Source organism: Sinorhizobium sp. 6-70 (genome assembly GCF_030124375.1).
Taxonomy (GTDB): domain Bacteria; phylum Pseudomonadota; class Alphaproteobacteria; order Rhizobiales; family Rhizobiaceae; genus Sinorhizobium.
Genome location: NZ_JASKLS010000003.1, coordinates 106052 through 333796, shown reverse-complemented (window position 1 = coordinate 333796; position 227745 = coordinate 106052). Strand labels below are relative to the sequence as shown.

At 61.7% G+C, this 227745-nt stretch carries 216 protein-coding genes, 3 pseudogenes and 1 other annotated feature (1 of these 220 running past the window's edge); of the genes and pseudogenes, 100 read left to right on the top strand and 119 right to left on the bottom strand.

All coding sequences use genetic code 11. From position 1 onward, the window contains the following. Positions 1-714, top strand: the 3' portion of a protein-coding gene (locus QN222_RS08710; RefSeq protein ID WP_283961503.1) for a LysR family transcriptional regulator. It extends 183 nt beyond the left edge of the window; 714 of the gene's 897 nt are visible here — the last part of the coding sequence; the start codon falls outside the window, past its left edge; its stop codon occupies positions 712-714. A gap of 64 nt (positions 715-778) precedes the next feature. Here the strand turns inward: QN222_RS08710 and QN222_RS08705 are convergent, their stop codons facing one another. Both QN222_RS08705 and QN222_RS08700 read right to left on the bottom strand, forming a co-directional pair. Continuing rightward, positions 779-1570: an EAL domain-containing protein gene (locus QN222_RS08705; RefSeq protein WP_283961504.1), complete on the bottom strand. Its 792-nt coding sequence runs from the start codon at positions 1568-1570 to the stop codon at positions 779-781. Positions 1571-1640: 70 nt separating this feature from the next. Next, positions 1641-2774, bottom strand: coding sequence for a hypothetical protein (locus QN222_RS08700; RefSeq protein ID WP_283961505.1), 1134 nt, complete (start codon positions 2772-2774; stop codon positions 1641-1643). Positions 2775-3058: 284 nt separating this feature from the next. Between QN222_RS08700 and QN222_RS08695 the strand changes: the two genes are divergently transcribed. From QN222_RS08695 to QN222_RS08685, 3 genes are all read left to right on the top strand, one after another. After that, positions 3059-4453 (top strand): sensor histidine kinase, encoded by a 1395-nt coding sequence (locus QN222_RS08695; RefSeq protein WP_336621016.1) that lies wholly within the window; start codon positions 3059-3061, stop codon positions 4451-4453. Between the two features lie 2 nt (positions 4454-4455). Next, on the top strand, positions 4456-5106 hold the full coding sequence (locus QN222_RS08690) for a response regulator transcription factor (RefSeq protein ID WP_283961507.1): 651 nt from the start codon (positions 4456-4458) through the stop codon (positions 5104-5106). 90 nt (positions 5107-5196) lie between these two features. After that, entirely contained in the window at positions 5197-5589 is a 393-nt protein-coding gene (locus QN222_RS08685; protein ID WP_283961508.1) for a GFA family protein, read from the top strand. Between the two features lie 43 nt (positions 5590-5632). Here QN222_RS08685 and QN222_RS08680 read toward each other — a convergent pair whose 3' ends face one another. Together QN222_RS08680 and QN222_RS08675 are read right to left on the bottom strand one after the other, a co-directional pair. Beyond that, positions 5633-6367, bottom strand: coding sequence for a hypothetical protein (locus tag QN222_RS08680; protein WP_284005367.1), 735 nt, complete (start codon positions 6365-6367; stop codon positions 5633-5635). Between the two features lie 60 nt (positions 6368-6427). Next, on the bottom strand, positions 6428-7933 hold the full coding sequence (locus QN222_RS08675) for a winged helix-turn-helix domain-containing tetratricopeptide repeat protein (protein WP_283961510.1): 1506 nt from the start codon (positions 7931-7933) through the stop codon (positions 6428-6430). Positions 7934-8070: 137 nt separating this feature from the next. Between QN222_RS08675 and QN222_RS08670 the strand changes: the two genes are divergently transcribed. Both QN222_RS08670 and QN222_RS08665 read left to right on the top strand, forming a co-directional pair. Continuing rightward, positions 8071-8322 carry a DUF1127 domain-containing protein gene (locus tag QN222_RS08670; protein WP_283961511.1) on the top strand — a complete coding sequence of 84 codons (252 nt, stop codon included), beginning with the start codon at positions 8071-8073 and terminating at the stop codon, positions 8320-8322. 102 nt (positions 8323-8424) lie between these two features. Then, positions 8425-9591: an MFS transporter gene (locus QN222_RS08665; RefSeq protein ID WP_283961512.1), complete on the top strand. Its 1167-nt coding sequence runs from the start codon at positions 8425-8427 to the stop codon at positions 9589-9591. 208 nt (positions 9592-9799) lie between these two features. On the opposite strand, the gene QN222_RS08660 is transcribed toward QN222_RS08665, so the two are convergent. Further along, entirely contained in the window at positions 9800-10264 is a 465-nt protein-coding gene (locus tag QN222_RS08660; protein ID WP_283961513.1) for a hypothetical protein, read from the bottom strand. A gap of 464 nt (positions 10265-10728) precedes the next feature. Here QN222_RS08660 and QN222_RS08655 point away from each other — a divergent pair, with 464 nt between their 5' ends. The 10 genes from QN222_RS08655 (at position 10729) to QN222_RS08610 (ending at position 22284) form a co-directional block, all read left to right on the top strand. Beyond that, positions 10729-11931, top strand: a complete 1203-nt coding sequence (locus QN222_RS08655; protein WP_283961514.1) for a right-handed parallel beta-helix repeat-containing protein — start codon at positions 10729-10731, stop codon at positions 11929-11931. 85 nt (positions 11932-12016) lie between these two features. Next, on the top strand, positions 12017-12454 hold the full coding sequence (locus QN222_RS08650) for a hypothetical protein (protein ID WP_283961515.1): 438 nt from the start codon (positions 12017-12019) through the stop codon (positions 12452-12454). 43 nt (positions 12455-12497) lie between these two features. Beyond that, positions 12498-13259, top strand: coding sequence for a class I SAM-dependent methyltransferase (locus QN222_RS08645; RefSeq protein WP_283961516.1), 762 nt, complete (start codon positions 12498-12500; stop codon positions 13257-13259). Positions 13260-13352: 93 nt separating this feature from the next. Further along, the gene (locus QN222_RS08640; protein WP_283961517.1) at positions 13353-14204 is read left to right on the top strand and encodes a TylF/MycF/NovP-related O-methyltransferase; all 852 of its coding nucleotides are present in this window, start codon (positions 13353-13355) and stop codon (positions 14202-14204) included. 188 nt (positions 14205-14392) lie between these two features. After that, on the top strand, positions 14393-16705 hold the full coding sequence (locus tag QN222_RS08635; protein ID WP_283961518.1) for a glycosyltransferase: 2313 nt from the start codon (positions 14393-14395) through the stop codon (positions 16703-16705). 588 nt (positions 16706-17293) lie between these two features. Then, complete coding sequence (locus QN222_RS08630) at positions 17294-18064, top strand: ABC transporter permease (RefSeq protein ID WP_283961519.1); 771 nt, start codon at positions 17294-17296, stop codon at positions 18062-18064. Then, the gene (locus QN222_RS08625) at positions 18061-18720 is read left to right on the top strand and encodes an ABC transporter ATP-binding protein (RefSeq protein ID WP_283961520.1); all 660 of its coding nucleotides are present in this window, start codon (positions 18061-18063) and stop codon (positions 18718-18720) included. Before QN222_RS08630 ends, QN222_RS08625 begins: the two co-directional genes overlap by 4 nt. After that, the gene (locus tag QN222_RS08620; RefSeq protein WP_283961521.1) at positions 18721-20052 is read left to right on the top strand and encodes an RkpR, polysaccharide export protein; all 1332 of its coding nucleotides are present in this window, start codon (positions 18721-18723) and stop codon (positions 20050-20052) included. Between the two features lie 152 nt (positions 20053-20204). Continuing rightward, on the top strand, positions 20205-21197 hold the full coding sequence (gene galE, locus QN222_RS08615) for a UDP-glucose 4-epimerase GalE (protein ID WP_283961522.1): 993 nt from the start codon (positions 20205-20207) through the stop codon (positions 21195-21197). A gap of 286 nt (positions 21198-21483) precedes the next feature. Continuing rightward, positions 21484-22284 (top strand): capsular polysaccharide biosynthesis protein, encoded by an 801-nt coding sequence (locus tag QN222_RS08610; protein ID WP_283961523.1) that lies wholly within the window; start codon positions 21484-21486, stop codon positions 22282-22284. A gap of 199 nt (positions 22285-22483) precedes the next feature. Here QN222_RS08610 and QN222_RS08605 read toward each other — a convergent pair whose 3' ends face one another. The 8 genes from QN222_RS08605 to QN222_RS08565 all read right to left on the bottom strand — a co-directional run bounded on the left by QN222_RS08605 (position 22484) and on the right by QN222_RS08565 (position 30986). Next, entirely contained in the window at positions 22484-23260 is a 777-nt protein-coding gene (locus QN222_RS08605; RefSeq protein WP_283961524.1) for an ABC transporter permease, read from the bottom strand. A gap of 446 nt (positions 23261-23706) precedes the next feature. Next, positions 23707-24675 (bottom strand): ABC transporter ATP-binding protein, encoded by a 969-nt coding sequence (locus QN222_RS08595; RefSeq protein WP_283961526.1) that lies wholly within the window; start codon positions 24673-24675, stop codon positions 23707-23709. 3 nt (positions 24676-24678) lie between these two features. After that, a complete protein-coding gene (locus QN222_RS08590) occupies positions 24679-25689 on the bottom strand; it encodes an ABC transporter ATP-binding protein (protein WP_284005365.1) in 1011 nt (336 codons plus the stop codon). Positions 25690-25691: 2 nt separating this feature from the next. Beyond that, positions 25692-26609, bottom strand: coding sequence for a dihydrodipicolinate synthase family protein (locus tag QN222_RS08585; RefSeq protein WP_283962347.1), 918 nt, complete (start codon positions 26607-26609; stop codon positions 25692-25694). 10 nt (positions 26610-26619) lie between these two features. Then, positions 26620-27531 carry an ABC transporter permease gene (locus QN222_RS08580; RefSeq protein WP_283962348.1) on the bottom strand — a complete coding sequence of 304 codons (912 nt, stop codon included), beginning with the start codon at positions 27529-27531 and terminating at the stop codon, positions 26620-26622. After that, on the bottom strand, positions 27497-28456 hold the full coding sequence (locus QN222_RS08575) for an ABC transporter permease (protein ID WP_283962349.1): 960 nt from the start codon (positions 28454-28456) through the stop codon (positions 27497-27499). Before QN222_RS08575 ends, QN222_RS08580 begins: the two co-directional genes overlap by 35 nt. 173 nt (positions 28457-28629) lie before the next feature. Further along, positions 28630-30216: an ABC transporter substrate-binding protein gene (locus QN222_RS08570; RefSeq protein ID WP_283962350.1), complete on the bottom strand. Its 1587-nt coding sequence runs from the start codon at positions 30214-30216 to the stop codon at positions 28630-28632. Positions 30217-30239: 23 nt separating this feature from the next. After that, positions 30240-30986, bottom strand: coding sequence for a FadR/GntR family transcriptional regulator (locus QN222_RS08565; protein ID WP_283962351.1), 747 nt, complete (start codon positions 30984-30986; stop codon positions 30240-30242). Between the two features lie 140 nt (positions 30987-31126). On the opposite strand from QN222_RS08565, the gene QN222_RS08560 reads away from it, so the two are divergent. After that, the gene (locus QN222_RS08560; protein ID WP_283962352.1) at positions 31127-32080 is read left to right on the top strand and encodes a dihydrodipicolinate synthase family protein; all 954 of its coding nucleotides are present in this window, start codon (positions 31127-31129) and stop codon (positions 32078-32080) included. A 17-nt stretch (positions 32081-32097) separates the two neighbouring features. Beyond that, positions 32098-33561, top strand: coding sequence for a sulfatase-like hydrolase/transferase (locus tag QN222_RS08555; RefSeq protein WP_283962353.1), 1464 nt, complete (start codon positions 32098-32100; stop codon positions 33559-33561). Positions 33562-33585: 24 nt separating this feature from the next. Here the strand turns inward: QN222_RS08555 and QN222_RS08550 are convergent, their stop codons facing one another. From QN222_RS08550 to QN222_RS08505, 10 genes are all read right to left on the bottom strand, one after another. Then, a complete protein-coding gene (locus tag QN222_RS08550) occupies positions 33586-34629 on the bottom strand; it encodes an L-idonate 5-dehydrogenase (protein ID WP_283962354.1) in 1044 nt (347 codons plus the stop codon). 14 nt (positions 34630-34643) lie between these two features. Further along, positions 34644-36050: a TRAP transporter large permease gene (locus QN222_RS08545; protein WP_283962355.1), complete on the bottom strand. Its 1407-nt coding sequence runs from the start codon at positions 36048-36050 to the stop codon at positions 34644-34646. A 4-nt stretch (positions 36051-36054) separates the two neighbouring features. Then, on the bottom strand, positions 36055-36627 hold the full coding sequence (locus QN222_RS08540) for a TRAP transporter small permease (RefSeq protein WP_283962356.1): 573 nt from the start codon (positions 36625-36627) through the stop codon (positions 36055-36057). A gap of 63 nt (positions 36628-36690) precedes the next feature. Further along, a complete protein-coding gene (locus QN222_RS08535; RefSeq protein WP_283962357.1) occupies positions 36691-37665 on the bottom strand; it encodes a sialic acid TRAP transporter substrate-binding protein SiaP in 975 nt (324 codons plus the stop codon). Positions 37666-37732: 67 nt separating this feature from the next. Then, positions 37733-38476, bottom strand: coding sequence for a FadR/GntR family transcriptional regulator (locus tag QN222_RS08530; protein ID WP_284005364.1), 744 nt, complete (start codon positions 38474-38476; stop codon positions 37733-37735). Between the two features lie 473 nt (positions 38477-38949). Beyond that, positions 38950-39834 (bottom strand): formyltetrahydrofolate deformylase, encoded by an 885-nt coding sequence (gene purU / locus QN222_RS08525; protein ID WP_283962359.1) that lies wholly within the window; start codon positions 39832-39834, stop codon positions 38950-38952. A gap of 131 nt (positions 39835-39965) precedes the next feature. Then, complete coding sequence (locus tag QN222_RS08520; RefSeq protein WP_283962360.1) at positions 39966-40787, bottom strand: 3-methyl-2-oxobutanoate hydroxymethyltransferase; 822 nt, start codon at positions 40785-40787, stop codon at positions 39966-39968. Between the two features lie 43 nt (positions 40788-40830). Then, entirely contained in the window at positions 40831-42057 is a 1227-nt protein-coding gene (locus tag QN222_RS08515; RefSeq protein WP_283962361.1) for an FAD-dependent oxidoreductase, read from the bottom strand. 44 nt (positions 42058-42101) lie between these two features. Further along, the gene (locus QN222_RS08510) at positions 42102-42419 is read right to left on the bottom strand and encodes a MocE family 2Fe-2S type ferredoxin (protein WP_283962362.1); all 318 of its coding nucleotides are present in this window, start codon (positions 42417-42419) and stop codon (positions 42102-42104) included. Positions 42420-42468: 49 nt separating this feature from the next. Further along, positions 42469-43560, bottom strand: coding sequence for a fatty acid desaturase family protein (locus tag QN222_RS08505; RefSeq protein WP_283962363.1), 1092 nt, complete (start codon positions 43558-43560; stop codon positions 42469-42471). 156 nt (positions 43561-43716) lie between these two features. Between QN222_RS08505 and QN222_RS08500 the strand changes: the two genes are divergently transcribed. Continuing rightward, positions 43717-44748 (top strand): LacI family DNA-binding transcriptional regulator, encoded by a 1032-nt coding sequence (locus tag QN222_RS08500; protein WP_283962364.1) that lies wholly within the window; start codon positions 43717-43719, stop codon positions 44746-44748. 55 nt (positions 44749-44803) lie between these two features. Here the strand turns inward: QN222_RS08500 and otsA are convergent, their stop codons facing one another. From otsA to QN222_RS08465, 7 genes are all read right to left on the bottom strand, one after another. Continuing rightward, positions 44804-46255 (bottom strand): alpha,alpha-trehalose-phosphate synthase (UDP-forming), encoded by a 1452-nt coding sequence (gene otsA, locus QN222_RS08495; RefSeq protein WP_283962365.1) that lies wholly within the window; start codon positions 46253-46255, stop codon positions 44804-44806. A 64-nt stretch (positions 46256-46319) separates the two neighbouring features. Then, positions 46320-47117, bottom strand: coding sequence for a trehalose-phosphatase (gene otsB, locus QN222_RS08490; protein ID WP_283962366.1), 798 nt, complete (start codon positions 47115-47117; stop codon positions 46320-46322). Between the two features lie 188 nt (positions 47118-47305). Next, positions 47306-47989 (bottom strand): fumarylacetoacetate hydrolase family protein, encoded by a 684-nt coding sequence (locus tag QN222_RS08485; RefSeq protein WP_283962367.1) that lies wholly within the window; start codon positions 47987-47989, stop codon positions 47306-47308. Between the two features lie 39 nt (positions 47990-48028). Next, the gene (locus tag QN222_RS08480) at positions 48029-48757 is read right to left on the bottom strand and encodes an ABC transporter permease subunit (RefSeq protein ID WP_336621015.1); all 729 of its coding nucleotides are present in this window, start codon (positions 48755-48757) and stop codon (positions 48029-48031) included. 35 nt (positions 48758-48792) lie between these two features. Continuing rightward, a complete protein-coding gene (locus QN222_RS08475; protein WP_283962369.1) occupies positions 48793-49596 on the bottom strand; it encodes an ABC transporter ATP-binding protein in 804 nt (267 codons plus the stop codon). After that, positions 49593-50468 carry an ABC transporter permease gene (locus QN222_RS08470; protein ID WP_283962370.1) on the bottom strand — a complete coding sequence of 292 codons (876 nt, stop codon included), beginning with the start codon at positions 50466-50468 and terminating at the stop codon, positions 49593-49595. The genes QN222_RS08475 and QN222_RS08470 overlap by 4 nt, the downstream gene beginning before the upstream one ends. Next, positions 50461-51453, bottom strand: a complete 993-nt coding sequence (locus tag QN222_RS08465) for an ABC transporter substrate-binding protein (protein ID WP_283962371.1) — start codon at positions 51451-51453, stop codon at positions 50461-50463. Before QN222_RS08465 ends, QN222_RS08470 begins: the two co-directional genes overlap by 8 nt. A gap of 128 nt (positions 51454-51581) precedes the next feature. Here QN222_RS08465 and QN222_RS08460 point away from each other — a divergent pair, with 128 nt between their 5' ends. From QN222_RS08460 to QN222_RS08450, 3 genes are all read left to right on the top strand, one after another. Then, entirely contained in the window at positions 51582-52316 is a 735-nt protein-coding gene (locus tag QN222_RS08460; RefSeq protein WP_283962372.1) for an FCD domain-containing protein, read from the top strand. A 370-nt stretch (positions 52317-52686) separates the two neighbouring features. Further along, positions 52687-53766 carry an ROK family protein gene (locus QN222_RS08455; protein WP_283962373.1) on the top strand — a complete coding sequence of 360 codons (1080 nt, stop codon included), beginning with the start codon at positions 52687-52689 and terminating at the stop codon, positions 53764-53766. 77 nt (positions 53767-53843) lie between these two features. Beyond that, the gene (locus tag QN222_RS08450) at positions 53844-53987 is read left to right on the top strand and encodes a hypothetical protein (protein WP_283962374.1); all 144 of its coding nucleotides are present in this window, start codon (positions 53844-53846) and stop codon (positions 53985-53987) included. A gap of 33 nt (positions 53988-54020) precedes the next feature. Here QN222_RS08450 and QN222_RS08445 read toward each other — a convergent pair whose 3' ends face one another. Then, positions 54021-55052 (bottom strand): capsular biosynthesis protein, encoded by a 1032-nt coding sequence (locus QN222_RS08445; protein WP_283962375.1) that lies wholly within the window; start codon positions 55050-55052, stop codon positions 54021-54023. A gap of 834 nt (positions 55053-55886) precedes the next feature. On the opposite strand from QN222_RS08445, the gene QN222_RS08440 reads away from it, so the two are divergent. After that, a complete protein-coding gene (locus QN222_RS08440) occupies positions 55887-56018 on the top strand; it encodes a hypothetical protein (protein WP_283962376.1) in 132 nt (43 codons plus the stop codon). A 603-nt stretch (positions 56019-56621) separates the two neighbouring features. Here QN222_RS08440 and QN222_RS08435 read toward each other — a convergent pair. From QN222_RS08435 to QN222_RS08410, 6 genes are all read right to left on the bottom strand, one after another. Then, positions 56622-57404 (bottom strand): ABC transporter permease, encoded by a 783-nt coding sequence (locus QN222_RS08435; protein WP_283962377.1) that lies wholly within the window; start codon positions 57402-57404, stop codon positions 56622-56624. 2 nt (positions 57405-57406) lie between these two features. After that, positions 57407-58585, bottom strand: coding sequence for an ABC transporter permease (locus tag QN222_RS08430; RefSeq protein WP_283962378.1), 1179 nt, complete (start codon positions 58583-58585; stop codon positions 57407-57409). Further along, positions 58582-59649: an ABC transporter ATP-binding protein gene (locus tag QN222_RS08425; protein WP_283962379.1), complete on the bottom strand. Its 1068-nt coding sequence runs from the start codon at positions 59647-59649 to the stop codon at positions 58582-58584. Before QN222_RS08425 ends, QN222_RS08430 begins: the two co-directional genes overlap by 4 nt. A 94-nt stretch (positions 59650-59743) precedes the next feature. After that, positions 59744-60772, bottom strand: a complete 1029-nt coding sequence (locus QN222_RS08420; RefSeq protein WP_336621022.1) for an ABC transporter substrate-binding protein — start codon at positions 60770-60772, stop codon at positions 59744-59746. A gap of 235 nt (positions 60773-61007) precedes the next feature. After that, on the bottom strand, positions 61008-61748 hold the full coding sequence (locus QN222_RS08415; protein ID WP_180943640.1) for an SDR family NAD(P)-dependent oxidoreductase: 741 nt from the start codon (positions 61746-61748) through the stop codon (positions 61008-61010). 73 nt (positions 61749-61821) lie between these two features. Further along, positions 61822-62502, bottom strand: coding sequence for a GntR family transcriptional regulator (locus QN222_RS08410; RefSeq protein ID WP_283962381.1), 681 nt, complete (start codon positions 62500-62502; stop codon positions 61822-61824). A gap of 240 nt (positions 62503-62742) precedes the next feature. Here QN222_RS08410 and QN222_RS08405 point away from each other — a divergent pair, with 240 nt between their 5' ends. Together QN222_RS08405 and QN222_RS08400 are read left to right on the top strand one after the other, a co-directional pair. Next, positions 62743-63753: a phosphotransferase enzyme family protein gene (locus QN222_RS08405; RefSeq protein WP_283962382.1), complete on the top strand. Its 1011-nt coding sequence runs from the start codon at positions 62743-62745 to the stop codon at positions 63751-63753. Positions 63754-63756: 3 nt separating this feature from the next. Beyond that, the gene (locus QN222_RS08400) at positions 63757-65082 is read left to right on the top strand and encodes an aspartate aminotransferase family protein (protein WP_283962383.1); all 1326 of its coding nucleotides are present in this window, start codon (positions 63757-63759) and stop codon (positions 65080-65082) included. A 540-nt stretch (positions 65083-65622) separates the two neighbouring features. Here the strand turns inward: QN222_RS08400 and QN222_RS08395 are convergent. From QN222_RS08395 to QN222_RS08355, 9 genes are all read right to left on the bottom strand, one after another. Continuing rightward, positions 65623-66522 carry a carbohydrate ABC transporter permease gene (locus QN222_RS08395; protein ID WP_283962384.1) on the bottom strand — a complete coding sequence of 300 codons (900 nt, stop codon included), beginning with the start codon at positions 66520-66522 and terminating at the stop codon, positions 65623-65625. Positions 66523-66532: 10 nt separating this feature from the next. Then, complete coding sequence (locus QN222_RS08390; protein ID WP_284005361.1) at positions 66533-67465, bottom strand: sugar ABC transporter permease; 933 nt, start codon at positions 67463-67465, stop codon at positions 66533-66535. A gap of 97 nt (positions 67466-67562) precedes the next feature. Further along, positions 67563-68879, bottom strand: coding sequence for an ABC transporter substrate-binding protein (locus QN222_RS08385; RefSeq protein WP_283962386.1), 1317 nt, complete (start codon positions 68877-68879; stop codon positions 67563-67565). A 151-nt stretch (positions 68880-69030) separates the two neighbouring features. Then, complete coding sequence (locus tag QN222_RS08380) at positions 69031-70098, bottom strand: sn-glycerol-3-phosphate ABC transporter ATP-binding protein UgpC (RefSeq protein ID WP_283962387.1); 1068 nt, start codon at positions 70096-70098, stop codon at positions 69031-69033. Between the two features lie 87 nt (positions 70099-70185). Then, entirely contained in the window at positions 70186-70962 is a 777-nt protein-coding gene (locus QN222_RS08375) for an SDR family oxidoreductase (RefSeq protein WP_283962388.1), read from the bottom strand. 1 nt (position 70963) lies between these two features. Then, complete coding sequence (denD, locus tag QN222_RS08370; protein ID WP_180943631.1) at positions 70964-71947, bottom strand: D-erythronate dehydrogenase; 984 nt, start codon at positions 71945-71947, stop codon at positions 70964-70966. A gap of 39 nt (positions 71948-71986) precedes the next feature. After that, entirely contained in the window at positions 71987-72763 is a 777-nt protein-coding gene (locus tag QN222_RS08365; protein WP_283962389.1) for a FadR/GntR family transcriptional regulator, read from the bottom strand. A 222-nt stretch (positions 72764-72985) separates the two neighbouring features. After that, on the bottom strand, positions 72986-73663 hold the full coding sequence (locus QN222_RS08360) for an aldolase (RefSeq protein ID WP_283962390.1): 678 nt from the start codon (positions 73661-73663) through the stop codon (positions 72986-72988). Between the two features lie 16 nt (positions 73664-73679). Further along, entirely contained in the window at positions 73680-74657 is a 978-nt protein-coding gene (locus tag QN222_RS08355; protein WP_283962392.1) for a LacI family DNA-binding transcriptional regulator, read from the bottom strand. 211 nt (positions 74658-74868) lie between these two features. Between QN222_RS08355 and ltnD the strand changes: the two genes are divergently transcribed. From ltnD to otnK, 3 genes are read left to right on the top strand one after another with little or no spacing between them, the layout of a single operon-like run. Further along, a complete protein-coding gene (ltnD, locus tag QN222_RS08350; RefSeq protein WP_283962391.1) occupies positions 74869-75807 on the top strand; it encodes an L-threonate dehydrogenase in 939 nt (312 codons plus the stop codon). A gap of 9 nt (positions 75808-75816) precedes the next feature. Next, complete coding sequence (gene otnI, locus QN222_RS08345; protein ID WP_284005359.1) at positions 75817-76593, top strand: 2-oxo-tetronate isomerase; 777 nt, start codon at positions 75817-75819, stop codon at positions 76591-76593. 3 nt (positions 76594-76596) lie between these two features. Next, positions 76597-77880, top strand: coding sequence for a 3-oxo-tetronate kinase (otnK, locus tag QN222_RS08340; RefSeq protein WP_283963324.1), 1284 nt, complete (start codon positions 76597-76599; stop codon positions 77878-77880). Positions 77881-78062: 182 nt separating this feature from the next. On the opposite strand, the gene QN222_RS08335 is transcribed toward otnK, so the two are convergent. From QN222_RS08335 to QN222_RS08325, 3 genes are read right to left on the bottom strand one after another with little or no spacing between them, the layout of a single operon-like run. Continuing rightward, a complete protein-coding gene (locus QN222_RS08335; RefSeq protein ID WP_283963325.1) occupies positions 78063-79031 on the bottom strand; it encodes a substrate-binding domain-containing protein in 969 nt (322 codons plus the stop codon). Continuing rightward, positions 79028-80344, bottom strand: a complete 1317-nt coding sequence (locus QN222_RS08330; protein WP_283963326.1) for an ABC transporter permease — start codon at positions 80342-80344, stop codon at positions 79028-79030. Before QN222_RS08330 ends, QN222_RS08335 begins: the two co-directional genes overlap by 4 nt. After that, a complete protein-coding gene (locus QN222_RS08325; protein WP_283963327.1) occupies positions 80341-81930 on the bottom strand; it encodes a sugar ABC transporter ATP-binding protein in 1590 nt (529 codons plus the stop codon). Before QN222_RS08325 ends, QN222_RS08330 begins: the two co-directional genes overlap by 4 nt. A gap of 221 nt (positions 81931-82151) precedes the next feature. On the opposite strand from QN222_RS08325, the gene QN222_RS08320 reads away from it, so the two are divergent. Next, positions 82152-83168, top strand: coding sequence for a LacI family DNA-binding transcriptional regulator (locus QN222_RS08320; RefSeq protein WP_283963328.1), 1017 nt, complete (start codon positions 82152-82154; stop codon positions 83166-83168). Positions 83169-83225: 57 nt separating this feature from the next. Here the strand turns inward: QN222_RS08320 and QN222_RS08315 are convergent, their stop codons facing one another. Beyond that, the gene (locus tag QN222_RS08315) at positions 83226-83801 is read right to left on the bottom strand and encodes a DUF1349 domain-containing protein (protein ID WP_283963329.1); all 576 of its coding nucleotides are present in this window, start codon (positions 83799-83801) and stop codon (positions 83226-83228) included. A 94-nt stretch (positions 83802-83895) separates the two neighbouring features. On the opposite strand from QN222_RS08315, the gene ligD reads away from it, so the two are divergent. Genes ligD through xth form a run of 5 tightly spaced genes read left to right on the top strand, consistent with a single transcriptional unit; the run spans position 83896 to position 89775 of the window. Beyond that, positions 83896-86370 carry a DNA ligase D gene (gene ligD, locus QN222_RS08310; RefSeq protein WP_283963330.1) on the top strand — a complete coding sequence of 825 codons (2475 nt, stop codon included), beginning with the start codon at positions 83896-83898 and terminating at the stop codon, positions 86368-86370. 26 nt (positions 86371-86396) lie between these two features. Next, positions 86397-87269, top strand: a complete 873-nt coding sequence (locus tag QN222_RS08305) for a Ku protein (RefSeq protein ID WP_180943620.1) — start codon at positions 86397-86399, stop codon at positions 87267-87269. Then, a complete protein-coding gene (locus QN222_RS08300; protein WP_283963331.1) occupies positions 87269-88354 on the top strand; it encodes a tetratricopeptide repeat protein in 1086 nt (361 codons plus the stop codon). The genes QN222_RS08305 and QN222_RS08300 overlap by 1 nt, the downstream gene beginning before the upstream one ends. Position 88355: 1 nt before the next feature. Continuing rightward, on the top strand, positions 88356-88997 hold the full coding sequence (locus QN222_RS08295) for an alpha/beta family hydrolase (protein WP_283963332.1): 642 nt from the start codon (positions 88356-88358) through the stop codon (positions 88995-88997). A gap of 4 nt (positions 88998-89001) precedes the next feature. Next, complete coding sequence (gene xth, locus QN222_RS08290) at positions 89002-89775, top strand: exodeoxyribonuclease III (RefSeq protein WP_283963333.1); 774 nt, start codon at positions 89002-89004, stop codon at positions 89773-89775. 137 nt (positions 89776-89912) lie between these two features. Here the strand turns inward: xth and QN222_RS08285 are convergent, their stop codons facing one another. Next, positions 89913-91409, bottom strand: a complete 1497-nt coding sequence (locus tag QN222_RS08285; RefSeq protein ID WP_283963334.1) for an amidase — start codon at positions 91407-91409, stop codon at positions 89913-89915. A gap of 53 nt (positions 91410-91462) precedes the next feature. On the opposite strand from QN222_RS08285, the pseudogene QN222_RS08280 reads away from it, so the two are divergent. From QN222_RS08280 to QN222_RS08245, 8 genes and pseudogenes are all read left to right on the top strand, one after another. Further along, a pseudogene (locus tag QN222_RS08280) lies at positions 91463-91621 on the top strand (IS3 family transposase); the annotation flags it as partial. Between the two features lie 82 nt (positions 91622-91703). Further along, the gene (locus tag QN222_RS08275) at positions 91704-92591 is read left to right on the top strand and encodes an NAD(P)-dependent oxidoreductase (protein WP_283963335.1); all 888 of its coding nucleotides are present in this window, start codon (positions 91704-91706) and stop codon (positions 92589-92591) included. Positions 92592-92802: 211 nt separating this feature from the next. Further along, a complete protein-coding gene (locus QN222_RS08270) occupies positions 92803-93615 on the top strand; it encodes a TIM barrel protein (RefSeq protein ID WP_283963336.1) in 813 nt (270 codons plus the stop codon). Between the two features lie 230 nt (positions 93616-93845). After that, entirely contained in the window at positions 93846-94775 is a 930-nt protein-coding gene (locus tag QN222_RS08265; protein WP_180943614.1) for a sugar ABC transporter substrate-binding protein, read from the top strand. Between the two features lie 143 nt (positions 94776-94918). After that, the gene (locus QN222_RS08260; protein ID WP_283963337.1) at positions 94919-96460 is read left to right on the top strand and encodes a sugar ABC transporter ATP-binding protein; all 1542 of its coding nucleotides are present in this window, start codon (positions 94919-94921) and stop codon (positions 96458-96460) included. A 33-nt stretch (positions 96461-96493) separates the two neighbouring features. Next, entirely contained in the window at positions 96494-97519 is a 1026-nt protein-coding gene (locus QN222_RS08255; RefSeq protein ID WP_283963338.1) for an ABC transporter permease, read from the top strand. 973 nt (positions 97520-98492) lie between these two features. Beyond that, positions 98493-98548: a sequence feature (sul1 is cis-regulatory element that is thought to sense ions involved in sulfur or methionine metabolism; They are found in Alphaproteobacteria), on the top strand. A gap of 68 nt (positions 98549-98616) precedes the next feature. Continuing rightward, positions 98617-100101, top strand: a complete 1485-nt coding sequence (locus QN222_RS08250; RefSeq protein WP_283963339.1) for a SulP family inorganic anion transporter — start codon at positions 98617-98619, stop codon at positions 100099-100101. A gap of 23 nt (positions 100102-100124) precedes the next feature. Continuing rightward, a complete protein-coding gene (locus tag QN222_RS08245; RefSeq protein ID WP_283963340.1) occupies positions 100125-101360 on the top strand; it encodes an MFS transporter in 1236 nt (411 codons plus the stop codon). A 112-nt stretch (positions 101361-101472) separates the two neighbouring features. Here the strand turns inward: QN222_RS08245 and QN222_RS08240 are convergent, their stop codons facing one another. Then, positions 101473-102267: a class I SAM-dependent methyltransferase gene (locus QN222_RS08240; protein ID WP_283963341.1), complete on the bottom strand. Its 795-nt coding sequence runs from the start codon at positions 102265-102267 to the stop codon at positions 101473-101475. Positions 102268-102664: 397 nt separating this feature from the next. After that, a complete protein-coding gene (locus QN222_RS08235; RefSeq protein ID WP_283963342.1) occupies positions 102665-103696 on the bottom strand; it encodes a LacI family DNA-binding transcriptional regulator in 1032 nt (343 codons plus the stop codon). Positions 103697-103959: 263 nt separating this feature from the next. On the opposite strand from QN222_RS08235, the gene QN222_RS08230 reads away from it, so the two are divergent. The 3 genes from QN222_RS08230 (at position 103960) to QN222_RS08220 (ending at position 107591) form a co-directional block, all read left to right on the top strand. Continuing rightward, complete coding sequence (locus QN222_RS08230) at positions 103960-105486, top strand: sugar ABC transporter ATP-binding protein (protein ID WP_283963343.1); 1527 nt, start codon at positions 103960-103962, stop codon at positions 105484-105486. Positions 105487-105564: 78 nt separating this feature from the next. Then, a complete protein-coding gene (locus QN222_RS08225) occupies positions 105565-106575 on the top strand; it encodes an ABC transporter permease (protein WP_283963344.1) in 1011 nt (336 codons plus the stop codon). A 65-nt stretch (positions 106576-106640) separates the two neighbouring features. Further along, on the top strand, positions 106641-107591 hold the full coding sequence (locus tag QN222_RS08220; RefSeq protein ID WP_283963345.1) for a substrate-binding domain-containing protein: 951 nt from the start codon (positions 106641-106643) through the stop codon (positions 107589-107591). Positions 107592-107737: 146 nt separating this feature from the next. Here the strand turns inward: QN222_RS08220 and QN222_RS08215 are convergent, their stop codons facing one another. Then, the gene (locus QN222_RS08215) at positions 107738-109117 is read right to left on the bottom strand and encodes a sensor histidine kinase (protein WP_283963346.1); all 1380 of its coding nucleotides are present in this window, start codon (positions 109115-109117) and stop codon (positions 107738-107740) included. Beyond that, positions 109114-109791 carry a response regulator transcription factor gene (locus tag QN222_RS08210; protein WP_283963347.1) on the bottom strand — a complete coding sequence of 226 codons (678 nt, stop codon included), beginning with the start codon at positions 109789-109791 and terminating at the stop codon, positions 109114-109116. Before QN222_RS08210 ends, QN222_RS08215 begins: the two co-directional genes overlap by 4 nt. A 178-nt stretch (positions 109792-109969) precedes the next feature. Between QN222_RS08210 and QN222_RS08205 the strand changes: the two genes are divergently transcribed. From QN222_RS08205 to QN222_RS08190, 4 genes are all read left to right on the top strand, one after another. After that, the gene (locus QN222_RS08205) at positions 109970-111037 is read left to right on the top strand and encodes an ABC transporter substrate-binding protein (RefSeq protein ID WP_283963348.1); all 1068 of its coding nucleotides are present in this window, start codon (positions 109970-109972) and stop codon (positions 111035-111037) included. Between the two features lie 241 nt (positions 111038-111278). After that, positions 111279-112223: a tripartite tricarboxylate transporter substrate binding protein gene (locus tag QN222_RS08200; RefSeq protein WP_283963349.1), complete on the top strand. Its 945-nt coding sequence runs from the start codon at positions 111279-111281 to the stop codon at positions 112221-112223. Then, a complete protein-coding gene (locus QN222_RS08195) occupies positions 112220-112711 on the top strand; it encodes a tripartite tricarboxylate transporter TctB family protein (RefSeq protein WP_283963350.1) in 492 nt (163 codons plus the stop codon). The genes QN222_RS08200 and QN222_RS08195 overlap by 4 nt, the downstream gene beginning before the upstream one ends. A 14-nt stretch (positions 112712-112725) precedes the next feature. Beyond that, a complete protein-coding gene (locus tag QN222_RS08190) occupies positions 112726-114243 on the top strand; it encodes a tripartite tricarboxylate transporter permease (RefSeq protein WP_283963351.1) in 1518 nt (505 codons plus the stop codon). A gap of 83 nt (positions 114244-114326) precedes the next feature. Here QN222_RS08190 and QN222_RS08185 read toward each other — a convergent pair whose 3' ends face one another. Beyond that, the gene (locus QN222_RS08185) at positions 114327-114653 is read right to left on the bottom strand and encodes a hypothetical protein (protein ID WP_283963354.1); all 327 of its coding nucleotides are present in this window, start codon (positions 114651-114653) and stop codon (positions 114327-114329) included. Positions 114654-114957: 304 nt separating this feature from the next. Here QN222_RS08185 and QN222_RS08180 point away from each other — a divergent pair, with 304 nt between their 5' ends. Both QN222_RS08180 and QN222_RS08175 read left to right on the top strand, forming a co-directional pair. Beyond that, positions 114958-115452, top strand: coding sequence for a M10 family metallopeptidase C-terminal domain-containing protein (locus tag QN222_RS08180; protein WP_336621021.1), 495 nt, complete (start codon positions 114958-114960; stop codon positions 115450-115452). A 122-nt stretch (positions 115453-115574) separates the two neighbouring features. Then, on the top strand, positions 115575-116348 hold the full coding sequence (locus QN222_RS08175) for a TIGR01458 family HAD-type hydrolase (protein WP_283963352.1): 774 nt from the start codon (positions 115575-115577) through the stop codon (positions 116346-116348). Between the two features lie 108 nt (positions 116349-116456). Here the strand turns inward: QN222_RS08175 and QN222_RS08170 are convergent, their stop codons facing one another. Next, positions 116457-117497, bottom strand: coding sequence for a glutamine synthetase beta-grasp domain-containing protein (locus QN222_RS08170; RefSeq protein WP_284005357.1), 1041 nt, complete (start codon positions 117495-117497; stop codon positions 116457-116459). Between the two features lie 512 nt (positions 117498-118009). On the opposite strand from QN222_RS08170, the gene QN222_RS08165 reads away from it, so the two are divergent. Then, positions 118010-118216 carry a DUF2735 domain-containing protein gene (locus tag QN222_RS08165; protein WP_283965474.1) on the top strand — a complete coding sequence of 69 codons (207 nt, stop codon included), beginning with the start codon at positions 118010-118012 and terminating at the stop codon, positions 118214-118216. A gap of 70 nt (positions 118217-118286) precedes the next feature. Here QN222_RS08165 and QN222_RS08160 read toward each other — a convergent pair whose 3' ends face one another. The 7 genes from QN222_RS08160 to QN222_RS08130 are packed head-to-tail and all read right to left on the bottom strand — an operon-like array spanning position 118287 to position 125082. After that, entirely contained in the window at positions 118287-119159 is an 873-nt protein-coding gene (locus tag QN222_RS08160; RefSeq protein WP_283965473.1) for a carbohydrate ABC transporter permease, read from the bottom strand. A gap of 11 nt (positions 119160-119170) precedes the next feature. Continuing rightward, on the bottom strand, positions 119171-120064 hold the full coding sequence (locus QN222_RS08155; RefSeq protein WP_283965472.1) for a sugar ABC transporter permease: 894 nt from the start codon (positions 120062-120064) through the stop codon (positions 119171-119173). Next, positions 120061-121170 (bottom strand): ABC transporter ATP-binding protein, encoded by a 1110-nt coding sequence (locus tag QN222_RS08150; RefSeq protein ID WP_284005355.1) that lies wholly within the window; start codon positions 121168-121170, stop codon positions 120061-120063. The genes QN222_RS08155 and QN222_RS08150 overlap by 4 nt, the downstream gene beginning before the upstream one ends. Positions 121171-121181: 11 nt before the next feature. Continuing rightward, the gene (locus QN222_RS08145; protein ID WP_283965470.1) at positions 121182-121478 is read right to left on the bottom strand and encodes a hypothetical protein; all 297 of its coding nucleotides are present in this window, start codon (positions 121476-121478) and stop codon (positions 121182-121184) included. Then, a complete protein-coding gene (locus tag QN222_RS08140) occupies positions 121475-122740 on the bottom strand; it encodes an ABC transporter substrate-binding protein (protein ID WP_283965469.1) in 1266 nt (421 codons plus the stop codon). The genes QN222_RS08145 and QN222_RS08140 overlap by 4 nt, the downstream gene beginning before the upstream one ends. A 33-nt stretch (positions 122741-122773) precedes the next feature. Continuing rightward, positions 122774-123706, bottom strand: a complete 933-nt coding sequence (locus QN222_RS08135) for a carbohydrate kinase family protein (protein ID WP_336621020.1) — start codon at positions 123704-123706, stop codon at positions 122774-122776. After that, a complete protein-coding gene (locus QN222_RS08130; RefSeq protein WP_283965467.1) occupies positions 123697-125082 on the bottom strand; it encodes a 6-phospho-beta-glucosidase in 1386 nt (461 codons plus the stop codon). The genes QN222_RS08135 and QN222_RS08130 overlap by 10 nt, the downstream gene beginning before the upstream one ends. A gap of 215 nt (positions 125083-125297) precedes the next feature. On the opposite strand from QN222_RS08130, the gene QN222_RS08125 reads away from it, so the two are divergent. Together QN222_RS08125 and QN222_RS08120 are read left to right on the top strand one after the other, a co-directional pair. Then, positions 125298-126071, top strand: a complete 774-nt coding sequence (locus QN222_RS08125) for a GntR family transcriptional regulator (protein ID WP_283965466.1) — start codon at positions 125298-125300, stop codon at positions 126069-126071. A gap of 363 nt (positions 126072-126434) precedes the next feature. After that, positions 126435-129461 (top strand): calcium-binding protein, encoded by a 3027-nt coding sequence (locus tag QN222_RS08120; protein WP_284005354.1) that lies wholly within the window; start codon positions 126435-126437, stop codon positions 129459-129461. Positions 129462-129539: 78 nt separating this feature from the next. On the opposite strand, the gene QN222_RS08115 is transcribed toward QN222_RS08120, so the two are convergent. Then, positions 129540-130520, bottom strand: coding sequence for a LysR family transcriptional regulator (locus tag QN222_RS08115; protein WP_283965877.1), 981 nt, complete (start codon positions 130518-130520; stop codon positions 129540-129542). Positions 130521-130612: 92 nt separating this feature from the next. On the opposite strand from QN222_RS08115, the gene QN222_RS08110 reads away from it, so the two are divergent. Beyond that, positions 130613-131401, top strand: a complete 789-nt coding sequence (locus tag QN222_RS08110) for an NAD(P)H-dependent oxidoreductase (RefSeq protein ID WP_283965876.1) — start codon at positions 130613-130615, stop codon at positions 131399-131401. A gap of 170 nt (positions 131402-131571) precedes the next feature. Here QN222_RS08110 and QN222_RS08105 read toward each other — a convergent pair whose 3' ends face one another. Next, positions 131572-132531, bottom strand: coding sequence for an MBL fold metallo-hydrolase (locus tag QN222_RS08105; protein WP_283965875.1), 960 nt, complete (start codon positions 132529-132531; stop codon positions 131572-131574). Positions 132532-132746: 215 nt separating this feature from the next. Here QN222_RS08105 and QN222_RS08100 point away from each other — a divergent pair. Then, positions 132747-132842: pseudogene (locus QN222_RS08100) on the top strand (IS5/IS1182 family transposase); the annotation flags it as partial. Between the two features lie 313 nt (positions 132843-133155). Then, a complete protein-coding gene (locus QN222_RS08095; RefSeq protein WP_336621014.1) occupies positions 133156-138723 on the top strand; it encodes an AAA family ATPase in 5568 nt (1855 codons plus the stop codon). A gap of 192 nt (positions 138724-138915) precedes the next feature. Here QN222_RS08095 and QN222_RS08090 read toward each other — a convergent pair whose 3' ends face one another. From QN222_RS08090 to QN222_RS08080, 3 genes are all read right to left on the bottom strand, one after another. After that, a complete protein-coding gene (locus QN222_RS08090; RefSeq protein ID WP_283962132.1) occupies positions 138916-139830 on the bottom strand; it encodes an MBL fold metallo-hydrolase in 915 nt (304 codons plus the stop codon). A 304-nt stretch (positions 139831-140134) separates the two neighbouring features. Then, complete coding sequence (locus QN222_RS08085; RefSeq protein WP_283962133.1) at positions 140135-141451, bottom strand: HlyD family type I secretion periplasmic adaptor subunit; 1317 nt, start codon at positions 141449-141451, stop codon at positions 140135-140137. Then, a complete protein-coding gene (locus tag QN222_RS08080; protein ID WP_283962134.1) occupies positions 141448-143217 on the bottom strand; it encodes a type I secretion system permease/ATPase in 1770 nt (589 codons plus the stop codon). The genes QN222_RS08085 and QN222_RS08080 overlap by 4 nt, the downstream gene beginning before the upstream one ends. 346 nt (positions 143218-143563) lie before the next feature. Here QN222_RS08080 and QN222_RS08075 point away from each other — a divergent pair. Continuing rightward, positions 143564-144289: pseudogene (locus QN222_RS08075) on the top strand (YoaK family protein); the annotation flags it as partial. A gap of 30 nt (positions 144290-144319) precedes the next feature. Here the strand turns inward: QN222_RS08075 and QN222_RS08070 are convergent. From QN222_RS08070 to QN222_RS08060, 3 genes are all read right to left on the bottom strand, one after another. Continuing rightward, positions 144320-144667: a hypothetical protein gene (locus tag QN222_RS08070; RefSeq protein WP_283962135.1), complete on the bottom strand. Its 348-nt coding sequence runs from the start codon at positions 144665-144667 to the stop codon at positions 144320-144322. Between the two features lie 246 nt (positions 144668-144913). Then, positions 144914-145357, bottom strand: a complete 444-nt coding sequence (locus QN222_RS08065) for a universal stress protein (RefSeq protein WP_283962136.1) — start codon at positions 145355-145357, stop codon at positions 144914-144916. A gap of 172 nt (positions 145358-145529) precedes the next feature. Further along, positions 145530-146627, bottom strand: coding sequence for a DUF475 domain-containing protein (locus tag QN222_RS08060; RefSeq protein WP_283962137.1), 1098 nt, complete (start codon positions 146625-146627; stop codon positions 145530-145532). 430 nt (positions 146628-147057) lie between these two features. Between QN222_RS08060 and QN222_RS08055 the strand changes: the two genes are divergently transcribed. Both QN222_RS08055 and QN222_RS08050 read left to right on the top strand, forming a co-directional pair. Continuing rightward, a complete protein-coding gene (locus QN222_RS08055; protein ID WP_283962138.1) occupies positions 147058-147309 on the top strand; it encodes a DUF982 domain-containing protein in 252 nt (83 codons plus the stop codon). A 227-nt stretch (positions 147310-147536) separates the two neighbouring features. Next, positions 147537-147827, top strand: a complete 291-nt coding sequence (locus QN222_RS08050; RefSeq protein WP_283962139.1) for a DUF982 domain-containing protein — start codon at positions 147537-147539, stop codon at positions 147825-147827. A 131-nt stretch (positions 147828-147958) separates the two neighbouring features. On the opposite strand, the gene QN222_RS08045 is transcribed toward QN222_RS08050, so the two are convergent. The 3 genes from QN222_RS08045 to QN222_RS08035 all read right to left on the bottom strand — a co-directional run bounded on the left by QN222_RS08045 (position 147959) and on the right by QN222_RS08035 (position 150853). Then, a complete protein-coding gene (locus QN222_RS08045; RefSeq protein ID WP_283962140.1) occupies positions 147959-148738 on the bottom strand; it encodes an SDR family oxidoreductase in 780 nt (259 codons plus the stop codon). Positions 148739-148878: 140 nt separating this feature from the next. Next, positions 148879-150027, bottom strand: a complete 1149-nt coding sequence (dgoD, locus tag QN222_RS08040; protein ID WP_283962141.1) for a galactonate dehydratase — start codon at positions 150025-150027, stop codon at positions 148879-148881. Positions 150028-150073: 46 nt separating this feature from the next. Then, positions 150074-150853: a FadR/GntR family transcriptional regulator gene (locus QN222_RS08035; RefSeq protein ID WP_283962205.1), complete on the bottom strand. Its 780-nt coding sequence runs from the start codon at positions 150851-150853 to the stop codon at positions 150074-150076. Between the two features lie 191 nt (positions 150854-151044). Between QN222_RS08035 and QN222_RS08030 the strand changes: the two genes are divergently transcribed. From QN222_RS08030 to QN222_RS08015, 4 genes are all read left to right on the top strand, one after another. After that, positions 151045-152028, top strand: coding sequence for an arabinose ABC transporter substrate-binding protein (locus tag QN222_RS08030; RefSeq protein ID WP_283962142.1), 984 nt, complete (start codon positions 151045-151047; stop codon positions 152026-152028). A gap of 75 nt (positions 152029-152103) precedes the next feature. After that, entirely contained in the window at positions 152104-153630 is a 1527-nt protein-coding gene (gene araG / locus QN222_RS08025; RefSeq protein WP_283962143.1) for an L-arabinose ABC transporter ATP-binding protein AraG, read from the top strand. Between the two features lie 2 nt (positions 153631-153632). Beyond that, entirely contained in the window at positions 153633-154583 is a 951-nt protein-coding gene (gene araH, locus QN222_RS08020) for an L-arabinose ABC transporter permease AraH (protein ID WP_283962144.1), read from the top strand. Positions 154584-154589: 6 nt separating this feature from the next. Further along, a complete protein-coding gene (locus QN222_RS08015; protein ID WP_283962145.1) occupies positions 154590-155486 on the top strand; it encodes an aldose 1-epimerase in 897 nt (298 codons plus the stop codon). 102 nt (positions 155487-155588) lie between these two features. Here QN222_RS08015 and QN222_RS08010 read toward each other — a convergent pair whose 3' ends face one another. The 7 genes from QN222_RS08010 to QN222_RS07980 form a co-directional block, all read right to left on the bottom strand. Next, a complete protein-coding gene (locus QN222_RS08010) occupies positions 155589-155735 on the bottom strand; it encodes a DUF1127 domain-containing protein (protein ID WP_128370480.1) in 147 nt (48 codons plus the stop codon). Positions 155736-155954: 219 nt separating this feature from the next. Then, the gene (locus tag QN222_RS08005; protein WP_283962146.1) at positions 155955-157262 is read right to left on the bottom strand and encodes a Gfo/Idh/MocA family oxidoreductase; all 1308 of its coding nucleotides are present in this window, start codon (positions 157260-157262) and stop codon (positions 155955-155957) included. A gap of 166 nt (positions 157263-157428) precedes the next feature. After that, positions 157429-158253: a sugar phosphate isomerase/epimerase family protein gene (locus tag QN222_RS08000; RefSeq protein ID WP_283962147.1), complete on the bottom strand. Its 825-nt coding sequence runs from the start codon at positions 158251-158253 to the stop codon at positions 157429-157431. A gap of 75 nt (positions 158254-158328) precedes the next feature. Beyond that, positions 158329-159747 carry an enolase C-terminal domain-like protein gene (locus tag QN222_RS07995; protein WP_283962148.1) on the bottom strand — a complete coding sequence of 473 codons (1419 nt, stop codon included), beginning with the start codon at positions 159745-159747 and terminating at the stop codon, positions 158329-158331. 7 nt (positions 159748-159754) lie between these two features. Continuing rightward, positions 159755-160918 carry a dihydrodipicolinate synthase family protein gene (locus QN222_RS07990; protein ID WP_283962149.1) on the bottom strand — a complete coding sequence of 388 codons (1164 nt, stop codon included), beginning with the start codon at positions 160916-160918 and terminating at the stop codon, positions 159755-159757. A 3-nt stretch (positions 160919-160921) separates the two neighbouring features. Continuing rightward, on the bottom strand, positions 160922-162070 hold the full coding sequence (locus tag QN222_RS07985; protein WP_283962150.1) for a Gfo/Idh/MocA family oxidoreductase: 1149 nt from the start codon (positions 162068-162070) through the stop codon (positions 160922-160924). Positions 162071-162192: 122 nt separating this feature from the next. Continuing rightward, positions 162193-162870 carry a TetR/AcrR family transcriptional regulator gene (locus QN222_RS07980; protein ID WP_283962151.1) on the bottom strand — a complete coding sequence of 226 codons (678 nt, stop codon included), beginning with the start codon at positions 162868-162870 and terminating at the stop codon, positions 162193-162195. Between the two features lie 211 nt (positions 162871-163081). Between QN222_RS07980 and QN222_RS07975 the strand changes: the two genes are divergently transcribed. The 10 genes from QN222_RS07975 to QN222_RS07930 all read left to right on the top strand — a co-directional run bounded on the left by QN222_RS07975 (position 163082) and on the right by QN222_RS07930 (position 172748). Next, complete coding sequence (locus QN222_RS07975; RefSeq protein WP_283962152.1) at positions 163082-164368, top strand: ABC transporter substrate-binding protein; 1287 nt, start codon at positions 163082-163084, stop codon at positions 164366-164368. A gap of 4 nt (positions 164369-164372) precedes the next feature. Beyond that, positions 164373-165329, top strand: coding sequence for a sugar ABC transporter permease (locus QN222_RS07970; RefSeq protein WP_283962153.1), 957 nt, complete (start codon positions 164373-164375; stop codon positions 165327-165329). Then, positions 165322-166209, top strand: coding sequence for a carbohydrate ABC transporter permease (locus tag QN222_RS07965; protein ID WP_283962154.1), 888 nt, complete (start codon positions 165322-165324; stop codon positions 166207-166209). The genes QN222_RS07970 and QN222_RS07965 overlap by 8 nt, the downstream gene beginning before the upstream one ends. Before the next feature lie 22 nt (positions 166210-166231). Next, a complete protein-coding gene (locus QN222_RS07960; protein WP_283962155.1) occupies positions 166232-167248 on the top strand; it encodes a Gfo/Idh/MocA family oxidoreductase in 1017 nt (338 codons plus the stop codon). A gap of 1 nt (position 167249) precedes the next feature. Next, on the top strand, positions 167250-168323 hold the full coding sequence (locus QN222_RS07955) for a Gfo/Idh/MocA family oxidoreductase (protein WP_283962156.1): 1074 nt from the start codon (positions 167250-167252) through the stop codon (positions 168321-168323). A 29-nt stretch (positions 168324-168352) separates the two neighbouring features. Then, positions 168353-169432 carry a sn-glycerol-3-phosphate ABC transporter ATP-binding protein UgpC gene (locus QN222_RS07950; RefSeq protein WP_283962157.1) on the top strand — a complete coding sequence of 360 codons (1080 nt, stop codon included), beginning with the start codon at positions 168353-168355 and terminating at the stop codon, positions 169430-169432. A gap of 213 nt (positions 169433-169645) precedes the next feature. Continuing rightward, positions 169646-170326: a redoxin family protein gene (locus QN222_RS07945; RefSeq protein ID WP_283962206.1), complete on the top strand. Its 681-nt coding sequence runs from the start codon at positions 169646-169648 to the stop codon at positions 170324-170326. A gap of 167 nt (positions 170327-170493) precedes the next feature. Continuing rightward, positions 170494-170964 (top strand): carboxymuconolactone decarboxylase family protein, encoded by a 471-nt coding sequence (locus QN222_RS07940; protein WP_283962158.1) that lies wholly within the window; start codon positions 170494-170496, stop codon positions 170962-170964. Next, positions 170964-171821 (top strand): sigma-70 family RNA polymerase sigma factor, encoded by an 858-nt coding sequence (locus QN222_RS07935; RefSeq protein WP_283962159.1) that lies wholly within the window; start codon positions 170964-170966, stop codon positions 171819-171821. Before QN222_RS07940 ends, QN222_RS07935 begins: the two co-directional genes overlap by 1 nt. Positions 171822-171947: 126 nt before the next feature. Continuing rightward, positions 171948-172748 (top strand): class I SAM-dependent methyltransferase, encoded by an 801-nt coding sequence (locus QN222_RS07930; protein WP_283962160.1) that lies wholly within the window; start codon positions 171948-171950, stop codon positions 172746-172748. Positions 172749-172766: 18 nt separating this feature from the next. On the opposite strand, the gene QN222_RS07925 is transcribed toward QN222_RS07930, so the two are convergent. Next, positions 172767-173651 carry an SMP-30/gluconolactonase/LRE family protein gene (locus tag QN222_RS07925; RefSeq protein ID WP_283962161.1) on the bottom strand — a complete coding sequence of 295 codons (885 nt, stop codon included), beginning with the start codon at positions 173649-173651 and terminating at the stop codon, positions 172767-172769. Between the two features lie 166 nt (positions 173652-173817). Between QN222_RS07925 and QN222_RS07920 the strand changes: the two genes are divergently transcribed. Further along, a complete protein-coding gene (locus QN222_RS07920) occupies positions 173818-174774 on the top strand; it encodes a dihydrodipicolinate synthase family protein (RefSeq protein ID WP_283962162.1) in 957 nt (318 codons plus the stop codon). A gap of 217 nt (positions 174775-174991) precedes the next feature. Here QN222_RS07920 and QN222_RS07915 read toward each other — a convergent pair whose 3' ends face one another. Beyond that, a complete protein-coding gene (locus QN222_RS07915) occupies positions 174992-175714 on the bottom strand; it encodes a FadR/GntR family transcriptional regulator (protein WP_283962163.1) in 723 nt (240 codons plus the stop codon). A 77-nt stretch (positions 175715-175791) separates the two neighbouring features. Between QN222_RS07915 and araD the strand changes: the two genes are divergently transcribed. Together araD and QN222_RS07905 are read left to right on the top strand one after the other, a co-directional pair. Then, positions 175792-177516 (top strand): L-arabinonate dehydratase, encoded by a 1725-nt coding sequence (gene araD / locus QN222_RS07910; protein ID WP_283962164.1) that lies wholly within the window; start codon positions 175792-175794, stop codon positions 177514-177516. Positions 177517-177530: 14 nt separating this feature from the next. After that, a complete protein-coding gene (locus tag QN222_RS07905; RefSeq protein ID WP_283962165.1) occupies positions 177531-178322 on the top strand; it encodes an NAD(P)-dependent oxidoreductase in 792 nt (263 codons plus the stop codon). Positions 178323-178507: 185 nt separating this feature from the next. Here the strand turns inward: QN222_RS07905 and QN222_RS07900 are convergent, their stop codons facing one another. Further along, positions 178508-179794 (bottom strand): ABC transporter substrate-binding protein, encoded by a 1287-nt coding sequence (locus tag QN222_RS07900; RefSeq protein WP_283962166.1) that lies wholly within the window; start codon positions 179792-179794, stop codon positions 178508-178510. Between the two features lie 147 nt (positions 179795-179941). On the opposite strand from QN222_RS07900, the gene QN222_RS07895 reads away from it, so the two are divergent. The 7 genes from QN222_RS07895 (at position 179942) to QN222_RS07865 (ending at position 186410) form a co-directional block, all read left to right on the top strand. Continuing rightward, positions 179942-180967, top strand: coding sequence for a LacI family DNA-binding transcriptional regulator (locus QN222_RS07895; RefSeq protein WP_283962167.1), 1026 nt, complete (start codon positions 179942-179944; stop codon positions 180965-180967). Then, entirely contained in the window at positions 180964-182817 is a 1854-nt protein-coding gene (locus QN222_RS07890) for a DUF2264 domain-containing protein (protein ID WP_283962168.1), read from the top strand. The genes QN222_RS07895 and QN222_RS07890 overlap by 4 nt, the downstream gene beginning before the upstream one ends. Next, complete coding sequence (locus QN222_RS07885; protein WP_283962169.1) at positions 182814-183824, top strand: hydroxyacid dehydrogenase; 1011 nt, start codon at positions 182814-182816, stop codon at positions 183822-183824. Before QN222_RS07890 ends, QN222_RS07885 begins: the two co-directional genes overlap by 4 nt. After that, a complete protein-coding gene (locus tag QN222_RS07880) occupies positions 183821-184591 on the top strand; it encodes a TIM barrel protein (protein ID WP_283962170.1) in 771 nt (256 codons plus the stop codon). Before QN222_RS07885 ends, QN222_RS07880 begins: the two co-directional genes overlap by 4 nt. A 133-nt stretch (positions 184592-184724) precedes the next feature. Then, a complete protein-coding gene (locus tag QN222_RS07875; protein WP_283962171.1) occupies positions 184725-185150 on the top strand; it encodes a low affinity iron permease family protein in 426 nt (141 codons plus the stop codon). A gap of 102 nt (positions 185151-185252) precedes the next feature. Continuing rightward, positions 185253-185624: a hypothetical protein gene (locus QN222_RS07870; protein WP_283962172.1), complete on the top strand. Its 372-nt coding sequence runs from the start codon at positions 185253-185255 to the stop codon at positions 185622-185624. A gap of 3 nt (positions 185625-185627) precedes the next feature. Next, positions 185628-186410: an SDR family NAD(P)-dependent oxidoreductase gene (locus QN222_RS07865; RefSeq protein ID WP_283962173.1), complete on the top strand. Its 783-nt coding sequence runs from the start codon at positions 185628-185630 to the stop codon at positions 186408-186410. 99 nt (positions 186411-186509) lie between these two features. Here QN222_RS07865 and QN222_RS07860 read toward each other — a convergent pair whose 3' ends face one another. The 4 genes from QN222_RS07860 to QN222_RS07845 all read right to left on the bottom strand — a co-directional run bounded on the left by QN222_RS07860 (position 186510) and on the right by QN222_RS07845 (position 187785). Beyond that, positions 186510-186704: a hypothetical protein gene (locus tag QN222_RS07860; RefSeq protein WP_283962174.1), complete on the bottom strand. Its 195-nt coding sequence runs from the start codon at positions 186702-186704 to the stop codon at positions 186510-186512. Between the two features lie 362 nt (positions 186705-187066). Then, a complete protein-coding gene (locus QN222_RS07855; RefSeq protein WP_180943540.1) occupies positions 187067-187315 on the bottom strand; it encodes a hypothetical protein in 249 nt (82 codons plus the stop codon). An 11-nt stretch (positions 187316-187326) separates the two neighbouring features. Further along, positions 187327-187569 carry a hypothetical protein gene (locus tag QN222_RS07850; protein ID WP_283962175.1) on the bottom strand — a complete coding sequence of 81 codons (243 nt, stop codon included), beginning with the start codon at positions 187567-187569 and terminating at the stop codon, positions 187327-187329. A gap of 84 nt (positions 187570-187653) precedes the next feature. Further along, complete coding sequence (locus QN222_RS07845; protein WP_283962176.1) at positions 187654-187785, bottom strand: hypothetical protein; 132 nt, start codon at positions 187783-187785, stop codon at positions 187654-187656. 176 nt (positions 187786-187961) lie between these two features. Between QN222_RS07845 and QN222_RS07840 the strand changes: the two genes are divergently transcribed. After that, positions 187962-188819, top strand: coding sequence for an SDR family oxidoreductase (locus QN222_RS07840; protein WP_283962177.1), 858 nt, complete (start codon positions 187962-187964; stop codon positions 188817-188819). A gap of 31 nt (positions 188820-188850) precedes the next feature. On the opposite strand, the gene QN222_RS07835 is transcribed toward QN222_RS07840, so the two are convergent. The 5 genes from QN222_RS07835 to QN222_RS07815 form a co-directional block, all read right to left on the bottom strand. Beyond that, positions 188851-189114: a DUF982 domain-containing protein gene (locus QN222_RS07835; RefSeq protein ID WP_283962178.1), complete on the bottom strand. Its 264-nt coding sequence runs from the start codon at positions 189112-189114 to the stop codon at positions 188851-188853. Beyond that, positions 189102-189584 carry a CBS domain-containing protein gene (locus tag QN222_RS07830; RefSeq protein ID WP_283962179.1) on the bottom strand — a complete coding sequence of 161 codons (483 nt, stop codon included), beginning with the start codon at positions 189582-189584 and terminating at the stop codon, positions 189102-189104. The genes QN222_RS07835 and QN222_RS07830 overlap by 13 nt, the downstream gene beginning before the upstream one ends. Positions 189585-189884: 300 nt before the next feature. Next, complete coding sequence (locus QN222_RS07825; RefSeq protein WP_283962180.1) at positions 189885-190160, bottom strand: hypothetical protein; 276 nt, start codon at positions 190158-190160, stop codon at positions 189885-189887. Positions 190161-190204: 44 nt separating this feature from the next. Further along, positions 190205-190489, bottom strand: coding sequence for a DUF1236 domain-containing protein (locus QN222_RS07820; protein ID WP_283962181.1), 285 nt, complete (start codon positions 190487-190489; stop codon positions 190205-190207). Positions 190490-190866: 377 nt separating this feature from the next. After that, a complete protein-coding gene (locus QN222_RS07815; protein ID WP_283962182.1) occupies positions 190867-191157 on the bottom strand; it encodes a hypothetical protein in 291 nt (96 codons plus the stop codon). Positions 191158-191653: 496 nt separating this feature from the next. Here QN222_RS07815 and QN222_RS07810 point away from each other — a divergent pair, with 496 nt between their 5' ends. Then, positions 191654-192178 carry a sigma-70 family RNA polymerase sigma factor gene (locus QN222_RS07810; RefSeq protein WP_336621019.1) on the top strand — a complete coding sequence of 175 codons (525 nt, stop codon included), beginning with the start codon at positions 191654-191656 and terminating at the stop codon, positions 192176-192178. Positions 192179-192200: 22 nt separating this feature from the next. On the opposite strand, the gene QN222_RS07805 is transcribed toward QN222_RS07810, so the two are convergent. From QN222_RS07805 to QN222_RS07775, 7 genes are all read right to left on the bottom strand, one after another. Next, positions 192201-192359, bottom strand: coding sequence for a hypothetical protein (locus tag QN222_RS07805; RefSeq protein WP_283962184.1), 159 nt, complete (start codon positions 192357-192359; stop codon positions 192201-192203). Between the two features lie 188 nt (positions 192360-192547). Further along, the gene (locus QN222_RS07800) at positions 192548-192736 is read right to left on the bottom strand and encodes a DUF3008 family protein (RefSeq protein WP_283962185.1); all 189 of its coding nucleotides are present in this window, start codon (positions 192734-192736) and stop codon (positions 192548-192550) included. Positions 192737-192835: 99 nt separating this feature from the next. After that, on the bottom strand, positions 192836-193495 hold the full coding sequence (locus tag QN222_RS07795) for a DUF6766 family protein (RefSeq protein ID WP_283962186.1): 660 nt from the start codon (positions 193493-193495) through the stop codon (positions 192836-192838). Between the two features lie 64 nt (positions 193496-193559). Beyond that, entirely contained in the window at positions 193560-194054 is a 495-nt protein-coding gene (locus QN222_RS07790) for a hypothetical protein (RefSeq protein WP_283962187.1), read from the bottom strand. A 110-nt stretch (positions 194055-194164) separates the two neighbouring features. Beyond that, positions 194165-194605: a CBS domain-containing protein gene (locus tag QN222_RS07785; protein WP_283962188.1), complete on the bottom strand. Its 441-nt coding sequence runs from the start codon at positions 194603-194605 to the stop codon at positions 194165-194167. Positions 194606-194673: 68 nt separating this feature from the next. Continuing rightward, entirely contained in the window at positions 194674-194946 is a 273-nt protein-coding gene (locus QN222_RS07780) for a DUF2934 domain-containing protein (RefSeq protein WP_283962189.1), read from the bottom strand. A gap of 58 nt (positions 194947-195004) precedes the next feature. Then, the gene (locus QN222_RS07775; RefSeq protein WP_283962190.1) at positions 195005-195190 is read right to left on the bottom strand and encodes a hypothetical protein; all 186 of its coding nucleotides are present in this window, start codon (positions 195188-195190) and stop codon (positions 195005-195007) included. A 288-nt stretch (positions 195191-195478) separates the two neighbouring features. On the opposite strand from QN222_RS07775, the gene QN222_RS07770 reads away from it, so the two are divergent. After that, on the top strand, positions 195479-196150 hold the full coding sequence (locus tag QN222_RS07770; RefSeq protein ID WP_283962191.1) for a BON domain-containing protein: 672 nt from the start codon (positions 195479-195481) through the stop codon (positions 196148-196150). 40 nt (positions 196151-196190) lie between these two features. Here the strand turns inward: QN222_RS07770 and QN222_RS07765 are convergent, their stop codons facing one another. Both QN222_RS07765 and glgX read right to left on the bottom strand, forming a co-directional pair. Further along, positions 196191-197240, bottom strand: coding sequence for a DNA topoisomerase IB (locus tag QN222_RS07765; protein WP_283962192.1), 1050 nt, complete (start codon positions 197238-197240; stop codon positions 196191-196193). Then, positions 197233-199338: a glycogen debranching protein GlgX gene (gene glgX, locus QN222_RS07760; RefSeq protein ID WP_283962193.1), complete on the bottom strand. Its 2106-nt coding sequence runs from the start codon at positions 199336-199338 to the stop codon at positions 197233-197235. The genes QN222_RS07765 and glgX overlap by 8 nt, the downstream gene beginning before the upstream one ends. Positions 199339-199493: 155 nt before the next feature. Here glgX and treZ point away from each other — a divergent pair, with 155 nt between their 5' ends. After that, a complete protein-coding gene (gene treZ / locus QN222_RS07755; RefSeq protein ID WP_283962207.1) occupies positions 199494-201302 on the top strand; it encodes a malto-oligosyltrehalose trehalohydrolase in 1809 nt (602 codons plus the stop codon). 108 nt (positions 201303-201410) lie between these two features. Further along, positions 201411-202082, top strand: coding sequence for a UdgX family uracil-DNA binding protein (locus tag QN222_RS07750; protein WP_283962194.1), 672 nt, complete (start codon positions 201411-201413; stop codon positions 202080-202082). Here QN222_RS07750 and QN222_RS07745 read toward each other — a convergent pair. Together QN222_RS07745 and QN222_RS07740 are read right to left on the bottom strand one after the other, a co-directional pair. Continuing rightward, positions 202077-202811: a glutathione S-transferase gene (locus tag QN222_RS07745; RefSeq protein ID WP_283962195.1), complete on the bottom strand. Its 735-nt coding sequence runs from the start codon at positions 202809-202811 to the stop codon at positions 202077-202079. The genes QN222_RS07750 and QN222_RS07745 overlap by 6 nt on opposite strands. An 11-nt stretch (positions 202812-202822) precedes the next feature. Beyond that, positions 202823-203116, bottom strand: a complete 294-nt coding sequence (locus QN222_RS07740) for a DUF3175 domain-containing protein (RefSeq protein ID WP_283962196.1) — start codon at positions 203114-203116, stop codon at positions 202823-202825. Between the two features lie 65 nt (positions 203117-203181). Here QN222_RS07740 and QN222_RS07735 point away from each other — a divergent pair, with 65 nt between their 5' ends. After that, positions 203182-203688, top strand: a complete 507-nt coding sequence (locus tag QN222_RS07735; protein WP_283962197.1) for a cupin domain-containing protein — start codon at positions 203182-203184, stop codon at positions 203686-203688. Between the two features lie 6 nt (positions 203689-203694). Here the strand turns inward: QN222_RS07735 and QN222_RS07730 are convergent, their stop codons facing one another. Together QN222_RS07730 and QN222_RS07725 are read right to left on the bottom strand one after the other, a co-directional pair. Further along, positions 203695-204132, bottom strand: a complete 438-nt coding sequence (locus QN222_RS07730) for a DNA-binding protein (RefSeq protein ID WP_283962198.1) — start codon at positions 204130-204132, stop codon at positions 203695-203697. A 22-nt stretch (positions 204133-204154) separates the two neighbouring features. Next, the gene (locus QN222_RS07725) at positions 204155-204370 is read right to left on the bottom strand and encodes a hypothetical protein (RefSeq protein ID WP_283962199.1); all 216 of its coding nucleotides are present in this window, start codon (positions 204368-204370) and stop codon (positions 204155-204157) included. A gap of 144 nt (positions 204371-204514) precedes the next feature. Here QN222_RS07725 and QN222_RS07720 point away from each other — a divergent pair, with 144 nt between their 5' ends. After that, positions 204515-204847 (top strand): hypothetical protein, encoded by a 333-nt coding sequence (locus tag QN222_RS07720; protein ID WP_283962200.1) that lies wholly within the window; start codon positions 204515-204517, stop codon positions 204845-204847. Positions 204848-205220: 373 nt separating this feature from the next. Here the strand turns inward: QN222_RS07720 and QN222_RS07715 are convergent, their stop codons facing one another. Continuing rightward, a complete protein-coding gene (locus QN222_RS07715; protein WP_283962201.1) occupies positions 205221-205484 on the bottom strand; it encodes a hypothetical protein in 264 nt (87 codons plus the stop codon). Between the two features lie 118 nt (positions 205485-205602). Further along, the gene (locus QN222_RS07710; RefSeq protein WP_283962202.1) at positions 205603-206064 is read right to left on the bottom strand and encodes a YbhB/YbcL family Raf kinase inhibitor-like protein; all 462 of its coding nucleotides are present in this window, start codon (positions 206062-206064) and stop codon (positions 205603-205605) included. A 482-nt stretch (positions 206065-206546) separates the two neighbouring features. On the opposite strand from QN222_RS07710, the gene glgA reads away from it, so the two are divergent. Further along, positions 206547-208001 (top strand): glycogen synthase GlgA, encoded by a 1455-nt coding sequence (gene glgA / locus QN222_RS07705; protein WP_283962203.1) that lies wholly within the window; start codon positions 206547-206549, stop codon positions 207999-208001. A gap of 322 nt (positions 208002-208323) precedes the next feature. Then, complete coding sequence (locus tag QN222_RS07700) at positions 208324-209235, top strand: DMT family transporter (RefSeq protein ID WP_284005352.1); 912 nt, start codon at positions 208324-208326, stop codon at positions 209233-209235. A 154-nt stretch (positions 209236-209389) separates the two neighbouring features. Here QN222_RS07700 and QN222_RS07695 read toward each other — a convergent pair whose 3' ends face one another. After that, positions 209390-210229, bottom strand: a complete 840-nt coding sequence (locus QN222_RS07695; RefSeq protein WP_283965832.1) for a fumarylacetoacetate hydrolase family protein — start codon at positions 210227-210229, stop codon at positions 209390-209392. Between the two features lie 269 nt (positions 210230-210498). On the opposite strand from QN222_RS07695, the gene QN222_RS07690 reads away from it, so the two are divergent. Both QN222_RS07690 and QN222_RS07685 read left to right on the top strand, forming a co-directional pair. Further along, positions 210499-211278 (top strand): ABC transporter substrate-binding protein, encoded by a 780-nt coding sequence (locus tag QN222_RS07690; protein WP_283965833.1) that lies wholly within the window; start codon positions 210499-210501, stop codon positions 211276-211278. Between the two features lie 249 nt (positions 211279-211527). Further along, on the top strand, positions 211528-212277 hold the full coding sequence (locus QN222_RS07685; protein WP_283965834.1) for an SDR family oxidoreductase: 750 nt from the start codon (positions 211528-211530) through the stop codon (positions 212275-212277). A 22-nt stretch (positions 212278-212299) separates the two neighbouring features. On the opposite strand, the gene mmsB is transcribed toward QN222_RS07685, so the two are convergent. The 4 genes from mmsB to QN222_RS07665 form a co-directional block, all read right to left on the bottom strand. Continuing rightward, positions 212300-213196 carry a 3-hydroxyisobutyrate dehydrogenase gene (gene mmsB, locus QN222_RS07680; RefSeq protein WP_283965835.1) on the bottom strand — a complete coding sequence of 299 codons (897 nt, stop codon included), beginning with the start codon at positions 213194-213196 and terminating at the stop codon, positions 212300-212302. A gap of 45 nt (positions 213197-213241) precedes the next feature. Beyond that, positions 213242-214303 carry an enoyl-CoA hydratase/isomerase family protein gene (locus QN222_RS07675; protein ID WP_283965836.1) on the bottom strand — a complete coding sequence of 354 codons (1062 nt, stop codon included), beginning with the start codon at positions 214301-214303 and terminating at the stop codon, positions 213242-213244. Between the two features lie 12 nt (positions 214304-214315). Next, a complete protein-coding gene (locus QN222_RS07670; RefSeq protein WP_283965837.1) occupies positions 214316-215458 on the bottom strand; it encodes an isobutyryl-CoA dehydrogenase in 1143 nt (380 codons plus the stop codon). Between the two features lie 225 nt (positions 215459-215683). After that, on the bottom strand, positions 215684-217102 hold the full coding sequence (locus tag QN222_RS07665) for an XRE family transcriptional regulator (protein WP_284005350.1): 1419 nt from the start codon (positions 217100-217102) through the stop codon (positions 215684-215686). Between the two features lie 157 nt (positions 217103-217259). Here QN222_RS07665 and QN222_RS07660 point away from each other — a divergent pair, with 157 nt between their 5' ends. From QN222_RS07660 to QN222_RS07640, 5 genes are all read left to right on the top strand, one after another. Further along, positions 217260-218792 carry an acyl-CoA carboxylase subunit beta gene (locus QN222_RS07660; RefSeq protein ID WP_283965215.1) on the top strand — a complete coding sequence of 511 codons (1533 nt, stop codon included), beginning with the start codon at positions 217260-217262 and terminating at the stop codon, positions 218790-218792. A 12-nt stretch (positions 218793-218804) separates the two neighbouring features. Next, complete coding sequence (locus QN222_RS07655) at positions 218805-219095, top strand: hypothetical protein (protein ID WP_283965214.1); 291 nt, start codon at positions 218805-218807, stop codon at positions 219093-219095. Positions 219096-219124: 29 nt separating this feature from the next. Next, entirely contained in the window at positions 219125-221128 is a 2004-nt protein-coding gene (locus QN222_RS07650; protein WP_283965213.1) for an acetyl/propionyl/methylcrotonyl-CoA carboxylase subunit alpha, read from the top strand. 64 nt (positions 221129-221192) lie between these two features. After that, the gene (gene scpA / locus QN222_RS07645) at positions 221193-223355 is read left to right on the top strand and encodes a methylmalonyl-CoA mutase (RefSeq protein WP_283965212.1); all 2163 of its coding nucleotides are present in this window, start codon (positions 221193-221195) and stop codon (positions 223353-223355) included. 88 nt (positions 223356-223443) lie between these two features. Further along, positions 223444-224703 (top strand): hypothetical protein, encoded by a 1260-nt coding sequence (locus tag QN222_RS07640; RefSeq protein ID WP_283965211.1) that lies wholly within the window; start codon positions 223444-223446, stop codon positions 224701-224703. Positions 224704-224774: 71 nt separating this feature from the next. On the opposite strand, the gene QN222_RS07635 is transcribed toward QN222_RS07640, so the two are convergent. The 5 genes from QN222_RS07635 to QN222_RS07615 all read right to left on the bottom strand — a co-directional run. Beyond that, complete coding sequence (locus tag QN222_RS07635) at positions 224775-225314, bottom strand: hypothetical protein (RefSeq protein WP_283965210.1); 540 nt, start codon at positions 225312-225314, stop codon at positions 224775-224777. A gap of 16 nt (positions 225315-225330) precedes the next feature. Next, positions 225331-225924, bottom strand: a complete 594-nt coding sequence (locus QN222_RS07630) for a hypothetical protein (RefSeq protein ID WP_283965209.1) — start codon at positions 225922-225924, stop codon at positions 225331-225333. After that, a complete protein-coding gene (locus QN222_RS07625; protein ID WP_283965208.1) occupies positions 225921-226520 on the bottom strand; it encodes a hypothetical protein in 600 nt (199 codons plus the stop codon). The genes QN222_RS07630 and QN222_RS07625 overlap by 4 nt, the downstream gene beginning before the upstream one ends. Before the next feature lie 171 nt (positions 226521-226691). Beyond that, a complete protein-coding gene (locus tag QN222_RS07620) occupies positions 226692-227318 on the bottom strand; it encodes a hypothetical protein (RefSeq protein WP_283965207.1) in 627 nt (208 codons plus the stop codon). 30 nt (positions 227319-227348) lie between these two features. After that, positions 227349-227745, bottom strand: a 397-nt coding sequence (locus QN222_RS07615) for a selenium-binding protein SBP56-related protein (protein WP_284005349.1), incomplete at its 5' end; no start/stop codon positions are given.

Sequence of the window (227745 nt, the reverse complement as noted above, 5' to 3'; positions counted from 1 at the left end):
GCAGGCGAGCTTTTTTACGAGAGCGTGCGTTTATCGGCCGCCCAGGTAAGCGCTGCGGTACAGACGGTACGGGATGTTGAGGCCAATCCGACCGGGCGCTTGCGGATTGCCGTTTCCTCGATCGCCGAGAGCTTCCTGTCCGGCAGGCTGCTCGCGGGTTTTATCGAGGCCTTTCCGAAAGTGAGGCTGGACCTGACGATCACGGACGAAGAGTTCGACATTGTCGAGGCCGGTTTCGATGCCGGCGTGCGCCTTGGTGAAGTCATCGAACAGGACATGATCGCGCTGGCGGTATCGGCGGAACAACGACAATGCGCTGTCGCCTCCCCCGAATATATCGAACGGCACGGGACCCCCAGCCATCCGCGCGATCTCTCGACGCATGTCTGCATCGGCTGGCGGCCGCGTCCGGACGCGGCGCCCTACCGCTGGGAATTCACGGAAAATGGTCGAGATTTCGATGTCTCAGTGGATCCTGCCGTCACAACCAACGACATGGGAATGATGATCCGTCTGGCCACGGCCGGTGCGGGCATCACCTTCGGGATGACGGAGACGTTCCAGCCCTATATCGAGCGCGGCGAACTCGTGCCGCTGCTCGAAGCCTACTGTCCGCCCTTCGCCGGCTTCTATCTCTATTACCCCACGCGCCACCGGCAGCCGCTGAAGCTCCGCGCATTGGTCGAATACATTCGGAAATCGAAAAAGACTTGAACGACGCCGTCGAAAACATCGGCGGAAGCAGGGAGAGGCGCACAGGCGGACCGTGTTCTCGCCCTCACATCATCCATCTGGAAGCGACCGCGTGCCGGGCGGAATTGACCTGTCCGCAATGGACGGGTGGCAGGGTTGGCTCGGACAGGAGAAATCCCTGCACATGTGTTGCCCCGGCTGCTTTCGCAGCCTCTAACTGGGCATATGTCTCGATGCCTTCGACGACGACGGTGGACGCCGCGCAGCACGCCAGACCGACCATGTGCCGAAAGAACCGCTCCGCTTTATCGCCCCGGCGCTGTACGAAAAAGCCGTCGATCTTCACGATATCGACGGGAAGGGACAAAAGCGTTTCGGGCGTCGAATAGCCGGTACCGAAGTCGTCTATCGCGACTTTGTATCCGAGATCGCGAACACTCTGAAGCAACTCAGCCGCGGCGGAGAGCGTCGCAACCGGCAGGCTTTCGGTTATTTCGAGAACTAGGCGCGGAGCCATCGCCCGATGCCTGTGGAGCAGATCGTAGAGAACAGCCCAATTCTGTTTGTCGGCAAGATTTTCCGCCGAAATGTTGCAGCCCAAAGAAGCCGCTGGATGGCAAGCCAACCAGTCGCATGCGAGATCAACCACGTGCCGGTCAAAGGCGGGTGCACGCCCCGACGCTTCGAGAAAGGCTATGAATTCGCCACAGGTTCTGATTGTGCCGTCACGTTCGACGAGTCTTCCGAGGCACTCCGAATAGAGAACTTCGCTTGGGTCGTCGACCGCGTTGATTTGCTGCAGGGAAAAACCGATCCGTCCATGTTGCATCGCCTGTGTCACATGACGAACGACACTGCTGAATTTCTCCAGGTTCATGGATCGATCCGTCCCATTCGGCTTAAGGGCCGGCTGCAGCAGTTACCGCCACTGCCGGCCAGGCTTAGGTTCAATTTGCGGATTCCAGCTCCGGATCGGTTGTCTCAGGTTCCAACTCGGGATCGGCAGGCTCCGGAAGCGTCGCGCGGATCTCGTCGATCTTGCCGACCGCCGGCCCGACACCGAGTATATCCTTGGCGTCAGCGAGCGTGTCGTCGGTCACAACGCCGTCCTTCGTGAAACCCTCGAGGGCTTCGCGAAGCGCTTCATCGCTCAAGGCCGGATCTGTCGGAATGGCGTCCGGGCCGTTCTCAGCCTCGAACTCGGCATAGGCGGTCGCGTAGGCGGAAATGCCGGCCATGCGAGGATCATTGGAGTTCAAATAGGCATGATAGTTCCGATTCAACGAGCTCAGGTTTGCCGTGTCGGAAGTTGTGTTCTCCAGCTCGGTTACGGTCACTGTTTCCGTATCTACGGCCTCCGCCGCCTCCGGATCGGTTGTCTCAGGTTCCAACTCGGGATCGGTAGGCTCCGGAAGCGTCGCGCGGATCTCGTCGATCTTGCCGACCGCCGGCCCGACACCGAGTATGTCCTTGGCGTCAGCGAGCGTGTCGTCGGTCACAACGCCGTCCTTCGTGAAGCTCTCGAGGGCTTCGCGGAGCGCTTCATCGCTCAAGGCAGGATCTGTCGGAATGGCGTCCGGGCCGTTCTCAGCCTCGAACTCGGCATAGGCGATCGCATAGGCGGAAATGGCCTTCATGCGGGGGTCGTTGGAGTTCAAATAGGCATGATAGTTCCGGTTCAGCGAACTGAGCTTTGCTGTGTCGGAAACCGTCTCCGGCGTGGTTACGGTCACCGTTTCCGTCTTCACGACCTTTGCCGCCTTGACTGCCGAGCCGGATTTCTTGTGTGTGGTGACGGATTTTTGCTTCGACGTACCGTGGCTATTGCCGCTTTTCTTGCTCGTCCCTGACGTTCCCGATTTGGACGTTCCCGATTTCCCCGAACTGGAATGCGAGCCACTGTGGCCGCCGCCGTTTCCACCCCCGTGGCCACCGCCGTTGCCCCCTCCCCCGCCGTTTCCACCGCCATTGCCGCCCTTGGCAAAAGCAACAGTCGATGCGCCGAAGGTCACGGCTGCAACTGGGGCGACGGTGAGCGCCAGTGCGACGAAGCTTCGTCCGATTACTTTGGAAATGGTCATGAACTTCTCCGTGTCTTTTGATGTTTGCGGTCCCGCTGCCGATAGCGCCGCTCGAACCGCTTTCGAATTGGTGCAACGTTAGCTTGCGCCGCTCGAGGACACCACCGTCCCCGGACCATTGCGCTGGCGATTAGGACTTAGGTCCGATCGGCCGCCATCAAAAGTCCGATGGACATGACCAAGGCCGCATGGCATTGACCGGCCGCTTGGGCGCATTAGTTTTACCGACGCGACTGCGACCGACGTCCAGCTGCTTTGTTGAGCGTATAACTCCGAGATTCCTCTTGCGTGCCAATGACCTGATCAAACGATGGAACGCGCAGCCGCTGGCGAAGCAGTTCCTGCTGATCGGCGGCATCGTTGCAATGTCCGCCATGCTGGTGGTCGGCGCTTTCGTCACCAGCCTCATTGAAGGCGCCGTTACCCGGAACTCGGCAGCGACGACCGCACTCTACGTCGACAGCGTGATCGCGCCGCTCCTGCCCGACATGCAGACGACGCAAGTGCTCGACGACACGGTTGCGCGCGCGCTCGACGAGACGCTTGGACAAGGGGCGCTCGGAAACCGGTTGCTGGCATTCCGCCTGTGGCGCTCCGACGGCACGATTCTCTACTCGAACGAAGAGAAGATGATCGGACGGCGTTTCGATCTCGGCGACGAGTTGAGAACCGCATTCGGCGGCGAGATGGTGGCTCAGTTCAAGCCCGCCGACGACGCCGCGGATGAGACGAACCAACGGGCGGGCAAACCGCTGCTCGAGATCTACAATCCTGTGCTCCAGCCCTGGTCCGGACAGGTCGTCGCCGTTTCGGAATTCCATGAAATTGCTCACGATTTCGAAACCAGCCTGAGTCAGGCGCGTTTTCTGACCTGGCTGGCCGTCGCAGGCTTCACGCTGGCGTTCTTCATCATGCTTTCGGCAATCGTCATGCGCGGTAGCAGAACCATCGAAAAGCAGCGCCACGCGCTTCGGCAGCGTGTGGACGAGCTTTCGGCCCTGCTCTCGCAGAACGAGGCCCTGCGTGGGCGCCTGCAGCACGCTTCGCAACGCGCAACGGCCTTGAACGAGAACATGCTGCGCCGAATCGGGGCCGATTTGCATGACGGCCCCGCGCAGCTCGTCGCCTTCGCCTCGTTGCGGCTGGACAGCGACGCATTGGTCAGTGCATCAACCTCGGCCGCGGTACGCGAACGGGAAATCACAGCGATCAAGGCAAGCCTCGACGAGGCAATGCACGAGATCAGAACGATATGCAGCGGGCTGGTCCTGCCACAGATCGAGATGGCTAGCCTGCCTGAACTCCTGGAGCGTGTCGTTCGCGCCCATGAACAACGAACCGGATCGACTGTCGAGCTGTCGCTGTCGGATCCGCCCGAGCGCCTTTCTCCCTCCGCAAAGATATGCATATACCGCTTCGTGCAGGAGACGCTCAACAATGCTTACCGCCACGGCGGCGGTGTCGGGCAACGTGTGGCGCAGAGCACGGAAGGCAACAGGGTCTGCATTGCGGTTGCGGACGGCGGAACGGGTTTTGATCCCAAAGAAATACGACCGACGAGCCTCGGACTGGCCGGGCTCCGGGAACGGATAGAGAGTCTGGGCGGCACATTTGAAGTCGACGGTGCCGGCCCCGGTACTATCGCTAGGATGTCACTCGGTATCGAGGAGATTGGATAGGCATGACTGCAGCGATACGCGTGGCGGTAATCGACGATCACCCTCTGTTCAGAGAGGGCGTGACGAGAAGTCTTTCGGAGATTGACGGGTTTGAAATCGTTGCGGAGGGAAGCTCGCGCGACGACGCGCTGAGAATCGCCCAGAATCTTTCTCCAGACGTCATGCTCTTGGACATCTCCATGCCGGGAGGCGGGCTGAACGCGATTCCGCTTATCCTGGAATTGGTACCGCTGCAGAAGATCGTGATGCTTACCGTGTCCGAAGCCGGCGACGACGTCACGGCGGCTCTCAATGGCGGCGCGAAGGGCTATGTCCTGAAGGGGATCGGATCGAGGGCGCTGGCGGACGTCATACGGACAGTGGCCTCCGGCGACAGCTACGTGGCTCCGACACTCTCTGCCAAGCTGCTCTCGAACCCTTCGCCGGCCGCTGTGAGCAAATCCGACCTCATCGCGGAACTGACCGCTCGGGAGCACGAGGTTCTGCGCCTTGTGGCTTCGGGCATGAGCAACAAGCAGGTCGCAAGAAAGCTCGATCTCCAGGAGAAAACCGTCAAGCACCACATGACGCAGATCATGACGAAACTTGGCGCCGCCAACCGGACGGAAGCCGCGATGGTGCTGCGCGACGCAATAGACGGTCGCTCCGGTTAGATAATTTCGAAACCGCGCAGCCGGCAATTTGCAATGGCAGTGTTGTTCGTCGTAAACATTCCGTCCGCTTGATCTTATAGGAGATGCAGCATGGACCGATTTACGGGCGGCTGCCTGTGCGGCAACGTCCGCATTGTGGCGTCGGGACTCCCATACCGGGTCGGCCTTTGTCACTGTCTCGACTGCCGCAAGCATCATGGGGCGCTTTTTCACGCTTCCGCGATATTCCCTCAGGATGCGGTGACGATCGACGGCGAAACACGCGACTACGCCGGGCGGTTTTTCTGTCCCCGCTGCGGCTCGCCCGTTTTCGGGCGTAGCGCAGACGAGATCGAAGTGAACCTGGGATCCCTCGATGCCCATGACCAACTGACGCCAACCTACGAACTCTGGACCATCCGTCGCGAGTCCTGGTTGCCTCCGTTTCCGCTCAAGAGACGATACGACCGCGATCGTGACGCCACGAGTCGCTTTGAGGAGTAGGTGGCACGAACGGTGCGAAGGTGCCGCGGAGATACCTTGGCCGTCAGATATCGGCAATCATCTTGTCGATCACATCGTAACCCCGGTACCCCTCGATCACATTCCAGCCTGAGAATATCTGATACACGAAGCTGCACAGCGGCTTCGATTCGTCGTATCCGGGAGTTGACCGCCGCAGGGAAAGCAGCATTAATTCAAGGCGCTTGAAGAAGTCGAAGAGCTCCTTGTCCTCCATCGTGTAGTTGTGCAGCACAAATTCGATCTGCCTCACTAGCATCTCCAGATTCAGGATAATCCGGCGGAATTCCGGTGTGTCGTAGCTCATTTGGTTTTCAAATGCATAGAAGCCCTCGTCCGCCTCGCGCCCACCTTGGAAGGCTTTCTTAAAGCCATCGGTCGTCATCAAGGTTTCTATAGTGTCGTGATCTGCCTGAAGATCGGAACGACCGCCTTTGATGCTCGCAAAAAGAACTTGATATAGGATGTCCTTCTTAATGCTGCGGTACATCCGCGTGAGGTTGTCTTTGATAATACGCCTTTTCCGCTGCTCGGGAATGTAGACCACCAGCCAATAGAAGAAGAAAGAGACAAGCCCGCCGGCGAGTAAATTCATTGCTACTGAATAGGCATCCTCCCACCAGCGTGGCTTTAAAATCGGGGAGAACTCAAAGGTAAGGAAGCCCACAAGCAGGACCAAGTTGAGCGCAAACCATAGCGTGACCTTGCCTGTCACCTTCTCCAATTTTGTGTCTAGCGAAGGGAGTCGGGCCTGTACCATGATGCGCTCATTTTATGATTGATCTGAGTGGCCGTTTGCGAAGTCAGTCACGCCGGCGCGTCACTCCGGAAGACCGGCCTTGCGGAAGCCATCAACGAAGTGCTCAAGCGCCGCAGCGTCGCGGAACGGCTCCGTCGCGGCCCAGTGGCGGGTTGAGAAATGCCGGTTGGCGACGAGGAACAGTTCGACCTCCGCGCGCGCTTCGTCGAGCCGGCCCAGTTGGGCAAGGCTTGCCGCCAGGAAACGGCGTGAGCTTGTGCGATAAGTCTCGTCCCTGCGCAGTGTTTCGACAGCGGCTTCGTAGTCGCGGGCCGCATATTGCGCCTGGCCGAGCGTCAGATAGTACCAGCTCGCCGGAAACGGGTTCAGCCGGAACGCCTTGCGAATGTGCTCAAGGCCCTCATCGACCCGCCCAGCCAGGACCGCGATGTCGGATAGTGTCGCCCAGGTGTCGGCCTCGTTCGGGTCGAGCTCGATCGCCTTGGCAAATTCCGCATCGGCCTCGGCGAAGCTGCGCTCATAGGCCAGCAGGTTAGCCAGGACCCAGCGGCAGCCAGCATCGTTGGGATCGATCGCGACCGCTTTGCGCGCGAATTCCAGGGCAACGCTGCGGTTGGGTTCAATGGGTTCACCCCAATGCACCCATCCCGTCCAGTGGTTCATGGCAAGCCAGCGATAGGCCTCGGCGTATTCGGGATCGAGCGACACCGCGCGCGTGAGCATCAGATGCGCTTCGCGCGCCGTCTGCGGCGAATCATCGATCAGCTTGCGCGCCCGCACGCAGAGATCGTAAGCCTCGAGATTTTTGGGCCGATTGCGCGGCGGCGGCGCGCGCAGCCGGCCGAGCAACGCCTCCACAATCTTGCCGGTGACCTCGTCCTGAACGGCAAAGATATCTTCCAGGCTGCGATCGAAGCGTTCCGCCCACAGATGTTCGCCACTCACCGCGTCGACGAGCTGGGCGTTGATGCGCACACGCCCTGCGGCGCGTCTTGCGCTACCCTCCAGCAGGTAGCGCACGCCACGGTCTCGTGCGATCTCGCGCACGTCCATCGCCTTCCCTTTGTAGGCAAAGGCTGAGTTGCGTGCGATGACGAACAGGCCGGAGATCCTGGACAGGTCGGTGATCAGGTCTTCGCTCAACCCGTCCACGAAGAATTCCTGCTCGGGATCATTGCTGAAATTCACGAAGGGCAGCACGGCGATCGATGGTTTGCTGGGCAGCGGCAAAGGTTTCGTCGCGCTACCGAGCTGTTCGATGACGCCTATAAAGCGGTAGCCGACGCGCGGAACAGTGGAGATCCATTCGCCGCCGTCGGCGGCCGGACCAAGCAGCTTCCTCAGCTGCGCGATCTGGACGGTGAGGTTGCCTTCCTCGACGGCCGTGCCCGGCCATGCTGCGTCCATCAACTCGGCCTTGGCCAGGATTTCACCGGGCCGCTCGACGAGCGCCGCAAGCAGCTTCAGCCCGCGATAGCCAACGGCGACAGGATCATCGTTCCGAAGGAGCGTTCCCGCACCCGGATCTAGTACGAACGGACCGAAAGCAAAGCGCGATTCCTGCATGCGGCGTATCTATAGTCCGTTTGGAAGTTTTTGAGAACTTTTTGGGAAGGCTTAATTACAGCGCCGTTCGTATCCTGCAGAATTCATTCCTCTTTTTAGGTCGATGCCCGCGGACCTCAATCCGCATGGAGGTTGCTATGAACCAAACTTTCAGCCCTGCGCCGGCCCCGCATCAGGCAGTACGGCCAGGAACGCGCGTGGAGTTGGCGGACGTATCGCGTCGGCACCTGGCGACCCTGCGAGGCATTATCGCGACCTGGGACAAGCGGATACGCTTTCGCTGGGAGCTTGAGCAAAAGTCGAAGGACGATCCCCATTTGATCGACGATATCGGTCTGACGAGACATGAGGTCGAGGCGGAGATCGCCAAGCCCTTTTGGCAAAGATAAGGCGAATGCTGCAATGACACCGGATCGCCAGTTCCCGCCTGCCGCAGCAGCTTGCCGGCACTTGCACTTGCCGAAATTTGCCGACTCTGCTTCGAAGCCCGCATGACGGCCGAAAGCACAACATCACCGCGAGAGGATCGGATCCCGTGGGCCGCGATGGCGGGCATCATCGCGACCGTCACGGTATTCGCCGTGGCACAGGGGCTGACCTATCCGCTGCTCAGCTTCATCCTGGAGCGGCAGGCGACGACGCCCGGCCTGATCGGCTTGTCGGCGGCGATGACGCCCCTGGGATTCATCGTTTCCGCGCCCGTCATTCCGACGCTGGTGTGGCGCCTGGGCGGGGCGCGGCTGGCAATCCTGTGTTCGATGCTGGCGGCGCTCACCCTGATCGCGATTGCCTGGACACAGGACGTCTGGACCTGGATGCCGCTGCGCTTCCTGCTCGGTTTCTTCGCCAATCCGCTTTACGTGCTCAGCGAAACCTGGCTGATCTCGATCACGCCCGCGCCGCGCCGGGCCCGCATCATGGGCCTCTATTCATCGATCGTTTCGGGTGGCTTCGCCATCGGCCCGCTGTCGCTCGGGCTCGTCGGAACGCAGGGTTGGCCGCCCTTCATGGTCGGCATCGTGGCCTTCCTTCTCTGCGGCCTGATCGTGCTTGCGGTCGTGCCGCGCCTGCCTGAGGTGCCGCATGAAGGCGAGGCAACGTCGGTTGCCCGTTTCTTCGCACTGGCGTCGCTCCTGTTGTTCTCGGTTTTCACTGCTGCCGCCTTCGAACAGATCCTGCTTTCCTTGTTCGCGGTCTATGGCGCCGCGCTCGGCAGCGCCGAGGAGCGCATCGCTTCGCTCATCACCTGTTTCATCGCGGGCAATGCGGCGCTGCAGATTTTGCTCGGGCGCGCGGCCGAGCAGTTTGGCTCGACGCGAACCCTGTTATTCTGCGCCCTGGCGTCGCTGGCGGGCTGCCTGCTACTGCCGTCGATCTTCAACTCGTGGCTCATCTGGCCGCTCGTTTTCGTCTGGGGCGGGGTCTCGTTCGGGATCTACACCCTGTCGCTGATCCAACTCGGCGAGCGTTTCACCGGTCGAGCCTTGATCGCCGGTAACGCGGCCTTCGCGTTCGTATGGGGCATCGGCGGCATCGTGGGCTCGCCCGCGACAGGAGTGGCGATGCAACTGATCGGACATCGGGGGTTGCCAGCGTCCCTTGGGCTGCTTTGCTGTGTGCTGGCGGTGTTTCTGATGGCGGAGAAACGGAGGGGCTGATCGAGGGGCACCGTGTGGTCAGAGAACGACGCTGTCGATCTTCGACACAGGTGCCAGGTGAAGGCGCAAGGATTTCCATGCCGAGTGGAGGATGCCGTTGCCCTGCAGCATTCTACCCGGTTTGGCCCCCTTCGAAGAGTGGGTAGCAGTTTACTGTCCGGATTCTCTCGGTCCAAAAGCGAGCGCGTCGCGTTTCAACGAACGTGCTCTAATCAACGAAAGCTTGGAGCCGCTTTTCATCTGCCGAGGTTGCTCGCCGGTTGACGATCGTACGGCCGCGCGAGTCCTTCATGATGTAGCGGCCGCCCCTGATTTCCTCGCTTAATCCGTCGGAATGGCGAACACTCAGGCCCGAACCGTTGTCTCGAACAGTCGTGCTCTTTCCGGTCGACCTGGCCGAACCGGTGTTCGACCGGCTATTGCTTGAGCCGCCGCTTCCCTTCCCACCGCTATTTCCGCCGCCGCCGCCGTTGCCGCCGCCTCCGTTGCCACCGTTTCCATTTCCGCCACCGTTGCCATTGCCACCGCCGTTGTTGCCATTCTTGGCGAGGGCGGACTGCGAGGCGACGTCAAGTGTGGAGCCGGACACCGTGATCTTGTACGGGAGGGCCGCGATGGCGAAGCCGATCGACGCGGTGCACAACGCGGTGAGGAACTTTCGACGCTCCATCATTTCAGCCCTTTAAAAACCTCCATCGGCGCTTCACCCGACCACGGTGTTGAAAACATGCGGGCGCAACGGCTGCCATTTCCGTGCGGCGAAAAGCGCCGTCGACGCGACAAGCCTGCGAGACACCCTGAAATCTTTGCTCACGCTTCAATCCCACCGTCAACTCCGAGCACCGAAAAGCCCGGCTGCCCCGGACCTTTAACTCGGCCCGCTCAGACGTTCGTCCGGCCCGTTTAGGACCAAGGTCTGAGGCAATCATGGCGCTTCCTGCATCGGCTATTAGCACACGATCAGGGGGCAGATCGAATGCCGTCACGTGCCATCACGCTACCGCTTCTAGCCCGCCCCGGCTTCCATCACCGTTGCCAATTGTTTTCCAAAGATGCCAGAAAAGGGCACGTGATCGCGATTCGGAACGGCTAGGCGAAACGCTTGTTCCGATTCAGACGGACCCAGGACTCGAGCTGATGATGCATCCGACGAAGATCATACGCCTGTCCCTGGCAAGCCTGGCCCTAGCAAGCCTGGCCTTAGCAAGCCTGATCTTGGCGAGTTGCCAAAGCGATCTGGCGATGGTGGCGGACGCTGCCTTTAGCCAGCCGCCCAGGCCTCCGGTCGAACAGCAGCCCGTCCCCGAGCAGCCGACAGCCCCGCCTGCGCCGGCACCGGAACAGGTGGAGCCAAAGCCCGCCTGCGGCGCTGACGTGCAGGCTAAGCTGAAGGCCCCCGGCACGAATGCCGTTTCGCTCGATTGCAGCATCCGCCTTTCCCCGACCGACGTCGTGACGCATCCCCTCGTCTTCGAAGGTGCTGCCGCCTCCGGATCTCAACTCGATTGCGGTGGAGGGACCATCGATGCCAGCGCCGGCACATCCCGGAGGCAGAAAACGGCGGTCGTCGTCCGGTCCAGCAAGGTCGGGTCCGGAGCCTGGTCAGCACCATCGAACGTCACGATCCGCAATTGCAGGATCAACGGCTTCGTCCGCGTTCATGGTCTCGGCGAGAACGCCAATGGCGAGACCATGAAAGCATCGTCGCTGAACGCCAACCATACGGCATTCGCACAAGCTTCGGCCCCGAAGAACGTCCGCCTGGAAAATGTGACTTTCAACGCCCCCGACGGCATACCCCTTTACATCGGACCCGGCGTGACCGGAGCGACCCTCGTCGACTCACGCATTGACGGCAAGTCGACGTCCGTCGCGGTTTATCTCGACGCGGAATCCGCCAACAACACGATCAGCAACAATGTCTTCGGAATCTCCACCGAAAACCGGGAACTGATCGCCATCGACGGCTCGGCAAACAACAGAATTGCCAACAACACCTTCGAACACCCCGAAAATGGCGGGATATTCGTTTATCGCAACTGCGGAGAAGGTGGCGTCATCCGCCACCAGAAACCTGAGTTCAATCAGATCACCGGCAACACATTCCGCTATGGATCGGCTTTTCTGACCCAACCGGCTGTCTGGCTGAACTCCCGCAACGGCAACCGCAGCTATTGCTCCGACGAACCCGCTTCCCCCTTCGGCAGCAGCGCCAGCAATCTTGATTTCGCTCAGCACAACGTCGTTCGTGACAACAAGCTCGTGGGTGGCTCTGAAAGCCTTATCCGAAATGATGATCCCACGAACGATATCTGGGGGAATATGGTGACCGGTGGGTGATGCTGGTGGCGCGAGGCGGTCCCGCCCTAAAACAGTTTAGGTTGCAGGCAATCTCTGGCTTTGTTGGCGCATCGGAAGTCAAGACATGACTATCGTTGCGAGCGGTATCGCTGACGCAACTGCCAAACCGTCCAGATCACTGTCGAAATCTTCGAAAGCGAATGACTCACAAATATCTGTGGGTATAGGATTTATCTTTAATCACCAATCACCTAAGTACCCCTCGGGTATGTTGGGTTGGGGGAATATGAGGTTTGCATTCACTTTGTCACTTGCCGCCGTCGGCATTTCATTTTTGTTGCCGAGCGACGGCTTAAAGGCGGCATTGTTTATCGCCTGCGCGATTCTTGCGTTCGTCGTAATGCGAGAACAGGACGAGGAAAAGGTAGAGAAAGAAGAAGGACAACAGGAAGAACCCCATGATCACCCCGAGGCTCATCTCGCTAATGAGCGTGGGGAGACTGGTGATGATGCGGGCGCATATGCATATGATTACTATGGCGATAGAATTCAATCGCGCTGAGGCCTAACCTGAAGCGCCCGAACGGCCGCCAGGCAAAGCGGGCTTGGAGGCATGGTTTATCCACGTCTTCATCTTGTTTGCTGAGTTGCTTTTACCGATGATTGAGTCGTGGCATTCTCTTCACTCGCTGGAGGAGCGTGAGGAGGACGCGATGCTAGAATCTATTCTGAACCTCAATGCCAATCTGAAGGTCAACCGCGAGCGCTGGGGGAACAGGGATCGATGGGAGAAGCACGACAAGTACGGCTATCAATGGGGCAACGGCTATAAGCAGACGCACGGGGAAACGGCTGCACTGGCCGATACCTTCCTTCGGCCTCACATCCCAGCCGGGAGATACGACCTGAAGGTATTGGAGTTGTCCCCTGGCGCAGGGCGATTCACAGCCGAACTCATCCGATATGCATCTTCGATAGACCTACTGGATATGAATGAGGCATGCCTTGAGTTGACTAGGGAACGCTTCAAGATGACACCCGTGCCGATGCGGACCTACCACAATGACGGGCAATCCTGCGCGATGGTCGAAGACGCTGATTATGATCTTATCGCGTGCTTTGACAGCATGGTGCACATGCATCCCGTCATCATTCATGGCTACGTGACGCAGCTCGGCGCGCGGCTGGCTCCCGGAGGCCTCCTATGGCTTGACCACAGCGGCAAAGGCGCGAACGACAAGGGTCACCGCACCGACATGACGCCGGAGAAAATGTCCGATCTGGCGCGTGAAGCAGGGCTCAACGTCGTCAGCCAGTCATTCAGAAACAACAAAGATTGCGTCAGCGTTCTGGCGAGGCCCCAATAGGGCAAGCCGGGCTCTCTTGCCAGTGCGGCGCGTTGACTTTCACGCGCCGCCCTCTAATAGTTCGCCCGCTTTTATATGAGGGGCGACGTCCATATGGCAAATTATACGACCGCAGAACGGTTCACTGCGTTTCTACTCACCTATCTGCCGAGGCTATCTGCGGTTGCGAGCGTGATGGCCCACGAAAAGACCGGGTCAAGGTACGTCCCGCTGATTGCGGCCCACGAGGCTGCCATTGGGAAGCCGGGCGTCTGTCTAGAGTTCGGCGTATTCAAAGGTGCATCGATTAACTACACCGGCAAGAAATATTCGAAGAGGAAGTTTTTCGGCTTCGACAGCTTCGAGGGTTTTCCGTCTGACGGCCGGAGCGATTGGGATCAGGATTTCTCTGTCGGCGGCAAGTTGCCGGAGGTTCCCCCGAACGTTACCCTTGTAAAGGGCTTCTTCTCCGACACCCTTCCGGGATTCCTCGCAAAACTCACTGATGATGTCGCTGTCGTGAATGTCGATTGCGATATTTATTCTTCGACCAAGGACGTCTTCGACACGCTCATAAAGCACAAAAGGTTGCGGCCTGGCGTTACAGTCGCATTCGATGAACTCATCAACTATCGCGAGTTTCTCTGGAATGAGATTTTTGCCCTTTTCGAGATGCTCGAAGCAACGGGTCTTGGGATACGTTGGCTGAGCGTGCACCAGAAAGTACGCGGCCTCGAAGAAACAATAACGATGCTCTGGGAAGGAAACCATCCCACCTGGGGCCAGGATCAGGAGAACGGCTACAGGCAGCAGGCTTCCCTAATCCTCACAGAAGGTGGCCTGGACTTGAGCATTCTCGACGAGCCCTACAGCAGAAAGCGGGTTCTTGAACTCGCAAAGCGCCTCTCGGCTTGTGTGCTGATGTACGCTCCGGAATTCCTTCCGAAGCTCGGCGTAAGAACATGACGCGTTTCCGGCTCGTCTAGTCTGGCTCCGCCTAACTACGGCCAGATTCGCCTGATGCTACAACCAGAATACAAAAGCGGCAGAGCGGCAGACCGAGCGCTCTGCCGCTTTCGCATCCGTCACTTGAATGTGACCGAACGGTGTTTTAACAGACGCCTCGGGGGCTCCAACTGGAGAAACGTCACCATATGAAGATTACGCTGATCATCGCCATCAGAACCTCGGACTTCACTGACTACGCTAAGAGGCTGCAACTTAGGGACGATCTCGCCTTGAACGGCGTTCACACCATTATCGTTGATGATGGCAGCCCGTCTGACGTTTCTCAGGATATCGAAAAATTCTGCAGCGCGCGTAATTACCAGTACATCCGGCTGCAAACCGAGGAACTGCCATTTTCACTTTCTCGCGCCCGCAACGCCGGCATTGACGCCGCGTCGACCGAATGGCTCTGCTTTGAGGACATAGACCTCGCATACAGCAGGGACTTCTATCAGCGCTTGTTGCGCGAGTTGAATCTGCTTGACGACACTCCGTTCAATTTTCTCACCGTGCCGGCCGTCTATCTCTCGGCGGAGCAGACCGAACGCGTTTTCGCCAACGGCATGGACGCCGAATATGAGCGCGCGCTGACTGGCGCCCTGCTGGAAGATCCCCGCGGGGATATATCCAACTCTGCGCTTCAGCACTACGCGCCGGCAAGCTCCGTGGTCGCCCTGAGGCGGAAAACTGCTCTTTATGTTGGCGCTTTCGACGAGAGCTTTGCAGGCTGGGGCGGTGAAGACAGAGACTTCGTTTTCCGTCTTCTGATCTCGAACAGCAAAATCGAGAAGCCCCACAACTTCGAAATCACCAAGAACTGGAATCTCAACGACACGGCCGAGTTCGAAGGCTGGCGCGCCCTTTATCGGATGCATGGCGATTATCTTGCACGGAAAGGCATGTACGCCTTTCACCTCTTTCACGAGACCTTGGCGTGGCGGAGCGGGAAGTCGAATATCACCTTGGCCGCAGAAAAGGCAGAGCGCTATCACGCCACGAAAAAGGTGCCGACGCGTCGCGACCCGAACCTGCCACCGGACATCATCCTCGGCTTTAACCCCCACATTGCCAACGAAAGCATCTTCCGGTCGCTCGACAACCCCGTGATTATTGATGAAAACGGGCGGGAAGACCCCGAGCTATTTGCGCAGTCGATCGTCGATCGAAAACCGCGCACCGTCCTGATGTGGAACCCCTATGGCTTGCCGTGGCGAAAGAAGGTCTACAATGCGTTGCGAGCCAAAGGCATTGACCCCGTCGTCGGTGAGCGCGGCGCTCTGCCACGGGCGCTCTATTTCGACAAGGGGGGCCTTTGCGTCGAAAGCCCCAGCTACAGCGAGGGATGCTGGGCCAAGTCTTTGAGCGAAGAACAGGAAGCCGCCGTCAAAGCCTATATCGAGAATATGCGCTTTGGCGATCATGCTCTCGAAAAGCAATCGGGCCGCGTTGGCCCCGCCTTGATGCGTCATCGCCTCAATATACCTCATGAGGCGAAGGTTCTGTTCGTTCCCCTTCAGCTCGCCGATGACACCGTTACTACTCTCTTCTGCGAGAAGAACCGCGAATACGAGGCCTACCTGCTGGATCTGAAGCGCCTCTCGCTGGCGCTCCCGAGAGACTGGGTCATGGTTTATAAAAACCATCCACTCTCAAATGAGAAGCTCAACCTCACCTCTGCGATCTGCGCCGATGACTATCACGTCCATGACGCTCTGGAAGCCGCGTCGGCGGTCGCCTTGTTCAACTCCGGCGTAGGCGTGATCTCGATGGCGTTCAACAAGCGGGTCTTTCACTACGGCCCTTGCTTCTATTCGATCGATGGCGTCAACGAGCGGTTCGACAATGTCGACCAGATGGTCAACAGCCTCGCGAATGTTGCCCCGGTCGACAAGCAGAAGGTCCATCAGTTCTACAACTACCTACTCACCGAGCTTTACAGTTTCGCGGATTGGAAGTCGGAAATCGCGAGCTTCAGCCCATCATCGAACCGCACCAAAGTGAAAGACATCAAGTACACCGAAGTGCGTATTCCGGGCTACGCTCCCGCGTTCTATCAGCATCCGGCCTTTGATCTTCGCAAATCTGTGCTCTTCGATCCCTATCGTTACCACGCCGACAAGGTAGCCACTGATGAACAGACCGACGCTCCCAGCGGTAAGAAGATCGGCGCTAAGCCGTCGACAGCGCTTGTCTCAGTGATGGTGGCGAACGGCAAGTTCAGCGCGGCCGCTGCCCACTACGAGGCCGCCTATGCAAAAGACAAATCGAAACCGAACCTGCTGCGGGCGGCGGCCGAATACCGCATCGAGGCCGGCAACCACAGCAAGGCAGTCAAGCATTTGAAGCAGGCCAAAAAACAGCTTCCGGGCAATGCGGCGGTGCGCAAACGTCTGCTGGTCCTGCAGTATCCGTTCTTGAAACATGTAATCGGCGAGAATAGGTTCCCCGTCGAGTTGTAAGAAAACAGGGGGGCCGAAGAGCTGCCGGATTCTCCGGTTTTATTGCGGCAGAAAGTCTTGCGCCAGTCATCAGACCGTTTACTCGCGCCCTCCAGACCAATATCAGCGCGCAACACGAAGGTGCGCTTGCCTGATCGCGCTATTGAGGTCACTTGTCACCAGCGCCTTAAGGGCGCAGGTAGCCTAGATATCGGATGATCTGGGCTCGCGATAAACCCACGCACCGACGAAATGTACGACGAGGAATTGCTGCCATACGTCATCGGGAGAAAATCGAACGATGGGATCGTGGGACAGGCTCAGATTGGAGTCCCCCGCCGAGCGATTCGCGTTGGTCGCAGTTGCGGGGATGGTGTCGTCTTTGCCGCCGGCTACGGGCACTGACAAAACCGGACCGCGAACCGCTTTTCGCGGGCGCGTGTCTCGTCTATCCTTCGTGTTCAACCGGAGCAACGACAACAACGATCGTGTCGGCAAGGACCGCGATGTCGAAGATTTCAAAGCAGGCCAGCGTCCGTTTCTTCCTCAGCCGGTCGGATCCGACACTTCCACTGCTCGGCGCATTCTCTATGGGTTCGGGTTACTGACGTGAGCTATGTTTTCGCCCATTTTCGCGTTGTCGGCGCCCTTCTGGTCAGGGAAATGTCCACGCGTTTCGGCTCAAAGCCCGGGGGGTATATCTGGGCGCTGCTCGACCCCGCTGCTCACATCCTTCTCATGACCTTCATCTTCCGGGCGATCGCTCGCGCCCCTGCGCTCGGGACGAGTTTCGCCTTGTTTTTCGCAACCGGTTATATCGCTTTTCAGTTCTACCAGGCGATGACCAGTTACCTGAACAGCGCCGTCCGGGCCAACAAAGCCCTGCTCAGCTATCCGAATGTCGCGCCGATCGACGCGGTCATCGCGCGCTTTGTCCTCCAAGTGGGGACGACGACGTTGGTAGCTCTCATCGTTCTAGGCACGATCGTCGCGACCATGCGTGTGGAAACTAGCCTGCATTGGCCGGCGATCCTGGAAGCGGTGGCGATGGCGTGCGTTTGCGGCCTCGGGGTGGCGATGGTCAACAGCGTGCTATTTTTGAGATACCCTCTCTACGAGCAGGTATTCAACATCGCCAACCGCCCGCTCTTCCTCATATCCGGGGTATTCTTCCTTCCGGATTCGATCCCCGCGCCCTATCATGATCTCGTGCTGCTCAACCCTCTTGTTCATATCATCATGGGCTTCCGTCAGGGATTCTATCCAGAGTACAGGGCAATAGGCCTTGATATGGAGTACCTCTACGGATTCGCATTTCTGACATTGTTTGCCGGAATGCTTGTGTTCACCTTTTCGTCAAAGACGCTGAGAAACGAATGATCCGGTTCGAACAGGCGACAAAATATGCCCGCACCAAGGGCATCAAGAAGCCGATCATCGAAGACGCTTCCCTTACTATGAACCGGGGGAAGAGCGTCGGCCTGCTTGGCCGCAATGGCGCCGGCAAATCGACTCTCTTGAGGCTGATCGCCGGCGCGATCAAGCTCGACCGCGGACGAATCATCCGCCGTGGCAAGATCTCCTGGCCGCTCGGCTTTCAGGGCAGCTTCCAGGGCTCGATGACTGGCGAACAGAATGTGCGCTTCGTCGCACGCATTTATGGCGTCGACACCGAGCAACTCATCGACTATGTCGAGGATTTCGCGGAGCTTGGTCCTTTTTTCAAGGCACCGGTGGGTACCTATTCGTCCGGCATGAAGGCACGTCTCGCCTTCGGCTTGAGCATGGGCGTCAACTTCGATTACTATCTCGTCGACGAGATTACTGCCGTCGGTGACGCAAATTTTAAGAAAAAGTGCCAGGCTGTCTTCGAGACTAAGCTTCGGGACTCCGATCTGATAATGGTTTCGCACAGCACGAGCACGATCCGTACCTATTGCGATTGCGGTGTCGTGCTGGAAAAAGGCAAGCTGACTTATTATGAAGATGTCGAGGACGCGATCCGCGCGCACGACAAAAACATGAAGGAAGGTTAAATGGCGGTCAGCAAAGACGCGGCAGTGAACAAGCCTGATTCCGCGCAGGCCGCCGAGAAGAGCGAAGCAGCCGGCAAAAGCAAGGGCATAGCGGTCCTGGAGGGGCTGCTCGGCAAGGAGAGTGCGCCCGTCATTCCCCTACCGGGGCGGCGCAACAAGATCGAACCCGCCAAGAAGACGGACTGGAAGATCCGCTGGTTAAAGAAGCTGCGCTGGCGCCACGCCATTATCGGCGCATCCTTCCTGGGACTGGTCGCCGTTCCGGCTACGCTCGCTTCGCTCTACATGGCCTTTATCGCAGCAGATCAATATCATAGCTCTGCGTCCTTCGCCGTGCGCAGCATTGAGGGCGGCGTTTCGACCGATATCCTCGGCATGTTCACCCAGGCCTCCGGCGCCAGCACTGTCTCCGACAGCTATATCCTCATGGATTATATCCTGAGCGAGCGCATGGTTGCCGCCGCCGACCGCAAGTTCAAGCTGGAGGACGTCTACGCCACACGAGGGCTCGACTACTTCTATGGGATCGGGTCCGCGCTGCCGATCGAGGACAAGCTCGAATATTGGCACAATATGGTTGACGTCAATTTCGATCACGCGTCCGGCATTATGCAAGTGACCGTAAAGGCATTCGATCCAAAACAGGCGCAGGAGATCGCGCAGTTCGTCGTAGACCAAAGCGACAGTCTCGTGAACAGCCTCTCACTTTCGGCACGCAACGACGTTCTGCGCGCCGCGCAGGATGAAGTTCTGGCCGGCGAAGCGCGGCTTTCCAAGGCGCGCGCGGGTCTTCGCGATTACCGCGACAAATCGCAGGAAATCAGCCCAGAGGAAGGGGCAAAGCTCGCCGTTCAGCTCATCGGCTCCCTGGAGCAGCAGTTGACACAGCTGAACGCCGATCTCGCCACGGCGAAAAGCCAGATGGGTGAGGACACGCCGCGAATCCGCGTCCTGAAAACGCGTATCGAAAGCCTGGAGCAGCAGCTCGCCGTCGAGCGCCAGCGCCTCGGCACAGGCGAAAGAAGCCCGACATCCGTCGCGGGCGATCCCAATTCACCGGATGTCGCCGGCCGCATCGCTCAGTTCGAGGAACTGGAAACCGAGCGTGAATTCGCGGAGCGCGCCTATACGGCAGCGTTGGCCTCCCTCGAGAAGGCGCGCATCGAAGCCAACAATCGGCAGCGGTACCTTGCTCTCTTCATTGAGCCGACTCTCTCGCAAATGGCCCAATATCCAAGCCGCCTCCTGAATGCGTTTCTCTTCACCCTCGGGCTCTTGTTTGCTTGGGGAATTGGCGTGATGGCCTACTACAACATTCGGGATCGCGCTTAAGTCCCTACATTGCGAGGGCCCGCTTGGCCTATCCATCTCGAATGCTCGACCCAGCCAATTGGCGGTCTGCGCATCTCTTCAAGTGCGCTGGGCCACATTTAATTGCGCTTGGTTGATTTGATTTTATTCGCGGACGTCACAGGAGAGATTGCATGGCGGTTTTGGTAACAGGCGGCGCAGGTTACATCGGCAGCCACATGGTTTGGCGCTTGCTCGATGCGGGTGAAGACGTCGTCGTGCTGGATCGTCTTTCTACAGGTTTTCGTTGGGCAGTGGCTCCTGAGGCGCGGCTCTACGAGGGCGACATTGGTGACTGTCAACTGCTAGACATGATTTTCTCAGCCAACGATATCGAAGCGATCATCCACTTCGCTGGTTCAGTTGTCGTGCCGGAGTCGGTAGCCGATCCTTTGTCGTATTACGAAAACAATACAGCGAAATCACGCGTGCTGATTGAAGCGGCCGTTAAGGCAAACGTTAGGCATTTTGTTTTTTCCTCGACTGCGGCCGTCTATGGTACCCCCGCGAGCTGCAATCCCGTCGAGGAAGACGCTCCCTTGCGGCCCGAATCACCATACGGGTCCTCTAAATTGATGACCGAAATCATGCTGAGAGATGCTGCCGCAGCGTACGATTTCAAATATGCGGCTCTGCGCTACTTTAACGTCGCGGGCGCCGATATACTAGGAAGGACCGGCCAATCTACGGCCGGCGCTACCCATCTCATAAAAGTGGCCTGCGAAGCTGCTCTTGGAAAGCGGAGCGGCTTTGACGTCTATGGAGCCGACTACCCGACGGCTGACGGAACTTGCGTGCGGGACTTCATCCATGTCACAGATCTGGTAGAAGCACATCTTAAAGCCTTGAAGCGGATGCGGGCGGGCGGCGCTTCAATTGTCGCAAACTGTGGCTACGGGCGCGGATTTTCCGTGTTTGACGTTCTGGAGCGTGTAAAGAAAGTGTCAGGGACTGATTTCCCTGTGAATATCGTTGATCGGCGGCCAGGTGACGCAACTTTTGTCGTTGCCAATCCAGCGTTAATCGTTCGAGAGCTGGATTGGGTGCCGCAGTACGATGACCTTGAACTTATTGTGCGCACGTCGCTGGATTGGGAGCATAGTCTTGGCCGTCGAAATGCGTTCTAGGCGTGCGGTCCAGCCCTGTGAACCTGCCCAAGAACAATATCCACTGATCATTTAAAGATGTGCCATGTCCACTGCATTCGTATTCGGCTTGAGCCCTTGGAAAGATTTCATAAGAGGTTGGCTCTCCGAGAAAAAAATATACTGTCGGAAACGATCGATTTCATGGCTCGAATTTCACGCCTTTTGGGTTCCTAGAATAGTATCTTCAAAATCTCCCAAGATATACGTTTGGGGCTATAAGCATCCGCTATTCATTGAGCAATTCTGTGAGAGGCGCAATGTGCCATTGATCAGAATCGAAGACGGCTTCATCCGATCGGTAGCGTTGGGGGCCACCAAGGCGCCGCCACTATCGCTTTGCTTCGATTCACCTGTTCTTTACTATGATGCAAGTGCTGCTTCGCGCCTGGAGCAAATTCTCGAACACCACGATTTTTCGGCCGATCCCGACCTGATCCTTCGCGCGGGCACCGGAATAAACCGATTGATCAACTCTAGGTTGAGCAAATATAACACGTCTGCGGACGTCGACATCGAACGCGTGTATGGCCCAAAAGACCGCAAACGTATACTAGTCTTAGGTCAGGTTGAGGATGACATGTCCATACTTAAGGGCTGTCAGCGGCGGATGGACAACAACGACCTCGTGCGAGCCGCAGTTCAGGAGAACCCGGAAGCGCATATAATCTACAAGCCTCATCCGGAAATACTGCACGGCACGCGACCGGCCCGGTCTAAGCCGGATGCGGTAAAGTCGATTGCGCAAGTGCTTGAGCAAGACATTAGCTTAGCTGATGCGTTCCAAACGATTGATCATGTTTACACGCTGACGTCGCTCTCGGGGTTTGAGGCACTGATCAGGGGCATACCGGTAACGTGCTTTGGCATGCCGTTTTACGCAGGATGGGGCCTTACGGATGATCGGCAGATGTGCCAACGCAGATCGGCGAGGCGCAGCGTTGAAGAAGTCTTTGCCGCCGCATATATTCTATACCCGAAGTACTTCCATCCACAGGAAAAGAGGGCTCTTACCTTCGAAGAGGCATTAGAACTTCTCTACACTATGAAAAGAGCCTCCTCTGCATAGCCTGCACAATCGCAAGCCGGTTCTTCTCGAGGGACAATCTACTTCCGAAAACTGATCCGCTTGCAGTTCCATCACAAACCACCCGCGCACAGACCTGGGACAGACAGAGCTGAGCCAGGTGCTGTTCTAACTTAAGTAGACAATCGGGTGGCCCTCGCGAGAATGAATTCGGCGCCGATGAAGCATGGCATCTCGGTCGTTAAAGTCGGTCTTCCCTGATCTCGCGCATCGATGCCGTTAGCAGCATGAGTCCGGCCACGAAGCATACGACCGCGAATTCGATGACGTAGCCCTTGTCCAGCCCATCGGCGCGGTACTCCGGGTAGATGCTACTCCGAAACCACATGATGATATGCACAAGCGGATTATAGAGAATATAGTCCCTGAAGGGATTTGGCAGGTTCTCCGGCAGGAAGAAAACGCCAGAAATCATGAAGAGCGGACGGCTGATAATGCCGAAAATCTGTTCGTAGAGCGAAAAGCGAGCGAACATCACGATGTTGATCGTGCCGATGCCGAGACCGAGCACCGCGGCCGCTCCCGCTCCCTCGATCATACCGGCGACGTTCATTGGTTGGGTAACGCCACTAAGTTCCACGATCATCAAGAAGATCACGCCAGTTACTAGCGCATCCGTCATGAACTGGAGGATGAAACGCGAGACGATGGCATCGAACGGCGAGACAACTGGATAGGAGAGCAGTGCCTTGTTCGCCTTCATCGTGCCCGCCATGAAGGAAGACATACGTTGATAAAACGCGAATGGCAGATAGCCGCTTGCAAAAAACAGCGGAAAGCTCAAGCCCAATGCCGGCATGCGGGCGATCGCCTGAAAGATCACCGTCATCATCGCGACATGGGCAACCGGGTCGAAGATCGCCCAGAGATAACCGCCGGGCTTCGACCCATAGCGCGTCGACATTTCGCGCACGACCAGCGCCGCAGTCACTCTAAAATGTTGCTCGATAAGCTTCACGTCTCGCCTCGATAGTCTGCGATATGGGCCTCAGGCCCGCATATTCCACAAACGGGGCTTCCTGGCAAATCTTTGGCCGGCACGACAAACCGCAACCGACCTTTGCACAAAAAGACCGCCTCGACCATTTTCGGCCGCGTTCAAATTGGTTTGGAAGGCGTTGAACTCACCTTTCCTCAATCAACAAGATGGCTTCTTCCGGATCAATGCCGGAGTCCGTGTTTTCGCGCGCGGCCTTTGTGGCGTCTAACATCAAAGGCGCGGGACGGAGCACAGAGCAACGAGGTGCAATAAGCTCGATCGAAGCTCACGCCGCTCTCGATCAACCGATCGAGGTTCGGGATCTTGACTGGCACCGTCTTGCGCGGCGCGAAGCAGTCCCATCGAAGCTGATCGACGTCGATGAAGAGCAGGTTCTTCATGGTCAAAACCCACCCTATTTTGGATCAGTCGAGGTCGTCACGGATACAAGCCTTGAAGTGTCCTTTCGCCGTTTCTCGCAGCGGCGGCACTATGCTGGCGCATGCCTCGATCGCGACCGGGCAGCGGGTGCGGAAGACGCAGCCGCTGGGAGGATTCGCGGGGCTTGGTATGTCACCCTTAAGGATCTGCCGGTTGGGGCGTTGCGAAGGATCGGGCGAGGGAACGGCCGAGAGAAGCGCGCGCGTATAGGGATGCTGCGGGCTGGCATAAAGCTTCCGGCTGGGCGCCATTTCCATGATGCGCCCGAGATAGAGCACGATGACGGTATCGGCGACGTATTCGACCACTGCAAGATCATGCGCGATGAACAGCACGGTAAGGCCCAGCCGCACCTGCAGGTCGCGCAGCAGGTTGACGATCTGCGCTTGGATCGAAACGTCGAGCGCCGACACCGGTTCGTCGGCGACAAGCAGATCTGGCGCGAGCGTCAGCGCCCGTGCAATGCCGATCCTCTGGCGCTGCCCTCCGGAAAACTCGTGCGGATAGCGTGAGATCGCATCGGGCGGCAGGTCCACCGACGCAAGCGCCTTGGCGGCCTTCGCGATCCGCTCGGATTTGGTGCCGATGCGCTGGATATCCAGACCTTCGGTGAGAATTTCACCGATGGTCATGCGCGGTGAGAGGCTCGCAAACGGATCCTGAAAGATATACTGGACGCGCGCATGCAGACGTCGAAGTTCGCGGCGGCTAAGGCTCGTCGTTTCGACACCGTCGAAACGAATGCTGCCGGAGGTCGGCGGAACCAACTGTGCGACCATGCGGCCGATGGTGGTCTTGCCGCTGCCCGACTCCCCGACGAGGCCGACGACTTCCCCGCGTCTGATGTTGAACGAGACGTCCTGGACGGCACGGACGACCGGTCCGCGCCCGAACGCCACCGGGGCGAAATCTTTGGTCAGCCCGCTGACCTCAAGGAGCAATTCATCTGACATCGTTCAGATCTCCTGCCAGCGAATGCAGCGACTGAACTGGCCATCGCCGGTTTCGACGAGCGGCGGGTAAGTCTCAGAGCAGGCTTTTATCCGATAGGGACAGCGCGGCGCAAATGGACAGCCTTCAGGCAGGTTCATGAGACTTGGAACCGATCCGGCAATCGTCGGAAGCGGCGTACCCGCTTCCTTGAGGCGCGTCGCAGTACCAAGGCGCGGCACCGAGCGCATCAGCCCCTTGGTATAGGGGTGGCGCGGGTGGGAGAAAACCCGCGCCACGCTGCCGGTTTCGACGACCGAGCCGGCATACATGACTGCGACGCGGTCGGCGATCTCGGCAACAACACCAAGGTTGTGCGTGACGAACAGCATGCCCATGCCGCGTTCCCGTTGCAGGTGGCCGAGCAGGTCGAGGATTTGCGCCTGAATGGTGACATCGAGGGCAGTTGTCGGCTCGTCGGCAATCAGCAGCGTCGGATTGCAAGCCAGCGCCATGGCGATGGTTGCCCGCTGCCGCATGCCGCCCGACAATTCGTGCGGATATTGCCCGGCACGTCGGCGTGGATCGGGAATGCCGACATCCTCCAGCCGCTGGATGGCATCGGCCAGCGCCTCGCGGCGGGACTTACCAAGGTGGATGCGGATCGGCTCGGCAATCTGCTCACCGACAGTATAGACCGGATTGAGGCTGGTCAGGGGTTCCTGAAAGACCATACCGATATCGTTGCCGCGCACGCGGCGCAGCGCCTCACCGCCGATGCTGTGAAGGTCAACGCTCTCACCCGTTTTGCGTCTAAGGCGAAGCGTTCCCGCGGCGATACGGCCGACGCCGCGCGGCAGGAGGCCCATGATCGACAGGCTTGTCACCGACTTTCCAGAGCCGGACTCGCCGACCAGTGCCACGGTTTCTCCCGTCGCCACGGCGAGATCGAGGTCGCGCACGGCGACGATCTCGCGATCGGCAATATGAAACACCGTGGTCAGTCCCGAAATTTCGAGGATCGGCTCTCTGCTCATCATCAGTCCAGGAGGCCGGTTTGACGCAGGATGCGGTCGATGATCGCCGCCTCCTCATCATTGAGGGATCGTTGCGGACGGGCCATGATGTTGGTGTCGATAACGCCGAGCCGGCGCATGGCGGTCTTGAAGGCCCCCACACCCGCAGAACCTGCACTGGTTCGCGGCAGACTCACCCAGACCATCTCAAAAAGCCGGCAAAGCCTCTCCTGTTCCTGGCGTGCGGCCGTGAAATCGCCGGCCTGGCACAGGTTCCACAGGCGCACATAACCGTGTGGATCGACGTTGCCGAGGCCGGGAACGATGCCATGCGCGCCCATGTTCACGACGCTGTCGGCGACGATTTCGGATCCGGTCATGGCGAAGAAGTCGGAAAGATCGGCAGTGTCGGCCATGACGTAGCGAAGATTGCCATCGTCACCGCTTGAATCCTTGAGACCGACCACGGTGCCTTCGCGCGCGAGCGTAACTGTGGTCTTCCGCTCGAGCTTTGTGCCGACGCAGACCGGTATGTCATAGGCGATCACCGGTATGTCGACCGCCTCCCGGATGTAACGGAAGTGGTCGATGGTCTCGGACTGATTGGTACGCGTATAGAACGGGGCGGTTACGACAACCGCGTCGACACCTGACGATTGCGCTGCCTTTGCGTGGGCAATCACGCGCTCTGTCGTGGGGTCGATCACGCCGGCCAGGATCGGCACGCGACCGCGCACCTGCTCGACCGCATGTTCGATGATGCGCCGCCGCGTGGTTTCGTCGTGGAACACGACCTCGCTGGTCGAACCCAGTACGAACAGGCCGTGCACACCACCGTCGATGAGATGGTCGATGACACGTGAGAACGAAGGGTAATCCACTTCGAAGGTCGTGGTGAGCGGGGTAACCACGGGTGGGATGACGCCGGTAAACAGGGGCATTTGTAACCTTTCACTTGAGTTCGGAGCGCGGGTCGAAGGCATCACGAAGCCCATCGCCCACGAAGTTGATGGCAAGGACGGTCACGACGAGCGCCGCGCCGGGAAACATCCATTGCCAGGGATAATTTTCGAGGACATGCGTCGCGCGGGCGGCGTTCAGCATGTTGCCCCAGCTCGCTTCCGGTGGCGTGACGCCGAGGCCGAGGAAGGAGAGGCCTGCCTCCAGCAGGATACCGCTCGCCACCTGCAGCGTGGCGTAGACCACGAGAATATCGATCGTATTGGGCAGGGCATGGCGAACGAGCAGGTGCCAGAGGCCCGCGCCCATACCGCGTGATGCCACGACGAAATCCCGCTCGCGCAGCTCCAAGAGCCGCGCCCGGACCATGCGCGAGAGCACCGGCCACGACAGCAGCGAAATCACGAGGATCGTCGGCATGACGCCGCTACCGACGATCGAGGCAAGCACCAGGAGGAAAATGATCGGCGGCAAGGTCATGGCAAGGTCCACGAACCGCATCGTCGCACCGTCAACGAAGCGCCCTCCCAAGCCGGCGACGGCTCCGATGAAGAACCCGATGAAGGTGGAAATCACCATTGACGCCGTGGCCACGAGCAGCGAGATCCGGCCGCCCTGCATGAGCCGCGCCATGATATCCCGCCCTACGCCGTCACTTCCAAGCCAGTGGGCCGACGACGGCCCCTGGTTCATCGCCAGGAGGTCGATGTCGTTGGGCTTGTAAGGCCACCACAGGTCATAGGTAAGGGTGATGAGCAGGATCGGAATGAGGATGGCCGCACCTGCCACGGCCGCACCGTTGTCGAGAAAGCGCGACATGGCACGACGGATAGGGCCGGCCGAACGCGTCTTTGTCAGGCTGGTCATCTTACGCCACCTTGATGCGCGGATCGACAGCGGCATAGGCGATGTCGGTCAAGAGGTTGACGAGGATGACGCAGGCGCCGGTGAGGAGCGTCGCGCACATGATGACCGGATAGTCGCGCCGGACCACGGCGTTGATCATCAACAGGCCCATTCCCGGCCAGTCAAACACGCTCTCTATGAAGATGGCGCCCCCAATCGCGATACCGATCGTGGATCCGATCACCGTGATCACCGGCAGCAGGGCATTGCGGACGGCATGTTTGACGATAACCCAGAACTCGCGAACGCCTTTGGCGCGCGCGGTCCGCACGTAATCCTGCGACAGCACCTCGAGCAGTGAGGAGCGCATGTAGCGCATGATCAGCGCACCATGGCCGATCGACAACAGAGCGGCCGGCAGGATGAGGTGCGCCAGCAGGTCGCCGACGGAGAAGGGAGCGCCGGGTGTCAGCATGCCGCCGGCCGGCACCCACCGCAAGACGACCGCAAACACGTAGAGTCCCAAAAGCGCCGTCAGGAAGGCCGGGCTCGAGATGCCGACGAAGGCCGCCGTCGACAGAGAGAGATCGGCGAACTGGTTGCGCCGGACTGCGGCAAGGATGCCGGCTGCTATCCCCACGACGACGGAGATGGCAAGCCCGCTGAACATCAAGAGGATCGTCGGTCCGATGCGGCCGAGGACGAGCGGCAGCACCGGTTCGCCGCCGCGCTGGATGGAATAGCCGAAATCTCCGGTCAGGGCGGCACCAAGCCAGGCGAAATACTGCACCGGCAGCGGCTGATCGAGGCCGAGGCGCGTGCGCAGCGCGACAAGGTCGGCGGCCGACATTGGGACCGACGGATTGATGTAGGCATCGATAGGGTCGCCGGGCGTGAGCCGCAGCAGCGTGAAGATGAGGACGGTCAGGGCCAGGAGCATGAGCAGGCCGACGACCGTGCGGCGCAGGATATATTGCAGCATGTTTCACCAACAGGGTCCCGACAGCGCCGCGCGTCTTATCAGACGCGCAAAGGACGCTGTGGCACTTTGAATTGCTGCATGTTTTTGTCCTTAAATCGGCTAGGATTTAAGGACGCATGCAGTAGGGGTGCGGCCGGACTTGACCGTCCGACCGCGCCTCGGCCCTGCCCCCTTTACGGAGCGATATCCCACTTCTCCGGATGGGAAACGAATGGACCGCCGGCCGGAGCGGGCGTCCAGAAGAAGTCCTTGAGCTTGCTGGACACGACCCCGTAGCGGCTCGCGACCCACATCGGGCTCCAGGGAAGCTGAGCATTCATTTCCTTGCAGACCTGCTGCCACTTGGCGTCCGCCTTGGACGGATCTGTCTCCGCCATCGCCGTGTTCAATGCCTCGGTGAGCTGAGGCATCTCGACACGCATGATGTTGTTGCCGGCGGGCGGGATCTGCGCGGCGTTCAGCCCGATATTGAGCGAAGCCGGGTTGGGGCCGTTCTGCAGGCCGGCATAGACCAACGGGAACTCTTCAAACTTTTCGCTACGGACGATGCCGTTGTAGCTAGGCACGTCGAGGGCGCGCGGAACCACGTTGACGCCAACCTGCGCGAGCATGGCCTGGATCGCCGCCATGACGTTGGCGACCTGCGGCGTATTATAGTAGGTAAGCCACGGGATCGCCTTGTCGCCGTTAATGTCGTCCCAGCCTGCCTCCTCAAGCAGTTCCTTCGCCTTCTCAGGGTCGTAGGCATAGTCGTCAAGGCCATTCGGAACGAGCCGCGGCGCGACGTAGCCGCAGTTGGCGAGCTTTGCCGCTCCTCCAAACAAGCTCGAGATGATCGCGTTTCGATCGATGGCGTGCATGACCGCCTGTCGCACGCGGAGGTCGCTCCAGATTCCGGCCTTGTGATTGAAGCCGATGTAGTTCACCACATAGGAGTCGCCCTCGATGATCCGGAAGTTGTCATTGCCCTTGAAGGTCTTGGCGTCATCAGGCTCGGCGAAGGTGAACTGGATCTCTCCCGCCGAGAGTGCCGAGACGGCCGCAGCTGCATTGGCGAAATACCGATTGATCAGGCGATTGACCTTCGGCTTGCCGCCCCGATAGCCGTCATAGGCAGCCATTTCGACATACTGGTCGCTGACATACTTGACGAACTTGAATGGTCCGGTGCCGACAGGCTTTGTCGACCACCATTGGCTCTTGGCGACTTCCTTGATGTCGATCGTCGAAAGCGCGTGCTCGGGCAGCATCATCACCTGCGACAGAACGGACAGGAAGGCCGAGTTGGGCTTGGAGAGCTTGACTACCGCCGTATGTTCATCAGGCGTCTCGATCGACGCAATGTCGGCGAGCCGGGCGGCAAAAATACTGCCGCTGTCGGCGTTCTTGGCGAGTTCCAATGTGAACTTGACGTCCGCCGAGGTGAAGGGCTTTCCGTCATGCCACTTCGTGTCGACCAGCTTGAAGGTGTAGGACAGGTTGTCTTCGCTCGCGGTGAACCCGGATGCAAGCGCGCTGTCGAGCTTTGACAGATCGGATGTATAGATGACCAGCGGCTCGAAGTAGGTATTGAGCCAGGTAAAGCCGGCGGTGGCGGTCAGCGGGTTGAAGTTGCCCGGAAATCCGCCCGGCCCTACGTCGAAGCCGCCGACAATTGTCTTTTCCTCCTGCGCCAGGACCGGCGTGGACACCATCGCGGTGGCGCTGGCAAAAGCAAAGGCTGCCGCCGCCAAAAGGCGGCCGAAATTCCGTCGATGCATGCTCTCCTCCTCTTGTATTCGGTTTATTGTTTGACCGACTCGACCTCCCCGGGCCGGTTCGACGCGATAACCCTCCTGATTCCGGAGTAGTGGTCCCCGAGACGCCTGCGGGCAGCCTCGACATCTCTGGCCGCGACAGCTTCGACAATTTCGTGGTGATCGCGCCAGGTATCCAGAGGAGTCGGGTTGGTCAGATTTGTGAGATCCGAAGCCTTGTAGAAAGCGGACCAGAAGATGTTGATCAGCGCGCTCAGCATCTTGTTGTTCTGGCAACGGAACAGAAGCTGGTGAAATTGCTGGTCTTCCTCGGCAAAGCTCTCACCACGTTCAGCGCGTTGACGCATGCGATCGGTAAGCTTGCGGAGCTCGGCAATATCATCCTCGCCGATCATCTCGATGGTTCTGTCGATCAGGCCGGTTTCCAGGACGCGACGGATCTCCTGCAACTCCTCGACGTCGCGCAGCGAAGCCTGCAGACCATAGGCAAGGTTGTCCAGCAGTGGCGCAAACGAGAATTCCTTGACGAAAACCCCGATGCCGCGCCGCGTCTCGAGGATGCCGACCGATTCCAGCGCCTTGATCGCCTCGCGCACGGAGTTGCGCCCGACCCCCAATTGCTGCGCCAGGAACGTCTCCGGCGGCAGGGCTGCGCCAGCCCCAAGGTTATTGTCCTCGATATAGCTGCGCAGGCTCTCCTGCACGCTGACGTGCAGAAGCGGCGGACGCGCCAACGGCTTGATTGGCTTGGCCAAGAAGTTGCTCCCTGTCATCTGGCTTCCAACATGGTTGAGGTATATCGACTTGTAGGATATCTTGCAAGTCGATAATGATGAGACGGATTTTAGGCGTGCGACGCAAGGCGATCGCCGGCAGCGCTGCAGGATCCAAATGGATAGCAAGGAGGTCAGACGTGGCAGCCGGGAAATTCGAACGACAGAATGGTCGCTGGGGCCGCATTCGGGGAAATTGGGCGACGCTGATTTTGCCGATAAACGACGACGATTCGATCGATTTTTCGCGTCTCGCCGGTGAAATCGAGCACCTGATCGCAGCCGGCGTGGACGGCATATACTCCAATGGCACCGCGGGTGAATTCCACAATCAGACAGAGGAGGAGTTCGACGCCATTCAGCAACTGCTGGCAGATCGCTGCAAGCCCGCGGCGATGCCTTTCATCATCGGCGCTTGCCAACCTGATCCCCGGATTTCCCTGGAACGTGTGCGCCGGGCGGCGAGGCTCGAGCCCGAGGCAATCCAGGTCATCCTGCCGGACTGGTGGCCCGTGACGACAGCGGAGGCAACGGATTTCCTTCAGATGGCTGCGGAGGCGGCCGGCTCGATACCGCTGGTCCTCTACCATCCGCCGCATGCCAAGCGCGTCTTTGCTCCGGCCGAGCTGGCCGCGATCCTTGCACCTGTACCGCAGGTCGTCGGCGTCAAGCTCGCGGACGGAGATCTGAGCTGGTACGAGCAAGCCCGTCATCACCTCGGCGCGTGGGGACTCTATGTTCCTGGGCACCACCTTGCCACGGGCGTCAAACAAGACGTCGCGGTTGGGGCATTTTCGAATGTCGCCTGCCTTAACCCATCTGGAGCGCAGCGATGGACTGCATCGATGGCCAGTGACATCGAGCGGGCGCTTGAGGTGGAAGAACGGCTGCGCGCTTTCCTCGAAGTCCACATCACACCCCTTGCCAAAGTGCAGGGCTATTCGAATGCCGCACTGGACAAGTTGCTGGCGGCGATCGGGGGATGGGCGGACGTCGGCACCCGGTTGCGTCGGCCGTATCGCTGGCTTGATCCCCAGATCGTGCCGGGATTGCGAGAGAAAGCCAAAGCCGCCCTCCCCGAAATCATGCTTTGATTGTTGAGGTAAGCATCATGACGCCGCCGAACATTTTGATGATCATGACGGACCAGCAACGTAGGGATACGCTTGGGGTTTATGGCTGCGACTGGATCCCCACGCCTCATCTCGACCGGTTGGGCGAGGCTGGAGCGGTCTTTGAATACTGCACCGTCGACAACCCGATCTGCACCCCTTCGCGCGCCAGCATCCTTACTGGCAAGCCCGTGCCGGGTCATGGGGTTGAGCGGGTGCATGACAATCTGCCCCCGGATGAAGTGCTTTTCACAGAACGCCTGCGACAGGAAGCCGGTTACCGAACCGCGCTTTTTGGCAAACTCCACGTCAGCAGCCGTCTCAAGGAAGAACATGAGCGACACCCGCATGACGGTTTTGATATCTATGAATGGTGCCTGGAACCGTCGGTCGCGATGCAAAGCCCCTTCAACGGCTATACCGCTTGGCTTCGCGAAACCGCGCCGGACTTCCTCGCCGCACTTCAGCGCAACGGTCGCGGCGAGCTTCACCACCCCGAATCCGTCCACATGAGCAAATGGGCGGCGGATCGGACCATCGCGTTCATTCAGTCAATGAAGGCGGGAGGGCAGCCGTTCTTTTGCCTGATGAGCCTTTTCGATCCCCATGATCCTTACGAAGACTATCCCTTGACGTTTCGGGGTCGAATAGATGAGGCGAAAATTCCTGATCCGGTCCCTTCGAGCGCGACACAACCCGAATGTGTTGAGCGGGAGCAGCAAGGCTCCTATCTCGGGCGTCTCTCAGACTTCTCGCCGGAGGAAATCCGCAAGATCCGTACTGGCTATGCCGTCTCGATTGCATTCCTAGACGAACAGGTCGGCCGCGTCTTAAGCGCACTGGACGATGCGGGCTTGACTGAAGACACACTCGTCATCTTCCTGTCCGACCATGGCGACCAGCTTGGCGACCATGGGCTCTTCGTCAAGGGCGTGGCGCTCTACGAGCCTACCGTCGGAGTGCCGTTGTTATTGCGCTGGCCAGGCCGGATCGCCGCCGGAATCCGGTGCACGGCGCTTGCCCAGGGCCGAGACATTGCTGCCACATGCCTCGCCGCAGCGGGCCTCAGCACGCAATCATGCCCGCAGAGCGAGGATCTCGTGACCATGGCATCGCAGAACACAACGAGGCGCAGCAGCGCAATCTGCGCCTACCGCAACTCCGGCGTAAACGATAGCGGCACTTTCTGGGATCCGCCGATGCAAGCGACCATGGCGCGGGACCAACGCTTCAAGCTGACGCTCTACACCAGCGGCGGCTTGAGCCAAAGGGAGCTGTTCGATCTCCAGACCGACCCGTGGGAGACCATCAACCGCGCCGGCGATCCCGCCTATGCCGCAACCGAACTGATGCTGCTCAACGACATTGCCTCGTTTGTCCAGGATGAAGCAGCGGCGGCACCACCACGCGCAACATCGTCCATTCCCGATGCGACCCAGCGACTGCGGAATAGTATCAAGTAATGCTCCTTGCACCTTGATCGCCCGTCAAGGCAGGAATGTCAGTTGCACCTTGCAGGCGACGGAACGGTCGACGGCCTGCTCGAAGGCCTTGACCGCCTGATCGACCGGAAACGCATGGGAAATGATCGGCCGGACATCGATCCGGCCGCGAGCAATGAGGTCGACGGCAAGGGCGAACTCGCTGTCAAAGCGCTGCGATCCGATGAGCCGCAATTCCTTGCCGACGAGTGCATTGATCGGAAGGGTGATGTCGCCCGTCACGCCGACTTGCACGATCAGGCCTCGCGGTCTTACGGCAGCGATCGCGCTGCGCAGCGCTTGCTCGGCTGCGGAGCATTCGAAGACGACATCAAACTGCCCTTTGTCTGCCTCGTATGCAGCCAAAGGCGCCGGATCGCGGCGCACATTGACAACGAGTGTCGCACCCATCGCCGTTGCGCGCTCGAGCACCGCGTCGGCGAGGTCCGTCACCACGATCGCCCCCGCCCCTGCATGGCTAGCGGCCGCGACCACGAGAACGCCGATCGGCCCAGCTCCTGTAACAAGCACATGCTTGCCCTTGAGGTCCCCGGCCTGGGCAACCGCATGAAGGCAGACTGCCAGCGGTTCCGCACAGGCGGCCTCGCCGGCGCTCACTAGCGCCCCTGCCGGGAAACATTGACCGGCCGGAACGACGAGCCAGTCGCGGAACATGCCCTGCGTATGAGGAAAACGCATGGCGCTCCCCATGAATCGCATGTTGAGGCAATGAATCGGCAGCCCCTCGTCACAAAACCGGCAGGAGCCGCAGGGTTGGCTCGGATTGATCGCGACGAGGTCGCCGATCGCAAGCCGAGAGACCCCGGCACCGAGCGCGGCAACGTATCCGGAACCTTCATGGCCCGGAATAATCGGCTCTCTTACCCGGATGGGGCCGAAGCCGCCATCCTGGTAATAGTGGAGGTCCGAGCCGCAGATCCCCCCGGCCGCCATTTTCAGGAGGACCTCGCCTTCGCCCGGTTCAGCAACCTCCTCGGCTTCCAACCTGAGGTCGCGTTGACCGTGGAGCCGCGCGAGACGCGTGCGCATGGGTGCACCTGCCATCAGCGGATCAACCCGACTGCACTCGGCAACCAGAGCGTGATCGCCGGAACGAAGGTGATGAGGATAAGCGCGATAAAGAGCGGCAGGAGCCAAGGCAGGATCGCCATCGTTGTTCGCTCCACCGACAGCTTCGCCACGCGGGACAGAACGAAGAGCACCATGCCAAGCGGGGGATGCAAGAGGCCGATCATCAGGTTAAGCGTCATGATCAGGCCAAAGTGAACCGGGTCGATCCCGAACTGGGCCGACAAAGGCAGCAGGATCGGCACGAGGATCGTGATCGCGGCGATCGTGTCCAGGAAGCAGCCGACGAACAGCATCAAGAGGTTTACCAGGATCAGGAAAACCCATTTGTTCTCGGTGATCGTCAAAATCGCACCGGATAGCATCTGGGCGGCCTGGCTGACCGTCAACAGCCACGCAAAAATGGAAGCCGCCGTGACGATGAAGAGCACTGAAGCGGTCGTCTCGATGGTGTCGAAAGTCGCCCGCGCCAGCGTCGATACGGTCATCGTCCGGTAGCGCACCAGCCCCAAAAACAGCGACCAGAGAACGGCGGCGACGGCCGCTTCCGTCGGTGTAAACCAGCCCATCGTCATGCCGCCGATCAGAATGACCGGTGTCATCAGCGCCATGACGGCCGAGAAGTCGAAATACCAGTCAAGGGCGAGCAGCATCAGAAGGGCAATGCCGGCGGCGGCATTCATCGACAACCCCGCCGACATCAGGAGATAGACGACGATCGGTACGCAGAGCACGACGACGACTTCAAGCGAAGCCGAGAGCAATCGCTTCATCTCGAAAGGCGTGTCCGAGCCCCAACCGCGCTTATATGCAAAGATCGCGACCGTCAGCATCATCAGCACTGTCATCACCACGCCCGGCACGATGCCGGCCATGAACAGCGCGCCGATCGAGACGTTCGCCATCATGCCGTAGATCACGAAGGGCAGCGACGGTGGAAAGATGGGCCCGAGCGTCGCCGAGGCGGCGGTGACGCCAACGGCGGCCTCGACCGGATAGCCGTGATCTTTCATCGCCTTGATCTCGATCGTACCGATGCCGGCGGCATCGGCGAGTGCTGTGCCGGACATGCCGGAAAAGATCACCGAGCCGATAATATTGACCTGTGCCAATCCCCCTTTCATCCAGCCGACGAGCGCTACGGCGAAGGAGTAGATGCGGCCGGTGACGCCCGCGGAATTCATCAGGTTGCCGGCCAGAATGAAGAACGGCACGGCGAGCAGCGGAAAACTCTCGACGCCGGCGATCATTCGCTGTGCCGCGATGATGTCGGGCGCGACATTGTAGAAGACCAGATAGAGGACGGATGCCACGGCCATCGAGATGGCGACCGGCACACCCACCAGCATCAGGAGAAGAAACGAACCGACGAGCAGCAGCATTGGATCAGCCCTCAACCTTTTGGAATTCCTCGGGCTTTTCGAGAACCGAATAACCGCGGCGCTGATTGGCGATAAACACCTGGACGGAGCGGACGAGCATCAGCACGAAACCGGCCATCACGCTGTAGAAGACGATGTTGCGCGGCAGATCGACCGTCACCATGCGCTCGTTGGCAACGATCGCCACATAGCGCCACATCAGCCAGCAGGCATAGGCGAAGAAGCCGATGCGCACGAGATCGACAAAGATCGCCATGCCTCGCGCCACCGGCCGCGGCAGATAGTGATAGAGCACGTCGACCTGGATGTGCCGCGAGACCCTGACGCACATGACGGAGCCGAGGAACACCACGCCGATCAGGCAGTTGGTGGCGATCTCCTCCGTCCAGGCATAGGAATCGTTGAGCACGTAGCGGGTGAAGAACTGCAGGAACACGCATCCCGTCATCACCCAGAAGATGGCGAGCGTGACCCAGTCCTCGAAGGCATAATTCGAGACATCCGCGGCTGGCGGGGCTTCGTCGAAGGATTGGGCAATTTCCTCCGGCGTCACTTGCAAATGGACTTCCTGTGGCATGGCGATCATCCGGCAAACGGTGGGCGGAGTGCCGGCCGCTGGCATGCGGCCGGCGTCAACGATTCACTTGACGGCGCGGATGGCCTCCCAGTCTTCTTTCTTGTAGCCAAAGTCTTCGAGCGCCACCTTGTCCATCACGGTCGCCTCGAAATCGGCCTTGTCGACGTCAGTCACTTCGATGCCGCGCTCCTTGAAAGTCTGAACGAGTTTCTGCTCACGCTCCTCGATGATCTTGGTGGCGCGCTCGGCTGCCTCCTGCATCACGTCGGTGAAGATTTGCTTGTCGGCATCGGAGAGTTGTGACCACAGGTTCTTAGACACGACCGTGTTCAGGTGATCGACGATGTGGCCGGTCAGAACGATGTGCTTCTGCACTTCGAAGAACTTCTTCGCCTCGATTGTCGTCAGCGGGTTTTCCTGGGCTTCCACCGTGCCGTTCTGCAATGCGAGATAGACTTCCGCAAAGGCGATCGGCGTCGTGTTGGCGCCACAGGCGCGCGGCATGGCGAGGTAGGCCGGAACATCCGGAACGCGCATCTTCAGCCCCTGCAAGTCGGCGCATTTGGCGATCGGCTTGTTCGAAGTTGTATGGCGCGTGCCGTAATAGGTGACCGCGGTGATATGGTTGCCGGAAGCGTCCTCATATCCCTTGGCCAGCCGCTTGAACACGTCGCTTTTCGTATAGGCGATCAAATGCGCCGGGTCGCGGAACGTATAGGGGAAATAGGTGACCCCGATCGGCGCGTATTCGCGCGCGGCGAAGCTCGAACCGGAGATGATGATATCGACGGTGCCGAGTTTCAGGCCCTGATTGAGATCAGCCTCCTTACCAAGTTGCGAGGCCGGGAAGACGTCGATCTTGTAGCGCCCCTCGGTGCGCTTGGCGATTTCTTCGGCTGCCCAGACGGATTCGGTATGGAACGGCTCCGAAGTCTCATAGACATGCGCCCATTTAAGCGCCGTCTGAGCTTGAGCGGCGAGCGCCGAAACCAGGATAGTTGCAGTCGCACCCAGTAGCATCAACAGTTTGGACTTCATCTTGTTCCTCCTCCAATGTGAAGTGATTGCTCAAAGCGGGACGCATCCCACTTTCAACCCGTCAGTGTCAGTTGTCCTCGACGCGCCTCCACGCAGCCGGTATTGCGCCGTCGTTCGGCTCCTCCCCGAAGCTGGCCGACAAACGAAGCTGGGATTGATCGAGATGCGCACGCATCGCGGCACGCGCTGCCGCTGGATCTCCGGTAGCGATCGCGTCGCGGATCACGCGATGCTCCTCCATCGCGGCGCGCCAGGTCTCGGTATTCTCGAAATAGCTCGCCAGCTTCTCAAAATAGGGCGTCATGCGCATGTCGTGGATGCTGCTGACGAAGCGATTCAGCGTCTGATTGGCGATGATGCTGGAGACGATGACATGGAACTCGCGATCAAGCGCAAGCGCCTGGCGGCGATCCTCAAGCACCGCAGCCATCCGCTTCAGATTGTCGTCGATGATGGCGATATGCTCGGGGCGTGCCAATCGCGCCGCCTCCTCGGCAATCGCGCACTCGACCACCGCCCTCGCCCTCAGCAATTCGAATGGACCTTCGAAATCCTCCGGCGGCGTATCGGACGCTGGCACCTCGCGTGCCGTGACATAGATGCCTGATCCCATGCGGATATCGATGAAGCCTTCGACCTCGAGCACGATCAATGCTTCCCGGATGGTGGGACGCGAAACACCAAGCTTGTGCGCGAGCTCCCGCTCGGACGGAAGCCTCGAACCGGGCGCCAAGTCGCCCCGCTCTATCAGGCCCCGGATTTGGTCCGCGACTTGCCGATACAGGCGGCGCGATTCCACGGCAGAAAACATCGTGCTCCTCGATATCGACTCGCCGTCAGGCGGCCAAGTGGTCATACCAATTTGTTTAGAATACTCACCATAGAAGTCGAGTCAACCTCATCACAGTGAATGACAACTAGGCTGGCACACGGCGGCAGCGAATTTGGCCCAATCAAAAAATGGTCCCATGGGTTCCGACGGGACGGAATCGCCAAACCGAGGGTCTTCTTTCGGTGTGGGAAGATTGGGGTGCCATCTGAACATACCAAGCGACATCTTGAACCGGCACGCGGGCAACTTGTGCGTCCGCTCCCTAGAATGCGCCCGGCGCTAGGTAGTTGGCAGGAAGTGGCTGCTGTCCCTGCGGTGGCCCGACGGGGCGACGGCGGAGGTCGTCGAACGTGTCTTCGGTGCAAAACTCTACGGTAGACGCGAGTCCGCGAGACCCGGCAGCCGGCGATTGATAGCAATCTTTCGCCGGCCGCCCTCCATCAATCACCCAATCACCCCATCCGTTCCGACGCATAGCTTCCTGGGCTCGGCGGGAAGACGACGACGCGGTTGCCGTTGATGAAGCAGCGGTGGTGGATATGGGCGTGGACGGCGCGGGCCAGCACCTGGCTTTCGACGTCGCGGCCGATCGAGACATGGTCCTCGGCGCTTTGCGCATGGGTGATGCGGGCGATGTCCTGCTCGATGATCGGACCCTCGTCGAGATCGGCGGTGACGTAATGCGCCGTCGCGCCGATCAGCTTCACGCCGCGCTCATAGGCCTGCTTGTAAGGGTTGGCGCCCTTGAAGCTCGGCAGGAACGAGTGGTGAATATTGATGATCCGGCCCGACATCTTCTTGCAGAGCGCATCGGACAAGACCTGCATGTAGCGGGCGAGCACGATCAGTTCCGCGCCGGTCTGCTCGACGAGTTCCATCAGTTGTGCTTCCGCCTTCGGTTTGTTTTCCTTCGTCACCTTGATGCAGTGGAACGGGATGTCGTGGTTGACGACCACCTTCTGGTAGTCGAAGTGGTTGGAGACGACGCCGACGATGTCGATCGGCAGCGCGCCGATCTTCCAGCGGTAGAGCAGGTCGTTGAGGCAATGACCGAAACGCGACACCATCAACAGCACTTTGGTACGCTCCGACTGGTCGTGAAGAGCCGTTGCCATTGCGAATTTCGCGGCTATCGGCGTCAGCCCTTCCTCGAGTGACGCGCGAGCGACGCCTTCTTCCGAAATGAAGCTGATGCGCATGAAAAACAGGCCCGTTTCGAGATCGTCGAACTGCGAGCTGTCGATGATGTTGCAGCCCTGTTCGGCGAGGTAGCCGGAAAGCGCAGCGACGATGCCGCGGGTGGATTTGCAGGATACCGTCAAAACGTAAGTGTGCATCATTCGTCCTTGCTGTCGCGTGTCTACTGCGCTGGTTCTTGGAGGGGCCAATTAAAGGCTGAGACCGGCAGCGATACAAAGTGCTGCTGCGACGTTTTTTGCGTCTGAAACGGCGCTCCGCGCTGTCGCTGTCATCTTGCCCGCAACGAAGCCCCCTCCTGTGCATCGAGCTTGCCGAGGAATTCCTCCAGCTCCCGCGGCTCGATGCCGACCATGTGCGCCTTTTGCGGATAGGCACCGGAGCGCACGTCCTCGGCATATTCGCGGAAGGCCGCGATGCGCTCCTGCTGCAGTTTCTCATATTCGGCGGCAAAATTGCGGTAGACCTTCGCGTGGCGAGGGCAATGGCCGCGATTTTGGCCGAGCACGTCTTCCGCGAAAAGATATTGCGCATCGCATCCGGCGCCAGCGCCCATCGAAAGCATCAGCAGCGAGCTCCGCTTCGAGATCGCCATTGCCACCTCTGCCGGGACGACCTCGATCTCCGCCGCGAATGCACCGGCCTCTTCGAGCGCCCTCACCTGTCGCCAGACCTCAAGCGCGCCTTCGGCGGTCTTGCCCACAGCGCGGAAGCCGCCGGTCCAGGTCGCCTTCGAGGGGATGAGCCCGACATGGCCGCAAACGGGAATGCCCTCGTCGCGCATGCGTCGGACGATCGAAAGGCTCGCGGCGCAATAGACGGCATCACCGCCTGCTTTCAGCGCCTTGAAGGCGGCGCGGATATAGTCGTCGGCCGTGACATGGTCACCATATTCGAGACCCGGGAAGGCGAAGACGGACGGCGCCACCTCCCTGAATTCCGGGCCGAGCAGCGCGGGGGGAACCGAAACGAGGTCGATGCCTGCCCCTTCGGCGGCTTCCGCCTCTTCAAGTGTCACGACGCGCAGCATGGTAAGCTGCCTCTGGCCCTTGATCGACAAAAGATCGGCAACAGTCGGACGACGGTGTCTCATCGAGATCTCCCTTGAGGAACGCAAGATTTGATTGTTGCGGCGTTCACGCTGCAAGCAGCTTCCTGAGTTTGGTGTTTGGAGAGGCGAGCGCCTCTGGGGCCGGCCGGCTGCCCGCAGTAATCAGCATTTCGGCAAGGCGGATGTCGCGGGCAACGGCATTGCCGGGGCCGATACCGCTTGCGGCGATCAGCCGGCCTTCGCCATCCAGGTGAAAGAGAATGAAGGCTCCCGCCTCCATATCGCGCCGAACCGTCGCCACCGCGCCGTCGGCAATGCCGGTGATCTGCAGCGTCAGGTCGTATTGATCCGACCAGAACCACGGCACGCTGGAGACGGGCTCTGACCCGCCGATGAGGTTCGCGGCGACCAGAGTTCCCTGGTCCTGGGCGTTGCGCCAGGCCTCGAGCCGCACCCGCCGCCCGCCGGAATGCGACAGCGGGAAGGAGCAGCAGTCGCCAGCGGCATAGATGTCGGGATCTGACGTCCGCAGCGTCTCGTCGACGGCAATGCCGTTGTCGATCGCAAGGCCCGCAGCTTCCGCGAGTTCCGTGTTGGGTATCGCGCCAATGCCGACGATGACGAGATCGGCGGAAACGCAGCCGCCATCGGCAAGAAGAACGCGCGCCTCGCATCCGTCATCCTCGAGCGCCGCAATCTTGGCGCTGCAGATGATTTCTACCCCTTCATGCCGGTGTCTTTCAGCGACGACAGTGGCGATCTCTTCCGGCACACCGCGGGTCAAAAGACGCGGCAGCCCTTCGACAAGAGTGACCTCGGCGCCCAGCCTGCGCGCCGTCGCGGCCAGTTCGAGGCCAATGAAGCCGCCGCCGATGATTGCGATCCTTCGGCCCGGCACAAGCGCTGCCCGGATCGCGAGGGCATCGGCATGGGTTCTGAGGACCCGGATACGCTCAGAGGTTTCGGACGCGCCTGGAAACGCCCGCGGCCGCGCGCCGGTTGCGAGCAGCAGACGGTCGTAGTTGATCGATCGGCCGTCCGCGAGCCGCACCGCTTTACCGTCACGATCGATCCTTTCGACAAGGGCGTCCATCAAAACCGCAACCCCGGCTTCCTCATAGCGCTCGGCGCTCGCGACGTATTTCGGCCCCTCGGCGCCTGCAAGCCCTTCCTTCGAAAGCGGCGGCCGCTCATAGGGAAGATGCGGTTCGGCGCCGATCAGCGTGATGTCGCCGTCGAAGCCTTTTTCCCGCAGCGCAAACGCTGCCCGCGCGCCGCATTCGCCGGCGCCAACGATGACGATATGTGTCATGCCGTCTCCTCCCTCCGCCGTTTCGGCGCTAAGGCAATTTGTCGTCAGGAAATCGCGATGAAAACGCTGCCGGCCTCAACCTTCACCGGATAGGTCCGGAGGTTGTCACAGACCGGGGCGCCCTTGGCCTGGCCGGTCTTGTAGTTGAAACGGCCGTTATGCTTGGGACATTCGATGATGTCGTCCATCACCAGCCCGTCGGCGAGATGAATGTGCTCATGGGTGCAAAGCCCATCGGTCGCGAAATATTCGTCATCGGGGCTGCGATAGACAGCGAAGGTGCGCCCCTCGTGATCGAAACGGATAACGTCTTCTTCATCGATCTCATCGGCCGCACAGACCTCGACCCAGTTCGAGCTCATGGGTTCCTCCATTCAATGCAAGGTTTTGATAGGCTGTCGTTTTCCACGCTCACTCGGCGGCGTGGATAACCCGGTCGCTGTGAAACTCTTCGCGATAGGGTTTTGCCGTCGGCGGCAGTTCGCGCTTCAGGAAATAGTCCTCGTTCCTGAGTTGCTTGAGGAAGGCAGGGGTCATTTCCAGATAGCCGTGAAGCATGGACGGGTTCGCAGCCGGCAGGTCGTGCCTGATCATCGCGTGCAGCTTCGGTAGCGCGTGATAGGGCACCATCGGGAACATGTGATGTTCGACGTGGTAATTCATGTTCCAATAGATGAAGCGGCTCAGCGGGTTCATGTAGACCGTGCGGCTGTTCAACCGATGATCGGTGACGTTGTCGGCAAGCCCGCCATGCTGCAGCAGGCCCGTCAACACGTGATGCCAGGCGCCGTAAAGCCGCGGCAGTCCGATCAGCATCAAAGGCAGGATAGAGCCGAGATAGACCGACAGGGCGATCGTCGCGACATAGATCGTCAGCCAGATGCGGGCGACAAGGATCGCCTTCGGCCGCTCCATTTCCGGAATGAAGGTCTTTTCGGCGGCGCTGATCACGCCGAAGGCGTTTCGCAACATGTCAATCATCGCGTACCAGACATCAATGATGCCGAAGAAATTGAGAACGAGACGCAGGAGATCCGGGGGGCGCATGACAGCAATTTCCGGGTCGCGGCCGACGATGACCGTATCGGTGTGGTGGCGGGTGTGGCTCCAGCGCCAGGTCACCGGATTGCGCATGATCATGAAACAGGCGATCTGATAGACGACATCATTCATCCACATCGTCTTGAATGCGGTGCCATGACCGCATTCGTGCCAGCGGCTGTCGGATGCCGAGCCGTAGAGGACGCCGTATGCGAGGAAAAGCGGCACGGCCGCCCAAGTATCCCAGAAGTAAATGCCAAGCCCGCCGAACAGCACCATGCTGCCGAGCCAGAGAAAGGTGTCGCGGATGGCTGGGCCATCCTCGCGTTTCATCAATTCCTTCATCTGCTTGCGCGGAATATCGGTATGGTACCACTCAGCCGCGGAAAGGCCATTTGCGACTGCCGCCGCGGCGTCGCGCCCGAGCAGGCTGTAATCTCTTTTCGTCGCAACCGTCGTCATCTCTTTCTCCCGAAGCGCACTCCCGTTGCGCCTCAAACTCGATGAAAGGAGGGTATGTTGACTTTTGACAATTCTCAATGCAGTCATGATATATTCTCTCAAATTCCATCATGATGACGACGTCATGCTTGAGGGGATAATGTCACGGAGGAAGCTATGACGAGGAGGCCGACGATCGCGGATCTTGCGCAGGCCGCGGGCGTGAGCGTTGCGACGGTCGACCGGGTCTTGAACGGGCGTCATCCGGTGCGCGAGGAGACGGCGCGAAGGGTTTATGACGCAGCCAAGACGATCGGCTATCACGCGGTCGGCCTGCTTCGCCAGCGCGTGTTCGAGGATGTTCCGCAATATCGTCTCGGCTTTCTCCTGCAAAAACCACTGCAATCTTTCTATCAGGCCGTTGCGAAGGAGATCGAGAACGCGTCGCTGTCGCTGACCCATGTCCGCGCCCTCCCTCAGGTGGACTTCGTTCCCAACTCCACCCCAGCAGGCATCACTGAAAAGCTGAAGGCGATGGCGGCACGCAACCAGGCGATCGCGCTTGTCGCACCGGACTATCCGGCCGTCACGGCAGTGATAGAAGAGCTGAAGGCGCGTGGCACTCCGGTTTTCTCGCTGCTCTCCGATTTCGCAGCCGGAGTGCGTGAGGGTTATGTCGGCCTGAACAACCACAAGGTTGGGCGAACCGCGGCCTGGATGATTGCCAAGGCAGCGAACCGCCCCGGCAAGGTCGCGGCCTTCGTCGGCAGCCACCGTTTCCACGGACACGAACTGCGCGAGATCGCCTTTCGCTCCTATTTTCGCGAGAACGCGCCCGAATTCGAAGTGCTCGACACGATGGTCAACCTCGATACCGCCGAGATCACCCATGAGGCGACGCTCGATCTCTTGCGGCGGCATCCCGATCTCATCGGTTTCTATGTCTGCGGCGGCGGGATGGAAGGCGCGATTTCGGCGATCCGAGAGGAAAAGCTCGAGCGTAAGCTGCTGGTCGTCGTCAACGAACTCACACCGGAATCACGCGCAGCACTCGCCGACGAGGCGGTCACGATGGCGATCGCAACGCCCGTTCCGGCTCTCGTGCGAGAGACAATCAACCTGATGATCGGCGCGATCGAACGAGGCGCTGCCGGAGTGCCGGGACAGACCTTCCTGCCTTTCGATATCTTCACGCCGGAGAATATCTGACCTTGTCGACAAGCCAGGTGACTACAAGGATGACGTGCGACTTGCGAGAGGAAACTTAGTCGCTCGCTTTTATCCCGGTTTTTTCAGAATACGAGGCCTGCGCTCTATCTGAGTGGTCTCCGGGCAGATTTGGCCTACCCGTCAGGTCATCGAGAAAATCCTGGCACCAGCGTGTAACATCGTGTTCCAACAAGTGATCCATCATCGTCTTCCAGCGCTGCTTCCGTTCTTCCAATGGCATGCTCAGCGCGCGCGCCATGGCGTTCGCGATACCCTCTGTGTCGTATGGGTTGACGAGCAGCGCCCCGTTTAACTTGCGAGCCGCTCCGGCGAAACGCGAAAGCAGAAGCACGCCGGGATCGTCCGGATCCTGGGCGGCCACATATTCCTTTGCGACGAGGTTCATCCCATCTCGAAGCGGCGTCACAAGCCCAACTTTGCCAAGCCGATAAAGCCCAGCAAGAATGTGGCGGCCTATCGAGCGGTTGATATAACGAATCGGCACCCAATCGACGGCGCCGATCGCGCCGTTCACCCTGCCGGCCTGTTCGGCAACCATGCGCTGCATGGCTTCGTACTCCGGAACTTCAGAGCGGGACTTCGGCGTGATTTGCAGGTAGGTCACATGTCCATGCTGGGCCGGATTGGCCACGATGAAGCGCTCAAACGCGTCGATGCGCTGCGTGATCCCCTTGGAATAATCGAGGCGATCGACACCGATGATCAGGCTGCGGTCTCCAATGCTTTCACGCGTTCTTTTGACCGTCTTGTGGGTCGATGCCTTTTTGGCGAATTCGGCAAAGGCCGCAGTCTCAATACCGATTGCATAGGCGTCGCCCTTGAATACGCGGCCATAGGCGCTGAAGCGGCCGCCGCCTAGTTCGTCGCCGATGCCTTCCCGCCTGAGACAGCCGGCGAAGTTCTCGAGGTCATGATCCGTCTGAAAGCCGACGAGTTCGTAGTGGGACAGACCACGCATGATCTCCTCATGAACGGGCATCGTGAAGAGCACGTCAGCCGGCGGCCAGGGGATATGGAGGAAGAAACCGATGCGGTTTTTCAAGCCCATCGCACGCAGCTCTGCCGCGAGCGGGATCAAGTGGTAGTCGTGCACCCAAATGACGTCATCGGGTTTGACAAGCGGGGCAAGCCGGTGGGCGAAGAAGCGGTTGACGCGAAAATACCCGGCCATTTCCTTGCGGCCGTACTCGGCGAGATCAAGCCGGTAGTGGCAGATCGGCCAAAGAACCCGATTGGCAAAGCCTTGGTAATACTCCTCAACATCGGTGTCGGTCAGATCCGTCAGTGCATAGGTGATGTTGCCCTGCTGCAGTTGTGCAAGCGGCTGCGGCTCGTGTTCTCCGCTCGATTTCCCCGACCAGCCCATCCATATGCCGCCATGCTCTTCGAGGGCGACCTTCAGCGCAACCGCCAGCCCACCGGCGGGTGCGATACCACCCTTGTCCGGGACCGGCACGCGATTGGAAACAACGATGAGACGGCCCATGCCGAACTCCTTTCATGCAAGAAAATAGGTCAGGTGCTCAAATATTCAGGGGGCTGACACATATTCAGGGGACCAACGCAGCGATGATGCCGCGCAGAGCCTCGGCAGAGGGGACGGAGCCGACCGCTTCCGACGCAGGCGACGGCGGCCCGATGCGGATCGAGTAGCCGCCGAGCTGGTTGACCATGCGAAACATCGCTTCGTCGGTCACGTCGTCCCCGATGGCGATGGCGCGTCTTCCGACAAAAGGGGGCTGCGCGAGAAACGCCGCGACTGCCTGGCCCTTGTCGGCACGGGCCGGACGGATTTCGATCACCATCTTGCCATGCTGGATCGCCCAGTTTGGCCCTGCCCGGATCAAAGCCCGCTCGATCAGCGGTTCAAGTTGGAGTTTTCTGTCCGGCGCAAGCCGGTAGTGCGCGGCGACCGCCGCTCCTTTGTCCTCGATCAGAACCCCAGGCCAGTTGGCCGTATCGGCGACAAGATCGGCCTTCAGCCGCTCAAATTCCGCCGTGTCAGCGGCTTTGTGCACACGGCCGTCCGGATCGCGGCGTTCGGCACCATGAAGACCCGCGATTGGAAAAAGGAATGGCGAAAAAAGCTGCTCGGCATAGCCAAGATCGCGACCGGTCACGAGTGCCAGGGCGCCTGCGAGTTTTCTCGATAAGGCATCGAGATTCGCAGGCAACGAAGGTGGAACGATCACTGCATCCGGCGTTTCGGCAAGGTCAAGCAACGTACCATCGATATCGAGGAACAGAGCCCAGCCCTGCGGATCCGTTGAAAGCGCCGCGAGAATGAAGTCCTCTCCTGAAACCGCGTCCGGGTTCGAGGCGCTGAGAAACTGCTTCCGATCTGACATAACCCATATTTAGGTCAGAGCTCGCAATCGGCCAACCCTAAGCTTTCATGAAGCGGATATTTACTCTCAAAGTAGTGGCAAGAGGCACGTAGGCCCAGAGGCGCTGGGATGCGGCGCCGGGGTGCGGCGCGAGCATGTCGGCGACCACACATCGGCAGGGCGGCGGAGGCGATATCCCGACGATGTTCTTAGACGACTGTCACTGTGAGTTCCCCCAACCCGTCGACATGGCCTTCAAGGCGGTCGCCAACTTTGACCGGACCGACCCCGGCGGGTGTTCCGGTCATGATGATGTCGCCCGGGGCCAGCTGAAAAAGACCTGAGAGATACGAGATCGCCTCAGGCACTTTCCAGATCATCTGGTTCAGATCTCCGCTCTGGCGCAACTCGCCATTGACCTTCAACCAGATAGCGCCCGCTTCCAAATGCCCGATCTCGCTTGCGCTGACGATCGGCGATACTGGGGCAGACTTCTCGAACGCCTTGGCGACCTCCCAGGGCCTGCCCATTTTCTTCGCCTCGTTTTGCAGATCACGCCTCGTCATGTCCAAACCGATCGCATAGCCGTAAACATGCGACAGCGCCTGGTCGACCGGGATGTCCTCGCCGCCCTTGCCGAGACAAACGACGAGTTCGATCTCGTGATGCACGTCCGATGTCCGGCTCGGATAGGGAAATTCGCCGTCGAGGACCAGATTGTCCGGGTTCTTCTGAAAAAAGAAGGGAGGCTCGCGGTCAGGGTCATGGCCCATCTCGATTGCGTGATCGGCATAGTTGCGGCCCACGCAGTAGACCCGTCGGAGTGGGAATAGGTCCGATGAATTCCTAATCGGGAGAGCAGTCACTGCGGCGGGCTTGAAGGCATAGGACATGGACGAAATACCCTTTCTTTGTACGGGATTGAGATCGAGTCAGCTGCGGGTTGCGGCGTAGAATTCGACACGACGCTCAAGCCAGGCGAAGGCCTCGGCCAGCAAGAAGGCCAGCGCGAAAAGAACGATGAGAACCGCCCAGAAGTGCTCCATAAGAAACCGCGAGCCATAAAGCTTGAACAGTGCGCCGAAGCCGACAATCGATACCAGAAGCTGACCGATGATGACGCCCTTCACCGAGCGGATAACGCCGAGCCGGATTCCCGCCAGGATCTCCGGAAGCGCTGCCCAAACGTAGATCTGGCGAAACGTCTGCCAACGGCCGGCGCCGAAGCTTGCAGCCATTTCAATGAGCGAAGGGGAGATCGAACGTACGCCCGCCCGCGTGTCTAGCACGATGATCCATATGGCAAATAGGACGACGGTGAGGATGATCGTCGTCTGGCCAAGCCCGAAAAGCACCATGATCACCGGGACGAGGGCCGTCAGGGGCGCCGAGAGAAACAGGTTGACCCAAGGCAGAAAGATCCGGTCAGCGACAACCGAGCTCCCCATCAGGATGCCGAGCGGCACGCCTACCAGGATCGCGATCAGGTTTCCGGCTATGAAGGCGGAGGCCGTTACGGCGAAGGCTGAAAGGAATGTCTCCGTCGGCACAATCTCGAAAGCCCGCAACACGACGCGGGAGAGCGGCGGCAGCAGGATGGTGAGCTTGAGCTGACCGACGATTTCCCAAACGAGCCCCCAGAGGAGGAGAGAACCGCTCATGGGAATGCGATGTCGAAAGGCGATCATGCCGCGCCTCACTCGAGATAGGTCTTCAGCGACTGCCAGATGGCATCCACCGTATCGAGATAGACGGGGTGGCGCCGGATCGCGTCTGGATCGCCGCCGCGCTCAATCGCAGGCTCGATGATCTGTGCGATCCTGCCCGGTCGCGGCGACAGGAGCACGATCCGGTCCGAGACATAGACCGCCTCCTCGATCGAATGCGTAACGAAGATAAAGGTCTTCTTTTCCCTGGCGATGAGGGAGAGAAGATCCTCTTGGAATTTTCGCCGGGTCTGCTCGTCAACGGCCGAGAAGGGCTCGTCCATCAGCAGAACTTCCGCGTTTACCGCCAAGGCGCGCGCGAGGCCGACGCGTTGGCGCATCCCGCCTGAAAGCTCATGCGGATAGCGGGCTTCGAAGCCGGCGAGGCCGACCTGGTCGATATAGCCTCGGGCGATCTGCTCGCGTTCGCTTTTTGCGATACCACGCATTTCGAGCCCGAAGGCAACGTTGCGCAGCACGTTTGCCCAAGGCATCAAAGCGAAATCCTGAAAGACAAAGGCGCGTTCCGGCCCGGGGCCGGCTACGGGACGATCGTTGACGAACACTTCGCCTGAAGATGCCGGCAGAAGTCCGGCTATGATCTTGAGCAGCGTCGTCTTTCCACACCCCGATGGCCCCAGCAGGGAAGTAAGCTGGCCGCGCGGGAAGTCGACGTTGATATGCTCGAGTGCCGTGACCGCCTCCGCATAGATCTTGCCGACGTCGAGAACACTGACCGCGCAATCAGTGACCGGGGAAGGGTCGGCAAAGAACTGGTGTGCCAGCGCGGTCATGAGGAGGCTCGCTTTTCCGGCCTGAAGATCGTGACCTCGATGCGTCCGAGCACCTCGATAAAGAGCACGCAGAACGCCATGATGGAAAGGATCGCGGCATACATCGTCGGATAGTCGGCAATGGAGCGGCTATAGGTGATCAGGTCGCCGACGCCAGTCGGCGTGATCAGCAACTCGCCCAGTACCGCGCCAATAAAACCCGATGCGCAGCCAAGACGGAGGCCCGCGAAAATGACAGGGCTCGCCGCCGGCAGGATGATCCGGGTGATCACCTTACTCCGGGTTGCAAGAAAGGATTCGCCCATTTCAATGAGTGATTTCGGCGTATGGCGGACGGCGGCAAAGGAATTCAGTACGATGACCGGCATCGCCATTATGCAGACGACGATCGTCTTCGACGTAAGCCCGATGCCATAGGCAAAGACTATCAGGGGGATAAGGGCTGCCAGCGGGGCCGACTGTGCCACAATGAAAATCGGCGACGCGAGCCATTCGGTCTTCGGACTGAGGCCCATGGCGACACCGAGACCCACGCCAAGGACCATCGAAATGACGAGCCCGAGCGCGAGCGGCTGAAGCGTCACGGCGAACGCCCCAGCGAGCGACCCGTCGGCGCTTATCGACCACAAGGCGGCCATCGTTTCGCTAAAGGTCGGGAAGGCAGGACTGATCGGAACCAACCCTGCCCATTCCCAAGCGCCACAGAGAGCGACCGCCGAGAGAAAGCTGAGCGTGAGGTGATGTGTGGCGAAGGATGCGGCCGCGCTTGGGCGTTTCTCTCGCAGCGCTTTCCCCGGAGCCTGAAAGGGAAAGGCGCGAGAGAAACGAAAGCCGCGAGGCCCGGCCTCGACCCCGAAGCGATGCTCAGCCACCGCTCTTCGCCTTTGCCGCTTTGAGCGGGCCGAAGTCCCAGAATTCCTCAACCTTCAGATTTTCGGCCGGTCCTTCGAGTTGTCCCGAGGACGTGTAAAAAGCAAAATCATCCTTGGCGATCTTCTCGCTTGCTCCCTCCGGGTTCCAAAGTCCCGCTTCGACCCCCTCCTTGTAGTAGCTGTCGACCTCGGCAAGCACCTCCGCCGGCTGATCGGAGAGAAGCTTCCTGGCCGCCCTTTCTTTTTCGACGACGGTTGGATCCGCATTCATTTCCCGCCAGAGCGTAAGAAGCTCTTGCGTCAGGATGGTCGCTGCCTCTGAATGGTCCTTTATCCAATTCTCGTTCGCGAACAGAATTTCGTCGGAGACCTTCTCCTCAATGCCAGGAAGAACATGGAAACGGTCGGGCGCCTGTTTGAGAAGCAGGTTCTTGTTCGACAGATCGACGACCGTCGCCTTGATCGTTCCATTCAGCATGGCGACGACCCGGTTTTCCGATCCCGGCACATAGGAGCGCTGCCCGAATGTGATCCCCTCCCTCGCCGCGATCACGTTCCCATAGGCTTCGGTAGCTGTTCCGCGCGCATGAAAGGTAAAGGGTTCGCCATCAAGATCCTTCCAGGTCTTGTACTCGGTCGAGACGACGGGGTAGAAGACGAGAGTGGAAACCTGGAAGATATTCCGCAACGGCACCTTCGTCTTCTGAATGACGGAATAGGGTGTGCCGATGCCGACATCCGCCTGACCGCCGACGATTGCCTGGATTGCCAATTCCTCTTCCGCAAAGGAGGTCAGTTCGTAGTCCAATCCCTTTTCCTTGGCACGCTCGAGCGCGATGAGGAAGGCAAGAGTCTCGACTGAAACGACGTCACCGAGCGCGACGCGAACCTTTTCCTGCGCCGCGGCAGTCTCAAGGCCGCCGAGGCCGATCACCGTGACAGCGCCGGCAATGACGGCGCCCGCTATCCTGCTCCACAGTGTCATCGGTTTCCTCCCGTTATTTCATTCTCAGCACTGTGTGCCCAACACATCTCGGTGTCAACCAATCCGTTGCCAAAGCGTGATTGGTCACGATATAACGGGGTATTGATCAGGATGAGAGCTGGATTTACATGACCCCGTTTTCCGAGGGCAGACTGCAATTCGCGACCGCGGCAGAAGCCGATCTCGGCGGTGGGCAAAGCGCGCTCGTGCAGCTTCGCGCGTACCTGGCGCAAGGGAAGTTTCCGCCGGCGACGCGGCTTCCGCCGGAGCGTGAACTGGCCGAAGTTCTGGGGGTTTCGCGCGGCGACCTGCGCAAGGCGCTCGCAGTCCTGGAAGACCAGGGCGAACTTTGGCGTCATGTCGGCAAGGGCACCTTCATCGGGGCCCGGCCGACGGGTGACCTGTCATCGGTGGCCAACATCGCGAACCAAACGAGCCCGGCCGAGGTGATGCATGCACGCCTCGTCATCGAACCAGAGTTGGCCCGGGAGGCGGCGCTCCACGCCACAGCGGACGACGTCCGAGCCCTAAGGCATTGTGCCTCGAGCGCCCGCATGGCGGAGACATGGCGCCAGTATGAGAATTGGGACAACCGGCTCCACCGGGCCATCGCCCAAGCATCGAGAAACGCCTTGCTCCTGGCCGTCTTCGACACGATCAACGCCGTGCGCCGGACGGTGGTATGGGGCCGGCTTCGAGATGATCTTCCACGCCCTCCCGCCGATCACCACAGCTTTGCCGATCACGACGCCATTGTCGATGCGATCGAGGAGCGTAATCTCAGTGGCGCCGCAAACGGCATGCGACTGCATCTGCAGCGCGTCCAAGCGCGGCTGCTTTCCCGGCGTGACATCGCTGAGTAGCTTGGGCTCGGCCCTGCCCGACCACTCATCCGCAAGTGGATCAGTTCCGGCAAATGTCGGTTCTGTGAAAGGCCGGTGTTATTTGGCTCACCGCCCCCTACGCGCGCCTTTGGCTGAGATCAGCCGGCCCCTGTGGCCTTGCAGTCGCTCGGCTGAATGGCAAACGCGGGCTCTCGGCCAGACGCCGGAGAACATTCGAATTTCGGTCCAGGCGCGATGAGCCTGCGCGCAATTCCGCTCTATTCTTTCGGGATTTGGTGCTGCGACTTCGGGATTTGGTGCTGCACGTCGGAACATCGCCCTGCCGCTCACGTTTATCACTCACTCCGGTCTCGGATCAGTTCAGGTGAAGCGTCATACGGGAGGTTGCGTGGGCAGATCCGCGAACGAGAAGCCAAATGGCATGCTCCTAACGCATGGTGCCGACGATCTACCGTCGGTCACGGTCGATGGCTACAACATCGAACTGCGTAGCTCCGACGGCTTTCTTGGCGACAAGGCTAACAAATATGCCTTCCAGGAAAAGCTCGATGCCTGGCGCAAGCGAGTGCGCAAGGGTGGCACCGATCCACTCGGGAAGACGCCAACCCGAGATCTGTCGAAAAAGCAGGTCGACGCCCTGCTCGTTGGTGACGACAAGGAGGCAGCCGCCGTGGTCATGGGAGCGGTTGACGATTTCGCAGGCGAGCTTGCCGCTGTTCTCGACAAATTGCTGCGCCAGAAGAGCTGGAAGAATACTCAACGCGTCGTGGTGGGCGGCGGCTTCAGGGAGCGTGTCGTAGGCGAACTTGCAATTGCCCGCGCGATGGTGCTGCTGAAGGCCAAGGGCATCAAGATAGAACTCAGCCCGATCGTCCACGATCCGGATGATGCAGGGCTTATCGGCGCGGCGCACCTCATCCCACACTGGATGCTCAAGGGGCACAAGGCGATCCTTGCCATCGATATCGGCGGCACCAATATTCGCGTGGGCATAGTCGAGATGCGCCAGAAGGAAGGCTCTGACCTCTCAAAGGCCAAGGTCTGGAAGTCGGATATCTGGCGACATGCGGACGACAAGCCCAGTCGGACCACGGCGATTGAACGTCTCATCTCCATGGTCGAAAGGCTTATCGCCAAGGCGGACAAGGCAGATCTTGTCCCGGCACCCGTGATCGGCCTGGCCTGTCCCGGCGTGATCGACGCCGATGGATCGATCGCGCGCGGCGGTCAGAACCTGCCGGGCGGGAATTGGGAAAGCGAGCACTTCAATCTGCCCGCCGAGATCAAGGAAGCCATTCCGCAAATCGGCGAGCACGAGACCTTCGTGATCATGCACAACGACGCCGTCGTCCAGGGCCTTTCGCAGGTGTCTTTCATGCAGGACGTCTCCGGTTGGGGAATTCTGACGATTGGCACGGGCCTGGGCAACGCCCACTTCACCAACAAGCGCGAACGCGATACCGATTGAGCTACGGCTGCAACAAAAATCGCGCGTTCGCCCCGGGGCGGTAGTGTCTCGCACCGAGCATAGGAAGGATGGCACTGATGAACCGAAGTGGGCTCTATCTCATTATCGCTGTTCTTGCCGTCGTTGCGATCGGGCTCGGCATCTACGTCTACCGCGAAGAAAACAAGCCGGGTATCGAGATCCGGATTGGCCAGGATGGTGTCTCGGTGGAAGAGAACTGACGACGTTTCCAGTCGTTGACGGATCGGTCACCGTTATGGGCGGCGAGCAGCCTCAACTTCAGCGACCAGGAAATCGATCGCCTCGAACACGTCCATCGGCTGCCAGTTTGCCGGATTGCGATAGGTCGGATAGAGCCCGAGCGTTGCGGCCGTGAGCTGATCGACCGAGGGTCTCGCACGGGCGCGCCGCGTCAAGGCGGACTCGGCGGCGCCGCTCGCCCGATCATCCGTCAGTCCCCATCCCGCATAGAAAGGTACCGCGTAGCAGCGCACGGGTATCTTCCGCAACAAGGCATCGAAGCCGACCTGGCTCGAAACAGTCCAGACCTCATCGACGACGTCGAGAATCGAAGCAACCGACACGCGGTCAGCCAGGAGAACGACGCCAGCCGTCCTCGCGGCCCGCTCCGTCATATAGCCCTTTCGGTAGCCGGCCATCACGTCCGGATGTGTACGCACGACGCATTGAGCGCCGCTTGCCAAGGCATCGTCGAGCATCCTGTCGAAGGAGTGACGGCTCCCGAGGGCACGCTCCACCGAGACGTCACCGAAGACCTGGTCGACAAGCAGAATACGTCTCCTAGTACTCTGTTCGATCGACGGCGGTTCGTGCGGCAGGTTATTGTATTTCGACAGTCTGTGCTCGGTCATCCGCTCGCGGATGTTTTCTCCAAGACTGTCCCAGCCCCCTCCGGCCGTAGCGGCGATCAGCAGTTCCAGGCGCGACGCGTTCCCCCCATCGACGGGAAGCGCCCGGTCGTCCACGATGATCGAGACGGGCGCCGCTCCATCCTTGCCAAGGCCGACCGAGCGCAGGAAGCCATCTTCGAGATGCCAATGCGGCAGTCGGCGCAGGCGGGCAACCGCCATCGCACTTTTCGCCGGAATGCGTCCGCCCCAGGAGACTATTCCCTCGATCCCGGGCGCGAGTGTGGAGCCTAGCGGCATTCCGCCAAAATAGTGGTCGAGCCATGGAAACGCGCTGCGGACAAAGAACGTCGCGCCGAGCCTGGTCCCCTCCGGCGGATACCAGCTCTTGTCGGTCGCGCCAGACAAGCTGTCCATAGCTTTTAGCACAAGCACCTCATTTCATGGCGCCCCGGCGCCGATTGCGTCCTCATTTTCTGACCAAGAAACAGTTTAGACCTAACAATGCAATGGCCGAGCGAGCGCCAGTCGCGGCGGGGGAAGCATTTTTTCGGGCCTTTCCGATCGACTCGATTTTCTGGTTCAATCCACGGCAGGGCTCGCCGCGCCAACGTTAAGGCTTCTCGCGTGTTCGATTTCAGTCCCACGCGTTGAAGTATCGGACCATAGTCCCATGCGTCTCAGACTTAGTGCCGATACCCAGTTTTCAGCGCTGCGGTAGTTTCTGCAATTCATGAAAAGGGCGTGGAGTTTCTGTTTTGACTAAGATCTTTGTCGTGGCGATGTCGCTGGTAATGGTTGGCTTCTGGGGTTCCGTCGGCGTTCTGATTTACTCTCTGCTCACGTGATCCAATTAACGAGTATGTCTTATTTTGTAGCGGAACCGGCCGCGGCCCCCTATAGTTTCCCCTGGTAATGGAGGTTGCCAGAGGAGGATCACATGAGCGACACCACTTTCGGGTTTCTGTTGGCGGCTGAATTGTCAGCATTATTTTGGGCCGCAGTGCTCATGACGGCCTTCTCGGCCTGGTGACCGCCCTCTCGGTTTCGTCACTTCGTCGATGACCTCTGTCGCGACACCCACCCGTTCGCGCGCGGAGGTCTCTTGCTCCGACGTTTTGCCGCATCCACGGCGGCAAGAAACTCGCCGGCCAGACCGGTATGTTACCTTGGAGACTCGACCGTCCAACTCCAATGATGTTTTGATAACAGCGGAACTGTTCTTGGGATGCAGCCAGAGGCTGAGAGACGATGGTTTACGATCGGCATGAGAGGCGTTCGCGCCGCATTCAGATGATCAGGTTCTTCGGTGCGCTGTTGCTGCCGGTCATTTTGCTCGGCTCGGCAATCGCCGCGGCCGAGTGGATGGGAAGTACGCTGTAGATCACGATGATTTTGGGTCGACCCGACCAATAAATCACACACGTGATAGATGCCGATAAGTTGAGACCCCCGATGCGGGCGGAGGACCGCCCACGCTTTGCCTCGTTCCCCTCTGACGACTGAAAGTTGCCTACAAGGGCGGAGGTCGCCCCTCGGATTGGTTGGCAAAAGCGGCGCATCCATTTGGGTGCCATCGCTCGCACATCGGTGGTAAGCCATTTTGGCGAATGGCAGCTTTCCCGCTCTGGTGGTAAATTTCCGTCCAGCCGTTTGGAAAAGATGACGGTCAGGGGCCTGCGCCGTCGATCTTGAATCGCTGCAGGCCTCGCCCAAACCTTCCCCGTGGTCACCATTCGACATGAGCGTCGTCCCGCCTGTCGCGTGGACGTGGACCGACTTCAACAAAAACCGACCGATGACATTGATCGGCAACCCTTTGAGCGACACCGCGGCCGCTTCACGGAGAACGCCGTGCAATGCTGAGGAGCACTTGTCGACAAGCGGAATACATGATCGATAGAGCAACTCGCCTCAGGATCGCGCTGATAATGTGCTCGCTCATTTCCGGCCCATCGTCCGCGGGCGGGGTACGCGCACCCGATGCTATCTCCGTTTCGCCAGCATGGAACGGAACACCATTACCGCGAGACCGACCAGGATTGTCGCGGCGATGAAGAGAAACGCGGCCGCAGCAATCGCCGGGCTGATGTTCTCCCGGATGCTCGAAAACATCTGTCGGGCAAGTGTGCGCTGATTGGGACCTGCGACGAAGAGCGTCAACACGACTTCGTCCAATGAGGTGGCGAAGGCGAGCACCGCCCCCGAAAGCACGCCCGGCATGGCAAGCGGCAGGGTGACACGGCAGAAGACCGTGGCAGGCGACGCGCCGAGGCTTTGAGCCGCGAGTTCCACACGTTCGTCAATGCCGGCGAGCGCCCCCGTGACGCTGACCACCACGAAGGGTACGGCGACGACGGTGTGGGCGATGATCACGCCTGCATAGCTGTTGGTCAGGCCAAACCGGGCGAGCAGCACCTGCATGCCGACCCCGAGCACGACAGCCGGCACGACCATCGGCAGCAGGAAAAGCGTGCGGACCGACCCGCGAAACAACAGCAAGCGGTTTCGCAAGCCCAGCGAGGCGGCCGTGCCGAGCACGGTCGCAAGCAGCGTCGTGCCGCTTCCGACAATCAGGCTGTTGATGATCGCGCGACGCCAGGCGTCCGCCGTGAACAACTCCTCGAACCAGCGCAGCGACCAGGACGGGATCGGATAGGTCAGGATGACGCTCGAGGTGAAAGCGAGCGGCAGGATAGCGATGAGCGGCGCGACGAGAAACAGGATCGCAAGCGACGCGAAGGTGAATTTGGCGAGCTTCATCGGCATGGTCAGCGCCTCCCCGGCTCGTCAACGGAAAATCGTGCATAGACGCTGTAGAGCACCAGCGTGGCGACAAGAAGCACCATGCCGAGCGCGCCGGCCATGCCCCAGTTGGCCGAGCCCGTGGCGTAGAAGGCAATGATCGACGAGATCATCTGGTCGCCGGGACCGCCGATCAGGGCCGGCGTGATGTAGTAGCCGATCGCCGAGATGAAGACGAGCAGGCCGCCGGAGGCGACGCCGCGCAGGCTCAGGGGCAAGAGCACGCGCAGGAACGCCCGCCAGGGCGGCGCTCCGAGTGACGCGGCGGCCGGCATCAGGTTCTCCGGAATGGTGATGAGCACCGAATAGATCGGCAGCACCATGAAGGGCAAGAGCACATGGGTCATGGCGATGATGACTCCGGTGCGGTTGAAGATCAGCGCCAGCGGCGCATCGATCAGGCCGAGGCCTCGCAGCAGATCGTTGATGAGGCCCTGCTCTTGCAGCAGGATGAACCAGGCGGCGGTGCGGACAAGCAGCGAGGTCCACAGTGGCAAAAGCACGGCGCCTAGCATCAGGTCGCGCTTCCACCCGGAAAGTGAAGCGGCAATGATCGCGTAGGGAAAGCCTATGCAGGTGCAGGTGAACGTAACGAGCGCGGCGATCCAGAAGGTGCGAGCCAGAATGACGCGGTTGACGGACTGGTCGGCAGGCAGATGTGCGATCTGTCCGCTGGCGTTGCGGCCTAGGTCGACGGCGGCGAGCAGGTTACGGTCAGTGAGCGGCGAGAGCGCGTCGGCGATGGCCTGCCAGAATTCCGGCTTTTCCCAGCGCTTGTCGATGGAGACGAGGTCAGCCGGCGGATTGGCCGTATCCTGCAGCGCACTCGTCGTCTTGGACATCAGCGTGCGGAAGCCGGAGCGGGCGCTGTTGAGACGGCGCACCATGTCGCCGAGCGCCTGATCGTCGCCGACCGCTTTCAGATCGTCGGTCAAGGCCGTCTGCATCGCGATGCTCGGCGGCGACTTGCGGTCCCAATCGCCAATCACCTCGGCGGTCTTCGGCAGAAGGCGCAGCACGGCAGGATCCGAAATGGCCTGCGACATCATGCTGAACAACGGCCAGACGAAGAAGCCGATGAGGAAAAGAAGCAGCGGCGCCACCAGAAGCAGCGACCGGCCGGTACGCGACGACCGAGCACTCATGGCGCGATAACCCGGCAATCGCCAGCCGAAAAGGCCGCAAAAACCTTCGTTCCCGGCGGAAATTCGCGCGAGCGGCGACCGAGCTTGGCGATCAGCGGATGAGCCGCGGTCTCCAACTGCACGCGCAGGTGGTCGCCCTGATAGACGGAGTCGGTGACTTCCATTTCGAGTACGTTGCGCGCATCGCCGCGCGTCTCGCTGAGATCGACCCGTTCCGGACGGATAGAGAGATAGACCGGCTGCCCCGACGCGACGGCGCCAGAAAGAGCGGAAACGATATGGGCACCGGAGGCCAGCCGCACGGTCGCCTCCTGCCCCTGTACTGTCTCAACGACGCCTTCGACCAGATTGGTCTCGCCGATGAACTCCGCGACGAAGCGCGTCGCCGGTTCGTCATAGACTTGCCGTGGAGTGCCTATCTGTTCGATTTTGCCCTTGTTGAAGACGGCGACGCGGTCCGACATGGTCAGCGCTTCCGACTGGTCATGGGTGACGAAGACGATCGTCAGGCCGAGCCGACGGTGCAGATCGCGGATATCGAGCTGCATCTGTTCGCGTAGCTGCTTGTCGAGCGCGCCCAGCGGTTCGTCCATCAACACCACGCGCGGCTCGAAGACGAGCGCGCGGGCTAGCGCCACGCGTTGCTGCTGGCCGCCGGAAAGCTGGGAGGGGCGGCGGTCCGCAAACGCCGAGAGTTGCACCATGTCCAGCGCCCGCTTGACACGCTCGGCGATCTCCGCCTTGCTGATACCGCGCATCTGCAGCGGAAAGGCGATGTTTTCGCCGACCGACATGTGCGGAAACAGCGCATAACTCTGGAACACTACGCCCATATCGCGCTTATGGGTCGGCACGCCGTTGATCGCCGTCCCGTCGAGCAGGATCGCCCCCGAAGTCGGTTGCTCGAACCCCGCGAGCATCATCAAGAGTGTCGTCTTGCCGGACCCGGAGGGCCCGAGCAGGCTGACAAACTCGCCTTTTCCAATGCCGAGGTCGAGATTTTCGACCACGCAGAGCGGACCGTAGAATTTGGTGATGCGGTCAAATCGAATGAATTCGGCCACGGAAGACTCCATGCTAGAGGCGAGGATGCGTGATGCAGAACGCACCCGGCCATGCAGGAAGAGCGCCCCGGGGCGCTCTTCGCCACGGATGTTCTTACTGGGCCAGCCAGGCGTTGAAGCGCTGCGTCAGCGTTTCTGCGTTGTCGATCCAGAAATCGACATTGAGCGGAATCGAGTCCGTCATGTTCGCCGGATCGGTCGGCAGGTCCTTGGCGAATTCCGCGGGAACCTTGGCCGCCGCTTCCTTGTTCGGCAGACCATAAGCGACGAATTCCGGCAGCTTGGCCTGGTTCTCGGGTAGGCTGGCGAAGGCGATGAAGTCCTGCGCGACATCCTTGTTTTCCGCATCCTTCAGCACGACCCAGCTGTCGACGGCGTAGATGCTGCCCGGGAATACGACCTTGAAGTTCTTGCCTTCGGAGCGGTTGATGCCGGTGATGCGGCCGTTGTAGGCCGAGGTCATCGCCACTTCCCCAGAGGCGAGGAACTGCAGCGGCTGCGCGCCAGATTCCCACCAGACGATGTTCGGCTTCAGTTCGTCAAGCTTCTTGAAGGCGCGCGCCACGCCCTCTTCCGTGGAGAGCACGTCATAGAGTTCGTCCTTGGAGACGCCGTCGGCCAGAAGCGCGAATTCGAGCGTGTACTTCGGACCCTTGCGCAACGAGCGCTTGCCTGGGAACTTCTCGACGTTCCAGAAGTCGGCCCAGGAGGCCGGGCCTTCCTTCAGCTTGTCGCCGTCATAGGCGATTGCAGTCGACCAGACGATGGCGCCGACGCCGCAGTCATTGACCGCGGAATCAAGGAACTTGTCCTTGCCTCCCATCTTGTCCCAGTCGATTTTTTCGTAGAGGCCGTCGGCACAGCCGAGCGCCAGCTCTTCCGCTTCGACCTGCACGGCGTCCCAGTTCGGCGCACCGGCCTTGACCTTCGACTGGATGACGCCGATGCCGCCGTCCCAGGCTTCGTCGAGCACCGGCTTGCCTATCTTCTCGGAAAAGGGCTTGAAATAGATGTCGCGCTGCGCGTCCTGATAGTTGCCGCCCCAGGAGACGATCGTCAGGTCACGCGCGAACGCCGGCGCGGCAAGGCTTGCGGACAGCACGACGGCGGCTGCAGCCAGAATTCCGGATTTCAGGATTGTCTTCATTGCATTCCCCTTTTCATTGTTTGCAAGGATCGGCTTGAACCGACTCCCGATGACGATCTGATACGGACCATGAACCTTCGCCCTCGCCTTCGGCGCATGTGGCGATCGCTCTTGGTCTCTCCGGTCGTCCCGCCCTTTCCCCTGGGCGTCGGCCGAATGATGCTTTGCGATTACTGGCCGTCAAAGGGATTCTTCCCGTGATTGACAGCTGTCAAACGTGTTGCCCTCCATTGATGTGGATTTCCGCGCCGTTGATGTAGGACGACGGATCCGTGCAGAGGAAGTAGATGGTTTCCGCGACTTCGCGCGGTTCGCCCAGCCTTTCCATCGGCACTTCCGCTGCCACCAGCTTGTCCGTTCCCGGCGAAAGGATCGAGGTATGGATTTCCCCGGGCGCAATCGCATTCGCTCGGACGCCGCGGCGTCCGAATTCATACGCCATCTCACGCGTCAGCGCGGCAAGGGCCGCCTTGGAGGCGGCATAGGCCACGCCCGCGAACGGATGAACGCGCGATCCGGCAATCGAAGTGACGTTAACGATCGATCCCTTCGCCGCTTCCAGTTCCGGCATGAGCGCACGCGCAATCAGCGCTGTGGAGACGAGATTGACGTTGAGCACCTGCGTCCAGACGTCGGCATCCGTATCGAGCACGCCGAGACGGCCTCTGCCCGGCCCCTTCGGCGAGATGCCGGCATTGTTGACCAGCGCATGCAGTCTGCCGTTTGGAAGGCGCTCGCGCACCGTCGCGGCAAGGCGATCGATCTGCGTCAGGTCCGCAAGATCAGCCTGGATGTGGCTTTCGCGGGCAGACGGCCAGGCGCATTCCTCGGAAAATGGCTGGCGTGAAACGGTGAGAATACGCCAGCCCTTCGACTGGAAGAGCTTGACTGTCGCATGGCCGATGCCGCGGCTTGCCCCCGTCAGCAACATGTAGCGGCGTTCTTCGGTCATGCGAGCATTCCCCCGTTGCTGCTTGATACATCGTAATGGGCGAGTGGTGAAATGCAAGCCTCCTTCGCGCGGATTACGCCCGTCGCGCCTCGCGCTTCTCGCCGCGAAGGATCCTCTCGAGGACGGGCTTGCCGCCAAGCAGGATGTCGTCGACGATCGCCATGGAGGCGGCAGCGGAATCGTGCCGCTTCAAGGCCTCGATGACGGGATAGTGGTAATCGATCATCGCCCGTCCGCCGGGTAGGTAGGCGTCGGAGATGAACGGTCCCATCTGCAGCCAAAGCCGCCGCAGGATGCCGTTGAGGACCGGCATTCCGGCAATCTGCGGCAGCATGAAATGGAAGGCCTGGTTCAGTTCCGTCCCCTTCATGCGGTCGCCTGCTGCAATCGCCTGCTCGTTTTCACGCACAATTCGCTCGAGAATCTCGATCTCGGCGCTCGTCGCTACCTGCGCGGCCGTTTCGGCCGCCAGCCCCTCCAGCTTAATTCGAATGGAGCGAATCTCGCGATAGCGGCTCTCGCTCATGACCGGAATACGGATGTCGCGCGGCGAGCGAAAAACGATCGCCTCGTCATTGACGAGACGCAGGATCGCATCGCGGATCGGCGTGACACTGGTGCCGAACTGTTCCGCGAGATCGCGGATCTTCAGCCGGTCTCCAGGCTGGAACCGCCCTTGCATCAGCGCATCGCACAGCGCGCCATAGACGGCGCTGTTGAGGTTTTCATGTTCCAGTGTCGTAAATTCAGGCATGGACGGATCCGGGAAATCCAGTAATAAGATACTTGATGCATCTTTTTTGACATGTTTCAAGTTCGCACCGCCTTCGGCACGCCTGTTCCACCGAGCGAAGGCGTTTTTAGGGGGCCATCCCTGCTGCTTCCACGCGTAACGAGCCCTGGCGAAGCGGAACAACAGTCGATCGAAACGCAGCAAGCAGAGCGCAACGGAGCAAGAATGACGCAGCAATCGCCGCCCCCGAGAAGGAACGCCATGTCGGCCACCTGGGTCGCGACTCCACTCGCCGTCGCCGAGTCTACAGTTGCCGAGATTTACGGCCTGACGGGAACGGCGAAGCAGCTTTCCAGCGAGCGCGACGAAACCTTCCTCTTCACCGGCGAGAATCGGACTGACTACGTCCTCAAGATCGCAAATGCGGCCGAAGATCCGGCGGCGCTCGAATTCCAGAACGGCGCGCTTTTGCATCTGGAGATCGCCGCGCCCGCGGTGCCCGTGCCACGGCTGGTGCGCACCAAGGACGGCGGGCAAAGCCACACGCTTGCAACCGTCGACGGCCCGCGCATCATGCGCCTTTTGAGCTACCTGCCCGGGGAATTGCAGTATCGAACGCTGACCACAGAGGCACAGAGCCGTAATGTCGGCCGGGCGCTGGCGGAACTCGGGCTGGGCCTCAAGGATTACCGTGGCCACCCGCCGGCCGGCAAGCTGATGTGGGACATCTCCCACACGCTGGACCTCGCCGCCGTGGTCGACTACGTCGCGCCCGAGCGCCGCGCGCGGACCGAAGCGGTTCTGGCGGAATGCGACCGCGCTCTCCCGGCGATCATGGCGCTCACGCGACGGCAGATCATCCACAACGATTTCAACCCGCACAATATTCTGCTCGATCGGGCGGAACCGACCAAGGTCGTCGGGATCATCGATTTTGGCGACATGGTGCATGCGCCGTTGATCAACGACCTCGCCGTCGGCCTCTCCTATCATCTTGCGACGGACAACTGGACGGCGCGCGCGGGCGCCTTCCTCGAAGGGTTTCTTTCCGCACGCAGCCTGGAGCGCGCCGAAATCGAGCTTCTGCCGCTTCTAGCCCGCTGCCGGCTGGCGATGTCCGTCATCATCGCCGAATGGCGGTCCGCGTGCTTTCCGGCGAACCGGGACTACATCATGCGCAACCACACCACCGCTTGGCGGGGTCTCTGCAATATATCCGATCTGACACCGGCTGGGCTGAAACAGCTCGCGCCCAAACTTTCCGAGGACTGAATCATGTCGATGGTGAATGCTTTCTCGCGCGAAGATTTCGAACGGCTGGACGAGACTGAAAAGGCGCTGATCGCCCGGCGGGAAAAGGTGCTCGGCCCCGCCTACCGTCTGTTCTACGAAAAGCCGCTGCATATCGTGCGCGGCGAAGGCGTCTTTCTTTATGACGCGGCCGGCGAACGATACCTTGATGCCTACAACAACGTCGCCTCGCTCGGCCATTGCCATCCGCGCGTAGTCGAGGCGATAACCAGGCAGACGGCGGTACTCAACACGCACACGCGCTACCTGCACGAAGGCATCGTCGACTATGCGGAGACGCTGACGGCCACCTTTCCCAAGGCGCTTAGCCAGGCCATGCTTACCTGCACGGGAAGCGAGGCGAACGACCTCGCCGTGCGCATCGCCCGTTACGTCACCGGGGGTACCGGCATCATCGCGACGGAGCTCGCCTATCACGGACTGACGGGCGCGGTAGCCGAGTTCTCGCCGTCACTGGGCGATTCCGTGACACTAGGCCCGCATGTCCGCACAGTACCGGCGCCCGACAGCTACCGGCACTCCCCCGAGGAGATGATGGAAAAATTCGGCCGCGACGTGAGCGCGGCCATCACCGATCTCAAGCGTCACGGCATCAAGCCCGCCATGCTAATCACCGACACGATCTTCTCCAGCGACGGTATTTTCGATGGACCCAAGGGCTTCCTGAAGCCTGCGGTTGATGCGATACACGAAGCGGGCGGCCTGTTTGTTGCAGACGAAGTCCAGCCTGGTTTCGGACGGACCGGCGAAGCCATGTGGGGCTTCGAGCGCCATGGCGTTTTGCCCGACATGGTGACGATCGGCAAGCCGATGGGTAACGGCTACCCAATGGCAGGAATCGTCCTCCGTCCGGAAGTGATTGCCGAGTTCGGCACGCGTGCGCGCTATTTCAACACGTTCGGCGGAAATCCGGTTGCGGCCGCGGCCGGAAAGGCCGTGCTCGATACGATCCGCATTGAAGGCCTGCAGCAGAATGCGCTGGAGGTCGGTCGCTACCTGATGAACGGACTTAAGAACCTTTCGGGCACCTATCCGGCAGTCGGCGACGTTCGCGGCTCTGGCTTCTTCATTGGCGTTGAAATCGTGGGCGACCCGGTGGCCAAGCAGCCGGACGCAGCGCTGACGACGCGCATCGTCAATGGCCTGCGAGAGCGCCGCATCCTCATCAGCGCCTCCGGCCCCAACGCCAATGTACTGAAGATTCGCCCACCCCTTGTGTTCTCCCGAGAGAATGCGGACGCGCTGGTGGATGCGCTGGGAGATGTGATGAGAACGCTTCAGGGGGCCTGAGATGGCCAAACCATCATCACCGACACCGATCTTTCCGTGCAGATCATCGATCGAGTGCTAGGACAGACAGTTCGTACGTACCAACGCGGCGAAGGGATCAAGCCCGAACACTGGTTAAGCTATCAATGCAGGCCTAAAAAATGCTCGCTTATCACGCCGTGAGAGAATTCGAAGGTCGCCCCCTACATCGAGCCATTGTCCGGGCCATGTTTTTCGCCTGTGACACCCGCCCCGAGTAGAAGCGGGGCCGTCAGCCTCGCCATCGATCGACCATAACGGCGCCGGTGCCCTCGTGGACCAGAGCGGTCGTGGTTCGCCGTCTTTCAGCAACGCTACGCAGGTCGGGATAAGATGGTTCGCCGCAACGTCGAGGAACGTCAGTGACGCCGGATCAAGTGCGCCTCGACCTGTCGGCGGCTCTGGAGCCGACCTTCAGACCGGACCAACGGCCGCCACCATGTGCATCCACGTCGGACAGCGAATTTTGCTTTTGCCGTGGCGTCCATAATACGTGCGGCAGTGATCGTATGATCGGTCCCCCTACTCCTTCACTGCACCTGTCATCGACGAAACGTAATAATCAACGAAGAAGGAGTAGAGGATGACGACCGGCAGTGAGCCGAACAGCGCACCCGCCATCAGTGCGCCCCATTCGAACACGTCACCGCGAACGAGCTCGGTCAGCACCCCGACCGGAACAGTCTTGTTCTCCGACGACTGGATGAATGTCAGCGCATAGATGAATTCGTTCCAGGAGAGCGTGAAGGCGAAGATGCCCGCCGATATCAGCCCGGGCACGGCAAGCGGCAGGATGATCTTGACGAGGATTTGCCAGCGCGTCGCGCCGTCGACCAGCGCGCTTTCTTCCAGCTCGAACGGAATCGAGCGGAAATAGCCCATCAGCAGCCAGGTGCAGAACGGGATAAGGAAGGTCGGATAGGTGAAGACCAGCGCCAGCCTGGAATCGTAGATCCCGAACTTGAAGACGATGAAGGCGAGCGGGATGAACAGGATCGATGGCGGCACCAGATAGGCGAGGAAGATCATCAGCCCGACCGGCCGCGAGCCGGTAAAGCGCACCCGCTCGATCGCGTAAGCGGCGAACACCGAGGCGGCGAGCGACAGCATCGTGGAACCGATGGCGACGAGCATCGTATTCCAGAGCCAGCCCGGATAGGACGTCTCGAAGAACAGATATTTGATGTGGTCGAGTGTCGGTCCGACGACCCAGAACGGGCTGTAATTGGTGTAGTCGGTCAGCTGCGAATTCGGCTTCACTGCGGTGATTGCCATCCAGTAGAACGGAAACAGCAGCACGAAGCAGAAGACTGCCAACGGCAGGTAGAGCAAGACGATGCGGCGCGGCAGCCGGTTGAGATAGCTCATGCCCTCCGCATGGTCGGTAAGGGTATCGTCCGGGATTTTCGCGGTGGTGTTCAAGGCAAACCTCCTAATCCTGGCCGCCCTGCTGCCATTTGCGGCGCTGCAGACCGAAGAAGCTAAACATGATCGCGGCAAGCAGGAAGGGGATCATGGCGACGGCGATCGCCGCACCTTCGCCGAGCTGGCCGCCCGGGATGCCGCGCTGGAAGGAAAGTGTCGCCATAAGATGGGTGGCGTTCACCGGTCCGCCCTTGGTCAGCACATAAATCAGCTGGAAATCGGTAAAGGTGAAGAGCACCGAGAAGGTCATGACGACGGCGATGATCGGCGTCAGCATCGGGAGGGTCACGTAGCGGAAACGCTGCCAGTTGGTCGCGCCGTCGAGCGAGGCCGCCTCCTGCAGTGAAGCGGGGATCGTCTGCAGGCCGGCGAGCAGCGAGATGGCGACAAATGGGATGCCGCGCCAGACATTGGCGACGATCACCGAAATCCGCGCGTTGGTCGGATCGCCGAGAAAGTTGATCGGTCCATCGATGAGCCCGAGTTCCATCAGCGACCAGGAGATGATCGAGAACTGCGAATCGTAGATCCACCAGAAGGCAAGTGCCGAAAGCACGGTCGGAACGACCCAGGGAAGCAGCACGATCGCCCGGAAGAACGACTTGAACGGCAGGTTTTCGTTGAGCAGCAGGGCCAGCCACAAACCGAGGATGAACTTCAGGATCGAAGCGACCGAGGTGTAGAGCAGCGTGTTGAAGACCGAAAGCCAGAAGACCGCGTCCTCGGCAAGGAAGATATAGTTCTCAAGACCGATGAAGACGCCGTCGCGGCCGATCCGCGTGTCGGTGAATCCGAGCCAGACGCCGAGCCCGAGCGGATAGGTGAGGAAGCAGACCAGGAACACGGCGGCCGGCAGCATGAACAGGAAGCCGAGCACGTTGTTGTTCTGCATGAGCGAAGCCATGAAGGACGGCGGCTTTCCGGACGGTACGGTGGGCATCGAACTTCTCCGCGGGTGATCTCGCAGTTTACGCCGACAGGTTCCGCCGGCGCATTCCGGACTTCGGGCGGCTCGCTCAAGAGCCGCCCGAAACTGGCTAGACGCGATAGTAACGGTTTGCCCGCCGTTCCGCCTCGGTGACAGCATCCTCCGGCGTCATCTGCCCGGTCACGGCCGTGGCAAACATGTCGACCAGCACATAGTCGGCCATGACGCCGGCCGACGCATAGCCGAGCGGCCCGGCATAGCCGTTCGGACGCAAAGTTTCCGAAGCGCGCGCATAGGGCGCGTGGATCGGATCGGCGGCCCAGACCGGGTTGTCGGCGAAGGCCTTCAACGCCTGGCAGCAATAGGCGCTCGATCCCTCGATCCAGGCATTCATCTGGTCGGCTTCCATCATGAACTTGATGTATGCCTTGGCCGCTTCCGGATACTTGCAGTGGTTGAAGAGCAGGATCGAACTCGTCTGGTGGAGCTCGACGCTCTGGCCGACTGGACCGATCGGGAAGTTGGTGGTGCGGATATCGGCCGCGAGCTCAGCGAGCGCCGGATCCTTCTTCGCCGCATAATAGAGCGAAACACCATTGGCTGTCAGCGAAACCTGACCTGCGAGGAAGGCGCGGTTGTTGTTGATGTCGAGCCAGCTTTCAGTGCCTGGAATGAAGGTCTCGTACAGCTGTTTTGCGTAGTTGATCGCAGCCAGTGTCTCAGGGCTGTTGATGGTGACCTTGCCGCTTTCGTCGACCATCTTGCCACCGTGACTCCAGAGCAGCCAATGGGCATAATTGTTGCCGTCGCCAACGGCCTTGCCATGTGGGAATCCGGCCGGCGTCCCCTTGGCTTTCAATGCCTTGCAGAGCTCGAGGAAGCCCGCCGTGTCCTTTGGGAATTCGCTGAAGCCCGCCGCCTTCGTGTGGCTCTCACGGTAGCAGACGGCGTTGCCGATCGCTGTCAGCGGCATGGCGATGAACTGGCCGTCGCGGCTCGCATAGCCCTTCAGGCCGTCGTACCAGCCACCATATTTGTCGCCGAGATAGTTCGCGAGCTCCGTCAGGTCGACGAGCTTGTCCGGATATTGATGGGCATCGTCGAACCAGCACATCACCATGTCGGGACCGGAACCGACATTCGCCGCGACCGCGGCCTTCGGACGAATGTCTTCCCAGCTTTCCTTGTCGATGCGCACTTCGACGCCGGTCGCTTCTGTGAACTTCTTGGTATTGGCGAGCCAGGCATCCTCGTCTCCCTTGACGAAAGGCGTCCAGCGCAGAAGTCGCAGGCTAGCGCCTTCTTCCGGCTTGTAGTTCGGCTCGGCGGTCTGCGCAAAGGACGGGCGGATGCCGAGCGGCGAAAGACCCGCCATGCCGGCAAGGGCAGCCGAGGCTGCGAGGAAGTCACGTCTCTTTATTGGCATAATACTCCTCCTTGAAAGCGGGAGCACATCCTTCCGGCATTCACCGTCCCGCTTGGCGAATGCGGCGGCAATGATGCCCAGCCCCTGCCGGACATCTCCGCGCGACGGCTACCGAAGGCTCCTCTTCCCTCGGCGGCCTCTCCGTGCGGCATCAATCGAACAAGCGTCGTCCGCTCTCGGCGTCGAACAGGTGAACATGGGCCGCATCGATCGACAGGCGGATCGTGTCGCCCGGCTTCGCGTCCACTCTTTCGCGGAAAACACAGGTGACATCGCTGCCTCCGAGCCGCACGATCATCTGCGTCTCGTAGCCGGTCGGCTCTATCACCGCGATCTCCGCGGGCAGTCCGTTCGGATCCAAGGCCATGTATTCAGGCCGAAGCCCGTAGACGAGTTCCCGTCCGTTGGCTGCGGCGGCCGGGCGCGCCACCGGCAGCGCCGTGCCATCCGCCGTCACGAACGCATTGCCACTGGCCGGATCGAGCCTGCCCTTGAGCATGTTCATTGCCGGCGAGCCGATGAAGCCGGCGACGAATAGATTGGCCGGGTTGTCATAGAGATCGAGCGGCGCCCCGATCTGCTCGACGATGCCGTCATGCATCACGACGATCTTGTCGGCCATGGTCATTGCTTCGATCTGGTCGTGCGTCACATAGACGGTGGTGGTCTTGAGGCGCTGGTGCAGTTCCTTGATCTCGGCGCGCATGGCCACGCGCAGCTTCGCATCGAGATTCGACAGCGGCTCGTCGAAGAGGAACACCTGCGGGTCGCGCACGATCGCCCGGCCCATGGCCACGCGTTGGCGCTGGCCGCCGGAAAGCTGGCGCGGATAGCGGTCGAGCAGCTTCGACAGGCCAAGGATTTCCGCCGCCCCGCCGACGCGCTTGTCGATATCCGCCTTGGGCGAACCGGCGAGCATCAGCGAGAAGGCCATGTTGTCGGCGACCGTCATATGCGGATAGAGCGCATAGTTCTGGAACACCATGGCAATGTCGCGGTCCTTCGGCGGCAGCGAATTCACAACGCGGTTGCCGATGCGGATTTCGCCCGCGGAGATGTTTTCAAGTCCCGCCAGCATCCGCAGAAGCGTCGATTTTCCGCAACCGGAAGGACCGACGAGAATGACGAACTCACCGTCCTCGATTTCGATGTTTACGCCCTTGATGACGGGAAAGGCACCGAACGATTTCCTGACATCGACGAAGTCCACGGCTGCCATATGCGTTCCTCCCAATATCTGCCCATGCTGGTCGCTTGCGTCCGGTCGTCCCCCCTGCCCGTCCGCAACCGACCTCCTGGAACTTTCCTATCCGCGTCCGACCAACGGCATCTGCGTCGCCATGACGGTCATGGTCAGCACATTGGCCGTCAGCGGCAGGCTCGCCATGTAGACGACGGCCTCGGCGACGTGCGCGACGGGAATGGTCGGCTCAGGCGCGACTTCTCCATTGGCCTGCAGCACGCCCGTACTCATTTTCTCAGTCATGTCGGTCGCCGCGTTGCCGATGTCGATCTGGCCGCAGGCGATGTCATGCGGCCGCCCGTCGAGCGCCGTGGATTTCGTCAGCCCGGTGATCGCGTGTTTCGTCGCAGTGTAAGGGGCGGAATTCGGCCTCGGTGTTGTCGCTGAAATGGAGCCGTTGTTGATAATCCGTCCGCCGCGCGGGTTTTGGGTCTTCATCAGCCGGAAGGCGTGCTGTGTGCAAAGGAATGCGCCCGTCAGGTTCGCGGCGACGATCGCGCTCCATTGCTCGAAGGTCACCTCCTCCAACGGAACCGGCGGAACATTAGTGCCGGCATTGTTGACGAGCAGGTCGAGCCGACCGAACTCATCCCGGATGGCCCCGAACAGTGCCGCGACCTCAGCTGGGTTGCCGATATCGCAAGTAATGGCCCGCACGGCGCCGCCGGTCTCCCGCGCGATTTCGCCGGCCGCGCGTTCCAGCACGTCAGGCCGGCGGCCGGTGATGACCAGGCTGTAGCCCTCGACGCTCAAGGCTTTGGCTATCCCGCGACCGACGCCGGTGCCGCCGCCGGTCACGAGCGCGATCTTTCCTTCGCCCGATCTTTTCGCTTGCGCCATGTCAGATCCTCCCTCCGAGTTCGTCCTCGATATGGATCCGGATGATCTCGTCGAAATTGCTTTCCGCCGTAAAGCCGAGCTCGCTTGCACGGCGGGCATCGAAATCGGTGGCCCAGCCGGAGACGATCGAGGCGATGATCGGATCCGGTTCGCGGCGGATAAGGCGCACGGCCTTCTCGCCTGCGACCCGTCCGAGCGCGGCGATTTCCTCGCCCACCAGTGCCGACAGTCCCGGCATGGTCAGGTTGCGCCGCGGCCCGATGCTTGCAGTGTCCATGCGCGCCGCATGGACGAAAAAACCGACCGCCGAACGCGGGCTTGCGAACCAGTGACGGACGTTCTCGTCCACCGGCAACACCGCCTCCTGCCCGACCAGCGGCTCGCGCAGAATGTTCGAGAAGAAGCCCGACGCCGCCTTGTTGGGCTTGCCGGGCCGGACGCAGATGGTCGGCAGACGGATGCCGATGCCGTCGAAGATGCCCCGACGCGTATAGTCGGCGAGCAGCAATTCGCAAATTGCCTTCTGCGTGCCGTAGCTCGTCAGCGGGGTCGTGAAAAATTCGTCCCCGATCTTTTCCGGGAAAGGCTGGCCGAAGACGGCAATCGACGAGGCAAAGACGAGACGCGGGAAGTAGGGTCCGTTGCGGTTTTCGTGGCGGATCGCCTCAAACAGCGAACGCGTGCCGTCGAGATTAACGCGGTAACCTTTGTCGAAATCGGCCTCGGCTTCGCCGGAAACGATCGCCGCCAGATGAAAAATAACGTCCGGCCGTGACGCAATGAGCCGTTCTGCGCCGCCCTCGGACGAAAGATCGACTGCCGGCGCGGTCGAAGTCGCGGAAAGTGTCGCGGGTACGGGTGCCTCGACCACGTCCACCAACGTGAGCCGGGTGATCTCGTAGCCGAGGGCATCCGGCTCTGCGGCGAGTTTCTCGACCAGCTTGCGGCCGATCATTCCCGCTGCACCTATGACCATGACATGCATTCGCGTGAACCTCCGTATTCCGCCCGGGACATTCCGGGTTCAGCGTGTCTTTCCACCCTTGCCTGTCGGCTTTTCCGCTCGGCCGTGCTCGACGAGCAATTCCTTCGTCGTCTCGTAGATTCGCATGAGATGATGGCGAAACGCCGCGACGACGGCCTCGCGGTCGCGCCGGGCAAGCGCCGCCACGATCTCGCTGTGATCATTGTAACTGGCGTCTATGGCTCCGGGTCGCGACATGGCGCTGCGCCGGTAATTCATCATGTAGGTGTAAAGGTCGGTGACGAAGTCGGAGAGCAGCGGATTGCCGCAAGCCCGATAGATCGCCACATGGAATTCACGGTCGCAGATCAGGAACCGCATGGCATCGTCCCCGCCGAGTCGCTGCGCTTCGAGCAGGCTCTCCAGCTTGCCAAGTGCGTCCTCATCGATGTTTTCGGCGGCATCACCTACGACCTTCAGCTCGATATGCAGCCTCGCGGCATGAACCGCCTCGAGATCGTAGCTGTCGATGGCGTTCGGCGAGGCGATCGTCACAGTGACATCGCTGAGGTCCACATTGGCGACCCGGCTGCGGCTGCCTTGGGAAACCTCAATGATGCCGCGCGCGGCAAGCGTCTGGATGGCGCCGCGCACCGTCTCGCGACTGACATGGAGCACGTTGGCGAGTTCGCGCTCGCCCGGAAGCTCGTCGCCCGGATGCAGCATGTTGGTCGCAACGAGAACCATCAGCTTGTCGGCAATCACGTCACGCGCGGTGCGGCGTTCGAGGCTCCGCCCGATCTTCGGCATTTGCGTGAGTATGGGACTGCCATTCACTGCGCCGCACCTCCCAACTGATCCACTGGTTGGTCCACCGGATCAGTAATATAAATAGACCCCCGCAAGGAGGAGGCGGTCAAGGGCAGTTCGTCGCGGCAGCGCATCAAAAATCGACGCAGGTCTTGTGCGGCGCACGCGGATTGCAAGACTTTTCCCGAAGAAGGAATGCGGGGACGCCCTCCCCACCAACGCGTCTAACGCCCTGTCTCGCCAGCAGGTTCAGCCGTGATCGTGCCCTTCATGATCGCTGCGTGACGGAAGATCGAGCTTAAAGGTTTTCGCGAGGTCATCCACCTGCTGGGGGCTGAGATAGCGCGGATTGAGGTTGCGCAGCAGCAGATAGAGCTTTGCCGTTTCTTCCAGTTCTTCGGTGGCGAAGACCGCAGCCTCGAGGCTGTCGCCGGCCACGACCGGGCCGTGATTTGCAAGCAATACCGATGAGTACCTGCCTGCAAGTCCACGGATCGCATCGGCAACCGCCGGGTCGCCCGGACGATAGTAGGTTACAAGGGCCGTTTCACCGGCGCGCATCAGATAATAGGGCGTCATCGGCGGCAGCGCGGCGCGCGGATCGATCTCCGGCAGCATGGTAAGCGCCACCGCATAGGTGGAATGCAGATGGACGACCGCCCGGGCGCTGCCGCGCGTCTCGTAAAGGGCCGAGTGGAGTGGAATTTCCTTGGTTGGCTTGTCACCCGAGACGAGTTGTCCTGTCGCGTCGAGCCGGGAGATTCGGGCGGGATCGAGAAAACCGAGCGAGGCGTTGGTGGGCGTCACCAGCCAGCCGCCATCGTCGAGTCTCAGCGATATATTGCCCGACGAGCCGGGTGTCAGGCCGCGCTCGAAAAGCGATCGCCCATATCGGCAGATTTCCTCACGCAGACGGTTCTCGGACATGACAATCCCTTTCCTGTCAGGCGGTCGCCCCTTCGATCAGCTCAAAGCCGAGGTCGACGACCTGCGCCGGTGCATCCGTGACAACGAGCTCCGCGGCCACCCGCCCTGTCGCAACCCGGGGCGTGCGGATGGTCGAGAGCGGCTGCGGCGTCACCCGGCCGATGTCGAGGCCGTTGTGGCCGAAAAGTGCCAGGCGTTCGGGCACCTGAATACCGCGCGCCAGACAATGGAAATAGCCGCCAAGCGCCATGTCGTCGTTCGAGAAATAGACCGCGTCGAGGTCGGGCATTCTCGCGAGTAGCCGCTCCAGCGCCAATCGTCCGCCTTCCACCGACGAGGCGCCGGCGTGAATTTCACTGTCGACGAGCGGAAAGCCGGCCGCGCCGAGCCTCTCGCGGAAACTTGCGAAGCGTTTTGCCGCCCGGGTGTCGCGGTCGAGATCGTGACCGACATAGCCGATCTTGCGATAGCCGCGCCTTAGGAGAAAATCGGCGGAGACGGATCCTGCCGCGCGATTGGAGAAACCGACCGCGAGGTCCTGTGCAGCACCATCCAGATCTAGCAGTTCCACGACGCGGCACCCGCTCGCGCGCAGCATTTTTACCGTGCCCTCGGAGTGCTCGAAGCCCGCCAACATCACCGCTGTCGGCCGCCAGGCGAGCATTGCGGCGACGAGCGCTTCCTCCTTCTCCGGCTCATATTCGGTTACGGAGAAAACGGCCTGGTGCTGGTTTCCCTCCAATATGGCGCTCGCCCCGCGCAGCACATCGGCAAACACGATGTTCGTGAGCGACGGAATGACGAGCGCGACGAGGCGCGACCCGGCGGAAGCCAGTGTGCCTGCGATCCGGTTCGGCACATAGCCGAGCCGCTCGACCGCCTCCATCACCCGGTCCCTCGTCTTGCGGGAAAACGAACCGTGATTTCGAAGAACGCGCGAAACCGTGCTCTCGCCGACGCCGGCCGCTTCGGCGACCTTCGCAAGCGTCACCATCGTCTGGTGCCTGGCATCCAAGTTCACGTCCGAACCCTGCTTTCTCACCGACCGCCGCTTCGCAACTTCCTGTTCGATTCAATAACAAGATATTTTGGCAGCGCTACCAATTTCAAATTGGCAGCGCTGCCAAAGCCAACTAAAAGAATTGTTGACGCCGAAACAGGCCACAGAAATATCACAGCCTTCTTCCCCGATTGGAGCATGTCGTATGTCGTCTCAGCTGGAAAATGCCGGCCGTACCGTCCTCGCCGCTGTGATCGGCCTCGGCTCGATGGGGTTCGGCATGGCCCGGTCGATGAAGCGTGCAGGGCTCGACGTCGTCGGCTACGACATCACACCCGCAGCGGTCGACCGTTTCGTTGCCGAAGGCGGAAGAGGTGCGGCTACGGCCGCCGAAGCGGCGCGCGGAGCCGACATCATTGTCTCCGTCGTCGTGAATGGCGCACAGACGGAAGCGATATTGTTCGGCCCAGACGGCATCGCTGGCGTGATCAAGCCCGGCGCGGTGGTCATCTCGTCGGCGACCATGGATCCTGCTGTCGCGAGAGACCTGTCGCGGCGGGCAGAGGCCCTCGGTTTCCACTACCTCGACGCACCGATTTCCGGGGGTGCCGCGAAAGCCGCCAGCGGCGAACTGACGATCATGGCGTCCGGTTCGAAGGCGGCGTTCGAAAGCGCCCGCCCGGCGCTCGATGCAATGGCCGCCAAGGTCTACGAACTCGGCGATACGGCGGGAACCGGCGCCGCCTTCAAGATGATCAATCAGCTTCTGGCCGGCGTCCACATAGCGGCCGCCTGCGAAGCGATAAGCTTGGCCGCCAAGCAGGGGCTCGACCTCGACAAGGTCTACGAGGTGATCACCGCATCGGCCGGCAATTCCTGGATGTTCGAAAACCGGGTGCCGCATGTGCTTGCCGGCAACTACACGCCCCACAGCGCCATCGAGATCTTCGTCAAGGACCTCGGCATCGTCCAGGACATGGCCCGGTCCGAGCGCTACCCCGCGCCGCTCGCGGCGGCGGCGCTGCAGATGTATCTCGCGGCCGCCGGCGCGGGCATGGGCCGTGACGACGATTCTTCCCTCGCCCGGCTCTATGCCCAGCTTTCCGGCGCAACGCTGCCCGGCGCCAACTCGAAGAATGAATAGGACGCGACAATGCCGGCCTTCGCCGCCAACCTGACGACGATGTTCAACGAATGGTCGTTCCTCGACCGCTTCGACGCGGCGGCGGACGCCGGATTTGCCGCCGTCGAGTATCTGTTTCCCTATGAAGCAGCGCCCGACATTATTGCCGAAAGGCTTGCCCGCAACGATCTCAAACAGGCACTGTTCAATCTGCCGCCGGGCGACTGGGCGGCCGGCGAACGCGGCATCGCGGCGCTGCCCGGCCGCTTCGACGAACTGACGTCGAGCGTGGAACGGGCGCTCGACTATGCGGCCGCGACAGGCGTTAAACGGCTGCATCTGATGGCGGGTCTCGCCGACAGCAACGACGCAGAGGCCGCATCCTCTTATCGGCGTTCCGTCGCTTACGCGGCCGAACGCCTGGCCGAGAGCGCCATCGATCTGCTCATCGAGCCTATCAACGGACGAAACATGCCGGGCTACTTCCTCAACGACTTCGGCGCGGCCGAGCGCCTTGTCGCTGAACTCGGCCTGGCGAACCTCAAGCTTCAATTCGACATCTATCACCGCCAGATCCTGCACGGCGACATCGTCATGGCGCTCCGTCGCCTGTTGCCGATGATCGGCCACGTCCAGATCGCCAGCGTCCCTTCCCGCCATGAACCCGATAGCGAAGAGCTGAACTATCCATATCTCTTCGAAGAAATCGACCGCCTCGGATATGATGGTTTCGTTGGTTGTGAATATAGCCCGCGTGGCCGCACGCTCGACGGTCTCGACTGGTTCAAGGCTTTTGCCCGGAGTTGAGCGATGACTATCCTGCTCGGATCGATCGCCGACGACTACACCGGCGCCTCTGACCTCGCCAATACGCTCACGAAGAACGGGCTGCGCACGGTGCAGACGGTCGGCATTCCCGATGCGTCGCTGGCCTTGCCCGATGTCGACGCGGTGGTGGTTTCACTGAAGATCCGCTCGGTCGTCGCGCAGGAGGCCGTCGCCGCCGCGGGCACGGCCGAACGATGGCTGCGCGGGCGCGGAGCGATGCATGTGCTTTACAAGATCTGCTCGACCTTCGATTCGACCGACCAGGGCAATATCGGCCCTGTGACGCAGGCGCTTGCGGAGGCCGCGGGCGGCGGCACGGTACTCGTCACCCCGGCCTTTCCGGAAACCGGACGCACCGTCTATCTCGGCCACCTTTTCGTCAACGGCCAGCTGCTGGACGAAAGCCCTCTCAAGGACCATCCGCTCAATCCCATGCACGACGCCAATCTCGTCCGGGTTATGGCCCGCCAGTCGCGTGGCGCGATCGGCCTCATCGACCTGCCAGCCGTGGCCGGCGGACCCGATGCCGTGAAAGCGCGGCTCGATGCGCTGCGTGCCGAGGGCGCCGGCGCGGCGATAGCCGATGCCGTCTTCGAAAGCGATCTGGAGACGCTCGGCGAGGTGGCGCTTCGGACACCGGTATCGACCGGCGCCTCCGGTCTCGGTCTCGGGCTTGCACGCGCACTCGTGCGTTCCGGTCGTGTGCCGTCGACGGTCAGTACCACAGCCGATGCCATCCGTCCCGTCGGCGGGCATGCAGCCGTCATCGCCGGCAGCTGCTCCAGCGCCACTCTTCGCCAGCTTGCCATCGCCGAACGGGCAATGCCGGTCCTGAGGCTCGATCCCGAACGATTGCTCACCGCCGCGCCGGACGAAATCTCGGCCGCGCTTTCCTGGGCAGGGGAGCGAATGGAAGCAGGGCCGATCGTCATTGCCGCCAGCACCACGCCGGAGGCCGTTTCCGACCTTCAATCGCGCTATGGACGCGAAATATCCGGGCGCGCGATCGAGGCTGCGACCTCGGCGATCGCCGCCGAACTGGTGGCAAGAGGCGTGCGGCGTCTCGTCGTCGCCGGCGGGGAAACCTCCGGCGCGACGGTCGACATGCTGGGCATTCCGGCGTTCCTCATCGGCCCGGAGATCGCGCCCGGCGTGCCGGTGCTCCGGACAATCGGCAATTCACAGGGCGAGATGCTTATGGCGCTCAAATCAGGCAATTTCGGAGGCGACGACTTCTTCGCCACGGCACTGGCGATGATGCGATAAAAGGGGCGGCGGGTGCCCCCTCGTCCACCCCCGCCGCCCGCTGGCGCATGCTTCTCTCGGTCGGAACCGACTGAAGGACGAAGACATGCGGCCATTCGAAGTGCCCAAAAGCGCTTCACGCCTTTGGGCAACGAGAATTGCCACACCAACCCCCGGTTGATGGGATCGTCCCGCCTACTGCGTTACAGGCCGTTGTCCTTCATGATCTGGCCGGCGTTCTCCTTCGTCACCTTCATCGTGTCGAGTGTCACGGTCTTCTCGACCTTTTCTCCGTTCAGGAACTTGATCGCCTGACGGAGTCCCTCGGCACCGGGTGTCGCATAGAGGAAAGTCGCGGTGAGTTCGCCGTTGTTGACCCAGGTCACGCCCTCGCCCGGCAAGGCGTCGATGCCGATGAACTTGATGTCCTTCTCGCGGCCGGCGTCCTTCGCCGCCAGATAGGCGCCGTAGGCCATCGGATCGTTGTGGCCGTAGACGAGATCGATCTTCTCGTTGTTGCGAAGCGCCGTCGCCATGATGTTATAGGCCTGGTCCTGCTTCCAATCGCCCGACTGCTGGTCGAGCAGTTGCTTGATGCCCGGTTCCTTGTCGGTAAATTCGTGGAAGCCATCGTGCCGGTCGTGCGCGGGCTGCGTGCCCATGCCGCCCCAGATCTCGACGACATTGCCCTGAGCCTTGCCCTTGCCGCCGAGAAGCTCGACCGCATATTCGCCCGCCGCCCGGCCGATCAGCTTGTTGTCGCCGCCGACGAACTGGGTGTATTGGTCGGTCTCGACGTTGCGGTCGAGGACGAAGACGGGGATTTTCGCGTCGATCGCCTGCTGGACGACGCCGGTGAGGCCGGCCGATTCCTTCGGCGAAATGAGCAGCGCATTGACCTCCTGACGGATCAGGTTCTCGACGTCGGCGACCTGTTTTTCCGTCTTGTCCTCGCCATCCGTGACGATGAGCTCGATTTCCGGATGTTTCGCCGCTTCGGCGATGATGTCCTTGTTGAACTGCGCGCGCCACGGCTCGATGGTGGTCGCCTGGCTGAAGCCGATGCGCCACTTCTTGTCCTGGGCGCGTGCATCCTTGCCCGGCAAGAGGGCGGTGGTGGCCGCCAGGACGGCCGCAAAAGCCGCCAGTCTCATGATGTCACGACGTTTCATTCTTCCTTTCCTCCCATAGTTAGAGACAAGGTCTCTCTTGACGGCCGCTCCTCCGCGGCCGTTTCCCGTTGCGCCGGGCGGCGGCTTGTCAGCCGCAAATGGGCGAGAACATCGTAGGCGTTGCGCTCCTGGACGAGCACCGTGCCGATGATGATCACGCCCTTCAGCACCAGCTGAAGATTGGAGTTGATGTTGTGGAGCTGCAGGATATTGGAGAGCAGACCGAAGATCAGAACCCCACAGAACGTGCCGGCGAGACTTCCGCGCCCGCCCATGAGGCTCGTGCCGCCGATCACCACGGCCGCAATCGCGTCGAGTTCCAGTCCAGCGCCGGCATCCGGCTTGCCTTGCCGATATTGTGCCACGTAGAGCACCGCGGCGATGCCGGCGAGCAGGCCCGAGATCGCGTAGGTGACGATCTTTACCCGCCCTGCATTGATGCCGGAGAGGCGCGCTGCCTCCTCGTTGCCCCCGATCGCATAGACGTAGCGGCCGAAGGGCGTGAAGCGCAGAACGACGCTATAAAGGATGATCGCGGCGATGAAGAAGATGCCCGGCATCGGTACGATGCCGAAGACGAGCTGGCGAAGCACGTCAAAATCCGCCGTGGCGTTGCTGCCGGTATAAACGGGAAGGACCGCATTGTTCTGGCCGGCCGTCAGCCGGGCGATGCCAAGTGCCGTCACCATCATAGCCAGGGTGACAATGAACGGCTGCAGCCTGCCGACAACGATGATCGCGCCATTGATCGCGCCAAAGAGCAAGCCTACGGCGGGCGCAACCAGAAGGACGCCGAGCACGCCGAACTTCGTCTGCACCTGCGGCAGCAGGAAGCTCAAGACGAGAGCACATAGAACGACACCGCCGACTGCGGGCAGCAGCGTGCCGCGCATCCGGTCGAGTTGCACGTCCCTGATATTGGCGATGCCGCTTCGCGTTTTTTCGATATTGACGAAAATGAAGCGAACGACGACCGCACCGATAAGAAGCGACGCCAGTCCGACAGCCGGCATTCCCAGGAAGACGGCAGGCGTTTCGCCGGGCACGGTCAGAAGCATCGCGCAAACGACGCTGCAAATCGCCATCAGCGAACCGACGGAAAGATCTATGCCGCCGGTGAGAATGACGGCCGTCATGCCGGTGGCAACAAGACCCGTCGTCGAAACCTGTCGCAAAACGTCGAGAAGGTTGCCGGAAGAAAGAAAGATGTTTCTGCCCGACGAGGTCACCGGCGAGGAGAGAACGCCAATCAGGAAGATGGCGATCAGGCCCCAATAGAGTTTCGTCTGGGATAAAAGTCTCAAGAATGTCATGCAACGGCCCTTCCAAGCGCACCGCCCCGCGGAGCGGCGAGCTGCATGAGGCGCTCCTCGTTCGCCTCGTCCCGGGAAATAAGTCCCGTCTGGCGGCCCTCAGCCATCACCAGAACCCGGTCTGCAAGATGCAGGAGCTCCGGCAATTCGGAGCTCACCACCACGATCGCCAGCCCCTCCCCCGCGAGTGCGAAGATAAGGTCGTAGATCTCGCGCTTCGCGCCGACGTCGATGCCGCGTGTCGGCTCGTCGAGCAGAAGCACGCGCGGCCCGGTGGCAAGCCATTTACCGATGACCACCTTCTGCTGATTGCCACCCGAGAGCGTCCCGGCGATCTGGTCGATGCTGCCGCAGCGCACTCCGAGCGTCTGAACGGCCTTCCTGCTCAGCGAACTTTCCGCATCGAACGAGCGTAAACCGAAACGCGCCAGCCGACCGACCAGCGGCAGGGCCACGTTGTCCGTAATCGAGTCGTGGAGATGCAGCCCTTGAGTTTTCCGATCTTCCGTGACCAGCGCGATGCCGAGGCGGCGCGCATCGAGCGGGGAGCGGATGTCGACCGGCGTGCCATCGAGGCGGATCTCGCCGCCGCGCCGACCTTCGCTGGAACCGAAGATCGTTTCCAGGATCTCGGTGCGCCCGGCGCCGAGCAGCCCGCCGATGCCGAGGACTTCGCCCGCGCGCACATCGAAGTTCACACCCTTCAGCACATCGCGCCAGCCGTGCCGGCTATATGTCGATAGCGAGAGGCCACGCACGGACAACACCGGATCGCCCTGCGTCGACCGGTCGACACGCTCTGCCTCGAGCAGGCTGCGCCCGACCATGGCGGCGATGACCGTGTCTTCATCGAGGTCGGCCCTCGGCCGGCTCCAGACATGGCGGCCATCGCGAAAGACGGTGATGCGGTCGCTCAGATGCATCACTTCGTCGATGCGATGGGAAATATAGATGATGCCGACGCCATCGGCAGCGAGCTGCCGCATGATTTTGAAAAGCCGCTGGCACTCGCCGGGCGACAGCGCCGAGGTCGGCTCGTCCATGATGAGAATGCGCGCCTCAAGCGAGAGCGCCTTGGCAATCTCGACAAGCTGCTGCTCGCCGACCCTAAGCTGACCGACGCGCGCCTCGGGATCGAGTTCGATGCCAAGACGCCGCAGCAGCACGCGCGACGCGTCGAGGCTTGCCTTGCGGTCGACGAAGAGGCCGGCGATCACGCGTTCGCGGCCGAGAAAGATATTGTCGGCGACCCGGAGCTCCGGAACGAGGTTCAACTCCTGATGGATGATGGCGATCCCGGCCGCTTCCGCGTCCCTGACCGTCGCGAAGCGCGCCGGCGCGCCATCGACGCGCACGAGACCGTCATAATCGGGATAAACGCCGGAAAGGATCTTCATCAGCGTCGATTTCCCGGCGCCGTTTTCGCCCATGAGGGCATGGATCTCGCCGGCGCGCAGATCGAAGCGCACATCCTTGAGCGCGGCAACGCCCCCGAAGGATTTGGAAACGCCTTCGGCCGTCAGAACGACGCGCCTGGCATCGCCGTGCGGATCAGAATGAGGCGAGATCGCATTATCATCGCGCATGACATTGGCGGCCTCCCCACCACCGATATCTCACGATCATTTCGCATGTTTTCCTGCAGCCTATTCTAAACGTTTCGAGCGTGTCAAGCGGCTAAAAATCCCTATCATAGCGTACCTATTGCACAAATTCTCCGGCTCACATAAGGTTCTCCCAGCCGTATTTCTAAACGTTTTGATCAAAGATGCAGCGCCGCCGTTCACGAAAATCCACCGCACCCACGATGCTCGACGTCGCGAAGGCCGCGAGCGTTTCCGTGGCGACGGTTTCTGCGGTGATCAACGGGTCTGCTCCCGTCAGCCCGGAACTGCGCGCCCGCATCGAAGAGGCGATCCAGGTCATCGGCTACAAGCGCAATGCGATCGCCCGCAGCCTCAAGCTCGGTACCACGCGCACGGTCGGCCTGATGGTGGCCGACATCACCAACCCGTTCTTCACCGATGTCGTGGCGGTGATCCAGGATGTCCTCCATCGCGCCGGCTACGCGGTGATGCTCTGCTGCAACGACGAGGACGTCGAGATGCAGGATGAACAGATCGAGCTCCTGATCGATCGCAGCGTGGACGGCCTGATCATCGCTCCCGCGGGAGACGACGAAACCCTGAAGCGCATCCTGGCCGGCGCCAATCTTCCAACCGTATTGATCGACCGGCTCTGCGACGGGATCGACACCGACGCCGTCGTGCTCGACAACCGCCGTGCGGTTCAGGATGCGACCCTCTATATGCTCGGCCTCGGACATCGCCGCATCGGCTATATTTCAGGCTCGCTCGACACATCAACGGGACGAGAGCGTCTGGCCGGCTACAAGGCCGCGTTGGAGGCCGCCAAGCTACCCTACGAGGACGACCTCGTGCGGATCGGCAATTTCCGCGAAAAGGATGCCTACACGGCGACGATGCAGCTGCTCACGAGCGCCGAGAGACCGACCGCGATCTTTTCCGCCAACAACCTGATGGTCATCGGCGTGATGAAGGCGATCCGCGACATCGGTCTCAAGTGCCCGGAAGACGTTTCCGTCGCGAGCTTCGACGATTTCCCCTGGGCCGACGTTTTCCAACCGCATCTGACGACGATCGCCCAGCCCGTTCAGGCGATCGGTGAGCAGGCGGCGCAACTCATCCTCGACCGTCTTTCGGGCAAGAGCCCGGAAACACCGCGCCGGCTCGTGCTGCAGGGCCGCCTGATGATCCGCGAATCCTGCCGCCCGGTCAGCCTGACGCCGCGAGCGATCGCCTGACGCGTGTCGCCCAAAGGCGCAGCGGTTTCAAGCACCACCGCATGCGCGTTGACGCCATCAATCCTCATGCAGCGCACGGGCAATCGGCGGGCCGACCGTGAAATCGCGAAAGCTCGCCTCGAAGCCTGCGCGTTCCGGGGAGCAGGCCATGACACCGATCTCCGCATCCGCCGCCGGAAACGGGCAAAGCCGCGCCATCTGCCAGGGTGTATCCGCGAAGCGGAACTGCACCCGCACTGCGTCGCCATGACGCGTCAGCCGCACCTCGACCGCGTCGGAAGGCGTCGCGTCATGCAGAGGGATCACCGACCAGTCCGAAACGCCGCGCGTGACGACGACGCTGAAATGCATCAGCCCGTCAGTATATTCGATGCCGCACTTGATCCAGTTCTCCTCGTCGAGCCGCAACATCAGCCCGGCCTGGTCGTAGAGTTGCTCGTAGGCGCCCATTACCGTGGCGGATGCGGTGAAATCGCCGGAAACCAGTTGGAGATAGGCGTGGCCGCTGTCGCGAACGAACCCATAGAAGGTCTCACGCCAGAAATCCGTATTGCCGTCCGTCTTGAGCGACAGCGCCTGTTCGCTGCCGTGCCAGCTTGCCGGTACATTCAACCAGCGATGGTTTTCTCCCATTTTTGCCTTCCCCTCCCTTGAGGTTGCGCGGCTCTTCCGCGTCGACGTCAACGTCATATTGCGGGTTCGCCCTATAAGCCATAGCGTAGGGAGCATGGCGACGTCGAAGCTACAGGTCTATCGCAAGAAAAGGGACTTTTCGAAAACGTCGGAGCCGCCCGGCAGCCTTGCCGGCGAGAGCGGCAACCGCTTCGTCGTCCATAAGCATCACGCGACCGCCGACCACTACGACCTGAGGCTGCAGCTGGGAGACGTGCTCAAAAGCTGGGCCGTCCCGAAGGGTCCATCGCTCAATCCGGCGGACAAGCGGCTCGCGGTCGAGACCGAGGATCACCCGTTGGAATATATCGACTTCGAGGGTGTCATCCCCGAGGGCGAGTATGGCGGCGGCCCGATGATCGTCTGGGACACGGGCGTGTGGGCGCCGATGGACGACATCGAGAAGAGCTTGCGCACCGGCGCCTTCAAGTTCCGCCTTGCTGGCAAAAAACTCAACGGCGGCTGGATGCTGGCGCGGTTGAAACCCAAGCCCGGCGAGGAAGACCAGCGAAACTGGCTCCTGTTCAAGGAACACGACCTCGCCGCCGACGCGACCATCGACATTCTCACCGCGCGCCCCGAAAGCGTCAAATCCGGGCGGCGGATCGAAGAACTGGTCGAGAAGCCGAAGCCGCCGGCCAAGCCAGTCAAGCCGGTGAAGCTCAATCCGGGCGCACTTCCCGGCGCAACAAAGGGCGCAGCGCCGACCCGCATCGAACCGCAGCTCGCGACCGCTGTGGACAGACCGCCGGGCGGCGCCCCGCAGGGTGGCGACTGGCTGCACGAAATCAAGTTCGACGGCTACCGCACGATGGCGCACGTCTCAGACGGCGAGGTGCGTCTTATCACCCGTGGCGGCCTCGACTGGACGAAACGTTACGGCGACCTGCCGGAGGCCTTCAGACGACTGCCATTGCGCGATGCCGTCCTCGATGGCGAAATCGTCGTTCCGGACGAGAGGGGAATCAGCCGCTTCGCCCTGTTGCAGGAGGCACTTTCGACTGGCGCAGGCAACAAGCTCGTATTCTATGCCTTCGATCTTCTGCACCTTGATGGGTGGAATCTCCTGGCCGTTCCGCTCGAGAGGCGCAAGGCGCTGCTGGCGCAATTGCTGTCCACACAGGTATCGGCGCGCTCCGCCATCCAGTTCAGCGATCATGTCCCTGGCGACGGGCGAGCGCTTTACGACCAGGCTTCGGAAATGGGGCTTGAAGGCATCGTCTCCAAGCGGGCCTCGGCGTCGTACCAGAGCGGCCGGTCGAAAACCTGGACCAAGACCAAGGCGCTGCAGCCGGACGACTTCGTGATCGCCGGATACACCACCTCCGAGGCGGCGGAGGGACTTGCCGCGCTTGCACTCGGCGAATGGGTCGAGGGTGAACTGCAATATCGTGGCAAGGTCGGAACCGGCTTCGACGCGCGAATGGCGCAAGAACTGCTCGCGCGGCTGGAGCCGCTTCGCGCCGGTGCGGCAAAGCTTGACGGCGCGCCAAAGGAGATCATCTGGGTCCGGCCCGTGTTATGGGCGCATATCCACTATGGCAACCGCACCGCTGACAATCTGCTCCGCCATGCCGTATTCAAGGGGCTTCGCGAAGTCGAACTTTCGACACCCGCCACGCCGCAGCGAAAGCGGCTGATTTCGGATGCCGATCTCGCCAGCATCTCGATCACCAATCCGACGCGCCGGCTGTTCGGCAGGTCCGGGCCGACCAAGCTCGACATCGCGGTCTACTACGCGCTCGTCGGCGATTTCATGCTGCCGCATATTCTCAGCCGCCCAGTCTCGCTGGTACGCTGCCCGACCGGAAAGCCGCAGGATTGCTTTTTCCAGCGCCATCCTTTCACCGGCATGCCTAATTCGGTGGGAACCTTTCAATCAACCAACTCGGAGGGCGAAACGAAATTCTACCTCTCGGTCGAGGACGCCAAGGGGTATCTTGCGCTCGCGCAGTTCGGCGTTGTCGAATTTCACACTTGGGGTACCGTTCGCAAGCAGCTTGAAAAGGCCGACCGCGTCGTCTTCGACCTTGACCCCGGCGAAGGCATCACCTGGCGCGAGGTGGTCGAGGCGGCAATCCACATACGCGGCGAGCTCGAGGCGCTCGACCTTGTTCCCTTCGTCAAGACATCGGGCGGCAAGGGCGTCCACGTGGTCGTGCCGATCGCGCCCAAGCACAACTGGAAAAAGGTCCATCAGGCAACAAGCGCGATTGCCACACGCCTGGCAGCAACCGCGCCAGAGGTCTTTACGACGATGATGGGCAAGGACAAGCGCGTGAAGCGGATTTTCATCGACTTCCATCGCAATGCGCGCGGCCACACGGCAGCGGCGCCCTACTCGCTTCGCGCCAAGACGAATCTGCCGGCCTCAACCCCGGTAAGCTGGAGCGATCTTGAATCTATCGACGCTCCGGAGGATTTGAACTATTCTTCGCTGCCTGGCCTCCTGGTCACGTCCGGCGATCCATGGGCGGAAATAGATGCTTTCGCCAGGGATCTGCCTCTGTTGTCCGAGGCGGGGAAGTAGTTCGTGTTGCCGCGCAGGAGACAATCATGGCGCCCAGGGCAAGTTGGAAAGGTTATCTCAGACTCAGTCTCGTAAGTTGTCCCGTCAGGCTCTACCCAGCCACCAGTTCAAGCGAGCGCATCAGCTTCAATCAGCTTCACAAGGACACCCACAACCGGATCAACATGAAGCCGGTGGATCCGGAGCTGGGGCTGGTCGAACGGTCCGATCTCGTGAAGGGCTACGAGTACGAGGACAAAAAATACATCATTATCGAGGACGCCGATCTCGAAAGCGTCAAGATCGAATCCAACCACACGATGAACATCGAAGCCTTCGTCGACGAGGGGTCTGTCGACGTCATCTACCAGGATGCGCCCTACTATCTCGCGCCGGACGGTGCAATGGCGGAGGAAACCTTCATCGTGCTGCGCGAAGCTCTGCGCAAGACCGGCAAGCTTGCGATCGCGCGCCTCGTGCTCTCCAGCCGAGAACGGGTGATCACCATCGGTCCGCGCGAGAGCGGCATGTTCGTCTGCACGCTCAGGAACCCGAACGAGGTGCGCGGCACCGCCGAATATTTCGGCAACATTCCGGTCGGAAACCCGGATCCCGAAATGCTGCAGCTGGCCGAAGCGCTGATCGAGCAGAAGCTGACAACCTTCGATCCCAAGAACTACGAGGATCGCTACGAGATCGCGCTGATGCAGATGATCCGCGAGAAGCTCAAGGGCCACAAGCCGATCATCGCGGCGGCGCCCGAACGCGGCAACGTCATCAATCTCATGGATGCTCTGAAGGCGAGCCTCTCGCAATCGAAACCGCCGGCCAAGAGCAAGCCCAAGGCCGAGCCGGCGGCCAAGCGAACCGCGAAAGCGGCAACCACCAGCGGCAAGCCGGCGGCCAAGAAAAAAGTCTGATGGCGGTTGCAGGGCAGACATTCGGCATCGTCGGCGCACTGGCCGCGTTTCCCCGCCGATTGGCGGCGCGCGAGGTCGAGCGTCAGCTCGGCCATCTGAGGCGCGGCATCACGCGCCAGACCTCCCACCTCGTCTTCGGCCGCAGCCTGCTTTCAAGGGCGAGCGAGGCGGAAATCGAAACACGGTTCGACGCGGAGATGCGCCAGAACAGACGCCCTCTCAGCGAGAACGGCTTTCTTCGGCTGCTGGGACTGATGACGGCGCCGAATGCATCGGCCTTGACGCGGCAGTCGCTGCTCGATCAGTCGCGGCTTGCGGCTCGTACCTTCGACCTTCTTTCGCTGTTCGACGCCTTCGAGCATGACAGCGAACCCTATTCCTTCCGGGACCTGATCCTCGCCCGGAAGTATGCCGGCCTGATCGACAGCGGCGCCACCTGGACTGCGATCGCGCGATCGGTTCACCGGTCGGGTTCCGTGGCGGCGCTCACTGCGCTCTCGCTCCATCACGAAGGGGCGGACGCAATCTACGCCCGCCTCGCCGGGGGCCTCAGCGAACTCGACGGGCAATTGTTGTTCGATCTTGGAGCGTCCACCGATGCGGAGCTCGAAGAGCTTTTCGCCCAGGCGGAAGCCGCGGAGGAGGACGGCTTCTACGAGGAAGCGGCGGCATTCTATCAACGCTGCCTCGCCATCGACCCGACGGATTCCGTCGCGGCGTTCAACCGCGCGAACTGCCTGAAGGCCGCGAGCCGGCAGGTGGAAGCGGCGCATGATTATATACGCGCGCTCAAGCTCGACCCGAGCTTCGTCGAGGCCTGGTTCAACCTCGCCGGATTGATGAGCGAACGCGGGCGGATTGATGCCGCGCGCCGGTACCTCACGACAGCCGTCGAACTCGACGGCGACTATGCGGACGCTGTCTTCAACCTGGCGAAACTTGAATTCGACGCGGACAATCTCGCCGAGGCGCGACGCTGGTGGAGACGCTATCTCGAACTCGACAAGGATTCGGAGTGGGCACGGGCTGCCGAACGCGGCGTGCAGTTCGTCGATCTCCACCTCCTTCCACGGACGGCGGGCTGAGATGGGCGAGAAATTTCTGTTCGACGGACCGGACGATGCCCCCGTCACCATTCTCCTCGCGCACGGCGCCGGTGCACCGATGGACTCGGCCTCGATGACCGCGACCGCGAAGGCTCTTGCCGACGCCGGTTTTCGCGTCGCCCGCTTTGAGTTTGGTTACATGGCGGCTCGTCGGACCTCGGAAGGCCGCAAGCCACCGCCCCGGGCCGAGACGCTGAAGCCGGAATACGAGGCCGCCGTCGCCGCGCTCGGCGCGACCGGCCCGCTCATCATCGGCGGCAAGTCGATGGGAGGACGGGTCGCTAGCATGATCGCCGACGACCTTCGTTCGGGCGGTAAAATTGCCGGGCTGCTCTGCCTCGGCTACCCGTTCCATCCGCCGGCCAAGCCAGAGCAGCTTCGCACGAAGCATCTCGCCGACTTGAAGACGCCGACGTTGATCTGCCAGGGAACACGCGACGAATTCGGCACCCGCGAGGACGTCGCCGGTTATACGCTCTCCGAGGCGATCGAAATCTTGTGGCTCGAGGACGGCGATCACGACCTTAAACCGCGCAAGAGCATATCCGGTTTTTCCGCCGCCGATCATCTGAAGAAGATGGGTGAAACAATTGCCGCCTGGACCGGCCGGCTGGTGCGCTGAGCGCATGAAGATCGCAACCTTCAACATCAATGGCATCAACCGGCGCCTCGACAATCTGCTCGCCTGGCTCGCAACGGCCGAACCTGACGTCGTCTGCCTGCAGGAACTCAAGGCCACCGACGCCCAATTCCCGAGGGAGGCGATCGAGGCGGCCGGCTATGGCGCCGTCTGGCGCGGACAGGCGGCGTGGAACGGTGTTGCGATCCTGGCGCGCGACAGCGAGCCGATCCTGACCCGGGCCGAGTTGCCCGGCGATGCGTCCGACACGCAAAGCCGATACATCGAAGCCGCGGTGAACGGCGTTCTCGTCACCTCGCTCTATGCGCCCAACGGCAACCCGCAACCCGGACCGAAATTCGACTACAAGCTGGCCTGGCACGAACGCCTGAGGCTGCATGCGGCTGAGCTGCTGGCGACCGATCTGCCGGTGGTGCTCGCCGGCGACTACAACGTGGTGCCCGAGCCGCGCGACATCTACCCGACCCGCTCCTACGACGACAACGCCCTCGTCCAACCCGAAAGCCGCGCCGCCTTCCGGCACCTTCTCGACCAGGGCTGGCTGGACGCACTGCGCACGATTCATCCGGAGGAGCAGTTGTTCACCTTCTGGGACTACCGCCGGAACCGCTGGCAGCGCAACGCGGGGCTGCGTCTCGACCATGTTCTCCTGAGCCGGAAGCTCACACGCCGACTGAGTGCTGCAGGTATCGACCGAGACGTGCGCGGCGTCGAAGGCGCGAGCGACCACGCACCGGCGTGGATCAGTTTGCGCGGCTAGATCTTTGAAACTACGCCATTCCAGACGGAAAACCGTTACACACTTTTCCTGGAATTGCTCTAACAGTCGACCATCGATGCGCGGCTCTCGCACATTCCTGGAGCGGCACCACAGCAACAAGTGCAGCGCCGAGCCAGCTATCGGTGGCAACAGATCGGTGGTTTGCGGCCGGACCATGGTCTGGCCAGCTCGAGCTGACCTGCCAGCCGGAACAATGTCTCCTCGTCCCCGAAACGCCCCACGAAATGAATACCTATCGGCAATCCGTGCTCTGCCCAGCAGAGCGGAACGGACATGGCGGGCTGCCCGGTCACGTTGAACACAGGTGTCCACGGGATGAAGGCAAATGTCTCGGCGGCCAAGTGCTTCGCAATGCCGAGCTTCCTGAAAAGCCATCCTGCCTTCGCCCAGCCGATAGCACGGATGAGTTTCTTTTCCGCCGCAGACGGCTGGAGGGCGCCTGTGGCCGGGGGCATTCGGGAAAGAACGGGCGTCATCAACACGTCGTGCGTTTCGAAGAACGCCGCAATGCCCCGTGCGGCCACTTTGAGGTAACGCTGCGCCGACGCCAGTTCACCAGCTGTCAGCGCATCTCCAAGCAGACCCATGCCTCCCGTTGAAGCGTCGAAGTCCTTGAGCCGCACTGCGACCCCCGCCATGCTTGCTGCTTCCTCGATGTCGGCACGCAACTCCGCGGCGAGCACATTGAGAAATGCCAGCGCGAACGGCTCACGGTCGACGAAAGGCGTTGCTTCGACGACGTCATGGCCAAGCTCTTGCAGGAGTGCTGCCGTGTCTTCAAACGCCCGCAAGACCTCTTGCTCGATCGTGTCGCCAAGCATCGGCTTCGCTGACACCGCTATGCGGAGCCTGCCCGGTGGCCGGTCGACCGAGTCGAGATAGGACCCGGAATGGCGCGGCAGATAGTGAGGGGCACCTATGTCCGGGCCTTGAACCGCGTCGAGCAGGGCTGCGGAATCGCGTACCGACCGTGTCAGGGCGTGCTCCACGACAAATCCCGACCAGGCGTCGCCGATGAACGGCCCGAGCGGCGTGCGGCCGCGTGTCGGCTTCATTCCGAAGAGCCCGCAAGCGGAGGCTGGAATACGGATCGAACCGCCGCCATCCCCCGCTGAGGCCAGCGGCACCATGCGCGAGGCGACGGCGGCAGCCGAACCGCCGCTGGAGCCGCCCGGTGTCCGCCGGGTGTCCCAGGGATTCAATGTTGGCCCAAAAAGCTCGGGCTCCGTGTACGGCGTGAGTCCGAACTCGGGAGTGTTGGTCTTACCGACTATGATTAGTCCTGCCTTCTTCCAGCGCCTGACGTGCTCGGAGTCTCCTGGCGCCGGCAGTTTCGCAAAATGGCGGTTGCCATTGGAGGTCGGGAAGCCCGCCACCTTCGACACAAGGTCTTTCAACAAAAAGGGGACGCCGGCGAACGGAGCACTGGTGTCTACCTGTTCTGCTGACGCCCGTGCTGAATCGAACATCTTGAGGATGACGGCGTTGAGATCCCCATTCCGCGTCTCGATCCGGTCGATCGCCGCCTCAACCAGCTCGGCCGGCGACACCGCGCGTGACTTCACAAGGCGTGCCAACTCGAGAGCGTCCAGATCGTCGTATTCAGAAATCACCAGCTATCCCCCACCCCAGCAGTGCTCAACCTTGCAGAACAGAACTTAACACGAAGGCCATTGCGCGTTGATCGTTGGATTTCGTCCGCGACCGACTCGCCTGCACGAGGAGGATCCGTTTGTTTAACGTTGATGACGTGCCGCGCGAATGCCCCACAGCCATCCCCGGCACCTCGATCTCCGGCCGTCGCATCGCGCGCGAAGTGACAGCCGGAACGAGACCGGGGATTTGGAGAAGCCGGCTCGATCGTGCAGGATAATGACTTGATATGTGCAACGGCCGGGAGGCGACCAATGACAAAGGCGAATGTGGGTTTCATCGGGCTCGGGCTGATGGGTCAAGGCATGGCGGCAAACATCGTCAGAAAGGGTTGGCCGCTTCAGGTGATGGCGCATCGCAACCGGGCGCCGGTCGAGGCGCTGCTCGCCGAGGGCGCGACGGAAGTCAAAACGCCGCGCGACATGGCGGAACGATGCGACATCATCGTCCTCTGCATCACCGGCTCCCCGGAGGTGTTGTCGGTCGTCGAAGGCGCGGACGGCATTGCGGCGGCTGGTAAGCCGCTCACCATCGTCGACTGCTCTACCTCCGATCCCTCCGTCACTTTGAAACTCGCCGAGGACTTGGCCGGAAAAGGCATCACGCTCCTCGACGCGCCCCTCAGCCGCACGCCGGCCGATGCCGCCGCCGGCACGCTCGATGTCATGGTCGGCGGCGCTGACGACGATGTCCGGCGCGTCTGGCCGGTGCTCGAATGCTTCGCCGGCCGCATCGTCCATACTGGCCCGACCGGCACCGGCCACACGATGAAGCTCCTCAATAACTTCCTGGCGATGGGCTACGCCACGCTTTATTCCGAGGCCTTGATGCTTGGGCGGAAGGCCGGCCTCACCCCGCAGGTCTTCGACAGCGTCATCCGCGGCGGGCGAATGGATTGCCCGTTCTACCAGACCTTCTTCCGCTGGGTGCTGGAACGCGACCCGAATGCGCACAAGTTCGCCATCCGCAACGCCTTTAAGGACATGAGCTATCTCGCGGCCTTCGCCAACGCGTCCGGCGCCGCCAACCCGATCGGCGCGGCCGTTCGCAACTCCTTCGCGCAAGCCGTCGGCACCGGTCACGGCGAAGACTATGTGCCGATGCTGTCCGATTTCATCGCCGAGGTGAACGGGATCAAGTAAGCGCCAATGCGTGCCTTGGCCAAGTAACGATGACGCGATGACAGGATTCCATCATTGGCAAAATGCAATCTTGCAGAAATGCAAGACGGCTCCCCGCCTATCGCTTTGACTGACGCCTCCCAAGTGATGAATGTGGCACAAGGCCTGAAATGGAACAAATGTTCCGATCAGACGAAAGCCATTCCAAACATTCCTGGAGGATACAGCTGCCATGATCGCCCTTCCCTTCGCCCTCAATCACATGGCTGCGCCCGGCCTGCCGCTTGAAGCATTTTTCGCGCTCGCCAGATCGCTTGGCATATCCGCAGTCGAAATTCGCAACGATCTCTCCGGCAACGCGATCCTCGACGGCACCGGCGCGGATGTTGTGAAGGCGCTTGCCGAAAAGCACGGACTGACGATCATTTCGATCAACGCGCTGCAACGCTTCAACGAATGGAACGACGAGCGCGAAACGGAAGCCCGCGCGCTTATCTCCTATGCGCGCGACTGCGGCGCCAAGGCACTGGTGCTGGTGCCGGTCAATGATGGTAGCGGCCAGAAGGATGGTGAGCGCCAGGCAAACCTGAGAACCGCGCTGAAAGCCTTGAAGCCATTGCTGGAAGCGGCGGGCGTGAGCGGACTCGTCGAGCCGCTCGGCTTCGAAATCTGCTCGCTGCGTTCCAAGACCGAAGCCGTGGAGGCTATCTGCGAGGTCGGCGGCGAAGCGACATTCCGTCTCGTCCACGACACCTTCCACCATCATCTTGCCGGCGAAGAGGCCTTTTTCCCGGAGTTGACCGGGCTCGTGCATATTTCCGGGGTTAGCGACAAGGCGGTGGCGGTCGCCGACATGCGCGATCCGCATCGCGTCCTCATTGATACGGAGGACCGGCTGGACAATGCCGGACAGATCCGCCGCCTCACCGGTCAAGGATACATGGGCCTGTTTTCCTTCGAACCCTTCGCACCGTCGGTGCACGACCTCGCCGATCCAGCAAAGGCGCTTCAGGAAAGCATGGCTTTTCTGCAAGCCAAGGCCTGATCACTTTCAAAACACCGAAAATGGCCCGGGCGCCGCTAGACAGGCTTGACGGCGCCCGGCAAAAATGGAATACATATTCCGTAATCGCAATTTACTGGTTCGTTTATTCCGTTTCGATCGAAAGAGCAGCGGGAGTGCGGCTTTCGGTTCGGGATGGGTTCGACCTGCGAAAAGGTCGTGCTTCCGGCTGGAGAAGGTGTCGCCGGGCACCGAATGTGGAGGAGAGAGAAATGAAGAAATTTGTGCTGGGGGCCGCCATGGCCGTCATGATGTCGACGGCTGCGCATGCCGAGACCATCGGTGTGTCGATGGCGCTGTTCGACGACAACTTCCTGACGGTTCTGCGCAACGGGATGTCCGACTATGCCAAGACGCTCAATGGCGTCGAATTGCAGATCGAAGACGCTCAGAACGACGTCGCAAAGCAGCAGAGCCAGATCCAGAACTTCATCGCCGCCGGTGTCGATGCCATCATCGTCAACCCGGTCGACACGGACGCGACCGCCGCCATGTCGAAGATTGCCGCCGATGCCGGTGTCGCACTGGTCTATGTCAACCGCGAGCCGGTCAACGTCGACACGCTCCCGGACAAGCAGGCCTTCGTCGCCTCGAACGAGCAGGAATCCGGCACGCTCGAAACCCAGGAGATCTGCAAGATCCTCGGCGGCAAGGGCAAGGCCGTTGTCATGATGGGCGAGCTTTCCAACCAGGCCGCCCGCATGCGCACGAAAGACGTGCATGACGTGCTCGCCACCGAACAGTGCAAGGGCATCGAAATCGTCGAAGAGCAGACGGCCAACTGGTCGCGCACCCAGGGCGCCGACCTCGTGACCAACTGGCTTTCGGCCGGCGTCGAGTTCGATGCAGTCATTTCGAACAACGACGAAATGGCGATCGGTGCCATCCAGGCGCTGAAGGCTGCTGGCCGCTCGATGGACTCGGTCGTCATCGGCGGCGTCGATGCCACCCAGGACGCGCTCGCCGCCATGGCTGCCGGCGACCTCGATGTGACGGTATTCCAGAACGCCGCCGGCCAGGGCCAGGGCTCTGTCGACGCCGCACTCAAGCTCGCCAAGGGCGAGCCAGTCGAAAAGAAGGTCTACATCCCCTTCGAACTCGTGACCAAGGAAAACCTGGACAAATATCAGGCGAAGAACTGATCGTTCGCTTGGGGAGCGCGGCAAGAGCCGCGCTCCCTCCTGAAATCAGGTCCCCGCACGAAGCCCGGTAGGGCTCAATGAGAAGGCGTATTCGCCCGCCGCGGGACTTTTCGGCCGGAGCCGGAAACCGGGAGGCTATGAGAATGACGCTCAGTCCCACAACCATGGCAGCCGTGCGTGCGAGTGGCGCCGTACCGAACGCCGAGTTTCTTCTTTCCGCGGAAGGCATACGCAAGGAGTTTCCGGGCGTCGTGGCGCTCGATGACGTCGAGTTCAAGCTGAAACGCGGCACCGTGCATGCGCTGATGGGCGAGAACGGCGCCGGTAAATCCACCCTGATGAAGATACTCGCCGGCATCTACCAGCCGGACCAGGGCGAGGTGAAGCTCAAGGGTGTCGACATCCGCTTGAAATCGCCGCTCGACGCGCTCGAAAATGGCATCGCCATGATCCATCAGGAGTTGAACCTGATGCCGTTCATGACGGTCGCCGAAAACATCTGGATCCGCCGCGAGCCGAAGAACCGGTTCGGCTTCGTCGATCACGGCGAAATGCGCCGCATGACCGCAAAGCTGTTCGAGCGGCTGAAGATCAACCTCGACCCGGAGATCGAAGTCCGTCACCTCTCCGTCGCCAATCGTCAGATGGTCGAAATCGCCAAGGCGGTTTCCTACGAATCCGACGTCCTGATCATGGACGAGCCGACATCGGCGCTGACCGAGCGCGAGGTCGCGCACCTCTTCGAGATCATCCGCGACCTCAGATCGCAGGGCATCGGCATCGTCTACATCACCCACAAGATGAACGAGCTGTTCGAGATCGCCGACGAATTCTCGGTGTTCCGCGACGGCAAATATATCGGCACGCACGCCTCCAGCAACGTCACCCGCGACGACATCATCCGGATGATGGTCGGCCGTGAGATCACCCAGATGTTCCCGAAGGAGGAAGTGCCGATTGGCGATATCGTTCTGTCGGTCAAGAACCTCACACTCGATCGCGTGTTCAGCGACGTTTCCTTCGATGTGCGCGCCGGTGAGATCCTCGGTGTCGCCGGACTCGTCGGCTCCGGCCGCTCGAATGTCGCGGAGACGCTCTTCGGCGTCACGCCGGCAAGCTCGGGCACGATCGCCATCGACGGCAAGGAAGTCGTGATCGACAACCCCAACACGGCGATCCGTCATCGCATGGCGTTCCTGACGGAGGACCGCAAGGACACCGGCTGCCTGCTCATCCTCGACATTCTCGAGAACATGCAGATCGCGGTGCTGCAGGACAAGTTCGTCAAGCGCGGCTTCGTCAGCGAGAAGGCGATCGCGGCCGCTTGCGAGGAGATGAGCCGCAAGCTGCGCGTCAAGACGCCGAACCTGCAGGAACGCATCGAAAACCTGTCGGGAGGCAACCAGCAGAAGGTGTTGATCGGCCGCTGGCTTCTGACCAATCCACGCATTCTCATCCTTGATGAGCCGACACGCGGCATCGATGTCGGCGCCAAGGCGGAAATCCACCGTCTTGTCACCGAGCTCGCCCGCAACGGCGTCGCCGTCATCATGATCTCGTCGGAAATGCCGGAAGTGCTCGGCATGAGCGACCGGATCATGGTGATGCATGAAGGCCGCGTCACCGGCTTCCTCGACCGAGCCGAAGCGACCCAGATCAAGGTCATGGAACTTGCCGCGCGCTGAACGCGCGATGCCGACCGCAGGGAGGACAGAAAAATGGATACCAATGTCGCCGCACACGGCACCAACACGACACTCGTGGGGTCAAGACGGCGCGTGCCGCCCGAATTCAACATCTTCCTGGTGCTGCTCGGGATAGCCCTTGTCTACGAAGTTCTCGGCTGGATCTTCGTCGGCCAGAGCTTCCTGATGAATTCCCAGCGGCTGACGATCATGATCCTGCAGGTCTCGGTGATCGGCATCATCGCCGTCGGTGTGACGCAGGTGATCATCACCGGCGGTATCGATCTTTCGTCGGGATCGGTGGTCGGCATGACGGCGATGATCTCGGCGAGCGTTGCGCAGGCGTCCACCTGGCCACGCGCGCTTTATCCATCGCTCACCGATCTTCCGGCCATCGTGCCGATCGGCCTTGGCGTCGGCATCGGTCTCGTCGCCGGCTACATCAACGGACAGCTCATCGCCAAGACCAAGATCCCTCCCTTCATCGCCACGCTCGGCATGATGGTTTCGGCGCGCGGCGTCTCCAAGTGGTACACCAAGGGCCAGCCGGTCTCCGGTCTCACCGATCAGTTCAACTTCATCGGCACGGGCATCTGGCCGGTCATCGTTTTCCTCGTCGTCGCGCTGATCTTCCACATCGCGCTGCGCTACACCCGCTACGGCAAGTTCACCTATGCGATCGGCGCCAACGTGCAGGCTGCGCGCGTTTCCGGCATCAATGTCGAGGCGCACCTGATCAAGGTCTATGCAATCGCCGGCATGCTGGCAGGCCTTGCAGGTGTTGTCACCGCAGCACGCGCCCAGACAGCGCAGGCCGGCATGGGCGTCATGTATGAACTCGACGCCATCGCAGCGACAGTCATCGGCGGCACGTCGCTGACCGGCGGTGTCGGCCGCGTCACCGGGACCGTCATCGGCACGGTGATCCTCGGCGTCATGACTTCCGGCTTCACATTCCTTCGGGTCGACGCCTACTACCAGGAGATCGTCAAGGGCGTGATCATCGTCGCCGCCGTCGTCGTCGACGTCTATCGCCAGAAGGGCAGAAAGAAAACCTAAGCTTCAGAGAAGAAGACTTGTCCTCCCAAGGAAAGTGACTGGCCGGAATAGCGCAAGCCGTTCCGGTCTTTTCTTTGCCTGTATTACCAAGATCAAGCGATTTTCAAGATCAAGAGATTTTCTCGCCCATCAACATATGCTTGCCCTGCAAGGCTGCCCCGTAGACTGCGCTCTGGCAACAGCGCCGTCGATACACTATATTGCTGTGGTCCAAAACCATCGGAGATTTATCATGTTGTCGCAGCGCAAGCTTGCGAGCCAGTTCCAGCCGCGTTTCGTTCTCCAGCTTTGGAACGCGATGCTTCGGGTTCAGACCCGCGAAACAGCCTCCCTCTTCGGCCCCCGCGGCCGCTAACACGTAACGCCCGTATCCCATTTCGAACTGCCTTGGCCGAAGGTGGCGTCAACGCCACGCCGTGGCCGGCGCGGTCGATTGCACCTTGGCGGCAAAGGGCGTCGAGCGGCGCTAAGGGCATGCTTGATAAGCAGCAATTGGCTCGCGGCCATCGGCTGATGGGCGTCGCGGTGCAACGTCGTGCTGGTGCCCAAGCGTCCGCTCTGGGTGCAGAGCGGCCGGCTGCCTAGTGAATCGGCCAGAAGATCAGACCCTTAGCCGGGGGCACGGCAAGGACGCAAGTCCAGTCGCTTCGACGGGTTCTTTGTCGCAGGGGAGTTTCGTTCGTTGCGTAAGGTAGCCTTCATCGCATGGACAGGTGCGGCTTTGTCCTTCGCTTCCCTTATGTTGCTGATCTTTCTGTTTGGCGAAAGAACGTCTCATTAGGATCGATCTCTCCGGTTCAATTTTCCGGTTCAATCTATTACCAACGCGCTGGATGGTAGTTTGCGCGACAAGCCATCGTCGGCTCGACGTCCATCGACCGCTGGAGCATAGCAGCCATCGAGGGATAGTTGCGGCCGCGCACAATGGGCGATTGTCCCCGAACCGCGATTTTTATATATGAGCTCCACTCACCCCGGACCCGGTGAAAATCCGGGTGGCTCTTCTGGCCGCCGATCCGCCAGACAACGCAACAGCACCAAACCATAACAAGCTGGACCTCCCGCCAGCCTGGTGCAGTACGTTTGCGAAGAAAATCATGAAATTGACAATTGCCAGCTACAAACGCGAATGGTTCTCCAACATCCGCGGCGACGTCCTTTCCGGCATCGTCGTGGCGCTTGCCTTGATCCCGGAGGCGATCGGCTTCTCGGTCATCGCGGGCGTCGATCCGAAGGTGGGGCTGTTTGCCTCCTTCGCCATCGCCTGTGTTTCCGCCGTCCTCGGCGGTCGGCCGGGCATGATTTCGGCGGCGACGGCTGCCACCGCCGTGCTGATGATCACCCTCGTCAAGCAACACGGCCTCGAATACCTCTTCGCGGCAACCCTGCTGATGGGTCTCATTCAGATCGCGGCAGGCTTGCTGAAACTCGGCCGGGTCATGCGCTTCGTCTCCCGCTCGGTCATCACCGGCTTCGTCAACGCTCTCGCCATCCTGATCTTCATGGCGCAGCTTCCGGAGCTCATCGCCGTGCCGCACGTGACCTATGTGATGATCGCGGCGGGACTCGCGGTCATCTACCTCTTCCCATATGTCACGAAGGCGGTCCCGTCGCCTCTCGTGGCGATCGCCGTACTGACCGGGATCGCCTATTGGACCGGCATGGACATTCGCACCGTCGGCGATCTCGGGGAACTGCCTTCGAACCTGCCAATTCTTGCTCTGCCTCAGGTGCCGCTCACGCTCGAGACGTTGCAGATCATCTTCCCTTACTCGGCTGCGCTTGCCGCCGTCGGGCTGCTCGAATCGCTTTTGACCGCTCAGATCGTCGACGACATGACCGATACGACGAGCAACAAGAGCCAGGAGTGCATCGGCCAGGGGGCGAGCAACATCGTTTCGGGGCTCATCGGCGGCATGGGCGGCTGCGCCATGATCGGCCAGTCGGTCATCAACGTCAGTTCCGGCGGGCGCGGGCGGCTGTCCACCTTCGTCGCCGGCGCTTTCCTCCTGTTCCTGATTCTGGTTCTCGATGACCTCGTGCGGATCATTCCGATGGCCGCTCTTGTCGCGGTGATGATCATGGTATCGATCGGCACCTTCTCCTGGCGGTCCATTCTCGACCTCAGGCGCAATCCCCTGCCTTCGTCGGTGGTGATGCTTGCGACGGTCGTCACCACCGTCGGGACCCACGACCTGGCAAAGGGCGTTCTCGTCGGCGTGCTTCTGTCCGGTGTATTCTTCGCCGGCAAGGTCGCGCGGCTCTTCCATGTTCGTTCGGCGCTCGACGCGGGCGGCAAGGTGCGCACCTATCATGTCGACGGCGAGATCTTCTTCGCCTCGACCGAAGCCTTCATCGCCGCCTTCGATTTCACCGAACCGCTGGAAAAGGTCATCATCGACGTCGGTGAGGCTCACCTTTGGGATATCACGGCTGTGGGTGCGCTGGACAAGATCGTCCTCAAATATCGCCGCCATGGCGTTGCCGTCGAGCTCATCGGTGTCAACGAGGCAAGCGCCCATATGCTCGACCGCTTCGCTGTTCATGATAAAGGTGAGGGCGCCGCACTGACGGCGCACTGAGCAAGCAGGCAAACGGGGCCCACATGCCATTCACGACATTTCTGGTGAAAAACAGCCGATGGCTGGCAGGTGGGTTCCTGCTGTGCTTCTTTTCTTCCTTCGGGCAGACGTTCTTCATATCGCTGTCCGCCGGAGACATCCGCCGCGAATTCGACCTGAGCCACGGGGCCTTCGGCACAATCTACATGGGCGCGACGCTGCTGAGTGCACTTACCCTGCCGCAACTTGGCCGGGTCGTCGACCATGCCAGCGCGCGTACGGTTCTCCTGCTCACCCTCCCCATGCTTGCCGTGGCGACGGTCGCGATGGGGTTTGCGTCGCACTGGCTCTGGCTGTTCGTGACGCTCTATCTGCTGCGGCTATTCGGCCAAGGCATGATGACGCACAATGCGATGACGGCGATGGGGCGCTGGTTCTCGGCGCAACGCGGAAGGGCGGTGTCCCTGGCGAGCCTCGGCAATCAGGCCGGCGAAGCCCTGTTTCCGCTTGCTTTCGTGGCGGTTGCGCCACTCGTCGGCTGGCGGACCACATGGTTCATGTCCTCCGTTTTCATTCTGATCGTCGGTCTGCCAGCGATCTATCTGCTTTTGCGGGTCGAGCGTACCCCGAGCCTAAGCGATGGCCCGGAACGACGTTCAGCTGCGAGAGATTGGACACGCAAGGAAGTGCTGCGCGATCCTGTGTTTTGGATGGCGCTTGCGGGCGTCCTTGCGCCCGGCTTCATTGCGACGACGATCTTTTTCCATCAGGTCTATCTGGTTGAACTTCGTGGCTGGTCGCTTGAGGTATTCGCCAGCGCATTCATCGTTTCATCCACGATGACGGTGCTCTCGGCGCTGCTGTCGGGCTATTTGATCGACAGGTTCAGCGCCGTGCAAATCCTGCCGTACTATCTATTGCCACTCGCCGCTGCGTGCTTGGTGCTGGCATTTGTCGATGCACAATGGAGCGCGTTCGCCTTCATGACGCTGCTCGGCGTTTCACTCGGTTCGTCATCGACGCTTTTCGGAGCGCTGTGGCCAGAGATGTATGGTCTGGAACATCTCGGCGGCATCCGCGCCATCATCGTGGCTCTCATTGTCTTTGCTACCGCCATGGGTCCGGGCCTGACCGGATTCCTGATCGATGCCGGCGTGCCTTATCCATGGCAGATCGCCGGCATGGGCGTTTACTGCCTGGGAAGCATTTTCATCATGGTTCTTGTCAGAGAGCGGGTCCTCACGAGAAACGCACCCTCCCTGATTGCCGCCGTGCCGTAGCCCCGGCTCCGCTGTGTGGCGCTCGCTGGCATAGGCTGTGTGGTCGGTACCGGGAGAGGACGAGAAAACACTCTAAGGAAAGAACGTTCTCAGAATCGTAGAGGGGAAGCGATTACCTCGGACGTGCCGCCATAACCAGCAGCAGGAAAGCACCGAGATCGCGCCATCTGCTAAATCGTGGCACTATCTTACAAGCTTCCTCCGTGGGCTGCGGCTCTTCAATTCTGCTTATGTGAAAACCGGCAGATGCCACCGCGTTGAGATAGTCTCCGATTGTCCTCGGAAACCGAGGCACCGCAAATGGCACGACGTTCTCCTCTTCCGGCCGATTTCCGAACTTCCATTTCTCCGTAAAACTCGACCTGTCGAAATAGCGTGCGACGCAGAGACCGGTTATTTGACCATGCTCATCTTTCTGCCATTGCAAGCCGGGCGTGATAAAACACGGGTGCAAGACGCTGAACGCGACGAACCCGCCCGGACGAAGCAAGCGGTAGGCTTCACACATGGCCCCTTGAAAGTCAGGACCGTCCATTAATGCCATTGTCGAAATGACGGCATCAAAGGAGGAGGCAGGAAATCCCGTGTCGGAACTATAAGACGCGATTTTGTAGGTTACTCCTGCTGGGTCTGCGATCTCTGCCCGACGGGCATGCTCGATCAAGCCCTGCGAAATATCGATGCCGGTTACCTTGGCACCCATTTGAGCGAAGTGTCGGGTATTCGTGCCTTCACCACATCCAAAATCGATAACTTCCAGGCCCGCAATGGCTGGCAAAAATTGCTGAAAAGCCGGGAACGTGAACAAGTTGCGATAGACATCGTAGCCGTTGCGCACATCATTCGTCCATTGATCGGCGTTTTGATTCCAGCGGGCGGCGACTTCATCGTGTGCTTGGTCGGTCATTTCATGTCTCCAGAGTATCTTTGCTCGGGTGTCCCAACGTCGATAGGCTTGCGCCGAACAATGTGGGTCGCGGTGTTTTTGCTGGTGCGGAGATCACGGGCAATCCAGCGATAGCAGCTTCGGCCTTCGGCAAGCCATAACATTGGGTGCGAACCTATCGTACTTGACTCGCTCGCTGATCAGGTCCCGTTCGAATTCCGCGGTGCCCGAGAGGAGTTTTTGGAAGAATGTCGGTCGGAAGAAACGGCGGCAAACGCCCGTTCCAGGCCCGCTTTCGGCCCCCGCACCGGACATCGCTGGTGACGGTTCACGGCGGTTAGGTCAGGCTGACTCAAAGGTAACGTAGTGGCCAAAAGGCAAAATAGCGTGGCAATCGACAATTACGATATGCTGGAGCCTACTTAGCCATCCATCGCCGCGACGGCGCGGTCACCGAATTGCGGACCACCAGATCCGGCCTCAGGAGGATCTCCGTCTCGGCGGGGCGCCTGTCGGAAAGAAGGCCAAGCAGGAGCGCCATGGCCTGCTTTCCGATCAGCGTGCGCGGCTGGCGGATCGTGGTCAGCGCCGGTGTCATGAACGTCGCCTGCGGCACATCGTCGAAGCCGGTCACCGAAAAATCACCCGGTATGTCATAGCCGCGCGCCTTCAGTCCGATCATCACGCCGAGCGCCGTCTGGTCATTGACGCACATGAAGGCGGTCGGCAGCGTGTCGCGCACGAAGAGCCGCTCGACGGCGGCCCTTCCGCTCTCGAGCGTGCCGTCGCCCTCCTGGACGAGCCGAAGCTCCGCCCGAATGCCGGCGGCATCGAGTCCCGCGTCGAAGCCTTCCCGTCGCCTCTTGTAGGCCAGCCGCGTGCGGGAGTCGCCGATAAAGGCGATCTTGCGATGGCCTTCGGCGATCAGGAGGTCGACCACCTTGCGGGCACCCTCTATATCGTCGATACCGACATAGGGGATGCCGCCGTTGAAGACAGGCTCGAAGATCCCGACGCTTGGCGGCAATCGCGCCGTCATCGTCTCATGGCCGAACGGCAGAATGCCGGTGAAGAGGATGAGGCCGGCCGCCTGGTTGGAGTTGAGGAACTTCAGGTATTCGAGCGCGCGCTGGGCGTCGTTCTGCGTGTGGCCGATCAGCACGCCATAGCCATGCGACCGCGCCTCGTTTTCCAGGCCCACGAGAATGCTGGAAAAGTTGGGATCGCCGATATCCGGGGCAACGACCAGAATCATGTTCGACCGCCCGAGCCTGAGGCTGCGCGCCATGGCATTGGTCGTATAGCCGGTGATCGCAATGGCTTGGTTGACCTTCAGTCGCGTGGACTTTGCAACCTTCTCCGGTGTGTGGATTGCCCGCGAAACCGTCGCGATCGACACTTCGGCGATCCTGGCGACGTCTTCGATGGTTGCGGGCGTGGATTCCGACACTGTGCTCTGCCTTGCGTCTCGTACTGCATGTTTCCTTAAATCGCCGATTTAAGGAAACATGCAGCCATCCAAAGTGCTACAGCGTCCTTTGCGCGTCTGATAAGACGCCCGGCGCTGTAGGTGGCCGGACACTACACACAGTTCCGGAGACGTCAAAGGCCACCCCGAAGATTCCCGTGCATGCCCTGATGTAAACCTTTACATGGTGTGTGTAAAGGTTTACATAACCTCATAAAGCGGATGGGAGCCGCAAGGGGGAATTCATGAATCCGGAAACGGTCGAGGCCGGGAGCGTCGTGCTGGAGGCACGTCGCATCAGCAAGTCGTTCAGCGGCGTGCAGGTGCTCTTCAGCGTCAACTTCGAGCTTCGCGCCGGCGAGATCCATGCACTGATGGGCGAGAACGGCGCCGGCAAATCCACGCTCGTAAAAATTCTTTCCGGCTTCGAGCAGCCCTCCTCCGGCGAAATCCTGCTTGATGGCAATCCGGTGACGCTCCCGCCGAACGGCGCCGCCGAGGCACTGGGCATCGTCATCATCCACCAGGAATTCAATCTCGCCGAACATCTGACCGTTGCGGAGAGCCTCTTTCTTGGCCGGGAGGTGACCCGCTTCGGCGTGCTCGACCGCAAATATATGCGCGCGGAGACGCGTCGGGTTCTCGATCTCCTCGGCTGTCGCGTCGACGCGAACGCGCTGATCAGCAGCCTGTCGATCGCCGAAAAGCAGATGGTGGAGATTGCCAAGGCGATCAGCCGCGACGCGCGGGTCGTCTTCATGGACGAGCCGACGGCCGTCCTCTCCCGCGAGGAGACCAATTTCCTCTTCCGCCAGGTGCGCAAGCTGCGCGAGCAGGGCACGAGCTTCGTCTTCGTGTCCCACAAGCTCGACGAGGTCCTCGAACTGACCGACCGCGTGACCGTGTTGCGCGACGGGCAATGGGTGAAGACTGCCCCGACCGCGATACTCGACGGGGAATCGATCGCCCAACTCATGGTCGGCCGCGAGATGTCGAGCCTCTACCCCGCCAAGACAGAGCCGGACGTCGACGAAGAGATCGTCCTGCGCGTCGAATCCGTCTCCACCGATTACGTCAAGGACGCCAGCTTCGAGGTGCGCAAGGGCGAGATCCTCGGCTTCTCGGGCATGATCGGCTCGGGACGAACCGAACTGATGGAGGCGGTGGCAGGTCTCCGCTCGCGCCTTTCGGGCGAGGTGACGATCCGCGGCGAAGCGGTGACTTCCGGCGACGTCCACGCCGCCAATCGACAAGGCCTTGCCTATATGACCAAGGACCGCAAGGCGAAGGGCCTGCTCCTGAATTCCGGCATGACGGCGAACCTGACCTTGCAATCGCTCGGTCGGCATGCCCGTCTCGGCTATCTCGACCCCAACAGCGAAGCGGCTGCGCTCGAAAGGGCGCGACGTCGCTTCGACATCCGGGTGCGCGACGGCAATGTGGTGGCCAGACGCATGTCGGGCGGCAACCAGCAGAAGCTGCTGCTCGCCAAGGTGATGGAGACGGAGCCGGAGATCATCATCATCGACGAGCCGACGCGCGGCATCGACGTCGGCACCAAGCAGCAGATCTATCACTTCATTTCGGCACTGGCGCGCGACGGCCGCTCGATCATCGTGGTCTCATCGGAAATGCCGGAGGTCATCGGGCTTTGCACACGCGTCGCCGTGATGCGCGAGGGACGGATCGTCGGCATGCTCGAAGGCGACGAAATCACCGAGCAGGAGATCATGCGCTATGCGGCGGGACTGAAGAGAATGGCTGCCGCCTGACGGTCCAAGCCACCGGCCACAGGCAGTCGCAGGAATAGGAAATTCCCCCGAACGTCGGGGTGGGAGGTTGGTCTGGACATGAGCGTGAATGAGGAAAGCATCCAAAGCACAAGTCACCGCCGTACATGGCGGGACGTCGATCTCAGGGCCGTGGCGCCGTTTGCCGCACTTGCATTGCTTCTGATCGTCGGTGCCATCGTCAACCCCAACTTCATCGGCCTCAACAATCTCGCCAACGTCGCCACGCGTTGCGCCTTCATCGCCATCATTGCCGTTGGCGCAACATTCGTCATCTCCGCCGGAGACCTCGATCTTTCCGTCGGCTCGATGGTCGCCTTCGTGGCGAGCTTGATGATCCTCTTTATGAACTCCGGTGTCATCGCCGATCCGACGCTGATGCTGACGGCAGCCGTCGTATTCGCAGTCGCGGCCGGCGCCGCCTGCGGCCTCGCCAACGGGCTGATCACGACCGTCGGCAGGATCGAGCCCTTCATCGCCACGCTCGGCACGATGGGTATCTATCGCGGTCTCACCACCTGGCTTTCCCAGGGCGGCGCGATCACGCTTCGCGAGCCGGAGATACAGGAGCTCTATCGCCCTGCCTATTTCGGCAGCATTCTCGGCGTGCCCGTGCCGATCGCGATCATCCTCGCGGTTACCGCCGTCGCCGCCGTCATCCTCTATCGCACGCGCTATGGCAGGCACGTGGTCGCCGTCGGATCCAACAGCGACGTCGCGCGCTATTCCGGCATTGCCGTCAACCGGGTGCGCACCATCGCTTTCGTGATCCAGGGCCTTTGCGTGGCGATTGCCGTGCTGCTCTACGTGCCGCGCCTTGGTTCCACCTCGGCGACGACCGGCATTCTCTGGGAACTGCAGGCCATCACCGCCGTCGTCGTCGGCGGCACGGCGCTCAAGGGCGGCGCGGGCCGGGTCTGGGGCACGATCTGCGGCGCCTTCATCCTCGAATTGGTCGGTAACATCATGCTCCTGTCGAACTTCATCAGCGAATACCTGATCGGCGCGATGCAGGGTGCGATCATCATCATCGCGATGCTCGTCCAGCGCTCGCTGGTACGCAAATCGTGACAATGCCGGATCTCGCGATCCGGCGACATCAGCGAAGACCCTGACACATTGGGAGGAAAGAAAACATGCGAAAGGGATTAATGGGCATTGCTGCCGTCGCGATGATGGCACTGACGGGCGTGGCCCACGCGGAGGAAAGGAAAGTCACGATCGGCGTCTCGATCCCTGCGGCCGACCATGGCTGGACCGCCGGTGTCGTGTTCCATGCGGAACGCGTCGCGAAAACGCTCATGGAGCAGCATCCGGGCCTCAACGTCATCGTCAAGACCTCGCCGGATCCGGCAAGCCAGGCCAATGCCGTGCAGGACCTCGAAACCCAGGGTATCGACGCGCTGGTGATCCTGCCGACCGATCCCGATCCGTTGGTCAACGCCATCAAGGAGGTCAAGGGCAAGGGCACGTTCGTGGCGCTCGTCGACCGCGCGCCCTCGGTCAACGACAACAGCGTGCGTGACCTCTATGTCGCCGGCAACAACCCCGCTCTCGGTCAGGTCGCCGGCGAATACATCAAGGCCACGACGCCGGAAGCCAAGGTGGTCGTCATTCGCGGCCTGCCGATCCCGATCGACCAGCAGCGCCAGGACGGCTTCGACCAGGGCGTCGCCGGCTCGAAGGTTGAAATCCTCGATCGCCAATACGGCAACTGGAACCGCGACGACGCCTTCAAGGTGATGCAGGACTACCTGACCAAGTATCCGCAGATCGACGTCGTTTGGTGCCAGGACGACGACATGGCCGTCGGCGTCCTTCAGGCGATCGAGCAGGCCAAGCGCACCGACATCCAGTATGTCGTGGCCGGCGCCGGTTCGAAGGAAATGATCAAGAAGGTCATGGACGGCGACAAGATGATCCCGGTCGACGTTCTTTATCCGCCGGCAATGGTCGGCACCGCGCTCGAAATGACGGCCGCCAACTTCTACGGCCAGGTTCCGGTGCGCGGCACCTACACGATCGACGCGACGCTGGTCACCAAGGACAATGCAAAGGACTTCTACTTCCCCGATTCGCCGTTCTGATCGGACGCATCGGCATAGCCTAAGCGAGACCTGCCCGGGAAATCCCGGGCAGGTCATTTTTGTTTGGAGGCACATCGTCTAAGCGATACGCCCATATCCGAGGTGCGGCGACCACGCGGAGCAGGATTGGCAGCGGCCTCTGAATCTCACCCCGCCGGCAACGCCACCACCACCTTCAATCCCCGCCTGCCCTCGCCGTCCTCCAGGCGCATCGTCCCGCCGTAAAGCCTGGCGATCTCCTCGACGATCGGCAGGCCAAGCCCGGTGCCGGGCGCCTCGTCGCCGCCGCGTCGGAAACGCTTGAGCACCGCTTCGCGCAATTCCGGTCGGATTCCGGGACCATTGTCCTCGACTTCAAGCACGACAGCATCGTTGCGCCCTTCGACACGCACCGTGACCTCGGCGCCCCGTCCGGCATAGAGGAGCGCGTTGCCGATCAGGTTCTTCAGAAGCTCGCCGACGAGCAGCGGCTCGGCGCGGATCCAGTGTTCGCCGTCGCCGGCGAAGCCGAGGTCGATTCCTGCCTCGCCGGCCGCCGGCACATGGTCGGCGGTGATCTCACGCGCGAGCCCGACGAGTTCGATGCGCTCCGAGCCGCGCGCCTCATCCTTCCCCGCCGCGTCGATCTTCGCCATCAGCAGCAGCTGCGCGAGAATACGCTCTGCGTGTGCGACCGCTTCATCCGCCTTGCGCGCGGCAGCCCGCGTTTCCTCGATCGTTCCCGCTCTCTGCGCAAGCGCCAGCTGCGTGCGGATGATCGCCAGCGGCGTTCGCAACTGATGACTGGCGTTGCCGGTGAAATGGCGCAGCGCGTCGAGCGCCGATTGCAGACGCACCATGAACGAGTTGACGGTGTCGACGAGCCCCTGAACCTCGCTCGGCACGCGCTCGCCGATCGGATGCAGGTCATCGGGGCTGCGTTCGGCGATGGCGTCGCCAAGCCGATAGAGTGGTCTCAGCGAAAAGGTGACGGCGATCCAGACGATCATCGCCGCGCCAGCGATCATCAGGCCGAGGCGCAGGGCGGAACGCAGAAGGATGGTCTGCGTCAATTGCCGCCTCGCGATCGTCGTTTCGGCAACGGTGACGACAAAGGGAACGGAGCTGACACCGGTTGAGGCGGAACGCCGGAGCGCCGCAATGCGAATGGGTTCGCCGCGGAAGACGGCGTCGCCGAACGTCGTCGACTGGTCCTGGCCTTCCGCGAGCGAGGGCAGCGTCTGATAGCCGGTGATGAATTGGCCGGGGGGGCCGTCGACCCGATAGAAGACCCGGTCCTGCGCTGCGGACGTAAGCATCTCCAGCGCGACATAGGGAATGTCGACCTGAAGCGAGCCGTCCTCGGCGACGACGACGCGTTCGGCAATCGCCAGCGCCGAACCGGCAAGCACGCGGTCCGAGACGACATTCGCCGTCTTGACCGCCTCTCGGTAGGTGTCGGTCAAAGCCAGCACCCCGATCACGGCAGTGGAAATCAAGAGCCAGCCGAGCAGCCTGCGCCGCAGCGAATAGACGGCCGTCCTCATTCGGGGCTGGCCGTCTTGTCGAGATAATAGCCGATGCCGCGCGCGGTGCGCACCGTCAGCCCGTAAGGCGCCAAGCGCTTTCGCAGCCGGCTCACATATTGCTCGATCGCATTGGCGCTGAGATCGTCATCGAGACCGGTGAGCGACTGGACGATCGCCTCCTTGGCGACCACCTTGCCGGCCCGCATGAACAGAAGTTCGAGCAGCCCGAGCTCGCGGGCGGGAATTTCGATCGGCGCCCCGGCGGAAGAGAAACTGCGCGAGGTCAGGTCCAGGGAGACATTGCCATAGCTGACGACGGAGGCACGCAGTCCTGCCTGACGGCGAAGGAGAACCCGCACCCGCGCTTCGAACTCGCCGATGTCGAAAGGCTTGATCATGTAGTCGTCGGCGCCGAGATCGAGGCCCTTAACCCGTTCCTCCGGGGTGCCGCGCGCCGTCAGGATCAGGACCGCCGCCCGGTTCTGCCGCCCTCGCATGGCCCGCAGCACGTCGAGCCCGTCCATTTCCGGCAGGTTCAGATCGAGGATCACCAGATCGAAACTTTCCGCGGCAGCAACCGCGTGCGCCGAGGCGCCGTCGCTGACGACGTCGACCGCGTAACCGCTTCCGCGCAGGATCGCGGATAGGCCCTCCGCCAGCGCCTGATTGTCTTCAACGAGCAAGATTCGCAATGTCGCTCTCCCCCGATCACTTTATCGGCCGCAGGCTTGCTTGTGAACGGCAGGCGGCTACTGCATAATTCCTTAAATCGGAATTGATTTAGGGAGAAAAACATGCAGCACTTCAAGCTGTTACGGCGGCCTCTGCGTGCCTGAACGGACACGCGACGCTGTAAGGCATTGTGGAATTATGCGATACCTGATCTCCCTGCTTTTCTGTCTCATTTTTCCCGGGCTGGCGCTTGCGGCGCCCGTGTTCTTCCCGGCCCTTTCCAGAGATGACAAGGCCCCCGTTCTGGTGGTCTATTCCTCGCTCGATGAACCGCTCGCGCGGCCGATGATCCTTGGTTTCCAGAAGGCCAATCCGGACGTGGCGGTACGCTACGAGGACATGCTGACCGGCGAGATCTACGACCGGATCGTCAAGGAGACGGATGCCGGCGAGAAGACGGCCGACTTCGCCTTCTCGTCAGCCATGGACCTGCAGGTCAAGCTCAGCAACGACGGCTACGCCCAACGCAGCGACCTGCCGATGAGCGGCCGCTGGCCGGCCTGGGCGAACTGGCGCAACACGGCCTATGCGCTGACCTTCGAGCCGGCCGTCTTCGTCTATCACAAGCCAAGCTTCAAGACCGAGCCGCCGCCTGCAACCCGCGCGGAATTCGTCGACTATCTCAAGCGACAGGGCAGCGCCGTCTTCGGCCGGATCGGCACCTACGATATCGAGCGCTCCGGCGTCGGCTTCCTCTTCATGTCGCGCGACCAGGAGCAATTCGGCGACATCTGGAGCGTCATTCAGGCGATGGGCGCCGCGGGCGTCAAACTCTATTCGACCAGCCAGGCGATCGTCGAACGGGTTGCCGATGGCCGGTTCGTTCTTGGCTACAATATCCTCGGCTCCTATGCCGCCGACTGGGCCTCGCGCCATCCCGATGTCGGGATCGTGCTGCCGAAGGACTATACGGTCGTGATGTCGCGCATCGGGCTGGTGCCACAGGCGGCCGCCTCCCCCGATCTCGGCCGCCGCTACCTCGAATTCTTCATGTCGAAGGAAGGCCAGACCATCATGGCGCGCGAACTGCAGATCCCCGCCGTCAGCCCGGATGTCGCGGGCGAGAACACGGCCAATACCATGCAGGAGATGCTCGGCGGGCAATTGCGGCCCGTTCCGGTCAGCCCGGGATTGATGGTCTATCTCGACCAGGTCAAGCGCGCCCGGCTGATCGCGCGCTGGAACGAGGTGCTCAGGCTCCACTGACGTTTCAGCAAACAAAAACAATCCATTTACGCAAGACCGACTTGGTGTCAGGTTAATGTCAGCTTTCTATGGTGGCTTAGGGAACGCTGATGATCCGTGGAGGCGGGCCGTCAGCAGCGCATCGGGAGGAAATCACCACCACGGTCAGCGGCTGGCGCGCAAAGAACCAGCCACGTGCTTCTCCCGTACGCGACGATAATCAACGCACGCGCGATTAAACGCGCCCTACGGAGGACCGACCTTGAAACACTTCTTCCTGGCATCCATTCTCGCTGGCGCCCTGGCGCTTCCGGCATATGCCGCCGACTATACGATCATCGCGCCGGCCAATCCCGGCGGTGGCTGGGACCAGACAGCCCGTTCGCTGCAGACCGTCATGCAGCAGGAAGGTATCTCCGGCAATGTCCAGGTGCAGAACGTTCCCGGCGCCGGCGGCACCATCGGGCTTGCGCAGTTCGCCAGCCAGCAGAAGGGCAACCCGAACGCGCTCCTCGTCGGCGGCTACGTCATGGTGGGCGCCATTCTCACCAACAATTCGCCGGTGACCCTCAAGGACGTGACGCCGATCGCGCGCCTGACCGGCGAATACGAGGCGATCGTCGTTCCGGCGGCTTCCGAAATCAAGTCGATGGCCGACCTGGTCGCGGCGCTGAAGAAGGATCCAGGCGCCGTTTCCTGGGCGGGCGGCTCTGCCGGCGGCACCGACCACATCGCCGTCGGCCTCATCGCCAAGGCTGCCGGCGTCGATCCGACGAAGATCAACTACATCGCCTATTCCGGCGGTGGTGAAGCGCTGGCCGCCATTCTCGGCAGCCAGGTGACCGCAGGCATTTCCGGCTATGGCGAATTCGAATCGCAGGTCAAGGCCGGCACGCTTCGGCTGCTCGCCGTCTCGAGTGCAGAGCGTCTCCCAGGCATCGACGCACCGACACTGAAGGAATCGGGCGTCGACGTGGTGGTTGAAAACTGGCGCATGGTCGCGGCCGCCCCCGGCCTCACCGATGAGCAGAAGGCCGCCGTCAGCGCCGACATCGAAAAGCTCGCCAAGTCCGCGGGCTGGCAGGAAGTCTTGAAGACGAAGGGCTGGCAGGACACCTACCTCGCCGGCGACGCCTTCAACGAGCAGCTCGCGAAGGACGTTTCGGCAACCGAAACCGTCCTCAAGGACATCGGACTGGTCAAATGAACAAGGGGAACCACCCTTCCGTCGAAACGCGCCGCCCTGACAGGGCGGCGCTCATCATCGCCGTCGTGCTGGCGCTCATCGCCGGCCTGATCTTCTGGGATGTTTCGCGCCTGACCGGGCTCGCCGGCTATTCGCAGATCGGCCCGACGACGGTTCCCTATGCGATCGCCTGCTGTCTTATCGGCCTCGCAATCTGGACGGCTATCGAAGGATGGCGCGGCGATTTTGCCGAGCGAGAGCACCAGGAGTTCGGCCCTGTCTTCTGGATCGTCGGTGGCCTCGCCGCCCAGATGCTGCTCTTGAACACGCTCGGCTTTTCGATCGCAACCGGCATTCTCTTTGCCATGACGGCACGCGGCTTTGGCAGACGCGAGCTGTGGCTCACAATTCCGGTCGGCATAGCGTTCAGCTTCTTCGTCTGGTTGATCTTCGCCAAGCTCCTGCAATTGTCGCTGCCCTCAGGGCCGCTTGAACACCTTTTCTTCTGAGAGGGCCGACGACCATGGCTACTTTCGACTTCCTGCTCCAGGGGCTGCTGGTCGCCGCCCAGCCGACGAACCTGCTCTACGCGCTCATCGGCGTGACGCTCGGCACCGCCGTCGGTGTTCTGCCCGGGATCGGCCCGGCGCTGACAGTCGCGCTCCTCTTGCCCGTCACCTACAGGCTCGATCCAGGCGGCTCGCTCATCATGTTCGCCGGCATCTACTATGGCGGCATGTATGGTGGCTCGACCACCTCGATCCTGCTCAACACGCCGGGCGAAAGCTCATCGATCGTCACCGCGCTCGAGGGCAACAAGATGGCGCGCGCCGGACGCGGCGGCCCGGCATTGGCGACCGCTGCGATCGGCTCCTTCGTCGCCGGTCTCATCGCGACACTCGCGCTCGCCTTCATCGCGCCGTACATCGTCAAGCTCGCACTCGTTTTCGGCCCGCGCGAATATTTCGCGCTGATGGTGCTTGCCTTCGTCACGGTTTCTTCGGCTTTCGGAGACTCGACGCTGCGCGGCCTCACCTCCCTCTTTGTTGGCCTGACACTTGCCTGCATCGGTATCGACCAGTTGACCGGCCAGGCGCGCCTTTCCTTCGGCGTGCCGGATCTGCTCGACGGCATCGAGGTGACGACGCTCGCAGTCGCCATGTTCGCGATCGGTGAGACCCTTTACATCGCCGCCCAGGGCGATCGCGGCCCGGACAAGGTCGAAGCCGTCAAGGGCTCGGTCTGGATGAACGCTGCGGACTGGGCGCGCTCCTGGAAGCCGTGGCTGCGCGGCACCGTGATCGGCTTCCCGATCGGCGCCATGCCGGCCGGCGGAGCCGAAATCGGCACGTTCCTCTCCTATGCAGCCGAGAAGCGCCTGACCAAGCACCCGGAGGAGTTCGGCAATGGCGCCATCGAAGGCGTCGCCGGGCCGGAAGCGGCCAACAATGCCTCGGCCGCCGGCACGCTGGTGCCGCTGCTGACGCTCGGCCTGCCGACGACGGCGACTGCGGCGATCATGCTGGCCGGCTTCCAGCAATACGGCCTCCAGCCCGGACCGCTGCTGTTTGCCACCAACCCGCAACTCGTCTGGGGCCTGATCGCGAGCCTCCTCATCGCCAACTTCATGCTGCTGGTCCTGAACCTGCCGCTGATCGGCCTCTGGGTGAAGCTCCTGACCATCCCGAAGCCGTGGCTTTACGCGGGCATCCTCCTGTTCGCGACGCTTGGCACCATCGGCGCCAACCCGTCCGTGTTCGAACTCGGCATGCTGCTCGCCTTCGGCCTGCTCGGCTATGTAATGCGCGTCTTCGGCTATCCGATCGCCCCAGTCGTCGTCGGCCTGATCCTCGGGCCGCTCGCCGAACAACAGCTGCGCCGGGCGCTTTCGATCAGTCAGGGTGACTTCACCGTGCTCTTCACCTCGCCGATCGCGGCGGTGCTTCTGGTGATCGCGGCCCTTGCCCTTATCGTGCCGCTCATCCTGAGAGCGCGTGGACGAGGCCAGGTGCTTGCGCAACTCGCCGCCAGCGAGGACTGACCCTTTCGCCTCCCAAGGCGGTTCACGGAGCGGCAAGAGGGAGGGGCAGCCCTCTTTCCGCTCCACTTTTTTTCTTCCCAATCTTAAAGGCCTTCCCCATCGCGGACGTGCTTGCACTGCATGGCTGGGGTGAGGTTTTGTGCATTGCAAAAACTGCCTCTCAGACCCATCTTTTGCTCATCAAATAGAAAACGAAAGCGAGCAAAGAGATGAATGCCACCAGCAAAAACCGCATGGGTTTCATTGGCCGCGCCTTCGCCGTTCTCGGTGCTGCGAACGCTGCCGCCGCCGCCGTCGAAGGCCACCGCCGCCCGAACGCGCGCGACCTGCGTACCCTCGGCATCGACCCGGCAACCTTCCCGGACATCCGCCGCGGGTAATGACGCGACGACGCCACGGATCAACGACATGCTTCGTCGCATGTCATGATCACGGAAGGCCGGCGTCGCATGAAGCGACCCGTCTGACGCAAGTAGCAGCTGCGCCGGTTACTCGAAAAACAATTCGCCCATTGCGATGACAGCATCGGCCTCCCTTGGGAGAGCTAACCCGATTACGTAGCGCGCCGGCGCGCTAATTTTCGATAGCAACAAACTATTTACGCTACCCAAGAACCCTTGGTTGCGATACCTATTTTCGCCTGCTATGCGTGCACCCTCATTTCTGATTAGATGGGGGTTTGAATGACATTCTACCTGGACGGGCCAAAAGCTTCTGATCCCCGGTGACTTTGAGCCAGGGGGTACCGGCGGAACATCCGGCAATGACACAATCACAGGAAGGTCCGGCAGCGACACCTTAAATGGTGGCGCGGGCAACGATCGGGTCTCCGGCGGTGACGGCAACGACGCGATCATCGGCGGACAAGGCGCCGACGCCCTTTACGGAGGTGCAGGTGCAGACAAGTTCGTCTTCAAGTCACATACGGACTCTACCGCTACGTCTCGCGACACGATCTATGATTTCAACTATACCGGTGGCGATCGAACAGATCTCTCGGCAATAGACGCCAATACCGCTGCAGCGGGGAACCAGGCCTTTGCCTTCATCGGTTCGAGCGCATTTAGCGGAAAGGCCGGCGAACTGAGATATGTTAAGCAAGAGAGCGACACCTATGTCTATGCCGACGTCAACGGGGACAAAAAGGCTGACTTTTTGCTGCACCTGGATGATCCGCTGACGATCACTGCAAGCTATTTCCTCCTCTAGTAGGTGCTATTTCATGCCGAGGTCCACTAGGCCTTGGCGGCGATTTTCGGCACCTCGCGGTTTGTCGCCCTCACCTCGCCTGCGCGCCTTGACCAGCAACGTCTCCATGTCATCCTGCTCAGATGATCAGCGGTGTACTTTTGGATCTGGCGGGCGTCATCTACGACGGCGAAAAGGCCGTACCTGGCGCAACGGAGGCCGTTCGCCGCCTGCGTGACGTCGGCCTTCCCATCCGCTTCGTCAGCAACACCACCCGCTCGACCAAACCGGCCGTTCTTGACCGGCTTGCGCGGTTGGGCCTTTCCGTGGCGGCCGACGAAGTGTTCACACCGGCCGAGGCGGCGCGCCAGTGGCTCGCCGAACATCGCCGATCGCCACACCTGCTTGTCCATCCCAATCTCATACAGGAATTCGACGATCTCACCCGGGATTTGCCAAAGGCCGTCGTTGTCGGTGATGCGGGTAACGCTTTCGATTATCCGGCGCTCAACGCGGCGTTTCGAGAATTGATTGCCGGTGCGGAATTACTGGCACTCGCGCCAAACCGGACCTTCAGGGATTCCGATGGAAAGCTCAGCCTCGACGCGGGTGCGTTCGTAACAGGACTGGAATTCGCCAGCCAGAAGAGCGCGATCGTGCTCGGGAAGCCGTCGCAGCCGTTCTTCCGGTCTGCGCTCGCAACGATGAGTTGTCCGGACGATCAAGCCGTCATGGTGGGTGACGACGCGGAAACGGATGTCGCGGGGGGCCTGCAGGCAGGCGTCGCGTACGCCCTCTTGGTGCGCACGGGCAAGTACCGGGAAGGGGACGAGAGGCGGTTCAAGCCGGCGCCGACTGCGACACTTCGCGATATTTCCGAAGCAGTCGACTGGATCCTCGACGCAAGAATGCGCTGAAAGCGGCGATGGGTGTTACTGATCGCTTGCGGATTCCGGGAGAAAACCGATACCGGCCCGGAGAAAGAGACACGGCGCCGACATTCGCGTCGGCGCCGCGGGGAGTGTTTATGCGACTTTCGCGACGCTGCCTTCGGTCGGAACGGTCGAGATCGTCTTCAGCACTTGCGAGGCGATCTGATAGGGGCAACCCTGGGAGTTCGGGCGGCGGTCTTCGAGATAGCCGCGGTAGCCGTTGTTGACGAAGCTGTGCGGAACGCGGATCGATGCACCGCGGTCGGCCACGCCATAGCTGAACTTGTTCCACGGCGCCGTCTCGTGCTTGCCGGTCAGGCGCAGGTGGTTGTCCGGGCCATAGACGGCGATGTGCTCATGCAGGTTCTTGTCGAAGGCAGCCATAAGCGCCTCGAAATAGTCCTTGCCGCCGACTTCGCGCATATAGGCGGTCGAAAAGTTGCAGTGCATGCCCGAGCCGTTCCAGTCGGTGTCGCCGAGCGGCTTGCAATGCCACTCGATGTCGATGCCGTACTTTTCCGTCAGGCGCTGCAGCAGGTAGCGAGCCATCCAGACTTCGTCGGCAGCCTTCTTCGAACCCTTGCCGAAGACCTGGAATTCCCACTGTCCCTTGGCGACTTCGGCATTGATGCCTTCATGGTTGATGCCGGCAGCCAGGCAGATGTCGAGGTGCTCTTCGACGATCTGGCGTGCGATGTCGCCGACGTTCTTGTAGCCGACGCCGGTGTAGTACGGGCCCTGCGGTGCCGGATAGCCCTGCTCCGGGAAGCCGAGCGGGCGGCCGTTCTTGTAGAAGAAGTATTCCTGCTCGAAACCGAACCAGGCACCGTCGTCGTCAAGGATCGTCGCGCGGCTGTTCGACGGATGCGGGGTCTTGCCATCGGGCATCATGACTTCGCACATGACCAGTACGCCGTTGGTGCGAACCGGGTCCGGATAGATCGCGACCGGCTTCAGCACGCAATCGGAGCTGCGACCTTCGGCCTGCATCGTCGAGCTACCATCGAACCCCCAGAGCGGGAGCTGCTCGAGCGTCGGGAATGCATCGAATTCCTTGACCTGCGTTTTTCCGCGCAGGTTCGGTACCGGGGTGTAGCCGTCGAGCCAGATATACTCGAGCTTATACTTTGTCATTGCGAATCTCTCATAACGTGGTGTTGCGAGGCTTTGAACAAATCCTGACGGACAGACACGCTTGCGAAGCGCCGACCGCCAGGGATCCGGAACTGCTCAAGCATTTTGCGTGCCAGTTCGGCCGTTGCGGCCCGCCGATGGTGAAGGAATTGAATGACGGCCCGGATCCCGGGTCCGAGCGCGGAGCCATCCACTGCCCGCTAGGCAGCTGGAACGCTGTAATAGAGTCAATCGGTTAGTTGATTTCGGCTCAGCCCCGCTCCGCACCGGGCCACGCTCCCGCCGCGTCGGACCGACGCCATCGAACCACACGCCGGGGCGAAGCCAGATTGCGTCCGAAGCGTATTACCGCCGCAAAAATTCCGGCAACCGCGGCTAATTTTTAATCGGCGAAAGCGCGTGCCCACAAATACGGCGCGCAATTGATTGAGTTTTCATCATTTCGCGCAAACTATGTGCAAATCGGATGCGATGCGCTATGCTCCCTCACGGAACTCAAGGGAGACCAGACGATGGCCGAGAGTTTGTACCGCAGGTCGGCGACGATTTATCCGTTCCCCGCGAAACCGCTCAGAAGGATGGAAAATCGCCGGGACGAGAAGGCGGATCTCGACGTGCAAGACATTTGCGCCGCCGCCATAGACGGTTGCTGGTATCACGAAGAGGCCGTCCGCGCCGAAACCAAAGATCGCCCCGGTATTCCGGGCAAGCTGAATTAACGCGAACGCGCCGCCTATTTTTTGATCATCTGCATGAATCGCGGGCGGTGCCTGCTTGTCGGCAACACAACTACCCTTTCACAGCACCCGATGTCAGGCCAGCGACGATCTTGCGCTGGAAAATCAACACCAGCACTAGCAGCGGTAACGTGACGGTCACCGACGCGGCCATGATCTGGCCGAACGGATATTCGTAGCGGCTGCTGCCGGTGAGGAGGCCGATCGCAACCGGAACGGTCCGGTTCTCGTCGGTCAGGATAAAGGTGAGCGCGAACAGGAATTCGTTCCACGCCAGAATAAACGAGAGCAGCCCGGTGCTGGCGATCGCCGGCCCCATCAGCGGCAGCAGCACATGGGTCAGGACCCTCAGCCGCGAACAACCGTCAATGAGCGCCGCCTCCTCGAGCTCGGTCGGCAGATCGCGAATGAAGCTGGTCAGGATCCAGGTGGTGAAGGGCAGCGTGAGAATAAGATAGGAGACGATGAGCGCCGACGGGCGATTATAGAGTCCAAGCCAGCCGATCACTTCGAACATTCCCGAGAGCACCACCACCTGCGGGAAAATCGAGATCATCAGTACGGCAATCAAGATGGTCCGGCCCGGCGAAAAATGCAGCCGCCCTAGCGCATAGGCCGCGAGAATGCCGATCACCAGCGAGATCATCGTGCTCGCGAAAGCGACCAGACCGGAATTTATGAGCGCGCCCATGAAAACCGGATTGTGGAACAACTGCCAGTAGTTGCTGAAATCCAGTGATGGCAGGAGACTGAACTGATAGAGCGCCTGGCCGGATTTGGTCGACGATACGATCGCCCAGTAATAGGGAAAGAGCATGTAGACGAGCACGGCCGCAACACCCGCATAGAGGCCGAAAGTCTTCACACGCCGGATCGTGCGATAGGTGCTGTTGGAATAGCGTTGTGCGGTGGCAGTCGTCGTCATTGCCATTTTCGTCACCCCGTCGCGCGATCGAGGCGCAGGACGCCAACGATAAGGATCGCGATCAGCCCGATGATCATGAACACCCAGGTGGAGGCCGCCGAGCCGACGCCGAGGTCCTGGAAGCTGATCAGTTGGTCGCGCGCATAGATCGACATCGTCATGGTGTTTTCATTGTTGGCCGCGAGCACATAGCTCAGGTCGAACATCCGGAGCGCATCGAGCGTGCGAAACAGCATCGCAACGCCAATCGCCGGCGTGGCGAGCGGCAGCGTTATCGACCAGAAGCGCTTCCAGTGCGGCACGCCGGAAACCTCCGCGGCCTCGTAGATCTCCTCGGGAATCAGCTGGAGCCCGGCGAGAATGAGCAGCACCATGAACGGCGTCGTCACCCAGACATCGATGAAGATCACGGTATAGAGGATGAGCGATGGTTCGGCGGTCCAGGCAATGCCCTTCTCGACGAGGCCCACGGTCACGAGCAGCTTGTTGACGAGGCCGAACTGGTCGTTGAGCATCCATTCCCATATCCGGGTCGAGACGACCATTGGCATCGCCCAGGGAACGAGAATCGCTGCCCTGACGATGCCACGACCGATGAAAGCCCGGTGGAGCAAAAGCGCGATCGCCAGCCCAAGAAGCGTCTCCAGACCGACAGATATGACCGTGAAGAACAGCGTGTTCTTGACCGCGCGCCAGAACACCGGATCTTCCGCGACGGTTATGAAATTGTCGATCCCGACAAAACCGTAGTTCGCCGGCGCATCGAGGAAGGCGTCGGTGAAGGAAAAGAAGATGCTGCGCGCGAGCGGCCAGATCGCGACGCCGACGAGCGCGATGATCAGCGGCAGCAGAAACAGCCAGGCCGTGCGGTTCTGCTGCCGTTGCATCCTCTCGGCCGCACTCACAGCGAAGCTCCCGATGCCAGTTGCATGGCGCCACCGTGATCGATCCGTCGCCCGTCTTCGCCGAAGAGATAGAGGTTTTCAGGCTGCCAGCCGAGCCCAACCGGCTGGCTCGTAGCGAATGCGGGCGGACTTCCGGTCGAGCGCACCGTCCAGACCAGCGTTTCGTCAAGCCGCACATAGCACACATACTCGTAGCCGAGATCTTCCATGCGCTCGAATGTCCCGCGGATCGCGCCCTTGGTCTCGGCGCTCACCAGCTTGAGGGCTTCGGGCCTGAGACCGATTTCGACGGGGCCGTCGGCGTCAGCAAGTTCCGCAGCATGATAAAATCCGCCGACGCCCCGGAGCACGCCGCCGGAAGAGGCGGTGCGGTCGAGCGGCGCGAAGTTCATGCGCGGACTGCCGAGAAAACCGGCGACGAACCTGTTTGCCGGCCGGTCATAAAGCTCCCTCGGCCGACCGACCTGCTCTATGCGCCCCTGATTGAGGATGACGATCCGGTCGGCGAGCGTCATGGCCTCGGTCTGGTCGTGCGTCACATAGATCATCGTCGTCTTTACGTCGGCATGCAGCTTGGCGATCTCAAAGCGCATTTCCATGCGCAGATCGGCGTCGAGATTGGACAACGGTTCGTCGAAGAGGAAAACCTCAGGCTGGCCGACAAGCGCGCGACCTATCGCTACGCGCTGCCGCTGACCGCCGGAAAGCTGCCGCGGGCGCCGGTCGAGCAGATGGCCGATCTTCAGCATCTCCGCGACCTTGGCGACGCGGCGCGGGATTTCGTCCTTGCCGAGGCGCGCGGTTTCGAGCGCGAAGCTGATGTTGCGCGACACGTTCATGTGCGGGTAGAGCGCGTAGGACTGGAAGACGAAGGCAAGCCCGCGCTTCGATGCCGGCACGTCGGTCACCTGCTCGCCGCCGATGAAGACGTCACCTTCGGAAACCGGGACCAGCCCGGCGATCAGGCGCAAAAGCGTCGACTTCCCGCAACCCGACGGGCCGACGAACACCGTGAACTCGCCATCCGCGATTTCCAGATCGATCGACCGGATGACATCGTAAGCGCCAAAAGTCTTGCTGACGTTTTTCAAGGTGACTGAAGCCATTACGCTGTCCTTCAAAGGCTCGCCGCGGCACCGTCGGCCAGGATTTCTCTGTCGCTGCATTCGAGCACGATGGTCGCAGGCCAGTCAGCCGTGAATCCGTCAGCCGTCGCCACGCGCTGCAGCGCTTCCTTCTTACCGCCGCCGCTCAAAAGCGGCCTGCACCTGCGCGCCTCGCGGATCGTCCTGAGCCCGACACTTATCCCATGCGTCGGCACCTCGTCGGCTTCACCATCGGGAACTCGTCGCGTCGAACCGCACATTTGCGAAAGGGCACCTCCGAGATACCCCGGAGGTGCCGCTTTGTTCATTCGCCGGCTTTCACGTCGCGCTGCAGCCGCCGTTCGAGATCGGCAAGTTCCTTGGCGACATCGTCCTTGCCGGAGATGATGTCATGGACAGCCCGGTAGAACGTGCGGGAAATGCGGTTGTAGTTCTTGCCGGTGGCGGCGGAGGGACGGGCGACCGATTCCTCGAAGGCCGTCTTTGCCATGCCGAGGAAGGGGATCTTCGCCAGCACGTCGGCGTCTTCGTAAAGCGCCGCGACAGTCGGGTTGTAGCCGCCTTCGATCGCGCGCATCTTCTGGTCCTCGAGGCCGACCATGTAGCGCAGGAGGTCAGCCGCAAGTTCCTGCTTCTCGGAATATTTCGAGACCCCGAGATAGGCCGTGCCGAGCGAGCCGCTTGACTTCTGCCCCTCGGCTCCGAGCGGAAGGGCGGAGACGCCGACCTTGCCGACAAGCTTGCCGCCTTCCGCCTGCGATGTGCCCCAAACATAGGGCCAGTTGCGGTGGAACACCGCATTGCCGCTTTCGAAGAGGGCGCGCGAATTTTCCTCGTCGTAGTTGAGGACGCCCTCGGGCGAAATCGTGCCGATCCAGCCGCGCGCACGGGTCAGCGCCGCTTCTGTCACGGGGCTGTTGATGGTGACCTCGCCATCGTCGGAGATGATGGTTCCGCCGCCGGCCGAGGCGATCCATTCGAGCGCGTCGCAGGTCAGGCCCTCGTAGCTGCGGCCCTGCCAGGCATAGCCCCACATATCCGGGTTTCCGGCCTTGCGCTCCGCGTCCTGGATCTCCTTCGCGGTCGCGGTCATTTCATCCCAGGTCTTCGGCGGCTCTTTGCCGTATTTCTCGAGCAGGTCCTTGCGATAGAACATCAGCCCGGTGTCGATATAGAAGGGCATCGCCAGAAGCTTGCCGTCGAGGCGCGCGGCATCCGTGGCGGAGGCGAAATGCGCCTTCACCTCGTCCTCCGGGATCTTCGACGTGACATCGAGCAGATGATCCTTGAACATGCCGAGCCAGATGACGTCGATATAGAGCACGTCGATGTCCGACGATTGGGCCGCGAAGAGCTGCTGGTAGATCGGGATCGCATCGTCGAGGTTCTGCGGCATCCGGTTGAGCTTCACCTCGTTGCCGGTTTTCTCCGACCACTTCGCGACGGCCTTTTCACACAATTCGTAGTCGGTCGCGGAGCAGAACATCGAGACCGTTTCGGCTTTTGCCGGGAGCGCCGATGCGAAGGCCACCACGGCCATGCCTGCCAGCATTTTCAGTTTGTGTTTCATGTCGTTCCCTCATTCGTTCTCTTGTGAACGTCGCTATATCGCGGCCTCCCGCCGCCGATATTTCTTAAGATGTTTTTCAAAAGGCAGATTGCGGCCGCCATAGCCGGTCACCGCGAGCGAACCGCAGATGACGGCGATTTCGATTGCGCCGCGCAAGTCCGGCTCGTTGAGCAAGCCGTGGACGAAGCCGGCATTGAAGCAGTCGCCGGCACCGGTCGTGTCGAACACGTCGACGGCGAGCGCCGGCACGCGGCAGACCTCTCCCTTCGAAGAGGCGATGGCGCCGTCCGCGCCGCATTTGACGACGACAGTCGGGCAGAAACGGGCGATCGAGGCGAGCGCACGTTCGGCGTCATCCACGCCGGTCAATGCCTTCGCCTCGGAGGAATTCGGCAGGAAGACGTCTATCAGCCTCAGCATGTCTTCGATGCCGGGCGTCGAGAGCTTGTAGTCAACATGCTGCAAGTCGGAGCAGACGATAATACCGAGATCACGCGCCGCCTGGATGAGCGCGCGCCGCTCCTCGTCGAGCGAGAAGCCCTGCAGCAGCAGGATGCGCGGCCGAATGCGATCGAGATCCTCCGGCTTCGGCAGCGGGTCCGGCTGCTCGGCATAGCTGATGAAGCCGCGGTCATGAGCGAACGAGAATGCCGCGCTCACCCGGCGCAACGGCTTGTCCAGATGGATGAAGAGCCCATCATCGATGTTTTCCCGCCGCGCTTCATCGATGATCATGCGGCTGAAGATGTCGTTGCCGAAGGTGCACCACCACCCCGCCTTCGTTCCAAGCCGGGCGAGCGCCAGCGCCGTCGAATAGGCAGCACCCGGTACCCATTCGAACTCTTCGGCCCAAAGATCGGCACCGATCTTCGGCACATCCGGGAGACCGCGGAAGATCAGGTCGAAGTAGTACTCTCCGACGACCATCACGTCGTAACGGGAGCCAAGCGTCTCGCTCACGACCAGTCACCTGCATATTGCGCATGCGCCGCGAGATATTCGTCAACCAGTGGCACCGCACGCGAATAGGAGAGCACGAGCGGATGCGCCATCAGCGCCTCGACGGCGAGTTCGCGGCTCCGCTCCTTGATCGCGCGGACGGCCAACCGCTCATAGCGCTTGACGTTCTGGACGAGCTGCGCCTGAGCTTCGGGCATGGCGCCCACCTTGAGCGGTCCGATACCGCTCTTGTCGACCACGCAACTCACTTCCACGACATCGTCGGCACGCAGGCCGTCGATCGCGCCCTCGTTGCGGACATTGAGGCCCGTATAGCAGGGCTTTCCGGTCTGCAGCGCATCGACGAGGTTGAGCGCGACGCCGGCGTAGCCTTCACCCTCTTCGCCGGTCTCTCCGGCCGCAATGCTTTCGACGAACTTGTCGGCCTCTTCCATGCTCGGCGCATCGGCAAGCGCGTAATGCATGTAGGTCGCGTTGCGTCGCCGCTCATAGGCATAGTAGGCCGCAAGTGCTCCCTCGGCGTCAGTATCGAGATTGATCGTGCCGAGCTTGGCGATCAATGCCGCGTTCAGGTCCTTGACCTCTTCACCACGCGTGCGCTCGTCCGACTTGAGCGCCTCGACGGCCCTTTCCGCATAGTAGTAGTAATAGAGATATTCGTTGATCCAGTTGCGCTGGTGGCGGATCAGCTTGCTGTCGAACATCCGCTGCGACGTCGCGCGGATAAAGGCGTCGTCGTCAAGCAGCGGCTGGAGCACTTCCTTGCCGTCGATCTTTGCACTCCTCGTGAAGGAGAGGTGGTTGAGGCCATAGACCTCGGCGTGCACGTCATTCTGCGGCACCTTGTACCAGCGCGCCAAGGCTTCCTGCGCACCGTTAGCACCATCGCAAATGCCGACCGTGCGGTGATAGCCTTCGTTCTGCAGAGCCTGCGCGACGAGGCCCGCCGGGTTGGTGAAGTTGAACAGCCAGGCGTCGGGGCTGACCTTCTTCAGGATTTCCGCGTATTTGAGGATCACCGGAATGCTGCGGAGCGCCATCGCAAAGCCGCCCGGACCGGTGGTCTCCTGACCTAGCACGCCATGGGCAAGCGCGATGCGTTCGTCCTTGACGCGACCCTCTTCATTGCCGGGCCGGACCGTGGTGACGACGTAGCTTGCCCCTTCCAGCGCCCGCTCGGCATCGGCAGACATCGTGATCCTGACCGGGGATTGCATGCGCCGGGCCAGCTCCTGGCTGATCCGCCCGAACAGATCGAGCTTCTGCTCATTGATGTCCTGCAAGCAGATCTCGGTCAGACCGCTTCGCTCCGCGCGCCGCAGGGCGGATCCGACAAACAGGGGTGCCCGGACGCCGCCGCCGCCAATCAAGGTCAGTTTCATTCTTTACTCCGCCGTTCCGATTGTGATATCGCTACTGGATATAACCAGTTATGTCAATTCGATCTGCAGACGCTTTTCCAGCAATCCACCAGGTGGTTCGACACCGGTATGCGGGGAAGCAAGGTTGGATGGAATCTCACCCGGCTCTTGTCTTCAATCTTGTCAGGTGCAATGCAGAGGGGCATCCGGCAACTGGCGGCTGAAACGAACGGCACATGGCACGACACGCAAATCTTCCGGACGAAAATCCCATCGATCGCAACCACCCGGATGCGCTCTACGTGCAATTGCGAAACCTGCTCAAAGGCATGATCGAAAGGCGGGAACTTGCGGTCAACGACAAGCTTCCGTCAGAGCGGGAACTGGTCGCAGCCTATGGCGTCAGCCGCATTACGGTGCGCCAGGCGGTCAAGGAACTCGAGAACCTCGGCTATCTGCAGACACGGCCCGGCAAGGGCATCTATGTCACCGAACCAAAGCCGATCTATGAGCTCGAGATCGTGCGCAGTTTCACCCAGACGGCCTATGCGAACAATCTCAAGCCCGGGATGCGGCTGCTCGCCGGCAAGATCATCCGTGCTGACGCCGAGGTGGCGCGGCCGCTGTCCCTGCCGACCGGCGCAGACGTCGTTTTCCTGGAGAGGTTGCGCCTCCTCGATGACGTGCCGGTCGTCATCCAGCGGGACTGGTTTTCCGCGTCGCTCGCGCCCGGCATCCTCGACATCGACTGGACGGTCGAGAATCGGTCGCTCTATGCGGAGTTCGAGAACCGCTATGGAATCATTCCGTCGCGCGGCCAATCGACCTTGAGCGCCCGGCTCGCCACCGACACGGAGGCGTCATTGCTCCAACTCGACGCACCTGCTGCGGTTCTGACGCTGGACCAGATCGCCTACGACACGCACAACCGCACGGTCAACGTGAGCGCCGCTGCCTACCATCCGACCCGCTATCCGCTGTCGTTGACCCAGTCCCACAGAAGGCTGTGATCCGTCGTCATCCGGGCGCCTTTCTCTGCAACCATAGATCTGCGTATGGATCCGGGAATCTACCCGTTTGGTCTGTTCCCGCGGAAACACAAAACGTTCTCGGACTCGTCAATATATGGCAGCAAGAACGGCAGGGAACGTTCTTCAGGTCACGCAATACCGCGTGACTTGCGAGGGGTTAGGCTGGGGAGACACTCCATGAAACGGCATCGCATCTAGTCTATTCGATGCCTTGTCGCTCGCGACGATGAGCGACCGCCCGTCATGGGCGCCTCTTCCAAAAAACCATCCATCACCACGCCGAGGCAGCCGCCTCTGCGAACAGCGACGCATGTCCCGATGCACAGGAACAAGGAAAGACATATGGCGAATATCTTCGGAACTGTCGGCAAGGACGTTTTGACCGGCAGCGATCTTGAGAATGATTTCATCGCGGCGCTTGCCGGCGACGACATCGTCAACGGCGGCATGGGCAGCGATACGGTGAGTGCCGACGAGGGCAACGACACCGTCAGCGGCTCGTTCCAGGGCGACAGCCTCATGGGCGGCGACGGCAACGACACGCTGAACGGCAACAGCGGAAGCGACATGCTGAGCGGCGGGGCCGGACAGGACAAGCTCAACGGCGGCAGTGGTCGGGATACGATCACCGCCTTTGAGCTCAGCGAAGTCTCCGGCGATGTGGTCGATGGTGGCTCCGGCACCGACATGGTCATGCTCGATTACTCGGAACACGGCGCAAAGCTTAACATCGCGATCAAGGATTGGATCGCACCGCAAACGCTGATCGGAGGCATCCAGACGACCAACGTCGAGGCGTTCAGCATCACCGGAACGGCCTTCGATGATGTCGTTACCGGCGGTAACTACTCAGACATGCTGACCGGGGGACTCGGACACGACCGGCTTTCGGGCGGACGCGGTCATGACTTGCTCCAGGGCGGAGACGGCAACGATACGCTCAGCGGCGGCTACGGCTTTGACTTCCTGAACGGCGACGCCGGCATTGACACCCTGTACGGTGACGCCGGGAGCGACTACCTGAGTGGTGGTGACGGCGACGACAAGGTCTATGGCGGCGACGGCGCAGACTGGCTCTCGGGAGATGCCGGCAACGACGTGCTTTCCGGCGGCAACGATAGTGATGTCGTTTCCGGTGGTGCCGGTATCGACAACCTGGCAGGCGACGCCGGCAATGACTCGCTCGACGGCGGTATCGGTGACGACAAGCTTGAGGGCGGCGCCGGCGACGACACTCTCAACTACACCTACGGCCAAGGCAAAGACACGATCACCGACGTAAGCGGCAGCGACCGGCTGGTGGTCCGCAACTTCTCCGGAAACTTCACCGCGAAGGCAGCCACCGAAATCAATACTCTCGCCGGCGGCACGACGTTCAAGGGTGTCGAGCACTACTCGATCTACGCGAGCGGCTCGGGCATCAACAAGGTCGTGACTGGCAGCGGCAATGACTATGTCGACGCCGCGGCCGGTGACGACTACGTCGACGGCGGTGCCGGCAACGACACGCTCCTCGCCGGAATTGGCCGCGACACCGTCAACGGCGGCATCGGCAACGACTCCGTCACCTTGGGCGACGGCGGCGCCGACAAGGGCGACGGCGGCACGGGCACAGACACGGTCGCGGTCGACCGTCGCTCGCTGACAACCGCGCAGACGTTCTCTGCGACCGGTGCCACGGCGACGCTCTCCGACGGTACGAGCCTCAAGAACTTCGAGCATTACCGCGTCGAGTTCGGCTCCGGTAATGACGTGGTGAAGTCCGTCGGCTCCGCGCTCAGCGTCGCCTTCTACGGTTACGGCGGCAATGACACGCTGATCGGCACCAACGGCAACGACACGCTCGATGGCGGAGAGGGAAGCGACACCCTCAACTCGGGCGCAGGAAACGATGTCATCCGCGATTTTGGTGGCAAGAACTCGATCACTGCCGGCGACGGCAACGACGTGGTCAGCGTCGGCGACAGCGCCACGGGAGCGGCCAGCTACAACACGGTCAATCTCGGAACCGGCAACGACAGCTTCACGCGCACCGCCTCGACCGGCACGCTGGTCGTTGACGGTGGAACGGGTACCGACTTCGCCTCCATCAATTTCAGCAAGTATACGCAGGGCATCACCTTCAAGCTTGCTGCATCGGTGACAGCGACGAATGCTCCGGTCACGGTGAAAAACGTCGAGCGGGTCGCGCTCGTCGGCGGGACGGGCAACGACGTCTTCGCTGGTGGCAGCCTCAACGACGATCTGCGCGGCGGCGCCGGTCACGACAGTCTCAGCGCCGGGGCGGGCAACGATCTCCTGTCCGGCGATGCGGGCAACGACACGATCCGTGCTGGAACGGGCAACGACACCATCTATGGTGACACGGCGACCACCACCGGCGGCAGGGATGTGATCTACGCCGAGGATGGCAACGACAAGGTCTATGCCGGCATCGGCGATCGCTCCGACGGCGGCACGGGCACGGACGTGATCAGGCTGAACGTCTCCGAGCAGACGAAGGATATCGCCTTCAACTTCTCGACCGGCACGGTCAATGTCGACACGGTGACATCCTTCAACGCCTTCGAAGCGCTGGACTATGTCGGCAGCAAGGGCAAGGACACGGTTACGGGCGGAACCCTCAACGACATCCTCGACGGCATGGCCGGCAACGATGTCCTAAGGGGCGGCAACGGCAATGACACGCTCCGCGACGGCGCCGGCGACGACCAGCTCTTCGGCGATGCCGGGAACGACGTTCTCACCCGCACCGTTCATTCCGGTAAGGACCTCTTCGATGGCGGCGTCGGTATCGATACGCTGAGCTTTGCGGCGGGAGCGACGTCAGTCGTACTCGATCTGCAGACCCAGGCCAAGAACAAGGGGCTGGCGCTCGGTCTCACCGTCAAGAATTTCGAGACCATCATCGGCAGCGCAGCCGATGACGAAATTCGCGGTGATGCGACCGCCAACACGCTCTATGGCAAGGGCGCCGACGATATCCTCGATGGCCGCGACGGCAACGACACCCTGGTCGGGGGCGCAGGGGACGACTGGCTGACCGGCGGAGCCGGCAACGACAGGTTCGTCTTCGACCGCGAAGGACGCGACGGTGAAGGCGACGTCATCACCGACTTCGTCCGTGGCCAGGACAAGCTCATCATCGATCGCGCCGCCTTTGGCATCGCCGCCGGCGACACGGCGGTGACGCTGGTCACCGGCGCGGACCCGGTCGCGGCAAGCAGCAAGGGCACGTTCCTGTTCGAGACCGACAATGGCCGCCTCTGGTACGATGCCGACGGCAATGCCGCGACAGCGGACCTGGAACTGGTTGCGATCCTGCAGAACGTCAAGGCTCTCTCGACGAGCGACTTCTCCTTCCTCTAAAGTGGGGCCTCTAGGGTAGAGCGTCACCTGGATGCGCCCGTCCCGCGACAGCGGGGCGGGCGTTTCGTCGTTTCCAGGCTAGTTCTCCCGGAGGTCACCTCCAGCGGCCGGTTCTTCGAGCCGGGAGCCGTGCTTGGGCCGCGGCTTTTCGATCCCCGGGACGAGGCCGATTTGCTCGACGAGAAAGTCGACCAGCAGCCGCACCCGCGCAATGCCCGCCCGTTCCGGAACGATCAGCATGCTCAACGGAACGGACGGAAGCGAATAGTCGGCCAAGATCGCCGTCAGCCGTCCGGTCGCCAGGAGGTCGTCAACCAGCCATTGATGCGCGGGCGCAATGCCGCGCCCGGCGACGAGAGCTTCGCGCGCTGCAAGGCCGTGATCGACCCGGAGCCGTCCCCCGAAGGGCACGGCATGGGACCCTCCGCCCGGCCCATGCAGGGTGAGGGTGTCGCTTCCCGCCACGTTCGACATCCGGATAGCCTCATGGCCAGACAGGTCCTGCGGCACAGCCGGCACACCCCGCGCCGCAAGATAGCCCGGCGCCGCCACCAGCAGGCGCCGGGACTGGCCGAGCGCTCTGAGTTTCATGGAGCTGTCCGCAAGCGGGCCCAGGCGAAGCGCGATATCGAACCCCTCGCGCACGAGGTCGATCCGCTCGTCGGTGAGGCTGAGGTCCACCCCGATATCGGGATAGCGATCCTGGAAAACGAAAATCAACCGGCTGACATGCATGACGCCGAAGGCCGCCGTACAGGATAGACGGATAGTGCCGGCTGGAGCGCCACGCGTGCCGCGCGCCTCGTCCGTGGCCTGCTCGACGAGGCGAAGGACTTGAACGCAGTTGGCGTAATAGCGGCTGCCTTCATCGGTCATGGTGACGCGCCGCGTCGTCCTGCTGATGAGAGGCACGCCGACCGCCTCCTCGAGTTCCCTGAGATGGCGCGTGACCGTCGACTGGCCCACTCCGAACTCGCGCGCAACAGCCGACAGGCTCCCACGCTCGGCCACCCGGACGAAGGTGCGCATGCGTTCCAGCGTGACGTCGTACTTATCCATTTTTCGGCAAAATCATATCCATTATGTAGATCTAGCGGATCGCTGCCGCGTTGGCTACCTAAGCATCGATTTTGCTGTCGGAGGCCGACCTTATGAAAGTTCTGCTCGTATTCGCCCATCCCGAACCGCGTTCGCTCAATGGCGCGCTTCGCGATATCGCCATCAAGGAACTGGAGGCCCAGGGCCACGAGGTGCGCATGTCGGACCTTTACGCCGACCGCTGGAAATCCGAGATCGATCATGCCGACTTTCTCTCGCTCGCCCCGGACGCGCGATTGAAGGTGGCCAAAGCCTCGGGAGAAGCTTTCGCCACCAACGCTCTGACCGAAGACGTAAAAGCCGAGCACGAAAAGCTCTTGTGGGCCGACGTCCTGATCCTGCAGTTCCCGCTGTGGTGGTACAGTATGCCGGCGATCCTCAAAGGCTGGGTGGATCGCGTTTACGCCTACGGCTTCGCCTATGGTGTCGGCGAGCACAGCGACAAATATTGGGGCAACCGCTTCGGCGAAGGAACCTTCGCGGGGAAACGCGCGATGTTGCTCGTGACCACCGGCGGCTGGGAGGAGCATTACTCCGCCCGCGGGATCAATGGGCCGATCGACGACCTCCTATTCCCGATCAATCACGGGATCCTGTTTTATCCGGGCTACGACGTGCTTCCGCCGTTCGTCGCCTATCGGGTCGATCGTCTTGACGAGGCCAGCTTCCACGCCGTGGCCGAGCGCCTGCGCGAGAGGATGCGAACGCTCGACTCCACGCCGCCCATTCCCTACCGGCGGCAGAACGCCGGAGACTATGTGATCCCGAGCCTTCAGCTTCGACCGGATCTCGGGGATCCGGGTGCGAACGGCTTTGCTCTTCACTTGAACGGCACTCGCTGAACGTTCGCTTCGCTTCGGAAGAGACCCAATCGTGCGTCGCAGCGCAATGGCGCGAAGGGCCACTTGCTACCGCAAGCAGCTCGCACGGCACTGCGATACCGGCGGTGTCGTACGAGGCAGCGATCGACCAGTTTTCAAACGCATGCGGTCATCTCTAACCCAACAAGCGGTCAGTAGTCCCACCAGGCTGGTACCCAACGAAAGAGATTGCCGGCGGCCGCCACATGGCCGACGGAGGGGAATGGCATGTGCGTGGACACTAGCAACGAGCCGGTCTCCGCCAGCTCCCGCATAAGACGGAGCCGAACGCGGGTCGCTTCCTCCGGGTCGTGTTCGAAACCGTTGTGCCACTCGGGGTGGTCGAACGAGGCCGGGAGCAGGGCGTCGCCGGCGAACATCAGCCGGTCGCCGCCGGACGCCAGGCGGACGACGCTATGCCCTGGGGTGTGGCCGCCGGTGCGAGTGACGACCACCCCCGGCGCTACCTCGGACTCCTCGTCGAAGGTCCGCAGATGGCTGCGGTACTCATCCAGGAACTGCCTGGACGACCGCCGAATCACCTCCACAAACTCCGGCGGCATGGCGGTGCGGGAGAAGTCGGGCGACTCCCAGAACTTGGCCTCGGCGGCGGACACATGGACCCGCAGGTCCGGACGCAACCGGTCCTTCACGCCGTCGACGAGCAGCCCGCCAACGTGGTCAAAGTGCATGTGGGTCAGCACCACGTCGGTCACGGACGCGAGATCGACGCCGGCGGCCTCGAGTCGATGAACAAACTGACCGGCCCGCGGGTAGCCCGCGTATTCCCCTCCCAGCCCGCTGTCGATGAGTATCGTCTGGCTGCCGCTGCGCACCACGAACGCGTTCAGTGCCCAATCTAGGTCGTCCTGCGGGAGGAACCTGTCGCCCAACCAGGCCGCGCGGACGGCCGGGTCGGCGTTGGTGGCCATCGCCTCGGCCGGTATCTCTATGATTCCATCGCTGACCACCAGCACGTCAATCTCGCCGACCCGCACCGCGTAGCGCGACGGAACCAGTTCGTCACGCCGCAACTGGTGGTGTGAGGTACCCAAGCCTGCGTTTGTCGCCTGCTGAACGGTCGTTCGAGGACTTGTTTGTACCTTCGACATGATATGCTCCTGTTTTGCGTGATCGGACGTGTCGGTCACGAGCGACGTCGCCGACTCTACGTTGAGGCGTGTTGGCGATCGACCCACACATGAGGATAGGGCAAGCTTGTGCTCTCAGCGGACCGCAGCGAGATTTGATGAGGCTGGTATGAAGGCCGCGCCGCTCTCGCCCGCCGAACGGTGCCCGGCGCCCAGCGTTTACTCGTATGCGCCTCAACAACCGGACCGAGCCAATGTGCTTCTGCGGTCACCTCTACCGTGCCCGCAATCTGATTGAGCGGTTCTTTAGCAATACCAAGCAATGTCGCCGGCCACTCTATCAACTTGCGGGGCGGTTCCCCAGATAGGGCGTCGATAGCTGGGTCGCCTGACCCAGTAGGAAAAATCGATCTATGAAGATCGGCGGCAAACCTGTCCCAGTTCGCCCACGCTTTCTCGCCCGCCTCGCCACCGACGTAACCGCCCGCGAGTAGCGCAAACTCAAACACTCCACGATGATATTGATCGGGCGCATCCAATAGTAATATGATTGAGCCGGCAAAGCCGCTGAAGGTCCAAGTTGTTGTGCGAGTAGACGAGCGCTGAGCCGCTCTGCATAGCAGAGCAACGGGGAGGAATTGGCTCATGAATGCGGCTAGCTCGCAGGATCCCCTCCGAGATCTTGGCTTCGATCTGCTGTGGCGAGATGCCGAGCGAGTCCTGTACAGAGGCTGGCGCGAGGACGCCGACGGTAGGGGGGACACAGTCCTGGCTGTGCTGCCATCCGCCAGCCATCCGAGGCCGGACAGCCTCGGGCGCCTCGCTCATGAATATGAGCTAAGGGGGAGCCTCGATAGCGCCTGGGCTGCGAGGCCGCTGGACTTCGTGCGCGACCGTAACCTCCTCTTTTTGGACGATAAAGGAGGCGAGCCTTTGGCCCGTCTCGTCGGTGCACCGATGGAATTGGGGCAATTCCTGCCGCTCGCCATCGCGCTCTCGGGGGCTGTTGCGCAGATGCACGCGAGCGGGCTCATCCACAAGGACATAAAGCCGGGTAATGTACTCGTCAGCCCCTCCACCAACGCGGTCAGGTTGACGGGCTTCGGCATCGCCTCGCGCGTGCCGCGCGAGCGGCTGTCGCCCGCCCCGCCCGAGGTGATCGCCGGCACCTTCGCTTACATGGCGCCCGAACAGACCGGCCGGATGAACCGTTCCATCGACGCGCGCAGCGACCTCTATGCACTGGGCGTCACGCTATACGAGGTGCTGACGGGTGTCCTGCCGTTCGCAGCCACCGAGCCGATGGAATGGATCCATTGCCATATAGCCCGCCAGCCTCTACCGCCGGGCGAGCGCGTGCCGGCAATTCCCGGAGCTGTCTCCGAGATCATCATGAAACTGCTCTCCAAGGGAGCGGAGGACCGTTACCAGACCGCCGCCGGACTGTGCGCCGACCTGCAGCACTGCCTCGAACAATGGGCGGCAGGCGGGGGAATCGCGCCATTCGTGCTGGGGGCTCGCGACGCTTCGGGTCAGCTGCTGTTCCAGGAAAAGCTCTACGGGCGCGAGGCGGAAATAGCGCGCCTCGTCACCGCCTTCGACCGCGTTCTGGCGGACGGCGCCTCGGGGCTCGTGCTAGTGTCGGGTTATTCCGGCATCGGCAAGTCGTCAGTGGTCAATGAGCTGCAAAGGGCGCTGGTGCCGCCGCGTGGCCTGTTTGCGGCCGGCAAGTTCGACCAGTACAAACTCGGCATCCCCTATGCGACGCTGGCGCAGGCGTTCCAGGGCCTGGTGCGGCAGCTCCTCAGCAAGAGCGACGCAGAACTGGCGCGCTGGCGCGTCGCGTTCATCGAAGCGCTCGGCCTCAACGGCCAACTGATGGTGAACCTGATCCCGGAACTCGCCCTCGTGATCGGCGAGCAGCCGCCGGTGCCCGACCTGTCGGCGGCTGAAGCCCAGAGCAGGTTCCTGCTGGTGTTCAGGCAGCTCCTGGGCGTGTTCGCGCGCCCGGAGCATCCCCTTGTGCTGTTTCTCGACGATCTGCAGTGGCTGGATTCGGCAACGCTCGACGCATTCGAGCATCTCGCCACGCAGCCTGAGGTGCGCCACCTGCTGCTGGTGGGTGCCTACCGCGACAACGAGGTGGGCTCGACGCACCCGCTGACGCAGAGGCTCAGGACTATCCGTGACTCGCGAGGCGGTGTGGAGGAGATGGTGCTGGGCCCAATCCTTCTGGAGGACGTTACCTCTATGGTCGCCGAGGCGCTCGGCGCCGACCCCAAGACGGCGATCCCGCTCGCGCAGGTCGTATTCGAGAAGGCCGGCGGCAATCCGTTCTTTACGGTCCAGTTCGTCAGCGCACTCGTCGATGACGGCCTGCTCGTCTTCGACCAGCAGGTCGCGGCGTGGCGCTGGGACGACGACCGCGTCGGCGCCAAGAGCGTGGGCGACAATGTTGTCGACCTGATGATCGAGCGCCTGAGCCGGCTCCCGGACGCCTCGCTTGGAGCGCTCAAGCACCTGGCGTGCCTAGGCAACAGCGTCGAGATCGACAGGTTCCGGCAAGTGACCGGAGCTTCGCAGCAGGAGACGCAGAGCCTGCTGCACGAGGCCCTACGCGTTGGGCTCTTGCACCAGGTCGATGCCGCCTACGCGTTCGCCCATGACCGCGTGCACGAAGCGGCATACGCGCTGCTCCGGGAACCGGAGCGCGCCGGTGCCCACCGTAGAATTGGGATGCACCTGCTGGCGGCGCTCAGCGAGAGTGAGGTGGACGCCGAGATCTTCGACATTGCCAGCCACTTCAACCGCAGCGACATCGCCGGCGCGGACGCGGCGGAGCGGGCGACCGCTTCCGCGCTCAACCTGCGCGCGGGATGGAAGGCAAAGGCCTCGGCAGCCTATGCGGCGGCGTGCGATTTTCTTGCCCACGGCCGAGCGCTGCTCGGAGAGGATGGCTGGAGTTCACACTACGCGCTTGCATTCGCGCTGACGCTGGATCACGCCGAGTGCACCTTCCTCAACGGCGACTTCGACGGCGCCGAAAGAATGGCCGCAAGCGCCTTGGACGATGCGCGAACCCGCGTGGACAAGGCCGCGATCCACCGGCTGAGGATCGAGCTGCATGTAGTGAGATCCGACTATGACGCGGCGGTCGGAAGCGCACTGGCGGCCCTGCGACTGTTCGACATCGATTTTCCGCCGCATCCGAGCCGGGAGGAGACGGAGCGCGAGTTCGGCGATGTCTGGAAGAATCTGGGCGGCCGTCCATTCGAGAGTATTGCCGACCTGCCGCCGATGACGGATCCCGAGATGCTGGCGGCCATGCGGATTCTGGCCGAGCTCTGGGCACCCGCCTATTTCACAGATTTCAACCTGGCGATCCTGGCCGGCTGCCGAATGGTCAATCTCAGTCTTGTCCATGGCGCGGCCAACATATCGAACCAAGGGTACGCTTTGCTTGGGTTTTTCATGGGTCCCGCGTTTGGCCGCTACCACGATGGATATCGGCTGGCCAACTTAGCCGGCGAACTCGCTGAGAGGCGCAATGTGTTGCTGGACATGGCCCGTGTCGGCGATACGATGGCGCTGGCGGCCTCGTGGACCGAGCCGCTCACGACCGCCATCGACTGCTGGCGCAAGGCGTACCGGAGAGGCGTGGAGGCGGGAGACCTCTATTTTGCCTGCTATTCCGCCGGACATATCGGGTTGCACCTCCTGGTGCGCGGTCACAGCCTTCAGCAGGATGCCGCCGAGTGCAAGGCATACCTGGACTCTGCACGCCGCACCGGCTTCCGGGACGGCATGGATATGATCGTCGCAAGCGAGCGGGCAATCGCCTGCCTGCGGGGGCTCACGCGTGGTCTGGCGGAATTCAGCGACGACGAGTTCGACGAGACCGAGTTCGCGGCGGCGCTGACCGACTCACGCATGGTCGTCGGCTGGTATTACTGGACCCGCAAGATCATGCTGCATTTCCTGGCGGGCGACCACCGCGCCGCCTTGGCGGCGGCCGACAAACTTCAACCTAGCCTGTGGCTCAAGATCGTCCAGGGCCAGCGCAAAAGTGAGCCAAGATCGAGCTGGAAGTCGTCGGCCGGCTTTCATTTGGACTATCACTATTACAGCGCGCTCGCCCTTGCCGCTCGGATGGAAGAGGTGTCCGTCGGGCAGCGCGGCGCACTGCGCAAGCTCCTCGATGCGCACCACCGGCAGCTCAGCACCTGGGCCGAGGAAACGCGCTCGCCCACGTTCGCTGACAAGCATGTGCTAGTCGAAGCCGAGATTGCCCGCCTGGATGGGCGCGAGCTGAAAGCACAACGTCTCTACGAAGACAGCATCCGCCTCGCATACGAGAACGGCTTCCTGCAGCACGCGGCCATCGCCTGCGAGCTGGCGGCCCAATTCTATGCTCGGCGCGGCTTCGATAGGATTGCCCGGCAATACCTGCGTGAGGCGCGCTACTGCTATCTGCGCTGGGGCGCCGACGGGAAGGTGCGCCAGCTCGATGAGTTGCATCCATCCGCGCGCGAGGAACGGCTGCCCGTCGGCCCGACCGGCACAACTGAGGCAACTTTGGAGCATCTGGACGTCGCTACCGTCATCAGGGTCTCGCAGGCCGTCTCCGGCGAAATCGTCCTCGACAAGCTGATCGACACGCTCATGCGCACGGCAATAGAGCACGCCGGCGCCGGTCGGGCCGTGCTGATCCTGTCGCGTGGCGATGAGCACCGGGTGGAGGCCGAGGCCGTGACCGGCGCCGATGCTGTAACCGTGGATCTGCGCAAGACAGACCTGAGTGAGGCCGGGCTTCCGGTATCGATCGTGCACTACGCGATGCGCACCCGGGAGAATGTGATCCTGGGCGACGCTTCGGCCCAGACGCCGTTCTCGGCCGACCCCTACATCGGCGGCAAGAGGCCGCGCTCGCTGTTGTGCCTACCGCTAACGACCCAAGCCAAGCTCATCGGTGTGCTCTATCTGGAGAACAACCTCTCCGCTCACGTCTTTACGGCGGATCGCATTGCGGTGCTCAAGCTGCTCGCTTCGCAGGCCGCGATCTCGCTGGAAAATACACGCCTCTACGGAGAGCTGGAGGAGCGCGAGGCCAGGATCCGCCGCCTGGTCGAGTCCAACGTCATCGGCATCGTCATCTGGGACCTGAATGGGCGTCTGCTCGACGCCAACGATGCGTTCCTGCGCATGGTCCAGTACGAGCGCGCGGATCTCGACGCCGGGCTGAGCTGGTTCGATATGACGCCTCCCGAATGGCAGGAAGTGCACGCCCTTCAGGAAGCAGAAGAGCTCAAGGCGACCGGAACCATGAAAGCCCGAGAAAAGGAGTATTTCAGGAAAGACGGCAGCCGGATACCGGTCCTGATCGGGGCAGCGGCTTTCGATAGGCGGCCTGACCAGGGCGTCGCCTACATTATCGACCTGACCGAGCGCAAACAGGCGGAGGCGCGGATCCGCGAAAGTGAGCGGCGCTACCGCGAGCTGCAGTCGGAGCTGGCCCATGCCAACCGTGTCGCGACCATGGGCCAGCTTTCTGCCTGGATTGTCCACGACGTGAGCCAACCCCTCACTAGTGTCGTGGCCAGCGGCAATGCGGGTCTGCGATGGCTCGTGGCCGATCCGCCGAACCTGGAGCGGGTGCGCGGCGCCTTCGAGCGCGTCATCAGGGATGGTCGCCTGGCCACTGAAATCCTCGATCGCATCCGAGCCCTGGTGAAGAAGACCTCGCCGCGCAGAGAGGCGGTGGACATCAACGACGTCGTCTCCGAAACACTTGCTCTGACAAGCGCCGAGGTCAGGCGGAATGGCATCGTCGTGAAGACGGATCTCGCTGAGACCTTGCCGGCTGTTTCGGCCGACCGCGTCCAGATTCAGCAAGTCGTTCTGAACCTGATCGTCAACGCGGTGGAGGCAATGACTGCCGATACTGCACAGCCACTCGATCTTACCGTCGTGTCCAGCACCGATGCATCTGGGCGCGCGGTGATTGCCGTTGGCGATTCAGGCCCCGGCTTGACGGAGGAGCACCGAGAGCGCGTGTTCGATGCATTCCATTCCACCAAACCCAATGGCCTGGGGATGGGCCTGGCCATATGCCGGACGATCATCGAATCCCACGGCGGATCCATTTGGGTGACGCCCAATGAACCCCGAGGCGCCGTCTTTCATTTCGCTCTGCCGGAAAGCGATGCGGGGTAGGCTGCCAGATTGTAGGCCGAGATCGATGCGGTCTCTGCGCAAGCTGTCCGTGGAGGAACGCCGCAAGCGCGCTACAGCGCCGCGCGTCTTATCAGACGCGCAAAGCTCGCTGTAGCACGTTGAATTGCTGGGTGATTTGATCCTTCCGACTTAAGGAACATGCAGTAGTTCGGTCCTAACCGCAGTAAGCGGTCAGTAGTCCCACCAGGCCGGTACCCAACGAAAGAGATTGCCGGCGGCCGTCACATGGCCAACGGAGGGGAACGGCATGTGCGTGGACACCAGTAACGAGCCTGTCTCCGCCAACTCCCGCATAAGACGGAGCCGAACACGGGTCGCCTCCTCCGGGTCGTGTTCGAAACCGTTGTGCCACTCGGGGTGGTCGAAAGAAACCGGAAACAGGGCGTCGCCGGCGAACATCAGCCGGTTGCCGCCAGACTTCATGCGGACAACGCTGTGCCCCGGCGTGTGGCCGCCGGTGCGAGTGACGACCACGCCCGGTGCCACCTCGGACTCCTCCTCGAAGGTTCGGAGATGACTGCGGTACTCGTCCAGGAATTGCAGGGACGCTCGCCGGGCCAAATCCGCAAGCGCCGGCGGCATGGCCGTGCGGGAGAAATCGGGCGACTCCCAGAACTTGGTCTCTGCGGCGGACACGTGGACCCGCAGGTCCGGGCGCAGCCGGTCCTTCACGCCATCGACGAGCAGCCCGCCAACGTGGTCAAAGTGCATGTGGGTCAGCACCACGTCGGTCACCGACGCAAGATCGACGCCGGCAGCCTCCAGCCGATGGACAAACTGCCCGGCCCGAGGGAAGTCCGGGTACTCCTCCCCTAGACCACTGTCGATGAGTATCGTCTGGCCGCCGCTGCGCACCACGACCGCGTTCAATGCCCAATCGAAGGCGTCCTGCGACAGGAACATGTCGTCCAGCCATGCTGCCCGGATGGCCGGGTCGGCGTTGGTGGCCATTGACTCGGCTGGCGGTGTCAGCACTCCATCGCTGATTACCAGCACGTCAATCTCGCCGACCGGCACCGCATAGCGCGACGGAACCAGCTCGTCGAGCTCCGGTCTACCGAGGTGTGAGATGTTGTCCAAGCTCATGTTTGTCTCCTGCTTACCAATCGTACGGGGTTTGGTTCTGCCTGCGACATGATGTGCTTCTTGTTCTGCGTGATCGAGGCGTGTCGGTCACGAGCCACGTCGCGGACTCTATGGTGAAGCAGGTTGGCGATCGAGCTACACCTAAGGATGGGTAGCCTGTATGGACCGCAACGAAGATTTGCTGGTGAAGAGGCTGGCATGAAACGCGGACGCGCTCGCCCGCCGAACCTGGAATTAGCTTGAACCGTGCGCAACCAATTCCGGATGGAAAACGGTTGCGCACTTTCCGTTGAATCGCGCCGGATTAATCCTCCCGGAACGCATGCCGCATCTGGTCGGTGAGCGGCTTCGTCAGGTAGGAGATCACGGTGCGATCGGCGATCTTGATGAACACCTCGGCCGGCATGCCGGGATAGAGCGAGAGCCCATTGAGCTTGGCGAGGCTCTCCTTCTTCGGCCGGATGCGCAAGGGGTAGTAGCTGGCGCCGGTGCGCTCGTCGGTAACGAGGTCCGGCGCGATCGTTGCCACCTCCGCCTCGACCTCCGGCGTCGTGCGCTGATTGAAGGCGCTGAAGCGGATTTCGACCGGCTGGCCGACATGGATCTGGTCGATGTCATGGGTCGCAACGCGCGCCTCAACCGTCAGGTCGTCGGCCTCGGGCACGACGAGCATCAGCGTTTCACCGGGATTGACCACGCCGTTTACCGTGTGCACGGCGAGCTGATAGACGCGGCCGGAAAGCGGCGCCGTAATATCGAGCCGACGCAACTGGTCGGATGCCGCGGTCCGCCGCTCCTCGTATTCGGCGATCTTCGCCTCGACATCCGTCAGGTCCTTGGAGATCTCCGTCCGCCGATCCTCATCGAGCTGGAGGATCTGCAGGTCGATCTCGCTCGACTTGCCGCGCGCCTGGGCGCGGGCGGCGATGCGCTGTCCGCGGTCACCCTCGAGTTCGGCACGCTGGCGCTTCAGCGTCGTTACACGCTGCATCGGCACCAGGCCCTGGCCGTAGAGCGAATCGACACCGGTAAGCTCCTCCGCGATCAGCTTGAGCGCGTCCTCGATCGCCTGCAACTGGACCGTAAGCCCCTCGATTTCGTCGGCCAACTGCGCCTTTCGGGAGGCGAGCTGGTCTTTCATGCCGATAAGCGCCGACCGGCGGCTGGCAAAGAGCCTCTGCTCGCCATCGACGAGCTTCGTCGCCGCGGCACTGGAGATGAACTTGTCGAGATCCTTGTCGACTTCGAAAGAGACGGCACCAAGGCGCTCGGCCTGAAGCCGGGCGCGGCGGGCATAGAGTTGCGCCAGCGTGCTTTCGACAATCGCCAGATTGGCGCGAACGGTAGTACCGTCGAGACGGATCAGCACTTGACCCGCATGAACCCGGTCGCCTTCGCGGACCAGGAGCTCGCCGACGATCCCGCCGGTCAGGTGCTGGACCTTCTTGACATTGTCGTCGACAACGACGACGCCACCGGCAACGATCGCGCTCGACAGCTCCGTCGTCGCCGCCCAGCCGCCCACGCCAACGACAAGGGCGATAGCCAATGTGGAGACCGCGATCATGTGGCGCCCGAGCGAGCGGCGGGCGCTCAACACCTGCTTCTTCCCGTCGCTCATTTCGCCACCTCCTGGCCGTCCCCGACAATTTTGAGCGGCGCCGGCCGCTCTGACTGCTGCACGCGTTCCCTGCGCAGCACCTTGCCCAGCACCTCATCCTTCGGTCCGAAGGCCTGCATGCGCCCGTCCTGCATCATCAGCACGAGGTCGGTGCTCGCAAGCGCGCTCGGCCGATGCGCGATAACGACAACGATGCCGCCGCGGGCGCGAACATTCATGATCGCCTCGCTGAGCGCCTGCTCGCCTTCGGCGTCGAGATTGGAATTGGGCTCGTCGAGCACGACGAGGAAGGGATCTCCATAAAGCGCTCTGGCGAGCGCTATGCGCTGGCGCTGCCCGGCCGAAAGCGCAGTGCCGCCCTCGCCGATTTCGGTTTCATAGCCGTTCGGAAGGCGAAGGATCAGGTCGTTGACGCGCGCCGCCGTGGCAGCCGCGACGATCGCCTCGGGCGTAGCGTCTTCAGCGAAACGGCAGATATTCTGTGCAACCGTTCCAGCGAAAAGTTCCACGTCCTGTGGCAAATAGCCGATATGCTTGCCGAGGGCATCGCTGTCCCATTGGTCGAGAGCCGCGCCGTCAAGCCGCACGGAACCGCGATAGGCCGGCCAAACGCCGAGGATGGCGCGGGCGAGCGAGGACTTGCCCGACGCGCTCGGACCGATCACGCCGAGCGCGCTGCCGGCACGGACGGTGAAACTGATGTCGGTGAAGATCAACCGCTGGGCCGCCGGCGGTCCGCTCGCCAGTCCCTCGACGCTCAGGCGGTCGCGCGGGGCCGGCAGCGCCAGCGGCGCCTCGGCCTCCGGCAGTGCCTTGAGCAGGTCCTTCAGCCGTTGCCAGCTCTGCCGCGCGGCGACGAGACCGCGCCAGTTGCCGATGGCGAGCTCCACGGGCGCAAGCGCGCGAGCCGTCAGGATCGAGCCGGCGATGATGATGCCCGGCGAGGCTTCGCCCTTGATCACCAGAACCGCACCCGCCGCCAGCACACCTGACTGCAACGCCATGCGGAAGACCTTCGACACCGCACCATAGCCATTGCCGATATCGGATGTGCGACGGTTTTCCAGGCGGAAATCCTCGTTGCGCCGTTCCCAGAGGTCGGTCATCCGCCCTGCCATGCCCATGGCCTGAACGACCTCGGCATTGCGCTGCGACGCTTGGGCGAAAGCATTGCGCAGCCCTCCCGCCTCCGCCGCCTTCTTGGCCGGCGCCTGGGTGCCGCTATTGGTGAGATAGGTCAGAAGTGTAAGGACCAGCCCGCCGCCGATCGCTATGAAGCCGATGACAGGATGGAAGAGAAAGCAGATGGCGATATAGAAGGGCAGCCACGGCAGGTCGAACAGGGCAGCCGGACCAGCGCCTGACAGGAAGGATCGCACCTGGTCGAAATCACGCAGCGCCTGCAGACCATCTCCCTGCATCCTCAGCTTCAAGGGTGCCTTGACGAGCGCCCGGTAGATCCGAGCGCTCATCGTTTCGTCGAGGGCGCCGGCGATACGCACCAGCATGCGGCCGCGGATCAGCTCGAACGCGCCCTGGAAGCCGTAGAGCAGCAGTGCCAGGAAGGAGAGCGCGATCAGCGAAGGAATGCTTCGGCTCGGCAGGACCCGGTCGTAGACTTCAAGCATGAAGAACGAGCCGGTGAGATAGAGAATGTTGACGAGCGCGCTGGCCATACCGACGCCGATGAAGGCCGTGCGGCAGCCTCGCAACGCCTCCGCGGGATCGATGCTCGTTCGATTTGATGCTGCTTTTGATTTAGGCACTGATTGAAATCTCCGCGCCGGCCCAGCGGGCCGCTTGAACTCTGCTGACCGATCTATCCAGAGGCAGCAATGTAGAGTTGTTCCCCGGGAAACAATTATCCCTTCGAAAGCTTAAATTATTGACTGCTGTCGGGCCGAGTTTGTTTGGCCCCGTATCGCCGGCAAAGCGCCCCTTCGGTCTTCCCGCACGCGGCGCATCCTTCTGCATATCCCCGCCGCGCATATACGCCCGCGATAAACTATACCAAACGCAAGATTGGACGGACAGCTGCGCCGATCTTGTGCTATCGGATGAATCGCACTTCCCATCTGCCAATCCGACACTTTTCGGCACCAACGACCGAACATGAAATACTATCTCCGCAACCTGACTGCGAAGGAACGCAGTGAGGCGACCGATCGCCATCTCGCCTTCTACCTGACATTCGTCGCCGGGGCTGCCAATGCTGGCGGCTTCATGGCTGTACATCAATATACGTCGCATATGTCGGGTATCGTCTCGGCGATCGCGGACAACATCGTCCTTGGTAATATTGCACTGGTTGTAGCCGGCCTTTCCGCGCTCTTTTCCTTCGTTGCCGGCGCCGCCACCTCCGCCATCCTCATCAACTGGGGCCGGCGGCTGGACCTGCAGGCGGAATATGCGCTTCCGCTGCTGTTCGAGGCATTCCTGCTTGTCTGCTTCGCAATAAGCGGGAACCACCTCAGCGAAACCGTCGCCGTATCGGCAACGATCATGCTTCTCTGCTTCATCATGGGGCTGCAGAACGCCATCATCACGAAGCTCTCCGGCGCAAGAATCCGCACCACCCACGTGACCGGCCTGGTGACCGACACGGGCATCGAGATCGGCAAGCTGGTCTACTGGAACCGCGACAGCGCCAGAAGCTCCAGACTGCATGTCCGCGCCGACCGCCGGAAGTTGCGTCTTCTCACGTCCCTGATCGGCCTTTTCCTGGTTGGCGGGATTTGCGGCGCCCTTCTCTTCAACAAACTGGGCGTTTCTGCGGCGCTTTTTCTTGCGGCACCCTTGGTGCTCATCGCGGCACTCCCCGTGATCGAGGACGTGCGGTCTGCCTTGAACCGATAAACGGATCGCCCTTCAATCCAATGACGGCCGGACATCGAGAAAAGAGGGGATGTTGGCCGCAGCGGGTTCCGCAGCCGCTTCCAACGCAAGCTGCTGGGTCTCGATGTTGCCGCCCCTACCCCAGGTCGCGGCAAGGCTCATCAATTCATCCATCTCCTTCCTGAGCCGGTGCCACGCCAGAATGTCTTCGGCATGGGTCGCATTCGTGCGCGGGTCGTAGAAGCGGTTGATTTCCTCAGCGACGTCCTTCCGGGAGGCCTCCAGACGGGCCTTCAGAACATTGACTTCATCCTTCACCAGGAAGTAGCGCCGCATCACCGCAAGAAGCGCAAGATCGTTCGGATTGACGCTCAAGGACATCCCTCCCCGCCGTTTCAGCACTCTGAATTGCTACATGTTTTATCCTTAGATCGGCTACGATTTAAGGATACATGCAGTAGGTCGAACGGATCGGTCCCCCGCAGCCGTCCACCAGGCACGCACCCCATCACGCGAAACTTTGACGCTTTTCCGGCAATGGCCAAAAAAAATCCCGGCGTTGTGAGACGCCGGGCCGAAAACCTGGAAAGCCGAAGAAAATTCGTCGCGGCTTGACCGCTTCGCGCGCTACTTGTTCCTGTAGATGAGCACGGGGATCGTCGAATGCGTCAACACCTTCGCGGCGACGCTACCGATGATCAGGGCACCGACACCGCCGCGGCCGTGCGACGCCATGATGATGAGATCGGCACCGATATCGTGCGCTTTGTTGATGATTGCACGGTAGACCTCGTGGCTGCGGGCCTGATCCGTTTCGCACGGTACGCCGGTCCGCTCGGACTTCGCCGTAGCGGCGGCAAGTATTTCCCCGGCATGCTGACGGGACAACGCCTCATATTCCTCCTTCGTGCTGGCGAGCTGTTCCGCATCGGTCGAAAAGAGATTGAATGGCTCCATCACGGTCAGCACCGTGATCTTCGCTCCGGCTTCTTTGGCAAAGGCAATACCGGCATCCAGGGCGAGCGTAGCGAGCGGCGAACCGTCGGTGGGAATGAGAATGTTGCGGAACATGAAAATCTCCCGTTGACTTCGGAGTTCAGTCTAACCGCATCGCCGTCAATCACATTGACCCAGATCAATGGCTTAGGCGCCGCTTATTCCGCATCCGACGACAGCAAAAAACGGCCCTGCGGTTATCTCGCCGAGCCGTTTTCGACAACGTTTCTAATGCCTTACCTCGCTCTCAGGCCTCGACGCGAAACCGCTGGTTCGGCTCGTTTTCACTGGCCTCTGGGTGGCGCCGATTGTGACGGATCGACGACCACCACGAAAGGCCGATGAGGCCCGCGCCACCAAGACCGGTAATGACCTCCGGAATGTGGATCAGCGTCTGGAAATACATCACCACCGAAAGGATCAGGATCGCGTAGAAGGCACCATGCTCCAGGTAGCGATATTCGTTGAGCGTGCCCTTCTCGACCAGCATGACCGTCATCGAGCGGACATACATGGCGCCAATGCCGAGACCGATCGCGATGATGAACAGGTTCTGCGTCAAGGCGAAGGCCCCGATGACGCCGTCGAACGAAAAGCTGGCATCGAGCACTTCCAGGTAGAGAAACGCACCGAAACCGCCCTTCGCCGCCGCGCTCATCGTCTGTTGCGAAGCATCGAGCAGACCGCCGACAACCTCGACAACGAGGAAGGTAAGCAGACCATAGATGCTGGCATAGACGAAGGTGTGCACATGCTCGGCTTCGAGCAAGGTCGAGAACGCCAGGATGACGCTCAGGACAAGGGCGATCTCGATGCCCTTGATCGTTGCGAAGCGTGCCATCTTGCGCTCCAGCCAGGCGATCCAGTGCACGTCCTTCTCCTGATCGAAGAAGTAGGTGAGACCGACCATCATCAGGAACGTTCCGCCGAAGGCGGCGATCGGCAGATGTGCATCGTTCATGATACGGGCGTATTCTTCGGGGCGCACCGCCGCCAGGATGACCGCGTCAATCGGCCCGATATTGGCGGCTATGACGACGATCAGCAGCGGAAAGACGATACGCATGCCGAAGACGGCAATGATGATGCCCCAGGTCAGAAACCGGTGTTGCCAGACCGGCGTCATCTCCTTGAGCTTGTTGGCGTTGACGATGGCGTTGTCGAAGGAGAGCGAAATTTCGAGAACAGCGAGCACCGCGCAGATGAAGAAGACGGTCATGGTGCCGCTGAAAGTACCGGTCGACTGCCAGCCGAGCCAGACGCCAAGCAGCAGACCGAGGCCTGTCACGATAAAGGCCCACTTGAAATAGCCGAGGCCGGTCGTGTGCGAATGGGGCTGGATCATGGACGATCCTCCCCGGCACAATGTGCCTCGGCGATTACGAACGAGAGATCTTCAGTAAGGAAAAAGCGCACAGCCGAACAGGCACATGCGTTGGGCATGAGTTGAGTTTTCATGGTAGCTAATCCGCCGGCTCATTTGCTGGCGGTACCGACATCACGAGAGCGCCGTAAAACTCTCGCCAGAGGGGCCCGGCACCAATGTTCGTCCCGCGGTTCGATGTCTAAAAGGCGGGATCGTCTCTTACTTAGCAGCGGCAAGCGTCTCGTCAAGGGTGGACGCGCGACCGACACGCCACTTCGCCGTCTCATAGGGCGTGCGCAGAAACACCAATTGCGCGATAATATCCCACCGTTCTCGTGTTACGGATGGAACCAAAACCGGCTCCCACGGGTTTGAATTCCAACGAAAACGACCTGTGAGGCAGGACGCCATGCACAGTTTCTGGTGGGACAGGAGTGTCCAGTTGGAACTCGGTGACGCAGGCAAATACCGCGACGTGAAGAGCACGCGCGAGGCCGTCGAGTGCCTGATGCTGCGGTGGCCCCATCAGAACGGGCGTGCCCTTGCCGCCGCAAAACGCGTCTGCCTGCAGGCCCTCGAGGGCAAGGTCAAGACCGAGAAAGCCCGCAGGGCATTTATCAAGGCTGCCGAAGAGGCGCACCTCTCCATCCGGAGCCGGTAGGCATTCGCAACCCGGAAGCGTCGCACAAGAGCATCAGCCGGAAAGTCGGATTCGATCTTTCGGAAATCATGATGCCACAAGTCGAAAGTCATTGGGCATGACCCGGCACCGGCCGGTCCGAAGTCATTTGGCCCAAGCCATTCCAGCTCGCGGGATGCGCGGAAACCCGTTTCGCTCGTTCCTCACCCCGCGCCGATGCCCCCGCTCGGGGACAGGAAAGGAAAGCGATGTACGAGATTCCATGGGGGGCGCCGGTCAGTATCAGCATGCTGGACGGGAAATGTCGCACGGTCGTTGGACCGCTCGACGCAATGAAGTGTTTGGAGCGCGAATGGCCAGTTCGAGGTGGCGCCTATTACAGCTATGCGATGCGCGCCTGCGAGGCGGCGCTAAAGCACCGGAGGAGCCCGGGTGAAGCGCGCGCGGCCTTCATTTGCGCCTCGAGGGAAGCCTTCCTGACGATCCTTGGAGGTCAGGCGTCCGAGGAAGGGAACGATGGACAGCGGCCCCTGGAATGAATGCGTCCCCACGCGCACACCCAGGGAGACGACGGTGCACACGGCCTTCAATAACCGCCTGCAGCGGAACTGCTGTCGAAGCGCGGGGCCGACCACGCTGCCTTTGTCGCGGCGACGCCGGGAACCGCCAATCAGGCCGGATGATGGAGCACGCTAAGGCCGCCATCCACCGTCAGGCAGGTAGCATTCATGAACGCGCACTCATCGGAAATCATGAACAGGGCGGCGCGGGCGATTTCGTCCGGCGTCGCGATGCGTGCGCCCGGATGCAGCTTCATCGTTTCCGCTTCGGCCGCTGCCGGATCGGGAAAGCTGTTCCAGTAGTCGATCACCTTCTGGGTCCGCACATAGCCCGGCGCCAGGGCGTTCACGCGGATTCCCTTCGATGCATATTCGATGCCGAGTGACTTCGTCATGCCGATCAGCGCGTGCTTGGCAACGGGGTAGGGGAAGGTGTGCGGAATGATTGTGAAGGCATGCGTCGAGGCGATATTGAGGATGACCCCACCGCCCGCCTCGATCATGCCCGGGAGCGCGGCCTTGCAGCAGTTCCAGGCGCCCTTGAGGTTCACATCGAAGCAGCGCTGCCAGTCCTCCTCGCTCGTCGCCAGCGGCTCCGCGAAGACGTTGATGCCGGCGTTGTTGACCAGCGCGTTGGGGCGCCCGATGGTTTTCTCGGCCCTGGCGAAGGCCGCAGCGATTGCGTGGGCACCGGTAATGTCTGCGACGGCCGAAGACACCGGGCCGCCCTCGGCCCGGAGTCTTGCTGCTTCCTTTTCCAAGAGCGGCCCATCGCGATCGATCAGAAAGAGGCTGGCGCCCTCGCCGTGGAAGACTTCGGCCATCGCAAGGCCAATGCCCTGGGCCGCACCCGTTATGACGATGCGTTTGCCATCGAGCCGGTTGCCCATGGTCCTTCCTCCTCTTTCTATTGCATGTTTCCTTAAATCGGATCCGATTTAAGGAGAAAACATGCACTAATTCAAAGTGCTACAGCGTCCTTTGGGCGTCTGATAAGACGCGCGGCGCTGTAGATCCACCCGTTGTCGCGTCACCACTCGGCGACGCTGCCATCCTCGTGGCGCCAGATCGGGTTGCGCCAGCGATGGCCTTCGCGCGCACGCTCGATGACATAGGCCTCGTCGACCTCGACACCCAGGCCCGGGCCCTGCGGGATCGACACGAAACCATCCTCGTAGCGGAACACCTCCTTGTTGGAGATGTAATCGAGGATGTCGTTGCCGGCGTTGTAATGGATACCGAGGCTCTGCTCCTGAATGAAGGCGTTGTAGCTGACGGCATCGACCTGAAGGCAGGCAGCAAGCGCGATCGGCCCCAGCGGGCAATGCGGCGCCAGCGCCACGTCATAGGCTTCCGCCATCGCCGCGATCTTGCGGCACTCGGTGATGCCGCCGGCGTGCGAAAGATCGGGCTGGATGATGTCGACATAACCGTCGGCAAGGACCGACTTGAAGTCCCAACGGGAATAGAGGCGCTCGCCAAGGGCGATCGGCGTCGACGAATGATTGGCGATTTCCTTCAGCGCCTCCCGGTTTTCCGACAGCACCGGCTCCTCGATGAACATCAGCTTGAACTGTTCGAGCTCCTTGGCAAGGACCTTGGCCATCGGCCGGTGCACGCGGCCGTGGAAGTCGACGCCGATGCCGACATGCGGGCCGATCGCGTCGCGGATTGTGCCGATGGTCGAGACGGCCTTGTCGATCTTCTCGTTGCTGTCGACGATCTGCAGCTCTTCGCAGCCGTTGAGCTTTATCGCCTTGAAGCCGCGGGCGACGACCTCCTTGGCATTGCGGGCAACGTCGCTCGGCCGGTCGCCGCCGATCCAGGAATAGACCTTGATCCTGTCGCGGCACTGGCCGCCGAGCAGTTGATGGATTGGCTGGCCGAGCGCCTTGCCCTTGATGTCCCAGAGCGCCTGATCGATCCCGGCAAGCGCGCTCATGTGCAGGGCGCCGCCGCGATAGAAGCCGCCGCGATACATCACATTCCAGTGGTCCTCGATGAGGAACGGATCCTTGCCGATGAGATAGTCGGCGAGTTCGTGCACGGCCGCCTCGACGGTCAGAGCGCGGCCTTCAACCACCGGCTCTCCCCAGCCGACGATGCCCTCGTCGGTTTCGATCTTGAGAAACAGCCAGCGCGGCGGAACGATATAGGTGGTGAGCTTGGTAATTTTCATGACGTGATGTCCATTGGAGGAAACGCAAGCGGGCGGGCTGCCCGCTTCACGGGTTATTCAGGAGACCGGCCCCTGCGGGCCGGTGCCGTTTGACGGCCGCGGCAAGATCGCGTGCCGCAAGGTTCAGCATCCGCATCGAACAGTCGCGCGCAGCCGCCTTGTCGCGCATGCGCAGCGCCTCCACCAGCTCGCCATGGATGTCGATGGCCTCGTCCCGGCGTTCGGCGGCTTCGTTCGACGCGTGCAGCGAGAATTTGAGCGCCGCCTGGATGATGCCGACGAGCTGCAGGAACACCTGGTTGTGGCTGGCCTTCAGAAGGCAAGTGTGGAAGGCGACGTCGGCTTCGGTGAAGCCCGCGACGTCGCGCTCGCCGTCACGCATATCGCGCCAGGCGCGGTCAAGATCGGCGATTTCCTGCACCGTCGCGCGCTCAGCGGCGAATTCGGCCGCCGCCGGCTCGATCGCCCGGCGCGCTTCCAGAATGCAGTTCAGCAGATCGAATTCGAAGATGCGCTCGCCAATCCATTCCAGAACCTGCGAATCGAGAATGTTCCACTCTTCCTTGTTGCAGACGACCGTGCCGACGCGGGAGCGGCCGAGCACCATGCCCTTCGATTCGAGGATCTTAAGCGATTCCCGGATCACGGTACGGCTGACGCCATAGCGTTCGCAGAGATCGTTTTCGCGAGGCAGGAAGGTACCGACGGGAAAGATCTCGGCGCAGATGTCGGAGGCAATTGCGCGCGTAATGTTCTTCTGGACGCGCGGACGGCGCTGCGGCTGTTCCGCCACGATACCCTGGTGCTGCTGCCCTTCCGCTGCCATCGCCTCCCCCACGCTGATCAAGTCGATGCTCCATAGCGCAGATCGCCGGGGCTGGCGACTGCGCGCCGAAGCGCACGCGTTTATCGTTATACATCACTATCGCATTCATCATACAAAGGCAATTGACGAATATGATGATTCATCATACACAAATGGCAACTGCAGGAGGCAGTTCACCAGGGAGACACATCATGCGCTTCATCAAGGCAGCCATTCTGGCTGGTACCGTTGCGGTATTCGCCGCCACTTCCGCATTCGCGGCCGACGTCAAGATCGGCTTCATCGTCAAGCAGCCCGAGGAGCCGTGGTTCCAGGACGAATGGAAATTCGCGGACGCCGCCGCCAAGGAAAAAGGCTTCACGCTGGTCAAGATCGGCGCCGAAGACGGGGAGAAGGTCCAGTCGGCCATCGACAATCTCGGGGCCCAGGGCGCGCAGGGCTTCATCGTCTGCACGCCTGACGTCAAGCTCGGCCCGGGCATCGTCGCAAAGGCTGCCGCCAATGATCTCAAGCTGATGACCGTCGACGACCGCCTGGTCAACGCCGACGGCAGCCCGATCGAAGACGTCCCGCACATGGGAATCTCGGCCACCAAGATCGGCGAGGCCGTCGGCCAGGCGATCGTCGACGAAATCAAGAAACGCGGCTGGGACATGAAGGAAGTCGGCGCGATCCGTGTCTCCTACGACCAACTGCCGACTGCCGTCGACCGCGTCGAAGGCGCGCTTTCCATTCTCAAGGCCAACGGTTTCCCGGAAGCCAACATCTTCGACGCGCCGCAGGCCAAGACCGACACGGAGGCCGCCCTCAACGCCTCGACGATCGTGCTCAACAAGAACGCCGGCATCAAGAAATGGGTCGCCGTCGGCCTCAATGACGAAGCCGTGCTCGGGGCCGTGCGCGCGACCGAAAGCGTGGGCATTGCCGCCGACAGCGTGATCGGCGTCGGCATCGGCGGCGCGGAGTCGGCGATCAACGAGTTCAAGAAGCCTGCCGCAACCGGCTTCTTCGGCACCGTCATCATCTCGCCGAAACGCCACGGCTACGAAACCGCGCTCAACATGTACGATTGGATTGCCAACGAGAAGGAGCCGGAAAAGCTGATCCTGACCGCCGGCCAGTTGGCGCTGCGTGACAACTACGAAGCCGTCCGCAAGGAACTCGGCATCGAGTAATCGGTCCCGGACGAAATGCCATCGAGCCCGGCGGCAGCCATTGGTGCCGCCGGGCATTCCGCTTCGGAGCAGCGCATGCAAGATTTCCTCGAATTCCGATCGATTTCGAAAGGTTATCCCGGCGTCCAGGCGCTGTCGGATGTTTCCTTTACTGTCCGCAAGGGCGCGGTCCACGGGCTGATGGGTGAAAACGGCGCCGGCAAGTCGACGCTGATCCGCGTTCTGTCTGGAGACCAGTCCGCCGATGAGGGCCAGATCCGCATCGATGGCGAGGTTCAGCATTACCGCTCCGTGCGCGACGCCTTCCATGCCGGTGTCATCGTCATTCACCAGGAACTGCAGCTCGTGCCGGAACTGACGGTCGCCGAAAACCTTTGGCTCGGCCATTTCCCCGGCAAGGGCGGCGTCATCGACCGGCGGAAGCTCACGGGCGTCGTCTCAGAGAAGCTGGCCGAGATCGGCATCGATGTCGACCCGGGCGCCAAGGTCGCGTCGCTTTCGATCGGCGAGCGCCAGATGGTCGAGATCGCCAAGGCGGTGATGCTCGACGCGCGCGTCATCGCTCTCGACGAGCCGACCTCTTCGCTGTCCTCCCGCGAGAGCGAAATCCTCTTTGCCCTCATCGATCGCCTGCGCGCGAACGGCACTGTCATTCTCTACGTCTCGCATCGCCTCGACGAGATCTTCCGACTCTGCGACAGCCTTACGGTGCTGCGCGACGGCAAGCTCGCCGCACATCATCCGGAGATTTCCATGGTGACGCGCGACCAGATCATTTCGGAGATGGTCGGGCGCGAAATCGCAAACATCTGGGGCTGGCGGGGACGCAGCTTCGGCGCCGAGCGGCTGCGGGTCGAAAACATCGCGGGACCCAAACTGAAGGCTCCGTTGAGCTTCTCGGTCAGGCGCGGCGAGATCGTCGGCTTCTTCGGCCTGATCGGCGCCGGCCGCAGCGAGATGGCGCGGCTCGTCTATGGAGCCGATAGGCGCAGCGAGGGCAGCGTCTCGGTCGACGGTGCAGCCGTGCCCGCAGACAGCCCGCCGAAGTCGATCCGGGCCGGCATCGTTCTCTGCCCGGAGGACCGCAAGTTCGACGGCATCGTCCAGGGCCGGTCGATCGAGGAGAACATGACGATCTCCTCACGCCGCCACTTTTCCCCCTTCGGCATCATCAACCCGAAGAAGGAAAGCGAGCTCGCCGACAAGTTCATCGCCAAGCTTCGCGTGCGCACCCCGTCCCGCCGTCAGGACATCGTCAACCTCTCGGGCGGCAACCAGCAGAAGGTCATTCTCGGTCGCTGGCTGTCCGAGGAAGGCATCAAGGTTCTCATCGTCGACGAGCCGACACGCGGTATCGACGTCGGCGCGAAATCCGAGATCTACGAAATCCTCTACGGGCTTGCCGAACAGGGCATGGCGATCGTCGTCATCTCCAGCGAGCTGCCGGAGGTGATGGGCATCACGGATCGCATCATCGTGATGTGCGAGGGTCGGCTCGCGGCCGACTTGCCGCGTGCGGAATTCGATGAGCGGCGGATCCTCGCGGCAGCCCTTCCCGACATCAAGAACAGCAAAGAGCTTCCCCTCACACAGGTACGGTGACGATGACCCATTTGAAAAAAATCCTTCTCGGCGAACAGGGCCTCGTCGTCATCTTCGCGGTCGCCTTCGTCATTGTGTCGTTGACGGTTCCGAATTTCCTCAGCGAGCGCAACATGCTCGGCCTGCTGCAGTCCGTTGTCACCATCGGCATCATCGCCTGCACGATGATGTTCTGCCTCGCCTCGCGCGATTTCGACCTTTCCGTCGGCTCGACGGTGGCATTTTCCGGCATGGTGGCGGTCATGGCCTCGAACGTCTCGGGCTCGATCCTCGTCGGGCTGCTGGCCGCCGTCCTTTGCGGCGCCATCGTCGGCACCATCAACGGCGTCGTCATCGCCCGTTTCCGCATCAATGCACTGATCACCACGCTTGCCACCATGCAGATCGTCCGCGGTTTCGCGCTGATCGCCTCGGACGGCCGGGCGGTCGGCATCAATGATCCCGGTTTCTACCAGCTCGCGCTGTCGCGCTTCCTCGGCATCCCGACACCGATCTGGGTGATGGGCCTGTTCTTCATCGTCTTCGGCTTCGTGCTGAACCGGACCGTCTTCGGCAAGAATACGCTGGCGATCGGCGGCAATCCGGAGGCTTCGCGGCTTGCCGGCGTCGACGTCGCCCGCATGCGTATCTGGATCTTCGCCCTGCAGGGCATCGTCTGCGCCGTCGCGGGCGTGTTGCTTGCCTCGCGCATCACCTCCGGCCAGCCGAATGCCGCGACCGGACTGGAGCTTTCGGTCATTTCGGCCTGCGTGCTCGGCGGTGTGTCGCTGGCCGGCGGCCGCGCTGCGATGACCGGCGTCATCGTCGGCGTTCTGATCATGGGCATCGCCGAAAACGTCATGAACCTGCTCAACATCCAGGCTTTTTATCAATACGTGGTGCGCGGCCTGATCCTGCTGTTGGCGGTGCTCCTCGACAATCTGCGCTCGGTCGCGGGCAGACAGCGCGTCTGATCGGCAATGCCGAACGATGTCCTGCATCTCAAGGACGACGAGCTCTCGGTCGAACTGAGCCGTTTCGGCGGTTCGCTGCTCGCCGGCACCTGGCGCGGGATCCCGTTCCTGAAGCCGACGGCGACGGCCGGGATCGCGTCGCAGCGCTTCGGCGCCGAGGCGAGCTTCCCACTCGTGCCCTTCGGCAACAGGATCGAAGGCAACAGTTTCACCTTCGATGGCGAGCGTTTCTTCCTCGAGCCGAATACATCGGCCGATCCATTCTGCCTGCATGGGGACGGCTGGCTCGGCGAATGGCAGCTGATGTCCCACAGCAGGCAGGAAGCGACGCTTTCCTATGTGCAGGCTGCGCAGGCGGGGAGCCCTTATGCCTATCAGGCCGTACAGGAAGTCCGGCTGAATGGCAGCACGCTGGTTCTTTCCCTCGTGGTCAAGAACATGTCGGCGCGACCACTGCCCTTTGGGTTGGGACACCACCCCTTCTTTCCGCGCACGGCCGGGACCCGGCTCAGGGCGAAGGCAAAACGCATCTGGGGCGAGAGGACCGGACACTTGCCCGACGCTCCGGGCCCAATTGCCCGCGCGCTCGATTTCACCGAGGGCAATACGCTACCCGCTCACTGGATGAACAATGCCTATGACGGCTGGGACGGAGAGGCTGCGATCGAATGGCCCGAACGTAAACTTGCCTTAAGGCTTGAGACCCAAGGGGCATTCGGGTGCTTCATGATCTATTCGCCGGATGCGGATGCGGACTTCTTCTGCTTCGAGCCTATGACGCATCTGCCCAATGCGCACAACATGCCGAACGAAGGCGGTGGCCTCGTTGGGTTGCATCCCGGGCAAATTCTTGCAGGCAGCATCAGGTTTCGATTAGCCCCACTGACCGCAAGCGTTAACTAAGTCGGAAGCGACGGGCGCAAAAGAAAAAGCGCCCGCTGGGAGGTGCAGGCGCTTGGACAGATCTAATTCAGTTCCGACGTGGCGTGCCCGTCGATCGAGCCTTTAGCGGCCGACAGCGGCGCGGGCGACGCGATGGATATCGCCGCGGTTGATGCCGAGGTCGTTAAGTTCGCGGGTCGACATGCGGCCCAGTTCGGCGACCGTCTGACGATACTTGCGCCAGTTGTTGAAAGAGCGTGCTACGTTCATTTTGATCCCCCTTTCATGGGCTTTCGAAGCCTGGCTGCCAGTCCGTGGCGCCTCGTTTGCTTCGATGCGCAACATATAATGCGGAACCTCGGGGGATTGCAGCGCTCATACATCAGCGCACCCATGCGTCAAATGCATGGATGCGCACAATGATGGAGCCCTCCAGTGAGCAGAGTGCGGGACTTCAGGCTGGCACTGCGACTACGAGAGAGCGCGAACTCATCGCCGGCCCGCAGAGGCCGAGCTCTGCGCTGCGGGCCGGGAAACAGAGCCAACCTCGTCCTCGAAGAGCTCCGGCATCAGGTCGGCAAGCCGGACCAGCTTGCCCGTGCGCGAGCTCTGCAGCGCCGCGATGCCGCAGAGGACCGACATCGCCCCGGCACGGGCGCCTGCCCGCTGTCCCAGCGTGTCCTTCGCGCCCGGCTTGAAAAGCATGTTCCGCAAGCGGTCGTCGCCGCCATAGTGCCCGCCCGGCGAATGCGGCACCGCGATGCGCTCCACCCCCGGGCGGCCCTTCGGAAAATTGCGGATCAGCAGGATGACATCTTCCTCCGGCATCTCCCACGGCTGGTCCTCGTACTGGCGAAGCTCGATCCGGCCCTTCGTTCCGTTGAACGCGATGTGGTGGCCTTCGATCGGCTGGAAGGTGTTCAGCGAATAGGAGACGTGGACATTGTTCCGGTAACGAATGTTCGCGACCATTGTATCGGGAATATCGATGTCCTCTCGGAAGACGCAGCCGTCACGGAAGTAGCCGTCGATCTCCGAGGGGTCCTCATAGAGCGCGTCGAGGAACGGATCGGCTTCGAGATCCAGGTAGAAATCGCAGTCGTTCTTGTGAGGACAGAGCTTGCAGCGCGGCCCACGGAAGGGGCCCTTGCGCCCGTACATCTGCAGGTCGGCAAATGCCGTCACGGCATCCGGATCGCTGTCGAGATACCAGTTCAACAGATCGAAATGGTGGGTCGCCTTGTGCACGAAGAGGCTTCCCGAGCGTTCCGTATAGGCGTGCCAGCGACGGAAATAGTCGGCGCCGTGCCGGGTGTCGAGATACCAGTGAAAGTCGACCGACGTGACGCGGCCGATCTCACCGGAATTCAACAGTTCCTTGATGCGCGCGGCGGTCGGCGCGAAGCGGTAGTTGAACGACACGTCCACCCGCCGGCCGGTGCGCTTCTCGGCATCCAGAATGCGGCGGATCTTTTCGACCGTCGTCGACATCGGCTTTTCGGTGATGACATCGGCACCGGCCTCAAGCGCGCGGACGACGATCTCGTCATGCGTGCTGTCCGGGGTGCAGACAATCACGAGATCGGGCCGCGCTTCGGCAAGCATGGCGTCCACATTGCCGTAGATCGGCGCGTTGGTGGCGATCATCGTGCGGGCGCGTTCGGCTCTGAGCGCATTCGTGTCGGCTATGGCGACGAGATCGACCTTACCGCGCCAACCGGCGAGCAGATCCTTGCCCCACATCGTGGTGCCGCGGTTGCCGGTACCGACCAGCGCAAAACGACGTTTGTTTTCCATCTTCCTCACGCAATCCTGTCTGGAGTGAAGCCGCGCGGTCGGCGGCAATGGCTAGTACAACATGTAAATTCAACATACATGCTAGTGACTGAATTCTGGGAGCGTCAAGGTATTTCCCGCCGGTTTTTGCCATCAGCTTGTAAGATGCATGATCGAGCAACCCATCTCAGCAGCAGTTACGATAGCGCTCCACGCAGGTGGCGATCACCTCGTCGGCCGGCCGCTTCCACCAATTTTCGGCCGAGAAGATCTCGACCTCCTGCGCCCCGTGAAAACCGGCGGCCTCGATCCGGCGCCGGATCCCCTTCAAATCGATGACGCCGTCGCCCATCATGCCGCGATCGGTCAGCATGTCCCTGGTCGGGACCAGCCAGTCGCAGATGTGATGTGCGAGGATCGCCTTCATTTCGCCCGCCCGCGCGATCTGGTTGGCGAGATCCGGATCCCACCAGACGTGATAGACATCGATCGCAACCCCGACACCGGCGCCGAGCGCCTCACACATGTCGAGTGCCTGGCCGAGCGTGTTGACGCAGGCCCGGTCGGCGGCATACATCGGATGCAGGGGCTCGATCGCAAGCGGCACGCCGGCGGCGCCCGCATGCCGCAGCACCGTGGCGATGCCGTCCTCGACCATCCGGCGGGCGGCATCGATATTCTTCGAGCCTCCAGGCAGGCCGCCAACGACCAGTACCAGGCAGTCGGCGCCAAGCGCGGCCGCCTCGTCGATCGCGCGTCTATTGTCGTCGATGGCCTTCTCTCGCCCCGCTGTGTCTGCCGCCGGGAAGAAACCGCCACGGCAGAGACCGGTCAGCTTCAATCCGTTGGACTTGACGATGCGGACCGCCTCATCGAGCCCGACCGCCGCCACCTGATCGCGCCAGGGAGCGATCGCCGTGATGCCGTGTTTCAAGCAGAGATCCACGGCCTCCGCAAAGCCGCATTGCTCGCGGATCGTCGCCAGATTGATGGAAAGCCCCTCGACCTGCATGATGTTCTCCTCCCAGATTTCGTTTTGTGCATGTCGTTGTGCCAAAAACCGCTGCACACTTTTGGGCGACATGCACTAGCGCGCCGTCATTGACGCCCAGTCCGGCTCGACCAACGAACCGAGGCCGATCGCTCTTAACGCGCTTCCAAAATTGAGCTCACCCCCTTTGATTACGAGCCGCGCCCGTCCGGACGCTCCGTCATAAAGATCGGGATGAGCGGCCAGATAGGACGCCTGCTCGCCCGTCGGGGCCTGCGCCATGCCGTCGACGTAATGATGACCGTTGCGCTCGACATGGCCGGTGCCGACAAGCGCCGCCAGAACGAGGTCCTGCTGGAGCGCCAGACCCGATTGGGTCGTCAGGTCCTCGGCGGACATGAAATACTGCGACGAACCCGCCTCGCGGTTCCATTTCTCGACACGAGCGCGGTTGATCAGCGCCCGGTAGAAACCCTTGCAGGATTTCGACGAGATGCCGGCATAGCCGAGTTCGCGTGCCCGCGGGAATGCGCCGATATCGCCGTCGGACTCGTCGATTTCGAGCGGCATGCGCTCAGCAAGCGCGGCGACCGATTTCGACAGCGCCTCGGCGCGCGCGATCGGCTGCTCGAAGAAGAGAAGGGATCGGCGCAGTCTGGAAAGGCGCGGTTCCTTCTGCAGGCGATCGAGGAGGTCGGCCGCCGCATCGGCGCTTTCGAACTGTTCGTTGCCGTCGAGCGTCGCCCGATAGCCGTCGATGGTGCGATCGAGCACCGCGGCGATAGCCATCAGGCGCTCCAGGTCCTCGACGGGGCGTCCGGAAACCTTGATCTTGAAATAGCGGTGGCCGTAGGCGGCAATCACCCCTTCCAGCGTCTGCGGCAGACCGTCCTCGAGCCGCTGCTCCGACGCGAGTTCGGCGGCGGTCAACGCATCGGCGAGCCCGATGGTATGGCGCACCGCAAGCCGCGGCGAAGGCTCCAGGCGTGAGAAAAAGCCTGCGAGATCGAAGCCGGCAAGGTCCGGCGCGGTGGCGTTGGTGATGCCAAACAGATCATGCCGGACGGCGTCGGCCGCACTTGCGCCTTTCATCCGGCACACGGCATCGATGACGGCGCGATCGATAAGCGCCAGGCCGTAAGACGCCACCAGCGGCGGGAGACCTTGGCTCGCAGCCGCCCGGTGGTGATCGGCCTCGGCTGCCGCATGCAGCCCGAAGGGCGTCTTTGCGCCAGCCGCCTGCAACACTTCGATCGCCAGATGTAGCGACGCGCGAAGCTGCGCGACATTGTCGTCCGGCGAAAGAGCCGGGTTCTTGTCGAACCATTTCGGCATCATCATTTCGGCCGACCAGCCGGCGGCCTCATGGCCGCTTTCGTCCGCAATGCTCACCCGGACGAAAGCCTGCGGCGCGCTTTCGACGCGCGCCGCCCCGAATCGGAATGGGAAGCGGAAGCCAACCTGCCGCTCGAAAATGTCCGCCTCGATGAGCCTGACGACGGGAGCCTCGGTCATGGCGGCCTCAGTTGATGCCGTGGACGGCGAGAACGCGCCGCATGCGCGAGACGGCTAGTTCCGGATCGGCAAGAGCGCCGGCCCTGTCCGCCAGACGGAAGAGCTCGGCGAGATGGGCAAGCGAACGCGCGCTCTGTTGCCCGCCGATCATCACGAAATGATCCTGCAGGCCGTTCAGATAGGCAAGGAAGACGACTCCGGTCTTGTAGAAGCGTGTCGGCGCCTTGAAAATGTGGCGCGATAGCGGCACGGTCGGCTCCAGGAGCTCGAAGAATTCGCCGTTGCGCCCTTCGCCGAGCGCCTCAAGTGCCGCTGACGCCACCGGCGCGATCGCATCGAAAATGCCGAGCAGCGCGTCCGAATACCCTTTTTCGTCGCCGGCGATGAGCTCGGCATAGTTGAAGTCGTCGCCGGTATACATGCGCACGCCCTTCGGCAGCCGGCGGCGCATCGCGATTTCTTTTTCCTTCGAGAGCAGCGAAATCTTGATGCCATCGACCTTTTCGGCATGCGCTTCGATGACTGCGTGGCAGGTATTCATCGCCGCCATGTGATCGGCATTGCCCCAATAGCCTTCGAGCGCCGGATCGAACATCTCGCCGAGCCAATGGATGATCACCGGCTCCTTTATCTGCGAAAGAATGCGGTCGTAGACGCGGATATAGTCCCCCGGCCCTTTCGCCGCCGCCGCGAGCGCCCGGCTCGCCATAAGGATGATGCGGCCGTTTTCGGCTTCGATCGTCTCGATCTGGCTCTCATAGGCCTTGAGAATATCGTCGATCGTGACGTCTGGGCCCGGCGCCAGATGATCGGTGCCGGCGCCGCAGGCAATCAGCGCGCCGGAGCGCCCGCGCGCCTCGGCCAGCGCACGGTGGATGAGTTCGCGTGCTTCCGGCCAGCCGAGGCCCATGCCACGCTGAGCCGTATCCATCGCTTCGGCGACGCCGAGGCCGAGATCCCAGAGGCGGTGGCGAAATGCGAGCGTGCGCTCCCAATCAATCGCCGGTGTCAGCCATGGATCATTGTCCGCAAACGGATCAGCGACGACATGCGCCGCCGCAAAGGCGACCCTGGAAAAGGCGGCCGCCTCGCGTTGCTTAAGGGGGACCGGCCGGCCCGTCAGTTCGTAACGGGCGAGCTGGTCTTCAAGAGGGAGATCGATGCTGGTCATGGCTCAAAACTCCAGTTCCGGCACATCGAGCCAGCGGCGCTCGGCCCAGGATTTCAGTCCCAGCTCGGCAAGCTGCACGCCCTTGGCGCCGGCCTCGAGCCCATAGGGCCAGGGACCGCCCTCGGCCACATGGCGCAGGAACATCTCCCATTGCGCCTTGAAGCCATTGTCGAAGACCTGCGTGTCCGGCACCTCGTCCCAGGTCTTGTAGAAATCGATGGTCTGCGGCTGGTCCGGGTTCCAGACCGGCTTCGGCGTGTTGACGCGGTGCTGGGTCCAGCATTTCGTCAGGCCGGCGACGGCCGAGCCGTGCGTTCCGTCGACCTGGAAGGTCACAAGATCGTCGCGGCGCACGCGCACGGTCCAGGAGGAATTGATCTGCGCGATGATGCCGCCTTCGAGCTCGAAGGTTGCATAGGCCGCATCGTCCGTGTCGCAGTCATAGGTCCGGCCCTGTTCGTCGACGCGGCTTGGAATATGGGTCGCGCCGAGGCAGGAGACGGCGCGGACCTCGCCGAAAAGGTTGTCCATCACGTAGCGCCAGTGGCAGAGCATGTCGAGAATGATGCCACCGCCGTCACCCTTGCGATAATTCCAGGAGGGGCGCTGGGCGGGCACGCCCCAGTCGCCTTCAAAGACCCAGTAACCGAACTCGCCACGCACCGAGAGGATCTTTCCGAAGAAGCCGGAGTCCCTGAGCAGAGCCAGTTTGCGGAGCCCGGGCAGGAACAGCTTGTCCTGGACGACGCCGTGCTTGAGCCCGGAGGCGCGCGCCTTTCGCGCCAGCTTCACCGCCGTTCGCAAGTCGTCGGAGACCGGTTTTTCGCAGTAGACGTGCTTGCCGGCGTCCAGCGCCCTGCCGATGAGTTCGGCGCGCATCAGCGTCGTGCCGGCGTCGAAAAAGATCTGGTCGTTCCGATCGGCAAGCGCCGCGTCGAGGTCGGTAGACCAGCGAGCAATGTTGTGACGCTTCGCCAGTTGCTCCATCTTGTCTCGGTTGCGGCCGACGATGATCGGGTCGATCTCCAGCCGCTCGCCCGACTTGAGCACGATCCCGCCCTGATCGCGAATGGCCAGTATCGAGCGCACCAGGTGCTGGTTGTAGCCCATCCGCCCGGTGACGCCGTGCAATATGATACCCAAACGTGGCATGCGGTCTCCTCCCTGCGAGGCCTCGTGGGAAAGGACCAGCCCTCCCAAGCCAGTAACTAAACAGTTACTTTGTTGCAGACAAAAAGCACACCTGTCAACAAAAAAAACGACATGTCGACGATTCAGCGCCTGATCGAAGCCAGAGTCACATGAACGATGTGACGCTCCCAGCCCTCGAGATTGGGTCGTTCAGCGAGATCGCGGCCGAAGATCGTCGAGAGCGTGTACTGGTTCGAGAGATAGAAATAACCGAGTGCAGCCATCGTCAGATAGAGGTGCAACGGGTCGACATCCTCCCGGAAGAGGCCTTTTGCGCGACCCCGGTCGAGCAACTCGGACAGCTTGCCCATGAGTTGCGAATGCAGCTCCTTGAGACGGGTCGATTGCCGCAGCCACCGGGCACGATGCAGGTTTTCGGTACCGAGGAGACTGAGGAACTCCGGGTGCTCCAGGAAGTATCTCCACGTGAACATCGCCAGCTCGGCGATGCCCTGCTCCGGTTCCAAGTCACTGAGATTTATCGATTTTTCCGCCGTTCTTATGCCGATATAGGCCTCCTCCAGGACGGCGAGGTAGAGCTGCTCCTTGTCACCGAAGTAATGATAGAGCATGCGCTTGTTGATGCCGGCGCGTTCGGCGATGGCGTCGACCCGCGCCCCGCCCATGCCGTTTTCCGCGAACTCCTGTGTGGCGGCTGCGAGGATGGATGCGCGCGTCCGCTCGGGATCGCGCTGCGCGGAACGTTCAGCGCGCCCGCCGTTGCCATTCCTTCCTCTCGCGCCCGCTTGCGGCTTCTCCATACATCACCTCCGGCACCTCTTGCCTTCGGCGGCATTCGATGCGACATCGTAAAGAAAGTTTACAAGATAATGACAGCACTTCACACAACTGCTTGACACGATCTTTGCTTGCCCCTAGTTTGTAACCAATTAGTTATTTATTGCAAGAGGACTCAACAAGACGACGATGACACGGAGCGTTGTGGAGGCGCTCCCGAGGGAGGAGGAAGCAATGACGCAGAAGATCAGCAGACGCAGTGTGCTTGCAGGAGGAGCAGCACTTCTTTCATATGCAGCGTTCGCGCCGCACGCTTTTTCGCAGGAGACGCGGCTGCGCCTGCTCTGGTGGGGATCGCAGACCCGCGCCGACCGCACCAACAAGGTCAGCGAGCTTTTCAAGACGGCCAATCCCGGGGTTGCCATCAACGGCGAATTCCTCGGCTGGAGCGACTACTGGCCGCGCCTTGCGACCCAGGTCGCAGGGGGCAACGCCCCCGACGTCATCCAGATGGATTACCGCTATATCGTCGAATATGCCCGGCGCGGCGCGCTCGCGCCGCTCGACAGCTATCTCGGCTCGGTGCTGAAGGTCGAGGATTTCGACCAGGTGCAGATCAAGGGCGGCAGCGTCGACGGCAAGCTCTACGGCATCAGCCTCGGCGCCAACTCGACGGCGATGATGGTCAACACGGTCGCCTTCGAGGAAGCCGGCGTCGACTTGCCGACGCCGTCCACGACCTGGGACGAGCTCGCCCGCATGGGTCTCGAGATCACCAAGGCCGGCAAGCGCAAGGGCTATTACGGCCTCTCGGACGGCAGCGGCGTGGAGCCGCTCCTTGAGAACTGGCTCCGCCAGCGCGGCAAGGCCCTCTTCACCGCAGACGGCAAGATCGCCTATGACGCGAACGACGGGGCCGAATGGTTTGCCATGTGGCAGAAGATGCGCGAGGACAAGGCTTGCGTGCCGGCGGACATACAGGCGCTCGATCAGTTCAATATCGAGACAAGCCCGTTGTCGCTTGGAAAGGCGGCGACGTCCTATGCCCATTCCAACCAGCTCGTCGGCTATCAGGCGATCAACAAAGACAAGATCGTGCTGAGCAGCCATGCGCTGATCAGCAAGGATGCCAAGGGCGGACATTACCGCAAGCCATCGATGTTCTTCTCGGTATCGGCCAAGACCAGCGATCCGGAACTCGGCGCAAAATATGTCAACTTCTTCGTCAAGGATCCGGAAGCGGCCAAGATCCTCGGCGTCGAACGCGGCGTGCCGGAATCGGCCTCCGTGCGCGAGGCGCTCGCGCCGTCGCTCGATGACCTCGGGCGAGCAGCACTCGAATATGTCTCCGGGCTCGGAGCGCTCGCCGGCGATCTGCCGCCGCCGCCGCCATCGGGCGCCGGCGAGGCGGAGCTGGCTCTGCGCAGGGTGGCCGAGCAGGTGGCCTTCGGCCAGCTCGACGCCAAGCAGGGCGGCGAGACGCTGGTAGACGAGGTCACACAGATCCTGTCGCGAGGCTAAGGAGATGGCGGCCGTGCAGGATTCCGCTGTCGTCGTCGGTGGGGGCGTCCAGGCGCGCCCCGCCGCACAGGGCCGATGGGCCTCCATCTGGGCGAAGCACGGAGCCGGCTACATGTTCCTGTTGCCGTGGCTCATCGGCTTTTTCGGCCTGACGCTCGGGCCTGCGATCGCCTCGCTCTATCTCTCCTTTACGAGCTTCGACCTGATCCGCGCGCCGGAATGGGTCGGGACCGCCAATTACGTCCGCATCGCGACAGCCGATCCGAAATTCGCCGCCGCGATGCAGGTGACCTTCCTCTATGTGGTGCTTTCGGTACCCTTCAAGCTCAGCTTCGCACTGCTTGTTGCCATCCTCCTCGATCGCGGCGTCCGGGGCCTCACCGTCTATCGCGCGATCTTCTATCTGCCTTCGCTGCTCGGCGGCAGCGTCGCGATCGCCGTGCTCTGGCGACAGCTCTTTGCCGGCGACGGCCTCATCAACAGCCTGCTTGCCCAGTTCGGCATCGAGGGTCCGAGCTGGATCTCGCATCCGAACTACGCGATCTGGACGCTCGTCGTCTTGAGCGTGTGGCAGTTCGGCTCGCCGATGATCATCTTCCTTGCCGGTCTTCGCCAGATCCCCACCGATATGTATGAGGCCGCAAGCCTCGACGGCGCGTCGAAGTTCCGGCAGTTCTACAAGATCACACTGCCGCTCCTGACCCCGGTCATCTTCTTCAATGCGGTGGTACAAACGATCGACGCCTTCAAGGCGTTTACCCCGGCCTTCATCATTTCCGGCGGCACCGGCGGACCGATCAACTCGACGCTCTTCTACACGCTCTATCTCTATCAGGAAGCCTTTGGCAACTTCCGCATGGGCTATGCCTCGGCCCTGGCCTGGATCCTGGTGCTGATCATCGCGCTCTTCACCGCCTTTTCCTTCCTGACCTCTCGCTACTGGGTGCATTACGATGACTGACGCGATCATGAGCTCCGTAACCGCCCCACCATCGGCACCACTCGGCCGCCGCGGCCCCTTGGGATCGGTTCTCGTCCACGCCGGCCTGATCGCCGCGTCAATCGCGATGCTCTACCCACTGCTGTGGATGATTTCCGCGTCGGTCAGGCCAGAGGATGAGATCTTCGCCTCGACCTCGCTCTGGCCGTCATCGATCGATGTCGCTTCCTATTTGCGCGGTTGGTTCGGCCTCGACGTCAGCTTCGGTCGCTTCTTCTGGAATTCACTCGTCGTGGCAGTGCTGACCGTGATCGGCAACGTCGTCGCCTGTTCGCTCGCGGCCTACGCCTTCGCGCGTCTTCGCTTCGCCGGACGCAATTTCTGGTTCGCGATCATGCTGGGGACGCTGATGATCCCCTATCACGTGACGCTCATTCCCCAATATGTGCTCTTCCTCAATCTCGGCTGGGTGAACACGTTCCTGCCGCTCGTGGTGCCGAAATTCCTGGCGAGCGACGCCTTCTTCATCTTCCTGATGGTCCAGTTCTTCCGCGGCATTCCGCGCGAGCTCGACGAGGCGGCGATGATGGATGGCTGCGGTCCCTGGCGCATCTACTGGAAGATCATGGTGCCGCTGTCCCTGCCGGTGCTCGCAACGGCCGCGATCTTCTCCTTCATCTGGACCTGGGACGACTTCTTCGGACCGCTGATCTACCTGAACGACATGAACACCTACACGATCCAGCTGGGCCTCAGGACCTTCGTCGACTCGAGCAGCACCTCCGACTGGGGTGGTCTCTTCGCCATGTCGACGCTGTCCCTCGTGCCCGTGTTCTTCTTCTTCCTGTTCTTCCAGCGCCTTCTGATCGAGGGCATCGCCACCACTGGCATGAAGCGCTAATCGAAGGAGCTGGAGTTTACCCATGGACGAATTGCGTTTTGCCGCGGTCGGGCTCAACCACAACCACATCTACGGCCAGGTCAATTGCCTTCTCAGAGCCGGCGCCCGCCTCGTCGGCTTCCACGAAACGGACGATGCGTTGGCTGCAGAGTTCTCGGCCACGTACAAGGATGTGCCGCGTATCGCGAAACTCGACCAGATCCTCGAAGACGAGCGCATCGGCCTTATCACCTCCGCCGCCATTTCGGCCGAGCGGGCAGAGCTTGCGATCCGCGCCATGCGCCACGGCAAGGACGTGCTAGTCGACAAGCCGGGGATGACGAGCCTCGACCAACTCGCAAAGGTGCGCCGGGTCCAGGCCGAAACGGGACGCATCTTCTCGATCCTCTATTCCGAGCATTTCGAGAGCCCGGCAACGGTAAGGGCCGGGGAGCTGGTTGCCGCCGGCGCCATCGGCGAAGTCGTGCACATGGTCGGCCTCGGACCGCATCGGCTGCGCAAGGAAAGCCGGCCCGGCTGGTTCTTCCGCCGGGCGGATTATGGCGGCATCCTCACCGACATCGCCTCGCACCAGTGCGAGCAGTTCCTCTTCTTCGCCGGCGCCACCGATGCCACCATTCTCTCGGCAAGCGTCGACAACCGGAGCGTTGCGGACAGTCCGGAATTGCAGGATACGGGCAGCATTCATCTTTCGACGGGAAGGGCGACCGGCATGATCCACGTCAACTGGCTCACCCCGGACGGCATGCCGACCTGGGGCGACGGTCGGCTTTTCATTGTCGGTACGACTGGCACGATCGAGGTGCGCAAGACGGTCGATCTCGCCGGGCGGGAAGGAGGCAACCACCTGTTTCTTGCCGATCGCAACGGCGTCGAACACATCGATTGCTCGGGTGTCGACCTTCCGTTCGGCCGTCAGCTCCTTGCCGACATCCGCGACAGAACCGAAACCGCCATGCCGCGGGAACGCTGCTTCAACGCCATGGAGCTTGCCCTTTCAGCGCAAGCGATCGCCGAACATAACCAGGAAAAGAACTGATATGAGCGTAAAGACAGTTGCCATCATCGGCTGCGGGATCGGGCGGTCGCATATCGTCGAAGGCTATCTGCCGCATCCGGACAAGTTCCAGGTCACCGCGCTCTGCGACCTCAACGTGGAACGGCTGAACGAAGTCGGCAACGAGTTCGGCATCGAAAAGCGGACCACCTCGTTCAAGGAATTGCTCGCCGACGACAGCATCGACATCATCGATATCTGCACGCCACCCGGCATTCACCTCGAGCAGGTGCTCGATGCGCTCGCCTCGGGCAAGCACGTGATCTGCGAGAAGCCGCTCACCGGTTCGCTCAAGGGTGTCGACCGGATCATGGAGGCGGAGAAGCAGGCTCGCGGCGTGCTGATGCCGATCTTCCAATATCGCTATGGCGACGGCATCGAGAAGGCGAAGCGCATCATCGACTCCGGTATCGCGGGCAAACCCTATGTGGGCTCGGTCGAAACCTTCTGGCTGCGCACGCCGGAATATTACTCCGTTCCCTGGCGCGGCAAATGGGAGACGGAGCTTGGCGGCGTGCTGGTGACCCATGCGCTGCACCTGCACGACATGATGCTGCATCTCCTTGGACCGGCCGCAAAAGTGTTCGGACGCGTCGCGACGCGCGTCAACGATATCGAGGTCGAGGATTGCGCCTCGGCAAGCCTGCTCATGCAGAACGGCGCCTTCGTCTCGCTCTCCTGCACGCTCGGCTCGCAGGAACAGATCAGCCGCCTTCGCCTGCACTTCGAGCATGTCACCTTCGAGAGCAGCCATGAACCGTATGCGCCGGGAAAGGACCCCTGGAAGATCATTGCCGCCAACGAGGCGGTCCAGGCTAAGATCGACGACGTGATCGGCGACTGGCGTCCGGTCTCCCCGCGCTTCACCACGCAGATGGCGCATTTCCACGCCTTTCTCACCGGCACGGGACCGCTTCCTGTCACCACGAAGGATGCGCGGCAGGCGCTGGAACTGGTGACGGCGATCTACCAGTCCGCCGATACCGGCCGTGAGATAACGCTTCCGATCGGACCGGAGAGTCCGAAATATGCCAATTGGCGTGCGAACACGAGGTAACGGCAAAGGCCGCAGGGAGGATTTTGCAAATGGCAACCAGCGTCGTTCTTCAAAAGGTCGAGAAGCGCTATGGCGCGTTCGACGTGATCCACGGCATCGACCTGACCATCGACCCCGGCGAGTTCGCCGTCTTCGTCGGCCCGTCCGGTTGCGGCAAGTCGACCCTGCTGCGCATGATCGCCGGCCTGGAGGAGATTTCCGGCGGCACGCTGATGCTCGACAACGACCGGATGAACGAGGTGGCGCCGGCCAAGCGCGGCATCGCCATGGTGTTCCAGTCCTATGCGCTCTACCCGCACATGTCGGTCTACAAGAATCTCGCCTTCGGCCTCGAGACGGCGGGCTACAGAAAGGCGGAGATTGAGCCGAAGGTGCGTCGCGCCGCCGAGATCCTGCAGATCGAGAAGCTGCTCGACCGCAAGCCGAAGGCGCTTTCCGGCGGCCAGCGCCAGCGCGTGGCGATCGGCCGGGCGATCGTGCGCGAGCCGCGCATCTTCCTCTTCGACGAGCCGCTTTCCAACCTCGATGCGGAACTCCGCGTACAGATGCGCGTCGAAATCTCGCGACTTCACCGGGATCTCGGCAACACGATGATCTATGTGACCCACGACCAGGTGGAGGCCATGACCATGGCCGACAAGATCGTTGTCCTGAACTCCGGGCGGATCGAGCAGGTGGGGGCGCCGCTCGATCTCTATAATCATCCCGTCAACCGCTTCGTCGCCGGATTCATCGGCAGCCCGAAAATGAACTTCCTCAAGGCGCGTATCGCTGCAGTCGGGGAAGCGGAAACCGCGATCCAGGTTTGCGGCGGCACGATCCGCCTGCCGCGCGCCTTGAGCGGTGCGGCGCCGGGGCAGGACGTGACCTTCGGCATCCGGCCGGAACATCTTTCCGCACAGGACGATGGCATCGCGCTCGCCCCGATTAATGTCGAGCTCGTTGAAAACCTCGGCGGCGAAACCATGCTCTATGGCATTACCCCTGACGGCCAGCACATCACCGTCGCGCTCGAGGGCCAGCAGAAGGTGGAGCGCGGCACCAACCTCGCCGTCCATTTCGATCCTTCGCGCTGCCACGTCTTCGGCGCCGACGGCAAGACGATGTAAGCACGGCGCCGGCTCCGCGCCATGGAACGAAACTGCGGAAAGGCCAAGGGGGCCGTCCGCTGTTTACCGCTTGCTCATGGGCCAATGTGGGGCCATTCTGAGGGCCTATCCTGGCTGTAAGGCCGAACCCTGTTTCGCCCTGGAACGCCAGCTCGACCTCGAAGCACTTTTCAGTGCTGCCTTTTCTCGACTGCCCCGGGGAGGAGGTTGCCCATGTCTGCGCCCCACACCGACCATCCGTTGCAACCGGGCGACCGGGTGCCGAACATCGTGCTGGATGCCATCTCGCGCGAGGGAACGATCGCACTCGATGATTTTCGCGGTCGCAGCCCGTTGTTGATCGGTTTGTTTCGAGGCCTGCTGTGTCCGTTCTGCCGGCGCCATGTCGCGGCGATGGCACAGCTCAACCCGGCACTGCGTGAGAAAGGCGTGAGTTCTCTAGCGGTGGTAAACACCCCGGTCGAACGCGCGCGACTCTATTTCCGTTATCATCCGATACCCGGTCTTCTTGCTGCATCCGATCCGGAGCGAGCGTCACACCGCGCCTTCGGCTTACCTCTCCTGGAGATCACCGCGAATGAGACCGACTGGCCATACAAGGTCGGAATGGATGTGGTCACGACAATGCGGGTCGACCGGCCCGGGGAATTGCCCGAACCGATGAATCCGGCCGCAGCAGGCGACCTCCTCAACGCGAAGGATGGGTACGAAATCACCGAAGCCGATCAGCAGGTGAGGATTCCCGGCCATATGCAGCTCGTCGGCCATTTCCTGCTCGATCGGGAAGGCGTGGTGCGCTGGAGCTTTACGGAAGTTGAAGAGGAAGGCCACAATATGGACCGAGTGCTCAATCCCGAAGAGTTGATGTCGGCCGCTTCCGAGGTGGCCCATTAACAGCGAAAACTCGCCCGGTAACCACTCCGGCCGTGGTTGCGTGAGCCGTCGGGATACCAATGCTCGGCCGCCGGAGCTCATGCCCCGATAGAAATTTCTGCGCTGATGTCACATTCGCAGATCCTCCCTCGTCATGGTGTCGGAACCAACAGAAAGGAAAACGAACCATGACTGCCAAACTCGACCCGTTCGCCGCTGCGCCGTCGCTGATGAAGAGCTGGATGGGCACGACGGTTGCCGTCACCGCCAGCCTAGAGCCGAGCCTCATCGAACTGGTGAAGATCCGCGCCTCGCAGATCAACGGCTGCGCCAACTGCATCAACATGCATACGGTGGAAGCGCGGGCAAAAGGCGAGACGGAGCAGCGCATCTACCTGCTGTCGGCCTGGCGTGAAGCCCCCTGTTATTCCGATCGCGAGCGCGCCGCGCTAGGCTGGACCGAGGCACTGACGCGGCTGTCGGAAGGTCATACGCACGAAAGCGCCTATGACGCCCTGAAGGCTCAGTTTACCGCGGAAGAGCAGGTGAAGCTCACGCTCATGATCAATGTCATCAACGGGTGGAACCGCCTTGCGGTTGGCTTCAGCCTGTGGGCCGATCCGGCCGCGGCCAAGGCCGCCGCCGAGGCAGCTGCCTGATGACGGACACCAATCACGAGGACGCAGCGGCGGGATTCGATCCGCTGCGTCCCAAGCTCATGCGCGTCGCCTATCGCATGCTCGGCTCTGTCGCCGACGCGGAGGATATGGTGCAGGAGGCCTTCATCCGCTGGATGGGGGCTGACCGCTCGGCGGTGCGCGAGCCCGAGGCGTTTTTGCGCCGCACGGTCACGCGGCTCTGCCTTGATCAGCTCAAATCAGCACGACGCCAGCGCGAGACGTATGTCGGTCCTTGGCTTCCCGACCCGGTCGTGGAAGAGGAGCAGGAGGAAGACGTCACCCTGCCCTTGATGCTTGCCCTGGAACGCCTTTCTCCGCTCGAGCGGGCGGCCTTCCTGCTGCACGACGTTTTTGGGCTGGGTTTTGAGGAAGTCGCGGCGACCATCCAGCGCGACCCGGCTGCCTGCCGGCAGCTCGCCAGCCGCGCGCGCACCCATGTCCGCGAGGAGAGGCCTCGCTTCCAGATCGAGAAACAGAAAAGCCTCGAGATCGCTGAAGCCTTCTTCACCGCCTCGCGCAGTGGCGACATGAAGGCGCTCGGTGCGATGTTGGCAGCCGACGTCAGCGTCCATGCCGACGGCGGCGGCAAGCGTCCGGCAGCGATGAAACCGATCTTCGGATTTGATGCGGTGATGAAGGTGCACGAGAGCTTGGCAGTTCTATTTCAAAAGAGCGGCTCGAAACTTGTTCGCGCCGGCTTCATCAACGGACTGCCCGGCTTCGTCACGTTGGAAGGCGACGGCGAACTTCAGACGACTGCGCTCGAAATCGAAGACGGCAAGATCGCTGCAGTCTATGTGATGCGGAACCCCGACAAGCTGCGACACCTGCATTAGGTGTATCGCCGATTCGAACGCTGCCCCATTGCAAGACCGTCGTGATTCCCTGTCTCGACAACGGACCGTTCGCCCTTGGCATCCGCCAGCTCGAGGTCTACCATTCCTCAACCTATGGAGACTTCGATGACCTCCAGCTTCAATGTCCATGATGCAGCCGGCTATGAACAGTTGATGGGGCGCTGGAGCCGGAGGCTCGCGCCGCTATTCATCGAGTTCTCTGGACTTGCCGACGGCGAAAAGATTCTCGACGTCGGCTGCGGCACCGGCAGCCTCACTTTTGCGCTCGCAAGGACCGCCGGCCTCGCTGAGATCGCGGCGATCGACTATTCGCCTGTCTTCGTCGCGGAGGCGAGCCGGCGCAACACCGACCCGCGCATCAAGATCCGGCAGGCGGATGCCTGCGCCCTCCCCTTTGGAGATGGTACCTTCGACCGCGCCCTCGCGCTGCTCGTGCTCCATTTCGTGCCCGACGCCGACAAGGCAGTCGCCGAGATGCGCCGCGTCGTACGGCCGGGCGGCGTCGTCGCGGCGGCGGTGTGGGACCATCTCGGCGGCATGCCCGGGATGCGGATGATGGTCGACACGGTGGCGGCACTCGGCGAAGGCGGGCGCCAGCTCCGCGCGCGCTACTGCTTTCAGCCGATGATGCAACCGGGTGAAATGAAAAGGACTTTTGTGGACCAGGGTCTCATTGACGTTTCGGAAACCCAGCTCATGATCCGCATGGACTACCAGAACTTCGACGACTACTGGGCGCCCATTGCCGCAGGCGAAGGACCACTCGGTAAGTATGTGGCGACGCTCGGGGCCACAGAACGGGCGATCACCGATGCCGCCGTGCGCGACGCTTACGAGGCAGGCCGGCCGGATGGTCCGAGGTCGTTTGCGAACGTTGCCTGGGCTTGCCGGGGTATCGTTCCATGAGCCTGCGGGCAACGAACATCAAAGCCGGAGATCATCGAAGCGCTGCACAGCGACGCCCGCGACCGGACTTCGGGTAACGAAAATGCCGCCGTCCGGGCTGTGCTCCGCGGCACCCGCCGGACGCAGCGACGTGACGAGGAGCGTCTTGCGATCCGGCCCGGCGAAGCAGGGCATGGTGGGCGCCGGCACCGGGAAGCGATGCGTCCTCACCAACTCGCCTTCTGCCGAGAAACAGTTGAGGACGCCGGCCGAAACCCCGGCGCTCCAGTAACCGCCCTCCACGTCGGTCGCGGCTCCATCGGGACGGCCGCTTGCCTCGTCGAGGACGACGAGGCGCCGGCGCCCGGAAATCGCACCCGTCGCAGGATCGAAGTGCCAACGGTCGATCCATGGCCCACGCGAATCCGAATGAAAGAGAACCGAGCCGTCCGCGTTCCAGGCAAGACCGTTGGAACAGACGACGTCGACGACCTTGCGCTCCACTGCACCATCAGGCGTGACGCGGTAGAGGGAAGCGACCGGTTGCCGGTCGAGGGCCTCATGCATCGTCCCGACCCAGAACGCCCCGTCCGGTCCGACCTTGCCGTCGTTCAGACGCGTGTGCGGCCTCTCCGCTTCGATCGAGGCGATCTCGCTGACGATGGCGCCGCTTTCGGGATCGAACAGAACGACGCGGTCCCGTTGCGCGAGCACGAGGCGCCCGGAATGGGCAAGCGCGACACAGCAGGCCCCTTGCTCGAAGGTCCACGCGATATGACCCGCCCCGGTGAGATCGGCACGATGGAGGGCGCCCTTGCCGATATCGACGAAAAACAAGCAGTTCCGGCGGTCGTCGTAGACCGGGCTTTCTGCCACCGTGCAGCGCAAATCCAGCATGCACTCAAATGTCAAGTTGAAAGACATGTTTGAACCATCGTGTCACAGTCCGTCGGTTGCGGCGGCAACGAGCGCCTTCCCCCCGACTCGCAGGTTTCCCAGGTACTTATCGGCTGACGCTTTCTCTAACATTGCTATTGCCCTCGCTCAACTTGTAAATTAAAAATACAAGAAACTTGGCAAGGAGATTTTCATGAAAACGACTCCCGTAGATGTGGCCGACCTCGCCTCTTCCGTGCTTTCGGTGCCGCCGCTGGCGCGTCAGGCGAATGGCGAGCCGACCAAGACGGAAAATCGCAAGATGATCGAATGGCTGCTCGCGGGAGGGGTGACCACCTATCTCTACGGCGGCAACGCCAATCTCTACAATTTCGGCGTCACGGGATTCGGCAGCCTTCTCGACGTGCTCGAGGACATTGCTCCGCCGGACGGCTGGATGATCCCCTCGATCGGCGCCGACTTCGGCAAGGCGATGGACCAGGCGATGATCCTCCGCGAGCGGGATTTTCCGACCGCCATGGTGCTCCCGCTCACCGTCCCCGCGACTTCGGCGGGCCTGGTCTCGGGATTCGCCAAGCTGGCGGATGCCGCCGGCCGGCCGTTGATCGCCTATATCAAGAATGACGGCTTCCTCGAAGCCGGCGATGTCGCGCGTCTTTTCCGCGATGGCGCGATCTCGGCCTTGAAATACGCCGTCGTGCGGCCCGACCCGAAAAACGACGGCTATCTTTCCGCCATCCTCGATGCCGTCGGCTCGGGCGAGCGGATCGTCAGCGGTATCGGCGAGCGCCCGGCAATCGATCACATCGAAATGGGCCTCACCGCCTTCACCTCCGGCTCGGTGTGCATCGCTCCGCAGCTGTCGACCGCAATCCTGAAGGCGTGTCAGGACAATGAGTTCGCTGCCGCAAGGACACTTCGCGAAAGTTTCCTGCCGCTCGAGGATCTGCGCGACGCCCATTCGCCGATCCGCGTCCTGCATGAAGCGGTGAGGCTCGCCGGCATCTGCGATACCGGTCCGATCGGTGAATTCCTGTCGAATCTCGACGGCGCCGAACGGCTCGATGCCATCGCCGCGGCAGCGCGCGCGCTCAAGACGAAGAGTGAAGCCGCGGCCCGCGGGGCCCGGCCGCTGTCGGCGAGCGCCTGACATGGTGCCGGAGATGGCGCGGGTAAGGCGCCGCGCTCCTGGGCGACTGGCCCTGGAACGGGAAACGAAGACACAGGTGTCGATACCCCCCTCTGCCCTGCCGATCTCCCCCCTTGTGCCCGGCAGGGCAGAGGGGGGTGTTGGTCGGCGCCGCTCGGTGAGGCGGCGCGCAAAACCCGGGGATTGCCGGAACGATCCGGTGGCACGGGGTATCGCTCTAAAGATCACCGTGGGATCCGGTGATGCGGGCCCTGGATTCCGTCAGGTGGTAGCGCATGTAAAGACGTGCGAGCTCGCGGTTCTCGCCGGAGATCGCCGTGAAGATCTTGCGGTGCTCTTCGAGAACGCGGCGACGCCGTTCCTCCGAGCCCTGCCGCGTCAGGCTGAGCGCCATGCGCATCGAGCCGCGCAGAATATCGCCGAGCTCTTCCAGGAGACGCGGAAAAAGCTCATTGCCCGCGGCCGCCGCAACGGCAAGATGGAAAGCGAAATCCTCCTCCCAGCCTGTCTCACCGCGGGCAAGAGCGCCCTCCAGCGCCGCCAGCGCTTCACCGATCTGGTTGAGCTGGGCCTTGGTCCGGCGGATCGCGGCCAGTCCCGCGCACTCGGTTTCGAGTGCGAGCCGCGGTTCGAAGGCCCTGAGATAGCTGGCGATCTCGGCCGAGGCCGCAAAATCGGTCAGCTTGTCGGACGGGCGCGACTTGACGAAGGTTCCAATGCCCTGCCGCGAAACCACCAGGCCGTCCGCCTGCAGCCGCATCAGCGCCTCGCGAACAACCGGCCGGGAGACCTGGAAATCGCGGCAGATCCGGGCTTCCGACGGCAATTTCGCCCCCTCGGCCATCTGGCCGCTCGCGATCTGCTCAAGGATCTGGCCGTAAAGAACATCGGCGAGGCGCTCTCGCCGCGCCGGTTTCAGCTTCAACATCACGTCGTCCAAGGGTCCGCCTTCACCTGTCATTTTTCTGAACAGGCGCAATTTAGCCGACCCGCCCGGGAATGCAAAGGAGGTGACCGATGACCGGACGCAAGAAACCAGAGGAATTTCGAAGCTTTCGCTGGTTCGGCGTCAAGGACCTGCGCTCCTTCGGTCACAGGTCCCGGCTTTACCAGATGGGATATGACAATGCGGAAATCGCCGGCAAGCCGGTCATCGCGATCATCAACACCTGGAGCGACATCAATCCGTGCCACGCGCATCTGCGCACCCGCGCCGAAGAGGTGAAACGCGGGGTGTGGCAGGCCGGCGGCTTCCCGATCGAGCTGCCGGCGATGTCGCTGGCGGAAACCTACGTCAAGCCGACGACGATGCTTTACCGCAACTTCCTCGCGATGGAGGTGGAGGAACTCATCCGGTCGCACCCGGTTGACGGCGTTGTGCTGCTTGCCGGCTGCGACAAGACTACGCCGGCGACGATCATGGGCGCGATCCAGGTCGATCTTCCGACAATCTTCGTGCCGGCGGGACCGATGCTGCGCGGCAACTACCGCGGCCAGGCCCTGGGTTCGGGCTCCGATGTCTGGAAATACTGGGCGGAAAAAGAGGCCGGGCGCATCACCGAGCAGGAGTGGAACGTCATGGAGCGCGGCATCGCCCGCTCCTTCGGCACCTGCATGACCATGGGCACCGCCTCGACGATGACGGCCCTTGCCGACACCCTTGGTCTCTCACTGCCAGGTGCCTCGGCGATCCCGGCCGCCGACGCCGGCCATTCGCGCATGGCGGCGCTTTCCGGTGCACGCATCGTCGAGATGGTATTCGAGGACCTGAAGCCTTCGGACATCCTGACGGCAAAGGCGTTTGAAAACGCATTGACAGTGCACATGGCGATGGCCGGCTCGACCAATGCGATGATTCATCTGATTGCCATGGCGCGGCGACGCGGCGTCGAGCTGACCTTGGACGATTTCGATCGCATGTCGGAGAAGGTCCCGGTCCTCTGCAACATCCGCCCGACCGGCGAATTCCTGATGGAGGACTTTTATTATGCCGGCGGGCTGCCGGCGTTGTGGAAGCAACTGGAATCCCTGCTGCATCTCGAAGAGCGCAACGTCATCGGCAGCATCGGCGAGGCGATCCGCGAGGCCGAGGTTCATCTGCCGGACGTGATCCGCCCGCTCGATAACGCCGTTGCCGCGCGCGGCGGTACGGCGATCCTGAAGGGAAACCTTGCGCCGCAGGGCTGTGTCATGAAGCCTGCCGCGGCCGACGCTCACCTTCTCAAGCATCGCGGGCCTGCCCTCGTCTTCGACGATTACGACGCGATGATGACGGCGGTGAACGACGAGGATCTTGATGTTACCGCCAACACGGTCCTCATCCTGCGCAATGCCGGTCCTGTCGGCGGACCGGGCATGCCGGAATGGGGAATGCTGCCGATCCCGAAGAAGCTTCTGAAACAGGGCGTGCGCGACATGGTGCGCATTTCGGACGCCCGCATGAGCGGCACGAGCTACGGCGCCTGCATCCTGCACGTCGCGCCCGAAGCTTACGTCGGCGGGCCGCTGGCGGCGGTTCGCAATGGCGACATCATCGCCCTCGATGTCGCCGGGCGGACGCTCACGCTGGAGGTCGATGCGGAAGAAATCGAGCGCCGGCTTTCCGAATGGAGACCGCCGGAGCGAGATTATTCGAGAGGCTTCCTGAAGATGCATGCGGAGCACATCCAGCAGGCCCCCGAAGGCTGCGACTTCACCTTCCTGCAGTCGCCGCATAAGCTGCCCGAACCGGAAATTCATTAGCACAGGTGGGACGGATGACGACGCGGCTGCTGGTGACGGGAGCAGGAGGTGCCCTGGGCCGCCATGTCCGGCACGGCTTGAAAGGTTGTGTGGAGGTCCTGCGCCTTTCGGATATCGCCGATCTTGCCCCGGCCGAGGATGGCGAGGAAGTAGTCCGGTGCGACCTCGCCGACCCGCAGGCCGTCGATGATCTCACGCGCGACTGCGATACGATCCTGCACCTTGGCGCGATCTCCGTCGAAGCCGATTTCGACGGGCTGCTTCAGGCCAACATCCTCGGCACCTACAATCTTTACGAGGCGGCGCGAAAGGCAGGCGTCCGGCGCATCATCTTCGCAAGCACCAACCATGTGACAGGCTTTCACCGCATCGGCGAGACGCTCGACCACACCTCGCCTCGTCGGCCGGACAGTCTTTACGGCGTCAGCAAGTGCTTCGGCGAGGATCTTGCCCGGCTTTACTTCGACAAATACGGCCTGGAGACGGCTTGTCTCAGAATTGGCAGTTGCTTCCCCGAGCCGAGAAACCAGCGCATGCTTTCTACCTGGCTGAGCCCGCGTGATTTCCTGTCGCTGGTGCGCAGGCTTCTCGAGGCTCCGGCCATCGGCTATCTGGTGCTGTACGGCGCCTCGGCGAACCGGGATGCCTGGTGGTCGAACGCGCATGCCGATTTCCTCGGCTGGCAACCGACGGACAGCAGCGAGCCTTTTCGCCAGGCAATCGAGCGGCGCGAGCATGGACCCACGGACGGCAGCAAGTACCAGGGCGGTCGCCTCGCCACGGTCAAGACCCACGCCGGGGATTAGAACCAGATCATTTCATTGTTTCATTGAAACAATGGAATGATCTAACTCTTTGAAAATACGCAATTCCGGACGGAAAACCGTTACACACTTTTCCTGGAATGGCTCTCGTTCGGGCTGCGTAAATACCCCCTCTGCGCTACCGGACAGAGGGGGTGCCACTCCAGTTGACATGATCGGGTTCGGCCTCAGCCGGCGCGGACCGTCGACTTTCCCTCGCCGACCAAACGCTCGGCCGCGTCCGCGACCGATATGCGGTCGAACGCGAGCTCGTCTGCGATCGGTCGAAATACGCGATGGTCGAACTCCGTCGCTCCAAGCGGTGCCGGGGGCGGATAGCTGCCGACCTGGTCCTTCAGCGCGTTGATGTATTTCACCGTTTCGGCTTCCGTCGGGTTGAGCTGCGGCAGGATTGCCTCACGAACTGTGGGCGACATCGGCACGCCGCGTTCGACCCCGAGGATCTTGCCGGCCTCGACGTCGTTAACGAAGAAACTGATGAACTTGGCGGCTTCTTCGCCATGCTCCGTGGTCGCGCCGACGCTCCAGATCAGCGCGGGGCGATAATAGTGGCCGGAGGGGCCGCCCTTCTCGGCGCGCGGCAGCATGCCGATGCCGAGCTTATTCTTCATGATGAGCTGGTAGCCGACCATCTGGTTCGAATAGGCCATGCCGATCGCCGAATAGCCGAGCGCCAGGCAGTTGGTGTCGATCGTATTCTGGTCGAGCGTCTGGATGTCGGCGCCCACGGTGCCGCCCCGCTTGCGCAGGTCTTCCCAGTAGGCGTACCACTCCTTGGCCTCTTCGACGCCGAAGCCCAGCCCGCTTTCATTGAAGAGACTGCTGCCACGTTGCCTGAGCCAGGCATCGAAGACATAGGTGTAGCGAGCGGCATACGGCCCGCCGCCCTTGCCGGTCGCCTTCGCCATCTCGACCGCGATGTCGGCGTATTCCGACCAGGTGGTATCAAGCCCGGGAGGGGTGATGCCTGCTTTCGCGAAGGCATCGGCATCGTAAAACAGGGCAAAGGAGTTGAGGCCGAGGCCGATGCCCCAGAGCTTGCCGTCCACGGTCGTCAGCTTCAGCACGTCCTCGCCGAAACCCTTCACATCCAGCACCGAAGCGATGAATGGATCGAGGGCGAGGCAGGCGCCGCGCTTCGAGTAGTCCGAAATCGTATTTGGTTCGAGCTGGAAGACATCCGCGATGGAGCGACCGGCCATCTGCGTCGCGAGCTTTGTCCAGTAGCCGTCACCGCTGAGACTCTCGCCGACAACGGCGATGCCGGGGTTCTTCTCCTGGAACAGCTTGGCAACGCTCAATGTTCGCTTCGAACGATCGTTGGAGCCCCACCACATGGCGCGCAGATTTACGTCTTCTGCCGCAAAGGTGGGCCGCAGGCCACCGGAGCCAAGCGTAATGCCAGCAGTCGCGCCTGCCGCGCCGAGCATGAATGTGCGTCGATTGAGTCGCATGCCAGTCCTCCCTCTCGTTATCTGCCTCGCGCTCTCCTCCAGCGTCCGGCGGACCAAAGTTCGGCAACAAGCTTATGCAAAAATCCGGTTTATGCAAGAAATTGTTCCTCTCTTGCAAATTTGCGTTGTTTGCGTAACATTTGCGATATGAGTGAAGCACCTACAAAACGATTCCGCCAATCCGACATCGCCACCCGCGCCGGGGTTTCGGTCTCCACCGTGTCGCGTGTTCTCTCGAACGAACCCGGCATCAGCGAAGACGTCCGCCAACTGATCCTGAAGGTTGCCAGTGAGCTCGGCTATCCACTAAAGACCGGCCCGAGGGCGACCCCCGGGACCTTGGCGCTGATCGCGAGCAATGGCGTCACCGGGGTTTTGAGCATCTTTTACGAGGGTATTGTCGAGGGCTTGCGCTCCGAGGCAGCCCTGCAGGGCATTCCTTTTGACATTCGCCTCGTCAGCGAGGCCAAGGCTACACCCGGGACTGTCAGGGATCTGATGGGATCCGTCGGAGCGCAAGGGCTGTTTCTGGTCGGCATCGACCCCGGTGAGCCGCTCAGTGCGTGGCTGATGGAAAGCCGTACGCCGGTGATACTCGTCAACGGCACCGACCCTCAACTGCGCTTCGACGGCGTCTCGCCGTCGAACTTCTTCGGCGCCTATGCCGCGACGCAGCGGCTCATCGACGCCGGCCACCGCCGCATCCTCCACCTGACCGGATCGGATCGCCAGACGATCCGCGAACGCATACGCGGCTTCGAAACGGCAGTCGCTTCGGTTGGAGGCGAGGCGCGCGTGATCCGCTTGCCGTTCGAGACCAATGCGAGCGTCGAGGCGCATGCGGCGACACTCGCCGCACTCAAGGAGGATCCCGGCTTCTCGGCCGCCTTCTGCATGAACGACTTTGTCGCCGTCGGCGTGCTCGAAGCTGTGACCGAACTCGGCCTCAGGGTGCCCGACGATTTCGCCATCGTCGGCTTCGACGACCTGCCCTGCGCAGAGATGGCCAGTCCACGGCTTGCGACGATGCGTGTCGATCGCGTGGGCCTCGGCCGCGAGGCGGTCGGCATGATGCACTTCCGCTTCCGTCACCCGGAAGCTCCCGCCCGGCACGTGTCCCACGCGGTCATCCCGGTACATGGCGGCACGCTAGACAAAGGACAGCGCTCATGACCTATGATCCTGCCGCGGCCAATCCGCTCGGCTCCAATCCGCTTGCAACGCGCAGTGACATGCAGCGCGCCCTGATCGATCTCTTCAATCCGCTGCTGCCATATTTTTCCGAGGGAAACGCCCGCGTTCGCCTCGACGCCGCCGCCGCTCATTTCGACCGCGCCGCCGCTGATCTCGAAGGTTTCGCAAGGCCGCTTTGGGGGCTTGCGCCTTTCAGCGCCGGCGGCGGCTACTTCGCCCACTGGGACCGTTATGCAGACGGGATCGCCAATGGCACCGACCCGAACCATCCGGAATATTGGGGCGCGGTCAACGGTCGGGACCAGCGCATGGTCGAGCTCGCTGCGCTCGGCTTTGCGCTTGCCCTGGTGCCGGAAAAAATTTGGGATCCGCTGAGTCCTCGGGCAAGAAACAACCTCGTCGCCTATCTCATCCATGCCCGTCAGTTCGACTATGCCGACAACAACTGGAAGTTCTTCCGCATATTCGTCGACATCGCACTCGATCGTCTCGGCATCGAATACGACCGCAGCCTGACCAAGCAATATCTCTCCGAACTCGAAGGTTTCTACATTGCGGATGGCTGGTATCGCGATGGCAATGTCCGGCGCATCGACCACTACATCCCCTTTGCCATGCACTTCTACGGCCTGATCTATTCGCGGCTCGTCGACGACGACTATGCGAAGCGTTACCGCGAGCGAGCCCTCGCCTTTGCACAGGATTTCCGCCACTGGTTCGGGCAGGACGGCGCGACCCTCCCCTTCGGCCGCAGCCTGACTTACCGTTTCGCCTGTGCGGGCTTCTGGTCGGCGCTCGCCTTTGCCGATCTTGAGGCATTGCCCTGGGGCGAGATCAAGGGCCTTTGCCTTCGCCACCTCCGATGGTGGGCGGACAAGCCGATGACTCACCGCGATGGCGTGCTGTCGATCGGTTACGGCTATCCGAACCTCCTGATGTCGGAAAACTACAATTCCGCCGGCTCGCCCTACTGGGCATTCAAGGCCTTCCTGCCGCTCGCAATCGGCGAAGACCATCCGTTCTGGACGACCCCGGAAACGCCTCCGGCGCCGCTCGACGAGACGGTTCCCCTTCGCCATCCGGGCATGGTGATGATGCCTTGCCAGGGCGATGTGGTGGCACTTTCCTCGGGCCAGGAAAACCGGCAGATGCGGTTCGGCCCGGAGAAATACGCGAAATTCGCCTATTCGACGCGCTACGGCTTCAGCGTCGAGAGCGACGAACGGGCTTTTGCCGGCGGTGCCTTCGATTCCATGCTCGCTTTCAGCGACGACGGCATTCACTACCGGGTGCGCGAGAGCAATGACGAGGCCCGCTTGGCCGGCAATGTGCTCTATTCGAAATGGTCGCCCTGGCCGGACGTCGTGGTCGAAACCTGGCTGCTGCCGTCGGCGCCCTGGCATGTGCGGGTGCATCGGATCACGACAGCGAGGGAGCTCGAAACAGCTGAAGGCGGCTTCGCCATCGCCCGACGAGACTTCGAGGCCGACACGCTTTTCTCGGCTCCCGGCGTAGCCCATGCGATCGGCGCGGAGGATTTCAGCGGGATCTGCGATCTCGGCTCGTCCGTTGCGCGTGAAGGCCTGGCTCAGAAGGCGCCGCCAAACACCAACCTGATCTTCGCAAAGACGCTGGTGCCGCAACTGCGCGCAACCATACCGGCCGGCGAGACCATTCTGCGCTGTGCCGTGTTGGCCGTTCGCGACACCTCCGCCATTTCAGGTGAGTGGACGAGGCCGCCGGCCAGTCCAGACATTGACGCGTTGCGTGTCCTCGCGAATCAAGGCGAGCGCGTGAGCGCAATGGACGCGCCCGGACGAATGCCATGACGCGCCCCGCAATTGCCTTTGCGATGCAGCCCGAAAGGACGCGATACGTCCTCACACCAGAGCTTCTAACCAGATTCGACAGTCTCGGGCGTGTGCTGGATCAGCGGCCGATGACGGAGTTCGGCGATCACCGGGCAAACCGGCTGCTGGCTGAAACGGAAATCCTGGTGACGGGCTGGGGCGCACCCCTGTTCGACAGCGCGGCGCTTGCTGCCGCGCCGCGCCTCCGCCTCATCGTGCACGCGGCCGGAACGGTCAAGGGGCTGATCGACGATTGCGTCTTCGACGCAGGCGTGGCCGTCAGCCATGCGGCCGAGGCCAATGCGGTGCCGGTCGCCGAGTTCACACTTGCCGCAATCATTTTTGCCGGCAAGCAGGTTTTCCGGTTCCGCGATCTCTACGCCGCCGACCGGGACCGCACCCGCACCTATCTCCTGCAGGGTCAGCCGATCGGCAACTATCGCCGCACAATCGGAATCGTCGGCGCGTCCCGGATCGGCAGACGGGTGATCGAGCTTCTTCGTCCTTTCGACTATCAGGTGCTGCTCTATGATCCGCTGGTCGGACGAGATGCCGCCTCCGCCCTCAACGTCGAGAAGGTCGATCTTGATACCTTGATGGCGCGCGCGGACATCGTGTCTCTGCATGCGCCGTCGCTGCCCGAGACCCGACACATGATCGACGCACGACGATTATCCCTCATGAAGGACAGCGCGACCTTGATCAACACGGCGCGAGGTGCACTCGTGGACGAAGCCGCACTTATCGACAAGCTGAAGACCGGCACGATCAATGCCGTCATCGACGTCACCCATCCCGAAGTGCCGGAAAGAGGCTCTCTCTTTTACGACCTCCCGAACGTCTTCCTGACCCCGCACATCGCTGGCGCTGTCGGCCTTGAACGCACGCGCCTCGGCGAGATGGCGGCCGATGAAATCGCGCGGTTCGTCGAAGGCAGGCCGCTGCTTTACGAGATTCGCAAGAGTGACCTGGAGCGCATGGCATGAGCACGTTCGAACCCGGGCTCTGCACGGTCACGTTCCGCAGCCTGCCTGCGGACAGGATCGTGGAGCTCGCGGCGGAAGCGGGGCTTGCCGCGATCGAGTGGGCGGGCGACGCCCATGTCCCTCCGGGGGACGAGCCGATCGCCCGGCACGTCGGGCGTATCTCGGAAAAGGCGGGCTTGGCAACGTCCTACGGTTCCTACGTTGCTCCGCCCACCGATGACCTCTCCATCTTCCGGCACGCCCTCGATAGTGCGATCGCGCTTGGAGCCTCGAATATCCGCATCTGGCCCGGCACACGCCAGCGCGATTCCAAAGATTACAGCGCCGGTGAAAGGCACGCTGCAGCGGCTGCAATCCGCGACATGGGTGCGGAAGCCGCGCGGCATGGGGTCACCGTGTCGTTGGAGTACCACCCGCAGTCTTTGACAGATGGGACGGATTCTGCGCGGCGCCTGATCGAAGCGATCTGGCACGACAATGTCTATCTCTATTGGCAGCCCCGGCCCGGGCTTCCGCTTGGCGATGCCCTGACCGAGGTCGCTCAAATTGGCCAGCATGTCTCCCATGTCCATGTCTTCGCCTGGGATGCCGCCCGCAAGCGCTTCCCCCTGAAGGCGGCGTCGGATTACTGGCGGGCGGTTCTGGCCGCCATGCCTGCATCCCGCTGGACCGGGCGGCGTTTCGCCATGTTGGAATTCGTGGCAAATGACGATCCGATGGCATTCTTCGAAGACGCCGCGACGCTCGAGCAAATCCTCGAAGGATAAGGCGAGCCGAAGCTTCTGCCCCCCACAGGGCCCAGCCCTCTCTCGCCGCCTCTCATTCCTGGACAGTCGGGCGCGTGGAACTCTTTCCCGCGCTGGCGTGTTATCGGAATCGAACGACCGCCGGGTGTCTCGAATGTCCAGAAAGATCAATGCGTTCACCAAATTCTCGACCGTTGTTGCGGAATACTCCGGGCGGCCCGTTACCTTCGCCCTTGCCGTGGCCGCGGTCGTCCTTTGGGGTGCCACAGGCCCGCTGTTCGGTTTTTCCGAAACCTGGCAACTGGTCGTGAACACAGGCACGACGATAATCACCTTCCTCATGGTTTTCGTTCTGCAAAATTCCCAAAACCGCGACGCCACGGCAGTCCAGGCGAAGCTCGACGAACTCATCCTGACGAGCTCGGCCGAGAACGAATATATCGGCATCGAGGAGCTTGAGGAGCAGGAACTCAAGCGCATCACCGAGATCCTCAAGGAATACGCCCAAAACGAGGAAGATCGCGCCCTGCACGAGAAGATATTGCGAGCAGTCGAGCGGCAGCCCACGGGAAGAGCATAACGACGACGGCCGCAGCAGCCTCGTGAGCACATCCGGCGTCGCTGGAACCAAACGCCAGCGAAGCCGTTTGCGTAGCGAACGCACTTGCCAGGAGGGTCATGCATGCATCTCGTTGGAACACAGGTTATCCCGGAACAGGGCGGCCGGTCAGGGTTCACGGTCGAATTCGTCGGCGAAGGCGGAGAGATCGTTTCCGTTTCGATGCGCAACGACACGTCGCGGAGCCTAAACCGGCTGAACGCGGTCGAACAGGCCAAGGCGGTTATGCTGGAGCTTGCACATGCCGACGCGCCGGATAGCAGCGACACCGAAACAGAGCGCAAGGTGAGGACCGCGCGGAGCGCCCGTGCGGCCAAGGACAGGGCCGAGATGGAACGCCAGCTCGATCAGGGCCTGGAAGATACGTTTCCCGCCAGTGACCCGGTTTCCGTTACAACGCCGAGCGTCCCCAGCGATCGCCCGAAGAAACGCTAGTCCATGGCGCGCGGATCGTCTGTCGCCTTGATCACCGGCGCGGGATCCGGCATCGGACGCGCCACCGCACTTGCGCTTGCCGCCGACGGAATGAAGGTCGGCCTGCTCGGCCGCACCCGCTCGAAGCTGGAAGATTGCGCGTCGGAGATCGCTGCCGCCGGGGGCCAGGCATTGGTGCTCGAAGCCGATGTGGCGGACGAACTCGCGATGCGCAACGCGGTGAAGATACTGCTCCGCGAATTCGAGCATCTCGATGTCGTCGTCGCCAATGCCGGCATCAACGGGGCCTGGGCGCCGATCGATGACTTGAAGCCGCATGAATGGGACGAGACCATCGCCGTCAATCTGCGCGGTACGTTTCTGACGCTGCATATGACCGTTCCCCATCTCAAGGAAAACGGCGGCGGCGCGATCGTCGTCGTCTCATCGATCAACGGTACCCGGACCTTCACCACGCCGGGAGCGACCGCATACACAGCCACCAAGGCGGCGCAAGTGGCGATCGTCCAGCAACTCGCGCTCGAATTGGCCAGGCACCGCATTCGCGTGAACGCCGTCTGCCCCGGAGAGATTCAGACCGAGATCGATGAGAACACCCGCCGACGCCATGCGAAGGAGGCCGCGATACCGGTCGAGTGGCCGCAGGGCGAGATCCCGATCACCGGCGGCAAACCCGGCCGCAGTGAAGACGTTGCGGAAGTTATTCGATTCCTGGTTTCAGATGACGCGCGGCACGTCACCGGCAGCCCAATCTGGATCGACGGAGGCCAGGGCCTGCTGAGGTAGCGAGGCTGCTGCATGTTTCTTAAATCGAAGGCGATTTAAGGAACCATGCAGCAATTCAAAGAGAGCGTCCCTTGTGCGTTCATTTGAACGCACGGCGCTCTAATCCTCTTTGGTCTTGCCCGCGTCCGACAGTTTGCGGCGATGCGGATCTTTCAGGTTTTCGCCAGCCGCGTCCCTGTTCCGCTTGGGATCATCCTTGGCCGGAAGGTAGCCCCTCGGCTTTGTCTCCTTCGGTCCTTCCCAGCGCGGCGATTGTTCTGTCGTGCCGGATGCACCCGGTTTCGGCGTTTTCATCATTGATCTCCAAAGACTGTATTTGCGGACGAAACCACTGCAACCACCAATAGTTCCCGGTTTTCGAACGATCATCGCGTGCAGTTCTGGCCTAGAGCATCTCGCTTTCAAGTGGAGTCACTGAAAGCGGATAAGATGCTCTAGAACCATAGTGCTAGAGCATCCTTTGTGCGTTCATTTGAACGCACGGCGCTCTAGAAAAAGGGCCCCACCAATTGGTGGAGCCCGATCTGCACTGTTGTTTGGGATCGCGCGGTCCGTAGGGGCTTGCGGAGAGGGGACTTGTTCCACGCGGTCCGACACATAAACCGGATGGGCGTCGATTTGTTCCCGATCGGGCTGAGAAAGCTTGCGCGGAGCTATCACCACGACCAGAACCGCTGGCTGCGTGAAGGAGGGGCCGCCGTGCCGCCCACGAGGTAGCCCGCGACAAATGCCAGGGTCGCGACCACAAGCAAGGTGCTGCTGAGCGCTGCCGGATGGTCACGGGCCGTCCCGGCAACCACCGCCGCCTCGTCGCGGACGTAGCGCGCGGCCTCCTGGGTCCTCGTTTTCAGATCCGGTTCCGCCGGCTTGCCGGTGAAGCCGGCTCTCAGTGTTTTCAATGCCATCGTTACGCTCCTTAATCCTGGTCTTTCATGCCCGGGGTCGGATAGCGTTGCTCCGATTCCTCGAGATCGGACTCGACGAGATAATCATCTCGCTTTTGCCGCGCAGCTTCCCGGATGGCGCGATGGGTTGCGAAGTCATCCGGTTCGACGGGCTGTTTCTTCGCGCGCGGATGCAAATCACTATCCTTCTCGATCGGTCTCTCTCCGGGCGCATCGCCGGGGACACCCTTGCGCCGCTTTTCCGTGGTTTTCATCTTTGCCTCCTGAGCGTTCTTGATCAGTCAACGTCAGGCCGGATAGGAAGTTCCCGGCTGAAGCCTCGCGGGCATCGGAAACGATCAATCGGTGGTAGCGGGGAGCCGCGTGCCGACTTCCTCGGCGGGACGGCGGTCGGCGAAGTCGTAGATCAGCAGGGCGAAAACGGCCGCCATCAAAAAGATGATCCCAATGAGAATCGTGCGCGGTTTCATTCCCAGTCTTCCTGTGGGTGATGAAACGCCGCCCAGGCGTTATCGGTTCCGACGAGCGCGGAGACGTCGGAGCACCAAATACCGCCGGAACAAAGCGTCCCGCCCTCGGTTAGGCCCCAGACGACACGCTGGCGGAACCGCGAATGTCTGCCTCATCCAATACGGAGTTTTTGGAAATGGATACCTTTCCTCGCCCTCCCTTTGCGCGGCAACCTCAAGCCATGCCCGGAACGACGGATCGAATGGAGCCGATACCGGATCACGGGGAGAATTCCTATCAGGGTTCGGGCCGGCTGGAGGGAAAGAGGGCGATCATAACCGGTGGCGATAGCGGCATCGGCAGGGCCGTGGCGATCGCCTACGCCAGAGAGGGCGCCGACGTCCTTATCGCCTACCTCAACGAGCATGAGGACGCCCGGGCAACGAAGGCACTCGTCGAAGAGGCCGGGTGCAAGGCGGTGCTGGTGTCGGGCGACATCCAGTCTCCCGACCACTGCCGGCGCATCGTCGATACGGCTGTCGAAGAGCTCGGCGGGATAGACATTCTCGTCAACAACGCGGCTCACCAGGCATCGTTTCAGGCAATCGAGGACATAACGGACGAGGAATGGGAATTGACCTTCAGGGTCAACATGCATGCCATATTCTATCTGACCAAGGCAGCGGTGCCGCACATGCGTGAAGGCAGTGCGATCATCAACACCGCTTCCATCAACGCCGACAGTCCCAATCCGACCCTGCTCGCCTATGCCGCCACCAAGGGTGCAATCCATAACTTCACGGCCGGCCTCGCCCAGCTATTGGCCGAGCGGGGTATACGCGCGAATGTCGTGGCTCCCGGTCCGATCTGGACGCCATTGATCCCCTCGAGCCTCCCGGAAGATGCCGTCGTCGAGTTCGGCAAGCAGGTGCCGATGAAACGTCCTGGGCAGCCGGTGGAACTGGCTTCGACCTTTGTCATGCTGGCGGATCCGATGTCGAGCTATGTGTCGGGCGCGACGATCGCCGTGACCGGAGGCAAGCCGTTCCTTTGACAAAGGGATAAGAAGAAGGCGACAGGGACAATCAGCCTGTCCAGCTGTTGACGCGGAATTGCGCTTCCTCCGCCGCCCTGATGAAGGCGGCGCGTGCGGCGTCAGGTTCGTCGTTTCCCTCGATCACGCGGTCGCATGCTGCCAATGCTTCGCTTTTTGCCTTTCCGTCGGCGAGTGGCCAGTGGTTCTTGAGACATAGAAAGGCGTCGCGCGTGCTCTGCACCCGCAGCACTCGGCTCGGCGCCTCGAGGATGACCACTTCGCTCCACAGGCGATCCTGCGTCAGGCTCGGCATGTCGAGGCTCCTTCAAGCGGAGGGGACTGGTGCGCCTGTCGGCTTATTCCCCCCAGTACGAGGCCCCCGAGTTCCGGGCTCGCGCGCGTGATGTCGGCCAGTGAAATGATGCCGGCCGCGTGCTTGTTTTCGTCAACGACGACGAGGCGGCGTATCTTGTAGTCATGCATCTTTTGGGCCGCCAGCAGGATGCTGTCGTCCTCCTCGCAGGACTCGGCGGAAACCGTCATGAACTCGAACACAGCCGTCGATGTCGACAGTCCCTGGGCCACCACCGAAGCGAGGATATCGCGGTCCGTGACGATCCCAAGGATGGTTCCGACGCCCGGGGCTTCGACCGGCAACGCGCCAACCCCGGCCTCTTCCATCAGCCGCGCAACGGATTGCGCCGTATCGCTCGTTGAAACCGTAAAAACCTGTTTGGACATCACGTCCCGAACGCGTATCGCTCTGTCCTCATGGGCGGCCATTGACGAGACTCCTGCCATTGATGGATGCAGGCACTCTGACTTCCTCATCTGCCGGCTTCTTGAGTGTGAGATCGACGCGGTAGGGTACAATGACCTGGGGCTGCCAGGTGTTTCGCTGCGCCTTCTTGGGGTTCGGATTTTCCGGCGGTCGAAGGAATCTCGGTCGCTTTTGCTTCGATCTTTGCCGCACGATGTGCTCCCTTCTGCTTCGTGTGGACATGCGCGGTCTAAGCCGCAATGCCTCCTTAACGCACCAGCAGAGGAGCGGTTCCCCCGTGCGGCAGGCTATTTTCGTCTTTCTCAATGGCCGTTTTTTGGCGTGGCAGGGCTGGCGTCGGCAGCCGCGCGTGCGCTGGCGTCCTGAAGAATGGATGAGATTTCCGCAGCCATAGCATTCTGCCTGGCAAAGGCTCCGGATGGTACGATCCCTGGATCCTCCTCATGATCTTGCACGATCAGTTCTTCTTCCAGGATACGGTTGATCTTCAGCCAGGCATCGTCATTTTTCGCCAGCGCGGAAAGGACAGCCACCAGGATTTCGCGATGGGCAGCTAACCGAAATTCGATGTTTTCCATGCTTCGCGTTCCGATCTTGCGGCCGGGTCAGTTCGCCGGAGCCCTTATTCGAGAACCTGCACGACCGTGTGCGTCTTCGGGTTCACAATGACCCGCTTTTCGTTGACGACCGCATAGCCGTACTCAGGCTGGTCCGGAATGGGGTAAACTTCGACCACGTCCGGCACCGGCTGGCCGACGACGATCTCGCCCTCATATTGAATCGACGGCGTATTCTGTTCCAGCACGTAGGTCCTGACTTCACCAGGCAACACGATAGTATCTTGGGCCATCGCCGACGAACCCACAGCCGTCAGCAGCACCGCAATCATCATGGCAAATTTATTCATTGATATGCTCCTTCCTTGAGAGACCTTCCCAACCAGCGGCAGGGTAATTGGTTCCCAGCTCGCTCGTGGGGCCTGCACGCCGGGCGTCCGATCAGATGCCCAAAGGACGCTGTAGCGCTTTGAAATTGCTGCATGTTTTTATCCCTAAATCGGCTACGATTTAAGGGAACATGCCGTGGCTTCTGACCTCTTGGTTCAGAGTGCCCGCGGCGTGAGCGGCGCACGGCCTTTCCATGCGACAAGCGGCCGTAACACCTTGAGCGGCCAAAGATGAAAGCTGAGCGAAGTGGCCGATTGCGAACGGAATTACGTTTTGACGGATGGCGCAAAAAGAGGTCCTTCAGCCAAGAAGAACCTCTTTAAGACCCGGTCGGCAGCTACATCAGGTCAGGGTTGCCGTCCTCACTCGCCGCCACCCCCCGACGTGCCGCCACCGGTGCCGGCGCCCTCTGAACTGCTGCTGGTAGAGCCTTCCGTACCACCGGAACCAGTGTCCGCTCCACCGCCCGTGCCGCTGTCCGCTCCACCGCCAGTGCCGGTATCGCCTCCGCCACCATTGCCGGTCCCGTCGGTGCTGCCACCACCGGTCCCGTTAGTGCCGCCGCTACCGCCGCCATCATCACTTCCAGTTCCCGGTATGAGAACGACACCGTTGTCTGCGTAGGCATTGCTTGACGAACCGCTACCGCCACTCACCGGGATGAGCGGCATTGCAGTCGCGGATGCGAGCCCGAATAGCGACACAGCGATTATTCTGGGGAGTTTTTTCATTACGTACCTCCTTTGGCGGGCAAAAGCCTGCCTCAGGCCAACCTTCACGAAACGAAAGTAGGCGTCTGGCCCCAACCGTGTCCGAGGATCGCACGAGACCGAGGCATTTTAGAGATTTGCCTGTCATTTGCCGGATTTGCGGCTGCAACGGAACTGCGCGCGAGGCGCGTCGCTGCGCAACGCATTGCCGAAGCCGGACCAGGAGCAGCTACGTCGCCAAGCGGACGAGCCGTGCTGAAAAGGGCGAACTTGTACTTCAACGAGCCCCTCGGCCGGGCAGCCGAAGGCCCCATCGCCCCCCCAAATATCATTGGTGTTACGAGGAACCAAAAGGCCAGCCAGGCATTGTTCGACATTATCTATCTTCTGTTCGTGCAAAGGGCGGTATTCGATATGCCTGCCACCGGCGTTCATGCGCTCCACAAATCGCATCATCACATAGAGGAGCAGGTCGTCGACCTGATGCCTGCCCTGCGGGCGTTTGCCCGGACATTTACATCAGTCCCCTTCGAGGCGGACGACCTCCTGCAGGAAACCCTGTTTCGGGCGCTGAGAAGCATCGATCAATTTGAACCGGGTACCAGCCTCAAGTCCTGGCTGTTCACGATCATGCGAAATACCTTCCGGACACAATACAAGATCCGGACACGCGAGAGCCCTGGACACACGAATTGCGCCGAGCTGCCGATTCCGATGGCGCCTCCACAGGAATGGTCGGTTCTGAATGGCGAACTGCGCGATGCCTTGGCGTTACTGACCCCTGAGCACCGGGAAGTGCTTGTCCTCGTTGCCGGCTTTGGGATGAGCTATAAGGAGGCGGCCGACATATGCGATTGCGCGATCGGCACGATCAAGAGCAGGCTCAGCCGGGCCCGCGAAGAATTGATAATCCAGATGCATGGAAATCCACTGAACTAGCCGCGGCGCGATGAACATCCCCTCAGCGGTTGCGTGCGTTCAACGCTGCTTGCAGTTGCCGAGCCAATTCCAGCAGCCGCTCCGGCACGGCTTCCTTCTGTATCTTGCCCATGAGGGAGGCGATCCGCTCGTCGATGACCTTGTCTGCGTCCGCACCCGCACGTGGCTTGGTTTCGTTCATCCGCTTATCCTTCGTCATGGCGAGGATCTCACGATAACGTATTGTGCCGGGTTGTTCATGTAGTCGCCAGAGCGGGATGAGGAAAAGTGTAAGGTGCAAGCGGTCGCCCCTCATGTCGAGGGAAACTACCAAACGCCCGGGATTAGAACCGCAACAGCCTCGACCGGCCAGCCCGCGCCGCAAGACATCTACGACTTGGAAGCGTGCTCCTTCTTGCCCTTGCGTTTTGTGGAAGCCATTTCCTCAAGTTCCTTTTCGGTCATGGATTCTTCCATGCCTTTCGAAGCGCCCTTGAGTTCGCTCTTCTTCTTTTCTCCTCGTTTGGCGGCAAGTGCCGCACCTGCAGCCATTTGCTGTGCCTTCGATTTGGCGGGCATCTCTCTTCTCCTTCCGTTGGGCGACCCCACAGCACCGTGCGACTTCGACAGTCCCGGAACCAGCAATGGCCGATTATGTTCCACGAGGAAGGGTCGGGGCTATTTCCCGGTTTGCCACGTAGGAGCCGCAACGGCCTTCGATTCCGGTGATCCGCGAAAACGCAGAAAGATGGAGAAGACCACCAGAACCAAAGTGGATAGAAATTCCGACTGCCAATTCTGGAAGCATTCGAACCAGAATTCAGGATTCGTGAGGTGAGCCCAGGCATTCGAGGCGGCTTCGCCATGCGCGGCCGCATCGAGGTTTGCCGCAGCGACGCTTGCATGCAGGTGCAGAACGAAAGACAGGACGAACAGAGCGCAGAGGGCTATGCCGAGTGAGTAGGAATAGAGTGTTCGCAACAGGCCGCCACGCCGCACCGGCCACGGGGCTGCCGGGTCACTCGCGCGGCAAGCCGGATCCTCATCGCCTTGCGATGCGGCATCAGGATCCCTCGATTCCGCCGAGCCGCGTTGATAGAGATATGCCGTGAGGCAGACATAAGCGGACATCTGCAGAAACTCGCTCTCCCAATTCTCGAAGAGAGCCGAGAGAAAATGACCCGATGCAAGGTAGGAGACGAAGTTTAAGACGGTGCCCTCGTGCAAGGTCGCATCATGGTTATACGCATGAACGCCGGTGACCGCCATGCCGACAATTGTTGCCGAGGTCATGGCGAACAGCGTGATCGTCAATCCGTTGTCCCGCAGGAACGACATTGGTCCACTCCGCTCAGCTGATCGGCCCGTTGCCGCTCTCCAATTACTCTTGCGGTGGCGCTGGTCAGCCGGCAATGAGCCAGAAAACGGACGCGAATATCAGGATGAAGAGCGCGACCGCCCCGAAGAAGCGGATCATCCCGGCATTGGTATTGTTGCCAAGAGCGCGGTTCCACGTTTCTCCGCCGGTGCCGTCGTCACCCTGTGCCGCGTCGCTCTCTGCCATCGTCTGGCCACCACCGGCTTCCGATGCGGGTACATATTTCACCGCCGTGCGAATGCTCTCGCCATAGTCGCGAGGTCGCGGCTGCGGCGGATCTGCTCGCGCTGTCTCTTCGCCAGTTGCAGGCACCCATCCGGCCGCGTCTCCCGCATCGGCGACATGTGCGCGCCGCGGGGCCTTGTCTTCCGCCTCGGGTAGGTGAAGTTCCGCCTCCTTCCAGGCCTCTTGCGGTTTTCCTGTTGTCGACGATTGGCCCGCTTGACTTGCCTCAGGCGAGCCTGGTTGCGCGCGACGCGGATCTGCGCCGTTACCGCTGCTGTGTTGCTTCGCTGGCATCTCCGGACTCCTTCGTAGCGGGAAAAGCGCAAGGCAGGGCTTTTGTTCCGCCTTGCGCACCGGCTGCGGCCCGAAGCTCCGAGCAATGGCCGGGCGGGTTCGCTTCAGCTCTAGCCGCTTCTTCCGACCTGGTTGTGGGTTCCGCCGGGAACCGTCACGCCTTTAAGGCCGGTGCCGGCAGCCGCCGGCTGCTCGCGGGCGGCGTCGGCGAGCGATACGATGCCGACCAACCGTTTGTCGCGGTTGACTACGGGCAGGCGCCGGACCTGGACGTCGCCCATATTGCGCGCGACGTCATCCACTTCATCGTCTTCGAAGCAGTATTTGACATCGGTCGTCATGATGTCTCCTACCCTTGACTGAAGATCGAGGCCGTCTGCAACGCCCCGAATAACGATATCCCTGTCCGTTATCATGCCGACCAGACGGTCGTTATCCCCCACCGGCAGGAAGCCGATGTCGTTTTCCGCCATTTGCCTTGCAACCTCGGTGATGGTCTCGTCCGGGCTGACAAGATGAACGTCCTTGGTCATGATTTCCGATACGTGCATGATCTTGCTCCTTGTTTTGACTTCGAAATTGGTGCCGACGGGCATGCCGCCGGCGGCCTCGCAAGCGGCTACCGATCTGTCGAGCCAGCGTCTCGATATTTGCCCTGGGAGGGCGGCGTCGCAGGCGTTGAAGTTGCGTGCGTTGTCCCTTCCGTTTCGAGATCCTGCTTTTCGCCCGTTTCGAGATCCTGCTTTTCGCCGCCCCTCGACCGGTTTTCCTCTTTTTGCATCTCCCGCGATGCCTGCTCCCAGTGGCGGCGATCCTGGCCTTCCGGCCGACCTTCCCGCTCCCAGATCGCATAGGCTCTGCGCCGGATAAGCTCTTCCCTGTCGTTGTCCATGTCCCTTCTTCCTCACCGATGAACTCTGTCGATGGCAGAATTCAAACGGCGCGACCGCTCAATTGTTCCACTGGTCGCAGCGCGGTCGGAAGTGTCTGGGGGGCTCCGGATTTTCGTCCGGATTGGGGACCGGCACTTCATCGGGAAGGCGGTCGGGATCCGGCTCCTCGATCGGCGGCTCGGGGTTCCAGGGCGGTGGCTGCGGTGACGGCGGCTTTGGTTCTGGTTGGCGCGGATTCGGCATTTTTCTCTCCATTCCTGCTCGGGCTCGCTGCTGGGGCTCGTGGTCCGCTTGGACGCGGGGCGCCTAGCCCCGGCCTCGGGTTTCACTGAACAATTCCAGTCGCCCGTGAATGTTCCACATATGTCCCGCGTGTCCCGCTCCCGGGGGCCGCGGTGCGCCACCGTCGCCCGTCGAAGGTGGAAGGCTCGCTGCGCGATGAGGATCAGCACCACGGTGAAACTGGAACCGATCCGCCCTTGAGCAGTTGGAATCGCATTGGCACAAGGAACGGACTCCAAGGAGGAGCCGATGGCGAGAAAGAAGGATTACGGCCGATCCCGCGAAAGGGAGCGGGACCGATACGGCGAACCCTATGAGTACGAGCGGGAAAGGCGACGTGCCCGCGAACGCTTTGGCGAAGCCCCGCACGGCGCGGACTACGAAAATTCGATGTATTTTCCGGATGCCGAACCCCGCCGCTCGGAACGCCATCGCGGCATGGAAGACGAATATGATCGGTGGAATCGCGAACGGGCCATGGGCGACTACTATGGCTCCGGCTATGGCTATAGCGGGCAGCGCCCCTATCGTAGCCATGGAGGACCGTCGAGCGAGAGGCATGAGCGCGGCTTCGTCGATCGCGCCAGAGACGAAGTCGCTTCCTGGTCCGGCGACGATGAGGCGGAGCGGCGGCGCGAGATGGATCAGTATCGCGGCAAGGGGCCCAAGGGCTACACCCGTCCCGACAGCCGCATCCTTGAAGACGTGAGCGACCGGCTCACCGACGATGGCGCTCTCGACGCCTCTAACATCGAGGTCTCGGTCTTGAAAGGCGAAGTGCAACTCAGCGGTTTCGTCGATTCCAAGTGGGCGAAACGCAGGGCCGAAGATTGTGCCGACGACGTCTCGGGCGTCACCCATGTGCAAAACAATCTTCGGGTCCAGCCGCCGACCGGCCCGGCAGTTCAGGCGCACGGGTAGCACTGATCGTGAACTTTAGACGCTTGAGATCGGCCGTGGTTCAGTCTCGACAGGGTTTCCGAGGTGTCGATCGCTCCGCACGAGTGAGAAAGTTCAGCATGCGCGCCTCCTCGGCGCGCAATTCGTTGTTCGCACGTCCGCACGCCTCGAGTTTCTTGACTGAAAGCTCACTGTCACCGGCAAGCGCGATGATCTGCGGGTGGATATAGCTCTCGCGCGCGGTCGCGGGCGTGTTGTGCAGGACGGATGCGGCGGCCTCGCTCATCTGCTTGACCGTCGGCCGTTCCCCCCTCTCGACAGCGGCGCGCGCGACTGTAAATGCCGCCACGCTTCCCGCCCAGGTTCGGAAGGTTTTCGCGGAAATCGCTGCACCCGAGATCTCTGCGAGATAGCGATTGAGGCGCCCCGAATCGATCGGCCGCAACGTGTCGGTCTCATCCTTCCAGACAAAAAGCTGCCGGCCGGGCAGGTCTGCAATCTCTTCGAGCAGTCGCTGCAATCTCGGATGGCGGAGACTGCGCCTCACCCGCTTGCCGCCCTTGCCGGTGAAGCTCAGCCGGACGCAGCCATCCGAAAGCTTGAGGTGGCGCTTGAGCAAGGTTGTCGCACCATAGGTCGCATTAGCCTCGACATAGGCCGGGCTGCCAACACGCAGGTGCGCTGCATCGAGGAGCGCTACCAGCGCCGCCAGAACGGTGCGGATGTCGTCCGGCGCACCCTGCATGTGGCGCCGCATCGTGCGGCGGATCCTCGGCAGCACGGTCCCGAACGTCAGAAGCTGCCCAAACTTGTCGCCGCTTCGCAGCGCCTGCCATTTCTCGTGATAGCGATATTGCTTTCGGCCGCGCGCGTCGTAGCCCGTCGCCTGGAGGTGACCGCTCTCATCCAGACAGATCCAGACATTCTCGTAGGCGGGCGGCAGGCCCAGGGACGATATGCGCGCCTTCGCTGCGGGGTCGCAAAGCACCGAACCGTCAGGCAGACGATAAACGAAGCCTCGACCTTTGCGCAGGCGCCTGATTCCAGGTTCGGTGTCGCTCACGTAAACGAGCCCGTTTTCCTCGAGCGCGGGCTCACCATTTCTAGCCATGGTCCGCCGGAATGAAAACGGTGACGCTTTGTCCGGCAACAAGCTCATGGTCCTGCGCCGCGCGAACAGGGTCGGGGTCGTCGCTTGTCCCATCGAAACTGGCTGTATCGAGCACGCGCTGCCATCGCTCCGTTCCATTGACGCGCGGAAGCGAGATCTCGCGATCAGTGCCGGCGTTCAAAACGAGGAACATGCCGTTCGCTGGCGCCGACTCCGCGACGCCGTTGCGGCTGATGTAGACGCCGACGATACGGAGCGCTCCATCATGCCACGCTCCCTCGTCCATCGGACGGCCGTCGGCTGCGTACCAGGCAATCTCGAAGTGACCGCCCTCGCCCGGTTCGCCGTTGAGAAACCGCTCCTGGCGGAGCGATGGATTTTCCTTGCGGAACTCCACCATCTTTCGACAGAAGGCCAGGAAGGCTTCGTCTCCGGAAGCCCAGTCGAGCCAACCGATTTCGTTGTCCTCGCAATAGACGTTGTTGTTGCCGCCCTGGCTGTTTCCGAACTCGTCGCCGCCAAGGATCATCGGCACCCCCTGACTGACCATCAGGGTGGCGAACATTGCGCGGCGACGGCGCGCGCGTGCGTTCTTGATTCCCTCGTCATCGGTGGCACCTTCGACACCCATGTTGTCCGAATGATTTTCGGGATGTCCGTCGCGATTGTCCTCGCCGTTCGCCTCGTTGTGCCTGTCGTTGTAGGAAACCGTGTCCATCAGCGTGAAGCCGTCATGCGCGCTGACAAGATTGATCGACGCGGTCGCGCCGCGGTCGGAATGGTTGAATTGTACCGGCGAGCCCGCGACACGCTCGGCAAGCACCGGCACAATACCGTCATCCCCCTTCCAGAACCGCCGGACGTCGTCCCGGAAGCGGTCGTTCCATTCGCGGAACGGGTGCGGAAAGCCGCCGAGCTGGTACCCGCCCGCGCCGATATCCCAGGGCTCCGCGACGAGCTTGACGCCGGCAAGGATCGGGTCCTGCCTGATCGCATCGAAGAAGCCGCCCTCCCTATCGAATTCCATGTCCTCGCGGCCGAGCGCGCTCGCGAGATCGAAACGGAAACCGTCGATATGCATCACCTGCACCCAATAGCGCAGGCTGTCGAGCACCATGCGCAGCACCATCGGATGGGCGACGTTGAGCGTGTTGCCGGTGCCGGTCATGTCGAAGGTATGACGCGGATTTTCCGGGGATGGCCGGTAGTAGCTGAGGTTGTCGAGACCGCGAAAACTCAAGGTCGGACCGTGCTCGGAGCCCTCGGCCGTATGGTTGAAGACGACATCCATCAGGACTTCGATGCCGGCGGCATGAAACCGCTTCACCATCGTCTTGAACTCGGTGATCCGGCCGCTCTTCATGTAGCGCGCCTGGGGGGCGAAGTAGCCGAGCGTCTGGTATCCCCAGTAGTTCCTCAGGCCGCGTTCAAGCAGATGCCGGTCGTCGAGGAAATACTGCACCGGCAGGAGTTCGATGGCCGTTACGCCGAGTTTCGTCAGATGTTCGATGATCGGATCGCTTGCCATGCCGAGGAATGTGCCGCGCAGGTCTTCCGGCACCGCCGGGTGCGTCATGGTCATGCCACGAACATGGGTCTCGTAAATGATCGTGTCTGTCCAGGGGCGGCGGATCGCCTGCTCGCCGTCCCAGTCGAAAGCCGGGTCCTGGATGACGCCCTTGACCATGAAGGGCGCGCTGTCGCGCTCATCGAAGGAAAGATCGTTGCCCGTGCCGTCGATCGTATAGCCGAACAGCGCATCGTCCCAGGCAAATGTGCCGGCGACCTGCTTGGCATAGGGGTCGAGCAGCAATTTGTTCGGATTGAACCGGTGCCCGTTGTTCGGGTCGTAGGGGCCATGGGCGCGGTAGCCGTAGAGCATCCCCGGCTCGATGCCTTCGATATAGCCCGACCAGACATCCCCCTCGCGCTTCGGCAGCGGCAGGCGCGCCGTTTCCCCGCTGCCATCCTGTGAGAACAGGCAAAGTTCGATCTTCTCCGCATGAGCCGAAAAAACCGCGAAGTGCGTACCCTCGCCGGTATATTCGGCGCCGAGTTCGGGTTTCAGAAAACTGAGTTCGGAGAAAGAAACGTTCATCGCCGTTATCATTCCCTCCCACACCCGTTCGAAAGCGATGGTGCAACGCGGAAGAAAAGAAATTGTTCCTAGCGGGCGCTTTGGGACGCTGGGAGGAAACCGGGGAACTTTCGCCGATGCCGACCAGTTTCCTTTCAATCCAGGGACCAGAGCCGATGCAGCGACAGCAATCGCCCGGACTTTTCAGGAAGACATGGGGCGCCGGTTTGATTTCGGCGGACGCCGCGTACTTCAGATTGTGGGCACCCGACGAACAAGCGGTCCGCCTCATCCACAACGGCGCCGCTCATGACATGCAGGCGCTCGACGACGGATGGTTCGAGCATTCGCTGAAAGCGCGTGCCGGGGACCGATACTGCTTTCAGCTCTCCGACGGGTCGCTCGTTGCCGACCCGGCATCCTCGGCCCAGCAAGATGGCCCCTCCGGTCCTTCGATCCTCGTCGATCAGTCGGCATATCGTTGGAAGAACACCTCATGGCGCGGCCGGCCGTGGGAAGAGGCAATCATCTCAGAACTGCACATCGGCACCTTCACGCCGGAGGGCACCTTCCGCGCGGCAAGCGAGCGTCTTGCCCATCTCGCGGATACCGGTGTGACCGCGATCGAGATCATGCCCATCGCCCAGGCCCCAGGCGCGCGCGGCTGGGGCTACGACGGCGTGCTGCATTTTGCGCCTCACTATGCCTATGGAACACCGGACGACCTCAAGGCCCTCGTCGATCGGGCCCATTCACTTGGGCTCATGGCGCTGCTCGATGTCGTCTACAATCACTTCGGCCCGGAAGAAAATGCCTTGCCGCGCTATGCGGCCGACTTCTTCAACAAGGATCGCGCGACTCCGTGGGGAGACTCGATTGCCTTCGAGCAGGACCCCGTCCGACGTTATTTCATCGAGAATGCGCTCTATTGGCTGGGCGATTTCCGCTTCGACGGCCTGCGCATCGACGCGACCGAACAGATCAGAGATAGCCGCAAGCCGCACATCCTCGTCGAGATGGCGCGCGAGATCCACGAGACATTTCCCGAGCGCCACGTCCATCTCGTCGTCGAAGACGCACACAGGCGCAGAAGCCTTGTCGGGCGAGGACCGGGAGGGACCGCAGAGCTTTTCACCGCCGCGTGGAATGATGATCTCCACAACGCGCTGCATGTCGTGGCGACGGGAGAGACAAAAGGCCACTATCAGCCCTTTGCCGCGGAGCCCTGGCGGAAAATTCGCGAGGCCATGGCCGAAGGTTTCGCTTTGCCTGCCAAGGGGACGGAGATTTCGTCGCACTGGACCGGCGAGCGGGTGCCGCCGCAGGCCCGTGTCAATTTTCTGCAAAACCATGATCAGATCGGAAACCGTGCCTTCGGCGAACGCCTCGTCTCTCTCGTCGGAGCGGACATGATGCGGGTGCTGACGGCGACGCTGATGCTCGTTCCGCAAGTTCCGCTGCTCTTCATGGGCGAGGAATATGGCGAGACCCAGCCGTTTTGCTTCTTCGCCGACTACGAGGGCGAGATCGCCACGGCCGTTCGCTCCGGACGCAAGGGGGAGGCCGAGAATTTCGGCGGCATGCCGCGCGGTAGGACCGCCGCCGATTTGCCCGATCCGCTCGACCTGCGGACGTTCGCCGCATCGAAACTGCGATGGGGTCGTGCAGCAAGTCCTGCAGGCAGGCGGCATCTCGCTTTCATCCGCGAGCTTGCCGATATCCGCCAGCGGCATATCGTGCCCCTGCTCAAGCGACCCGGCGTCCCCGGCCACCGCATACTTCCAACCGACGACGGGCTCGTCGCGGTCGACTGGTTGTTTGGGAGCGCCGTTTTGGCTTTGCGGATCAATCTCACCGAAGAAGCAAGGCCCGTTCCCCCTTGCAGCGGCGAGCCGATCTTCACGACCACGGCGCCCGGTGACTGCTCTCTCATAGCGGGTGAACTGCCGGGACCGGGCATCGTCGCCGCCGTCACCACAGCCTAATCCGTCGCCCGAGGCGCAACGGAACATGATTTCGATCCTGGGGTTAGAATGTCGACCCAGCCATGGCGACAGGCGTGCATGGAAACGAGGAACAAGGCGAGACGACAGATGTCGCGAGTAGCAGCAAAAACCGGCCCGGCCCTTTCCGGCGAGCATGCCAAGGCGCGCTCCATTGCGGCCTTGCGGAAGCAGGCGGAAGGATGCGAACGCTGCGACCTCTACAAGAACGCAACCCAGTTGGTCTTCGGCGAAGGCCCTCTTGACGCCCGCATCGTTCTGGTCGGCGAACAGCCCGGCGATCGAGAGGACCTGGCCGGGCATCCGTTCGTCGGCCCGGCCGGCCGGATCCTCGACGAGTGCCTGCACGAGGCCGGTGTCGATCGCTCGAGCTGCTATCTCACCAACGCAGTCAAGCACTTCAAGTTCGAGCAGCGCGGCAAGCGGCGTTTGCATTCACGGCCCAATGCGGGCGAGATCCAGCGTTGCTCCTGGTGGTTGGGTGCGGAGCTCGAACAACTTCGACCGGACCTCGTCGTTGCGCTCGGCGCCACGGCGTTGGTCACGCTGCTCGGTCGGAGCGTCGGGGTTACAAGGAATCGCGGCGACTTGATCGATACTCCGGCCGGCTATCCGGTCCTGGTAACGATCCATCCGTCCTATCTTCTCAGGATCCGGGACGGGGAGGATGCAGCTACCCAGCGTGCGCGCTTCGTCGAGGATCTGGCGAAGGTCGCTGCCCATGAAGCTGATCACGGTGCACGCAGGCAGCGTCGTCTATGAGGGCTGGTCGAGCTCCGGATAGTGCCGGAAAATCCCCGCCTCATTGAAGGAGAGCCTTCGATCGGAGGCGAGATAGCTGCGGATATTCGGCCGCTCGGCGACCACGTCGTGCAGGGTGATCAAACCCGGAATGTTGGCTTCGTAGCTGCGCATCGCCTTCGGAAAGGCGTAGCGAAGCCCTTCGACGAGTTGGAAGAGCGACAGATCGACATAGCTCAACCGGCCGCCGACGATATGTCCCTCTCCCTTCGGATTCTGGCGCAAGACCCGCTCGAAATAGCCGAGGAACTTCGGCAGGCGCTCCGACAGGAAATCGGACGATCGCCGCAACGCTTCCGGCTTCTGGTCCTCATAGTAGAGCGATACGCCGATCGGGTGATGCGTGTCGTGGATCTCGGCGACGAAATCGGTGATCGTCAGTTGCAGCCCGTTGGCGACGAAACGGAGGTCGACTTCCTCAGGTGCTAGGCCGAGCTTGGGACCGAGATAGAACAGGATATTGGCGACGTGGGAAATGAGGAGGTCGCCGTCTTTCAGAAATGGCGGCGCAAACGGGATCGTCGCTCCCTCGCCGTCCATCAACAGCTTCAGCATCGCCGTCGTGCCCCCCTCCTGCCCATCGGGCTCGCGGGCGACATCCACATAATCGGCTCCGGCCTCCTCGAGCGCGAGGCGAACGAACTCGCCGCGCCCAGGGATCCCGTCCCAGTAGAAAAGCTTATAAGACATTGAACGATCCCTCACTTGGGCTGGCGCCCGAAATCCTTCCGCAACTCGACCTTCGCCTCTTCGAGGACGTGCCTCTGCTTCCGGCTCAAGCCCGCACCCGCCCTGTTGATATAGAACGTCAGCATCGACATGGCAGAGCGAAACGGACTCGACTTGCGCCGATCGCTCGCCTCGGCCGACCGCTTCAGGGAATGCGCAATCTTCGCCGGGTCGTCCGACTTGAAGACGCCCTCTTCGAGATCGAGCGCGTCACTGTTCTCGGTCACATCCTGCGACCATTTCGTCTTCTTGCTCTTCTTGCTCATAGCCGTTTCTCCTTGGTGACCTATCTCCAACGGGAGGGGACGGAAATCGTTCCGGGAGAGAGCCAATGCACGTCGATGATCTGATGTTTGCCGAACGTGAGGGCATACCGAACAATCCGCACCTGCCTGTCCTCGTCTATCACGACGCTGTCGACGTCAGCGGGGACGGCGCCACGCGCATCGAAGACAGGTTTCATGCCAATGGCTGGAGAGGCGTGTGGCGGGACGGCGTTTTCGACTTCCAGCACTATCATACGCGCGCGCACGAGGTCCTGGCCGTTGCCAGAGGCAAAGCGCGCCTGTTGATCGGGGGACCGACGGGCAAGGAACTGGAGATCATGGCGGGAGATGTCCTCGTGCTCCCCGCCGGCACCGGTCACTGTCGGATCGCCGCAAGCGCCGATTTCCTGGTCATCGGCGGCTATCCTCCCGGACAACACGCGGATATTCAACGCGGCCCGGCCAGCAATTCGGATCGCCAGGCGATCGCTTCGGTGCCGCTGCCCCAACTCGATCCGGTCTTCGGCAGCGATGGTCCGGTGATGACACTCTGGCAGCGCGCGACGCGCTGAACGGCCTCAGATATCGATCAAGGCAACTCCGAGATCGGGATGGTGCTTCCGCCGGAGATGCGCGGGCGTTTCGGACAATGTCACTTCGAGGGTCGGTTTGACGATCCCTTCAAGAAAATGCCCGCCGCGCGTCGTCCCGTCACTAAGCCCAAGGACCGCGTGGGCATGCAGGCTGCGTTTGCCGTCCTCGCCGAGCGCAATGTCGCCGATGAGGCTCAGCACTTCGCATTGCTCGTCGATCGGGATGCGGCGATAGTCTCGTTTTTCGAGATCGTACCAACCTACGACTGCTTTCTCGAACGCACCGATCGCCATCAGCGAAGCCGCGGTGATCTTCTGTGCTGCGGCGAACTCCGAAATGGCGGTGAAGGCTTCCTCCCCGGGGTCGAGGACGAGGAGGAATATCTCCTCAGATGCCTCTCTTGAAAGAAGTCTCCACCTCATCGGCTGATCCACATCCGGGCGTTCAGCGCAGCCAGACCGGCAGGTCCGAAGCTTGGGCGCATTCGCGGGCACGGTCTTTCAAGCCGAGCGTTTCCCACGCGAATTTCTGCGCGGCGATTTGGGCCATTTCCTTGGTCGGATAGCAGTCCGGCAGCAAATAATCCCGGCCGCCGCATGAAAGCAACGCCCGGTGGCTCAAGAGATCGAAATGAAGCTGCAGGTTTTCTTCCGGTTGCATCGAACCCTCCCTCGCTCAGCTTCAGCAAAAACGGCCGTTGCGGGCAGAAGTTCCAGTCACCTGGCGAAAAGTCCGCGGTCTCGAAAATCCCTGCGGAACATACGCCGTGGTCAGGAGTTTTGTGCCCTACGGGAGATCAAGCCAATGACCAAACGCGGAAATCAAGGATCGCGTGCGATCCATGCCCGCCCGCTCGACCATCCCGGCGTCGACGAACCGATCGATGCCTTGGGCGCGGGCTCTCGTAACAATCCCGACCGAAGCGTCCGGCGCCAGCTCGACGAGTTGCGCGGGCGCATTGCCGAGCTCGAAACCGAAATCGACGCGATCGCGACAGAGGCCCACACGGCAGTCGGAACCGTTCCGGGCGCCGACAGGCTGGAGACGGCGAAGGACGTGGTTGCGGAGAAACGGGACGAAATCCAGCGTCTGAGATCGCGTCTGCAAGAGATCGAACGGTTGCTGGCTGTCGAGTAGGCAACCGGTTGCATGCCGGTACGGTGCACGGATCGCCGACACGATCCGGCGAGGACTTACTGTGCGTGCCTAAAACACCGTCATCCAGACGCCACGCCAAAAAAGCGACTCTCGATCTCGGAGGTTTTCCTCATCGCCGCGCACGCACCGCTTCCTGCGCATTTCTTCGGGCTTATCCCCTCGATCTGCGGCGGGCTCTGGACGTCGCCCAATGTTGAGCTTGTCAGTCTCGAGCTTGTCAGCATCCTTCGCCTTGCTGATAGGCATCGGCAATTCCTTCCTTCTGAAGGGAGAAACTGTCTGGCGCTGCGACGGTTCCATGGTGGCATGCGTCCGCTGGCCCGGGTTTCAGCTGGCGGCAGAAGCTACGCCTTCAATGGCGGTGGATGAATTTGCAGAAGCGACTGGTCTGGCCGTCTTCGGTCAGGTCCTGGTGGAGAAAGGCCAGGTTGTTCTTTTCGAAAATCTCGAAGAACTCATCCCATGAGATTTTCTCCAGCGTGTCTTCGGGTGTGCCGAAATCGATGCGCAGGAGGCCGCCGTCGGTTGCGCCCTTGACGCGTGCCGGCCAGCCGTCACGGGATTCGGCCCAGTTGCGGATGGTATCGTGATCGATCGTGGTGCTTGAAGCGCTCATTGGAAGCTCTCCCGCTGTGGCTTGTTTGCACCCCTAATCCATCGCGCCGGTGATTGTTCCGAAGGCAGCCTGCGCTGCTGCCGGGCGCAGACGCCGCGTTTGCGGTCCTGCGCGCGTCTTATTGCCCGAAGGTGCCGACGATCGCGGCTTCCTCGACCAGGTGCTTGCGCACCCTCTTCCAGGCTTCCTCGGCCCCCACGTCTTCCGGAATTGAAAGACTGGCGGTATCAAGCGCGGCAAGGCGGAACCAATAGTGATGGACACCAGTGCCGGCCGGCGGCTGCGGTCCGTCGTAGCGGGCATTGCCGAAGTCGTTTCTGATGAACTTGATGCTGTGTTCCGGTCCGGTATCGACGGCTTGCGGCAGCTCCGTCCAACTGCCGGGAATGTTGATGATCGCGCAATGACGAAACATGCCCCGCGGCGCGTCTGGATCCTCGACGATGAGGGCGAAGCTCTGCGTTCCCTCGGGCGTGCCTGTCCACTTCAGCGGCGGGAAGAGATTCTCGCCGAGCCGCGTATATTTCTGAGGGATGAGTTGCCCATCGACGAATGCGGGGCTGATCAAGCTGAAGGTCATCCACGTGTTCCTTTCTTGCTTCGCAGCGAAAGGCTATGGCGCCGCTCCACCTCGGACACTGTCGAAAAAAGGGAGCCTCGTCGAGACGAGGCTCATAAGACGAACCAGCATAGGAGAGACCGCCGAGGAGCCTCTAAAGTTTGGGTCAGAGAACGCGCTCCATGCGATCCACACATCAAACATTATTCGCGAAAGAATGTTCCACGGCCGCGAACAAATTTCCCGCCACCCGAGCCGTGCCTGAGATATGAGCACGCTGCTGCCGCCCGATCACGTACGGCCAAGGGTCCCCGCCGACCCCTCCCGACGATGTGCAGGGGGACCCGAATCCGTCCATCGGGTTGCCTTGTTTTAGCCTGGGCATTTGCCTTGCGAAATTCTCAACACGCAGCGGAACTTTGATGGCTTGATTGTGTTGAAAGGAGCAGACTTGCGGCTGCGCTTCACCTCCCCGGCAATGACATGATCTCCGGAAAAACGCGATGAACATTCTGTCCGTCACGGCTGAGATTTTCCCACTGATAAAGACCGGCGGTCTGGCCGATGTCGCCGGCTCGTTGCCAAAGGCGCTGACGGCCCACGGCATCCATACGCGCTCCCTGGTTCCCGGCTACCCGGGCGTCATGCGGGCACTCACGGGGGTGTCACCGGTCACACAATATGATCGGCTGTTCGGCGAACGCGCCACACTTCTCGCAGGACAGACCGACGGTCTGGATCTCCTGGTGCTCGACGCGCCCGGCTTCTTTGACCGACAGGGCGGTCCCTACAGCGACAATCACGGCAAGGACTACCCGGACAACTGGAAGCGTTTCGCAGCCTTTTCTTTCGTCGCCGCGCAGATCGCCGAGCACGGCGTGGGGGACTGGCGGCCAGATATCATTCATGCCCACGACTGGCATCCGGCGCTGAGCCTGGTCTACCTCAAGTTCTCGTCCAACGCCGGGATTCCCCGTGTCTTGACCGTTCACAACCTCGCCTTCCAGGGTCAGTTTCCCGCCGTTCGCTTCACCGAACTGGGACTGCCGGACGGAGCCTATTCGCTCGAGGGCCTCGAATATTACGGCGACCTCGGCTATCTGAAGGGTGGACTGCAGGCGGCGGACGCTATCACCGTGGTCAGCCCCACCTACGCGCGCGAGATCATGTCGCCAACCTTCGGCATGGGCCTCGAGGGCGTGATGAATGCGCGCCATGATGATGTTACCGGCATCGTCAACGGCATCGACACGGAGGTATGGAACCCTTCGTCGGACCCGAATATCGAACATCACTTCTCGACACGCGCGCCGTTGCGCCGTTTGCCCAACAGGCAGAAGCTCCTCGATCGCTTCGGCCTGTCGAACACATCGGGACCGGTTTTCGCAGCGGTCAACAGGCTGACCTGGCAGAAAGGCATGGATCTCCTGGCAGATGTGGTCGACGAGATCGTCAAAGGCGGTGGCAAGCTGATCGTGCATGGACAGGGCGACGCTGCGATCGAGGATGCCTTCACCGAGGCCGCGCGGCGCTTCCCGCACAGCGTCAGCGTCGAGATCGGCTACGATGAGCCACTCGCCCATCAGATCCACGCCGGAGCAGACGCGATGCTCGTTCCTTCGCGCTTCGAACCGTGCGGTCTGACGCAACTCTACGCCTTGCGCTATGGCTGCGTGCCCATCGTCGCCCGCACAGGCGGATTGTCGGAGACGATCATCGACGCCAACGACGCCGCGCTACATGCGCAGGTGGCGACCGGCATACAGTTTTCTCCCGTCGACACGAACGAATTGCGGCTCGCCCTACGCCGAGCCTTCAGGCTTTTCAGGCGCCGACGCGTCTGGGAAAGTTTGCGCAGGCAGGGGATGAGGACGGATTGCTCCTGGCACCGCAGCGCCGCCCAATATGCGGAGCTCTACGGCAAGGTGCTGACCCCCGACATGCGCTTAGTCGGATAAGGCAATTCCAGGCAAACGGCGCAACAGTTTCCCTCCCGGAATTGCTTCCTTCCAAAGAGTTAGGTCATTTTATTGTTTCAATGAGACAATGAAACGATCGAATCGGCCGCCGTGATCCGCGGCTCCCATTCGCAACGCTGATGAGTTGATCAGAAACGGAGCATGGATCGCGCCGCAGGAATATGCCAATGGCTGGGTCCCTACCGCATGTTTCCTTAGATCGTAGTCGATTTAAGGACAAAAACATGCAGCAATTCAAAGTGCTACGGCATCCTTTGCGCGTCTGATAAGACGGGCGGCGCTGTAGACAAAGGCCCGAGCCATGACCGCAGACACTGCTACTCCCCCCCTTTCTCACGCTTCCGGCACCGCCCGCACCGGCGTTCTGCTCATGCTTCTCGGCATGCTGATGTTCTCGCTGAACGACGTCATGGGCAAATGGCTGGTCGCGACCTATTCGGTCGGCCAGGTGGTGCTGATCCGCAGCCTGGCTGCCGCCCTCCTGCTGGCACCCTTCCTCTGGGCCGGCGGTTTGCGGAAGCTTGTCGCGGTCGAACGGCCATGGCTTCAGCTTGCTCGCGTCGTCGCCTCGACGGCGGAGGTCGTCGCCTTCTATTTCGCCGTGGTCTATCTGCCGCTCGCCGACGTCATGACCTACTGGCTGGCAGCACCGATCTACGTCGCGGCCGTCTCGCCGCTGGTCCTCAAGGAACATGTCGGCTGGCGGCGCTGGACCGCGATCGCCATCGGCTTCGTCGGCGTCGTCATCGCGCTCGAGCCATCCTCTGAAGCCTTCACCTTGCCGGCGCTGATCTCGCTCCTCGGCAGTATGTTCTTCGCCTTCATGATGATTTCCGGACGCTCTCTGCGTGGTACGCCGGATACGATACTGGCCTTTTGGCAGATCGTCGGGGCGGCAGTCGCCGGCCTCGTCTGGGCGCCCCTGGACTGGACACCGCTGAAACCGCTCGACACGGCGCTACTGGGCCTGCTTGGCGTCGTCGCCATGCTCGCGCACGTCTTCGTCAACAGGGCGTTGAAGCTCGCCGAAACCGCGACGATCGCGCCGTTGCAATATACGCTGCTCTTCTGGGCGATCGTCTTCGGCTGGCTGATCTTCGGCGACGCGCCGCGCCTGTCGATGATCCTCGGCGCCGGCCTCATCGTCGCCTCCGGCCTCTTCATCTTCTTCCGCGAGCAGCAACTCAAGCGGCAGGGGCGGCTGAAGGGCTAAGCCCGGCCGGAGCGCCCCCACCAAACTCTTGGAGGCGCTCCTCCTGCATGTCTCCTTAAATCGACCTCGATTTAAGGACAAAGACATGCAGCAATTCAAAGTGCTACAGCGACCTTTGCGCGCCTGATAAGACGCGCGGCGCTGTAGGTCTGGTTCAGTCGTCCGCAACAACCTTCTGCTTCTGCGCGCCGAGACCTTCGATGCCGAGCTCGATCACGTCGCCGGCCTTCAGATATTGCGGCGGCTTGAACCCCATGCCGACGCCGGGAGGGGTACCGGTCGAGATGACATCCCCCGGATGCAGGGTCATGAACTGCGAGAGGTAGCTCACGAGATAGGAGACGCCGTAGACCATGGTTTCGCTCGAACCGTCCTGCTTCGTCTCGCCGTTGACGGTCAGCCACATCTTCAGATTTTGCGGATTGCCGATCTCGTCGCGGGTCACCAGCCATGGACCGATGGGGCCGAAGGAGTCGCAGGATTTTCCCTTGGTCCACTGGCCGGAGCGCCTCGCCTGGAAATCGCGCTCCGACACGTCGTTGACGACGCAATAGCCGGCGACGTGATCGAGCGCTTCCGCTTCGGACACATATTTCGCGGCCTTGCCGATAACCACACCGAGCTCGACTTCCCAGTCGGTGGCCACCGAACCGCGCGGAATGATCACATTGTCGTTCGCGCCGACGATCGCCGAGGTCGCCTTCATGAACACGACCGGCTCCGGCGGAACCTCCAGACCAGACTCTGCGGCATGATCGGCATAGTTGAGGCCGATGCAGATGAACTTGCCGGTGCCGGCAACGCAGGCGCCAAGCCGCGGCGCGCCCTCGACGACCGGCAGGCTTTCGATGTCGAGCCCGCTCGCCCAGCCAAAGTCCACGATCGTCGCGCCGCCGATGTCGGCGATGACACCGGAGAGATCGCGAATCCTGCCCGCACCGTCGAGCACGCCCGGCTTCTCGGCCCCTTCCGGTCCATAACGCAACAGCTTCATTCTGCACCTCCCAAATCATAGGAAAAAATCACTGCGACTGACAAATCAAACAGTGTCGCCGATGTAAAGCCGTTTCCGCCGCCTCGGTACGAAAACCGGATGACCGCCGGCAGGGTGGTCAGCCCCTGTTCCTGTTCCCAAGGCGAGCGGTTATCAGATAAATTGGAATAATATTGATTATCGGCTCTATCTATTTCGCTTATACCGCATATGACTCTAGAGTTCGGCCGAAGCCCCGGCAAAGGGGCAAATTCCAAGGGGAACGGACAATGAAAAACAGGATTATGACATTGGCGCTCATCTGCGCCGGACTGCTCTCATCGACCGCGCAGGCAGCCGACAAACTGAAGATCGGCACCGAAGGCGCCTATCCGCCCTTCAATTTCGTCGATTCCACCGGAAAGGTCGGCGGCTTCGACGTCGAAATCGGCCTTGCGCTTTGCGAACGCATGAAGGTCGAATGCGAGGTCGTCGCCCAGGATTGGGACGGAATCATTCCGGGCCTGCTCGCCAAGAAATACGACATGATCATCGCTTCGATGTTCATCACCGAGGAACGCAAGAAGCAGGTGGCGTTCAGCAACCCCTACTATCTTGCTGCAATGACACATGTGGCCCCGAAGGGCGCGGGGCTCACCGAGTTCACCAACGAGGCGCTCAAGGGCAAGGTGATCGGCGCCCAGTCCGGCACGACCCAGGCCGACTATATTGCCGCCGTCTATCCGGATGCGGAGATCAAGCTCTACCCGACCCAGGACGAAGCCAATCTCGACATGGTCAACGGCCGCCTCGACCTGCAGGTCGGCGATATGCTGCCGATGCTCGATTGGGTCACCAAGAACGACGACGGCAAGGGCTGCTGCGAGCTTATCGGCGAGCCGATCACCGACAAGAAGTTCGTCGGCGACGGCGTCGGTATTGCGGTGCGGCAGGAGGACAACGATCTGCGCGAAAAGGTGAACAAGGCGCTCGACGAAATCCGCGCCGACGGCACCTATCAGAAGATCAACGACAAGTACTTCACCATCGACGTCTATACGATGAAGTAATCAGCCGGCAGGCTGCCACAGTTAGTAAGCCGGTCGCTGCAGCCGCGGGGCCGGCTTTTCCATTTGCAGCAGGCCGGAGCGGCTGGAACCACGATCGCTGACGCCTGCCGCTTGCGGTAAATCTTTGCGAACGATCTACAGCGCCGCGCGTCCAATCGGACGCGTGGCGCTGTAGCACTTTGAATTGCTACATGTTTTTATCCCGGCTACGATTTAAGGAAACATGCAGTAGCGACGGACGAGGAAGCCATGTTTGATCTCAACGGCAAGACCGCACTGGTGACCGGCGGCGGGCGTGGGCTCGGCCTTGAAATGGCGAAGGCCCTTGCGCGAGCCGGCGCCTGGACCGTGATCAACGGCCGCAATCTCGACACGCTGGAGGAGACGAGAGCCCGGCTTGCCGATGACGGCATCGCCGTCGCGGTGGCGCCGGGCGACGTTACACGCGATGTCGAAGCCATTCTGGTGGATGCCACGGCCAAGACCGGGGCGCTCGACATATTGATACACGCCGTCGGCGAGCGGGATCGCCGCAATACCGAAGCGATGGAACCGTACGAGTTCGCAGCACTCCTGAATACCGATCTCACGGCAGCTTACGCCATGGCGAAGGCGGCATTGCCCTATCTTAAGCAGTCCGGCGCCGGCCGGCTGATCTTCGTCACCTCGATCGCAGCCTTCGCGGCACGCCCCGGCGATCCCGCCTACACGGCGGCCAAAGGCGGGCTTTCGGCGCTGACGCGGTCGCTCGCCGTCGAACTCGGCGCCGACAACCTGACCGTCAACGCCATTGCGCCGGGCTGGTTCGCGACCGAGACCAATGCACACCTCGCAGCCGATCCGGCACTCAAGGCATTCGTAGACGTGCGCATCCCGCTGAAGCGCTGGGGGCGACCGGAAGAGATCGCCCCGGCCGCCGTCTTCCTCGCCTCGCCAGCGGCAAGCTTCGTCAACGGCATCACCCTCACCGTCGATGGCGGCATGACCGTGCAGATGTGAGGGCGCGTGGAACGCCGGCGCCCTACCCCGCCTTGACCTCCTCGTTGCCGCGCAGCATGCGGATCAAGGCAGAGAAATCCTCGCCGCCGTGGCCGAGTTTTTCGAACAGGCTGTAGAGCTGCGCCGCTTGCGCCCCCATCGGGGTCGCCGCGCCGCTGGCGCTTGCGGCCTGTTGCGACAGCTTCAGGTCCTTCAGCATCAGGCTCGCGGTAAAGCCAGGCTTGTATTCGTTGTTCGCCGGCGAGGCCGGCACCGGGCCGGGAACCGGGCAATAGGTCGTCAGCGACCAGCATTGGCCCGAAGAGGTGGACGCGACGTCGAAGAGCGCCTGATGCGAGAGGCCCAGCCGCTCGGCGAGTACGAAAGCCTCGCAAACACCGGCCATCGAAATGCCGAGGATCATGTTGTTGCAGATCTTCGCCGCCTGGCCGGCGCCGACATCGCCGCAGTGGACGATCTTCTTGCCCATTGCCTCGAGCAGGTGCTTGCCGCGGGAAAACGCCCCGTCACTGCCGCCGACCATGAAGGTCAGCGTGCCGGCCGCGGCTCCCGCCGTGCCGCCGGAGACCGGCGCGTCGAGCGAGGGGCAGCCTGCCTTGTCGGCAAAGCCGTGCACCTTGCGCGCGCTTTCGACATCGATCGTCGAACTGTCGATGATGAGCGTGCCCGGATCGACGAAACCGAGCAGTTCGTCCCAGACATAAAGGACATGTGCGCTAGCCGGCAGCATGGTGATGACGCACTCCGCCTCGCGCACGGCTTGTGCGATCGAGCCGGCGACCGAAACGCCGGTCTTCGCCGCGGCGTTGCGGGACGCTTCCGACAGGTCGAAGCCGGTGACGGCGTGACCCGCCTTCACCAGATTGGCGGCCATCGGGCCGCCCATGTTGCCAAGCCCGATAAAGGCGATCTTCGTCATGTGCCTCTCCTCCTGCACCTGCACGTTTTCGTTCGACGGCTGTCTTCACCCAAAGAGCGGCGGACCGTCGTGTCTCTCGAACCGGGCGAGCACCTGCGGCGTCACTTCCGCGAGCCCAATCGACCATTTCGGATTGCGGTCCTTGTCGATCACCGCAGCCCGCACGCCTTCGTAGAAATCCGGATTGGAGAGCATACCGATTGTCGCGGCGTATTCCCGCTCCAGGCATTCGTTGAGCGTGGCGCTCGCGTGTCCCGCCCGCAACAGCGATAGCGTCAATTTCAGGCTGATAGCGGAGCGCGTTCGCAGCATTTGCAGCGTCTCGCGAGCGAAATCCGAGCCGTCGTGTTCCAGCGCGTCCAGGATTTCCTCGACGGTGCCGAAGGCAAAGCAGCGGTCGATCAGCGAAAAATGGTCGTGCAACGGCGACTCGGACGGTTCGCTGGAAACACTGCGGATTGCGGCGGAAATATCCTCCGCCTTCGCCGAAGCCGGAAGCGCCGCGAGCGCGGCGATCAGGTCGCCGATCCTGTCCGTCGAAACAAAACTGTCGGCGAGCCGCGCGTGGATCGCATTCGCCGCGCCGATGTCGCGGCCGGTGAGCCCGATATAGGTGCCGAACTCACCGGGGGCACGCGGCAGAAGCCAGGTCGCGCCGACGTCGGTGAAATAGCCGATTCCCGTCTCCGGCATGGCAAGCCGCGTCCTCTCCGTGACGATCCGATGGCTGCCATGAGCGGAAACGCCGACCCCACCGCCCATGACGATGCCGTCCATGAGGGCAATATAGGGCTTGGAATAGGCAGAAATTCGGCTGTTGACGACGAATTCCTCGCGCCAGAATTGCGCCCCTTCCTCCGGCCGCTCGCGGCCGCTCTCGTAGATCATGCGGATGTCGCCGCCGGCGCAAAGCCCACGTTCGCCTTCTCCGGTGACAAGCACGGCGGCGACCGCCGGGTCGCGTTCGAACTCGGTCAGGGCCGCATCGATCATGCGGATCATCGGCAGGTTGAGGCTGTTCAGCGCACGCGGCCGGTTGAGCCGGAGCCTGCCGATCGCGCCTTGGCGCTCGACGATGACCTCCGGTTGAGCGGACTGCATCTCCATGAAATATCCTTCCTATTTCCGTCCCATGATCGCGCGGGAAACGATCAGCCGCATGATCTCGTTGGTGCCCTCGAGTATCTGGTGCACCCGCAGGTCGCGCACAATCTTCTCGACGCCGTAATCGGCGAGATAGCCGTAGCCGCCATGGAGTTGCAGCGCATCGTTTGCGACCGCGAAGCAGCGGTCGGTCACGAAACGCTTGGCCATGGCGCAAAGCTTGGTCGCCTCCGAATCCCCCGCATCGAGCGCGGCGGCCGCCCGCCAGAGGAAGGTGCGGGCAATCTCGAGATCGGTTGCCATGTCGGCCAGACGGAACTGCAACGCCTGGAACTCGCCGATCGCCTTGCCAAAGGCGCGCCGCTCCTGGACATAGGCGAGCGCCTTGTCGAAGGCAGCCTGGGCACCGCCGAGCGAGGCGGCGGCGATGTTCAGCCTTCCGCCGTCGAGACCGGCCATGGCGATCCTGAAACCCTCGCCTTCCGCACCCAGCCGGTTTGCAGCCGGGATGCGGACATTGTCCAGCATCACCGCACGGGTCGGCTGGGCATGCCAGCCCATCTTCTTCTCGTTGGCGCCGAAGGTCAGACCCGGTGCCTCCTTCTCGACGACAAACGCCGAAATGCCCTTCGGCCCCTCGTCGCCGGTGCGGGCCATGACGATATAGAGGCCGGATTCGCCGGCGCCGGAAATGAATTGCTTCTGGCCGGTCAGCACATAGCTGTCGCCCTCGCGCACCGCCTTGGTCTTCAGTGCCGCCGCGTCCGAACCGGAACCCGGTTCGGTCAGGCAATAGCTCGCCAGCGTCTCCATGGTGAGGAGTTGCGGTAGCAGCCGCTGGCGCTGTTCGTCGGTGCCGTAGCGGTCGATCATACCGGCGCACATGTTGTGGATCGAGACGAAGGAGGCGACAGCCGGGCAGCCCGTCGCCAACGCCTCGATGATCATCGCCGCGTCGAGGCGGGTGAGACCCGTGCCGCCGACATCGTCACGGACATAGATGCCGGCCATGCCGAGAGCGGCGGCCGCCCGCAGCTTGTCCACCGGAAAATGCTTCTGCTGGTCCCAGTCGATGGCGTTGGGCGCGAGTTCGTCCCGGGCAAAATCGAGCGCCATCGCGCGGATGGCTTCCTGCTCCTCTGACAGGCGAAAATCCATATGCATGTCCTCCCTGACCCGCATACTGACAATGTGGCGCACTGCATGTTTCCATAAATCGAAGACGATTTATGGATAAAAACATGCAGCACTCAAAGTGCTACAGCGACCTTTGCGCGTCTGAGGAGACGCGCGGCGCTGTAGTTACACCAAATTTCGCACAGGCACAGACGCAAATTCTCACAGAGTCTGTTCAAAAACGAACAGAACCATGAAAAGCAAGGCTTAGTTCTCACTCAAACGATACGGCAGAGAGCCGCGCATGTCATGGTCGACGATCAGCTTGCGTTTCAGCGGCGGCACGGCGCGGCTGGCGCATTTGGTGCGCTCGCAGATGCGGCAGGAGATGCCGATCGGATCGAAGGCGGCGCGGTTGCCGAGATCCATGTCGTCGGCATAAACGAAAGCGTCGGCATAGGAGATTTCGCAGCCGAGCGCCAAGGCGTAGCGCGGATGATTGGCGCGGTAACCGCCGCCGCCCTTGGTGATCTGCGTGGCGAGACAGAGATAGCGCACGCCATCCGGCGTTTCGGCGAGCTGGCGAATGATCCGCCCTGGCGTCTCGAACGCCTGATGCACGTTCCACAGCGGACAGGCCGCCCCGAAGCGGGCGAATTGCAGTTTGGCCGCGCTGTGGCGCTTGGTGATGTTCCCCGCCCGGTCGATGCGCGCAAAGAAGATCGGAATCCCTTTCTGCCCGGGGCGCTGCAGCGTCGAGAGCCGATGGCAGACCTGCTCCAGCGAGGCGCCGAAACGGGCAGCGAGTAGTTCGATATCGTGCCGCAATTCTCGCGCCGCTTTGAGGAAAGACTGGTACGGCAGGATCAGGGCGCCGGCGAAATAATTCTGCAAGCCGAGCCGGCAGATTTCGTAGGCTTCCTCGGTGCGGAAGCCCGCACTGCCGGCGACCCGGTCGATCTCCTCGCGGGCATGGAACTGGGCGATCTGCAGCGCAAGCTGAAAGTCGCGCGTCGGCGCCGGCGCGTATGGGTTCAGGGTCAGGATACGGGCGCGCGGATCGAAGCGGCGGATCGCCTCGTCGCCCGCGACGCCGCGCACGACGCGCACGCCATGGCGCTGCTCGAGATAGGCGGCGAGCGCCGTATGATTATCCCCCTCCCCAAGGCCGAGGTCGGCGGCAAGCGTTTCGGCGAGCGTATCGATCTCGTGGATGTAGTTGTCGACGAAATGGAAGAAGTCGCGCACCTCCTCGTAAGGAGTCGTCTCGACGAAGGAGGCGCCGCGGCCGATCGTGTCGTCGATGCTGGCAAGCTGTTCGCTGTTGCGGCGATAGGCCTGATGGCAGGTGATCAGCGCATGCGCGAGGCCCGGGGCGTTCTGGGCGACGAGCTTCAGTTCCTGGAGGCTCGGCGAATAGGTTTCGAAGAGCGGATCGTTCAGCGCCTCCGACAGGGCCGACAGGAGCCGGTCGCCCTCGCCCGTCGAGAGTTCCGCGATATCGATCTGGAACTTCTCCGCAAGCGCGAGCAGCACCGCCGCCGAAACCGGCCGCTGGTTGTTTTCGATCTGGTTCAGGTAGCTCGTCGAGATACCGATGCGCTCGGCGAACTGCCCCTGCGTCGCCCGGTTGGCTTCCCGGAGTTCGCGGACCTTGCGGCCGATATAGAGTTTGCCGATCGCCATGTTCGCAACTTCGCAATTTACGTTTCACATATTTCTATATTCCACATTCGCACATGATCGGCCGTTTTGCCATCCGACCTTCGACGCTATTGCGAAGCTAGGAACGCCTCTGCAAAATCGAGAAAATCTCGGCGAGAAAGAATTCGGGAGGAGACACATGCGCGCCATACTGGAACAGGTGGAGGCCCGCCGCGCACAAGCGCGCGCCGGCGGCGGCGAGCGCCGCGTCGAGGCCCAGCACGGCAAGGGCAAGCTGACGGCGCGCGAGCGCATCGACGTGCTGCTCGACGAAGGCTCCTTCGAAGAATACGACATGTATGTGACGCATCGCTGCGTCGACTTCGGCATGGCCGAGCAGAAGATCGCCGGCGATGGCGTCGTCACCGGCTGGGGCACGATCAATGGCCGGCAGGTCTATGTCTTTTCCCAGGATTTCACCGTGCTCGGCGGCTCGCTCTCCGAGACCCATGCGGAAAAGATCTGCAAGATCATGGACATGGCAGCTCGCAACGGTGCGCCCGTGATCGGCCTCAACGATTCCGGCGGCGCCCGCATCCAGGAGGGTGTCGCCTCGCTCGCCGGCTATGCGGAGGTTTTCCGCCGCAACGCGGAAGTCTCGGGCGTCATTCCGCAGATCTCGGTTATCATGGGGCCGTGCGCCGGCGGCGCGGTCTATTCGCCAGCGATGACCGATTTCATCTTCATGGTGCGCGACAGCTCCTACATGTTCGTCACCGGCCCAGACGTGGTCAAGACCGTGACGAACGAGATCGTCACCGCGGAGGAGCTCGGCGGCGCCCGCACCCATACGACGAAATCCTCGGTCGCCGACGGTGCCTATGAAAATGATGTCGAGGCGCTGGAACACGTGCGCCTGCTCTTCGACTTCCTGCCGCTCAACAACCGCGAAAAACCGCCGGTCCGGCCCTTTTGCGATGATCCGGCGCGCGTCGAGATGCGTCTCGACAGCCTGATCCCCGACAGCGCCGCCAAGCCCTACGACATGAAGGAACTCATTCTGGCGCTTGCCGACGAAGGCGACTTCTTCGAGCTCCAGGCGAGCTTTGCCCGCAACATCGTTACCGGCTTCATTCGCCTCGAAGGGCAGACAGTCGGTGTAGTCGCCAACCAGCCGATGGTGCTCGCCGGCTGCCTCGACATCGATTCCTCGCGCAAGGCCGCCCGTTTCGTCCGCTTCTGCGACGCCTTCTCGATCCCGATCCTGACGCTCGTCGACGTGCCGGGCTTCCTGCCGGGCACGAGCCAGGAATATGGCGGCGTCATTAAGCATGGCGCCAAGCTGCTCTTCGCCTATAGCCAGGCAACGGTACCGATGGTCACCCTTATCACCCGCAAGGCGTATGGCGGAGCCTATGACGTCATGGCTTCGAAGCACATCGGCGCCGACGTCAACTATGCCTGGCCGACGGCGGAGATCGCCGTCATGGGCGCCAAGGGCGCGACCGAAATCCTCTACAGGTCGGAACTCGGCGATCCGGAAAAGATCGCCGCCCGCACGAAGGAATACGAGGAACGCTTCGCCAATCCCTTCGTCGCCGCCGAGCGCGGCTTCATCGACGAGGTGATCATGCCGCACTCGTCGCGCCGCCGCATCGCCCGCGCCTTCGCGTCGCTCCGCAACAAACAGGCGGAGACGCGCTGGCGCAAGCACGACACGATTCCGCTCTAAACGAGGCACGCTATGAAATCGGGACCGGACCCCGTGATGACACCTGAGGCGGCACGCAGCGATCACTGGCAGATGCTGCGCTATCTGGCGACGAACGCCCTTTACGGCGTGCTCGTGGGTGTGGCGGCTGCGGGCGCACTGATCTGGCTCAACATCGGCGCAGTCGGCACCCACATCGCGCGCTCTGCGAACCCGCTGCTTGCGGCGGCCATGGTGATTGCCCCTTTTGCTCTCCTCTTTGGCGGCGCGGCTGCGGCCTCCTCCATTGCGCTTCTACCCTACCGGCGAAAGTTCAGGCGCTGACGCGACAGAAAGGATTCAAAGAGAAACGCATGTTCAAGAAAATCCTCATCGCCAATCGTGGTGAAATCGCCTGCCGCGTTATCCGCACCGCCAAGAGGCTCGGCATTGCGACGGTCGCCGTCTACTCCGATGCCGATCGCGACGCCATGCATGTGCGCATGGCGGATGAAGCGGTACATATCGGCGCCTCGCCCTCCAGCCAGTCCTATATCGTCATCGACAAGATCATCGACGCGATCCGCAAGACCGGCGCCGATGCCGTGCATCCGGGCTACGGCTTCCTTTCGGAAAACGCCGCTTTTGCCGAAGCGCTGGAGAAAGAAGGCGTCGCCTTCATCGGGCCACCCGTCGGCGCGATAAAGGCGATGGGCGACAAGATCACCTCGAAGAAGATCGCCGCAGAAGCCGATGTCTCGACCGTTCCGGGCCATATGGGGCTGATCGAGGACGCCGAAGAAGCCGTCCGGATCGCCGCGGCCATCGGCTATCCGGTGATGATCAAGGCGTCGGCCGGCGGCGGCGGCAAGGGCATGAGGATCGCCTGGAACGACATCGAGGCGCGCGAGGGCTTCCAGTCGTCGAAGAACGAGGCGAAAAGCTCCTTCGGCGACGACCGTATCTTCATCGAAAAATTCGTGACCGAGCCCCGCCACATCGAAATCCAGGTGCTCGGCGACAAACATGGCAACACGCTCTATCTCGGCGAGCGCGAATGCTCGATTCAGCGCCGAAACCAGAAGGTCATCGAGGAGGCGCCATCCCCGTTCCTCGACGAGAAGACGCGGCGCGCCATGGGCAAACAGGCGGTCACGCTCGCCAAAGCCGTCGGCTACCACTCCGCCGGTACGGTCGAATTCATCGTCGACGGCGAGCGCAATTTCTACTTCCTCGAGATGAACACGCGTTTGCAGGTGGAGCACCCGGTGACGGAACTCATCACCGGGCTCGACCTCGTCGAACAGATGATCCGCGTCGCCGCCGGCGAGGAACTCGCCTTCAGCCAGAAAGACGTGAAGCTCGACGGCTGGGCGATCGAAAGCCGGCTCTACGCGGAAGACCCCTACCGTAACTTCCTGCCCTCGATCGGCCGGCTGACGCGCTACCGTCCGCCCCAGGAAGGCAGAAAGGACGACGGCACCGTCATCCGCAACGACACCGGCGTCTTCGAGGGCGGCGAAATCTCGATGTATTATGACCCGATGATCGCCAAGCTGTGCACCTGGGGGCCGGATCGCGCCACGGCCGTCGAGGCGATGGCGAGCGCGCTCGATGAATTCGAAGTCGAGGGCATCGGGCACAACCTGCCGTTCCTTTCCGCCGTCATGCAGCAGCAACGCTTCCGCGAAGGGCGTCTGACCACCGCCTATATCGCCGAGGAATTTACCGACGGCTTCCAGGGCGTCGTCCCGGACGAGGCGGACGCACGCAAACTCGCGGCCGTCGCGGTCACGATCAACCAGGCGCTACAGGAGCGCGCAAGCCAGATCTCGGGCACGATCGGCAACCACCGCCGCGTCGTCGGTCACGACTGGGTGGCAAGCCTTGGTGATCGCCACTTTGCCGTCACGGCCGGCGCCTCGGCCGATGGCGCCTTCGTTCGCTTTGCCGACGAGAGAGCGGTGACGGTCGCAACCGACTGGACGCCCGGCCGTACGCTTGCCACCTTCAACATCGACAATCAGCCGATGGGCGTGAAGGTCGATCTCGTCGGCACCGGGATCCGGCTGCGCTGGCGCGGCATCGACGCGATCTTGCGCGTCAGAACCCCGCGCGTTGCCGAACTCGCGCGGCTGATGCCGAAGAAGCTACCGCCGGACACGTCGAAGATGCTGCTCTGCCCGATGCCGGGCGTCGTGACCTTGATCGCGGTCAAGGAGGGCGACACGGTCGAAGCCGGACAGGCAATCGCCGTAGTCGAGGCAATGAAGATGGAAAACATCCTCCGGGCTGAGAAGCGCGCGACGGTTAAGCGCGTGGCGATCGTCGCTGGCGCGAGCCTCGCGGTGGACGAGTTGATCATGGAGTTCGAGTGAAGTCGTATGCCCTCCAACGCGCGATCATCGTTTGCGCCCGCCGGTGAGAAGGAGCGGAAAGCCAATGCCTGATAACGACAACAGTCGCCAAAATACCAATCCGCTGAAAGACTGGGCCACGCTCGCCGAACGCGAAGTGAAGGTGCCGCTGGAAGATCTCGTCTGGCACACCCCGGAGGGCATTCCGGTGAAGCCGATCTACACGGCCGAGGACATGCAGGGCGTCGATCATCTCGGCACGCTGCCGGGCTTCGCGCCGTTCACGCGCGGGCCACGCGCCACCATGTACGTCGGCCGGCCATGGACCATCCGGCAATATGCCGGCTTCTCCACCGCCGAGGCCTCCAACGCCTTTTACCGCAAGGCGCTCGCCGCCGGCCAGCAGGGCGTTTCGGTCGCCTTCGACCTCGCCACCCATCGCGGCTACGATTCGGATCATCCGCGCGTCGTCGGCGACGTCGGCAAGGCCGGCGTGGCAATAGATAGCGTCGAGGACATGAAGATCCTGTTCGACGGCATCCCGCTCGATAAAATCTCGGTCTCGATGACGATGAACGGCGCGGTGATCCCGATTCTCGCTTCCTTCATCGTCGCCGGCGAGGAGCAGGGCGTGCCGCGCCGGGAGCTCTCCGGGACCATTCAGAACGACATTCTCAAGGAGTTCATGGTCCGCAACACCTACATCTACCCGCCCGAGCCGTCGATGCGGATCGTCGCCGATATCATCGCCTACACGGCCAAAGATATGCCACGCTTCAACTCGATCTCGATCTCCGGCTACCATATGCAGGAGGCCGGCGCGACGCTGGTGCAGGAGTTGGCCTTCACCCTTGCCGACGGGCGCGATTACGTTCGCGCGGCGATTGCCAAGGGCTTGAACGTCGATGACTTCGCCGGCCGGCTCTCCTTCTTCTTCGCCATCGGCATGAACTTCTTCATGGAGGCCGCCAAGCTGCGCGCCGCGCGCTTCCTCTGGGCGAAGATTATGGAAGACTTCCGCCCGAAAAAGCAGTCCTCCCTGATGCTGCGCACGCATTGCCAGACCTCCGGGGTGTCGCTGCAGGAGCAAGACCCCTACAACAATATCATCCGCACCGCCTTCGAAGCGATGTCGGCGGTGCTCGGCGGCACGCAGTCGCTGCACACCAATTCCTTCGACGAAGCGATCGCGCTGCCGACCGAGTTCTCCGCGCGCATCGCCCGCAACACGCAACTGATCCTCCAGCATGAGACCGGCGTGACCAAGGTGGTCGATCCACTCGCCGGCTCCTATTACGTCGAGGCGCTGACCCGCGATCTCGCGGAAAAGGCCTGGGCTTTGATGGAGGAGGTGGAAGCGCTGGGCGGAATGACCAAGGCGGTGGCAAGCGGCCTGCCGAAGCGCCTGATCGAGGAGGCGGCGATCCGACGCCAGGCGGCGGTCGACAAGGGCGAGGAGGTTATCGTCGGCGTCAACAAGTATCGGCGCGAAAACGAAGAGCCGATCGATATCCTCGAGATCGACAACACCGCCGTCCGGGCGGCGCAGATCAGACGGATCGAGGAGACCAAGCGCCGGCGCGATTCGCAGGTGGTGAAGGAGACGCTCGAAGCGCTTGCCGAGGTCGCAAGGAGCGGCAAGGGCAATCTGCTCGCGGCCGCGATCGAAGCCGCGCGGGAGCGCGCCACCGTCGGCGAGATCTCCGAAGCGATGCGGCAGGCCTTCGGCGACTACACCGCGGTCCCGGAAGTCGTCACCGACATCTACGGAAAGGCCTATGAAAGCGATCCCGAACTCGGCGTGCTCGCCGGGCGTCTCGACGAGGTCACCAAGCGGCTTGGCCACAAACCGAAGATCATGGTGGCCAAGCTCGGCCAGGACGGGCACGATCGCGGCGCCAAGGTGATCGCGTCTGCCTTCAGCGACGTCGGCTTCAACGTCGTCGCCGGGCCGCTGTTCCAGACCCCGGACGAGGCCGCCGACCTGGCGCTTGCCGAGGATGTTACCGTCGTCGGCGTCTCCTCGCTTGCCGCCGGCCATAAGACACTGATGCCGCAGCTCGCCGAAGCGCTGAAGAAGCGCGGCGGCAAGGACATCATCGTCGTCTGCGGCGGCGTTATTCCGCGACAGGACTATCAATATCTCATGGACAACGGCGTCGCCGCCGTCTTCGGTCCTGGCACACACGTCCTCGACGCCGCGCGCGCGGTGCTCGACCTGATCGAGGGCAAGCGACGGAACGTGTGACGCGAAGCTGCAGCCACTGGTGGAGCTGCCGCCCTCCAGATGGAGCGCGGTGGTTGTGCCGAGCGCCGCATGCAGGTATGTATCGGGCATGACGTCGATCGCGGATGCTCTGGGCCCTCTCGCCCTGACGGGCCGTCTGCTTGCCCGTTTCTGGCCGCAGCTCCTTCTCATTGCTGCTGTCGGCTACATCGTGCGCGACCTGCTTCTCAGGGTGGCTGTCGCGGTCGGTCTGCAACACCCGTTGGGCGGCATGGTCGTCCTCTCCCTCGTCGTACTCTCGAAGCTTGTCGTCGTCGTCATGATGTTTCTTGCACTGCGCCCGGGACTGCCGGCACTCGCATCCGTCAGACAGCAGCGCGCAACACCCGATGGTCGCGAACGTAACGATCGCGTGCTTGCTCTCGTCGGCGCCGCCATTCTCCCCTTTTTCGCCTACTATGCCGCATGGGGTTTCCTCGGCGACACGGTGCGTGGGTATTCAAGACTGGCTCTGAGCAAGGTCGCGTTCGGCGAGAAGGCGCAATTCTTCGACATTCTGAGTTCGCAAGGTCTTCTGCTTTCGATCGGTGTCTGCTGGCTGGTGCGCTGGGGCGCCAAGCGAATGAACAAGCAAACGCAGGCGACCTTTTGGCGGCTACTGGTCGTCGCTGCGGACGCGAGTTGGATATTCATCGGTCTCTACGGCCTTGCCATCTGGAAGGACGAGTTCGTCGCATGGCTCGGTGCCGGACCGCTTTCCGACGCGTTCAGCCAAAGCAGCGGGCTGAGCCTGATCACCACGGCCCACGCGGCGGAAACGTTCTTGCCGATAGAGGTCCGCAAGCCCGACTGGATCACGCAGTCGCGGAACCTTTTCTTCTATGCCCTCCTGCCAATGGTATGGCTCGTGATGGCCGCTATCATTTATGGCTACGAACTTTCCCGTCCGAACCGTATCGGCCAGCCGTCAAACGCGCGCGCAAAGACATGGTGCAAATGGCTCTCGGATTTCATCGAGCACTTCGTCAGTGATTATCGTTCGCGCTACGGCCCGGTGTGGACATGCTTGAAACTGACGCTCGGCTCTGGCCTCGCCACGCTGCTTGTCTTCATTGTGGCCTATCGGATGATCGGCTGGATCGGCGCCTGGCTTTGGTTCGGCGCGACCCGCCTGATTGGAGTGCAGGATCTGACTACATGGCAGATGCTCTTCGACACCATCAGCGTCTTCATCGGCAGCCCTAGCGATCTCGATGGCGGCATTCTGCTTGACGCTGCACGCATCGCACTGCTTGCGGCCGTGCTGGAGCATGCTGCGGCGACGCAGTTGAAAACGGCAGCCGCCAGCGCCGTTCCAAGCAAAGCGTGAGGGGCTCGCGGGACGAAACAGGAAAAGCAAAGCGATGAGCCGGCATCTAGATACGATAGCGATAAAGCGCGCTAGCTGCTCGTCCACTTGAACAGAAGAACATCGTCCCCGGCTCCCGTGAACTCAACCGAGAGTGAGAGATCACGCGCATTGGCCGGCACGACGAAGCTCTCAACCATCTTCACAGGGTTGCCTCTCTGCGAGCCTGCAAATGCCAACGCGCTGCAACGCGGCCTCTCGGCAATCTCCGGATACGTCTCACGGACAGTCGGCTCCGTCATCGACAGCGGCTCCCAGCGACGCCCCTCGGCATCCACCAGCCGGACGACGCAATTGGTTTGCGCAAGAATACTGGGATCATCAGGCAAGGCTTCCAACGCCGCCAGGACGATGCGCGCCTCCTTTGAGGAGCCAGGCAAACGCTTCATATCGGCAAGCCGCCACACAGCCCCGCCGTGGGTTCGCGAGGCACCACTTTCAACCACGAAATGCGAGCCTTCATTCGCGGACCATGCTTCTCGCAGACTGTCCCACGCATTCACGACAATTGCCAAAGGCAACACACCTACCAGCGCCAGGAGGCAGATCCAGTAACGGCTTCGCTCACTCATTCTCATGGCGCGGCCCTCACTCGACCTTCAATATCCAGGGCATGGTGCTACTACCCCGCTCCAGCGCAACAGACGGATGAATGTCTGTCGGGTTCTTTTCACCGACGTCGATCCATAGCTCCTCGCCGAGCGGTATGAGAGCTGAGCGCGCGACGAGCAATGTCCCCCCTCGCACCTCTGCTTCAGGCATCTCGAAGGCAAGCAGAACAGGTCTCGGGAGCCCAGGCTCAAGGCGTTCCGTCGGCAGGTAACCGCGAAGCGTCGAGAACCGCTCGCTCAGTGCGTACCGAACTCCGCTTGGCGCACGCCATTCCGCCGACATCAACGTCAGGCTTTCGCGTTTGGCCACCGCCGCTCCTTCAACAAGCACCCAAACGCCGGAAGTTGTGTATTCGCGCACACTGCCGAAACTCTGCGTCTTCACAGCGCGGGCGAGATGGATGTTTCCAGCCGCGAATGCAAAGTCCCGGCCTTCGACCCGCTCGCCGGCCTTGCCTTGAATCACGATGGGCGAGGTGATCTCGCCATAGCCGGGCGTGTTTTGCTGCATCACATAGAGGACCGCTACTGCGGGTAGCAGGGTGAGTACCGCTCGAACGGCACCCATCATAACGGTGCCCCCTTACGACCTTGGGTGACAGCCAGTTCGACCATCGCAGCTGCGCCATCCTCGAACCAGCCGGGCGAGCCGTAGAGATTGTCGCGCTGCTTGTAAATCTCGCGGCGAAGCTTGAGCTGCAGTGACTGCGGGACCGGCGTGCCGCTGGATAATTCCCAGACTGCGATCAGCCGTTCCGGCATGTTCGGATTGATTGCGCTGGCAATCCACTTGTCCCGGGCGAGATAATAGGTGGGTCCGGGAAGAGCCGCCGGCGACGGCTTCTCAATCGAGATCAGTTCATGAAAAGCGTTGCTGGTGGCAGCCGATCGGTTGTCGAGATCGAACTCGAGCACGAGGAACGTGTCCGGCTCGAAGGGCTTCGTCCCGGTCGGCGGAATTGGGCTGAGATAGGCTTCATGTATCGTGACAACCCACCGCCCGGTATCGACCGGCTCGCCTGGTGCGACGACTGGCACCTGATTGGGCGTGGCCGCATCGTATACCGCCATGGCGAAGCTGATGGCCGCCGCCGCGATACCGCCGAGCCCGGCGGCAAGCAGTGCGAACAGGCGACGTCTTAAGCGCGACCGTTGTCGGATCGACATCCATCCTCCCAAACGCCTTCGTCACGCCCCGTGGCAAGATAGCCGGTCGGCGCAGAGAAATCAAAACGTGTGTTGAGCGCGAGGCTGAAACCGCGAGTTATCTCAGCCGCTGGCCCGGAGCTGAGATAACGGCCAGACGGCGGCCGTGGGTGGCCTCAATCGTCGACGGCATCAAGCCACGACGAGAATGACGCCGGTCGCGACCAGTGCCAGTGTCCAGATGAGGTCGAAGTTGATCCACGCGGTACGCAGGACTCCAAGATCGAACCATTCGATAATGGCGAAGGCGACCGCGGCAGTGACCGCGAGCGTCGCTGCGGTATGGAGTGCGACGGCCGCCAGCGAGATCGGCAGCGAACTGCCGAGACGGATGGTGGCTGATGGGTCCGCGAGGCAGAGGCCCAACACCGCAGGCACCAGCATCAGCCCCGCGCCATGCCCCGTCGCCATCAGGAATGACCAGAGTGCGAGGCCGGCCATTCCGGTCCGCATGCCGACCCGGACCCGGTGGCGGTGCCCATAGAATGCGTAATAGCCGGCGAGGCCGAGAATGAGCGCGGCCGCGAAAAGCTTGAGGCTCCGCAGGTCGACGACGGTGCCGAAGGCCATAAAAGCCGCCAGCACGACGGCAATGGCGACCGCATGCCCGGCGGCAATCGGCAGGAGCGACAGCCAGACGATCCGCGAACTTTGTCGATGGAGCCCCAGCGCCACGGCAAAAAGCCAGCCCATTGCCGGGTTGACGCCATGAAAGGCGCCAAGGCCGGCGAGGGAAAGCCACGGCCAGAAATCAGTCATCCGTACTGGCGGGGCACGATCCCACACCCCTCACGGATAGCAATAGGAGTCGGACGAGCAGTCGCCACCTTCGAGCCTAACCTGATGCGGGCGATGACCCTTCGGCCAATCGACGAAAAAGCTCTCGTCGAAGGAGATTCCACCGTTGTCGCCGACATCGAGTTTCACCATCCATCCGTCGATGCCGTCCGGATAGAATTGCGGGTCGATCGCGCCGTAGAGCGAGTTGGTGAAATAAACGCGCTTGCCGTCACGGCTGATTTCCACCATCTGCGGTCCGCCATTGAGTGCGCCGTTCGACGCTTTCGGATGCGTTGCGCGGGCAACGATCCCGCCGATCCTGACGCGGCCGGTCTCCTTCGGCGCGAGCGGATCCGAAACGTCATACTGGATCATGTCGCCGGTACCCCAGCAGGAGACGTAGAGG

Coding starts and splice junctions, on each gene's coding strand:
- QN222_RS08500 (WP_283962364.1), top strand. CDS start 43,717: ATGACGAGGAGGCCGACGATCGCGGATCTTGCGCAGGCCGCGGGCGTG.
- denD (WP_180943631.1), bottom strand. CDS start 71,947: ATGCATGTCATGGTCATAGGTGCAGCGGGAATGATCGGCCGCAAGCTG.
- QN222_RS07785 (WP_283962188.1), bottom strand. CDS start 194,605: ATGCACGTATCGGAAATCATGACCAAGGACGTTCATCTTGTCAGCCCG.
- QN222_RS08590 (WP_284005365.1), bottom strand. CDS start 25,689: ATGAGCAGAGAGCCGATCCTCGAAATTTCGGGACTGACCACGGTGTTT.
- QN222_RS07935 (WP_283962159.1), top strand. CDS start 170,964: ATGACGGACACCAATCACGAGGACGCAGCGGCGGGATTCGATCCGCTG.
- QN222_RS07995 (WP_283962148.1), bottom strand. CDS start 159,747: ATGACCGAGGCTCCCGTCGTCAGGCTCATCGAGGCGGACATTTTCGAG.
- QN222_RS08125 (WP_283965466.1), top strand. CDS start 125,298: ATGGCACGACACGCAAATCTTCCGGACGAAAATCCCATCGATCGCAAC.
- QN222_RS07975 (WP_283962152.1), top strand. CDS start 163,082: ATGACGCAGAAGATCAGCAGACGCAGTGTGCTTGCAGGAGGAGCAGCA.
- QN222_RS08670 (WP_283961511.1), top strand. CDS start 8,071: ATGAACCAAACTTTCAGCCCTGCGCCGGCCCCGCATCAGGCAGTACGG.
- QN222_RS07720 (WP_283962200.1), top strand. CDS start 204,515: ATGACCAAACGCGGAAATCAAGGATCGCGTGCGATCCATGCCCGCCCG.
- QN222_RS08045 (WP_283962140.1), bottom strand. CDS start 148,738: ATGGGCAACCGGCTCGATGGCAAACGCATCGTCATAACGGGTGCGGCC.
- QN222_RS08405 (WP_283962382.1), top strand. CDS start 62,743: ATGTCGGCCACCTGGGTCGCGACTCCACTCGCCGTCGCCGAGTCTACA.
- QN222_RS08030 (WP_283962142.1), top strand. CDS start 151,045: ATGCGCTTCATCAAGGCAGCCATTCTGGCTGGTACCGTTGCGGTATTC.
- QN222_RS08130 (WP_283965467.1), bottom strand. CDS start 125,082: ATGAAACTGACCTTGATTGGCGGCGGCGGCGTCCGGGCACCCCTGTTT.
- QN222_RS08575 (WP_283962349.1), bottom strand. CDS start 28,456: ATGCTGCAATATATCCTGCGCCGCACGGTCGTCGGCCTGCTCATGCTC.
- QN222_RS07635 (WP_283965210.1), bottom strand. CDS start 225,314: ATGAGTGAGCGAAGCCGTTACTGGATCTGCCTCCTGGCGCTGGTAGGT.
- QN222_RS07620 (WP_283965207.1), bottom strand. CDS start 227,318: ATGACTGATTTCTGGCCGTGGCTTTCCCTCGCCGGCCTTGGCGCCTTT.
- QN222_RS08385 (WP_283962386.1), bottom strand. CDS start 68,879: ATGCCAATAAAGAGACGTGACTTCCTCGCAGCCTCGGCTGCCCTTGCC.
- QN222_RS08220 (WP_283963345.1), top strand. CDS start 106,641: ATGCGAAAGGGATTAATGGGCATTGCTGCCGTCGCGATGATGGCACTG.
- dgoD (WP_283962141.1), bottom strand. CDS start 150,027: ATGAAAATTACCAAGCTCACCACCTATATCGTTCCGCCGCGCTGGCTG.
- QN222_RS08070 (WP_283962135.1), bottom strand. CDS start 144,667: ATGTCCTTGAGCGTCAATCCGAACGATCTTGCGCTTCTTGCGGTGATG.
- QN222_RS07750 (WP_283962194.1), top strand. CDS start 201,411: ATGTCGCGAGTAGCAGCAAAAACCGGCCCGGCCCTTTCCGGCGAGCAT.
- QN222_RS07900 (WP_283962166.1), bottom strand. CDS start 179,794: ATGCGACTCAATCGACGCACATTCATGCTCGGCGCGGCAGGCGCGACT.
- QN222_RS07885 (WP_283962169.1), top strand. CDS start 182,814: ATGACGCGCCCCGCAATTGCCTTTGCGATGCAGCCCGAAAGGACGCGA.
- QN222_RS08390 (WP_284005361.1), bottom strand. CDS start 67,465: ATGCCCACCGTACCGTCCGGAAAGCCGCCGTCCTTCATGGCTTCGCTC.
- QN222_RS08660 (WP_283961513.1), bottom strand. CDS start 10,264: ATGATGGAGCGTCGAAAGTTCCTCACCGCGTTGTGCACCGCGTCGATC.
- QN222_RS07980 (WP_283962151.1), bottom strand. CDS start 162,870: ATGGAGAAGCCGCAAGCGGGCGCGAGAGGAAGGAATGGCAACGGCGGG.
- QN222_RS08305 (WP_180943620.1), top strand. CDS start 86,397: ATGGCGCCCAGGGCAAGTTGGAAAGGTTATCTCAGACTCAGTCTCGTA.
- glgX (WP_283962193.1), bottom strand. CDS start 199,338: ATGAACGTTTCTTTCTCCGAACTCAGTTTTCTGAAACCCGAACTCGGC.
- QN222_RS07695 (WP_283965832.1), bottom strand. CDS start 210,229: ATGAAGCTGTTGCGTTATGGACCGGAAGGGGCCGAGAAGCCGGGCGTG.
- QN222_RS08150 (WP_284005355.1), bottom strand. CDS start 121,170: ATGGCTTCAGTCACCTTGAAAAACGTCAGCAAGACTTTTGGCGCTTAC.
- QN222_RS08190 (WP_283963351.1), top strand. CDS start 112,726: ATGGCTACTTTCGACTTCCTGCTCCAGGGGCTGCTGGTCGCCGCCCAG.
- QN222_RS08550 (WP_283962354.1), bottom strand. CDS start 34,629: ATGCGCACGCGTCTCGCGCGGCTCCACGGTCAACGCGACCTCAGGTTG.
- QN222_RS07835 (WP_283962178.1), bottom strand. CDS start 189,114: ATGCCGAGCCTGACGCAGGATCGCCTGTGGAGCGAAGTGGTCATCCTC.
- ltnD (WP_283962391.1), top strand. CDS start 74,869: ATGTCGTCTCAGCTGGAAAATGCCGGCCGTACCGTCCTCGCCGCTGTG.
- QN222_RS08625 (WP_283961520.1), top strand. CDS start 18,061: ATGATCCGGTTCGAACAGGCGACAAAATATGCCCGCACCAAGGGCATC.
- galE (WP_283961522.1), top strand. CDS start 20,205: ATGGCGGTTTTGGTAACAGGCGGCGCAGGTTACATCGGCAGCCACATG.
- otnK (WP_283963324.1), top strand. CDS start 76,597: ATGACTATCCTGCTCGGATCGATCGCCGACGACTACACCGGCGCCTCT.
- QN222_RS08505 (WP_283962363.1), bottom strand. CDS start 43,560: ATGACGACGGTTGCGACGAAAAGAGATTACAGCCTGCTCGGGCGCGAC.
- QN222_RS08010 (WP_128370480.1), bottom strand. CDS start 155,735: ATGAACGTAGCACGCTCTTTCAACAACTGGCGCAAGTATCGTCAGACG.
- QN222_RS07700 (WP_284005352.1), top strand. CDS start 208,324: ATGACCGCAGACACTGCTACTCCCCCCCTTTCTCACGCTTCCGGCACC.
- QN222_RS07875 (WP_283962171.1), top strand. CDS start 184,725: ATGTCCAGAAAGATCAATGCGTTCACCAAATTCTCGACCGTTGTTGCG.
- QN222_RS08555 (WP_283962353.1), top strand. CDS start 32,098: ATGACGCCGCCGAACATTTTGATGATCATGACGGACCAGCAACGTAGG.
- QN222_RS07945 (WP_283962206.1), top strand. CDS start 169,646: ATGTCTGCGCCCCACACCGACCATCCGTTGCAACCGGGCGACCGGGTG.
- QN222_RS08265 (WP_180943614.1), top strand. CDS start 93,846: ATGAAGAAATTTGTGCTGGGGGCCGCCATGGCCGTCATGATGTCGACG.
- QN222_RS08545 (WP_283962355.1), bottom strand. CDS start 36,050: ATGCTGCTGCTCGTCGGTTCGTTTCTTCTCCTGATGCTGGTGGGTGTG.
- QN222_RS08430 (WP_283962378.1), bottom strand. CDS start 58,585: ATGAGTGCTCGGTCGTCGCGTACCGGCCGGTCGCTGCTTCTGGTGGCG.
- QN222_RS07820 (WP_283962181.1), bottom strand. CDS start 190,489: ATGAATAAATTTGCCATGATGATTGCGGTGCTGCTGACGGCTGTGGGT.
- QN222_RS08685 (WP_283961508.1), top strand. CDS start 5,197: ATGGACCGATTTACGGGCGGCTGCCTGTGCGGCAACGTCCGCATTGTG.
- QN222_RS07895 (WP_283962167.1), top strand. CDS start 179,942: ATGAGTGAAGCACCTACAAAACGATTCCGCCAATCCGACATCGCCACC.
- QN222_RS08665 (WP_283961512.1), top strand. CDS start 8,425: ATGACGGCCGAAAGCACAACATCACCGCGAGAGGATCGGATCCCGTGG.
- QN222_RS08215 (WP_283963346.1), bottom strand. CDS start 109,117: ATGAGGACGGCCGTCTATTCGCTGCGGCGCAGGCTGCTCGGCTGGCTC.
- QN222_RS08160 (WP_283965473.1), bottom strand. CDS start 119,159: ATGACGACGACTGCCACCGCACAACGCTATTCCAACAGCACCTATCGC.
- QN222_RS08565 (WP_283962351.1), bottom strand. CDS start 30,986: ATGACAGGGAGCAACTTCTTGGCCAAGCCAATCAAGCCGTTGGCGCGT.
- QN222_RS08300 (WP_283963331.1), top strand. CDS start 87,269: ATGGCGGTTGCAGGGCAGACATTCGGCATCGTCGGCGCACTGGCCGCG.
- QN222_RS08005 (WP_283962146.1), bottom strand. CDS start 157,262: ATGGAAAACAAACGTCGTTTTGCGCTGGTCGGTACCGGCAACCGCGGC.
- QN222_RS07730 (WP_283962198.1), bottom strand. CDS start 204,132: ATGAGGTGGAGACTTCTTTCAAGAGAGGCATCTGAGGAGATATTCCTC.
- QN222_RS08225 (WP_283963344.1), top strand. CDS start 105,565: ATGAGCGTGAATGAGGAAAGCATCCAAAGCACAAGTCACCGCCGTACA.
- QN222_RS07925 (WP_283962161.1), bottom strand. CDS start 173,651: ATGTCTTTCAACTTGACATTTGAGTGCATGCTGGATTTGCGCTGCACG.
- QN222_RS08460 (WP_283962372.1), top strand. CDS start 51,582: ATGACCCCGTTTTCCGAGGGCAGACTGCAATTCGCGACCGCGGCAGAA.
- QN222_RS08530 (WP_284005364.1), bottom strand. CDS start 38,476: ATGTTTTCTGCCGTGGAATCGCGCCGCCTGTATCGGCAAGTCGCGGAC.
- QN222_RS08515 (WP_283962361.1), bottom strand. CDS start 42,057: ATGACACATATCGTCATCGTTGGCGCCGGCGAATGCGGCGCGCGGGCA.
- QN222_RS08295 (WP_283963332.1), top strand. CDS start 88,356: ATGGGCGAGAAATTTCTGTTCGACGGACCGGACGATGCCCCCGTCACC.
- QN222_RS08440 (WP_283962376.1), top strand. CDS start 55,887: ATGGTTTACGATCGGCATGAGAGGCGTTCGCGCCGCATTCAGATGATC.
- QN222_RS08655 (WP_283961514.1), top strand. CDS start 10,729: ATGATGCATCCGACGAAGATCATACGCCTGTCCCTGGCAAGCCTGGCC.
- QN222_RS07690 (WP_283965833.1), top strand. CDS start 210,499: ATGAAAAACAGGATTATGACATTGGCGCTCATCTGCGCCGGACTGCTC.
- QN222_RS07990 (WP_283962149.1), bottom strand. CDS start 160,918: ATGACCAGCATCGATCTCCCTCTTGAAGACCAGCTCGCCCGTTACGAA.
- QN222_RS07745 (WP_283962195.1), bottom strand. CDS start 202,811: ATGTCTTATAAGCTTTTCTACTGGGACGGGATCCCTGGGCGCGGCGAG.
- QN222_RS08510 (WP_283962362.1), bottom strand. CDS start 42,419: ATGAGCTCGAACTGGGTCGAGGTCTGTGCGGCCGATGAGATCGATGAA.
- QN222_RS08055 (WP_283962138.1), top strand. CDS start 147,058: ATGCACAGTTTCTGGTGGGACAGGAGTGTCCAGTTGGAACTCGGTGAC.
- araG (WP_283962143.1), top strand. CDS start 152,104: ATGCAAGATTTCCTCGAATTCCGATCGATTTCGAAAGGTTATCCCGGC.
- QN222_RS07840 (WP_283962177.1), top strand. CDS start 187,962: ATGGATACCTTTCCTCGCCCTCCCTTTGCGCGGCAACCTCAAGCCATG.
- QN222_RS08115 (WP_283965877.1), bottom strand. CDS start 130,520: ATGGATAAGTACGACGTCACGCTGGAACGCATGCGCACCTTCGTCCGG.
- QN222_RS08035 (WP_283962205.1), bottom strand. CDS start 150,853: ATGGCAGCGGAAGGGCAGCAGCACCAGGGTATCGTGGCGGAACAGCCG.
- QN222_RS07890 (WP_283962168.1), top strand. CDS start 180,964: ATGACCTATGATCCTGCCGCGGCCAATCCGCTCGGCTCCAATCCGCTT.
- QN222_RS07865 (WP_283962173.1), top strand. CDS start 185,628: ATGGCGCGCGGATCGTCTGTCGCCTTGATCACCGGCGCGGGATCCGGC.
- QN222_RS07855 (WP_180943540.1), bottom strand. CDS start 187,315: ATGGCATTGAAAACACTGAGAGCCGGCTTCACCGGCAAGCCGGCGGAA.
- QN222_RS07795 (WP_283962186.1), bottom strand. CDS start 193,495: ATGTCGTTCCTGCGGGACAACGGATTGACGATCACGCTGTTCGCCATG.
- QN222_RS08355 (WP_283962392.1), bottom strand. CDS start 74,657: ATGGTGACGCTTGCGAAGGTCGCCGAAGCGGCCGGCGTCGGCGAGAGC.
- QN222_RS07810 (WP_336621019.1), top strand. CDS start 191,654: ATGCCTGCCACCGGCGTTCATGCGCTCCACAAATCGCATCATCACATA.
- otsA (WP_283962365.1), bottom strand. CDS start 46,255: ATGGGCCGTCTCATCGTTGTTTCCAATCGCGTGCCGGTCCCGGACAAG.
- QN222_RS07955 (WP_283962156.1), top strand. CDS start 167,250: ATGAGCGTAAAGACAGTTGCCATCATCGGCTGCGGGATCGGGCGGTCG.
- QN222_RS07735 (WP_283962197.1), top strand. CDS start 203,182: ATGCACGTCGATGATCTGATGTTTGCCGAACGTGAGGGCATACCGAAC.
- QN222_RS08415 (WP_180943640.1), bottom strand. CDS start 61,748: ATGACCGAAGAACGCCGCTACATGTTGCTGACGGGGGCAAGCCGCGGC.
- glgA (WP_283962203.1), top strand. CDS start 206,547: ATGAACATTCTGTCCGTCACGGCTGAGATTTTCCCACTGATAAAGACC.
- QN222_RS07665 (WP_284005350.1), bottom strand. CDS start 217,102: ATGGCGATCGGCAAACTCTATATCGGCCGCAAGGTCCGCGAACTCCGG.
- QN222_RS07770 (WP_283962191.1), top strand. CDS start 195,479: ATGGCGAGAAAGAAGGATTACGGCCGATCCCGCGAAAGGGAGCGGGAC.
- QN222_RS07930 (WP_283962160.1), top strand. CDS start 171,948: ATGACCTCCAGCTTCAATGTCCATGATGCAGCCGGCTATGAACAGTTG.
- QN222_RS08195 (WP_283963350.1), top strand. CDS start 112,220: ATGAACAAGGGGAACCACCCTTCCGTCGAAACGCGCCGCCCTGACAGG.
- QN222_RS07965 (WP_283962154.1), top strand. CDS start 165,322: ATGACTGACGCGATCATGAGCTCCGTAACCGCCCCACCATCGGCACCA.
- QN222_RS07685 (WP_283965834.1), top strand. CDS start 211,528: ATGTTTGATCTCAACGGCAAGACCGCACTGGTGACCGGCGGCGGGCGT.
- araH (WP_283962144.1), top strand. CDS start 153,633: ATGACCCATTTGAAAAAAATCCTTCTCGGCGAACAGGGCCTCGTCGTC.
- QN222_RS08635 (WP_283961518.1), top strand. CDS start 14,393: ATGAAGATTACGCTGATCATCGCCATCAGAACCTCGGACTTCACTGAC.
- QN222_RS07655 (WP_283965214.1), top strand. CDS start 218,805: ATGAAATCGGGACCGGACCCCGTGATGACACCTGAGGCGGCACGCAGC.
- QN222_RS07970 (WP_283962153.1), top strand. CDS start 164,373: ATGGCGGCCGTGCAGGATTCCGCTGTCGTCGTCGGTGGGGGCGTCCAG.
- QN222_RS08250 (WP_283963339.1), top strand. CDS start 98,617: ATGAAATTGACAATTGCCAGCTACAAACGCGAATGGTTCTCCAACATC.
- QN222_RS08325 (WP_283963327.1), bottom strand. CDS start 81,930: ATGCGCGATGATAATGCGATCTCGCCTCATTCTGATCCGCACGGCGAT.
- QN222_RS08690 (WP_283961507.1), top strand. CDS start 4,456: ATGACTGCAGCGATACGCGTGGCGGTAATCGACGATCACCCTCTGTTC.
- araD (WP_283962164.1), top strand. CDS start 175,792: ATGACCGGACGCAAGAAACCAGAGGAATTTCGAAGCTTTCGCTGGTTC.
- QN222_RS08065 (WP_283962136.1), bottom strand. CDS start 145,357: ATGTTCCGCAACATTCTCATTCCCACCGACGGTTCGCCGCTCGCTACG.
- ligD (WP_283963330.1), top strand. CDS start 83,896: ATGGCGACGTCGAAGCTACAGGTCTATCGCAAGAAAAGGGACTTTTCG.
- QN222_RS07650 (WP_283965213.1), top strand. CDS start 219,125: ATGTTCAAGAAAATCCTCATCGCCAATCGTGGTGAAATCGCCTGCCGC.
- QN222_RS08165 (WP_283965474.1), top strand. CDS start 118,010: ATGGCCGAGAGTTTGTACCGCAGGTCGGCGACGATTTATCCGTTCCCC.
- QN222_RS08090 (WP_283962132.1), bottom strand. CDS start 139,830: ATGAGCTTGGACAACATCTCACACCTCGGTAGACCGGAGCTCGACGAG.
- QN222_RS08435 (WP_283962377.1), bottom strand. CDS start 57,404: ATGCCGATGAAGCTCGCCAAATTCACCTTCGCGTCGCTTGCGATCCTG.
- QN222_RS07830 (WP_283962179.1), bottom strand. CDS start 189,584: ATGGCCGCCCATGAGGACAGAGCGATACGCGTTCGGGACGTGATGTCC.
- QN222_RS08650 (WP_283961515.1), top strand. CDS start 12,017: ATGACTATCGTTGCGAGCGGTATCGCTGACGCAACTGCCAAACCGTCC.
- QN222_RS07670 (WP_283965837.1), bottom strand. CDS start 215,458: ATGGATTTTCGCCTGTCAGAGGAGCAGGAAGCCATCCGCGCGATGGCG.
- QN222_RS08445 (WP_283962375.1), bottom strand. CDS start 55,052: ATGGACAGCTTGTCTGGCGCGACCGACAAGAGCTGGTATCCGCCGGAG.
- QN222_RS07870 (WP_283962172.1), top strand. CDS start 185,253: ATGCATCTCGTTGGAACACAGGTTATCCCGGAACAGGGCGGCCGGTCA.
- QN222_RS07880 (WP_283962170.1), top strand. CDS start 183,821: ATGAGCACGTTCGAACCCGGGCTCTGCACGGTCACGTTCCGCAGCCTG.
- QN222_RS08485 (WP_283962367.1), bottom strand. CDS start 47,989: ATGTCCTATGCCTTCAAGCCCGCCGCAGTGACTGCTCTCCCGATTAGG.
- QN222_RS07905 (WP_283962165.1), top strand. CDS start 177,531: ATGACGACGCGGCTGCTGGTGACGGGAGCAGGAGGTGCCCTGGGCCGC.
- QN222_RS07985 (WP_283962150.1), bottom strand. CDS start 162,070: ATGCCACGTTTGGGTATCATATTGCACGGCGTCACCGGGCGGATGGGC.
- otnI (WP_284005359.1), top strand. CDS start 75,817: ATGCCGGCCTTCGCCGCCAACCTGACGACGATGTTCAACGAATGGTCG.
- QN222_RS08095 (WP_336621014.1), top strand. CDS start 133,156: ATGAATGCGGCTAGCTCGCAGGATCCCCTCCGAGATCTTGGCTTCGAT.
- QN222_RS07715 (WP_283962201.1), bottom strand. CDS start 205,484: ATGAGCGCTTCAAGCACCACGATCGATCACGATACCATCCGCAACTGG.
- QN222_RS08335 (WP_283963325.1), bottom strand. CDS start 79,031: ATGAAACGTCGTGACATCATGAGACTGGCGGCTTTTGCGGCCGTCCTG.
- QN222_RS08330 (WP_283963326.1), bottom strand. CDS start 80,344: ATGACATTCTTGAGACTTTTATCCCAGACGAAACTCTATTGGGGCCTG.
- xth (WP_283963333.1), top strand. CDS start 89,002: ATGAAGATCGCAACCTTCAACATCAATGGCATCAACCGGCGCCTCGAC.
- treZ (WP_283962207.1), top strand. CDS start 199,494: ATGCAGCGACAGCAATCGCCCGGACTTTTCAGGAAGACATGGGGCGCC.
- QN222_RS08205 (WP_283963348.1), top strand. CDS start 109,970: ATGCGATACCTGATCTCCCTGCTTTTCTGTCTCATTTTTCCCGGGCTG.
- QN222_RS08680 (WP_284005367.1), bottom strand. CDS start 6,367: ATGGTACAGGCCCGACTCCCTTCGCTAGACACAAAATTGGAGAAGGTG.
- QN222_RS07775 (WP_283962190.1), bottom strand. CDS start 195,190: ATGCCGAATCCGCGCCAACCAGAACCAAAGCCGCCGTCACCGCAGCCA.
- QN222_RS07725 (WP_283962199.1), bottom strand. CDS start 204,370: ATGCAACCGGAAGAAAACCTGCAGCTTCATTTCGATCTCTTGAGCCAC.
- scpA (WP_283965212.1), top strand. CDS start 221,193: ATGCCTGATAACGACAACAGTCGCCAAAATACCAATCCGCTGAAAGAC.
- QN222_RS07740 (WP_283962196.1), bottom strand. CDS start 203,116: ATGAGCAAGAAGAGCAAGAAGACGAAATGGTCGCAGGATGTGACCGAG.
- QN222_RS08015 (WP_283962145.1), top strand. CDS start 154,590: ATGCCGAACGATGTCCTGCATCTCAAGGACGACGAGCTCTCGGTCGAA.
- otsB (WP_283962366.1), bottom strand. CDS start 47,117: ATGTCAGATCGGAAGCAGTTTCTCAGCGCCTCGAACCCGGACGCGGTT.
- QN222_RS07625 (WP_283965208.1), bottom strand. CDS start 226,520: ATGTCGATCCGACAACGGTCGCGCTTAAGACGTCGCCTGTTCGCACTG.
- QN222_RS08675 (WP_283961510.1), bottom strand. CDS start 7,933: ATGCAGGAATCGCGCTTTGCTTTCGGTCCGTTCGTACTAGATCCGGGT.
- QN222_RS08360 (WP_283962390.1), bottom strand. CDS start 73,663: ATGTCCGAGAACCGTCTGCGTGAGGAAATCTGCCGATATGGGCGATCG.
- QN222_RS08000 (WP_283962147.1), bottom strand. CDS start 158,253: ATGCAGGTCGAGGGGCTTTCCATCAATCTGGCGACGATCCGCGAGCAA.
- QN222_RS08230 (WP_283963343.1), top strand. CDS start 103,960: ATGAATCCGGAAACGGTCGAGGCCGGGAGCGTCGTGCTGGAGGCACGT.
- QN222_RS08275 (WP_283963335.1), top strand. CDS start 91,704: ATGACAAAGGCGAATGTGGGTTTCATCGGGCTCGGGCTGATGGGTCAA.
- QN222_RS08475 (WP_283962369.1), bottom strand. CDS start 49,596: ATGACCGCGCTGGCACACCAGTTCTTTGCCGACCCTTCCCCGGTCACT.
- QN222_RS07675 (WP_283965836.1), bottom strand. CDS start 214,303: ATGGAGATGCAGTCCGCTCAACCGGAGGTCATCGTCGAGCGCCAAGGC.
- QN222_RS08705 (WP_283961504.1), bottom strand. CDS start 1,570: ATGAACCTGGAGAAATTCAGCAGTGTCGTTCGTCATGTGACACAGGCG.
- QN222_RS07710 (WP_283962202.1), bottom strand. CDS start 206,064: ATGACCTTCAGCTTGATCAGCCCCGCATTCGTCGATGGGCAACTCATC.
- QN222_RS08120 (WP_284005354.1), top strand. CDS start 126,435: ATGGCGAATATCTTCGGAACTGTCGGCAAGGACGTTTTGACCGGCAGC.
- QN222_RS07920 (WP_283962162.1), top strand. CDS start 173,818: ATGAAAACGACTCCCGTAGATGTGGCCGACCTCGCCTCTTCCGTGCTT.
- QN222_RS08140 (WP_283965469.1), bottom strand. CDS start 122,740: ATGAAACACAAACTGAAAATGCTGGCAGGCATGGCCGTGGTGGCCTTC.
- QN222_RS08540 (WP_283962356.1), bottom strand. CDS start 36,627: ATGCCACAGGAAGTCCATTTGCAAGTGACGCCGGAGGAAATTGCCCAA.
- QN222_RS08240 (WP_283963341.1), bottom strand. CDS start 102,267: ATGACCGACCAAGCACACGATGAAGTCGCCGCCCGCTGGAATCAAAAC.
- QN222_RS07805 (WP_283962184.1), bottom strand. CDS start 192,359: ATGAACGAAACCAAGCCACGTGCGGGTGCGGACGCAGACAAGGTCATC.
- purU (WP_283962359.1), bottom strand. CDS start 39,834: ATGCACACTTACGTTTTGACGGTATCCTGCAAATCCACCCGCGGCATC.
- QN222_RS08700 (WP_283961505.1), bottom strand. CDS start 2,774: ATGACCATTTCCAAAGTAATCGGACGAAGCTTCGTCGCACTGGCGCTC.
- QN222_RS08520 (WP_283962360.1), bottom strand. CDS start 40,787: ATGAGACACCGTCGTCCGACTGTTGCCGATCTTTTGTCGATCAAGGGC.
- QN222_RS08595 (WP_283961526.1), bottom strand. CDS start 24,675: ATGTCAGATGAATTGCTCCTTGAGGTCAGCGGGCTGACCAAAGATTTC.
- QN222_RS08580 (WP_283962348.1), bottom strand. CDS start 27,531: ATGCCGCTGTCGATCCGCGCATCAAGGTGGCGTAAGATGACCAGCCTG.
- QN222_RS07940 (WP_283962158.1), top strand. CDS start 170,494: ATGACTGCCAAACTCGACCCGTTCGCCGCTGCGCCGTCGCTGATGAAG.
- QN222_RS08050 (WP_283962139.1), top strand. CDS start 147,537: ATGTACGAGATTCCATGGGGGGCGCCGGTCAGTATCAGCATGCTGGAC.
- QN222_RS08320 (WP_283963328.1), top strand. CDS start 82,152: ATGCTCGACGTCGCGAAGGCCGCGAGCGTTTCCGTGGCGACGGTTTCT.
- QN222_RS08535 (WP_283962357.1), bottom strand. CDS start 37,665: ATGAAGTCCAAACTGTTGATGCTACTGGGTGCGACTGCAACTATCCTG.
- QN222_RS07640 (WP_283965211.1), top strand. CDS start 223,444: ATGACGTCGATCGCGGATGCTCTGGGCCCTCTCGCCCTGACGGGCCGT.
- QN222_RS08585 (WP_283962347.1), bottom strand. CDS start 26,609: ATGCCCCTGTTTACCGGCGTCATCCCACCCGTGGTTACCCCGCTCACC.
- QN222_RS08185 (WP_283963354.1), bottom strand. CDS start 114,653: ATGTCGTTGATCCGTGGCGTCGTCGCGTCATTACCCGCGGCGGATGTC.
- QN222_RS07800 (WP_283962185.1), bottom strand. CDS start 192,736: ATGCCCGCCAAATCGAAGGCACAGCAAATGGCTGCAGGTGCGGCACTT.
- QN222_RS07790 (WP_283962187.1), bottom strand. CDS start 194,054: ATGCCAGCGAAGCAACACAGCAGCGGTAACGGCGCAGATCCGCGTCGC.
- QN222_RS08245 (WP_283963340.1), top strand. CDS start 100,125: ATGCCATTCACGACATTTCTGGTGAAAAACAGCCGATGGCTGGCAGGT.
- QN222_RS07845 (WP_283962176.1), bottom strand. CDS start 187,785: ATGAAACCGCGCACGATTCTCATTGGGATCATCTTTTTGATGGCGGCC.
- QN222_RS07950 (WP_283962157.1), top strand. CDS start 168,353: ATGGCAACCAGCGTCGTTCTTCAAAAGGTCGAGAAGCGCTATGGCGCG.
- QN222_RS08465 (WP_283962371.1), bottom strand. CDS start 51,453: ATGACACTGTGGAGCAGGATAGCGGGCGCCGTCATTGCCGGCGCTGTC.
- QN222_RS07825 (WP_283962180.1), bottom strand. CDS start 190,160: ATGGAAAACATCGAATTTCGGTTAGCTGCCCATCGCGAAATCCTGGTG.
- QN222_RS08105 (WP_283965875.1), bottom strand. CDS start 132,531: ATGTCGAAGGTACAAACAAGTCCTCGAACGACCGTTCAGCAGGCGACA.
- QN222_RS08400 (WP_283962383.1), top strand. CDS start 63,757: ATGTCGATGGTGAATGCTTTCTCGCGCGAAGATTTCGAACGGCTGGAC.
- QN222_RS08620 (WP_283961521.1), top strand. CDS start 18,721: ATGGCGGTCAGCAAAGACGCGGCAGTGAACAAGCCTGATTCCGCGCAG.
- QN222_RS08175 (WP_283963352.1), top strand. CDS start 115,575: ATGATCAGCGGTGTACTTTTGGATCTGGCGGGCGTCATCTACGACGGC.
- mmsB (WP_283965835.1), bottom strand. CDS start 213,196: ATGACGAAGATCGCCTTTATCGGGCTTGGCAACATGGGCGGCCCGATG.
- QN222_RS08375 (WP_283962388.1), bottom strand. CDS start 70,962: ATGGCGCAAGCGAAAAGATCGGGCGAAGGAAAGATCGCGCTCGTGACC.
- QN222_RS07850 (WP_283962175.1), bottom strand. CDS start 187,569: ATGAAAACCACGGAAAAGCGGCGCAAGGGTGTCCCCGGCGATGCGCCC.
- QN222_RS07815 (WP_283962182.1), bottom strand. CDS start 191,157: ATGCCTACGCAGACAACGGTGTCGTTCTCATACCGGGAACTGGAAGTG.
- QN222_RS07765 (WP_283962192.1), bottom strand. CDS start 197,240: ATGGCTAGAAATGGTGAGCCCGCGCTCGAGGAAAACGGGCTCGTTTAC.
- QN222_RS08410 (WP_283962381.1), bottom strand. CDS start 62,502: ATGCCTGAATTTACGACACTGGAACATGAAAACCTCAACAGCGCCGTC.
- QN222_RS08640 (WP_283961517.1), top strand. CDS start 13,353: ATGGCAAATTATACGACCGCAGAACGGTTCACTGCGTTTCTACTCACC.
- QN222_RS08145 (WP_283965470.1), bottom strand. CDS start 121,478: ATGAACAAAGCGGCACCTCCGGGGTATCTCGGAGGTGCCCTTTCGCAA.
- QN222_RS08380 (WP_283962387.1), bottom strand. CDS start 70,098: ATGGCAGCCGTGGACTTCGTCGATGTCAGGAAATCGTTCGGTGCCTTT.
- QN222_RS08315 (WP_283963329.1), bottom strand. CDS start 83,801: ATGGGAGAAAACCATCGCTGGTTGAATGTACCGGCAAGCTGGCACGGC.
- QN222_RS08060 (WP_283962137.1), bottom strand. CDS start 146,627: ATGATCCAGCCCCATTCGCACACGACCGGCCTCGGCTATTTCAAGTGG.
- QN222_RS08570 (WP_283962350.1), bottom strand. CDS start 30,216: ATGCATCGACGGAATTTCGGCCGCCTTTTGGCGGCGGCAGCCTTTGCT.
- QN222_RS08260 (WP_283963337.1), top strand. CDS start 94,919: ATGACGCTCAGTCCCACAACCATGGCAGCCGTGCGTGCGAGTGGCGCC.
- QN222_RS07960 (WP_283962155.1), top strand. CDS start 166,232: ATGGACGAATTGCGTTTTGCCGCGGTCGGGCTCAACCACAACCACATC.
- QN222_RS08110 (WP_283965876.1), top strand. CDS start 130,613: ATGAAAGTTCTGCTCGTATTCGCCCATCCCGAACCGCGTTCGCTCAAT.
- QN222_RS08085 (WP_283962133.1), bottom strand. CDS start 141,451: ATGAGCGACGGGAAGAAGCAGGTGTTGAGCGCCCGCCGCTCGCTCGGG.
- QN222_RS07860 (WP_283962174.1), bottom strand. CDS start 186,704: ATGAAAACGCCGAAACCGGGTGCATCCGGCACGACAGAACAATCGCCG.
- QN222_RS08270 (WP_283963336.1), top strand. CDS start 92,803: ATGATCGCCCTTCCCTTCGCCCTCAATCACATGGCTGCGCCCGGCCTG.
- QN222_RS07780 (WP_283962189.1), bottom strand. CDS start 194,946: ATGGACAACGACAGGGAAGAGCTTATCCGGCGCAGAGCCTATGCGATC.
- QN222_RS08450 (WP_283962374.1), top strand. CDS start 53,844: ATGAACCGAAGTGGGCTCTATCTCATTATCGCTGTTCTTGCCGTCGTT.
- QN222_RS08255 (WP_283963338.1), top strand. CDS start 96,494: ATGGATACCAATGTCGCCGCACACGGCACCAACACGACACTCGTGGGG.
- QN222_RS07630 (WP_283965209.1), bottom strand. CDS start 225,924: ATGATGGGTGCCGTTCGAGCGGTACTCACCCTGCTACCCGCAGTAGCG.
- QN222_RS08480 (WP_336621015.1), bottom strand. CDS start 48,757: ATGAGCGGTTCTCTCCTCCTCTGGGGGCTCGTTTGGGAAATCGTCGGT.
- QN222_RS08170 (WP_284005357.1), bottom strand. CDS start 117,497: ATGACAAAGTATAAGCTCGAGTATATCTGGCTCGACGGCTACACCCCG.
- QN222_RS07660 (WP_283965215.1), top strand. CDS start 217,260: ATGCGCGCCATACTGGAACAGGTGGAGGCCCGCCGCGCACAAGCGCGC.